The organism is Streptomyces sp. NPDC001787, assembly GCF_040297465.1.
Taxonomy (GTDB): domain Bacteria; phylum Actinomycetota; class Actinomycetes; order Streptomycetales; family Streptomycetaceae; genus Streptomyces.
The window spans coordinates 1-230,686 of the sequence record NZ_JBEOZE010000001.1 but is presented as its reverse complement, the minus strand read 5'-3'; the positions used below and the strand labels follow the sequence as shown (position 1 = coordinate 230,686).

Here is a 230,686-nt window from a genome sequence, read left to right as displayed (position 1 = left end):
AACTCGATCTCGCCCGTAATCCGGTTGATGGCAACGGTGAGTTCTTCGTAGACGTCCTTGCGGTGGCGGACGGCAACGACCAGCCACTGCTGGACGCCATCGGCACCGACCCCGGCCCGGGCCAGCAACGCCCGGTACGAACGGTCGATCTTGGCGCGGAAGATCCGGCCGTCGCCCCTAAGAGGCTTGAGGTCGAGGCTTGGGTGATCGGGGTCAAGACGGAACTGGTGGCAGAAGTCGTAGAACTTCGTCTTGACCGACGAGTCCATCTTGTAGAGCTCGTTCTCGGCCTTCTGGTAGAGGCTCAGGCGTGCGGTCATCGTGCGGCACTCTGTTCTTCGGAGTCGGGACGGACGGTGGCGTCGGGGAGCACGCCCAGCAGAGCATCGAGATCGGCGAGCCAGTCGTCGGCCGAGCGGATGGTGAACCCGGCGTCACGGTAGGCGCTCCAGGTCTTGTTGCTCTCCTCGTCCTCCTGGTCGTACGGCTCGGCCATGACGGCGATCCGCGGAGTGTCGTGGTCCCAGACGAAATCGGCGAGCCAACCGCGTTCGCCGAGCTCGTAGCCGTAAGCGGGGGCCTTCTTGCCGCCGTCGGCCAAGACGTGGGCGAGGCGGGTGAGGGGGGAGTCAGGGTCGTCATCGTCGAGGTATTCGAGGACCTCCCGGTCCCATAGCAGATCCCGCACCGCTGCTTCGAGAGGAGTCTCGGCGGAGGCTTCCGCGGGTGCGGGCTGCGGTGCGGGTGTGCCGGTGCCGTACCGCACGACGAGGGATTCGAGTTCACCGAGGCCGCCGAAGGCCTTGAGGACCGAGATGTCGAAGCTGGCTGCGGTGGCTGTGGTGAGTTGAATGCCGTCGCCGCCGTCGTGGGCAAGGAACTGCAGGATGTTGGACCACTGGAGCCAGGAGCGCCAGCGCGCCTTGTGTTCGGGCGTGCCGAGCTGGTCGTGTGCGGTGTCGTCGAGGCAGGCCAGGGCGGACCAGTGACCGGTGGCGCCGTCGACGAGGAAGGCAACGGGGAGACCGGACTGGTCGTAAGTCTGGAACAGGTTGAGCGTGCCCATGCCCTGGACAGGCGCCGGGTCGGTGCCGTCGGTAAGGCCCCAGGCCTCGAGGAGCCCGCTGAGCGTCTGACGCGTCTGGTCGGGCGTGCCGTTGCCGACGAGGATCTCCTGGCCGGTCCCCAGGAGCCCGCCGACCATGGCTGATGCCCGCCTGCCCCAAGCCGCGTCGTCCGAGCTGCGCAGGTAGGCGAGGAGCATGGTCATCGGGTCGGTGAAGGCGGTGGTCGCGAGGTCGTCGCCGCCACGGTCGGCGTAGAGCTGCTTGGCCAGGTCCTGGGCACTGCGTGGGTACGGCGGCCATACCGGCTCGGCCGCCTCGCGCCCCGCGCCGGACTCCGCCGTGTTCGTCTGCCGCTCGAAGGCGTCAAGGTCGTCCCAGGTGAGCTGGAAGACGATTCTCCCCTCGGCCCGGAGCCGGTTGCGTTTGTCGGCGTCGCCGGCGAGCCGGTTGTGTCGGCGGGAGGCGTGGAAGCGGTGTCCGTCGAGGTAGACGGTGATCTTCTGCTTGGGGCCGTCGACGCGTTCGAAGGTGAAGTCGGTACGAGTGTAACCCTCGTTGCGTTGCGCTGTCAGACGCCAGCCGTGCACGGTGCCGACCTCGTCCAGACGCAGATAGGCGCTGTTGTCGCCGCTCTCCTCCAGCACGGCGTCGCCGCGCTGTCCGGCCCACCCGCGGAGGGCCTTGAGGAAGCGTGCCTCCAGATCGGACTCGACCTGTCCGTCGAGACCGATCTGATCGGTGTTGCCAACCTTCTTGGTGTCCCAGGCGTCGGTGTCGGTGCCCAGGAGTTCGTCGAGGATCTCCAGGGCGGCCTGGCGGGAGACGCGCTCGATGTACTGCTCGTCGGCGTAGAGGTACAGACAGCGGTGACAGGCCGGCCCGCCCTCCTCGTTGCAGGGGCACTCCACGAGCAGCCGGCGCGCGCCCTCCAGCACCTGCCGGAAGGCGGCGGGGTCGGTAAGCCGGTCCAGGTAGCCGGTGCCGTGCGGGAGACGGTCGTACAGGACGAGGAAGTGCCGTTTCTCCGCGGTGTCACGGTCCGGCATGGTCGCGAGGGTGGTAGCGAGGTGCTGCGGGTCACCGCCGAAGGCGCCGTCCACGCCCAGGCGCAGGGCCGCCTGGAAGGAGTGGACCTTCTCCTCGACGAGGACGGTCGCGGCCGGCAGCAGGATGCGCAGCGCTTCGGTCTCCAGCTCGTGGGCGAGCAGGACCGGTTCCTGGGGTACGCCCTTCTTGCCGCGCCGCAGCGGGCACCAGGGAGTGTGGTGCTTGAGTTCGCGCTGGCGGTTGGCGGAGTTGTCGACGGCGTCCCGGTCGTCGTCGAAGACCGGCCGGCCGTCGGCGCTCGCGGCCCCGCAGGCGGTGCACACGTGGAAGGGGGCGATGCGCACCGGCTTCCCGGCGAGTTGATCGTTCTCCTGGGCGCCGATGCTGAGCGGTCCGGTGTTGATACGGCGGATGACGGCACGGCGGGTGTAGTCGACGCCGAAGATCTCTTTGGTGTGCCGCCAGGACTTGCCCTTGGCGAAGTGGTCGGGGTGGATGTCGACCATGTCGACGACGGTATAGAAGCGGCGGTCGCGGTCGTCGCTCTCGTCGCCGATCCTGGCGTCCTCCCGCTTGTCGCGGGCCGTCACGACGCTGGGCTGGACGATCTGCCACAGGCTGCCGGAGTCGGCGATGCCCGTCTCCCCGCAGCGCGGGCAGGGCGTGATGTCGTTCTCGGCGTTCTCGGTGCGGACGTAGCCGCACGAGGGGCAGAAGCGCCAGTGACGCCAGTCCTGGTCCCGGCCGGTGACGATGTCGATACCGGTGATCCGGTGCTTGTAGCCCTCGGCGTAGAAGGTGTTGCCAGGGGCGAGTTCGGACAGGGCGAAGCCGCGCGGTCGCCCGTAGGAGAACGACTTCGACTTGTAGCGGGGCCGGCCTTCCGGTGTGGTGCCTTCGGGCCAGAAGACGGTGGCGTCGAGGGTGGTCGTGGCGTCGATGAGGGCATAATTGGGCAGCAGGCCGAGGTCGCACAGCACGGTCTGGGCGGGCTGACGCTGGCGCGTGGCGCCCTGCTTGGAGATGGCTCCGAGTTCGGCCTCCAACTCCGCCTTTGTATCTGCCTGTTCGTCGTCGCCGTCCTTGAGCTCGTCGATCGCGGAACGGATCGTACGGATGCGGGTGCGCAGCTTCTGGTTCTCGCGCTCCCACTCCCGCTCGGCCTTCTCGATCGCGCTGCGGATGCCACGGACCGCGTACTTCTCCAGCTCCGCCTTGGCGGTGTCGCTCACGCCGGTCGGGAACAGGGCGAGGAAGTCGGCGACAAGTTCCTCGCCGTGGGCGAGGGCGGCGTCGGTGAAGTCGGCGAGGTAGCCGGAGGGGCCGAAGAGCTCGTCGACCCGGCGTGACAGCGCGGCCAGCGGCCTGCCGTCCTCGCGCAGCAGCCGGCCGCGCGCCGCGAGATCGAGGAGGTGGGCGGTGTACTGGCGGCGCAGGATCTCGATGGCCGACAGATACGAGCCGGGCGGCACGATCCGTCCGTCGATCATGTCCCGGGGCCGGTCGAGGAAGTACAGGTCGCGGCGCTTGCGGTCGGGAATGGTCAGTAGGAAGGCGTTGCCGGTACGGCGTCCGGCCCGACCCGCCTGCTGGGCATAGTTGGCCGGACGGCGCGGTAGGGCGCCCAGGACGACGGCGGACAGGTCGCCGATGTCGATGCCCATCTCCAGGGTGGGCGTGCAGGACAGCACGTTGGGGTCGTTGAATCCTTCGCCGTTGCGGAAGGCGTCCTCGACGCGTTCGCGCTTGCCGCGGGAAAGCAGACCGGTGTGCTCGGCGGTGATGACCTGGTAGGTACCCGCTCGCCGGTACAGGCTGCGGTAGTAGTCGTCGCGGTAGTCGCGGTCCCGGTCGTGCCGGTCCACGGTCTCCAGCCACCGATCCCCCGCGACCAGCCGCCCGGTCGTGCAGCGATACGCCTGACAGGGCTGCCCGTGGTACTGCGCCAGCAGCGAGGGGTGGACGGTCTGCTCCCAGAAGCACTTCGGGCAGCGCACATACGCCTCGTTGACCTGGGCGTCCGTCAGCAACTGCAGCCGGATGGCGCCCGGTTGAAGGCCGTACAGGCGGGCGGCCGTGTCGCTCGGGGTGCGCGCAGCGAGCAGCCCGGCGTCGGTGAGCCGGGGCAGAAGCCGCACCCAGAACTCGTCGGCCTGCTCGCGGGTCATGTCGAGGCAGCGCTGGGCCCAGGTCTGATACCAGGACAGACGTCCGGCGGCGAAGTCGAACTCGCTGCTCGGCTTGGGCCGCGCGAGCAGGAAGCTCGGTGCGGAGACCCCCTTGGGGAAGGCCTTCATGCCGCGCGGGCGCCCTCCCCAGATGAAGTAGCGGCTGGTGCCCGCCTCGTCGAGGAACTTCTCCAGCCACCGGTGCCCAACCGCCCCGCGCGTACGCAGCCGCTCCAACAGGCCGCGCAGGAAGGCCAGATAGCGGGCGTCGCCGTGTTCGGTGAGCGTCAACCCGCGGTGGGCGGCCTCCTCATGAGCGGCGCGTACGAGCGCCACGGCCGCCTGCTCGTCGGGGATGTCCACCCAGGCGGCTGAGGTTCGGGTCAGTTCGAGGGTACGGCCGTTGCGGGAGCGGTGGCCGAACTCCATGACGGCCTCGAACGCGAACCGTTCACCGATCAGGTCCCAGGTCTTCTTGTCCCCGCCTCGTCCTTGGCCGGACAGCAGGCGTGCTACGCCTATGTCGTCGTGGAGGTCCGGCGGGACGACGGCGGCGAGTGTCTCACGGTCAGTGGTGGCCGCGACGACGTCGGCGACGAGGTCGTGAAGGGCGCTGGGCTGCTGTTCGCTCAGGTGCTTGGTGAACAGGGCCCGCAAGGAGAAGGTGTACGAGCGGGAGGCGACGAAACCGGCCCGGTGCGCGGCGTCCTGCACCGAGTCGTTGAACATCAGCGTCTTCGTCTCACGCTGCTTCTTGTCCATCTCCCCGCCGGTGAACAGCTGGGTGACGGAGGCGGCGGCGAGCGCGGCGGCACCCGTACCGACGAAGCGGATCGCGTTGTGGGTGCCGCAGGCGGGGCACCAGTCGTCCTTGGCGGCGCGTTCCGCGGTGTCGCCGAGCTGGACCAGGACGAAAGCGGAGTCAGGACCGGCAGGAGCCGGGTTGCCCTCGTCGTCGTAGTCGTCCTGGGGGTCGGGCAGCCGCAGGCGCTGGGACAGGCCGTCGAGCACCATGAGCACGCCCGCGCCGCCGGTGGTCAACGACCGCTGCGCCGCCGGGTCCATGGCGGTACGGCCGTTGCCCTCACGGGCCTCGTTGTCGGTGGCCGCCACCAGGGTGCGCACCTTGGCCTTCTCGGCGGTGACGGTGGCCCGGCGGATCTTGTGGGCCTCGAAGTTCAGCTCCTCGAAGTCCGACTCGGGGGCGAGGACCGACCAGCCGGAACGCCCGCACTCGCGGCAGTACACCGCAGGTAGGAAGATCTTGGTGTCGCGGGAGGTGGTGGTGTCTGGCGTCGTACGCGACTGGCTCTGTGCCCCGGCCGTGTCCCACGCGAACTCGGCCTTCGGCCATGGCAGTACGCCCCGCAGCATGCGGGTGACGGACCGTGCCCACTGGTGCACCTCGACCTGGACAAAGGGGCGGCTGATCGCGGCCGGCGCGTCAGGGTCACGCGCCACGGACAGCAGCGCGACGAAGCGGGCGAGTGCCAGCGCGGCGATCTGGGGCCGTGTCGTGATCGCCTCGTCCCAGCTCTTCGCCCCACTGCGGCGCATCACGTCAAGCACCTCGTCGTAGGTGCGCACCGTACCGTCGAAGGCGTTCAGAACGGCGTACGTGAGCCGATTGCGCTTGAGCGCGGCACCGAGGGCGACCGGATCAGTGATCCGGCTTCCGGTGACGGCCTCGGCGAGGTCCGCGAGCTCTTCGGGGCCGGATGCCGGATCCGGCAGGGCGGTGAGTGTCTCAGGGGGCGTGGCCTGACCAGGGAGGAATCTCGCGTCCGGGATCGACTCGTCCCCACCCAGGATGAACTCGTCGACCGTCAGCCGGTCCTCGCCGACAATCGCGTCCTCGGTGAACTCCGTGCCGAAGACATTGGTGGCCACGGAGAGGAGTTGCTGTACCCCGTCCTCATCGGTACCGGAGGCCAGGGTCGCGGAGGTGGCGATGGGGGTGATCGAGCCCAGCGGCATGCCAGGCCGGTTGGCATCGACGGCGATGGCGAGACGGCGCAGCAGCATGGCGACGTCGGTGCCCTGCGCGCCGTCGTAGGTGTGGAACTCGTCGACGACGACGTAGCGGATGTCGCTGCCGTCCCACAGCGGGGCGTCGGCCGCGCGCTGCAGGAGCAGGTCGAGCATCTTGTAGTTGGTGATCAGGATGTCCGGCGGAGACAGCTGCATGTCCTGGCGACGGGTGTAGACCCGGTCGTAGTGCGTCGCCGCCTTCTCCCCGATGTACAGGCCGGCGCGGACACCGCTCAACTCGTCGTAATCGGTGAGCAGATCGTTGATACGGGCCGCCTGGTCCGTAGCCAGGGCGTTCATCGGGTACAGGAAGACCGCCTTGACCCCGTTGTTCCCAACCGCCCGCTCGCGGGCACAGTGATCGAGAACGGGGTACAGGAACGACTCGGTCTTGCCGGAACCTGTGCCTGTCGTGACGAGCGTGGGCTGAGGTGTGTGGCCGTCCTTGGAGGTGAGCCGGGCAAAGGCGCGGGCCTGGTGCGCGTACGGCGTCCAGTCGTCAGTACGGACCCAGTCCAGATGCTGCTGCCAGCCGTCGTCGGCCGGGGTGAAGGGGGTACGCAGGCGCAGGTACGGTCCGCGGAACATGCCCGTCGTCTCGTCCCCGAGGAAGGCGTTCAGCGCCTTACGGGCGCCCTCGTCCGCAAGACCGTACGTCGTGGACAGGTACTGGAGCAGGCTCTCCTTGAGTCCCTGTGCTTCGAGGGTCGGCCTCACGGGGTCGGGACCTCCATCTTCTCCGGGTCCCACAGACCCTTCACTACGGCTTCGTCGAGGCGCTGCTTGAAGTAGGCGTGGGCTTCACGCATTTCGCGCTCGCGGTTCGCCTTGTAGAAGGGGGCGGTGTAGCCGTCGGGGACGGGTACGTCAGTGCTCGGATCCTTGTCGTAGGCCTCGCGATACTCCTCGAACCGGGTCCAGTGTTCCTTGGTCTGGTCGAAGCCGTAGGTGTATCGGTCTCCGGCGATCTTTCGCTCCTCGGCGTCGAACCAGGTCACCCGGTCAAAGTCCTGCATGATCGGGAAGCGGGCCCGGTACATGGCGATAAGCGTCTTCGCGTCGATGCCGAGCCATACGGCGACGAGGGCATCGATTTCCACGAGGGCGGCTCGGCGGGCGTATTCGGTGCGGAGAGGGGTGTCGCGCCGCCAGGTGGGTGTGACGTTGTGCAGCTCGGTCTTGATGTTGGGCCAGCTGATCGCCCAGGGTTCGTAGCCGGGCCACTTGGGGTCGTAGAGCTCTGACCAGAGGTCGGCGTAGGCGCTGGTGAGGGCGTTTAGGCGGAGGGTGCGGAGGAGGAGGGCAGCCGCTAGAGGGTGCTCTTCCTGTGGTGCCGGCATCGTACGCGCGCCTGCTACCTGCAAGTCGGAGCGCCCGGAGGTGCGCAGCAGGTAGTCCAGTGGCAGGGAAGCCCAGAAGCCCGCGGTAAGTGCCGTAAGGCGCTCGCTCGTGACACGGGCGCTGTGGACCATGTGAATGTGCGAAGCCCCGCGGGGGATCAACGCTGCGTAGAGCGCGCGCTCAGTGTCCGGCGCGATCTGGCGCCGCCACGCCACGCGGTACTCCTCCGTGTATGGATAACTCGCCTTGGCAAGCAGGAACTTCTCGACCTGCTCGTCCTCGACCTCTTCCGGCTCCACCTCGCGCTTCTCCGCGATCCTGAGCCGAGCCTGTGCCCGCTCCTGCTGGGATGCGAGCAGCGCCTCGTACTGCTCCCAGTCAGGCCACCTGTCCTGCTCGCCCAGGAACACGTCGTGGGGAGCCACGCACCGGTACTCCGACTCCGGCACTGCGTCGTTCGCGAGCCCCTTCGGGTCAAGGCCACGTACCTCACCGCCGCCCTGGCTGGGCTGCTTGAACATCGGGTTGGCTACGCCGATCTGCGGTCCCTTGAGGATGACGTCGCTCCACGCCTTCGCGTGGTAGTCGTCCTGGCCGGCGATACCGGTGTTGTAGTCGATGAGTCGTTGATCCTTGTTCGGGCCGAACTTTGCCTTCTTCGCACCGCTCTCGTCGTACCCACGGGTGATATCCGGGGACAGCGCGCCGAGCCGCGAGGCATAGATCCCCAGTGCGTCGATCGCTGGGTCCTCCGCCGTGCTCACCGGCGTGACCAGACGCGTGTGCTCCAGGGGCCCCTCATCACCCGCCAGGCGACGCCACCGCTTGAGGGTCTCCGGGGTCACGCGAACGACACGCTTCGGGTGGGGGCGTTCGTCCCAGTCGCCGTCGTACTTGACGCCAGGATCGGCGCCCGTGTTCTCGGCGGAGGCGGACAGCCGAAGCGTGTCGACAGTGAAGAGCCACGACAACGAATCGAAGGAGATTTCTCCCTCGGTCCCGTAAATGTGCACACCGAAGTGACTCGACCGCCCCACCGGCGGCGGGAAGAACCGGTTGCCCGCGTTCACAAAGTCCCCGTGCACCCGCAGCCGCCGGTATGCCGCGGCCCGCAGCGCGGCCTCCTTGTCCCCCGCGAAATGAGTGTCTGGGTGCACCATCCCGGCGGCCCCGCCGCTCCCCGCGTGATCCCACACCTCGCACATGAACGCCCGATACAGATCCGGCTGGCTTCCCGAAATCAGCGGGTACACGGGCGCCGACGAGAGGTAGCTCGCCATGGTCACCGTGTTAGTCACCTCGCCGAGTAGGTACTCCTGCACCTCCTCGCGTGCGAGTTCGGCATCCCGCCGCCGGTTCTTGTCCTCCGCCTTCGGCTTCTCCGTGAGCATGAACCAAGGCTCGTACTCCGCTAGGACCGGATCCTCTTTCCACTCCGGCCGCACCCACGGCGGGTTACCCACCTGAATGTCAAAGCCTCCCGCCTCACCGGCGAAGACACCCGCGAAGTCCAACTCCCAGTGCAGAAAACCCTGTTGCTCAGCAATATCGCGAACGACCCGCATCCACGGGTACCGCGTCTCAACTGCCTTACGGGCATCATCCATGCCCATCTCGGCCTGGATCAGGCCTTCGAGCTTCTTCAGCTCCTCCAGGGAGTCGACCGTCGTGGCAAAGGTCTCCTCCGGCACCGATCCCGTGCCGAGCATGGACTCCAGGAAGGCGATCCAGTCGTCCATGTCCGCCAGCGGAATGACATCGCGGCGGCGTGCCGGTCCACTGGGCTTCTTGGCAGCGGAGGAGCCGCGCTTCTTCTTGGCCTCCTTCTTCTTCCCGGCCCCGTCGTCACTCTCAGCCTCGCCCAGGGAAATCTGGTCACCGTCCATGGTGAACAGCAGGCCCGGCTCTAGGAACTGAGGCACAGGCGTCGGCTCGGGCGCGCGCTCCTCGACCTGCACCGTCGGCCCGGCCACCGACGACAACAACGCGTCCAGGTCGGCCCCAGCCTCCGCCGTCACTACCGGAGCCGTCGCGTACTCCGCATCGGCCCCATCCAGCAGCCCCACCTTCTCCAGCGGCCAGAACCACAGCGCGCACCAGGCGTCCATGACCTGCTTGAGCCGCCAGTACGGGGAGCCCTCCGCCGCGAAGAGGTCTTTGAAGACCTGCTCCTTGGTCAGTGGCAGGCTCTGGTCCGGGTTCTGCTTGTCGCGGCGGAGGAAGGCGTACTCCTCCGCGTCCTCCTCGCGATCGGTCCCCCACACATCGATGGTGCGGGCGATCTCCTGCTCGCTCAGCTCCATGCGCTTGGCGACCAGCTTCCACAGGAACTCGACGCGAAGGGCCGCAGCCTGCAACCGGGTGAGCTGGCTGCCCCTGCCGCCCGTTGTCTTGGGCTTCGCCTTGATGCTGTTCTTCCACGCTTTAAGCTGCTCCAACTGCGGCCCGGCGAGCTGCTCCACCAACTTCTTCGCATCCCCGCTCGCCCCCGCGACCGCACCCCACCCAGGCGTCGGCAGAAGGAACTGATGCACAGCCCCATCCGGCAGCAACTGCTCCGAGCCATCCCCAGATGCCCGGAACGGCAGCTTGATCGGCGTGTGTGCACCGATCGTCCGCTCCTTCTTGATGCGCTCGGCCTCGTACACCCAACGCCGGGCTCCGATAAGCGAGTTGCCTCGCCGCAGATGCAGTCCGAACCAGGGGGCACGCATGCCGGGGTGCATGGTGTTGAGCCATAGCGACACCTCCGCCAGCTCCACACCCGTCGAGTTCAGGTCGATCCCGTACGCGTTGTGAAGGGCGATGTACGCCTTCACCTTCTGCTCGGCATCGAGCGTCTTCGACGTGTCCAGGCTGACACCCAGCTCATCCTGACGGCGCTTCAGGTATTCCTTGGCGACCTGGTTGATCGCCTCGTTGAGGAACGCGCCGGACCCCAGGGCCGGTTCGCAGATCGTGTAGCGCAGTAGCTCGCTCGCGCGGGTGTGGACCGTGTTGCCGTCGGCGTCCTTTTCCTGGTCGAGGCGGTGCTTGAGTGCCAGCTCGACGGTGACCTTCGTAAGAGACTCGGGGGTGTAGTACGAAGCGGACGTCTCGCGGTCGCGGCCGGCCAGTCGGTAGACGAAGGTGTCCTTGTCGTACTTCTTGGGGCCACGCAGACCGTACTGTTCGGCGTCCTGGGCGGAGTACACAACGTACGTGTTCTCCCTGTACTTGGTCAGCTGGTCGGCGGGAATGAGCCAGGACCCCTTTTCGGGATCGCCGTACTGCTTGTCGCCCTTCTTCGCGCCAGGCTTGGCGACCTCGGCCAGCTCGTCCTTGGCGATGATGCCGGTGTAGGACATCAGGCCCTCGTAGACGGCGCCCAGCTGGTTGATGCCGAGGTTGCGGTAGGAGATGAAGCCGCCCTGTCTGCCCCTCTGGCCAGCTTCCTTCATGGTCAGCAGGCGCAGCACCTGGTGCAACGCCGCGTTGCGCAGCCGCAGATCCAGCCATCGCGGCTGCTCGTCGCCATCCTCGTCCCAGTGGGGGTGGAGGATGCGGCGGCCGATGAGGGTGATCGCCTTAGGGTCGAACAGTTCGCTGCGGAGCGGCTCGAAGCGCAGGCCGCGTAGTTCGCTGCGTTCCTCGGCTGGCTTGTCGTCGTCAGTCTCGGTGCCGTGTGGGCGATGGCCGTAGTTGACCTTGTTGAAGAGGACATCGAGGGAGGCGTAGAGGTGGAAACCTCTGCGGCTGTCTTCCTCGACCAGCTTTCGCTCGCGCGCCACCAGTTCGCGCAGGCGGCCGATCGAGTACCCGGCCTGGTACGTCGAGTCATCGGCGGGCAGGATGCCCAGCTCGGGGCGGGCCTCCGCGTAGAGGAGGAAGAGGATGCGGTAGAGGTAACGCAGCGATTCGCGCGTGAGCTGCTTGGCGAACGGACCCTTCTTGAGGTCCTCGACCTCCCGGGGCTCGACCTCCGCCTCGCGCAGGCGGGCGAGTACCTCGTTCGCGATGATCTCGACCGAGTGCTGGAGTCCCTTGCGCAGCTCGGAGTTGACGCCGACGGCGTTGTCACGGGACGCCTTCAGCAGATCGTCGATGCGTCGACCCTTGCCGTCGAGGCGGGGCGCGAGCATGTCATGGGAGAAGAGGGCCGCGAGAAGGGCGAGTTCGCCCGCCTTCGCCGTGTCGTTGCGGGCAAGGGCCGCGTCCAGGTTGGCGGCGAGATAGCGGCCTTCGGCCCAAGAGTTGCGGTCGGCGAGGACTAGTACGCCACCGCAGAGCAGCAGGATGAAGCGGGGTCCATCGCCGCCGGGCTCGTGCAGTTCGCTCTGGAAGAGCCAGCCCGCCAGTTTCTCGCCGACTTCGAGGAGGCCGTCGGCGGTCTTGAGGGAGTGGAGGAGCTGCCCGGCCTTCTCGGCGTCGAGGGCGTCATCCAGTTTGGCGGTCCAGCCGCAGTCGATAGCGAGGATGCCGTCTCCGTGCCAAGCGACCTGGAGTTCGTACTCCTTGCCCGCGTTGTGCACGGTGATCGGCTCAGGCCGGTCAACGCCGTAACCGAGGGCCTTGAGGACGGCTGTGTGCCAGGCGGCGAGGCGTTCTGCCCACTCGCCCGTGGGGTCGTCGTAGGTGCTACCGAGTTCTTCCTGCTGGGCGCGGGAGGCCAGGAAGGGGCGCACGGTGGCCAGGTACTCACCGCGGAGCCGAGGAAGGAGTTCGCGCGGGGTGGGCTGCGGGTCGTGAGGGTCGGTCTCGCGACTGGTCCACAGGGTGAACAGGCCCTCGTCGCCCGCCTTGCTCTTCTTGAGAGTGTTCTCCAGCTCCTCGCTGAAGTAGTGAGCGGAGAAGTATTCGCCGCGGTTGGCGAAGGAGTCGTAGGTGTAGCTCATCGCGCTGACTCCTCGGCGTGTACGGCGGAGACGGTGGTGGGGTGGAGGGGTTCGAGGACGCCGAGGACCCGCAGCATTGGGTCGCCGTCGGTCCGCAGACGGCGTACGAGAGCGCGCCGGCGGGCTGCCGTGTCGGACACCTGCTTACGGCGACGCTCCTGGTTGCCGACGGCGATCAGGGCGCCCTGCTCCCAGACCTGCACCCGGTCCTCGTACGGGGCCAGGTAGGAGTCGACCTGCTTGTCGTAGTCGGCGCGGCGTTCACGCAAGTGCGTCTCGGCCGCATCGACGGCCGCGGGGACGAGTCCCTGAAGGAGGTCGGGGTCGACGGGCTGGGCGCGGCCGGGCATGTCGGGGCCTACGCCGCAGGCGGCGAGGAACGCCGAGTCCATGCGCCATACGCAAGGTCTGGACTCGGCGAGGCCGGTGACGGCCATCCACTCCACGACCGTCGGCTTGCCCGCCGCGTTGGAGTAGACGCCCTGGAGGAGGTAGACCGGGCCGGTGAGGGCCGTCGGCAGCGCCGCGTCGATCCGTTTGGCCTTGCCGACGTCCGGCTGGTAGGCGAGGACGAACGCCTCGTCGTACTTGAGCTTGGCGAGGACCTTGTCCGTCACCCAGTCGAGCACGGGGTGGATGTCGGAGACGTAGGACACATTGGGCCACTGGGACGTGGGCTCGTCGGTCTTGCCCTGCTTGGCATTGCGGGCAGCCTCCAGCCGGTCGGCGGCGTACTGCTTGTCGAAGGTGAGACGGAGCGTGCCGTCGTACTTGGGCGTGGTGAGGATCTTCTCCTGCTCCAGGTACGACTTCGGCAGCTCCCGGAAGCGGTACTGCAGGTCGTCGGGCGGAGTGAACTCGATGCGACCGCCCGCCGTCTCGGGCTTCCAGTCGAGTGCCTCACGCTCGGCCTGCGGGTAGATAAGGTCCACGGCAGTGTGGAAGTACGCCTTGGTATCGGCGAACACATGGGGTACGTCGGCCTCCGGCACCGCGGCCGTGCCGACGGTGGCCGGAGTGGCCGTCGGATCGGCGAGCCGAGCGTTGACACCGGCGAGGAGCCCCGCGAGGACTCCGCCGGACTCCTGCTGGGACTGCTTGATGGAGCGGTCGACGGTGCCGCCCTTGATGAGGTCGTAGGTGAGGCGGTCTTCTTCCTTCTTGTCGTTGTAGAGACCAGTGATGGCATCAGCGCTGCCCTCGCCGGTCTCGATCTCGTGCGCCTGGGCCTCGCGGCGCAGCAGCCGGGTGCCGACGAGCCGGTCGTCGAGCGTCAGCATCTCGCCCGTCTCCTCGTCACGCCGCCAGGGCACATCGGCGGTGAGGGTGAGCGCACGGAACTCGGGGCTGACCGCTTGCCCGTAGCGGTCGATGCGCCCGTTGCGCTGCTCGATGCGAATCAGGGACCAGGGCAGGTCGTAGTGGATGAGGTCGTGGCACTGGTGGTGGAGGTTGACGCCCTCGGAGGCGATGTCACCGGTGAACAGCAGCCGTACCGGCTCCTCGCGCCGGCCGAAGCGGTCGACGATCTCCCGCTGTTGCTGGTCGTTGGTGGTGTCGCCGTGCATGACCTCGACGACGCCGTCGTACGCCTTCCAAGGACGCGTCTTGTCGGGCTTGGCCAGGTTCTTCTTCTTGAAGCCGAGGCGGGCCGGGACCTGCTGGGCCAGCCAGTCCAGGGTGTGTACCCGCTCAGAGAAGATCACGACGCGGCGCTCGGAGTGCGGGCCGACGCCAAGGTCGTCCTTCAGTGTGCGGACGAGGGCGTCGAGCTTGGCGGAGTCCTGGTCGGTGAACTCCGCGACTAGCGCCTCCAGCTCCGCGAGGGCCTTGCTCTCGGCAGCAATAGCGGCGCGGCGCTCGGGAGTGTCCGGCGCGGTCTTTGTCTTGCCCTTCGCCGTACGACTCTTCGGATTGTCGAGGTAGGCACGGCGGTTGGCGAGGGATTTCCGCAGCGCAACGTGGGAGGAAAGGAACGCCTTCAGGAAGCCGTAGGCGATGATCGGCTCGGCGCAGACCGACGAACGGCTCGGATCCCCCGGGGTCCACTCCTTTTCGAGCTTCTCCAGGACGGCGACCTCCTTCGGCGTCGCCGGAGCCGACACCGGAAGGGAGGGACCTCGTTCGGCCCAGGGCTTGCCCTTGAGTCCGTCGCGCACCTCGCGGTCTGTCTTGGTACGCCGGATGTAGAGGTGGTCAAGGTCGGCGACCTTGTAATTCTTGGCATCGGCGATCGCCGCGGGATCGAGCATCTTAATCAGCTCGGCGAAGGATTCGGCATTGCCGTTGTGCGGGGTCGCGGAGGCCAGGATCAGCGCATCGGTCTGCTCGGCGAGACGGCGTGCGAGGCGGTTGTTGCGGGTGCCCTTGTTCACGAGGTTGTGCGACTCGTCGATGACCACCGCGTCCCAGGTGATGTTCTCCAGGTGGTGGGCGTACGTCGCCGACTTGAGGGTGTCGACGGACACGATGACACGCTTGAAGTGGGCGAACGGGTTCCGGCCCGCCGGGATCTCCTGCTGGATGCGCTGAATGCCGGTGGAGTCTAGGCGCACCAGCGGCAGGGCGAAGCGGGTCCACAGCTCACGCTGGAACTGCTCCAGCACATGGGCGGGCGTGACCACGAGGATGCGCTCGCCGCGCCCGCGCCGGATCAGCTCCGCGAGTGTGATGCCGATCTCCAGCGTCTTGCCCAGCCCGACCACGTCGGCGATGAGCAGCCGGGGCTGTGGGTTACGCATGGACAGCGCCAGCTCGGCGGGGCGCAGCTGGTGCTCCTGCCGGTCCATGAGGAAGGAGTCGGCGAGCGCGATGCCGTGCTCGGTCTGCGGCAGCGCGGTCTTGCGGATGACCGCCTCCAGGTACAGGCGGGCCTTGGCATGCCTGGAGGTGTCGTCGGGCACGAGCCGAGTCTTACGCGGATCGAGTACGTCGATCTGATCAAGGCCGGAGTAGAACACCGCATCCGTGCCCCGGACGAACGAGGACACCCCGCTGACCTCGACCATCATTCCGTCGCGGGACTCGTCGACGGACTTCACCAGCCACTGCTCGTGGCGGATGCGCACCTGGGCGCCAGGCGCGAAGGTCGGCTTCGCACCGGCCGGATACGCCGACGCCGCATCGGCGTCGCGCGCCTCAGGAACCTCGGGCTGCATCGCCGTGGTCACGTGGTGCTCCTCTGTGGACTGTGTACTCGTGATGTGCGGTGTGCTGCTGCCCACCCTTTGTATCGCCCCGAACCGGCCCCGTCGGCGAAAGGTAGGGAAGAGCGGTTCAGCGCTTCGACCAGGCGAGCGCCGGGCCCATCGCGTAGCGCTTCCGCAGCTCGTCGGCGACCCGCCGGGAAGCGGGGGGACGGCCCTTCTTCGGCGCGGGTTCGGCCGGGCGTCCGCTGGGGGATTCCTGCACGGACACGAGCGGGCTTTTGACGTCACTCTGGACATCGCCCTGGGCCGGAGTGTCCGGGCTGGTTTCACCTTCGGACGGCAAGGCGGGGACGTTATCCGCCGGGGCCGCCGACTCCTCGCGCAGCTGCCTCTCCAGCGAGTCGAGCCGGTCCAGCATGGGCGTATCAGGCTGAGGCAGCACCATCGTGGGATGGTCCCTCGGCGTCGTCTCCTGGATCAGAGCGCGCCGTGCCCGGGCCGGACTCGTGCCCAGCAGACGCATCAGATCGGCACACTGCCGGGTCACATCCTCCAGGGAGGGGCGGTCCTCCGCCTTGTGCGCCAGCATGGCCGACACGACGGGGGTCAGTTCGGCGGGCAGCCCGGACAGGTCGGGCCCGATCTCGGCGTTGACCACTTGCGCGGCCACCGCCTCCCACCGGGCGCCGTCGTACGGATAGTGCCCAGTCGCCGCGTACAGAAGCACCGTGCCCAGCCCGTACACATCAGCCGCCTGAGTCACCTCCAGCTCACCCAGAGCCTGCTCAGGCGGCATGCAACGCACGGTACCGATGACCACGCCGGCCTGCGTGAGCGACCCCTTGGACGCCCCGACGAAAGCGCCCAGCCCGAAGTCGATGATCACCGGACCGAAGTCACCGAGGACGACGTTCTGAGCCTTCAGGTCACGGTGCACCAGCCCCGCGGCATGCACAGCGGCAAGCCCCTCGGCCAACAGCGCGCCAAGACTCGCCACGAGTGGCGTGGACAGCAGGCCTTGATCCTTCACGACATCGGAGAGCGGGCGGCCGGGAACGTAGTCCATGGCCAGCCAGGGCTGCTCAGCGAACGGGTCTGCCTCAATGAAACGGGCCACACGACCCGTACCAGAGATCGTGCGCGCCATCGCCGCCTCGCGTTCGAATCGGGCGCGCGTATGCGGATCCGTGCGGTCGGGCCGGATCACCTTCACGGCGACCGGTTCACCCGCGACCGAGTAGGCGAGGTATACCTCCCCCATCCCGCCCGCGCCGAGCCGCCGCTCGACGAGGTACGGCCCGATACGCGACGGTATAGACGCGCCGCTCACCGCACACCCCCTGACTCCCGCAGCGAAAGCACACCCTCGCTCGGCGCATGCCCCCGCTCCGCCGTAGAAGAAGCGAAGCACGAGGGGCATGGACACCGATGAATCACCGCTACAGTCTACTGATCGGCATCCCGCAGGAGAAAGTGATCACATCGGACTGGGCCAGCCTCCAGACTCATGTCCGGAATTAGGCCGCTATAGATGTGGCTCATTCCGCAGCGGGGCCCACAGATGTACGCGTGGCTGTCCTGAAAGCAGGCCTGGCAGACGAAGCAGGCTCACAACCCGATCGGAATAGCCAGGGGCCCGGTTTCCATTGCTTCTCCCGTAGAGATCACGCAGAGGGAGACGCTGGTGACCGACCTGAAGCTGTTCCGGCTGGATACCGAGGGCCAGGACGTCGAGCTGCGCGGCTCCACGGTGACGCTGGAGGTGGAGCTGCAGCGGCGGGTCGAGACAGGCATGGAGGCCATGCTCGGCATCCGCTTCCTGGCGTCGGAGTACCCGACGGGGCCTTGGCACCGGGGCCGGATCACTCACTCGGCCTGGACGAGAACGGCACACCTGCGCTGATCGAGTACAAGAAAGGCGCCGACAGCGGTGTCCTATCTCAGGCTGTCTCCTATCTCTCGTGGTTGGACTCCGCGCGCCACGAGTTCGAGGCCCTGGTCAAGGAGAAGCTGGGCTCCGAGGCCGCCGAGTCGATCGACTGGCGGAACCCTCGGATGGTCTGCATCGCCGCTGGCTTCTCGCACCACGACCGAGTCGCAGTGCATCGTCTGCGCGAGCGGGTCGACCTGGTGCGCTACCGCGTCTTCGAGGGTGGGCTGCTGAGCTTGCTGCTGATCGAGTCCACTCCCGGATCCACGAGACAGGTCTCGGATCGTCGCCAGAGCCGCGAGCGGGAGGTCACGGCTGGTGCCGCTGGCGGAGGCGGAAAGACATCCGCTCAGGCGACTGCCGCCGCGGGTGCGGTCCCTGGCTGCCTGCAGGACCTGTACGCGGAACTGGACGAGGCGCTCACGGCATGGGGCGAGGTGGAGGTGGCGTCGCTGCGGCACTACATCGCCTACCGGCGGTTGGTGAACGTGGCGTCGGTGATCTTCCGTCCGAAGCACGAGGCGATCCTGGTGTACCTCAGACTCGACCCGGACTCGGTCGAGTTGGAGGAGGGCTTCACCCGGGACATGCGCGGTATCGGACACCTCGGGACCGGCGACCTGGAGGTCCGCGTCGTCTCGGCAGCCGACTTGGAGAAGGCGGCGCCGCTGATCCGGCGGGCGTTCGAGGCGGCCTGACGTAACAGGAGGGGCGGCTGGTGCATCGGTTAGTCGATGCTCCAGCCGCCCCTTTGGCGTCTGTGGGCCGCCGGCCCTGGCCTCTCTTCGCTCTCACGATCATGCCTCCGGTCCGGCCAGCTCGAAGTCGTCCTTCGTCAGTTCGGCCCGCAGCCGCTCCTCCTCGACGTCGGCGTAGTGCGCGGACAGCTCGACGCCCACGAAGCGGCGTCCCTCGCGCAGGGCCGCGACCCCGGTGGAGCCGCTGCCGGTGAACGGGTCGAGGACGGTGCCGCCCTCGGGGCAGACCTGGACGAGCTGCTGCATGACCTCGACCGGCTTCTGGGTGATGTGAACCCGGCCCTTGCGGGGCTGGGAGGCGATGTAGTGGCCGGGCAGGTAGAGGTCGCGGGTGTTGTCGAGGGAGCCCTTGACGCCCTAGACGATGAACTCCGAGTCCTGCTTCGGCCCGCCCTTGCGGGGCCGGCTGGACGGCTTGATCCACGGAATCGTGCCGCTCCAGGTCCATCCCGCCATCTGCAGGGCGTCGGAGGTGGTCGGCTCCTGGCGCCAGTCGGTGAAGACCATCGCGACCGCGTGCTCGGTCGAGGCCCGGTACGCCTCGGTGAGAAGTTCGGTGAGCCAGGAGCGGTAGGAGCGCTGGTCGCGGTTCTCGCCCGGGAAGTTGGCGAGGTCGTGCGCCGAGTTGCTCGTGACGTACTTGGCACGTGCGGTACGTCCGGTTCGGTCCGAGCTGGTGCGGCCCCCGGAGTTGTACGGCGGATCGGTGATCACCGCCTGGACGCTCTCGTCCGGGAGCGACTTCAGGACGGTCAGGGCGTCGCCTCGGTGCAGCGTGTAGCTCATGGCAAGGGCCTCTCTTCGGGCGCGGCGGAGTCTGGACCTGCTCCGGACAGCGCTCAACGGCGTGCATCCGGTGCGAGGTTGCAGCGGAGGTTAGCGGCGAAATCCGGCCGCGCCTAACGAGGTGGCTCCCTGCTTCGGGCCCCTGGATGGCAGTCGTTTGGCGCGGCCGGAATCCCGGTCTACTGTCTCGCCGTGCCACCGGGAAGGAGCGCTGCTCCACCCCCGTTGAGCTGTGCTTATCCGTGCTATCTCGTCCAATCGAGCTGCGTCGGAGGCATGTTGCCCATCTGCCCGCGAGCGCCGTGAGGAGGCCCCTGTGCACTGCCTGAGATTACGAGCGCGGCTGGCTGCCGCGCGTGACCTGAAACCGGCGTCCTGGAGCTACCAACTCCTCTGACCCGGGCCCGCCGAGAGGCGGATGCACATCGGCGCGGTGCCGACGGCTTTGCACGAGAAGTCGGCACCGCGTCTCCTTCGAACACCGAGGAGCCGCTGCGATGCAGCATGCCCTGACACACCCGCGCCCCGACCCACCTCCCTCGACCGGTCCGCACCGCCGTCGCGCTGAACGGCGGCGGCCGTGAAGAAGACGACGGGAGCCCTCGTCGGTCTGTGCGCCACCGGACCACTCCTGCTGGCACTGCCGATCCTTGGCATCGGGGCCGGGACCGCTTCGGCTTCGTGCTCGACCGACGGTGCACAGGGTGTGGACGCCTCCGCCGTCGCCAAGCAGGTGAAGGCCATCCTGGACGGCGGCGACAAGGGCTCGGTCTCCGTGCCGGGGCTGGACGCGCCTGCCGACCAAGTGCCCAACGCCAAGACGATCCAGGCCACGGGCGTCGCGATGAACATCCCCGCCCGAGGGCAGGTCGTCGCCCTGGCGACCGCGCTGCAGGAGAGCGGCCTGCGGAACCTGACCTACGGCGACCGCGATTCGCTGGGTCTCTTCCAGCAGCGGCCGTCGATGGGCTGGGGTACGGCCAGCCAGATCCTCGACCCGGTGCACGCCTCGACGAAGTTCTACGAGGGGCTCAAGAAGGTCTCCGGCTGGCAGTCCCTCTCTGTCACCCAGGCGGTACAGAAGTCGGGCTTCCCGGGGGCGTACGCCAAATGGGAGCCGCTGGCCACCGCCCTGCAGAAGGCCATCGAGCCCCTGCTGCAGAAGGCCGGCGGCGCATCGCCGAGCCCGTCGCCGTCCGGCTCTGCCGACACCAGCCCCTCTCCCGATTCTGCGGAGGGTTGTTCGGCGGACGGCGATGGGACGGACTTCGGCACCATCCCGGCGGGTGCACTGCCGAAGGAGTACAAGATTCCCGCCTCCGCGCCGCCGAAGGTACAGACGGCGATCCGGTGGGCGCTCGGCCAGCTCGGCACCCCGTATCAGTGGGGCGGCACGTGCACCGACTCCCACGGCAAAAACCCGATGGGCCGCTGCTCCGCAGTCGAGCGCCTCGGCGGTGAACTACCCGAGTCCGGTGTGGTCGTCCTGGGTGACCTGGCGTCCGCCCTGCTGCGCGGCGGCGACATAGATCGCGGGGCCTACGTAGCGCACCAGTTCGCCGCAGCGGCGGAGTCGAAGCCCAACACCATGGGCCGGCAGCGGGCTCAGGCCATCGCTGCCGGGCTCCCCGACACTGAGCATGACCTGGCCAGCCACCTGCTGACGTTCGCGACGCTGTGACGCGTCGAAGCGCACAGGCTCGGCGAGAGCAAGGCGCTGTAGTTCAGATCTCTACCCCGGGCGCGTCTCGTCGACGACCCAGGACAGGTACGCCTCCGACCCCCCGGTCACAGGCAGCGTGACCCACTGGGGGACGTCGTACGGGTGCCTCTCGTGCAGCCATGCCTCTAGCGCGGGGAGGCGATCCGACGACGTCATGTAGGAGATCCGCCACTCCTGAGCCGCCTCGACCTTCCCCTGCCACCAGTAGAAGGCGGTGATGGGCGCATCGATGTGGACGCCCGCCGCCAGTTTGCTCTCAACAGCGCCTCTGGCGAGGGTCTTCGCCTGCTCCTCGTCGTCACTCGTCGTCTGCGCGATCACGATCTCGGGGTCCATGCGGCTACCTCTCCAGCTCGGGTACCGCGACCCTATCCACTAGTCCGATGAAGGCGGGCGGGAGGTAGTTACCGGCAGGGCTTGGCGATTCGGTGCCCAGCAGACCGCTCGGACGATCAGTTGTTCAATGTGTCGGAATCAATCGCGTACGGGAACGCAAGCCAGTCATCCTTCATCAGCCCTCGTGCGAAACCAGCGAGCCGTAGGGAACCGGATCGCGCATCAGGCCCGGAGTAGCTGGAGTCGCCTGAAAAGGCGCCGAAGTACGAACGCAGGGATCAGGCGTCGGAGCCCGAAGCGGTAGCCAAGGGCACGCTCCATCGTGGTGACTATGTGCTGTTGGTTCCCCACCCCGAAGCCGCCCAGGTTCATCTCGGCGGCGGCGGTGACAGGTGTGGCGTTCCAGGCATCGCTACAGGCCTGCTTGAAGGCAGCGTCGAGGTTGGTGAGGCAGTTGTCGAATACCTCACTGAGTACCGTGCTCTCCGTCGCGATCCAGGCGCGGCTCTCTGCGAGGGTCTCCTGGAGGTCGTGTCCGGTGATTGCGAGCGTGCTCAGGACCTCGGGATCGTCGCTGGTGCGGCGGCGTATCCGGTAGGGGTACTCGATACGTGCGACCAGAACCTTCACCGCGGCGGCGTAGCGGTCTCGGCGGACGGTCGCTCCAGCGCGCAGGCCGGTGAGGACGTGTCCGAGGGCTCCCGCGACGACGGAGGAGCCTAGGACGAGCGCGAGGATCGTGATCACAGATGTGGATGCCGTTTCTGGTGCGGTGAAGGGTGCCGGGCCCATCGGCGAGCCTCCTGTTGTGTCTCGGCGGTATGCAGCGGGTGGGTGCCGTGGGCGGGTTGGCCATGTGGTGCGTCTTCGGCCGGCCAGGTGCCTGAGCGGCGCCAAGCCTCTTCGTAAAGCAGATGTCGGTGAACGAGAGTGATCAGCGCTTCCAGGCCGTCCTCGGGGATCCAGCGCAGGGCCGCGTCATCGCCGGGGTATTGCAGGCACAAGTCTCTTAGCGGCGGCGGGTTGCGGTGCTTGAAGGCACGGTCGGCAGAGTCGAGCGGGAAGGCGTGCACGGTGTAGTCGGGTCGGATGACGAGACGGACACGTTCGGTGGAGTAGTTCTCGCGTTCCAGGGCGGGCAGCGGGCGCAAGGTGAGTTCGAGGAGCGCGGCTCCGCCCGGACCGACGCGGCCAGCCGCCTGCTCCACGCCGTAGACGGTATCGGCGTGGAGCAGGTGGTCGGCGGCTGCGCCGGGGTCGGCGAGCACCGCCTTCAGCGGGTACGCCATGACCGGACCGGTCGCGCGGGCTGCTGCCCGCGCGGGGAGACGACGGCGCGTCCGGTGGAGGTGATGCTGCCGGCCGCCAGTGCGCGCAGCGCGTCGATAGCGTTCTGGGACTCGGACTGTGGGAACGGGTCTCCGATCAAGGTGTGCCAGATCTCGATGGCCGCAGCGTGCTGTCCGTCCTCTTCCAGACGTAGCGCCTCGGCCGCCCGTCGGGCGGTGGCGGCCAGCGTGGTGGCGTACGTATTGCGCTCGTCGATCGTCCACTCGGCGGTGAGGTCGTCAACACCGGTCGGGTCGAGCACCGGGTGGGTGACCGCCTGGGCGGCGTGAGCCAGGGTGGTGGCGAGGGCCTGGGAGGGCTCAAGCGGGCCGGTGACGGCCGCGTAGGCGAAGGCCTCCCACAGCAGCCCGCAGGTGTCGTCGAGGACAGGGTTGCCCTTCTTGAACGACTTCAGCATGCGGACCTGGTGGACGAACCGTCCGCCGGTGGCCTGGTTGCGGGTGCTGATGATCCGGTTGAGCGTCCGGGTGTTGGACCACTCCCAGGTGTCGTTCTCCCTGTCAGCGATGTAGACGATCTCGCTGTCTTCAACGTCGAGCGCGGGGACCAGGTCGAAGGTGAAGTCCAGCTCGGCGAAGGTGACCTGGAGGGCGTGGGCAGGGGCGTCATCCACGTCGAAGAGGGCGTCGGGGTACTTCTCGGCGATGACCCCGCGGATGAGGCTCATCGCCTGGGCGGGGCCGCCGGGCTGACGCAAGGTCTTCTCCAGGCGCGGATGCATCCGGATGACCATGTCGACGTCCTTGAGCGGCTTGAGCATCGTCTTGCGGGCAAAGCTGCCCTGCAGGAAGGTGGCGATGGCCAGGCCAGCGTTCACCAGATGTTCGGTGATCGCGTTGTGCCGCTTCTGGGCGCTTTTGCGCTCGCGGCCATCGAGGTTGAGTTCCTCGTCGAAGGCATCGAAGGCGTTCTTGGTGCTGTCGTTCATCGTGCTGTCGTGCTCGTTTCTGCCGGCCGGGTAGATCGTGGTGCCCGGTGCCGGCTCCGGGGTCCCGTACGTGGTGAGGCGCCCGGGGTGGGTGCCTTCACTGGGGACAGACGACGTAACTCGGCGGTAGCGCGACGGGTGTGACAAGAGTTCAGTCGCAGTCGCGGCAGCGGCTGCTGGCGCCGTCGAACATGGCCGCCGGATGGACGACGAAGCAGGCCGTGCACTGGCGCTCGAACACCTTGCGGTCGCAGCCGCAGCGGTCGCAGTCGGGGCACGGGGCAGACTCGCAGCGGGCGCAGGCGCGGGCGAAGGAGGTGAAGTCCTCCCCGCAGTGTGCGCAGGTATAGCTGGCGGCCTCGGGGCCGTTGTATCGAACGGAGGGCGCGAAGGTCCTCCAGGGCGCGAGGTCGGTGACGGCGACGGCGAGGACGTAGCCGTCCATGGCCGCGGTCTGCAAGTACAGCTCCTCACCGGCGACGGCGCCGTCACGGTAGGCAAGCCGGCCACGTCCCTCGACGTGTCCCTGGCCCGACAGGGCCGTGCGCAGGACCGGGACCTGGCTCTGGTCGCTGCCGCGCCGCAGTGGGGGCAGGCCGTGGGAGGCACCGAAGGCGAGGATGCCGTCGCGATCGAGGAGCAGGATGTGACCGGGAGCTGGGAGGCGTTCGCTGGCTTTCACGCACGCCGCCATACGGGAGGCTTTGCTCACCCGCCACAGTGCGACTGCGGCGTCCGCCGTGGGACCGGCGGCAGTGATATGGCGATCGGTGAGTGTGTCGGGCAGGAGGATGTCGGCGGCGAAGGCATCGCAGGCAGCATCCTCCAGGGCGGCGCCACCGTCGGGCTCGGCAAGCAGGACGTCCATCAGCTCCACCACGGTCTGCTGCAGGTGGTGGCCCAGCTCATGGAGACCGGTGAACTCGCGGCGGGCCAGGCTGGCAGAGGTGGCGACGGCGAGGACGGCGGGAGTACCGGCGAAATAGGCACCGGAGACACTGCAGCCGCCGCCAGAGCGATCGTCGGGTACGTCCCTGACCTGAAGGCCGGGCCACTGCCGCAGCTCGTCAAGGGCGCCGTCGCCCAGCCGCTGGGCAGCGCCGGGGTGGTCGCGCTGCAGGACGGTGAGTATGGCCTTGGCCTGGGCACGGGCCGCGGCGCGGCGCAGGTAGTCCATCACTCGCTCTCCGGGCCCAGGTGCACGTGGAAATAGCGGTCTACCCGAGCAGGCCAGTCCGCTTCCGCAGGGCGCTCCTGACGCGCTGCCAGTGTGAGCGTGGCAAAGAGTGCCTGTCGGCGGGCTTCCTGTTCAGCGGTTCCGGTGAGGTGGGCGAGCCGACGGATCTGTTGGCGGCGGGCGGGGCGACTCAGCTCGTGTACCAAACGGTCGGGCAACGGCGGATTGGCAGCCAGGATCGCGTCCGCAGACATGCCCAGGGTCGGTGCGAGGAGGTGAGCTTCGGGCGGGGTGAGAGGTGTCTGCGCGCGCAGCAGCGCGAGGGCGCGCGGTGGCCTGATGCTCAAGCGATGGATCAGTTCGGTGGGGCCCAGGCCGCACTGCTTCAGCAGGGCAGGCAGACCGCCGCTGCCCGAAGGCGCCCAGCGCGCCGTCGCCAGCACGTTCATGGTGTCGGCGAGGGCGGAGCGGAACTCGGCCGCCTGCGATGCGGGGCTGGGAAGGGGGCTGCCATAGCGGTACCCAGAGGCATCCGGGGCGGGTGAGCCGTCGGCTTCCAAAGGAACGGACAGCTCACTGACCTGCCGGTCCAGGACATACCACGGAAGACGCCTGCCCAGACCGCACCACAGGGCAAGCGGCTGCTCCAGGGTGGAAGCCTCGGCGGGCAGCAGCACCGTGTCGGGGTCGTTGAAGCGCGTCTCCAGGGAGACGGGCAAGGCATGCACCGTGGTGTCATCGACCGCCGCGATAGCCACAACCTCGACAACGCCTTCCCACACAGCGCGCCAGATCTGGCCCGGTCGGGGATCACCCGGCGCTGCCGCCGCCACGGTACGGACCGCATCGGGAACATGCAGCTGGGCGGCTGCAGCGCGAAGCCGCTCATATGCGCTGCTCGATGCCTGGATCATCGGGCGGCCCCCATTCCTCTCGGCGGTCTGTTCCCACTATGGACAAACGACGTCACTCGCCGAACGTCAGGGGGGTTCGCTGCTGCGGCGCAGCAACGATGCGGCTACCTCTCGGGGATCACTACCCGAAGCGGTCAGAGCCAGCATGAGCTTCTCACTCAGCGCATCCATGATCGCGGACGTCTGTCGGCGCCCGAGTCCAAGCAGGACGGAGACTTCCGCCGGATCGTCCTCCAGGAACGACAGCAGTTTCCGCTCCTGCGGGGACATGTCCGCCCAGATTTCCCCGGCTATGGTCTCGGCCTCCACGGGAACGGTCCCGTGTTCCTGATCGGTGGCAGAGCCGATGAGCGCGCCATCATCCGCGTACAGCGTCGTGTACTCGGCAGGAGCGAGCAGCTCGAAGCGGGCTTCAAGAACCTTGGCCAGTTCTTCCTCCCGGACCGCTCCACCTGCTGCCTCCAGCACTCCGGTGAGTACGGCCATCAGGGCGCGCACGGTTTCCCTGGGAGTCGGCCCGGAGTGGTTCCAGGCAGTGATCCATACTCCACGCACTTCCCAGGCGGCTTTGACCAGTTCATCAAGATCGCCTTGCCAGACGGCGCCGGGCGGATGAGAGGTCAGGGCCCACCGGGGCGAAGTACCAGCCAGGGCGCGAAACCGGCTGTCCGCGCCAAGGCGCGCGGCGAAACGCCGCCGCAGCTTCCCCCGCTCGGTACGTTTGGCTTCGTCGATCAGGAAATTCCTGATCGACGTGAAGAACATCTTCTCCAGGGAAGCGTCGTCGACCGTCTTCAGGAAGCAGGTCATGAGGAAGTTCTCGCCCTTCCTGCTGATCATCTCGAACAGGAGCTCGTCGACCGCCTCGTCCGTCCACGCGGCATGACCTTCGGGCGGTGGAAATCCCTGGGATCGTGCCACCTGACGCCCGACGCGTCGCAGCAACTCAAGACCCAGATCACCAAGCTGGCCGTACTGCGCCAGCTCCTCATGCGCCCCGCCCGCCATCGACCACACCGGCCTCCCCTGCGGACTGCGCCGTCCGCACTGGCCTCTTCCTATACACCTCCCGATGCGCGGACGGAGGTCCGCCACGCCGTTGGCTCAGCACGAGAATGCTCGCCCGGCTGCGAACGGCGATGCGTGGCAGATCCCCGCGGGGCTTCTTCCTGCCTCTCCATCCCAGGGACTTTTCAGGGACTTTCAACGCTGTCTGAGGGACTTTTCGCGACCTAACGCGGCAAGCCCCTGAAAGACCGGAAAGGGCCTCCGACGCAGGTCAGAGGCCCTTTCCAAGGCGAAGCCGCAGGTAGCGGCAGACGAGTCGGGCTGTACGCCGGGTTCTGTCTCCCGGTCGCCTCGCGGCGGCCGGGGAGACGGCCATCCATCTAGGACCGGCATTGCTGCCGGTCTCGTGCGGTCTACCCGCGAACTCGGGCGAGCAGCCCTCGGACGTTCGCGCAGAGCCGTCCTGCGACGGCCCCTCTTGACCTTGCTCCGGGTGGGGTTTACCTAGCCGCCTGAGTCACCTCAGGCGCTGGTGGTCTCTTACACCACCGTTTCACCCTTACCCGGGACCGAGGTCCCGGGCGGTCTGTTTTCTGTGGCACTGTCCCGCGGGTCACCCCGGGTGGCCGTTAGCCACCACCCTGCCCTGTGGAGCCCGGACGTTCCTCGGGGAGATCCGGGGATCCCCACGCGGCCGTCCGCCCGGCTCGTCTGCCGTGCCGACCATGCTACCGGGCCCGGCGGGCGGCGCGGACGGCGGTGCGGGAGCGCGCTGCTCAGGTGAAGGCCTCGGCGCCGGTGTCCCAGGCGGCCGTGAGGTCGGCCCCCGGCGGGAAGCGGCCGTTGAGTTCCAGGACGACCATTCCGTGCGCGAAGGCCCAGGCCGCGCGGGCCCGGTCTCCGTCACCGCCGACGACGCGCAGGATCGGGGCCGCCGCGGCGGCCTCCACCCCCGGGGTGAGGGCCGCGCGGTCCAGCGGGCGGCCGGTGGTGAGGAGGTAGAGGTGGGGGTGGGCCAGGGCGTAGGCGCGGTACGCGGTGGCCAGTGCCGGGAAGGAGCCGGGGGCGGCCCGTTCCGCGGCTTCCAGGGCTTCGGCGCTCTCCCGGAGCATCTCCTCGGCCAGCGCGGTCACCACACAGGACTTGTCGGGGAAGTGCTTGTACAGGGAGGGGGCCTTGATGCCCACCCGGTCGGCCAGCCGCCGCATGGTGAGGGCCTCGGGGCCCTCGTCCTCCAGAAGGGCACGGGCGGCGGCGATGATCTGCCGGGGCCGGCCGATCGCGGGGCCGGTGGCGGGGTCAGTCACGCTGGAAGCCTTCCTTGGTGCGGAGTCCGTAGCCGAAGGCGCGATCGTACGAGATGTGCGCGATCCAGCCGCACAGGGCCGCCATGACCGGCGCCCAGGTCAGGGGCAGGACCGCGTACGCCGCCAGCAGGACGAGCGGGATCACGGCCCGGTGGGCGGTGTTGTAGTACGGCACGGCGCGGGGCTGGAGCCGGCCCCGGGCGTTGCCGCGGGCCTCGCCGACGCCGACGAGCATCGTCAGATCGGGCGCGATGAAGAAGGCCAGTGCGAGGAGTCCTGCGGTCCAGCCGTGGTTGACGCCCTCCATGACGGCGAGGACGGACCAGAAGAGGGCACCCACCAGCCAGGCGGCACGGCGCGCGAGCACCGGGCGGCCGGCCCCGCGGGTGGCCTGGCCGGCCGCGGTGGCAGGGGCGGCAGCGGGGGCGGTTGCGGTGGCACTCATGACGGACCTCCAAGGCAGGCTAACGCTGTTAGCTCCACTATGGGCTAACAGCGTTAGCCACGTCAACCCTGATGCCTGATCCGCGGATCGCCCCGCCCGCTCGGGCCGAGGCGGTACGCCGGGTGACGCGTGCGCCGGCGGACAGGGCGGAGGGGCGGGCCCGGCGGGCGTGGCCCGGCGCGCGTGGCCCGGCGGAGCCGTTCACGCGGGGGCGAACAGCACCTTCGCCGTACCCGGGTCCGCCTGGGTGAGCCGGACGTTCAGCCGCTCCCCCAGCGGGAGCCGCGCGGTGCCGCCCTCGATCCGGGCGACGACCGCCGGGTCCGCGAGGTGGATGGTGCCGACGGCCGGTTCCCGGTCCTTCACATCGACGACGTACGCCTCGAAGACCTGGCCGATCCGGTCCTTGAGGAGCGCCGCCTCGACCAGGTCGACACAGCCGCGCTCGACCGTGTTGGCGCGGCGCGTTCCCTCCGCCATCTCCTTCGGCAGGGCGGCGAGGGCCTCCCGTACCCAGTCCGGCGGCTCGTTCCCCGCGACCGCCGCCAGGCAGAGCTCGGCCGCGTACCGGTCGACGAGACGGCGCAGCGGCGCGGTGCAGTGGGTGTAGAGCTCGGCGACGGCGGCGTGGACGGCGGGTGTGGGCAGTTCGCCGTGCTCGAAGACCGTGTACCCGGCGCCGCGCAGCAGCGTGGTGCACTCCTGGAGAAAGGCCGCGTGATGGCCCTTCCCCGGGTCGAGGGAGCGGACGACCTCGGCGTACGGGACATGGTGCGGCCAGTCGATGCGCAGAGCGCGGGCGGAGCGCCGCAGCCGGGCGACGGCGCCGTCCGGGGCGACCGGCAGCGTGCGGAGGATGCCGGTGCCCGCCTCGGTCATGAGGCGGGCGGCGGTCATGCCGGTGAGCAGGGAGATCTGGGCGTTCCAGCCGTCGGCGGGCAGCGGGACGCGGTATTCGAGGCCGTAGCCGCCGTCGTGTTCGACGACCTCCTGCTCGGGCACGTTGAGCGAGATGCCGCCGCGGGCGATCTCCTGCTCCTCGCGGAGCCGGCCGATCTCCTCGATCAGGGCGAGGGGTTCCTCGGCCGTGCCCCGGTCGATCTGCCGCTGGACGCCCGCGTAGTCGAGTTTGGCGCGGCTGCGTACGAGGGCCCGGCGCACGTCCGCCGTGACGGCGCGGCCCTCCGCGTCGAGGTCGATGCGCCAGAGCGCCGCGGGGCGGGTCTCCCCGGGGAGCAGGCTCGCGGCGCCCTCCGACAGCGGCTCGGGGTGGAGCGGGATCCTGCCGTCGGGGAAGTAGAGCGTGGTCACCCGGCGGTGGGCCTCGGCGTCGAGCGCGCCTCCCGGCCGGACGAAGGCGGCGACGTCCGCGATGGCGTAGTGCACCCGGTAGCCGCGGGGACGGCGTTCCAGATACATCGCCTGGTCGAGGTCGGTGGAGGTGGGCGGGTCGATGGTGACGAACGGCAGGTCCGTCGCGTCCTCGTGCGCCGAGAGATCCGGATTCTTCGCCGCCTCCCCCGCCTCGGCGAGCACATCGGCGGGGAAGCCCTCGGGGAGGCCGAGTTCGGTACGCAGGTCGCGCAGGGCGGCCCCCAGCGCGGTGTCTGCCGCTCCGGTCAGGTGGAGATGGCGGCGGGGCATGGAACCGAGCGTAGGGCCGGGTGCGGCAACCGGCATCCCGGGACGGGCAGGGCGGCGCGCTCCCGGGCGGCCCTGCGCGGGACCGTCGGCCGGCAGCCCGTGAGGGGCGCGCCCCTCGCCGCGCGCACCGGCGTTCCCAGGGGCGCCGCGCGCCCCCGTACCCTTGCCGAGGGCCCTGTGCGCAGGCCGGGTCCCCCTGCTTGCGTACGAAGGAGAACCGCCCGTGCTCGTGCTGTTGCCGCCCTCCGAAGGTAAGGCCGCCTCGGGGCGCGGAGCACCCCTGAAGCCGGAGTCCCTGTCCCTGTCCGGGCTGGCCGGGGCGCGGGCGGCGGTCCTCGACGCGCTGGTCGAACTGTGCCTGGGAGACGAGGACAAGGCCCGTGAGGTGCTCGGGCTGAGCGAGGGGCTGCGGGGCGAGATCGCGAAGAACGCGGAGCTGCGGACGGCCGGGACCCGTCCGGCCGGGCAGGTCTACACGGGCGTGCTGTACGACGCGCTGGATCTGGCCTCGCTGGACACGGCGGCCCGGCGGCGGGCCGGGAAGTCGCTGCTGGTGTTCTCCGGGTTGTGGGGCGCGGTGCGGGTGGGCGACCGCATCCCGTCGTACCGCTGCTCGATGGGGGTGAGCCTGCCGGGTCTCGGCGCCCTCGGGCCGTTCTGGCGGGCCCCGATGGACGCGGTGATGCCGGAGGTGGCCGGGGACGGGCTCGTCCTGGATCTGCGGTCGTCCGCGTACACGGCGGCGTGGAAGCCGAAGGGGGAGGTCGCGGCGCGCACGGCGAGCGTGCGGGTGCTCCACTCCCAGCTGGTCGACGGGGTCGAGAAGCGGTCCGTGGTGAGCCACTTCAACAAGGCGACCAAGGGCCGCATCGTCCGCGACCTGCTCGTGGCGGGCGCACGGCCGCGGAAGCCGGCCCAGTTGGTGGAGACGCTGCGGGATCTCGGGTACACCGTCGAGGCGGCGGCCCCCGCGCGGGCCGGTCAGGCCTGGGCGCTCGACGTGGTGGTGACGGAGATCCACTGACCGCCCCCCGGACGGTCGCGTTGCATCATGCGCAACGCTCGTTGCATGGAACGCTGGGTGCGCGGCAGGATGAGCCCATGACCTCCTCCGCGCCCTCCGCCGCGCCCGCCGCCCCGTCCGCCTCCGTGCTGGACCTCGCACCCGTCGTCCCCGTCGTCGTCCTCGATGACGCCGCCGACGCGGTGCCGCTGGCACGGGCCCTGGTCGCCGGTGGCCTCCCGGCCATCGAGGTGACGCTGCGGACGGCCGCCGCGCTCGACGCGATCGCGGCCATCGCCTCGGAGGTCCCGGACGCCGTCGTGGGCGCGGGCACGGTCATCTCCGCGCGGAATGTGACCGACACGGTCGCCGCCGGAGCGCGTTTCCTGGTCAGCCCCGGCTGGACGGACACGCTCCTGGACGCGATGAAGGCATCGGGCCTGCCCTTCCTGCCCGGTGTCTCCACCACCTCCGAGGTGGTGGCGCTGCTGGAGCACGGCGTCACGGAGATGAAGTTCTTCCCGGCAGAGGCGGCGGGCGGCACGGCCTATCTCAAGGCCCTGTCCGCACCGCTCCCCCAGGCCCGTTTCTGCCCGACCGGCGGCATCTCCCTCGCCTCCGCCCCCAGCTACCTGGCCCTGCCGAACGTCGGCTGTGTCGGCGGCAGCTGGATGGTTCCGGGGGACGCGGTGGCGGCGAAGGACTGGGCACGCGTCGAGCGGCTGGCCGCCGGGGCGGCGGCGCTGCGCGCCTGAGGCCGGAGCGGCCCCCGGCCTCAGCGCAGGTGCGAGGTGTCGTTGAGCACGCGCACGGACGCGTTGCCGTCCGCGTAGTACGCCACCGTCGAGATGGAGGCCGCCGAGAGCTCCATGCGGAACATGGACTGCGGCGGGGCCTCCAGGGCGAGCCTGACCAGGGTCTTGATCGGGGTGACATGGGTGACCAGGAGCACCGTGCGGCCCGCGTAGCGGGAGACCAGGCGGTCGCGGGCGGCCGAGACGCGCTCGGCGACCTCGGCGAAGCTCTCGCCGCCGCCGGTCGGGGCCGCGTCGGGGGAGGCCAGCCAGGTGGTCAGGTCCTCGCCGTGGCGCTCCCGTACCTCGGCGAAGGTCAGTCCCTCCCAGGCTCCGAAGTCCGTCTCGCGCAGGCCGTCCTCGACCGTGACGTCCAGGCCGAGGCGGGCGGCGACGGCCTCGGCGGTCTCACGGCAGCGGCGCAGGGGCGAGCTGACGATCGCCTGGACCGAGCCCCGCGCGGCGAAGTGCTCGGCGGCGCGGGCCGCCTGGTCGCGGCCCGTCGCCGAGAGTTGGGGGTCGGTGCCGCCACTGCCGGAGAACCGCTTCTCGGGGGTGAGGGCCGTCTCGCCGTGCCGGAGCAGGACGAACGTGGCGGGCGCGCCCAGATCCGGGGCGGCACCCCAGCCCACCTGCGGAGCGGGCGCGGATGCCGGGGCGGCCCGGGTGCCCGTGGGAGCGGCCGGGGCCTGCGTGTGTGCCGGGGCCTGCCCGGCCGTCGGGGCCTGCGTGTGTGCCGGGGCCGCGGCGCGGGCACCGGCCAGGGCCGCGCGGGCCTTCGCCGCGCCCGCCGCCGCGTCACCGGGTGGCCCCTGGACGGGGGGAAGCCCGCCGCGGGGCGTGTCGAGGTCCGCCGTCGAGGACGACGGCTCCCACTGCTCGCCCCGCCTGCCCGCGTCCATCGCCTCGTTGGCCAGCCGGTCCGCGTGCTTGTTCTGCGCCCGGGGGATCCACTCGTACGTGACGAGGGCGGGCGGGAGGACGGCCGCCGCCCGTGCCGCGAGCGGCTTCATGTCGGGGTGCTTGATCTTCCAGCGCCCCGACATCTGCTCGACCACCAGCTTGGAGTCCATCCGCACACGGACCTGGAAGGAGCCGTCCGACGCGTCCGGGAACAGCGCCTTCGCGGCCTCCAGACCGGCGATCAGGCCCCGGTACTCGGCGACGTTGTTCGTCGCGACACCGATGTACTCGGCGGCCTCGGCGAGCGTCTCGCCGGTGGCCGGGTCGATGACGACAGCACCGTATCCGGCGGGCCCCGGGTTGCCCCGGGAGCCGCCGTCGGCCTCGACGACAAGCCGGCGGACAGGGGGCATTACAGGCCCGACTCCGAGGTGCGCACCAGGATGCGGTGGCAGTTCTCGCAGCGCAGCACCGTGTCGGGCGAGGCGGCCTTCACATCGTTGACCTCGGTGATGTTCAGCTCCAGCCGGCAGCCCTCGCAGCGGCGCTGGTAGAGCCGGGCGGCGCCGACCCCGCCCTGCTGGGCGCGGAGCTTGTCGTAGAGCTTCAGCAGGTCCGCGGGGATGATCTCGGCGACGACCTCGCGGTCCTTGGCGATTCCGGCCGCCTCGTCGTCCAGCTCCTTCGTCGCGGTGTCCCGGCGGGCGGTCGCGTCGTCGACCTTGGCCTGGACGGCCGAGACCCGCTCGGTGAGCTCGGTGACCCGCTCCTGCGCGGACTCACGGCGCTCCATGATTTCGAGGACGACGTCCTCCAGGTCGCCCTGGCGCTTGGCCAGCGAGGTGATCTCCCGCTGGAGGCTCTCCAGGTCCTTGGGGGAGGACACCGCGCCGGAGTCCAGCCGCTGCTGATCGCGGACGGCGCGCTGGCGCACCTGGTCCACGTCCTGCTCGGCCTTGGTCTGCTCGCGGGTGGTGTCGCTCTCCTCGGTCTGGGAGGCGACCAGCAGGTCACGCAGCTGGGCGAGGTCGCTGCTGAGCGACTCGATCTCGGCGTGCTCGGGCAGCGACCGGCGCTTGTGGGCGAGCTGGGAGAGACGTACGTCGAGGGCCTGGACGTCGAGGAGTCGGATCTGGTCGGCGGGCGCGGCGTTCAGTTGGGGGCTCCAGAGGAATGGTGGGTGGTCCAGGGGTCGGTGACCTGCTTCGAGACATGGACCCGCAGGCCCCATCCGTGGCGGTCGGAAATCGCGTCGAGCTGCGCGGCTGCCTGCTCGCACCAGGGCCACTCGGTGGCCCAGTGCGCGGCGTCGACCAGACCGAGCGGCGAGTGCTGGACGGCCTCGGAGGCCGGGTGGTGGCGCAGGTCGGCGGTCAGGTAGGCATCGACGCCCGCGGCGCGGACCGCGTCGAAGAGGCTGTCGCCGGAGCCGCCGCTGACGGCGACGGTACGCACGAGCGCCTCCGGGTCGCCGGCCAGCCGGATGCCCTGCGCGGTGGCGGGCAGCCGGGCGGCGGCGCGGGCGGCGAAGGCGCCGAGGGTCTCGGGGTGGTCGAGTTCACAGATCCGGCCGAGACCGCGACGGCCCCGGGGATCGGCCGGGTCCGGTACGAGGGGGCCCGTGACGCGCAGGTCCAGGGCTCCGGCGAGCGCGTCGGAGACGCCCGGGTCCGCGGTGTCGGCGTTGGTGTGCGCGACGTGCAGCGCGACGCCGTGCCGGATGAGGGTGTGCACGACCCGGCCCTTGAAGGTGTCGGCGGCGACCGTCGTCGTACCCCGCAGATAGAGCGGGTGGTGGGTGACGATCAGCTGGGCGCCGAGGGCGATGGCCTCGTCGGCGATCTCCTGGACCGGGTCGACGGCGAACAGCACCCGGTCGACCTCCGCTCCGGGCTCGCCGCACACCGTGCCGACCGCGTCCCATCCCTCGGCCCGCCCGGGGGGCCAGAGGGCGTCGAGCTCGGCGATGACTTCAGACAGACGGGGCACGGGGGAAAGGCTACCTGTCCCCCGTGCCCCGGCGGCCATGGCCGCCGGACCTGTGCTCCAGGACCGGCGGCCGGACATGAATCGTTACGTCGCGGGCCCGGCCCGCTACTTCACGAGGTCGGCGCGCAGGTCGTCCAGGACCAGGTCCGCCGCGGTGACGCCGAGGCCGAGGTACCAGGTCTCGTCGGAGACGTCCTTGGCCTGTCCGGCCTTGACCGCCTTCAGGTTCTTCCAGAGCGGGTTGGCCTGGGCGGTGTCGCGCTTGGTGGCCTTCACGTCCCCGTACACACCGGTGAAGATCCAGTCGGCGTCCGCCTCGTCGATCTTCTCGGGGCTGATCTCCGCGGCGAGGTCGTCGATCTGCTGGTTCTCGGGCCGCGGCAGGCCGGCGTCCTCAAGAATCGTGCCGATGAACGACGCCCTGGCGTACAGGCGGATCTTGTCCGGCAGGTAGCGGACCATGGAGATCGTCGGCTTGTTCGGGCCGATGTCCGTGCCGAGCTTCTTGGCCTTCGCCTCGTACGCGGCCAGCTCGGTCTCCGCCTTGGCCGTCCGGTCCAGCGCCTCGGCGTTCAGCAGGTAGTTCTCCTTCCAGGTGAAGCCCGGACGGATGGAGAACACGGTCGGCGCGATCTTGGACAGCTCGTCGTACTTGTCGGCGGCGCGCAGCTGGCTGCCGAGGATCAGGTCCGGCTTGAGCCCCGCGATCGCCTCAAGGTTGAGGTTGTTGATGGTGCCGACGCTCTTCGGGCCGCCCGCGTCCTTCTCCAGGTACGAGGGGATGGCCGCGTCGCCCTCGGCGGGGGCGTAGCCGACCGGCTTCACACCCAGCGAGACCACGTTGTCGAACTCGCCGACGTCCAGGACTACGACGCGCTTGGGGGCGGCCTTCAGTTCGGTCTTGCCCATGGCGTGGGTGAGGGTACGGGGGAACTCGCCGGGCTTGGCGTCCGTGCCGTACGCCGCCGTCTTCTTCGCCGCGTCGCCGAAGTCCTTGCCGCCCGTGGCGACGGCCGCCTTCTTGTCGCCACCGGCGTCGGCCTTGGCCGCGTCATCGGTCTTCCCGCCGTCGCTTCCGCAGGACGAGAGGGTGAGGGCGGCGGCCACCGCCAGGCCGACTGCGGCGGTGCCGCGGCGTCGAAGGGACATCTCTTGCTCCAGTTGTGGGTCACGCAGGCATTGCTTAGGGCTGCCTAACCTTAGCCAGGGCCATCGTGGGGAGCACAGCCACCCCCTCCCTCTCAGGCGAATCGGGGCATCACCACCCGTATGTGTGAAGTGCAGGGTGTGGCGTCGTTCGGCAGGAAGTGCGAAAACTAGCTTCGGTTGCCGGAGGTGACGAGTCCATGACTGTCTGTGCCATCGAGGGCGGGACCACCAGGGCCGCCACGACGGCGGAACCCCTGCCCGAAGAGCCCGCCGAGCCGGAGGAACCCGGGTCGCCGGACGTACGCGGCGTTCCGGGGGCGCGCGACGCCCACGGGTCGGCCACCGCACCCGGTGGGAGCGGCGTGCTCGGGGGGACCTGTGCGCCCGGTGCGTACGGGACCTTCGCGCTCACCGCCGACGCCTCGTACGCGGCCCGGCTCACCCTCGCTCCCGGAAACCCCGGGGAGCGGGCCTGGTACCCGGAACGCTGGACCCTCGACGGGCCCGAGCCGTACGCGGTGCCCCTCCCCCTCGACCAGCCCGAGGAGCCGGACTCCCAGGTGGTGCCGCTCGCCGACGGCCGGGTGCTCATCCGGCGGCGGGTGGCGGACCACCACGCGTTCTCGCTGCTCTACCCCACCGGTCCGGCAACCGGCGAACTCCCGCTGGGCGCGGTCGAATGCGCGGAGCTGACGCTGCTGCCGCCCTCGCCGGACGGCCGGAGCGTGTACGCCCTGTCGGCCGGTGAAGGCTCCACCGCGCTCTGGCGGGTGGCGGGCGGGGCCTTCGGACCGGAGAAGGTCGTGGACGTACCGGGCCGCTGCTCCGGCGGAGCCTGGCTGGACCGGGCGGGCCGGATACTGGCCCTGGACCGGCGCACCACCGACGACGGCCCGGTGAAGGCGGTCGCCCTGGACCTGGGGCGGGGCGGTGAGCTGACGCCGCTGCTGGAGATCACGCCGGAGAGCAACGACCGGCTGCTGCTCGCCGACGCGGACAGCGGGCTGCTGCTGCTCCGGTCCGACGCGCCGGGCCACGACCGGCTCGGGTGGGGGGTGCTCGGCAGCTGTCTGCCGGTGCGCTTCCCGGAGTGCCTTCGTCCGGCGGATGTCGCGGTGACCCCGTTCGCCGTGCAGCCGGGACAGATGCTGATGCCGGAGAGCTGCGCCGTGGGGCTGCGGATCGACGGGGCGGCCGGCAGCTGGCTGGGGGTGTGGCGCCCGGCGGGCCGTCGGCTGCACCAGTTCGCCGCGCCGCGGGGCTGGCTGGCCGGGGCCGGATTCTGGAACCGGGACGGCGTGCTCCACCTCCCCTACGCGGAGCCGGGAACGCGCTGCGCCGTCGCACGGCTGGAGGCCCCGGTGGACGACGAGCACCCCGCGGGGACGGGACCGGCCGCCGGGGACGGAGCGGCGGGCGCCACCTGGGACGGGACCGGAACGCAACCGTCCGCGGCTGCCGCCGGTCCTGCTGTGTGCAAGCCCGTTCCTCTGGGGCAGGCGCCTCTCGGCGGTCGGACGGGGCAGCCCTTAAACTCGGGTGCCTGGGCTACGCGGCCGTACCGGGCGGGTGCCGACGGTGACCGCGTCGGTGACGGTGGCGGGGCTTGTGACAACAAGTAAGCGATCACAACGGGGTGACTTCCCACATGTCTGAAGCCCGAACAGACACGACCCAGACGCGTCCGCCGGGGGCGGACGCGGACCGGGCCGAGACCGGCGGTTCCGGAAAGCACCGAGGGGGTGCCTCGATGGAGAACACGGCCGCGCAGCCGCACGGCCGCCATCGCCGTCCCTCCGAAGGGGGCAGCAGAGCGGCCTGATCCCGCGCCGCGAGGCACAAGGAATCCGCGGAACACGAGAAACAAGGGGCCCGCCCCGGCCGTCCGGCCGGGGCGGGCCCCCTCGCGTCCGCTCCCCGGACGCGGCTACGCCCTTTTGAGGCCCAGGACTTCCGCCGCCGCGAACGTCTCGTTCGGGGGCCGGTCCTCGTAGTACGGGGTGATCAGCCCATCCAGCTCGTCGAAGGTGAACGTCTCCTTCGCCGCGTCGAACTTCGCCGCCACCTTGGGCCGTTCCACGATCGCGACCATCCCGCCGTGGACCACGAGCAGCTGCCCGTTGACCTTTCCGGCCGCCGGGGAGGCCAGATAGCCGACGAGCGGCGAGACATGCTCGGGGGCCAGGGCGTCGAGCGTGCCGTCGGCCGGTTCCTGGAAGCCCGCGAAGACGTCCTCGGTCATCCGCGTACGGGCGCGCGGGCAGATGACGTTGGCGGTGACGCCGTACTTGGCCAGGGCCAGGGCCGTCGAGGTGGTGAGGCCGACGATGCCGCCCTTGGCCGCCGCGTAGTTCGGCTGGCCGGCCGAACCCGCCAGGAACGCCTCCGACGAGGTGTTGACGATCCGCCCGTAGACGGGGCCGCCGGACTCCTTGGCACGGGTGCGCCAGTGGGCGGCGGCGAAGTGCGTGGTGTTGAAGTGGCCCTTGAGGTGGACCCGGACGACCGAGTCCCATTCGTCCTCGGTCATCGAGAAGATCATCCGGTCCCGCAGGATGCCCGCGTTGTTGACCAGGATGTCGAGCTTCCCGTACGTGGACACGGCCAGGTCCACCAGGGCGCGGGCCTGTCCGTGGTCGGATACGTCGCCGAGGTGGGCCACCGCCCGGCCGCCCGCCGCCCGGATCTCGGCGGCGACCTCCTCGGCGGGGGCCGCCGACGCCTCGCCGGAGCCGTCGCGGCCCGGCTGCCCGTAGTCGTTGATGACGACGGCCGCGCCGAGCCGGGCCAGTTCCAGTGCTTCGGCGCGCCCGAGGCCCCGGCCCGCGCCGGTGACGATCGCGGAGAGGCCGTCCAGGGGTAGTGACATCGCAGTCCTCAATGTCGGTGAATGACTCGGTCGGTGGGGTCGGGGTTCCGGCCCGTCGGGGGCGAGGGCCGGCCCGACGAGGGTCCGCCCGTCCCGGGGCGGGGTCAGAGTTCGACGCAGGTACGCAGCGACTCGCCGGTCCTCATCTGGTCCAGGGCGTCGTTGATGCCGTCCAGCCGCACCCGGTGGGTGATCATCGAGGCGAGGTCGATCCGGCCAGCCCGCCAGAGCGCGATGGCCCGTTCGTAGGAGCGCAGGACGTCCCCGCCGCCGTACATGGAGGGCAGGATCCGCTTCTCGTCGAAGAACAGCTCGAACATGTTGACCTGGAAGTTGTCGTCCATCGCCCCGGCGCCGACGATGCAGAGGGTGCCGCCGCGCCGGGTGTTCTCGTACGCCGAGCGGGCGGTGGCGGACTTGCCCACGACCTCGAAGACGTAGTCGAAACCCTCACCGCCGGTGATCCGCTGCTTGGCGTCGGCGAACTCGTCCGGGGACACCGCCTCGGTCGCACCGAAGTTCAGCGCGGCCTCGCGCCGGGAGGCGACCGGGTCGACGGCGACGATCTGGGCGGCGCCCTGGACCCGCGCACCCTGGATCGTGGAGATGCCGACCCCGCCGCAGCCGATCACGGCGACCGACGAACCGGCCTCCACCTGGGCGGTGTTGATGGCGGCGCCGAGTCCGGTGGTGACCCCGCAGCCGATCAGCGCGGCGATCTCGTAGGGCACGTCGTCGGGGATCGGGACGGCGCAGCCCGCGCCGACCACGACCTCCTCGGTGAAGGTGCCGGTGCCCGCGAACCCGAAGACATCGCCGCCGGGACGCTTGAAGTTGGGGGTGCCCGCGTTCATGAAACCGGCCAGACAGAGCTGTGTCTGACCGCGCCGGCACGAGGGGCAGGTGCCACAGGCGGGCAGCCAGCAGACCAGCACCCGGTCCCCCTGGCTGAGCCCGGTGACACCGTCGCCGATGTCGAGGACCTCGCCCGCGCCCTCGTGGCCGGGGATGAAGGGGGCGGGCTGCGGGAGCACGCCGCTCATCGCGGAGATGTCGGAGTGGCACAGTCCGGTGGCCCGGATGCGGAGCTTGACCTTGCCGGGGCCGAAGCCCACCGCCTCGACATCGTCGAGGACTTCCAGTTTGTCCTGGCCTATCTCGTGCAGTACGGCTGCGCGCATGGTGCGGCTCCCCTCGGATCGGCTCTTTCAGGAGTGTTCGACGAGCGTGTCCACCAGTACCGGCGCGTCGTCCCGCTCGACGGCGCTCACCGCGACCTGGACGCGGCCGTCCCCGGACCACATCCGGATCCGGAGGGTCTCGCCGGGGAAGACCACACCGGCGAAGCGGGTGCTGTAGGCGGTGACGCGGGTGGCGTCGCCGTCGAGCAGTGTGTCGGTGACGGCCTTCAGCGTCATGCCGTAGGTGCACAGCCCGTGCAGGATCGGCCGGTCGAAGCCGGCCAGCTTGGCGAACTCCGGGTCGGCGTGCAGCGGGTTCCAGTCCCCGGAGAGCCGGTAGAGCAGCGCCTGGTCCTCCCGGATCGCCCGCTCGGCCGTGTGGTCCGGGGCGCGCTCCGGCGGGACCGGGCGGGCGGAGGGGCCGCGTTCGCCGCCGAAGCCGCCCTCGCCGCGGACGAAGATCTGGGAGTCGTTGGTCCACAGCGGACCGTCGTCGTCGGATGCCTCGGTGCGCAGGACGAGGACGGCCGCCTTGCCCTTGTCGTAGACCGCGGCGACCTTCGACGTCTGTACGGCGCGGCCCCGTACCGGGATGGGCCGGTGCACCCGTACGGTCTGGCCGCCGTGCAGGACCGCGGCCAGGTCCACGTCGACACCGGGCGAGGAGAGGCCGCCCGCCATGCCGGTGCCCGCCCCCGCGACGGTGGCGAAGCTCGGCAGCACCTGGAGCCGGGACTCCAGGGTGTAGCGCAGCTCGTCGGGGTCGGTGGCGGGGCTGCCCGCGCCGAGGCCCAGGTGGTAGAGCTGGATGTCCTTGTGGTCCCAGCCGATCTCGGTTCGGCGGGGTTCGGCGGCGACCGCCGCTACGGCGTCAATGGGCATGGGGAAGCCGCTCCTTGATGGTGGGAAGACCTCGGCACGACCGTCCGCACCGTCGGCCGCACCGAGGTCGTGCGGGACCGGCCGGCACGCCCGTTCTAGAACGCGTTCTAGCCGATGGCCCATGTATAACGCAGCCCCCGGGAGTTGTGAAGACTGCTGACGACATGTCAGATGTGTTGCCGCGCAGGCCCGGACGCACCTTCCGGCCATGACATTTGTCATCGCGGAGTCCGTACAGGCGGCTCTGCCGCAGAGTCCGCGCACTGCGTAGCGTCATGGCCATGAGGAAGACAACGGGGACAGCGGCCACGACGGCGGCCGGGACAGCACCGGGAACAGCGCCGGGGTTGGTGGAAGGGACAGCGGCGGCGGGGCCCGCGGTGGTCTTCACCGGGACGGTCAAGACGTTCGGCAGGGCGGACCGGGCGGTACGGGCCGTCGACGGCATCGACCTGGAGATCGGGCGCGGTGAGACGGTGGCGCTGCTCGGCCGCAACGGGGCTGGCAAGTCGACCACCATCGGCCTGCTGCTCGGTCTGAACGACCCGGACTCCGGCACCGTACGGCTCCTGGGCCGCTCCCCCGACGAGGCGGTGCGCGCCGGTCTGGTGGGCGCGATGCTCCAGGACGGGCGGCCCATCCCCCGGGTGACGGTCCGCGAACTGGTCCGCTTCGTCGCCTCCACCTACCCGCGCCCGATGCCGGCCGAGGACGCGCTCGCTCTCGCGGGTGTCACCTCGTACGCGGACCGGCGCGTCGACAAGCTCTCCGGCGGCCAGATCCAGCGGGTCCGCTTCGCGGTCGCGCTGGCGGGCAATCCGGAACTCGTCGTGCTGGACGAGCCGACCGCCGCCCTGGACGTGGAGGCCCGGCGCGCGTTCTGGCAGTCGATGCGGGCCTTCGCCGGACGCGGCAACACCGTTCTGTTCTCCACGCACTATCTGGAGGAGGCCGACGAGAACGCCGACCGGATCGTCGTCATCGACCGGGGCCGGATCGTCGCCGACGGCAGCGGTGACCGGATCCGGCGCTCGGCCGGCGGGAACCTCGTCTCCTTCGACCTGGCGGGAACCCCGTTCGACCCGGCGGGAAACCCGGCGGACGGCCTGGAGCTGCTGCCGGGTGTGGTCGGTGCCGAGGTGCGCGGCCCGCGGGCGCACCTTCGGACGGACGACTCCGACGCGACCGTGGTGGAGCTGGCCAGGATCGGTGCCGTCCGTGGGCTGACCGTGTCCCGGGCGACGCTGGAGGACGCCTTCCTGGCCCTGACCGCGCCCGCCGGATCCCGCCTTCCCGTCGCTTCCCACCCCGCCGGCGCCTCCGAGGAGACCGTGTGATGCTGCCCTACATCGTGCTCGAAATCCGCCGGACCCTGCGCGACAGCGTCTTCCTGATCTTCGGAACGGGGATGCCCGTGATGATGTATCTGCTCTTCACCAACCTGGGGGACGGCGGGGAGTACGCCGACTGGAAGGCCTCGTCGATGGTCGGCATGGCGGCGTACGGAGCGCTCGGCTCCGCCATGGCCATCGGCACCGGGATCGCCTCCGACAAGTCCCTCGGCTGGCTCCAGCAACTGCGGATCACCCCGCTCGACCCGACCCGGGCCGTCGTGGGCCGGGCGGTCAGCGGTTCGGTGACCGTACTGCCGACCATCGTGGCGGTCCTGCTGGCCGGGGCCCTGGTCAACGGGGTGCGGCTGGCGGCCTGGCAGTGGATCGCACTGGTGCTGCTGCTGTGGATCGGAGCACTGCCGTTCACCCTGCTCGGCATCGGCAACGGCTACCGGCTCACTCCGCAGGGCACCGGAGTGGTCAATGTGGCGTGCCTGATGGGTTTCGCGGTCGTCGGCGGGCTGTGGTTCCCGCTCGGGGCGTTCCCCGCGTGGCTGCGTTCGGTCGGCGAGTACACCCCGGCCCACGGCTTCGCCGACCTCGGCTGGTCGGCCATCGCGGGGCACGCGCCGGGCGCCGGGTCCGTCGCCGTACTCGTCGGGTGGCTGCTGCTCTTCGGCGGATACGCGGTGGTCTCGTACCGCCGCTCCGCGAGAACGGTGTGACGGGCCCCGCACCGGCCCCGGCTCGCCCCGTCGGGGCCCGTACCGGCCGCTCCGCACCCCGTCAGGGCCTCGTGGGCCGGGCCAGGCGCCCCGGCAGCCACAGCAGCATCAGCACCACCCCGGCCAGCAGCACGGCGGCAGCCGTGCGGAAGGCCATCGCGTACCCGGCGGTGACCTCGGCCGCGACCGCGGAGCCTTCGGTGCGGGCGGCGGCGACCGTGGAGAGCACGGCGAGGCCGAGCGCGCCGCCCATGGTGCGGGAGGTGTTGACGAGTCCGGAGACGAGGCCCGCGTCTCCGGAGGCCGCGCCCGAGGTGGCGAGGGCCGCCAGCGGTGTGGAGGCGAGTCCCGATCCGCCCATCATCAGGATGCCGGGGAGGAGGATCCCGGTGACGTAGGGGCTGTCGACGGTCATGGCCGACTGCCAGCCGAAGCCCGCCGCGGTGACCAGGACACCGGTCACCGCCAGCCCCTTCGCCCCGATGCTCGCCATCAGACGCGGAGCGGCCTTCGAGCCGATGACGACGGCGACCGAGGTCGGCAGCAGCGCGACCCCGGCCAGCCAGGGCGTGTAGCCCAGCACGTTCTGCGCGTACACCGTCATGAAGTACCACATGGAGAAGGTGGCGGACCCGATCAGGAACATCGCAACGTTCGCCGATGACACCGCCCGGACACCGAGGACCCGCAGCGGGACCAGCGGGGCGGCCGTCAGGACCTCCACCAGGACGAAGGCGGCGAGCAGCAGCAGCCCGCCGAGCAGGGGGACGAGGGTGGCCGCGGCGGCCCATCCCTCGGCCTCGGTCTGCACGATCCCGTACGCGACGGAGGCGAGGCCCGCCGTGACGAGGACGGCGCCCAGCAGGTCGACGCGGCGCCGGTCGCCCGCCCGGCCCTCGGCCAGCCAGAGTGCGGCGCCGGCCAGCACGACGGCGCCGATGGGCACATTGACCAGCAGGACCCAGCGCCAGGAGAAGGCGTCGGTGAGCACCCCGCCGATCAGTCCCCCGGCCGCGCCGCCGCCCGCGCCGACCGCCATCCAGGTCCCGATCGCCCTGGTACGGGCGGGGCCCTCGGGGACGGCGGCGGTGAGGATGGTGAGGGTGGCGGGCGCGAGGACGGCCGCGCCGAGCCCCTGGGCGGCGCGGGCGGCGAGGAGTTGCCAGCCCTCCTGGGCCAGGCCGCCCGCGAGGGAGGCCGCGGTGAACACACCGAGCCCGATCAGGAACATCCTCTTGCGGCCGTAGATGTCCGCCGCCCGGCCGCCGAGCAGCATGAATCCGGCGAACGCGATCGAGTAGGCGTTGACGACCCACTGGAGTGCCGCGGCGCTCAGCCCCAGGTCGGTCCGCATCGAGGGCAGTGCCACGTTGACGACGGCCACGTCGAGGACGACGAGGAACTGACCGGTGCAGGCCGCGAGCACGACGGCCCAGGTGCGGGGTCGTATGCGGGTGGGGGTGCGGGCGGGTACGGGTGTGGAGACGTCTGGCATGAAGGTCATGGTCGCAGGCGCCCGGTGCTCCGTACACGGGAGTGTCAGCGGCGCAGCAGGGTCACCACCGCCGCCCCGCCGAGCCCGATGTTGTGCGCGAGGGCGGTGCGTGCGCCCGGGACCTGCCGGGCCCCCGCCTCGCCCCGCAACTGCCAGGTCAGCTCGGCGGCCTGGGCGAGCCCGGTGGCGCCCAGCGGGTGGCCCTTGGAGATCAGCCCGCCGGAGGGATTGACGACCCACCGGCCGCCGTAGGTGGTCGCCCCGGACTCCACGAGCTTTCCGGACTCGCCCTCGCCGCACAGGCCGAGGGCCTCGTAGGTGAGGAGTTCGTTGATGGAGAAGCAGTCGTGCAGCTCGATCACGTCGAGGTCCTCGGCGCCGAGGCCGGAGGCCTCGTACACCTGTCGCGCGGCGGCCCGTGACACCGGCGCCCCGACGGCGTCGACGCAGGTGCCGGAGGCGAAGGACTCCTCGGTGTCGGTCGCCATGGCCTGGGCGGCGATCTCCACGGCCCGCTCACCGAGCCCGTGCTGTTCGACGAAGCGTTCCGAGACGACGACGGCGGCGGCCGAGCCGTCGGAGGTGGGGGAGCACTGGAGCTTGGTCAGCGGCCGGTGGACGGTCCGGGCGGCGAGGATCTCCTCGACCGTGTACGGGTCCTGGAACTGGGCGTACGGGTTGTTCACCGAGTGCCGGTGGTTCTTGGCGCCGACCGCCGCGAGCTGTGCCGCCGTCGTCCCGTAGCGCTCCATGTGTTCGCGGGCCGCGTTGCCGAAGATCTGGGCGGTGGGCGGGGACATCTCGAAGCCGTGCGCGGCGGCCATGATCCCGTAGTGCCGGGCGACGGGCGAGGTCGCGAAGTCGGCCGCTCCGCCGTCCGCGCCACCGCCGCCGAGCGAGCCGCGCGCCATCTTCTCGAAGCCGAGGGCGAGCACGCAGTCGCTGATCCCGCCCGCGACGAACTGCCGGGCCATCATGAGCGCGGTCGAACCGGTGGCGCAGTTGTTGTTGACGTTGTAGACGGGGACGCCGGTCAGGCCGAGTTCGTAGACGGCCCGCTGTCCGGCCGTCGAGGGCTGGAAGCAGTAGCCCACGGGCACCTGCTCGACCTGGTCGTACCGGATTCCGGCGTCGTCGAGGGCCTTGGTGCCCGCCTCCTTCGCCATGTCCCAGTACTGCCAGTCGCGGGTCTCGGGCTTCTCGAACTTCGTCATCCCGACGCCGACGATGTACGCCTTCATCATGTGTGCCCTTCAGTCCTTGGGGAGGCCGAGGATGCGCTCGGCGACGACGTTGAGCTGGACCTGTGTGGTGCCGCCCGCGATGGTCAGGCAGCGCGACATGAGGAAGCCGTGCACGGCCCGTTCGGTGCCGTCCTCGGCGGTGGCGCCCGCCGGGCCGAGCAGTTCCAGGGTGAGTTCGGCGACCTTCTGCTGGTGGGTGGTCTGGATGAGCTTGCGGACGGAGGCTCCGGCGCCCGGCTCCCGTCCGGCGACCTGCTGGAGCGTGGTGCGCAGACCGATGCAGGCCAGGGCGTGGGCCTCGGCGGCGAGCGCGCCGATGCGCGCCCGGCCCGCCCCGTCGAGCTCGGCGGAGCGGGCGATCAGGGCTTCGAGCCCGGTGTCGAAGGTCATCTGGTCGGCCATGTGGACACGTTCGTTGCCCAGGGTGTTGCGGGCGACGCGCCAGCCGTCGCCGACCTCGCCGACGACCGCGTCGGCCGGCAGCAGGACATCGTCGAAGTACACCTCGTTGAAGAGGGCGTCCCCGGTGATCTCCTTCAGCGGGCGGATGTCGATGCCCCGGGCGTTCCTCATGTCCACCAGGAAGTAGGTGAGTCCCCGGTGCTTGGGGGCGTCCGGGTCGGTCCGGGCCAGCAGGATGCCGTGGTCGGCCTGCCGCGCGGCGCTCGTCCAGACCTTCTGTCCGGTGACGCGCCAGCCCTCGTCGGTCCGTACCGCCCTGGTGCGCAGCGAGGCGAGGTCGGATCCGGCGCCCGGCTCGGAGAAGAGCTGGCACCACAGGAGTTCGCCGCGCAGGGTGGCCGGGAGGTAGCGGTCCTGCTGCTCCTTCGTCCCGTACGCGATCAGCGAGGGCACCACCCAGGTGGCGATGCCGAGGTCGCTGACCTTGATGCCCTGGTCCTTCAACTCCTGCTGCACCGCGAGCTGTTGTACGGGGCCGGCGTCCAGGCCGTACGGGGCGGGCAGATGCGGGGCCACGTAGCCCGCCGGGGCGAGGGCGCGGCGGGCCTCCCTGGGGCCCAGGTCCCGGGCGGCCGCGAGGTGTTCGCGTGCCTCGGCGCGGTGACGGGCGGCCTCGGCGGGGAGTTCCAGGGCGAGTTCGCGCCGGGCGCCGCCTTCGGCGAGCCGGGCGGCCCGCAGCCGGTGGGCGTCCCCGGCGCCGAGCAGCTGGCGTGCGACCACGGCGCGGCGCAGCTGGAGGTGGGCGTCGTGCTCCCAGGTGAAGCCGATGCCGCCGAGGATCTGGATGCAGTCCTTGGCGCAGCTGTACGCGGCGTCGAGCGCGGTGGCCGCGGCGAGGGCGGCGGTCAGCCCTCGCGCCCCGGCGCTCCCGCCGGACGGGTCGGCGCCGCTCTCGTCCGCGGCGCGGGCGGCGTCCCAGGTCAGGGCGCGGGCCTGCTCGACGCGGACGAGCATGTCGGCGCAGAGGTGCTTGACGCCCTGGAACTGTCCGATGGGGCGGCCGAACTGTTCGCGGACCTTGGCGTGTTCGGCGGCCGTCGCCAGGGACCGGGCGGCGCTGCCGCAGGCGTCGGCGGCGAACAGGGTGGCGGCGAGGTCGCGGACGAGCGCGGAGTCGGCCGGTACGACGCGGTGCGCGGGGACGCGTACGCCGTCGGCCCGCACTCCGGCCGTGGTCCGGGTCGGGTCGACGCCGCGGTGCGGGCGTACGGTCAGTCCGTCAGCGGCGGCGTCGACGGCGAACCAGCGCGGCCCGTCCGCGGTGGCGGCGGGGAGCAGCAGCAGATCGGCCTCGGCCCCGGAGAGCACGGGCGGGGCCGTGCCGTCGAGGAGGTGGCCCTCCCCGTCCGCGACCGCGGTGAGGGTGCCGGGGGCCAGGGCGAGGGCGCCGATGCGGGCGCCGGTGGCAAGGGCGCGCACGAGTTCACCCCGCTCCGCGCCGGGCGCCGCCGCCCCGGCCGCCGCGCCCGGCCCGGCCAGCACCGCGGCGGTCAGCGCACTGGCCAGATACGGCCCCGGAAGCGAGGCGTGGGCGGCCTCTTCGAGGACCACGGCGAGGTCCAGGAGCCCGCCGCCCCCACCCCCGTACTCCTCGGGCAGATGGATGCCGGGCAGGCCCTGTTCGACCAGCCGTTCCCAGTGCGCGGGGCGTGCGCCGGGGACTGGAGGGGCCTGCGCGTCGAGGATCTTACGGATCTCCTCAGGTGGCACGGCACGGGCCAGGCATCCTCGTACGGCCTGCGCCACATCGCGGTGTTCTTCGGTGATTCCGATGCCCATTGCGGATCCTCGCCGGTCGCAGCCACTGGAACGGCGCAAGAGTAGAACACGTTTCAATATGACGGAAGGTCAGAACACCGGCCGGTTCGAGCCTTGTCCCGTTCGCGCCCCATTCATCGGAATATCGTGCGGGTAAGGAAGCGTTCAGGATGCACGCACCCTGGGGGGAGCCCCGGTGATCGACGCTGCCCGGAGGCCGCACGTATGCAACGGACGACGAACGAACGGCACGCCGGGGAACTCCCCGATCCGGGCAAGGACCGGGGCACGGGCGGCATCGTCCCCGTACTCGCCTTCGCGGGTATCACCGTCGCGGTGATGCAGACCCTGCTCGTCCCCGTCATCAAGCACCTGCCCGTCCTGCTGGACACCGATCCGTCCGACGCCACCTGGGTGATGACCTCGACGCTCCTCGCGGGAGCCGTGTCCACCCCGATCATGGGCCGACTGGGCGACCTCCACGGCAAGCGCCGGATGCTGCTGGCCAGCCTCGCCGTCATGGTGCTCGGCTCGCTCATCTGCGCCTCCACCGACGAGCTCGTCGTGATGATCGTCGGCCGCGCCCTCCAGGGCTTCGCGATGGGCGCCATCCCGCTCGGCATCGGCATCATGCGCGACGAACTGCCGCGCGAGCGGCTCGGTTCCGCGATGGCGCTGATGAGCTCCTCGGTCGGGGTGGGCGGCGGACTCGCGCTGCCCGGCTCCGCGCTCGTCGCCCAGCACGCCGACTGGCACGCCCTGTTCCTCGGCGCGGCCGGCCTCGGGGTGCTGGCCATGGCCCTCACCGCGCGTTTCGTTCCCGAGCCCCCGCTGCGCGCGCCCGGACGCTTCGACCACATCGGCGCGCTCGGGCTCTCGCTCGGACTCGTCTGTCTGCTGCTGCCCGTCACCAAGGGAAGCGACTGGGGCTGGACCTCCGGCACCACGCTCGGCCTGATCGCCGCGTCCCTGGTGATCCTCGTGCTGTGGGGCCTGTTCGAGCTGCGGAGCCCCGCGCCGCTGGTCGATCTGCGGACCTCCGCGCGGCGCGAGGTGCTGCTCACCAACCTCGCTTCCGTCATGGTCGGCGTCGCCTTCTACGCGATCTCGCTCGTCCTGCCCCAGCTGCTCCAGCTGCCCGCCTCGACCGGTTACGGGCTGGGGCGGTCGATGGTCGTCGCCGGGCTGTGCGTGGCACCGCTGGGCCTGACGATGATGTTCGTCGCCCCGCTGTACGCCCGGCTGTCCGCCCGGCGCGGCCCCAAGGTGTCCCTGATGCTCGGGATGCTGGTCATCGCGGTCGGCTACGGCGCCGGGCTGGGCCTGATGGACGCCACCTGGCAGACCGTGGTGATCTCGGTGGTGATCGGAGCCGGGATAGGGCTCGCGTACTCCTCGCTGCCCGCCCTGATCATCGGGGCCGTCGACCCGTCGGAGACGGGCGCGGCCAACGGACTCAACACCCTGATGCGGTCGATCGGCACCTCGGTGTCGAGCGCGGTGATCGGGATGGTGCTGGCGAACACCTCGGTACGGACGGGGTCGGTGGATGTGCCGTCCCTGGAGGGCTTCCGGATCTCGTTCCTGATCGCCACGGGGGCGGTGCTGATCGGCCTGGCGCTGGCCGCGTTCCTGCCCTCGCGCAATACGCCGACGCGTCCGGTGCTGCTGGCGAGCAGTGCGGGCGACGCGCAGGCCGCGCAGGCCCCGGGCTCCGGCCCGCACCACGCCCCGGCGCCGGACCCGGCGCCGTTGCCCGTCGCCGGTTCGGGCGGCTTCCACGGCCGGGTGCTGGACGCGGACGGGACGCCGGTGGCGCGCGCCAATGTGACGCTGATCGACACCCTGGGCCGGCAGGCGGGGCTCACCGTCGCGGACGACGAGGGCCGGTACGCGCTGTCGGCCGCGCCCGGCGGGCGCTATGTGCTGGCGGCCACGGCCGCCGGGTACACGCCGCGCGCCTGCCCGGCGGCGTCCCCGGCGACGGGCCGTCCCACACGGACCGATCTCGTCCTGACGGCGGTCAGCGCACCGGAGCGTCGAACCGCGGCACTGTCGTGAGCAGCCGGGACACGTCCGACCCCGCCGAAAGCTCCTGAGGCTCGGCCCCCCGGGTGAACAGCCGGGCGGGGCGGGCGCCCTGGACATGGGCCCGGCTCCCCTCGACGCGGAGCCAGGAGCCCTCGCGCAGCCCGAGCACGGGTACGTCGTTCTCCTCCAGGAACTCGGTGAGGCGCTCCTCGCGGGTCTCCCCCTTGTGGGTGCTTGCCGGGTCCGGGTCCAGGTAGTGCGGGTTGATCTGGAACGGGACCAGGCCCAGCGTCTCGAAGGACGGCGGCTGCACGATGGGCATGTCGTTGGACGTGCGCAGGGTCGGGGCGGCCATATTGGTGCCCGCGCTGGCTCCCATGTACGGCAGCCCGCCCCGTACCGCGTCCCGCACGGCCTCGCGCAGACCGGTGCGGCAGAGGGCGCTCAGCAGCCGGAAGGAGTTGCCGCCGCCGATGAACACGGCGTCGGCGGCGGCGAGTTCGGCCAGCGGGTCGGCGTTCTCGTGGACGCCGCGCACGGTGATGCCGGACGGCTCCAGGGCCTCGCGGACCCGGGTGGTGTACGCGGTGTGGTCGGCGAGCGCGTAGGGGACGAAGGCCAGACGCGCGTCACCGGGGAGGAACGCGGTGACGGTGTCCAGCGCGTGTTCCAGGTAACCGCAGCCGTACTGGGTGGAGTTGGAGAGCAGAAGCAGATTCACGGGGTTCCTCGGATACGTCGGTACGGTCAGGTGGTGCGGGGGCGCCGGGCGCGGGGCCTGGGCCGCTGCGGCGGGTGGGTGAGCCGCTGCTCCAGCAGCTGGGAAGCGTGCCGCAGGGCGTCGAGCCGGTCCTCGGGCGCCCCCCGGAACCGGTCCTCGCCGCCGCCGAGGCTGAGACTGCCGTACGGCTCGCGGCCCAGGAACACCGGTACGGCGACGGTGGCGATCCCGGTGTCGTACTCGCCGACCGTCCAGGCGTAACCCTGGGCCCGGACCTTCATGAACTCCTGCTCCAGCAGGTCGGGGTCGGTGACGGTCCGGTCCGTGAAGCGGGCCATGGGGCGGCCCCGGAAGAGCCGGTGGCGCTGCTCGTCGGGCAGATAGGCGTAGTACGACTTGCTGGTCGCCCCGGCGTGCGCCGGGTACAGCTCGCCGACGAGCGGGTAGTAGCGCAGCGGTCCGGTATCCCCCTCCTCGGCGGCCACGCAGCGCATGTGGAAGCTGTCCGGGAGGCAGAACAGGACCGTGTCGCCGGTGGTCCGGCGCAGCTCCTCCAGCACCGGTCCGGCCAGCAGCTCCAGCGAGCCGGAGCGCTCCCAGAGCCGGCCGAGCCGCAGCACGGCGGGGCCGATGCGGTAGCGGCGGGTGGCCGGGTCGGAGACCAGGAAGCCCCGGCCCGCGAGGGTGGCGAGCAGCCGCTGGGCGACCGAGGTGTCCCACCCGAACTCCTCGGCGACCTCGGTGACACCCCAGTCGGGTCTGGTGCGCTCGAAGGCGAGCAGCACCAGGAGCGCCCGGTCGACGGTTTGCAGGGCGCCGGCGGGGGTGCGCCGGTCCAGATCGAAGTCGGCCATCGTCATCTCACCATTCAGACCTGAATTGCAAATAACGGGAAACAGTTGCGTTCAACGCTATCCGATCCCGAATGTGTCCTCAGCACCCCGCCCCGCGCTCTCCCCCCGTAGAGCGCCGGGCGGGTGTCGGATCAGGAGAAAGGCCCCCCATGTTGAAGTACGTACTGGACATCGTCGAGCTTCTGGACGATCCCCAGGTGAATGGCAAGACGGTCGTCGAGTACCTCGACTCCGCGGCGGGGGCCGAGGGCTCGTCCGCGCAGGTCACCACCGTCGCCGGTGAGCAGGGCTCGACGGACTTCGTGCTCGTCCGCATCCCCGGCTCCCACGGCCGCATGTCGGGCGGCAGCGCCCGCACCCTCGGTGTGGTCGGCCGGCTCGGCGGGATCGGCGCGCGGCCCGAGGTGACCGGACTGGTCTCCGACGCCGACGGCGCGGCCAGCGCCATCGCGACGGCGGCGAAGCTCCTCGACATGCGCCGCCGCGGCGATGTCCTTCCCGGCGATGTGATCGTCGCCACCCACATCTGCCCGAACGCGCCGACCGAGCCGCACGACCCGGTGCCGTTCATGGGTTCCCCCGTGGACATCGCGACGATGAACCGGCACGAGGTGACCGAGGAGATGGAGGCCGTGCTCTCCATCGACACCACCAAGGGCAACCGGATCATCAACCACAAGGGCCTGGCCCTGTCCCCCACCGTCAAGGAGGGCTGGGTGCTCCGGGTCAGCGAGCAGCTCGGGGAGCTGCTGGCCGTGGTGACCGGTGAGCCGTTGGTCACATACCCGGTGACCACGCAGGACATCACGCCGTACGGTAACGGTGCACACCACATCAATTCGATCCTCCAGCCCGCCACCGCGACCGCCGCTCCGGTCGTCGGTCTCGCGGTCACCTCGGCCGCCGCGGTGCCGGGCTGCCAGACGGGCGCGAGTCACGAGAGCGACATCGCGTCCGCCGCCCGCTACGCCGTGGAGGTCGCCAAGGCCTTCGGCGCCGGGAATCTGGACTTCCACGACGCGGTGGAGTTCGACAACCTCGTCAACCGCTACGGGTCGCTGGCTCACCTGCAGACCCTCGGCCGCATACCCCAGGAGTCCTGATGGCATCCGCCCCCCAGGCCGGCGCCACGGCCCCCGAGGCCAAGAGCATCGGCAGCGACGACTACTCGCTCTCGCGGGTCCCGCGAGACAAGCGCTTCGGCTTCTGGTCCATGCTGCTCCAGTGGCTGGCCCAGTCCGGCTCGATCTCCCAGTTCACGCTGGGCGCCACCATCGGCGTCGGCATGACCTTCGGGGACGCCTTCCTCGCCTTCACGCTCGGCGCGGTGATCCTGGAGATCGTGATCTTCGCGATCGGCCTGGCCGGAATGCGCGAGGGTCTGGCGACCCCGATGCTCACCCGCTGGGCGGGCTTCGGCCGAAACGGTTCCGCACTGGTCAGCTTTGTCATCGCGGTCAGCCTCGTCGGCTGGTTCGGCGTCCAGAACACGATCTTCGGCAACAGCGTCTCGGCGCTGGTCGGCGGACCGTCCTGGATGTGGTGCGTGATCGCGGGCATCGCCATCACCGCCCTGGTGATCTTCGGCTTCAAGTACATGGCCCTCTTCGCCAAGATCGTCACCCCGCTGTTCTTCGGGATGGTCGCCTGGTCGATCATCACGACGCTCAACGACCACTCGCTCAGCGACCTGATCAACTCGCCGCCGCCCGGTGAGGCGATCCCGCTGGCCGTCGCCGCCACCGCCATCGCGGGCGGTTACATGACCGGTGCGATCGTCTCCCCGGAGATGACCCGCTACAACCGCAAGGGCTCGCACGTCTTCGTGCAGAGCGCCTCCTCGATGATCCTGTCCGAGTACATCGTCGGCATGGTCGGTGTGCTGCTCGGTCACCTGGTGAAGTCGAGCGATGTGTCCCACATCGTGCTCTCCACCTCGGGCGCCTTCGGCGTGATGGTGGTCCTGATGTCCACCGCGAAGATCAACGACTGGAACCTGTACGGCTCCTCGCTCGGCGTCGTCAACTTCTTCCAGGTCGTCTTCCGCAAGCGGCTGCACCGCGGCGTGGTCACCGTCGTCCTCGGCATCGCCGGCACGCTCCTGTCCGCGGTCGGCATCATGACCCACTTCACGGAGTTCCTCTCCCTGCTGGGCGTGATGATCCCGCCGATCGGCGGCATCATCGTCGCCGAGTACTGGGTCGTGAAGCGGATGCGCAAGCCGCTGGACGACACCCGTGAGGCGGAGACCCTTCCGCTGACCTCGCCCACCTGGGTGCCGATGTCCCTGGTCATCTGGGTCGTGGCGTTCTGTGTCGGCAAGTTCTACGACGGCGGCATCCCGGCCCTCAACTCGCTGGTCACCGCCTTCCTGCTGTACTGCGCGCTCGGCCTGCTGGGCTGGATCAAGCCGTACGGCACCTCCACCCTGGACGACGAGGAGCAGACCGCCTCCGCCCCCGCCGCCCGCGCGACCACTCCGGCAGGAGCAGCATGACCCTCACCCCCGCCTCCGATCAGGCCCAGAGCGAGGTCGTGGACCTCTGCGCCGAGCTGATCCGGTTCGACACCTCCAACCCGACCAGCGACGAGCGTGCCGCCGCCGACTGGGTGGTGGGCCGCCTCGCCGAGGTGGGCATCGCCTCCGAACTGGTCGAGTCCGCCCCGGGACGGGCCAGCGTCATCGCCCGGATCGCCGGCGCCGACCCCACCCGCGGCGCGCTGCTGGTCCACGGCCACCTGGACGTCGTCCCCGCGGACGCCTCCGAGTGGCAGGTACCGCCGTTCTCCGGCGAGATCCGCGACGGCTACCTCTGGGGCCGCGGCGCGATCGACATGAAGGACACGGTGGCGGTCATGCTCGCCACCGCCCGGCACTTCGCCCGCACCGGCACGAAGCCGTCCCGCGACGTGGTGCTCGCCTTCCTCGCCGACGAGGAGGCGGGCGGCAAGTTCGGCGCCCACTGGCTGGTCGAGCACCGGCCCGACCTCTTCTCCGGGGTCACCGAGGCGATCGGCGAGGGCGGCGGCTTCTCCTTCGCCATCGACGACACGCGCCGGCTGTACCCCATCGAGAACGCCCAGCGCGGCATGGCCTGGATGGAGCTCACCGCGAACGGCCGGGCCGGGCACGGCTCCTCGCCCAACGACGAGAACGCCGTCACCGACCTCGCCGAGTCCCTCACCCGGATCGGCCGCGAGACCTTCCCGATCCGTCTGATCGAGCCGGTCCGCGCCCTGCTGGAGGAGGCCGCACGCCTCTACGGTGTCGAGTTCGACGAGAACGACATCGAGGCCAGTCTGGCCAGGCTGGGCCCGGTCGCGGACTTCATGCAGGTGGTGCTCCGCAACTCGGCGAACCCCACCATGTTCAACGCCGGCTACCAGACCAACGTCATACCCGGGAAGGCCACCGCCCGCGTCGACGGCCGCTTCCTCCCCGGCCACGAGCAGGAACTGATCGACACGATCGACAAGCTCCTGCTCCCCTCCGTCAGCCGTGAGTGGGTCAACCACGACATCGCGATGGAGACGACGTTCGACGGCCCGCTGGTCGACGCGATGTGCGAGGCGGTGCGCGCCGAGGACCCGGACGGCCACCCCGTCCCGTACTGCAACCCGGGCGGCACCGACGCCAAGGCCTTCACGCACCTGGGCATCCGCTGCTTCGGCTTCAAGGGTCTGAAGCTGCCGCACGACCTGGACTACGGCCGCCTCTTCCACGGTGTGGACGAGCGCGTCCCGCTGGAGGGCCTGCGCTTCGGCGTCCGCGTCATGACCCGACTCTGGCAGAGCTGCTGACTGACGCCGCAGCTCTTCCAGGGGGCCCGCCCTGACCCGGGCTCACCCCACGTACGCCCCCGCCGGTGCCCTCGGCGGGGGCGTACGGCACGATGGGGCGCCGTCCCGCACAGCCCCCGGGGTCTCTCGCCCGACGAGAGGCCCCCACCCGCCCCACCAGGAGGAACCCGTGGCCGCCGAGTCCGCAGCCGGGCCCAAGCCGGAGATTCTCGCCGCGTTCGAGGCCGCCAAGGGCTTCATGCCGGTACATGAGGGGCTCGCCCTGTACGCCGCCGCCACCGGGGCCGCCGCGCTCGGGCTCCCGCTGCTGGAGGTCGGGACGTACTGCGGGCGCTCCACGATCCTGCTCGGCGACGCCGCCCGCACCGCCGGTGTCACGGCGCTCACCGTCGACCACCACCGCGGCAGCGAGGAGCAGCAGCCCGGCTGGGAGTACCACGATCCGTCCGTGGTGGACCCGGAGCTGGGGCTGATGGACACCCTGCCGACGTTCCGCCGCACCCTGCACCGAGCAGGTCTGGAGGAGCACGTGGTGGCGCTCGTGGGGCGGTCGCCGCAGGTCGCGGCCGTCTGGGCCGGGAGGCTGGGCCTCGTCTTCATCGACGGCGGTCACACCGACGAGCACGCGACCAACGACTACGAGGGCTGGGCCCCGCACGTCGCCGAGGGCGGGCTGCTCGTCATCCACGACGTGTTCCCCGATCCGGCGGACGGCGGCCGGGCCCCGTACCGGATCCATCAGCGGGCGCTGGCCTCCGGGGCGTTCACCGAGGTGTCCGCGACGGACTCGCTCCGCGTCCTGCGGCGTACCGGACCGGGTATCTGACCCGCCCCGATACCATCGCCCGCGTGCCGTACGACGACAGCGTTCCCCCCACCCGCCGCGCCCGGCCCCTGCTCACCGCCGCCGCGCTGGCCTCGCTCTGTCTGACCGTCGCCGGATGCGGAGGAGGTGGCGGCGACGACGGTGGCGCGCGGCCCCGGCCGGGCTCCGGCGCCGACGCGTCCCTACCGGCGTCACCGTCCGCCCCGGTGTCCGCCTCCCCCGGGAGCCCGCGTCCGGGTACGGAGCCGGCGAAGCCCTCGGCGTCCGCGGAGCCGAAGCCGCCGAAGGGGCCGCTCACCGGCCGGACCGTGGTGATCGACCCGGGCCACAATCCGCGCAACCGCGAGCACACCCGGGAGATCGGCCGCCAGGTGGACATCGGCACCGCGTCCAAGGAGTGCGACACCACCGGGACCTCCACCGACGGGGGTTACGCGGAGGCCCTGTTCACCCTCGACGTGTCGCACCGACTGCGCGATCTGCTCCGGGCGCGGGGGGCCGAGGTGACACTCACGTACGACAACGACCGCCCCTTCGGGCCGTGCGTCGACGAGAGGGCCAGGATCGGCAACGAGGCCGGCGCCGACGCGGTGCTCTCGGTCCACGCGGACGGGTCCGCCGTGGGAAACCGCGGCTTTCACGTGATCCTCCCCGCACGGGTCCGCTCGGGCGCCGCGGACACCTCGAAGATCGTCGAACAGTCGGCCGAACTCGGTGCCCGGATCGCGGGCAACTTCCTGCGGACCACCGGAACTGCGCCTTCCAATTACATCGGCGGCAAAACCGGACTGGACACCCGCGGAGATCTCGGCGGACTGAATTTGTCGACCGTGCCCAAAGTGTTCATCGAATGCGGCAATATGCGTGACCCGAAGGACGCCGCCCTGCTCACCAGCGGGAGTTGGCGCCAGAAGGCCGCCCAGGGCATGGCCGATGGCATCACCAGCTACCTGAAGGGGTAGTTCTGGGTTGAAATTGGGGGGATACCCGTTCAGGTTCCGGGCCGGGGCGCAACCCGGCCGGGCAGACGATAGATTCATCCGTACGATGGGGAGCCGCTCCCGAGCCTCATTGCCGTGCCCGCCGCAACGGCGGCAGCGACGACCGCCCCGACGAGACGACCGACTAAGGACCTTCACGTGAATATCCGCTCCCTCACTCGAGGCGACGGCGTGGTGATCGGAGCAGCGGTCGTGCTGTTCATCGCCTCTTTCCTCGACCTCTCCGGCTACGACTGCCCGCGGGGCGTCGACTGCTCCCAGTACAGCGCGAACGCCTGGGACTCGCTCTCGCTCCTGATGAGCATCTTCCTGGCCGGTGTCATCGGTGCGGCGCTGCTGATCGTCGGGCGCGCCAACCCGGGCCGCAAGGTCGTGGGGCTCGATCTCGCCCAGCTCGGCGCCGCGTTCACGGTCTTCGCACTGTGGACGGCCTTCTGGACGATCATCGACGCCAATGACGCGGGCGCGGGCATGATCCTCGGCCTGCTGGCGGCCATCGTGCTGGCGGCCGGCGCGGTCGCCGGTCCGCTCGTCCCCGCGCTGAAGGCCCCGCTCGCCGGTGCGCCGCGTCCGGCACAGGGCGTGCAGTCGCCGTACGGCGCCCAGCCGCAGCCCGGCCAGGGTTACGGCTACCCCGGCGGCCAGCAGTCCCCGTACGGTGCGCAGCCCGGCCAGTCCCAGCCGTACGGCGCGCAGCCCGGTCAGCCCGACCCGGCGCAGGCGGCCCAGGCGCAGCAGGGTGCCGCCGCTCCGGCCGGCGACTTCACCCCGTTCTGGTTCGCCGTTCCGGTGGCCCGTCCGCTGTACGGCGAGGACGGTTCGCCGAACCCGATCGCCGAACTGGCGCCGGGCACCTGGTACCTCGCGGTGGAGCAGCGCGGTCCGGGCCTCATCGCCCAGACGCAGGACGGCCGTCGTGGCGTCCTCCAGGACACCACGGGCATCCAGCGCGGCTGAGCCCGCGCACGGCCCCGCGGCCCCCCGCCCTTCCGGGCGGGGGGCCGTTGTCGTACAGTCCCGGAGCGCGGCATTGATCTGACGTAGCGTCACATACCGTTGGAGGGACCGGAATGCGGCTCGGACTCGCGCTCGGATACTGGGGCCGCGGCCCGAATCCCGGCCATCTCGCCCTGGCCCGGGAGGCCGAGGAACTCGGCTACGACTCGGTGTGGACGGCGGAGGCCTGGGGCTCGGACGCCTTCACCCCGCTGACCTGGATCGCCGCCCACACCTCACGCGTCCGGCTGGGCACGGCCATCGCGCAGATGGCGGCCCGTACGCCCACCGCGACCGCCATGCACGCGCTGACCCTGGACCATCTCTCGGGTGGCCGGATGATGCTCGGTCTCGGGCTCTCCGGTCCGCAGGTGGTGGAGGGGTGGTACGGCCGGCCCTTCCCGAAGAGCCCGCTGACGGCCACCCGCGAATATGTCGACGTCGTCCGCCAGGTCCTGGCGCGCGAGGGCCCCGTCGAACTGGCCGGCCGCTTCCACTCCCACCCGTACACCGGTGCGGACGGCACCGGGCTCGGCAGGCCGCTGAAGCCGATCACCCATCCGCTGCGGTCCTCCCTGCCCCTGCTGCTGGGCGCCGAGGGGCCGAAGAACATCGCGCAGACGACCCGGATCGCGGACGGCTGGCTGCCGCTGTACTGGTCACCGACGCGCACGGATGTGTACGAGGCCTCGCTGACCGGGCTCCGCGAGGGGTTCATGATCGCGCCGATGGCACGGGCGCAGCTCTGCGACGATGTCGCGGAGGGGCTGCTGCCCGTGAAGGCGATGCTCGGCTTCTACATCGGCGGGATGGGGCACGCGGCGCGCAACTTCCACGCGGACCTGATGGCCCGGATGGGATTCGAGGAGGAGGCCCGCCACATCCAGCGGCTGTTCCTCCAGGGACGCCGGCAGGAGGCCGTGCAGGCGGTTCCCGACGCGTTCGCCGATGAGATCTCCCTGGTCGGCCCGCGCCAACGCATCAAGGAGCGGCTGGAGTTGTGGCGCCGGGGCCCGGTCACCGATCTTCTGGTCACGGCACCGGACCCGGCCACCCTGCGCGTACTGGCGGAGCTCAACAGCTGAGCGGGCCCGTGCGGCCGGGGCCGTGCGCACCGGCCCGCGCCCGGCCCGTCAGAACGACGAGCGCTCCAGCCAGAAGTCCAGCAGCTCCGCGTCGCCGAGCACCTCGACCCGGTCACTGCCGGGGGCCAGCCTGCGGTTGAAGACAAGCATCAGATCGGTGAGCGGTCCCCGCAGGGCGACGGTGGCCCTCTCGTGCGCCCGCCGCCAGGTGAAGCCGTCCTCACCGAACTCGATCAGCCACTCGGCGTCCGGCACATCCGTGGCGTGCAGGTGCAACGAGCGTCCGCCGCCCCGCAGTTCGGCCGCCTCCGGGTCGCCGCCGGCCTGGGAGAAGGCGACGATGCGGAGCCATTCGTCGATGGTGTCGGCGGCGACCTCGGGCGCCACCTCGAACACCGTCCCGGCGGCCAGGGCCGCGTCGGCCCGGTGGACGACGGTCTCGTGCGTCATCCGCCGCGCCCAGAAGTCCGTCCGCAGCTCCCAGGCCCATGTCCAGACCTCCGCGCCGGATCCGGCCTCGCGCAGGGCCGCGACCGCCGTGTCCACGCCCTCGGCGAGCCAGGCGTCGAGCGCCGCCGGGCTCTCGCCGTCCGGTCCGGCGAACCCCGGAATCCGTTCCTCGGGGATGTCCTCGGTGGCCCGGGACCCAACGATCTCGCCCACCCAGCGGTGCGCGCCGCCCACGTGCGTGGCCAGTTCCCGCAGGCTCCAGTCGGGGCAGGTGGGGACCCGGGCCGCCAGGTCCGCGCCCTTGAGCAGCGCGCGCAGTTCGTCGGTCTGGGCCAGGATCTCGTCGCAGTAGCGGTCGTACGTGAGTGCGGTCATGCCCGCACCCTAGAACGCGGCACGGGACGCGTTCATGTGATTAAGCGCTCCTGGTCGGGCTCGTCCGCGCGGTGCCGGACAGGCACCCGTACCACCCCTCCGGGTCCCGCGCCGCCCCGGCGGGCTCCGCCGCTCCCGCCGTCGTACCGGTCAGCCGCAGCAGTCCGGCTCCAGGCCCATGGGCAGCCGTTCGCCGCTGAAGACCGCGGTGGTCGCCTCGTCGCCCCCGAGCGCGGCCACCGCGAGGAGCAGCGATCCGACGGTCCAGGTGGTGAGCTCCTCCGGCCAGAAGGCCCGGCTGCCCTCGAAGACGTACCCGGTCCAGTACATCCCGCCCTCGGCGCGCAGGTGCTGGATGGACTGGAGGATCTCCAGCGCCCGGTCGGACTCCCCCATGACCCAGAGCGCCAGGGCGAGTTCGCAGCTCTCGCCGCCCGTCACCCAGGGGTTGGGCAGCACACAGCGGACCCCGAGACCGGGGACGACGAAGCGGTCCCAGCCCTCCTGGATGCGGCGGGTGGCGGCGGCCCCGGTGAGCGCGCCGCCAAGGACCGGGTAGTACCAGTCCATCGAGTAGCGGCTCTTGTCCAGGAAGCGCTCGGGGTGGCTGCGTATCGCGTGCGCGAGCGCTCCGGTCGCCAGTTCCCAGTCGGGCTGGGCCTCTTCACGGCGTTCCGCGAGGGCCAGCGCGCAGCGCAGGGCCTGGTGGACGGAGGAGGAGCCGGTCAGCAGGGCGTCGGTGACCGCGGTGCCGTCCGCCTCGCGCTTCCAGCCGATCTGACCGCCCGGCTGCTGGAGCCCCAGCACGAACTCGATCGCGGCGTAGACGGTCGGCCACATCCGGTCGACGAACGCGTCGTCGCCCGTGGCGAGGTAGTGGTGCCAGACGCCGACGGCGACGTAGGCGCAGAAGTTGCTCTCGCGGCTCCGGTCGGTCGGCCGCCCCGGATCGCCGTCGTGGTAGGCGGCGTACCAGGAGCCGTCGGCGTTCTGGTTGCGGGCGAGCCAGTCGTAGGCGCGCTCCGCCGCCGCGTGCTCGCCCGACGCGTCCAGCGCCATGGCGGCCTCGGTGTGGTCCCACGGGTCGAGGTGATGGCCGCGGAACCAGGGCAGCGCCCCGTTCTCGCACTGCGCCGCCACCAGCGCGGCCACCGTCTCGGCGGCCTGCTCGGCGGTGAGGACCCCGGGCAGGACGAGGTGCTCGGTCTGCTCGGGAGTGCTCACGCCTCGGCCCTGGTGAGGTGCGGCTTGGTGGCGTACGCGACGAAGCTCTTGCCGACGACCGGGTTGAGCAGCTGCTCGGCGACCCGGGTGGCCATGGGCTTCTTCATGATGTCCCAGACCAGCAGCTTGTGGTACGCGCGCACCGGCAGCGCCTTCTCGTTGTCGACCCCGAACGCGCACTTCAGCCACCAGTAGGGGCTGTGCAGGGCGTGGGCGTGATGGGTGCCGTACGGCTTGAGTCCGGCCTCGCGGATCCTGCCGAGCAGTTCGTCGGCCTTGTAGATGCGAATGTGGCCGCCCTCGACCTCGTGGTACGCGTCGGACAGCGTCCAGCAGACCTTCTCGGGGCCGTAGCGCGGCACGGTGATCGCGATCCGGCCGCCGGGCCTGAGGACCCGGACCATCTCGGCGAGCACGCCCTTGTCGTCGGGGATGTGCTCCATGACCTCGGAGATGATCACGACGTCGAAGGAGTCGTCGGGGAAGGGCAGATTGAGGGCGTCGCCCTGCATCGCGGTGGCCGTGGCGCCCTGTGGCGCCTCCCCGGCCTCCTTCATCGCGGCGAACCACTTCGCGACCTCACGGATCTCCTCGCCGTTCTGGTCGAGGGCCACCACCTGGGCGCCGCGCCGGTAGCACTCGAAGGCGTGCCGGCCGGCACCGCAGCCCAGATCGAGCACTCGGTCGCCTGCGGCGAGCGGGAAGCGGGTGAAGTCGACGGTCAGCACGGGGCCTGCCTTCGAGGTCGGAGGTACGGGGTCCGGGGGGATCAGGGGGTGCGGGGCGCCGGGGCGGTCACCTGCGGGCTCCGCTGGCCGCGATCGCCTGACGGTACAGCTCGGCGGTGCCGACGGCCGCCCTGGCCCAGGTGAAGTTGGCCAGCACCCGGTCGCGGCCCGCGGCGCCGAGGCGGGCCCGCAGCTCCCCGTCGCCCAGCAGCCGGGCGAGGGCCGTGGCCAGCGCGTCGGAGTCGCCGGGCGGCACGGCGAGACAGGTCTCCCCGTCGCGGCCGGTGACTTCGGGGATGGCGCCGCCGGTGGTGGCCACCAGCGGGGTGCCGGTGGCCATGGCCTCGGCGGCGGGCAGCGAGAAGCCCTCGTACAGGGAGGGCACGCAGGAGATCTGGGCGCCGCGCACGAGGTCGACCAGTTCGGCGTCGCTGATGCCCTTGACGAAGTCGACGGCGTCGTGGAGGCCGTGGCGTGCGATGGCCTGCGCGACCGGTCCGTCCTCGGCCCTTTTGCCGACGACCACGAGGTGCGCGCGGGGGTTGCCGGTACGGAGCTTGGCGAGGGCCTCGACCAGGTGGACCAGACCCTTGAGCGGGACATCGGCGCTGGAGGTGGTGACGATCCGGCCGGGTACCTCGGCGACCGAGGGGTCGGGCGACCAGAGGTCGGTGTCGGCGCCGATGTGCACCACCCGGATGCGGTCCTCGCGTACGCCGAGGTGGTCGGTGATCTCCTGCTTCGAGGAGCCGGAGACGGTGAGGACGGAGGGCAGCCGGCGGGCCACGCGCTTCTGCATCCGGGTGAATCCGTACCAGCGGCGCACGGAGGCGCGGCGGCGGCGGTTCTCGGCGGCGTCCAGGTCGAGCTGCCGGTCGACGGTGATGGGGTGGTGGATCGTGGTCACCAGGGGGGCGCCGAGGTCGGCGAGCAGACCGTAGCCGAGGGTCTGGTTGTCATGGATGACGTCGAACTCGCCCCGGCGGGCGGCGAGATGGCGCCGGGCCCGCAGGCTGAAGGTGAGGGGTTCGGGGAAGCCGCCGGTCCACATGGTGGCGACCTCGGCGAGGTCGATCCAGTCGCGGTACTCGCCGCGGCCCGGGGTGCGGAACGGGTCCGGCTGCCGGTAGAGGTCCAGGCTCGGCAGTTCGGTGAGCGGGACGCCTTCGTCGAGCACCGGGTAGGGCTGGGCACCGATCACTTCGACGCTGTGGCCCAGCCGGGTCAGCTCGCGGGCGAGGTGGCGTACGTAGACGCCCTGGCCGCCGCAGAACGGGTTTCCCTTGTAGGTGAGGAGTGCGATGCGCAGCGGCCCGTCGCCGGTACGGCCGGACGTGCCGTCGCCCGTGCGGGGGCCCGTTTCTATGGCCTCAGCGGTCACACTCGGCCCCCTTCTCACTGCGTGTTCGCCGGAGCGTAACCGCTCGCGCTAATCTAGAACAAGTTTCAGACCGGCTCGTTCAACAGGGCTCGAATCTACCGGCAGGTAGCGTCGGCGTGACAGCCGGATCAGGTGATTCGCGCCACGGCGGGCACCCTGGCATGCTGTGCGCGCCCGGCAGCTCGCTCGACCGCTCCCGGATGCGGACGAAAGCCATGGATGGGGACTCATGACCGCGGAAGCCAGACCCGCAGCGCCTCCGCTGACCGAACGCCAGGAGGCCCGCCGCCGCCGCATCCTGCACGCCAGCGCCCAGCTCGCCGGCCGGGGCGGCTTCGAGGCGGTGCAGATGCGCGAGGTGGCCGAGGCCGCCGGGGTCGCCCTGGGCACCCTGTACCGCTACTTCCCCTCCAAGGTCCATCTGCTGGTGGCCACCATGCAGGACCAGCTCCAGCACATGCACTCCACGCTCCGCAAACGCCCGCCCGCCGGGGACGACGCCGCGCAGCGGGTCGCCGAGACCCTGATGCGGGCCTTCCGCGCCCTCCAGCGCGAACCTCATCTGGCTGACGCGATGGTACGCGCGCTGACGTTCGCGGACCGCAGTGTGAGCCCCGAGGTGGACACCGTCTCGCGGCTCACGACGGCGATCATCCTGGACGCGATGGGACTGGAGCACCCGACGCCGGAACAGCTCTCCGCGGTACGGGTCATCGAGCACACCTGGCACTCCGCGCTGATCACCTGGCTGTCGGGGCGGGCCTCGATCGCCCAGGTGAAGATAGACATCGAGACGGTGTGCCGGCTCATCGCCGTGACGGCGGAGCCCGGCCCCCGGTAGCGCGCGCCGCGGCCCCCGCGCGGCGGCCCTCCCGGGCACCCATGTACCGCGGCCACATGCGGCCCCCGTCAGGTGAGGTGCCCTGCACCATGTCGACGGCGCGACGCTCTTCATACGGTTCGGCGCACATCACCGAACCACGCCGAGGAGCCGGTCACCATGCGTCGCAGAGCCGTAGGCACCGTCCGTCCCAGATCGCTGACCCTCACGGCCCTGGCCACCGCCGGGCTCCTGCTGACCGGCTGCACCGCCGCCGGCCAGGCGGGGGGCTCCGGGGGCGGCTCGGCCGGGGAGAAGGACGGGACCGTCAGGGTGGGCCTGGTCTACTCCCGTACCGGGCTGCTCGCCGCGTACGGGAAGCAGTACCGCGACGGGTTCATGGCGGGCCTCGACCACGCCACCGGCGGCACCGGCAAGGTCGACGGCCACCGCATCGAGGTCACCGAGCAGGACGACGCGGGCGACCCGGGCAAGGCGGTCTCCGCCGCGAAGAACCTCATCGGCAAGGGCTACAAGGTGCTGGCCGGCACCACCGACTCCGGCGTCGCCCTCCAGATGGCCCCGCTCGCGGCCCAGAACAAGGTGCTGTACATCGACGGCCCGGCCGCCACCGACGCCGTGACCGGGGTCAACGAGTACACCTTCCGCTCCGGCCGGCAGTCCTACCAGGACATCCTCACGGCGGGCACGATGCTGGGCGAGGCCAGGGGCAAGAAGGTCACGGTGCTGGCCCAGGACTCCACCTTCGGCCAGGCCAACGTCGCCGCCGTCAAGGCCGTCCTCGGGGAGCGCGGCGCCGAGGTCGGGTCGGTGCTGGCGCCGCCCAGCGCGACGGACCTGACGCCGTTCGCCCGCCAGGTGAAGGCCGCCGGGCCCGATCTGGTCTTCGTGGCCTGGGCCGGTTCCACCGCCCCCGCGCTGTGGACCGCGCTGGACCAGCAGGGGGTGCTGGACGCGGGCAAGGTGGTGACCGGGCTGGCCGGTACGGCCTCCTACCCGGTGTTCGGAGCGGCCGGTTCCAAGGTCTCGTTCCTGGCGCACTACTTCCCCGGCGCGGGCGGCGGCAACGCCGTCGAGAAGGCGATGCTGGACGGGGTCGCCGAGGCGGGCGGCACGCCCGACCTGTTCACCCCGGACGGTTTCACCGCCGCGCAGATGGTGGTGCGGGCCGTCCGGGACGGCAGCGCCACGGACACCTCGGCGATGGTGAAGGCCCTGGAGGGCTGGACCTTCGACGGGGTGAAGGGCAAGCAGCGCATCCGTGCCGAGGACCACGCCCTGGTGCAGCCGATGTTCGTCGCCAGGCTCACGGGGAAGGGCGCCACCGCCGTACCGGAGCTGGTGTCCACCGCGCCGATGGACGAGGTGGCCCCGCCCGCGAAGCCCTCGGCGGGCTGAGCCGATGACCGCTCCCGACACCCTCACCGCTCCCGTGCTCCGGCTCACCGGGCTCGGCTGGACCATCGGCGGGGCCACCATCGTCGAGGACGTCTCGCTGAGCGTCCGGGAGGGCGAGTTCCTGGCCTTCATCGGCCCCAACGGGGCGGGCAAGACCTCGCTGTTCAACCTGATCAGCGGGATCACCGCCCCGACCGCGGGCACCCTCGCGCTGGACGGCACCGATCTGACGCGGCTGCCCGTGCACACCCGGGCCCGGCGCGGCATCGGACGCACCTTCCAGACGTCCAGCCTCTGGCCCGCGATGACGGTGGCGGAGCACGTCCGGCTGGCCGCGCAGGCCGCCGGGGGCGGCTCGTACCGGCTGTGGCGGCGCGCCGCCCCGTACGACGCCGAGGTGCGCGGCGTGCTGGAGCGCACCGGTCTCGGGCACCGGGCGTCGACGCCCGCCGCCGAACTGTCGCACGGCGAGAAGCGGAAGCTGGAGCTCGCCGTGCTGCTGGTGGGCGATCCGCGGCTGATGCTGCTCGACGAGCCGATGGCCGGGGTCAGCGCGGAGGAGGTCCCCGCGCTGACCGAGCTGATCCGCACCCTGCACCGCGAGGAGGGGCGCACCGTCCTGATGGTCGAGCACCACATGGACGTCCTGCTGGGTCTGGCCGACCGGCTCGCGGTGATGCACCACGGCAGTCTGCTGGCGCTGGGCACCCCGGAGGCCGTGACCGCCGACCCCGCCGTACAGCAGGCCTACCTCGGGGAGGGACTGTGACATCCCGCGGCACGGAACCCGGCGGCACGGAGACCCGCGGCGCGCGGCCCGGCGACGCCGCACCCGGGAGCGCGGCGCCCGGCCCCGATGTCCTGCTCGCCGTGCGGGACCTGCGGGTGCTCATCGGCGGCCGGCACATCCTGCACGGCGTCGACCTGGATGTGGCCCGGCACGGGGTGACCGCGCTGCTGGGCCGCAACGGCGCCGGGAAGACGACGACCGTACGCGGCATCCTCGGGCTCGTCCCGCGCGACGGGAGCGTACGGCTCGACGGCGAGGAGACCGTGACGCTGCCCACGCACACACTGGTGCGGCGCGGCATCGGCTACGCCCCGGAGGACCGCGGGATCTTCGCCTCGCTGACCGTCGCGGAGAACCTGCGGCTGGCCGAACGGGCCGGCGCGGACGGCCCCGACTATCCGCTCGTCCATGAGCTGTTCCCCGAACTCAAGCGCCGGGCAAGGCAGTTGGCGGGGACACTGTCCGGCGGCCAGCAGCAGATGGTGGCCATCGGCCGCACCCTGCTCAACGGCAACGCCCTGATCATCGCGGACGAACCGACCAAGGGGCTCGCGCCCAGGGTCGTCACCGAGGTCGCCCAGGTGCTGGAGCGGGCCGCCGAGGCGGTGCCCGTGCTGCTCGTGGAGCAGAACCTCGCCGTCGTCCGCAGGCTGGCCGGGCACTGTGTGGTGCTCGCGGACGGCCGCACGGCCCACCAGGGCCCGGCCGGCGGCCTGCTGGACGACGCGGAGGCGGCCCGCCGGCTGCTGGGGGTGGGCAGCCGCCACGCCCCCGGTGCCGGCGCCGCCACCGCGTCCCCCGCCCCTTCCCCGACCGCGGAGGCGGATTCCTGATGTCCACCATCGTTCTGCTCACCATGACCGGACTCGGTCTGGGAGCCCTCTACTTCCTCATCGCGTCGGGGCTCTCCCTGATCTTCGGCCTGATGGATGTGCTCAACTTCGCGCACGGGGCGCTGCTGTCCATCGGGGCGTACGGCACCTGGTGGGCCGCGTCCGGGAACCTGCCCGGCGCCGGGAGCGGTGGGGCGGGCTTCGTCCTCGCCGTGCTCTTCGGCACGGCGGTGGGCACCCTCGCCGCCATCGTGCTGGAACTCGCCGTCGTGCGCCCGCTCTACACCCGGCCGCGCGAACAGGTCCTCGCCACGGTCGGGGTGGGGCTCGCCGTTCCCGCGCTGCTGTCCGGCATCTGGGGCCCGGACGCGCTGACGTTCCCCGGGCCGCGGGCGCTGTCCGGCACCTTCGGGCTGCTGGGCGCGCAGGTCCCCGTCAACCGGCTGGTGCTGATCGCGGCGGCCGTCCTCGTCCTGCTGGCGCTGCGGCTCTTCCTCGGCCGGACCCGGCACGGTCTGGTCGTCCGGGCGGGCGTCGAGGACCGGGCCATGGTGACCGCGCTCGGCATCGACGTCCGCAGGGCCTTCACCCTCGTCTTCGCCATCGGGGGTGCCGCCGCCGCGCTCGGCGGGGCGCTCGGCGGGCTGTACTTCGGCTCCGTCGACCCCCGGCAGGGGACCTCGCTGCTGATCTTCGCCTTCGTGGTCGTGGTCACCGGCGGCATGGGATCGGTGACCGGCGCCGCCGTGGCGTCCGTCGTCATCGGCCTGGTCCAGCAGTTCGCCAACTACTACACCGCCGCGGGCCTCGGCGACCTGGCGGTCGTCGTCCTGCTCGCCGCGCTGCTGCTCGTCCGCCCGAGCGGACTGACCGGGAGGCTCGCGTGAGCACCGCCACCGAGACACAGGGACACACCGGCCCCGCCTCCGCGGCGGCCCCGTCCGGGGCGCCCGGAGCCGCGGCCCGGCTGCTGCGCTGGTGGCCCGCCGCCGCGCTGGCGCTCCTGATCGTCGCCCCGTACAGCGCACTGCCCCTGCCCGGCCTGCTGGACGGCCCGGTCGGCAGTCCCGGCAGTCTCCAACTCCTCGCCACCTGCCTGCTGTTCGGCGCGCTGGCCACGGGCTACGACCTGCTGCTGGGCCGGACCGGACTGCTCTCCTTCGGCCATGCGCTGTACTTCGCGGCGGGCAGCTACGCCACCAACATGTTCCTGCTGGAGGCCGGGCTGCCGTTCGCCCTGTCCGCCGTCCTCGGCCTCTGCTTCGGGATCGCGCTGGCCGTGGTGCTGGGATCGGTGAGCCTGCGGGTCACCGGAATCGGCTTCTCCATGGTGACGCTCGCCTTCGCCCAGGCCGGTTCGCTCCTGGTCGCCCGCGACCCGGGCGGCATCACCGGCGGCGAGGAGGGCCGGGCGGCCCCCGCCGACCTGCTGCCCTCCGCGCTGGTGGGCATCGAGCACACGGCGAACCTCTACTGGGTCTCGCTCGCCTACCTCGTCCTCACGCTCGGCGTCGTCCACTGGGCGGTCCGCTCCCCCACCGGGCGGGTCTGGGAAGGCATCAAGGAGAACGAACGCCGGGTGGAGGTCCTGGGCCTGAGACCGTACGGATTCAAGCTGACGGCCTTCGTCCTGGCCGGTGCGCTGGCCGCGCTCGGCGGGCTGGTCCATCTGCTGCTCACCGGCGGCTCCACCCCGCAGACCACCACGTCCGACTTCACGCTGTCCCTGCTGGTGATGGTCGTGCTCGGCGGATCGGGCACCCGCTGGGGGCCGATGGCCGGCGGCATCCTCTACACCTGGGCCGATCACCGCCTCGGCGACCTCGCGGGGTCGGGAGCGGTCGCCGACCTGCCCGCCGTGCTGCGCGTTCCGCTCTCCCAGCCGCTGTTCCTGCTCGGCGTGGTGTTCGTGGCCGTGGTACATCTGCTGCCCGGCGGCCTCGCCCGGCTGCCCTCGCGCCTGTCGTCCCGGCCGGCCCCGCCACGGGGAACCACGAAGGAGAACCGACGCCCATGACCACGTACACACCGCTGCACGAGGAGCTCCGGGTCCCGGTCGCCGGAGGCGACCTGGCCGTACTGCGCTGGCCCGCCCGCGACTCCGGCGCCCCGGTGGTGGTGGCCCTGCACGGGATCACCGCCAACGCGCTCTCCTGGGGCCCGGTGGCCCGGCGACTGGCGGGCCGGGTCACCCTGGTCGCCCCGGATCTGCGCGGCCGGGCGGAAAGCCGCGGGCTGCCGGAGCCGTACGGGATCGCGGCGCACGCCGACGACGCGGCGGCGGTCGCCGGCGCACTCGCTCCCGGGGGCGGCCGGGTGGCGCTGGCGGGGCACTCGATGGGCGCCTTCGTGGCGGCGCTGGCCGCGGTGCGCCATCCGGCGCTGTTCGGCCCGCCGGTCCTGGTGGACGGCGGGTTCGGCTTCCCCGCCCCCACGCATCTGTCGCCCGACGAACTCATGACGGCGGTGATCGGCCCGGCCATGGACCGGCTGTCGATGACGTTCCCCGACCGTGCCGCGTACCGGGCGTTCTGGCAGGCGCACCCCGCGTTCGCCGGGGCGTGGTCCGCCGACGTGGACGCGTACATCCAGCGCGACCTGACGGGCGAGGAGCCGGAACTGCGCTCCACGTGCCGGATCGAGGCGGTACGCGCGGACGGCATCGGCCTGTTCGACGACGAGGTCCTCGCGGCGGTCCACCGGCTGCCGGGCCCCGCGACCCTGCTGTGGGCGGCACGGGGACTGATGGACGAGGAGCAGGGCCTGTACGACGCCTCCCGGCTGGCGGCGGCGGGCCTTCAGGACACCCGCGTACGGGCGGTGGCGGTGGCGGACGTGAACCACTACACGCTGCTGACGGGGGACGCGGGGGCCGGGGAGGTGGCCCGGCACCTGCTGGCGGCGGCGGGCCCGGAGGGTTCCGGCGGCTGAGGGCGGGCGCGACGGGGGCGTGGGGGTGTACGGGTCGGGGGCGTGCGAAGGGGGCACGTGGCGGGGGGGCTGAGCGGGGGGGGCGGCCGAGCGCGAGGTGGGCGCCGCCCCCGCTGCCGTACGGTCGTCCCGCCAGCGGACCGCCCGTCCGTCGGTCAGCCGCCCGACAGCCCGTGCAGCCGCAGGGCGAGTTGCAGCTCCAGCGCCCGGTCCGGCTCGTTCCAGTCGCGCCCCAGCAGGATCTGGATCCGGTCGAGCCGCTGCACCACCGTGTTGACGTGCACGTGCAGTTCGTCCTTCGCCCGGATCAGGCTGCCGCCCGCACCGAAGTACGCGGCGAGCGTGCGCACCAGATGCGTGCCGCGCCGCTCGTCGTACCGCAGCAACGGCCCCAGCGTGGCGTCGACGAAACCGTCGACGTCCTGCGCGTCGCCCAGCACCACGCCGAGGAAGCCGAGTTCGTCGACGCACGCCCCCTGACCCGTACGTCCCAGCGCGCGCATGGCCCGCAGACAGCGCGTCGCCTCCCGGCAGGCGGCGGCCAGTTCGCGCGGGCCCCGGGCGGGGCCGGTGGCCGCGACGGTGACGGGGGCCTGGACCAGTTGGCCGAGCTGGGCCGCCGCGGCGCGGGCCGCCTCTCCGGCGCCGGGCCCGCCGTCGTCCCCGGGCTGCCCCTCCGCCGCCCCGTCTGCCCCGTACTCGATCAACAGGACGACCTTTCCGGCGTGTTCGGCACTCACCCCGTGGATGTCGCCGCCGAACAGGTACCGCATGGCGGCGGCGGCCAGCCTCTCGCGGGCACCGGCCTCCGCCACCAGCACCAGATGCGGCCGGTCCAGGTCGATGCCGAGACGGCGCCCGCGTTCGGCGAGTCCGGCCGGGTCGCGTTCCGCGCCGCTCAGCAGATCGCCGATCAGCTCGCCCCTGATCCGGTTCTCGGTCTCGGCCACCGTGCGTCTGATCAGCAGGAGCAGGCCGGTGACCACGGAGGCCCGTTCGAACAGGCGCCGGTCGGAGTCGTCGAGCGGTTCGCGCCGGTGCAGTACGAGACCGGCCAGCAGCTCCTGTCCGGCCAGCACCGCGCAGATCACGCGCCCGCCGCGGTGGACGGCACGCGCCCCGGCGCGGGACTCCTCGGCCGTCTCCGCCAGCCAGCCGGCGTCCATACTGTCGGCGGCGAACCCCGCTCCGTCGGGACGGACGGCGGCGAGCGGCCGGCCGCCCGGGTCATGGATGGTCAGCGGGCTGTTCAGCAGCCCGGCGACGGCGGCGGCGACATCCTTGACGTCCCGGCCGCGCAGCACCAGGTCCGTGAGCCGGTCGTGGGACTCCTCGGCGCGCCGCATGGCGGCCGAGTGTTCCCGTACGGCGGCGTTCGCCCCGGCCAGTTCCGCGTTGGCCCCGGCGAGTTCGTCGAGGGCGGCGCGGGTGTCGGCGAGCGCGCGGGCGGTGTCGATGGCGATCGCGGCATGCGCGGCCAGTGAGCACAGCAGGGCGACCTCGTCCGGGCCGAAGACCCGGGGGGCGCGGTCGGCGGCGAAGAGGACGCCGATGACCTTTCCCGTACCGCCCCGGCTGGAGCCGAGCAGCAGGGGCACGCCGAGGATGGCGACGAGCCCTTCCGCGAGCACTCCGGCGTTGATGTTGCGGGTGTGGCGGAAGCGTTCGTCGGTGCCGTAGTCGGGGGTCGCGTACGGGCTCGCCGTCTGGGCGACCAGGCCACCGAGCCCTTCGCCGAGTTCGAGGCGCAGCCCCTGGAAGACCGTGGACACGGACCCGTCGGTGACCCGCATATAGGTGTCCCCGGCCTCCTCGTCGGGGAGCGTGAGGTAGGCGGTGTCGGTGCCGAGCAGCATCCTCGCCCGGCGCACGATCGCGTTGAGCACCTCGTCCAGGTCGCGGGAGGCGGCCAGGTCCCCGGCGGTGTCGAAGAGGGCCGTGAGCTGGAGTTCCCGGCGCCGGTGCTGACGCAGGGCGCCCCTGATCCGCAGGGCGGTGGCGACCGCCTTCTCCACCTCGGCCAGTTCGTCCGCCCGCACCCCGGCCGCCCTCGCCTCCGAGGAGACGGCGCCCAGCGCCTCGGCGGGCGCGTCGTCGGCCAGCAGGTCCAGCAGACGGCGCAGGAAGGGCGCGGCGGGGACGGCGGGAGCGGCGGGGGAAGGGGACGGTCCGGACATGGGCGCCAGCGTTCTCGGGAGGGCGGGACGGGAGGGACGGAGGGCTCGGGAGGGACGGAGGGCTCGGGAGGGGGACGAGGAGGGGGCGGGACTTGCCGCCGGTACTCGCGGGCTGCCGACGGCCGCCGGCGGCCCGGCCGGGGTCAGTTGGCCGTCCAGCCGCCGTCCATGGAGAGCGAGGTGCCGGTGATGTGCCCCGTACGCGGCCCGCACAGCCACAGGACGGCCTCGGCGACATCGGCCGGTTCGATCAGGCGCTTGATCGCGCTGCGCTCCAGCATCACCCGGCCCACCACTTCCTCCTCGGAGATGCCGTGGGTGCGGGCCTGCGCGGCGATCTGGTTCTCCACCAGGGGCGTGCGTACGTAGCCGGGGCTGACGCAGTTGCTCGTCACCCCGTGCTCCGCCGCTTCGAGCGCGACCACCTTGCTGAGTCCTTCCAGTGCGTGCTTGGCCGACACATAGGCCGACTTGTAGGGGCTGGCACGCAGTCCGTGGACGGAGGAGATGTTCACGACGCGTCCCCAGCCGCGTTCGTACATGCCGGGCAGCGTGCGGCGCAAGACGCGGAACGGCGCTTCCACCATCACCCGGTGGATCAGCGCGAAGCGGTCCGGCGGGAACTCGTGCACCGGGGCCACATGCTGGAGCCCCGCATTGTTGACCACGATGTCCGCGTCGGCGGGCAGGGTCTCCACCGTCGCGGGCACTGCGAGGTCGATCACCCAGGCCGTCCCGCCGATCCGTTCCGCCAGATCCTTCGCGGGCGCGGCGGCCTTGTCCACGACATGGACATGGGCGCCCGCGGCGGCCAGGGCCTCGGCACAGGCCCGTCCGATGCCGCTCGCCGCTCCGGTCACCAGGGCGGCCCGTCCGGCCAGGAACCGGTCGGCCGCGGGGAGGGGTGCGTTGGCCCGGTCGGGGCGCGGGGAAGTCTGCATGGCCGTCACGGTAGGGAGGGCGCGGCCCTCATCACACGGCGCCGGTGCACACACCCTCGTACGAGGACATGGTGGCGGCGTACATGGTGCGGGGCGGGCCGGGAAAGCGACGGCGCGGCGCACCGGGAGCCCCGCGGGGGACGCGCCGGTCGTCACACGGGCGCGGCGGCACACACCCCGCGCGCCGGATCGCCGACGCGGGCAGCGAGCCGTCCCGACCCGGTCACCGGGTCACCGGGTCACCGGGTCACCGGGTCACCGGGTCAGAGGGTGTCCTGGAAGTCGCCCTTGATCTCCTCGGGCAGCTCGCAGCCGTCCTTCACCGCCGTGAGCGACACGGGCTGTTCGGCGCCGAAGCCGTCCATCGCGTAGTGGCGGGCGTACACCTTCCAGCCCCGCTTGGTGAGGGTCCGGAAGGTGACGTCCTGTTCGGCGCGGCTCGTGGTGAGCTTCCAGCCCTGCTTCCGCAAGGTCTTGACGGTCGCCGCGAAGGCGTCGGCCGCGTCCGCCTCGGGGGCGTCGGCCATCCAGGGCGCCACGCAGGACTGCCACTCCCCCTCGGGCATTCCGGCGGTGGAGTCGTCGCCCGGCGGCAGCCCCGAGGCGTCGGCCGCCGCGCCGACCTCGTTGGCCACCGCCTCCTTGGTGAACGGCGTGGTGGGCGTCGGAGGCGGTTTCGGCGCGCTCCGGGTGTCCTGGTCCACCAGGCCGCAGCCCGCAGTGCCGATCAGTGTCGCGCTCACCACGGCGGCCAGCGCCACCGCTCTTGTCGTACGCACAGGTGCTTCCCCGCCCGGTCGTTCGCCTCCGGGCGGGCGCCCGTGCGATCTTTTCCGGAGTTTCGCACGGCTCTGACCTGGCGGGAAGCCCCTACCGGCCGGGCATCGCGGACCCGGCCCGCGGAACGGCCCTCAGTCCTCCGGCGGGAACACCACCTCGCCCGAGCCGAGCAGCGTCAGGGTGATGGCCTCGACGGGGCAGCCCTCCGCCGCCGCCAGGATCCTCTCGTTGGCGTCGCTCGACGGGTCGGCGGGGTGGGACTGGCGGGCGGAGTCCAGCCGGAAACCGTCCGGGGCGTGGTTGACGCACATGCCGGAGCCGATGCAGACGCTCCGGTCGACCTCCACGTGCCAGCGGTCTCCCATCACGCCCCCTGGTATCCGGCCGGCAGGTGGATCATCTTGTGCTCGAAGTACTCGCCGTACCCCTCGGGTCCGAACTCCCGTCCCATGCCGGAGTTCTTGTAACCGCCGAACGGGCCGAGCATGTCGAGGCTGAAGGTGTTCACGCTGTACGTACCCGTCCTGACCCGGCGGGCGATGTCGATGCCGCGTTCGGTGTCGGCGGTCCAGACGCTGCCGCTGAGCCCGTACTCGGAGTCGTCGGCGATCCGTACCGCCTCGTCCTCGTCCCCGTACGGGAGCAGGCAGATGACCGGTCCGAAGATCTCCTCGCGGGCGATGCGCATGGAGTTGTCGACGTCGCCGAACAGGGTCGGTTCGACGTACCAGCCGCGTTCCTGGGAGGCCGGGCGGCTGCCGCCGGTCAGGATCTTGGCGCCCTCCTCCTGGCCGACGCGGATGTAGTCGAGCGAACGCTGCTGCTGGCGCCGCGCGACCAGCGGGCCGAGTTCGGTCGCCGGGTCGAGCGGGTCGCCGATCCTGAGCGCTCCGGCGGCGGCGGCGAACGCCTCGGCGATCTCCTCGTACCGGGAGCGCGGGGCGAGGATACGGGTCTGGGCCACGCACGCCTGGCCGTTGATCATCCAGGCGAAGGGGACGATGCCCGCGACGGCGGCGTCCAGATCCGCGTCCGGGAGGATCACGGCGGCGGACTTGCCGCCCAGTTCCAGGGTGACGCGGGTCAGATTGCGGGAGGCGACCTCCATGACGCGGCGTCCGGCGGCGACCGACCCGGTGAAGGAGACCTTGTCGATGCCCGGGTGTCCGACCAGGTACTCGCTGACCTCGCGGTCCGCGGGCAGGATCGACAGGACGCCCTCCGGCAGCCCGGCCTCGGCGGCGATCTCGGCCAGCAGATAGGCGTCCAGCGGGGTTTCGGGCGAGACCTTGAGCACGGCGGAGCAGCCCGCGAGCAGGGCGGGGGCGAGTTTGGCGGCAGCGGTGAACTGCGGGACGTTCCACGGCACGACCGCCGCGACGACGCCGACCGGTTCCCGGCGGACGAGCAGCGGGCCGAGCACCCCGTCGCGCCGTTCCTCGTACGGGAAGGAACGCGCGACCGTGATGGCCGAGTCCCAGACCATCATCGCGGCGAGCGCCTGGACCATGACACTGGAGCTGTACGGGGTGCCGTTCTGCGCGCTGATGAGGCGGGCGAACTCCTCGTGGCGCACGGCGAAGGCGTCCTTGATCCGGGTGATCACCTCGATCCGCTCGTCCACGGTCATCCGGGGCCAGGGTCCCTCGTCGAAGGCCCGGCGGGCGGCGCTGACGGCGCGGTCCACATCGGCCTCGCAGGCGTGCGGGACACGGCCGATGACCTGTTCGGTGTGCGGGGAGATCACCTCGATGACGCCGCTGCCGAGCGGTTCGGTCAACTCCCCGCCGATGAACAGTTTTCCGTGCTCCACGAACTCCGTCATGGCTGCTGCCTCCCGCGACCGGCACTACCCGACTGCGCACCCGGCGAATACATCCGGAACGCGCATCTGACTAGGTGTCAGAACTGATACCAGCTACCGTTCCAGGAGTCCACGGCTGGAACAAGTTCTCGTTACAGTGGGCCCGGCGCACGCCGGGGATCACGGAGCCGCAGGAGTCGTTTCCGGCGGACGACCGCTCGGCCCCGCTCGGATCCGCTTGAGTTCCGCTCGGATCCGCCCGAGTTCCGCTCAGGTCCGCCTGAGTTCAGCCCAGTTCCGCTCAGTTCCGCACAGAGATGGGGAGCCCATGACGCAGGTGACCGACCACGGCGGAGGCGTTCACAGCATCAAGGTCCCGATCCCGGACAATCCCCTGGGTCACACGCTCGTCCATCTCGTCGACACCGGCCGGGGGCCGGTCCTCGTCGACACCGGCTGGGACGACCCGGAGGCCTGGGACACCCTCGTCGCGGGGCTCGCCGCGCTCGGCGTCGCCGTCACCGACATCCACGGTGTCGTCATCACCCACCACCACCCGGACCACCACGGCCTGTCCGGTCAGGTCCGCGAGGCGTCCGGGGCCTGGATCGCGATGCACGCGGCGGACACCGCGATCGTGCGCCGCACCCGCGCCTCGGAACCGGGGACCTGGCTGGCGTACCTCACGGAGAAGCTCGCCGCGGTCGGCGCCCCCGAGGAGCACCTCGCCCCGTTGCGCGCCGCCCGCGCCCACGGCCGGACACGCGCCGTGCCCGGACTGCGCGCCGCCCTGCCGGACCGGGAGATCGTGCCGGGCGAGCTGCTGGACCTCGCGGGACGTCGGCTGCGGGCGATCTGGACCCCCGGGCACACCCCCGGCCATGTCTGCCTCCATCTGGAGGAGGACCACCCGGCGGGGCTGCCCGGCCGGGGGCGGCTGTTCTCCGGGGATCATCTGCTGCCCGGGATCAGCCCGCACATCGGGCTGTACGAGGACCCGGACGACACCACGGTCACCGACCCGCTCGGCGACTACCTCGACTCACTGGAACGGATCGGCCGGCTCGGGGTCGCCGAGGTGCTGCCCGCGCACCAGTACGCGTTCACGGACGCCGCGGGCCGTGTGAGGGAACTGCTGGACCACCACGAGGAGCGGCTGACGGGACTGCTGGCGCTGCTCGCCGTGCCCCTCACCCCGTGGCAGCTGGCCGAACGGATGGAGTGGAACCGGCCCTGGGCGCTGATCCCGCCCGCCTCCCGGTCCATCGCCGTCTCCGAGGCCGAGTCCCATCTGCGCCGCCTGGTGAAGCTGGGGCGCGCGGAGGCGGTGGCGGGCAGCGAGCCGGTGACGTACATCGCGGTCTGAGGCGCTTCGTGGTCCGAGGCGCTTCGCGGCGCGGGACGCCCCCGTGTGACGGAGCCCTCCGGCCGTGCCTGGGAGCGGGCCCCGCGCGCCCCGGTAGAGTGAGCAGGTCGTCATCATGCCCGTACAGGGGGAAGCCGGTGCGAATCCGGCGCTGACCGCGCAACCGTGAGCCGCTTCACCGGCGGTGAGCCGGACCACCCTGGCGGAGCGTGACCGGCTCGTGCCACCGGGACCCCGGTGGCCGGCACCGTCGAGGAATACGGGGCCGGAGCCCGGTGCCTCGGTGTGCCCGTGCCCGGCCCTCTCAGGAGAGGCCCAGCCAGCCATGAACGTACGACGCAGCGTCTGCGCGCTCGCGACCACCGCCGTACTCCTGGCAGCCGCCGCCCCCGCCGCGGTCGCCGCACCGAGCCCTTCACCGTCCGCGCGGGCCGAGCTGCCGCCGGGCCTGTACGGCACCGGGGACCCGACGTACGACGGGGTCTGGCGGCAGTCGCTGGCCCTGCTCGCCCAGAAGATCGAGTACGTCACGCCCGCCACGCAGTCGGTGGAGTGGCTGGTGGGCCAGCAGTGCGACAGCGGCGCCTTCCCCGCCTACCGGGACGCCGCCGAGCCGTGCGACGCGTCGACCGTGATGGACACCAACGCGACCGCCGCCGCCATGCAGGCGCTCGTCGAGCTGAACGTGCACCGCGAGGCCGTCGACAACGGGGCCAGCTGGCTGCGGTCGGTCCAGAACGAGGACGGCGGCTGGGGGTACAACGCGGGCAGCCCGAGCGACGCCAACTCCACCGCCATCGTGATCGGCGCCCTCTCCCGGGCGGGCACACCGCTGGCCGACGTCACCACGGCCGGGGGCCTCACCCCCTACACCGCGCTCCGGAGCTTCGCCATCCCGTGCGGCGGCAAGGACGGCGGCGCGTTCGCCTACCAGCCCGACAAGGACGGCCGACTCACCGCCAACGCGGACGCCACCGCCGCCGCGGTGCTCGGCGCGATGGGCAAGGGCATGGCGGCCGGGAACTCCAACGCGGTGAAGGACCCCGTCTGCCAGAAGGGCACCGACCTCACCCCCGAGCAGGCGGCGCAGAACGGCGCCCACTACCTCGCGGGCGTCCTCGCCGCGTCGCCCCATCTGGACCTGCCGCCGATGCCGGGCGCCGAGGACGCCTCCCCGCAGCCCGACTTCGGCAACACGGCGGACGCGGTCGTCGCGCTGGCCGCCTCCGGCCACAAGGACAAGGCGGCCGGGTCGGTGCGGTGGCTGGAGAAGAACGCGAAGGGCTGGGCGAAGCAGGGCGGGCCCGCCGCCACCGCCCAGCTGATCTTCGCCGCGCACGCGACCGGCACCGCCGCCCGTGACTTCGGCGGTGTCGACCTGGTCAAGCAGCTCAACGCGACCGGCCCGGCGCCCGCCGCCACCGCCGCCCCCTCGCCGACCGCGAGCGGTCAGCAGCCGAAGGGCAACACCAGCAGCGACGACGGCGCCCTCAGCGTCGGGTGGCTGATCGGCATCGGCCTCGTCTTCGGTGTGGGCATCGGTTTCCTGATCAGCATGCGCCGGAAGACCCCGAAGCTGTGAGGCCTACGGGAGGCCCGGCACCGCACCGGATACGGAGCACCGCGCTGAGTGTCGCGCTGCTGCTCGCGGTCGCCGCCGCCTCGACGCTGCTCGGTGCCGGGACCGCGCACGCGGCGGGCTACCGCTACTGGTCGTTCTGGGAGGGCAACGGCAAGAACTGGGAGTACGCCACCCAGGGGCCCTCGCTGGTCCGCCCGGACGACGGCACGGTGCAGGGCTTCCGGTTCGCCGTGAGCCAGGACTCCAAGGACGCGGCCCAGCCGCGCCGGGCCCCCGATTTCGGGGCGATCTGTGCGGGCACGCCCGCCGAGGACGGCCGCAAGCGGGTCGCGCTCGTGATCGACCCCGGTACGGCGGCGGACGCCCCGGGCGGCGAGACCCCGCCCGCCCTGCGCACCGCGTGTGCCCAGGTCGGACCGGACGCCTCCAGCGCGGAGGCGCTCGCCTCGGTGGCGAAGCCGCTGCGGTACAGCAGTGACGCGCTGCTCTGCGCGATCTCCGGCTACCCGGCGGCGGGCTGCGGGGACGAGGTGTCGGGCGACGGCGGCGAGAAGTCGCCCGCGGCCTCGTCGCCCGCCTCGTCCGACGCCGGGGAAGGGGACGGCGGGGACGGCGGCCCTTCGGCCGGTCTGCTCGTCGGCATCGGTGCCGTACTGCTGCTCGGGATCGCCGCCGTGTTCCGGGCCCGCCGCCGCCGATGACCCGCTCCACCGGCCTGGCCCGGCTCCACCGCTCCCTGCGTGCGCCCGAGGCCGACCGCGGCAACGCGCTGCCCGCCGGGGCGTGGTGGCTGTGGGCGCTGGGGCTGGCCACGGCGGCCTCGCGGACCACCAACCCGCTGCTGCTCGGGCTGCTCGTCGGCGTGGCGGGCTATGTGGTGGCGGCCCGCCGCACGGACGCGCCGTGGGCCCGTTCGTACGGGGCGTTCATCAAGATCGGGCTGTTCGTCGTCGGGGTGCGGCTGCTGTTCTCGGCGTTCCTCGGTTCGCCGGTCCCGGGCACGCACACCGTGTTCACGCTGCCCGAGGTGCCGTTGCCCGACTGGGCGCAGGGCGTCAGGATCGGCGGCCGGGTCACCGCCGAGCAGCTGGTCTTCGCGCTGTACGACGGGGCCAAACTGGCGACCCTGCTGATCTGTGTCGGCGCGGCGAACTCACTGGCCAACCCGGCCCGGCTGCTGAAGTCACTGCCGGGCGCGCTGTACGAGGCCGGGGTCGCCGTGGTCGTCGCGATGACCTTCGCGCCGAACATGGTGGCCGACGTGGTGCGGCTGCGCACCGCGCGACGGCTGCGGGGCCGCCCGACCGGGGGCATCAGGGCCGTCGCGCAGATCGGGCTGCCGGTGCTGGAGGGCGCGCTGGAGCGTTCGGTCGCGCTGGCCGCGTCGATGGACGCGCGCGGCTACGGGCGCAGCGCCCAGGTGCCGCCCGCCGTCCGGCACACCACGAATGTCCTCACCCTCGGCGGTCTGCTGGGGGTGTGCGCGGGCACATACGGGCTGCTGGCCTCGCAAGGGGCGGTGTACGGGATGCCGTTGCTGCTCATCGGGCTGGTCGCGGCGATGGCGGGGCTGCGGCTCGGCGGGCGCCGTTCGGTACGGACCCGCTACCGCCCGGACCGGTGGGGGGCGCGGGCCTGGCTGGTGGCGGGCTCGGGCGCGGCGGTCGCCGTCGCGATGATCCGGGCGAGCGGCGTCGACCCGGACGCGCTGCACCCCGGGGTCGTCCCCCTGGTCGCCCCGGTGCTGCCGCTGTGGCCCGCCGCCGCGGTGCTGATCGGGCTGCTGCCCGCGCTGGTCGCGCCGGTACCGCCGTCCCCCAACGGCTCCAAGGAGCAGGCGTGATCAGGTTCGAGCAGGTTTCCGTACGGTACGAGGGCGTGGGTTCACCCGTCCTGTCCGGGGTCGATCTCACCGTGCCCGAGGGCGAGTTGGTGCTGCTCGTCGGCCCGTCCGGGGTCGGCAAGTCGACCCTGCTGGGCACCGTGTCCGGGCTCGTGCCGCACTTCACCGGCGGGGTGCTCAGCGGCCGGGTCACGGTCGGCGGCCGGGACACCCGTACGCACAAGCCCCGTGAACTCGCCGATCTGGTCGGCACCGTGGGCCAGGACCCGTTGGCCCACTTCGTCACCGACACCGTCGAGGACGAGCTGGCGTACGGGATGGAGTCGCTGGGCCTGGCACCCGGGGTGATGCGGCGCCGGGTCGAGGAGACGCTCGACCTGCTGGGCCTGGCGGAGCTGCGCGACCGGCCGATCGCCACGCTGTCGGGCGGCCAGCAGCAGCGGGTCGCGATCGGCTCGGTGCTCACTCCGCACCCGAAGGTGCTGGTGCTGGACGAGCCGACGTCCGCGCTGGACCCGGCGGCGGCCGAGGAGGTGCTGGCCGTGCTCCAGCGGCTGGTGCACGACCTGGGTACGACGGTTCTGATGGCCGAGCACCGGCTGGAGCGGGTGGTGCAGTACGCGGACCAGGTCCTGCTGCTGCCGTCCCCGGGCGCCGCACCGGTGATGGGTGCGCCCGCCGACATCATGACGGTGTCGCCCGTCCGCCCGCCGGTGGCCGAACTGGGGCTGCTGGCCGGCTGGGACCCGCTGCCGCTGTCGGTGCGCGATGCCCGGCGACGGGCGGCGGGACTGCGGGACCGGCTGGCGTCGATGGAGCCGCCGGCGGGCGGGTGCGGTACGCAGGCCGCCCCGGCCGGTGGGGCGGACGCGGAGGCGCACGGCAGGGCCGATGGTGGGGCGCACGGCAGGGCCGATGCCGGTGCGGACGGACCCCCCGACCTGTCCCGCACGTCACCGAAGTCCCCCACTTCTCTCGCTGCGCCCACGTCCCCCACGCCGTCCGCGGCGCCACCGCTCCCCGGTCCCGTACGGCGCGGGCCCCTCGCCCGGCTGCTGGGCCGCAGGGGTCCCGCCGCCGCACAGGGCGCCGTCGCCGACCCGGTGAGCCGGGTCGAGGGCCTGGGGGTCCGGCGGGGCAGGGTCGAGGCGCTGCGCCGGGTGTCGCTCGCGCTGGCCCCCGGCGGGACGGTGGCGCTGATGGGCCGCAACGGCGCGGGGAAGTCCACCCTGCTCGCCACGCTCGTCGGCATGATCGAACCCACCTCGGGAACCGTCCTCGTCGGCGGCCTGGCACCGTCCCGTACGGATCCGCGCGAGATGGTGCGCCGGGTCGGGCTGGTCCCGCAGGAACCGCGCGACCTGCTGTACGCGGACACGGTGGCCGCCGAGTGCGCCGCCGCCGACGTCGACGCGGGCGCCCCGGCGGGCAGTTGCCGGTCCCTCGTCTCGGAGCTGCTGCCCGGTGTACCGGACGGCACCCATCCCCGTGACCTCTCCGAGGGCCAGCGGCTCGCGCTGGCCCTGGCGGTCGTCCTCACCGCGCGTCCCCCGCTCCTGCTCCTGGACGAGCCGACCCGCGGCCTGGACTACGCGGCCAAGGCACGGCTCGTCGGTGTGCTCCGCGGCCTGGCCGCCGGGGGACACGCCATCGTCCTGGCGACCCATGACGTGGAGCTGGCGGCGGAGCTGGCCGACCGGGTGGTGATCCTCGCGGACGGGGAGGTCGTAGCGGACGGCCCGACCGCGCAGGTGGTGGTCTCCTCGCCCGCGTTCGCCCCGCAGACCGCGAAGGTGCTGGCCCCGCAGGAGTGGCTGACCGTGACACAGGTACGCAGGGCGCTGGAGGGCACCGCATGACGGGCGCGACGAACGGATCCGCTCCGACCGGCCACCGGACACGGCCGGTGCGGCTCGGCCCCCGGGCGGTCGCCGCGCTCGTCCTGATCAGCGCGATCGGTGTGGGCGCCTTCGGCTGGCCGCTGCTCGCCGACGAGGAGTTCGGCGTCGCGCACTCGCAGGACGCGCCGTGGCTGTTCGGGGCGCTGCTTCCGCTGCTCGTCGGGGTGGTCGTGGCGATGATCGCCGACTCCGGCCTGGACGCCAAGGCGGTCGCGATGCTGGGGGTGCTGGCCGCGGTCGGTGCCGCGCTGCGGCCGCTGGGGGCGGGGACGGCGGGCCTGGAGCCGATGTTCTTCCTGATGGTGCTCAGCGGCCGGGTGCTGGGGCCGGGCTTCGGCTTCGTGCTCGGCGCGGTGACCATGTTCGCGTCCGCGCTGCTCACGGGCGGGGTGGGCCCGTGGATGCCGTTCCAGATGCTGTCGATGAGCTGGTTCACGATGGGCGCGGGGCTGCTGCCGGGCCCTGACCGGCTGCGCGGCCGGGCGGAGCTGCTGATGCTGTCGGCCTACGGGTGCGTGGCGGCGTTCGGGTACGGCACGGTGATGAACCTGTACGGCTGGACGATCGTGACGGGGCTGGGCTCGGGCATCTCGTTCGACGCGGGCGACCCGCTGTCCGAGAACCTGGTCCGCTTCCTCGCGTACTGCACGGCGACCTCGCTCGGCTGGGACCTGGGCCGGGCCGTGCTCACGGTGGCCCTGACGCTCGTGGTCGGGCCCACTCTGCTGAGGGCGCTGCGCCGGGCCACCCGCCGTGCCGCCTTCGAGGCCCAGGTCACATTCGAGGCCCCGAAGGGGTGAAGGACCCCACAGGACCTTGGTCCTCCACTACCGGGGGCAGTAGATCCTGAACGCCACCCTTCACCCGCATCGCACCCATCACACCGGTAACGACCTGGCCTGATGCGTTTCATGCCGATACGGGACCTTGGTCCCGTGCTGCGAGGCGAGGTCGTACCGGGGGCCGTTGCACCGGCCGGACGGCGCCGCTAACCATGGATCCCGTCGCCGAGCACCACAGGGTCCGCCCGCCGGACCGAGGTTCGCAGGGTGCGAAGCGCCGGTCATGGACTCCGGTCCACGGATTCCCGCCCCCGGACTCCGGCCCACGGATTCCGGCCCACGGCCGCCGTACGGTCGTCGGCCGCCATCCGGTCCCGGCCGGCCGCGACTCCCCCCGTCCCCGACGTTAGGTCTCCCGTGTCGTTCGCCCGCAACATCCTCAGCCAGCCCCGCACCGCCCGCCGCAAGGCCGCCGTCGGCGGTGCCGCCGTACTGCTGGGCGCCACCGGCCTGGCCCTGGGCGTCTCCCCGGCGATGGCCGCTCCGGCCGCCGCCCCGACGTCCGCCACGAGCGCGCAGGCCACGGCGAAGCAGATGATCGGCGACAACTCCCAGTACCAGTGCTTCCACAAGATCGTGGAGCACGAGAGCGGCTGGGACGTGAACGCCTCCAACGCCTCCTCCGGCGCCTACGGCCTGGTCCAGGCCCTCCCCGGCTCCAAGATGGCCTCGGCCGGCGCCGACTGGCAGACCAACCCCAAGACCCAGATCAAGTGGGGCGTGGACTACATGGAGGACCGTTACGGCAGCCCGTGCGGCGCCTGGAACTTCTGGCAGTCCAACGGCTGGTACTGAGCCGACTGCCGCACCCCCGCGTGACGCACGCGGCGGAACGACGCGTGAAGTCCCCGACCGGATTCCGGCCGGGGACTTCGGCGTTCCCGCCGGCATCCGCGAGCAGGGCCCCGCGCGAGGGACCCCCGCGCACAGGCGCCCCGCCCGGACGCGCCCCTCGGCCGGCGCCCCGCGTCTACAGCCGCTGGATGATCGTGCCCGTCGCCAGCGCGCCGCCCGCGCACATCGTGATCAGGGCGAACTCCTTGTCCCGGCGTTCCAGTTCGTGCAGGGCCGTGGTGATCAGCCGGGCCCCGGTGGCGCCGACCGGGTGGCCGAGGGCTATCGCTCCCCCGTTGACGTTGACCTTCTCCAGCCCGTCGAGGTCCCGGTCGAACTCCTGCGCCCAGCTCAGCACCACCGAGGCGAACGCCTCGTTGATCTCGACCAGGTCGATGTCCTTGAGCGACATCCCCGCCTTGCCCAGCACCGCGCGGGTCGCGTCGATGGGTCCGTCGAGATGGAAGTGCGGGTCGGAACCGACCAGCGCCTGTGCGACGATCCGGGCCCGCGGCTTGAGCTTGAGGGCCCGCGCCATCCGCTTGGAGGCCCACATGATGGCGCAGGCCCCGTCCGAGATCTGCGAGGAGTTGCCCGCCGTGTGGATGGCGGTCGGCATGACCGCCTTGAGCCCGCCGAGCCCCTCCAGCGTGGTGTCCCGCAGCCCTTCGTCACGGTCGACCAGCCGCCACATGCCCTGACCGGCCGCCTGCTCCTCCTCGGTGGTCGGCACCTGGACCGCGTACGTCTCGCGTTTGAAGCGCTCCTCGGCCCAGGCGGCTGCGGCCCGTTCCTGCGAGAGCAGCCCGAGCGCGTCGACCTTCTCCCGGGTCAGGCCGCGCTTGCGGGCGATGCGCTCGGCGGCCTCGAACTGGTTGGGCAGGTCGATGTTCCACTCGTCCGGCCACGGCTTTCCCGGGCCGTGCTTGGAGCCACTGCCCAGCGGTACGCGCGACATCGCCTCCACACCGCAGCTGATGCCGACATCGATCACTCCGGCCGCGACCATGTTCGCGACCATGTGGGAGGCCTGCTGCGAGGAACCGCACTGACAGTCCACCGTGGTGGCGGCGGTCTCGTACGGGAACCCCACGGCCAGCCAGGCGTTGCGGGCCGGATTCATGGACTGCTCACCGGCATGGGTGACCGTGCCGCCGACGATCTGTTCGACGCAGTCGGCCTGAATGCCGGTGCGGCCGAGGAGTTCTCGGTAGGTCTCGCCCAGCAGATAGGCGGGATGCAGATTGGCGAGCGCCCCCTGGCGCTTGCCGATGGGGGTGCGTACGGCTTCGACGATGACGGGTTCCGCGGCCATGAGCTCGTCCTCTCCTCGCACTTCCGCTGGGGCGTCCCGGCACCCACGGAAGGAACTAGTACGCGTTCTAGTTATGCAAGCAGTCTTATGACGCTTACCCCCGGTACGCAAGGGGCGCGCACGCACCTTTCGCGTACGCCGCACGCACCTCACGCACGCCCCGCTCGCCGCACAACCCCGTCACAACTCCTCCGCGCCCCCGGTCACGCCCCCGGCCGCACCCCTCCGGACCGTCGGAGGAAACAGATCCGGCCAAGCCCCTTGCCACTTGTAGAACTCGTTACTACCTTTCGGGCAACTTCTGATGGGTCGTCAGACAGTTCGCTGCCAGATCTGGAGTGGAGAGGTGCCCATGCGCTGCCCCCATCTGCCCGATGGTTTCGACTTCACCGATCCGGACCTGCTCCAGGCCCGGGTTCCCCACCCGGAGTTCGCCCGGATGCGGCAGACCGCGCCCGTCTGGTGGTGCACCCAGCCCGCCGGAATCTCCGGCTTCGACGACGAGGGCTACTGGGCCGTCACCCGCCACGCGGACGTCAAGTACGTCTCCACCCACCCGGAACTGTTCTCCTCCAGCACCAACACCGCGGTCATCCGCTTCAACGAGACGATCAGCCGTGACCAGATCGAGGTCCAGAAGCTGATCATGCTGAACATGGACCCGCCGGAGCACACCCGGGTCCGCCAGATCGTCCAGCGCGGCTTCACCCCCCGCGCCGTACGGTCCCTGGAGCAGGCGCTGCGCAGCCGGGCCCGCTCCATCGTCGAGACGGCCCTCGCCTCCGCGGACGACGACGGCTCCTTCGACTTCGTCACCAACATCGCCGTGGAACTCCCGCTCCAGGCCATCGCCGAACTCATCGGCGTGCCCCAGGAGGACCGGTCCAAGATCTTCGACTGGTCCAACAAGATGGCGGCGTACGACGATCCGGAGTACGCGATCACCGAAGAGGTCGGCACCGAGGCGGCCATGGAGATCGTCAGTTACGCGATGAACCTGGCGGCGGCCCGCAAGGAGTGTCCGGCCAAGGACATCGTCTCCCAGCTGGTCGCGGCGGAGGGCACGGGCAACCTCTCCTCCGACGAGTTCGGCTTCTTCGTGATCCTGCTCGCGGTGGCCGGCAACGAGACCACCCGCAACGCCATCAGCCACGGCATGCACGCCTTCCTGACCCACCCCGACCAGTGGGAGCTCTACAAGAACGAGCGCCCGGACACGACGGCCGAGGAGATCGTCCGCTGGGCCACCCCCGTGGTCTCCTTCCAGCGGACCGCCACCCAGGACCTGGAGCTGGGCGGGCAGCGGATCAAGAAGGGGGACCGGGTCGGGCTGTTCTACTCCTCCGCCAACAACGACCCGGAGGTCTTCGCGAACCCGGAGACGTTCGACATCACCCGCGACCCCAATCCGCACCTCGGCTTCGGCGGCGGCGGTCCGCACTTCTGCCTCGGCAAGTCCCTGGCCGTGATGGAGATCAACCTGATCTTCAACGCCATCGCGGACGTGCTGCCCGGCCTGCGGCTGCTGGAGGAACCGCGGCGGCTGCGTTCCGCCTGGCTCAACGGCATCAAGCAACTCCAGGTCAGCACCGTGTCCGCCGGCTGACGCCATCCGGCGAACGGCCGCAGTCCGCCGGTGGGCCGGGGCGCCGGTGGACCGGTATGCCGGGGTGCCGGAGGGCAGCCGCGCAGGTACGGGACGGAGCCCGGCCGGAACGGCAGGGGTGAGCGGGCCCTCGGGCCGCCGCGGGGAGCCGTTCGAGTGGCGGAGGGGCCGGTCGTGGCGGATGCTGGGGGCGCGGCGATCCACGCCGAAGGGGTGCCGGGACGGTCATTCGTCCTGGCACCCCTTCGGCCTGCGACGGTGGCGGCGGTCGCCGCCTGGGCCTACTGCTTGCCGCCCGCGCCGGCCTGCGAAACCGGTGGCACCGACTCGGGGGCCGGTGCGGCGGCCGATGCGGCGGCCGATGCGGGGGCCGATGCGGGGGCCGACTCGCTCTTCGCCTCCCCGGCCTCCGTAGCGACTGCCGCCGGGACCTTCGCCCCGTCCTCCGGCCGTGACTCCCCCGCCGTCCCCGACCGCAGCTTCCGCGGCCCCGACAGCAGGTACGTCAGCCCGAAGCCCAGCGAGACGACCAGCGCGCCGCCGGCCGCGTCCAGTACCCAGTGATTGCCGGTCGCCACGATCGCGGAGACCGTGAAGAGCGGGTGCAGCAGCCCGAGCGCCTTCATCCACATCTTCGGCGCCAGCATCACGATCACCACACCGCACCACAGCGACCAGCCGAAGTGCAGCGACGGCATCGCCGCGTACTGGTTGGTGACCGTCGTCAGCGTCCCGTAGTCCGGCTTCGCGAAGTCCTGCACCCCGTGGACCGTGTCGATGAACCCGAGGCCCGGCATGAGGCGCGGCGGGGCCAGCGGGTAGAGCCAGAAGCCGACCAGCGCGAGCAGCGTGGCGAACCCGATGGAGCTGCGGACCCAGCGGTAGTCCGCGGGCCGGCGCACGTACAGCACACCCAGGATGGTCAGCGGCACGATGAAGTGGAACGTCGAGTAGTAGTAGTCGAAGAACTCGCGCAGCCAGTTGATCTCCACGACCGCGTGGTTGACCCAGTGCTCGATGTCGATGTGCAGCCACTGTTCGATGGAGTGGATCTGCCGGCCGTGCTCCTCGGCGGTGGCCCGGCCGGCGGTCGCCGCCAGCCTGACCTGGGCGTACGCGGAGTAGACGACCCGGATCAGCAGGAGTTCCAGCAGCAGGTTGGGACGGCTGAAGACCCGGCGCCAGAAGGGCAGGAGCGGCACGCGGCTCCAGCGCGCCGCGACCGGCTTCGCGTACTCGGTGGGGATCGGCCGCTGCCAGTACGGCGAGGTGCGCGGCAGGAACGGCGCCGCACAGGCCGCCCCGAGCGCCGCCAGGAGCAGCACGTTGTCCCGTACGGGCAGGAGGGCCCCGATGTTCGGCAGCAGCATCTTCCCGGGCAGCGTGAGCACGAGCACCACGACGGCCGGCCAGACCAGCCGGTCGGCGGCCCGCTTCCCGACCCTGCCGACCACCGCGAGGAGCACCCACAGCAGCTGGTGCTGCCAGGCGGTCGGCGAGACGGCGACGACCACGCAGCCGGTCACGGCGACGGCGAGGAGAAGCTGGCCGTCCCGCGCGTACCGCACCGCGCGCCGCAGTCCGAGCACGACGACGACGGCTGCCAGGGCGAGGAAGAGGACGATCTCCAGGGGACCCGACAGGCCGAGCCGGAGCAGCGCACCGTGCAGCGACTGGTTGGCCAGGCTGTCCGGCCGCTCACCGAGTCCGGCTCCCGCGACATGGTGGACCCAGTAGGTCCAGGAGTCGTGCGGCATCGCCGCCCAGGCGACCGCGGTGCCCACGGCGAAGGCCGCACCGCCCGTCACGGCGGCCCGGCGCCGGCCGGTCAGCCAGAGCAGGGCCGCGAACAGCAGGACGGTCGGCTGGAGGGCGGCGGCGATGCCGATCAGGACGCCGGACGCCCGTTCGCCCCGGACCACGAAGCAGGCCAGCAGAACGAGGAGAACGGGAAGGATGCTGGTCTGGCCGAGATACAGCGCGTTGCGCACCGGCAGCGACAGCATGAGCAGGCTGATCGCCACGGGCGCGGCGAGCAGGGTCGTACGGCGGCCGACGGGCGCCGGCAGGGCGCGGGCCGCGACGATGCCGAGGGCGGCGACCAGCAGCAGGGAGCCGAAGGTCCACGCGACGCCGAGTGCCTGTTCGGCCGAGGCGGTGAGCGGTTTGAGGACCAGCCCGGCGAAGGGCGTCCCGGTGAACCGGTCGGAGTCGTACAGCGATCCCGGCACATGCAGGACCCCGTTCTCCCCGATCCATGTCTCCAGGTCCGTGAGGCGTTCGCCCGGGGGCTGCCGGAGCACCACCGTCATCTGCCGTACCGCCAGTACGGCCACGACCAGCCAGAGCACGGCCCGGGTCAGCCCGGTCCTCGACTCCGTGTCCGTGGCTGCGTTCCCGCGCACACTGTGATCCGCATTCGCCACGCTGCGCCGACCCTCCCACCGTTTCATGCACTGCCCCTTCGACTCGGGGACGTGCGGATGAAGCCTCGCATTGCCCTATGAGGTAGACACAATCAACCCCCTCTTCGCCTGACTGTCATCACGCATTTGTCCGAAAGAATGCGCGAATGACATGTTCCGTCGGCATGTCGCAACGCCACGCACGCAGGGGATTCGGCCCTCGCGCGGGGATCGGCCCTCACGCAGAAGGGGTTTCGGCCCTCGCGCGGGGCGTTTCGGCCCTCGCGCAAGGGATTCAAGCCCTCGCGCAGGCATCAGCCCTCGTGGACCGGTGTGTCCCCCTGCCAGGCGGCGAACAGCGGAGTCGCTCCGGCACCGTCCAGAACCACGACGCCGAACGGCCGGTCGAAGGCGATGTGCCGGACGCGGCGCGGGCGCGGCGCGGCTGCCCCGGCCCGCATGGCGACGACCGTCACGGCCGCCGCTTCCACCCCCTCCTCGGCGATCTTCAGCACGGCCTCCTGCACCACCTGCGAGATGGCGAGCGGCTCGGGCGAGAGCCCGGGGAATTCCGCGCCGTCGGAGGTCGCCCGGCGCACGCCGAGCGCGGGCAGCTGCTCGGAGGCCTGAACAGTCGTACGCAGGGTGAGGCGCGGGACCGCGATGGTCACGTCGTCGGCGTCCGGCGCGGTGCCCGATTCCCGGGGCGCCCAGCCCGCGGGCAGCACCTGTGCCGCGCCCGCGCCCGCTTCCCCCAGGACGAACCGCACCCGGGCCGGAGCCCCACCGCCCGAGGTCCCAGCGGCCGGGGTCCCACCGTCCGGGGTCCCGGCGCCCGCCTCCGTACGGCTGCGCAGTTCGCAGCGCAGTTCGACGACGTACGCGCCGCCCACCGTCCAGGCGTCCGACAGCGCCACCCCCTTGTGCATGGTCGGCACCGGACGGGTCACCCCCGCAGCGTCGGTGAACAGTGCGTCACGGGTGCGCCGCCCCTCGAACGGCACCTCCCAGCGGGCCTTCAGGGCCAGCGCGTTGACGAGGACGAGGAGTGTCTCGTCGGTGATCTCCAGCGGCAGCCTCTCGATCAGTCCGCCGGTCACCTCGCGCACCCAGGCATCGGCCTGGGCCGGATCCATCGCGCCGAACCGGATGTCCGGCAGCGATTCCCGGTACGCGCGGTACACCGGCACCCTGCTCCACACCCTGGTCGCCACACCCAGCGCCTCGGTACGGGCCAGTTCACGGGCGGCCTCCGTCACGGCCGGTCCGGCCTCCCGTTCGGCCACCCCGAGCAGCGCGCGCAGCTCGTCGGCGGTCTCGCCGCGCGCGCCGGCCGCCACGGCGGCCAGGGCCAGCCACAGACCGGCGGGCGAGCACACGAAGCTCTCGCCGACCGGACGGGCCGGACCCGCCAGCTCCCGCGTCCACAGCTCGGCCAGCCGCCGGACCGCCCCGGCCCGCTCCATCGAATCCGTCCCCTGTGCCACCGATTCCCCCTCCACGTAATCTCTTCGCCATCCGATTGTCCGGAAGTCAGAATGAACCACATGACGTGGAACGTGACGCCTGAACTCTTCGACTCCCCCGACGCGGCGGTGCTGCGCCGGGACTATTACGACGAGGTGGCCAGCCGCTACTGGCAGCGGCCCGCGACCTCCGAGGAGATCGACGAAGGGCTCACCGACGACGGCGCCGACCGGCTCGTACCGCCCACCGGACAGTTCGTCGTCGGCCGCTACGAGGGCAGGGCCGCGAGCTGTGCGGGGTTTCTCGTGACGGACGCGGACGCGGGCATCGCGGAGCTGACCCGGGTGTACGTACGTCCCGGTTTCCGCGGCACCGGGGGCGGCGGAGAGCTGCTGGCCGCCGTCGAGGACGCGGCACGGGCGTTCGGGATACGGCTGCTCCGGCTCGACACCCGCAACGACCTGGTCGAGGCGCGCGGACTGTACGCGAAGCACGGCTACCGGGAGGTGCCCGCGTTCCACCACCGCCAGTTCGCGGAGCACTGGTTCGCCAAGGAGCTGTGACGCGAGAGACGCAGGGCGACGAACGAGGGGCAGGGGGCGGGACGGGAGCCGAGGCGAGAGGCGGGACAAAGGCGAGGCGAGGGGCGGGGCCGGGAGCCGAGGCGGGGCGGGGCGGGGCGACGAACGAGGCGCGGGACCGGTGTTCAGGCCGCGTGGTCGCGGCGCGGTTCCGGCATGTGCGGTCGCTCCCTGCTCGAACCGCTCACCTCGGCGGTCAGCTCGACGACCAGCCTGACCAGATCGGTGGGCCGCTCCGGCCCCCACCAGTCGCCCAGCAGCTCGGAGAGCGAGTCCTCGCGGGCCTGGGCGAGCCGGACGACGACCTCCGAGCCCGGCTCGGTGAGGACCAGCTGCACCCCCTCGCGCCGGGCCAGCCCGCGCTCCTCCAACTGGCGCGCCGCCTCGCTGATCACCCTGAGGGGCACCGGCGCGATGTCGGCGAGCCGGGCGGGTTCGACGGTGCCGTGCCGCTTGATCCGCAGCAGCAGCCAGCTGGCCGCGGGCAGCAGGTCGTAGCCCGCCTTCTCGGTGATCTTCACGTAGATCTCGCGGCGCCCCTCCCTGGTGGCGAGCACGGAGAGGGCACGGGCGCATTCGTCGTACGAGGAGCGCTCCACGGGGTTCGACGCCAGGGTCTGACTGGTGTCGGGGGCGGTCACCGAGCCGCGCAGCTTGTCCTCCTTGAGGAACCAGGCGAGGGCGAAGGCGACCAGGACGACGGGAGCGGCGTACAGGAAGACATCGGTGATCGACGTCGAGTACGCGCTGAGGATCGAGGGGCGCAGATCGGCGGGCAGCTGACCGATGGCCCGGGGGTCGGCCGCCAGCCGGTCGGCATCGACACCCGGCGGCAGTGAGCGGCCTTCGAGGGCGCTGCTGAGTTTGCCGGTGAGCCGGTTGGTGAAGATGGTGCCGAAGATGGCCACCCCGAACGAGGCGCCGATGGAGCGGAAGAAGGTCGCGCCGGAGGTGGCGACACCCAGATCCTCGTACGTCACGGCGTTCTGCACGACCAGCACGAGGACCTGCATCACCAGACCGAGCCCGGCCCCGAAGACGAAGAAGTAGACGCTCATCTCCCAGGTGGAGCTGGTCTCGTCGAGGCGGTGGAGCAGCAGCAGGCCGATCGCGGTGAGGAAGGTGCCCGCGACGGGGAAGACCTTCCAGCGGCCGGTGCGGCTGACGAGCTGGCCGGAGCCGGTCGAGGTGATCAGCATGCCGAACACCATGGGCAGCATGTGCACACCCGACATCGTCGGGGTGATGCCGTGCACCACTTGGAGGAATGTCGGCAGATAGGTCATCGCGCCGAACATCGCGAAGCCGACGACGAAGCTGATGAGGGCGACGAGGCTGAAGGTCCTGATCCGGAAGAGCTTCAGCGGCAGTACGGGCTCCGCGGCGCGGCGCTCGACCGCGATGAAGGCGATGAGCAGCAGCACGGCCAGCACGGCGAGGGAGATGATCTGCGCCGATCCCCAGGCCCAGGTGGTGCCGCCGAGGGAGGCGACGAGGACCAGGCAGGTCGCGACGGAGGCGATGAGGAAGGTGCCGAGGTAGTCGATGGTGTGCTTGGACTGACGGACCGGGATGTGCAGGACGGCGGCGATGACGACGAGGGCGACGACGCCGATCGGCAGGTTGATGTAGAAGACCCAGCGCCAGCTGAGGTGTTCGGTGAAGAAACCGCCGAGGAGCGGCCCGAGCACGCTCGTCACACCGAAGACCGCACCGAACAGGCCCTGGTACTTGCCCCGTTCGCGCGGCGAGACGATGTCACCGACGATCGCCATCGACAGCACCATCAGCCCGCCGCCGCCGAGGCCCTGGAGGGCCCGGAAGCCGATCAGCTGAGGCATGTTCTGGGCGAGGCCGCAGAGTGCGGAGCCGATGAGGAAGATGACGATGGCGGTCTGGAACAGCTTCTTGCGCCCGTACTGGTCGCCGAGCTTGCCCCAGAGCGGGGTGGCCGCGGTCGCCGCCAGCATGTAGGCGGTGACGACCCAGGACAGATGGTCCATGCCGCCGAGGTCGCTGACGATCGTCGGCAGTGCCGTGGAGACGATGGTCTGATCGAGTGCGGCGAGCAGCATGCCGAGCAGCAGTGCGCCGATGGCCACCATGACGGTTCGCTTCGACCGTGCGTCGCCCGGCACGGGGGGCGGCGGGCTCAGCTGCTGGGCCATGAGCATCTCCTCGGATCCGATACACCCCCATCCTGGACGTTTTGCCCGGTTACGGCCTGCCGAGCGGCCGCGCGTCGTTGGGCTCCGCGGTGACGGCCTGCATAATCGCAGGCAGCTCAAGGGGAGGGGACCGACTATGACCGGACATATGTGCCCGGAGTGCGGCAGAAGACGCGTCGGACGAGAGCCGGTCGCAGGTCAGGCGCCGGACGCGCCGGCCGGCGGACCGGACGCGTGCGCGTGCGGGCCGGCCGCACCGCTCACCGGGGAGGAGCGGCGGGCGGCGCGGGCGGCGGAGACCGCCGCGGCCGAGGACTTCGATCCGCTGCGGATCAGGCCGTACGTGACCCTGTCCGGCGAAGGCACCACCGCCGACCACGAGCACATCGACACCGGCACGGGCGCCGGTACGGGCGCGGGAGCCGACGACGCCCATCGGTACGGTGCGCACCGCGACCCCGTCCACGGCCACATCGCCCCGGACCCCGCCGACACGACGATGCCGCTGTTCCTGGACGGAGCGGCAGGCACGGCGGCGTACGGAGGCGGCGCAACGTACGCAGACGGCGGCGCGGCGGCGTACGGAGCAGGGGGTGGGGCGTACGGAGACGGCGCGGCGCACCGAGCGGAGGGCGCGGCATACGGCGCGGGGCACGCGACGCCGTACGGACCCTTGGGCGCGGTCGCGGGTCCGCCGGCGGACACCGCGAAGGGCTTTCCGGACGAGGCCCACCGGCGCACACCCTCCACCGGCCTCGGCCCGGACCCTGACGCCGACCCCGTCCAGCCCCGTCGGCGGCGGCCGTTCGCGGCGCTCGCCGCCGGGGCGGCGGTGGTCGCGGTGGTCGGCGTCGCGGCCTTCGCCGGGGGGCTGTTCTCCGGGGACGACGGCCGGCAGGAGGCCCTGCCGGACATGTCCACGAGCGCCCCGGACGGCATGGGTGAGGGACCGGCCGATTCCGTGTCGGAGTCGGCCAGCGCGTCGCCCTCGACGTCCCGCTCGGCCCAGGCGTCGCCCTCCGCGTCGGCCTCCGGCTCCGCCTCACCGTCGAAGAGCGCGGAGCCGACCGGTTCCGCGTCCGCACCGGCCTCGCCGACCGCGCCCGGCCCGTCCCCCTCCGCCTCCGGCACGAAGCCCCCGGGCACCCCGTCCGCGGCGCCGCCCGTCCAACTGGCGGGCCCCACGCTGCGGCCCGGCGACCATGGCCCCGAGGTGGCCGAACTCCAGAACCGCCTGAAGGAGGTCTGGCTCTACCAGGGCCCCTCGGACGCCGATTACACGGGCCGGGTCGAGGACGCCGTACGCGTCTATCAGTCGTACAAGGCGATCCAGGGCGACCCCGCGGGCGTGTACGGGCCGAACACCCGGCGCGCGCTGGAGGCGGAGACGAGCGGGCGCGGCGGCCACTGACGTACGGGAGGCGGGGGACCGAGTCCGGGATGGTGCCGGATCCGGTACCGGAAGAAGGGGATTCGCATTCCGGCGCGCCTTTTTGTATCGTGATGGAACAAAGTGGCCTCCGCTCGCACTCCCTGACCGGCGGGCGGGGCCGCTCTTGTACGTCATCCGCGTCACCCACGCCACCCGCGCCACCTCGCGCCGAGGTGCACGCGACACCCCCCGCGCTCAGGAGCCAGCCGATGTCGGCCACCGTCCTCACCGCAAGCGCCCTCCTTCTGGACATGGACGGCACCCTCGTGAACTCCGATGCCGTAGTGGAACGCTGCTGGCATCGCTGGGCACTGAAGCAGGGGCTCGACCCGGTGGCCGTACTCAAGGTGGTCCACGGCCGGCAGGGGTACGCCACGATGGCCGTCCTGCTCCCGGACCGCCCCATGGAGCAGAACTACGCGGAGAACCAGGTCATGCTCGCCGAGGAGACCGCCGATATGGACGGCGTCGTCCCGGTCGGCGGCGCACCCGCCTTCATGGCCGCGATCTCCGCGCTCCCGCACGCGCTCGTGACCTCGGCGGACGCGGCACTGGCACAGGCCCGGATGACGGCGGCGGCCCTGCCGATGCCCGACGTCCGCGTCACCGCCGAACTGGTCGGCGCCAGCAAGCCGGACCCCGAGGGCTTCCTCAAGGGCGCCGCCGAGCTGGGCTTCGACGCGGCCGACTGCATCGTGTTCGAGGACTCGGAGGCGGGCATCGCGGCGGGCCGGGCGGCGGGCATGCGTGTGGTGGGGGTCGGCCCGCGAGCCGCCGCGCTGTCCCCGGACGCCCATGTCGAGGATCTGACACAGATCCGGGTGGAAGCGGCGGCGGACGGCACGATCCGTCTGCACATCAGCGACCGCTGAGCGCTGCTCGCCGCAGCCTGAAAACCCCGGCGGCCCGGAAAACCCCCGCAACCCCGGAAACCCCGCGGCCCCACGAACCCGCAGCCCAGAAGCCCCACCACCGCACAGCCGGGCACCTCCGGCACCTCCCGGCACCCTGGCACACCCGGCGGGCCCGCGGCCCGGACGCCCCCGGCCCCACGACCCCCGCCCCCGCCACCGCCCCGGCACCATCCCGCCCGAGCCGCCCGCCCCGGTCCCCGGTCCCTCGGACTCAGTCGCGGTGCAGCAGTCCGCGCGCCACCAGCTCCAGCACCAGCGCGACGGCCACCACCTGCACCGCCATCAGTGCCACGAGCACGAACAACTGCACGGCGCCGGCCTCCACGGGTGAGGCGCCGCCCAGCAGCATGCCCACGAACGCGCCTGGCAGGGTGACGAGCCCCACCGTCCGGGTCTGATCGAGCCCCGGCAGCAACGCGTCCGACGCCGCGGGCCTGGCGATCTCCAGCCGGGCGTCCCGGTCCTGCATCCCGAGCGCCATCCCCGCCTCCACCTCCCCGTGCCGGGTGCCGAGTTCGTCCAGCGCGCGCCGGCCACCGAGGACCGTAGCGGTGAGCGCGCCCCCGATCAGAATGCCCGTGACCGGGATGAGCGCGATGCCCCGGACCGGCACGAGACCGGTGAGCAGCAGCACGCCCACCACCGGCAGCACCCCGGCACCGATCGGCAGCGCCGCCCAGCGCCAGGTGCGGTTGCCGGTGATCCGGCGCCCCGCGGTCCACACCGCCACCACGAACATCAGCGCCACGAAGCCGAGCAGGGGCGCGAGCGAGTGGACCACCCAGCCGATGGCCAGGGAGACCGCGGCGAGTTGAGCCGCGGCCCGCAGCCCGGCGACGGCGATCTCGCGCGAACGGCCCAGTGAGGCCCACGCGGCGACGGCGGTCGCGAACGCCAGGAGTACGGCGAGGACGATCCCGAGCGTCATGGTGACCGGAAGCAGCACGCGGGCCACTCTAAGGCTGTCCCGTCATCCCGGCGGGCGCGCGGCGACGACCACCGGCACCTCGCGCCCCAGGTCCGGCGTACGGCACCGACCACCGGCACCCAGCGCCCGGCCACCGACCACCGGCCACCGGCACGGAGAGGGCCGCGAGGGGACGGCCGCCGCCCATCAACCCCCGCACAGACAAACGCCGTACGACAAACAGTACAAACTTCGGACTGAACGTCAGACCGATCCGCAAGACCCCTTGATGTGACGTGCGCATGTCGTCACCCTGTTACCTGATGACCTTCTCCCGGAAACCCGGCGCCGCCACGATGGCCGGGCTTCACCAGGTCGCCAGCCCAACATCCCCCCACATCAAGGGAGTTCGCATGTCTGGTGTCTACGCGCGTCGCCTCGGCGTCGTCGTCGCATCCGCCGCCCTCGCCGCCACCTCCGCACTGCTCACCGCCCCGACCGCACAGGCCGCCATGCCCACGCCGGTCAGCGCGTCCACCGCCCGCACCTACCTCGGCCAGCTCACGGTGGAGACCGAGGGCTCGTCCAGCGGCTACAGCCGGGACAAGTTCCCGCACTGGATCACCCAGTCGGGCGCCTGCAACACCCGCGAGGTCGTGCTGGAGCGCGACGGTACGAACGTCGAGCAGAACTCCAGCTGCGCGGCGGTCAGCGGCAGTTGGTACTCCGAGTACGACGGAGCGACCTGGACCGCCGCCTCCGACCTGGACATCGACCACATGGTCCCGCTCGCCGAGGCCTGGCGCTCCGGCGCGAGCAGCTGGACCACGGCCCAGCGCCAGTCCTTCGCCAACGACCTGACGCGCCCGCAGCTCATCGCGGTCACGGACAACGTCAACCAGTCCAAGAGCGACCAGGACCCGGGCGAGTGGCTCCCGTCGCGCAGCGCCTACCTGTGCACCTACGCCCGCGCCTGGGTGCACGTGAAGCACTACTACGACCTGAGCGTCGACTCGGCGGAGAAGAGCGCGCTCCAGTCCGTCCTGAACAACTGCTGACCCGCCAGGACAGCCGCTGACCTGGCGGCACAACCGCCGACCCGGCAGGACAACCGCCGACCGACCGGCGGAGCGACTGCCGACCCGGCCGGCGAGGCCGGCGGAACCGTTACGCCCTTCTCCGTCGTTCCGTACCGTACGGGCCGTCCACCACGGGGCCCACCCGTGGCCGGACCACCCGGCGCGGCGCGAGGAGGGCACCACATGGCCGGGCTGCGCCTGGGACCACTGCTGCGGTACGTCGACTGGGAGTCCGGTTCCCACGCGACCGTCTGGGTCGAGACCGACCGTCCGTGCACCGTCGAGGTGCGGTGCGCGGACGGGGCGTCCGGCTCGTCCCCGACGTTCGCGGTCGCGGGGCACCACTACGCCCTGGTGGTCGTCACGGGGCTGACGCCCGGCTCGACCACGGCGTACGAGGTGCTGCTCGGCACCCGGCGCGTGTGGCCGCCCGAGGAGTCCCGCTTCCCGGCGAGCACCATCACCACGCCCCCCACCGGCGCCGGGCGGCAGAGCGTGCGGGTCTCCTTCGGCTCCTGCCGCTGGGCTTCCGCACCCGCCGGTGAGCCGGACCCGGTGGGCCCGGACGCGCTCGACACCCTGGCGGCACACCTCGCCGCCGACCCCGGCGCCGTACGCCCCGACGTGCTGCTGCTCCTCGGCGACCAGGTGTACGCGGACGAGACATCACCGGCGACCCGACGCCGGATCGCGTCGCGCCGGGACCTGGCGGAGCCGCCGGGTGCCGAAGTGGCGGACTACGAGGAGTACACGCTCCTGTACGACGAGTCCTGGCGCGACCCCGAGGTGCGCTGGCTGCTGTCCACGGTCCCCAGTTGCATGATCTTCGACGACCATGACGTCGTAGACGATTGGAACACGAGTGCCGCCTGGCAGGCGGACATCCGGGCCACTCCCTGGTGGCACGAGCGCATCGTCAGCGGGCTGATGTCGTACTGGGTCTATCAGCACCTGGGCAACCTCTCCCCCGCCGAACTGGCCGAGGACCCGCTGTACGCGGCGGTCCGGGCCACCCCCGACGGCACCGGACCGCTGCGGCTCTTCGCCGCCGAGGCGGACGCCGACCCCACCCGTACGCGCTGGAGCTACCGGCGTGTTTTCGGCCGAGTACGGCTGCTCATGGTGGACACCCGGGCGGCCCGCGTTCTCGACGAACGAAGCCGGGCGATGCTCGACGCCGACGAGGCCCGCTGGATGCGCGAGGAGGCGCTCGCCGACCCCGGTTCGTACGACCATCTCCTGATCGGCAGCTCGCTGCCATGGCTGCTGCCACCGCTCATCCATGACGCGGAGAGCTGGAACGCCGCGATGTGCCGCGGCGGGCGCGGAGAGCGCTGGGCACGCCTCGGCGAGAAGCTGCGCCGGGCGTCCGACCTGGAACACTGGGCCGCTTTCCCGGAATCCTTCCGCCTGCTGACGGAGTTGCTGCGGGAGGCGGGAAACGGTCCGGACGCCCCGGCGACGGTATGTGTGCTATCGGGCGATGTGCACCATGCGTACATCACCGAGCCCGAGTGGCCCGCCTCCACCCCCGGCGGCCCTCCGGACTCCCGCATCCTGCAACTGACCTGCTCTCCCGTCCACAACTCGATCCCGGCGACGATCAGAGCGGGCTTCCGTTTCGGCTGGAGCCGGCCGGGGCGATGGCTCGGCCGGGCACTGGCGCGGCACGGTCGCACGGGGAGCCCGCCGATGCGCTGGAGGAAGTCGGGCGGGCCATGGTTCGGCAACCAGTTGATGACACTCACCCTGGATGGCCGGAAAGCTGCGCTGACATTGGTTCAGGCCAAGGGGAATGCCACAGGTGCGCAGCTGGAGACCGTTCTGGAGCGATCACTCACCAGCGGAGAGTAGTCAGTTTTCGGCCACTCAACCGAATGTTGAACTTGCAAGTAATGGTGAGGTCTCCCTAACCTGATGCGCTCAATCGGTTCACGTCCCCACCAGACCGAAGGAGCCATCCCCCCATGTTCGAACCCCTGAACCAGGCACGGCCCTACGCGATCAGCCTGTTCCGCTTCGTCGTCGGCTTCCTCCTCGCCTGCCACGGCGCCTCCTCCATCTTCGGAATCCTCGGCGGCCACATGGGCAGCGGCAGCGCCACCCCGGCCGGCACCTGGCCAACCTGGTACGCCGCCCTCATCCAGCTGATCTGCGGCACCCTGGTCGCACTCGGCCTCGGTACCCGCGCGGCCTCCTTCGTCGCCTCCGGCGCGATGGCGTACGCGTACTTCTCGGTGCACCAGTCGCAGTCGCTCCTCCCCCTCCAGAACGGCGGCGAGGCCGCGGCCTTCTTCAGCTGGGCGTTCCTGCTGCTGGTCTTCACGGGCCCCGGTGCCGTGGCCCTGGACCGGCTGTTCTCCGCACGGGCCGAGAGCGCCCGCCGGGAGGAGCACCCGCGCAACCACGCGGCCGTCACACTCTGACCGACCCCGACCGAGGTACGGCGCCCGGCTCCTCCGCGACGGCGGGGAGGAGCCGGGCGCCGCACCGCCCCCCATGCGCGGGGCCGACCGGCATCACCCCCGCCCGGACACCCCGAACGGCACCGAGAAGCACGCGGCCCGGGCACCCGCGCCACCCTGCGCATCGTGAATGATCACCGACCGCGCACCGCCCTCCCGGAACCCCCAGCCGTGCCGGGCGCGCGCCGAGCCGTTCCCGTACCGATCGGTCCGGAAGTCGAGCCAGACCTCATTGACCGGGTCCGCGGTCGCCGAGGCCCGGTGCTGATAGTGCGGCCCCGCGGCCTTCGGGTCGGCACCGCAGGGGGAGGTGTGCACATGCATCCCGTACGCACGGTCCGGTACGAGCCCACGCAGCCGGGCCGCGACCCGGGTGCCCGAACTGTCCGACCGCTGCTCGACCTCGATCCAGGCCCCCGCGGGGACCAGGTTCATGTCGTACGTGAGGGCACGGGACGGAAGGAACGCGCCGGGCGGGGCGAAACGGGCCGAGGTCCGCATGTCGTATCCGGTCCCGTCACCGCCCGCCGCACGACCACGACCGGCCCACGCCCCCTCCGCACCACTGCCCCCGTCCACGCGGCCCGCCCCGCCGACACCACTGACCCCGTCCACGCGGCCCGCCCCGCCGACACCACTGCCCCCGCCGGGACCACTGGCTCCATCCGCACTGTTCACCCCGCCCGCACTGTGGGCACCATCCGCACCGGTCGTCCCCTCCGCACCACTGACCCCGCCGGTCGCCAGTACCAGGGCCGTGGCCACCGCCAGCGCCGCTGTTCCCGCTCGCCCCACCCGTACCACCGCTGCTCGAATCGTCATCCGCTGCTCCTCATCCGCTGCTCCTCGTTCTCGCCGGGCCCTTCCCCCCGGCCCTAACGACAGCGACCTCCCGAGGTGTACGTGAGCTGCACAACATCACCCACTCCTGGCGATCTCCGGGTGAACAGCGGGCGTACGCTGTACAGCTGGCCCTGCCGCCCCTGCCGCTCCCCTGCGACGTCGCGGCGTTGACACGAATCGGGGAGTAGTAAGTGCTTGAGAGTGTGGGCGCGCTGACCAGCAGCCCATGGATCTACGCGGTGGTCGCACTCTCGGTGCTTCTGGACGTCTTCGTACCTCTCCTGCCCAGTGGCGTCCTGGTGATCACCGCCGCCACGGCGGCTGCCGCGGGCTCCACCACCGTCGGCGCCGGGGAAGCGGCCCATCAGGTGCCGTCGCTGCTCGTACTGACCCTGAGCGCGGCCACCGCCTCGGTGCTCGGCGACCTCGTCGCGTACCGCCTCGCCTGGCGCGGCGGCGAACGGCTGGACCGCGCCATAGCCCGCTCTCGACGCCTCACCACGGCGCAGGAACGCCTCGGCGCGGCGCTCAGCCGTGGCGGGGGCGCACTCGTCGTCGTCGCCCGGTTCGCCCCGGCGGGCCGCTCGGTGGTCTCCCTGGGCGCGGGCGCCGCCCACCGCACGGCGAAGGAATTCCTGCCGTGGTCGGCACTGGCCGGTGTGGCCTGGGCGGGCTACAGCGTGGGGCTCGGCTACTTCGGCGGTCAGTGGCTGGGCGCCACGTGGTTCGGCACGGCGGTCTCGGTGCTCGCACTGTTCGTGGCGGGCTCGCTGGCGGCACTCGTGGTGCGGCGCCCGGCCGCCGCGGCCGGCCCCGTGCAGACACCGGTACCGGCGGCGACCGCACCGTCATCTCCGGCTCCGGCCAACTCCTGACAGCCGCGTCACGCCCGTGCGGCGCCACGCACCTCCAGCCCGTCGAGCAGCTTCATCGTGGCGGCGGTGATCTCGTCGACGGCCCGGTCGAAGACCTCCTGATTGTGCGCGGCGGGCGCCCGGAACCCGGACACCTTGCGTACGTACTGAAGGGCGGCGGCGCGCATGTCCTCCTCGGTGGCCTCTTCGGGCATGGCCGGCGGACGTAGGGTCTTGATGCTTCGGCACATACCTCCAGTGTGTACCGCACCACTGACAACGGCTTCGCCGCTCCCCATCACCCCCGCACCGCCCGCGCCCGCGCGCTCACGGTGCGGTGACGGTGACGATGTGCCCCTGGGCGTCGACGGTGAGGGCCACGCGCTCGACGCGATTCGTCACGGCCACCCCCAGCCACACGACGCTCCACAGCATGCAGGAGAAGACCGTCAGAAGGGCGTGCAGCACGTGGTTCACCGGCTGTCCGCGCACGAGCACCACCTGCGCCCCGGACCGTGACTCCACCCGCCACCCGCTCGCGATCCGCTGATTGACCACCCAGTCGAGGATGAGGCCGCGCTGCGTGGCGTCGGGCGGCTCACCGTTCGCGGTGTAGTAGCCGGGGGGCGGTTCGATGGAAGCGCATCCCCGTGGCGCACGTCGGAGCTTCACGGGGATCACCTCCAGGTTTCGAGGTCGCCGCCTCGCCACTCGATCAGGTCCGGCTGATCCAGCTCCACGGCCTCATCCTCACCCGCGGCGAGTCCCGCCTCCCTGAGCAGCGCGGCGACATCGCCGCGCCCGTGCGCCAGTCCCACGATCTGACCGCGCACGGTCACTCGCCGCCCACCGGTAGGCGAAGGCGGATGAACGATCACGGGCGGATGTCCGGCCATGCCTCCACGGTGCCTTGAGCACAGCCGGACCGCATCCCGGCGGGGAGGGACCGCGCACCGGCCGGGACGGTGGCCGCTCCGTCCCGGTCACCCGTCGCGGAGCCGGGCAGCGGGTTCGTCGACCGGTGGTTCGCCGTGGAGATAGCGGCGCGGGGATGTGCCCACCGTCCGCCTGAACGCCGCGAGGAAGGCGCTCGGTGTCGCGTACCCCACGACGTGCGCGACCCGGGAGACGGGCAGGCCCTCGGCCAGGAGCGGAAGGGCCGCCCGCAGCCGTACATGGGTGCGCCAGCGGTCGAAACTCATTCCGGTGTCATGGACGAACAGCCGGGTCAGGGTGCGTCGGCTCACCCCGACGGCCCGTGCGTGCGCCTCAAGGCTCCGCAGGTCGGCAGGGTCGGCGAGCAGTGCTTCGGCCACCGCGCGAACCCGGTCGTCGTCGGGCTCCGGCACATCGATGGGGGTCGCCGGCAAGGGGCGCAGCAGGTCCAGCACCACCGCCTCGCCCCGCAGCCGCTCGGCGTCGGGAAGGTCGTTCCGGCCGAGGTAGTCGATCAGGTGGGCCAGCAGTCCGTCCACGCCGACCGGGGTGGGTTCCGACCAGTTCTGGGCGCACCGGTCCGGCTCGAAGTAGAGGCTGCACAGTGTCGCGTCCCGGGTCGCGCCGGTCCGGTGGACGACCCCCGCGGGCAGCCACAGCGCCCGTGTGCGGGGCAGGACCCAGTAGGCATCGCCGACGGAGACGCCGAGCACCCCGCGCCTCGCCCAGGCCAGCTGGTGCTGCGGGTGACTGTGCGAGACGAACCACTGCCCGGACACCAGCGGGAAGCTCCCGACAACGATCGCGCCCACCCCGGCGGGAACGGCCCCCATATCGCCCTCAGTCATGCGCTCCACCGTATGCCCTCGACATGTCCTCAACGCGATATGCCCTGGCCCTGTAGCGGATTGAGGCCTGCGCATGCCGTACGTAGCGTCGCCCTCATGCTGAAACCTCGCCCAACACCCTTTGTTCGCTTACGCAGTTCACACCGTCCGCCCGCCGGCACAGGGAACCCGGCATGACCTCGGCGCCGAGCGCGGCGGCCACCGCCACCGGCCGCCGCGGACCGGCTCTGGTCGTGCTCTGCTTCGTTCAGTTCATGCTCGTCCTGGACGACAACGTGGTGAGCGTCGCGCTCCCCAGCATCCGGGACGACCTGGGCTTCGGCACCGGCGGCCTCGCATGGGTCGTCAACGCCTATTTCCTCGCCTTCGGCGGGCTGTTGCTGCTGTTCGGCCGTATGGCGGACCTGCTGGGCCGCAGACGCGTCTTCCTGATGGGTGTGGCGCTGTTCGGTGGAGCGAGTCTCCTCTGCGGGTTCGCGCAGGAGCCCTGGCAGCTCGTGGCGGGCCGGTTCGTCCAGGGTGCGGGAGCCGCCATGGCGAGCCCGTCCTCGCTGGCGCTGATCGCGCTCCTGTTCCCCGGCGACCGGGAGCGCGCCAGGGCACTCGGTATCTGGGGCGGTATCGCGGCGCTGGGCGCCTCGCTGGGCCTGGTGATCTCCGGTGTCCTGACCGGGCTCACGTCCTGGCGCTGGATCTTCCTGATCAACCTGCCGGTGGCCGTCACCGCCCTGGCACTGCTCCCACGCCTGGTCCCGGAAAGCCGCGCCGGTCGCGCGGTACGCCTCGACGTACCCGGTGCGGTGCTGGGCACCGGAGCCGTACTGTCCCTGGTCTACGGTCTGCTCCGGGCCGGGGATTCGGGCTGGGGCCACCCGACCGCTGTCGTCCCCCTGGTTCTCGCCCTGGTACTGGCGGTCGCGTTCGCGGCGGTCGAGGCGCGCGCCGCCGAACCACTGGTGCCTCTGTCGTTCCTGTCCTTCCGCATCCGCGCGGTCGCCAACGGGGCGACCCTGTTGTTCTCCGCCGCCTTCTACGCGATGGCCTTCCTGCTGATGGTGCATCTCCAGACCACCATCGGCTACGACCCCCTCACGGCGGGACTCGCCTACCTGCCCTTCGGAGCCGGCATCCTCACCGGGATGTGGCTCTCCGCCCGCGCCGTGGACAGGCTCGGGACGCGCCCGGCTCTCGTCGTGTCGTTCCTGATCAGCGCGGTCGGACTGCTGTTGCTGTCCGGCATCACGCCGGAGGACGGTTACGTCTCGGGGGCACTGCCCGGCCTGCTCGTCACGAGCCTCGGCTGCGGCATGAGCCTGCCCGCTCTGACCGTTGCCGCCCTCACCGGCACCACCGAGGATGACGCCGGCCTCGGCTCGGCCGTCCTCAGCTCGGTCCAACAGGTCGGCGGTGCGGTCGGGTTGGCGGTACTGGTCGCCCTGTCCACACGCCGCAGCGACGCCCTGGCCACGGAGAACGGCCCCGTGCACGCCGCGACGGAGGGCTTCTCGTACGCACTCAGGATCGCTGCCGCGCTCCTCGTGGCCGGCGCCGTACTCATCACCATCGCGCTCAAGAAGGGCCGTTCCACGGCATCCGGGCGGCAATCGGACCCGTCTGCGTAGACCCCGGCCCGGTGTCGTCGGTACGTCGGTGACCTCGCGAATTCCGCGGACGAACCGCGCCACCCCGCAGCCCACGGACTGCGGGGTGCGGGGTGGTGACGCAGATGCGGGACAGCCCCTCGAACCGGGCGGCACGATGAACGCATGGCGATATCCACGGCGTTCACGAGGATGCTCGGTGTGCGGTATCCGATCGCGCTGGCTCCGATGGGCGGGACCGCCGGTGGAGCGCCGGCGGCGGCCGTCTCCCGGGCCGGCGGATTCGGGATACCGGGCGGCACGTACGGGGACCCGGAATGGCCGGCGCGTGAGGTACCGATCGCGGCGGGAGCCGAAGGGCCGTGGGGTGTCGGATTCCTGACCTGGGCGATCGATCTCACCGCGGTGGAGACGGCGTCGCGCTACGGCCCCGCGCGGTGACGCCGTCCTTCGGCGGTCCGAGCCCGTACGCGGAACGGATCGCCGGGCGGGGGCTCTGCGATCCATCAGGTCACCGATCCGGAGGAGGCCGCACAGGCCGTGGACCCGGGCGCCGATGTGATCGTGGCGCAGGGAACCGAGAGCGGCGGACACGGAGCGGTACGCGGCGGTCCACTCCGCCGTTCGTGCCCGCCGTGGTGGATCTCGCGGGTCCGGTACCGGTGCTGGCGGCGGGCGGGATCGCGGATGGGCGCGGCGTGGCGACGGCTCTCGTGCTGGGAGCCGCCGGAGCGCTCATCGGCACCCGTTTCCCGGCCACCACCGAATCCCTGGCCAGTCCTTCGATCACCGCGTCGATCATCGCGGGGCGGGGGCAGGACACCGAGCCCAGCACCGTCCTGCCCATCGCACGCGGCGCCTCATGGCCATCGAGGTACCCCGCCCGCACCCTCGGCCACCCCTGCCTCGACCGCCGGCGCGGCCGGGAGACCGAACTCGCCGCCGATCCCGGGGCCCGTCAGGCGTACGAGGACAGCGTGGCACGAGGCGCGGTGCCCCCACAGCCGGCCTGGGCGGGCGAGGCCGTCGACCTCATCACCGACCCGCCCTCGGCGGAGACCGTGGTCACCACCATGGCCACCCATGCCCAGGAGGCCCTCGCCCGAGCCGGGCGCGACTTGACCCACCCGGCCCGCCGGTGCCGGGTACGTGGCGCGTCACGGACACGGACAAGGGGACCAGAGGCCTCCGTGAGCGTGGCCCGGCGGGGCCTGCTGGCCCTGCGCGCCCGGCTGGGTACGGCCTCCGACCGCCGCCGGCACTGGATCCCAGCCACCGGTTGGACCATGACCCTGCGGTAGCGGCGGGTTCGCCGTTAGCATCCAGGTCGGTGAAGTGACCGATCCACGTGGCCGCCTCGCATGAAATCGCAGGTCAGAAAATGTGGTCCCCGTACGCGCGGGGTTGATCCGAGGTTGTTGGTGCCGTTGCCGATGCCCCTCGCGTGGTCCCCGCATGCGCGGGGTTGTTCCGGTCTCCTCGTCGGTGGCCTCCATGCCGACCACGCGGTCCCCGCATGCGCGGGGATGGCCCTCGGTACGCGTACCCGCGGATGGAGAGGCGTCCATGGTCCCCGCACCGCGGGGTTGCCCCCTTCTCCCCGGGCGGAGGGGGCTTCGTGCTGTCTGGGGTCGGGCGGCGTCGGCTGGGGGCTCGGAGGGGGTGGACCAGGCACTTCAGTCCAGCCTCGACCTTGTACCGGTCCTGTCCGATTGCCTGCGTGTGTGCGGTGATGGCCTGCCGCACGACTGCTGCGATGGCCACGGTGATTAGTTCGTCGGTGAGTTCGATATCTGCCACGAACCGGACCCTAAGGCGCAGCCCCGACCATGGACCCGACCGCGTCCAGCGCGGCGTGCCACGGGAAGGATCGAGGGTCTCCCTTCTTCGGCGGGTGCGACTCGTACCCGTCCGGGCCGTCGAGGAAGGCGACGCCCTGCGCTCGCAGGTCTGCGATGCTGCGGGCCACGGCCGGCTGAGCACCCTGTGCCCGGTTGAAGTACGGCATCGCAGCGACGGGTACGCCCATGTGCACGCCCTCCGAGGGCAGCCCCAACGCAAGCGTGTCGGAGACTCCGTTGCCCCACTTGTTGAGGCTGGTGCAGGACAGCGGGGCGATGAGCATGGCGGTTGCCTTCGGCAAGGCGTCCTTCTCGCTGGGCAGCTTGTACTGCGAACGGACTCGGTGCCCGGTCAGCTCCTCCAACTCTCCGATGCGCGGATCCCACCAGCGGGCGGCGGACGGGGTCAGGATGAGGCAGGTGTCCCAGCCGCAGGCCTGCGCCTGCCGCACCCCCTCGTCGATGTACTGGGTCGGGCCGGCCGCGCAGGCGATGAGGTAGAGAACTCGCTTCGTCATGCGGGGAGTCCACATTGCGCGGCCAGGCGGCGCAAATCCCCGCCTGGAGCCGGGGTCGCTCCGACCACGTCGGCGACGAGGTCGACAGTGGACTGCCGGCCGATGGCCTCCTCCGGGGCCAGCCGTGCTGCGGCAACCAGCGATTCAGCGGCGGCTTCCTTCCGCCGTGTCAAGAGCTGAGCGCGTGCCATCGTGATGAGGTGCTGCGCTTGCCGCTCCTTCGACAGCCCGTACAGCGCTTCACCCTCCAGGCCGTCCGCGGCCTCGATCGCCGACCACCCGTCCTCGAACCTGGTCAGCACATCCACCCGGTGGAGACTCACATTCGTCGGCCCGAACATCGTGTAGTCCTCGTCGAGGTCGGCACCCTGCTGATCAGCCACCTCGGCGGCCTGGTCGACGTGTTCACTGGCTTGCCGAACCGCGGCCGTCGACCGGCCCAGGGACGCGGCCGCGATCGCCGCGTTCAGATACAGCATGCCGAGCGTCGACAACCCCAGAGGGCCGCTCGCCTCCAAGCCCGTGGCCAGACGCCGAGCCGCACCTACGGCGAAGTCCACGGCTGCTCGGGGCTGCTGCTGGTAGGTGAGCGACTTCGCTACCCGCCTCGATGCCGCGCCGATTGCGACCGCGTCGCCGGAGCGTTCGGCCGCAGCCAAGGCTCGGTCGGCCACTACGGCAGCTTGAACTGCTGTTGCCGGACCGTACTTGTGAAGGAAGGAAGCGGTCAGCTGCAGCACCCGCGAGTACAGGGCGTGGGCCTCGCTGGCTTCGGTGCCGGCTTGCGCGGCGGATTGCCTGGCCTTGACGATCAGCGCGGGCAGATCCCGGCCGAGTGCCCCGTAGTGGCAGGCCTGGAATGCCTCGCAGCAATAGGTGAGCCGACGTCGCAGCTCCGTGAGCGGCGGCGGGGGATCCCCGTCGTCGTTGCGGTACAGGACATCAATGACGGCAAGCGCCTCGACAGGCGGCGTGGTCGCCGGGGGCGGCTCAGGAGGCCCGTCCATCAGTAGTTGCTCCAAGGGAATGCGCAGGACATCGGCTGCGCGCACCAGCACGGATAAGCGCGGGTCCTGCTGGCGTTGGCCGCCTTCGAGGTCTTGCACCCACCTGCGGGTCTGCCCCATGAGCCGTCCGAAGTCGGCTTGGGTGAAACCGCGCTGCTCACGCCAATAGGCGATGCGGCGGCCGATGCGTCCAGTGTCCACGGAGCGCCTCCGAACAGGGCACGCACTTTGCGTGCCCACCCCTCTTGTACCGCGCCCTACCGTGCAGGGACAGCAGATCGTCAACCGACGGGGACCGCGATGACCGTGAGGGAACTACCGCCAGTCAGCACACTGTCGGAGCAGCAGCAGTGCGGCACAGCATGTACGTGGTGCGCGGAGCCGCTCGGCACCGACTTGGGTGTCGACCTCGGTGAGCAGCGGGTCCGGCCGGCCGCAGGTGCCGCGTACTCGTGGTTTCCCCGTGAGTGCCTGGACGCGCTGGCGTGTGCGGGTCGGAGGGTGGCCCGGTGAAGACCGCCACCGTGCAGTTTCCCGGGTACCTGTCGCCGGAGTGCCGGGTCGCCACCGACAGGTCCTGGCCCGAAGAGCATCAGTGGTGCCCCGGCAATCGCGCGATCGTCGTGGGCGGGGCCGTCACGGAGCGCCTGCACTGCGCCTGCGTCTGCCACGGAGCGCAGAAGGGCACCCGGTGAACTGCCACCACCGCGACGGAGTTCACCCGTTCCCCGTCGAGACCGACACCATGGCCCGCTGCCCCGAGCACGGCGTCACGCTCCTGTGGCACGGAGACCCGATCACGAACACCGAACTCGCCCAGGCCGCGGCTGCGGAGTCCCGACTGGACGACCTGCTGGCCCACGCCGAGGAGCTACGCGGTGACACCCACAGCCCACCCTGCCGCGCGGCCCGACTACCCCATCTGACGGATGGTCACACCCACTGCCGACGGGCTGACTGCGCGTGCCCCTGCCACACCTGACCGACAACACGGCGCGCGGGGAGGCGTGCATGCCCCGGACTGCCCAGTGGCCTGTGCGCCATGGGCACGGCACCCGTCCATCGAACGAGCGGCTGGGGATGTCGGCCCCTGAGGGTGTGGATTCCGAGTGGACCCTGATCACGAGAAGGCCCCTCAGCCGATCACGACTGAGGGGCCAAAACAGGCTCTCACCTGCTATTTACCGCTGTGGGCGCGGACGGTTTCGAACCGCCGACATCTGCTTTGTAAGAGCAGCGCTCTACCCCTGAGCTACGCACCCGTGGATGAGGCAACAGCGTACATGGCTCGGGGCCCCTGCTCACAAACGGTTCTGCCCACCGGGCCCCAGAGGCGACGCCGTACCCGGGCGACGGGGGGATAGCCCCACCCCGGAGACGGTGGCCGTCCGGATTCTCGGCGGTGGTGGCGGTGCCTACGGTGGAGGCCGCACCGGCAGCAGCGCCGCTTCGGGCAGCAGCGCTCGGCGGCATCATCCTGGGGGAACGATCATCGTGGCATTCCGTACCGGTTCCGGCAGTGGCGGCAGGAGTGACAGGGGCGGCAGGGGCGCCCCCGGGGGCCGTGCGGGATCTCGGTCCCGTGGGGCTGTTCTGGGGCGGGTGTTCGTCGTGGCCGGTGGGGTCGTCCTGCTTGCCGCGGTGCTCAGCGCCTGCGGGAGTCCGGATCTCGACGAGGCCCCGGTCGAGCGGAAGTCGTTCGCGCTCAAGGGCAGGACGCTGACCATCACGGCCGAGAACTCCAGTGTCGAGCTCGTACCCGCCGATGTGCGGCGGGTGGAGGTGGAGCGGCAGGTCGACGGGTGGGTGATGCTGGGGAGCGGGCCAGATCCCGTCTGGAGGATGAAGGGCGACACCCTGACGCTCGGGGTGACCTGCGATGCCGTGAGCAGCGACTGTGTGTCCCGGCATCGGGTGAAGGTGCCTCGCGATGTGACCGTGAAGGTGGACGCGGACAACGGGCGGGTCAGCGCCTCCGGGTTCGCCACTCCGCTTGAACTCTCATCCGACAACGGCGGAGTCGTCGTCCGGGATGCCCGCGGGCCGCTGAAGCTCGGCAGCGACAACGGGTCCATCGTGGCGGAGAGGATCTCCGCCACGTCCGTGATCACCCGGTCGGACAGCGGATCGGTCCGGCTGGAGTTCAGCGGTGTGCCGGATCTGGTGGACTCCGTGAGCGACAACGGAGGCGTCACCATCGGCCTGCCTGCGGGAGACCGGGCCTACGCCGTGGACGCCACGACCGACAACGGCAGGGTCTCCGTGGACGTACCGCGCAGCGACACCAGCACCCATGTGGTGAAGGTCCGCACCGACAACGGACAAGTCACCGTGCGAAGCGCGAACTAACCGGCCCGTGTGTTCGTCCTTACCTGGTGGGAGAATGTACCGGGCAGGGCGAAACGGCACGGGAGAGGGATGTGACGGCGACACACGCGCGGCCGCAGGCGAGAGCGGGTGGGAGTTCCGCCGTCCAGGGATTCCGGGACGTACTGGCGCTGATGCTGCTGCCGGTGCCCCTCGTCGCCGCCGCGCTGCCCGCGTCGTTCGCCGGTGGCGGTACGCGCCGCTGGTTCGGCGGGCGCGGGGAGAATCAGCGCGCCGACGCCCAGGCGGCGAAGGACGCCGCCGCCGAGGCCTTCTACGAGCTGGACACCGCTCAGCGCGATCTCCAGATCTCCATCGAGACGATCACCGCCGTCGACAGTTCCTCGCGCGGGCGCAAGGCGGCGGAGGACTTCGCCGCCCTGGGACGTCGTATCGACGAGGTCAGCCACGCGTACATCACCGCCGTCGACGCGCACGACCTCGACCGGGACGATCTGGAGCCGTCCGTCGCCGCCCGTGCCCGCACCGAGCTGACCCGGGCCAAGGACGACCTCGTACGGGTCAAGGGCGAGCTGGACCGTTTCGCCCAGGGGCTGGGCACCCTGCTCGGCAGTGCGGAGACCCAGCTCGCCCGGCTCGCGCCCGCCGTGGAACGTGCCCGGCAGGCGCTGCTCGGTGCGAGCAACGCCCTGGACGCGGTACGCGCTTCGGGGTTGCGGGCGGACGACCTCGCGACCCGGCTGGCGGCCCTCGCCCCGGAGCTGACCAAGCTCAACCAGGGCGCCGGCCGGCACGGTGTGGCGGAGACGCTCCAGCGGGCCGACACGGTGCTGCGTGACGCGGAGGCGGTACGTGCCGAGGCCGAGCGGCTGCCGGAGCGGGCCGCCGAGATCGACCGGCGGCTGGTGTCGCTGCGCACCCGCGCCCAGGCCCTGACCACCCGCGCGGGGTCGGTCGAGCCGGTGCTCAGCGAGTTGCGCCGACGGTTCACGGCCGCCTGCTGGCAGGACCTCCAGCCCGTCCCCGAGCAGGCCTCGGTGAACGTCCGGCAGGCCGAGGAGAAGCTCGCGGAGGCCGCGAAGGCCCGCGAGGAGCAGCATTGGGCCGATGCCACCTCCCGGCTGAGCACGGTCCGGGCCCTGCTCAACGCGACCGATGAGGCGGTGTCCGCCGCCGGTGACCGGTTGCAGCGGCTGGACGCCGTGGCCAAGGACCCGCAGCAGGAGATCCAGCGGACCCGGTTCGCCGTCCGGGACGCCCAGCGGCTGGCCATGGCCGGGCGCAACACACCCGATCCGCGTCACGCCCGGCCGCTGGACGACGCCGTGGCACGCCTGGAGCGTGCGATCGGTGGCCTTGAGGGGCGTCACCCCGACTACTGGCACTTTCTGACCGAGACCGAAGCCGTGCGGCAGACGGCAGCCCGGGTCGTCTCCGAGATCCGCGAGGAGCGCGGCGCCGGCGGTTGAGCGGCTGAGCGGAGGCCGGTCTCGGCGGGCAGTGCGGTCGCATGCCGAGCGGGGTTGCGTGGTGGCCTAGCGGGGTTGCGTGGTGGCCTAGCGGGTTCCTTGGCCGAGTGGTTGCTTGGCCGAGCACGTTCCGTGGCCGGGCGGTTGCTTGGCCGAGCGGTTGCTTGGCCGAGCGGGTTGCGTGGTGGCCGAGCGCGTTCCGTGGCCGGGCGGTTGCTCGGCTGTGCAGCCCGCCCGCCTTGGCCCGCCGGGCCCATCCCCGGCCCGGCCCCGCCCGCCCTGGCCCGCCGGGCCCCGACCCGCCCCTCCCCCGGCCCCGGCCCCGGCCCAGCACCCGGTAGCCAGCACCTGACACCCGGCACCCGGTAGCCGATTTGTACCGTTTCCCTGCGTGGCCGATCCTGGAAGTACCCGGCTTCATGGAGGCCGAAGGAGCGCGACATGGCCATACACGCACCTCATCCGGGGCGGGCGCATTCCGTTCGGCGCCGCACCGGCACCCGGCTCGACGAGCATCTGCCGGTCGACCACCGGCTCAGCCAGGTCTACCGGATCGGCGCGGGGCTGACCGGGCTGGTGCTGCTCGCCTTCGGCATCCTCGGGCTGATCGACAAGGTCGGCTTCTTCGACACCGGCGGCGACACGGTCGCGGGCCTCAACACCAATGGCGCGCTCAGCGTGCTGTCCATCTGCGTCGGGCTGCTGCTCTTCGCCGGGATGGTCATCGGCGGCAACTTCGCCTCGACCCTCAACATGGTCCTGGGCATCGCCTTCATCCTCAGCGGGTTCGTGAACCTCGCGCTCCTGGACACCGGGCTGAACTTCCTCGCGTTCCGCATCCAGAACGTGCTGTTCAGCTTTGTGGTCGGCGTGATGCTGATGTTCTTCGGGATGTACGGGAGGGTCAGCGGCGGACTGCCGCACGACAACCCCTACTGGCGCGCCCGCCATCCGGAGCAGGCCGCCCACGAGGCACGCCTCAGGCGCCCGCCCCTGGTCATGCCCGAGGCCCGGAAGTAGGGGCGGTGCCCGGGGACGCGCCGTCCGGGCCGGTTCGGGCGTAGCCCCGTACCGGCGTTGGCTTTAGCCTGGGGCCATGCCTCGCTATGAATTCCGCTGCCGCACCTGCGGAGACACGTTCGAACTCAGCCGTCCGATGGCCGAGTCCTCCGACCCCGCCGCCTGCCCGGCCGGGCACGATGACACCGTGAAGCTGCTCTCCGCCGTAGCCGTGGGCGGTTCCGCCGCGCCTTCCGCGTCCGGTGGCGGAGGCGGTGGCGGCGGTGGCTGCTGCGGCGGCGGGTGCTGCGGCTGACCCCCGGACGCGTACGGCGGGACTACCCCGGCACGCCCTGAGCGCCGGGGTCCGCCGGCCGCGCCGCGCCCAGGAAGCGGCGCAGGATCTCCTCGCCCGCCGCGATGCCGCGCTCGTCGAGTACGTCCACGTGCGGGGCGCTCCAGCCGCTGTCGGCGAGTTCGCCGTGGCCGGGGCGCCAGGCGCGGTCGGCGGCCAGCAGCAGGTCGGCGTCCAGGAGTGAGTCGCCGGCGGCGAGGGTGAGCGTGGCGCCGCAGCGGCGGGCGACCTCCCGCATCGCGGCGCTCTTGGTGAGGGGCCCGGGGACAGCGTAGATCTTCCGGCCCTGGAGCGAGACGGTCCAGCCCCGGCTGTCCGCCCATCGGGCCAGTTCCTTCACCCAGCCCTCGGGCAGCAGCGCGCGTTCGACGACGAGGTAGGCGAAGAGGTCCTCGGCGACCCGCTCCTTCAGCAGCCACGCCGGGTCGGCCGCCGCGACGAGGTGGGCCCGGACCTCGGCGAGCGGGGCACACTCCTCGGCCAGCCGTCCGGCCACCTGTGCCTGCCAGTCCGGGTCGGAGACCCCGTCGACCAGCAGGTGTCCGCCGTTGGCGCAGATGGCGTAGCGCGGGGCCGGGCCGGGCAGCCGGACGCGGTGGTACTGCTCGCGGGTGCGGGTGGTGGTCGGTACGAAGACCGTCGAGCGGGCCACATCGTCGAGGAGCCCGGCCGCCGTCTCCGTCACGTACGACAGGGGCTTGTGGTCGTACACCTCCACGCAGAGCAGCCTGGGCGCCTCGGCGTCCGGCATCGTGAGGTGGAGGGCTCCGGCGGAGTAGATGAGGGTGCGGTCGAGGTCGCTGGCGACCAGCGTCGTGGGGGTGGTCACTTCTCCGTCACCGCCCGGCCGTCCGCGCCGGTCGCGCCCTTGGTGTACCGGGGGTGGATCAGGCCCACGCAGGTGTACGGGAGCTCGTCGACCTCCTCGACCGGGACGCCGCGCTGTTCGGCGAGCAGCCGGATGTGTTCGAGGTCGGCGCCCGCGCCGCGCCGGGCGAGGATCTTCCACGGGACCCGGCGCAGCAGTACGCGCGTGGTCTCGCCGACGCCCGGCTTGACCAGGTTGACGTCGTGGATGCCGTACTCCTCGCTGATGCGCTCGACGGCTTCCCAGCCCTCCCAGGTGGGTGCCCGGTCCGCCGCGAGGAGTTCCTTGACCTCTGCGTCGACCTCGTCCGCGACCTCGTCGAAGCGGGCGGCGACCGTGTCGAGGAAGTGGCCGGACACATCGGAGCCGGCCAGCTCCCGGTAGAACTTGGCGCCGTGGAAGTCGTGGGGGCCGACCAGGTCGGCGCGCAGCACCGTACGGGAGATCAGGCCGGAGACCGTGGAGTTGAGGCAGGCGGACGGGATGAGGAAGTCCTCGCGCGTGCCGTAGGTGCGCACACAGCCGCCCGGGTCGGCCAGGACCGCGATCTCGGGGTCGAAGCCCTCGAACCCGGCGAGCGCCGCGGCCAGTTCGCGGGTGATGGCGCCCTTTCCGGTCCAGCCGTCGACGAAAACGACGTCGGCCGGGTCGTGGTGGGCGGCCAGCCAACGCAGGGCGTTGGCGTCGATGCCCCGGCCGCGCACGATGGAGACGGCGTAGTGCGGCAGGTCGAGCCCGTGCCGGTGCTGGGCCCAGCGGCGCATCAGGACGCCGACCGGCGTACCGGCGCGGGCCAGGGAGACGAGCACCGGGCGTGGGCCGCGCTCGGCGAGGACCGTCTCGGTGACGGTGCCGACCGCTCGGGCGATGCGTGCGGCCGAGGTGTCCAGGGCCGCCTGGAACAGGGCCTGGTACTCGGGGCTGGGCTGGTACTCCACGGGCAGCGACTCGGCGTAGTGCGCGCCACCGCTCTGTATCGCCTCCTCGCGCTCCTCGGTGGGCGCCTCCAGCTCCGTGTCCGAGAGGTCCTGGAGCAGCCAGCCGACGTCGGCTGCCGCGTAGGAGGAGAAGTCGGGGCCACGCAGGGGCTCGGGCAGCATGGGGGGTTCCTGCCGGTCGGGGGCGTGCGCGGGGGCGCGTGAGGGGATGTACGAGGGAACGACCGCGAGCAGCACCCGGCCGGTGTGGGCCGCCAGCCGGGCGAGCAGACCGTCGGGGGCGTGCAGTTCGGGGGTGTCGGCGGTGGAGTCGACGACTGCCACGACGGCGTCGAAGCCGGCTCCCGCGACGTTGTACGCGTACCGGTCGCCGGGGCCATCCGCGGGGTTGTCGTGGGCCGGGAAGACCAGCCGGCTCCGTATCGCGTATCCGGGGTCGTCCACGGCCAGGACGGGTGAGCGGGTCGTGGTCGAGTAGCGCACCTCGGCGTCGGTGAGCGCCTCCAGCGCGGTGCCGAGGCGCAGCGGCGCGTACATCAGCTCCTCGAAGCCGAGGACCAGTACGCGTCGGGCGTCGCCCAGCGCGTCGGCGATCCCTGCCGCCATGCCGGGGAGGGCCGGTTCCAGGAGCGCCCGGTGAGCGGGGGTGAAGCCGTGCCGGCCGCCGTCCGGGACGCCGGTGGGCCAGTCCAGCGCTATCCGGGTGCAGGGTGCGGGCGCCGGGGCCACGGGGTCTGTCGCCGGGGCCGAAGCCGAAGCCGGAGCCGAACCCGAAGCCGCAGCCGCAGCCGCAGCTGACCCCGACGCCGGGGCCGGCGCCGCAGCCGAACCCGACGCCGAGGCGGCCTCCGCCTCCATCACCGTCCCGGCCGCCTCCGCCGCCTCCTGCTCCGCCACCAGCGCCTGCCCGCGTGCCAGGACTCCGTCAGGCAGGCCGACCGTCCCCGAGTTCCGCGCCACCAGGTCCACGCGGGCGCCGATCTCGGCGGCGAACGTGGTCAGCCGGTCGTGGTCCTCGGGCGAGCGCATGTCCACCAGGGCCACAACGACGTACCGCTCGCGGGGGTACAGCTCATGGAGCATGCGAATGGTGTTGAGCACGGTGTTGCCGGTCGAGAACTCGTCGTCGACCAGGACCAGCGGCGCGGGGGCGCCCCCGGCGCCGGGGGCCGCCAGCAGTGTCCCGTCCTCCGGCAGCAGCAGGTGCGACGTGGCGTGCGAGTGGGACTCCTCGAATCCGCCCGCCCTGGCCACTCCCGCCACCGGGCGCCGCGTCGAGTGCAGGTACGGGGCGGCCCCGAGGCCGTCCGCGACGGCGTGGCCGAGGCCGGTGGCCGTCTCCGCGTAGCCGAGGACGACCGCGCGGCCGGCCTCGGCGTCACCCAGGAGCGCACGTACCCGCTCGCCCAGCTCGACCCCGGCGCCGTACACCACCGAGGGCCGCTGCGGCACATGCTTGCCCAGCACGTTCGACACGAGCAGATGCGCCCGCTTGGGGTTGCGGCGCAGGGCGAGGCCCAGCATCTCCGGGAGCTCCCGGTCGCCGATCAGCTCGACTCCCAGTCGCTCGGCAACCCAACTGCCCGACCACACCACGTCCACGGTCTCTTCTCCCGTCGCGCGCTCGCTCATCGACGCACGCTCAGTTCGCCGGCCCGGCGGCCAGCAGTTCCACGAAACCGACGTCTTCCTTCGCCACACCGAAGACCTCGGCCCGCAGCAGTGTCCGCTCGGCCCAGGCCCGGTGCGGCTTCACTTCGTTCATCTTGTTCGTGTACGCGGAACGCAGTACGCCCCCGCCGCCGCTCTCCGGCCGCAGGATGTCCTCGGCGTCGCTGAACTCCTCGTGACTGACCACCGACAGCGCGTGCACGGGCGCCACGTGCGAGGGGTGGATGCAGGTCTTGCCGAGCAGCCCGTTGGCCCGGTCGAGCCCGATCTCGCGCAGCAGGCCGTCCAGGTCGTGCTCGATGAGTGCCGTACGCAGTTCCTCGGCGCGGCCCTCCAGGAAGGGGCTGCGGCGGAGCTGCGGTTTGAACATGCGCTCCTGGACGCGGAAGTACTCCCACACCGGTCCGGTGATCGTGAAGCCGGTGCCGTCCGCCCGGCCCAGGACATTGACGACATCGCCGATGACGGCGCTGACGATCTGGACGTCGTACGCCGTCATGTCGGGCGCCCGGCGCAGACCGTAGGCCGAGCAGAAGTCGGTGACGCCGAGCCGCAGGGCGAGGACCCGGTCGCGGTACTTGTCCACGGAACGGGCGATTCCGTGCAGGGTCTCGCTCCGGGTCTCCAGATGCAGCAGCTCGGGAGATTCGAGAACCGGCATCGCGAACAGCCGCTGCCCGCAGGCCGCCTCCGCGGCGGCGAGGGCTTCCAGGAAAAGCGCGCCGCGTTCCTCCGTGAACTTCGGAAGTACGAATCCGGACAACATGCGGACCGAGGCGCCGAGCCGATCGACCAGGTCGGTGATCTGCCCCGGTTCGCGGACCCGGATGAAGAGCAGCGGAAGCTGGTCGGCCGCCTCGGCGAGCACCGCGAACTGGGTGACGAGGTTCACCTCGGCATCGGCCACCTCGGCGTCGTTTATCGAATCCTCCAGGCAAAGCACCATGGAGACGACGCCGCGCCGGGCCTGTTTGATCACATCGTCGGCGAGCGCGGGCCGGGTGGCCGGAGAGTAGAGCGTGGCCCCCAGGGCGACCGAGAGCAGCCGGGCGGGCGAGTCCGCGCTGAATTCGCACGGCTCCCGGAGGAACAGGCCCTCTCGGACAGCGGGCGAGATATGCCCGAAATGACGCATTGGTTTCCCCCGAACTGCCTGACCGGCCGGACGAATGTATGGCCGGTAATAGTACGTATGGACGGGTGTCAACAGTTCCCCATGTGCATGAATTTCCGGTTACCCGCCCATTGCCCCCCTCCGCCGGCAGGTATCGTCACGCCTCTCCCGGGCTCCGCCGGGCCCATGGATTTGTGCCCCCCGCGTTGTCCGCACGGGCGCCCAGCAGGCAGGATGACGGGCATGACGCACGCGATGCTGAAGGGCTCGAACGTCCCCCTCGACGCCATGGCCGTACGGGCCGTGCTGCGCTGGACCCCGGGGGCCGGGGTTCCGGATGTGGATGCCTCCGCCCTGCTGCTGGGGGTATCCGGCCGTGTGCGCTCCGACGAGGACTTCGTCTTCTACAACCAGCCCCGGCATCCCTCCGGTCTGGTGCGGCGGCTGCCCAAGCGCAGCGTCGCCGATGGTCTGACCGACACGATCGAGGCGGATCTGAGCGCGCTCGATCCCTCGGTGGACCAGGTGGTCATCGCCGCCTCCTCCGACGGCGCGGCCTTCCAGCAGGTCCGGGATCTGCGGATTCTGCTGTTCGACGCAGCCCTCGCGGACGGTGAGCCGCTGGCCGTGTTCGATGTCAGGGCGGAGACCGGGGAGGAGACCGCCATCATCTGCGGCGAGCTCTACCGGCGCGGGGAGGGCTGGAAGTTCCGGGCGGTCGGGCAGGGGTATCCGACCGGTCTGATCGGGCTCGCCACCGCCTTCGGGATCTCGGTCGACGAGTCGGAGGCGCAGGCACAGGGCCGGGCCGACGCCGCGACACAAGCACAGGCGCAGGCTCAGCCCGAGGGGCAGGCGCAGACGGCCGCCCCCGGGGAGGCCGCACACGGGCCGCACACGGCCCACCCGCTCGGCCCCGACGCCCATGCCACGGTCCAGCACCACCAGCCCTCGTACGGCTACCCACAGCCCGTCTCGGCCCCGCCCGCGTACGGCTACCCGCAGCCCGGACCGGCTTCCGCCCCGCCCGCGTACGGCTACCCGCAGCCCGGACCGGCTTCCGCCCCGCCCGCGTACGGCTATCCGCAGCCCGAGCCCGCCACCGCGGCGCCCGGATACGGCTATCCGCAGCCCGAGCCCGCCACCGCGGCGCCCGGATACGGATACCCGCAGCCCGAACCCGCTGCCGCCCCCTCCGGATACGGCTATCCGCAGCCGGCGGCAGCCGCCGCGCACGCACCGGACCCGCACTTCACGCTGCCCCCGCAGGGCCCGCAGTTCATCCGTTCCTGAGCCGCCGGGCCGCTGCGCACCCGGACCGCGTATCCGGCCGCCGGTCGGCACCGGTGCTCAGGTCCGGGTTTTGTAGCCGCGCCCCCACTGCATCCCGAAGCCGTACATCCGGTCCAGCTCCGACTGGAACCCGTAGACGAACTTCACCTCGCGCCGCACGATGAGCTCGTCCTTGATGTTCTCCACCGTGAACACGGCGCAGGAGCGGGCCTGCGGGGCGCGCTCGTCCAGCTCGATCTCGATCCGCGGGCCGTTGCCCGGGTAGAGCGTCACCTTGGCGTGCGTACGGTCGAACGCGGGCGTCTGGTCGTAGATGTAGACGAAGAACAGCAGCCGCTTGATCTGGTCGCGCTGGTCGAGATTGACGTAGACCGTCTCCCCGGACGGCGCCCCGAAGCGGTCGTCGCCGCTGAGTCTGATGTACGGCGGGGCGTTCAGATCGCCTATCAGGTTGCCCAGGGGCTGCACGACGCCCTTGGTGCCGTCCGTGAGTTCGTACATGCACCCGAGGTCCAGGTCGACGTTGACCATGCCCTGGGTGTGCGCCTGGACCACATCGGGCTTGAAGAGCTTGAACGGGCGCAGCAGCGAGCCGCTCTCGCCCGACCTGCCGGAGAAGTCCGAGCTCCGCATCCGCCAGGACAGGTTCACCCGGAGGTTGCCGGAGAGCGCGCCCTGTTTGTTCAGCGAGACCGTGGCGTTCCGCTTGGAGAGCACGATGGAACTCGTCGCGGAATTGCCCGACTCGAACTGTGCTGCGCGCCCCGGCCACACGCCGTCGAAGAAGCCCATCCCAACCCCCAAGTGATTTGTGGCGCGGCCGGTGCCCGGCCCCGCCCCCCGCACGTACCCCTGCTGTGCCTGCTGCCCCTGCGGTCCCCCGCGGTCCCCACGCCACCGCGGGGCGCACGGCGGTCACCGGGGCACATGACCGCGGGGCGGCCACCGGGCCGGGTCCGGATTTCGCCGGAGAGCCGTCGCCGTGTGGGCCGCCCCGCAGAGAGCGTTCCTCAATACCTACCGGGTCACACCCCGGAGGAGACTTCCGCCTTGGAACCGGAGCTGTCGCCCCCGTCGCCGCCGGCCGCGGCGAGCGCCTTGTTGCGGCGGACCGAGGACCAGAAGGACCAGCCGATCAGTACGACGCCGACGGAGCCGGTGATGAACTCGTTGATCTCGTACTGGATGGTGACGAGCAGGATGGCGGCCAGCGCGCCGATGGCGTAGTGGGCGCCGTGCTCCAGGTAGACGTAGTCGTCCAGCGTGCCCTCGCGGACCAGGTACACGGTGAGCGAACGGACGTACATGGCGCCGATACCGAGGCCGAGGGCCATCAGCACGATCTCGTTGGTGATGGCGAAGGCGCCGATGACACCGTCGAAGGAGAAGGACGCGTCCAGGACCTCCAGGTAGAGGAACATGAAGAACGCGGCCTTGCCCGCGAGGCCGACCGCGGAGACGGACTTGCCCGCCTTCTTGGCCTCTTCCTCGGCCTCGTGCTCGCGCTCCTCCTCCTCTTCGAGCTTGTTCTCGAAGAAGCCGGAGAGACCGCCGACCACGAGGTAAGTGATCAGACCCGCGATACCGGAGAGCATGACGGTCGACGCCTTGTCGACGTGCCCGCCGCCGTGCTGGTGGGCATGGGTCGCGAACGTCAGCGCCGTGATCAGCAGCACGATCAGCGCGATGCAGACCGACAGCATGTCGACCTTGCCGAGCTTGGCGAGCGGGCGCTCGATCCAGCGCAGCCACTGGATGTCACGGTCCTCGAAAATGAAGTCGAGGAAGATCATGAGAAGGAACATGCCACCGAAGGCGGCGATCGACGGATGCGCGTCCGTGACCAGTTCCTTGTACCTGTCAGGGTCGTTGAAGGAAAGATCGATCGCCTCGATCGGACCGAGCTGCGCACTGACGGCCACGATCACGACGGGGAAGACCAGCCGCATACCGAAGACCGCGATGAGCACACCCACCGTGAGGAAGATCTTCTGCCAGAAGGCATTCATCTTCTTCAGGATTCCGGCGTTGATCACCGCGTTGTCGAAGGACAGCGAGATCTCCAGGACCGACAGGATCGCCACAATGCCGAATGCCTGCCACCCCCCGTAGAACGCCGCTGCGACCAGACCGATCGCGGTGACCGCGAACGACCAGCCGAAGGTTTTCAGAACCACTGGCTACCCCATCGTGTTATGTAAGGGTCTCCCCCGGTGTGTACGGGGCTCCCCCGCGCCGTGCGCGGTTTTACGAAACGTTGACCCCGAAGTCTAGAGCGATACCTCTCAGGCCCGACGCGTACCCCTGCCCCACTGCACGGAATTTCCACTCGCCGTTGTACCGGTAGAGCTCGCCGAAGATCATCGCGGTCTCCGTCGAGGCGTCCTCGCTCAGGTCGTAGCGCGCCAGTTCCTGGCCGTCCGCCTGATTCACCACGCGAATGAAGGCATTGCTGACCTGCCCGAAGGTCTGTCCGCGATTGTCCGCCTCATGGATCGAGACCGGGAAGATGATCTTGTCGCAGTGGGCGGGTACCTGGTCGAGGTGCACGATGACCGACTCGTCGTCGCCGTCGCCCTCACCCGTGAGGTTGTCACCGGTGTGCTCCACGGAGCCGTCCGGACTGGTGAGGTTGTTGTAGAAGACGAACCACTCGTCGCCGAGCACCCGTCCCGACTGGCACAGCAGCGCGCTGGCGTCGAGGTCGAAGTCGGCTCCGGTGGTGGACCGTGCGTCCCAGCCGAGCCCGATCAGCACCTGGGTGAGGTTGGGAGCGGCCTTGGAGAGGGAGACATTGCCTCCCTTGGCGAGCGTGACGCCCATGTGTGTCCTCCCCGAGTCGTTGGACGATGTCGCCGGACGCTCGGACGCCCGGCGAGGGCGCGTGCGCGCCCCGGTTCACGAGCGCGTGAGCGGCGCCCGTGCAGGAGCGGCGTGAGCGCCCGGAACGGGCACGCGTGCGCCCTGTTGAGCACGTCCGGCGCCGCACACATCGTGCGGCGCCGGACGGATGGTGCTGATGGCGGCTCAGCGCTGCGGCGGAGCTGTCACCGGGCGTCGGTCAGACGTTGACGCCGAAGTCCTGCGCGATGCCGCGCAGACCCGAGGCGTAGCCCTGGCCGATGGCGCGGAACTTCCACTCCGCCCCGTTGCGGTACAGCTCGCCGAAGACCATGGCGGTCTCGGTCGAGGCGTCCTCGCTCAGGTCGTAGCGCGCCAGCTCCGTGTTGTCGGCCTGGTTGACCACGCGGATGTACGCGTTGCGCACCTGTCCGAAGCTCTGCTGACGGCTCTCGGCCTCGTAGATCGAGACCGGGAAGACGATCTTGTCCACATCGGCCGGCACACCGGCCAGGTTCACCTTGACGACCTCGTCGTCACCCTCGCCCTCACCGGTGAGGTTGTCACCGGTGTGCTCGACGGAACCGTCGGGGCTCTTGAGGTTGTTGAAGAAAACGAAATTCCCGTCGTTTCCGACCTTGCCCTCGGCGTTCGTCAGCAGGGCGCTGGCGTCGAGGTCGAAGTCACCACCGGTGGTGGTACGGGCATCCCAGCCCAGACCGACGATGACCGCGGTCAGGTTGGGCGCGGCCTTGGTCAGCGAGACGTTGCCGCCCTTGCTGAGGCTGACTCCCACGAGTCCTCCCATAGGTTTTCAGGGGCCGGCAGACACCAGCGTCCCCGTCGTGCGTTGGTATCGGATCAACGATTGGATCCTAGTGACCGGTTCCCTGCCAAAACAGGCTTTTGGCCGGGCGTCGCGATTCCGGGACCGGAGCCTCACGATTCACGGGACCGGAGCCCCACCGTTCCGGGACCGGAGCCCCGGATCCGGGGCTCCGGTCGCCGCGGTTCCGGGATCAGATCGCCGCGAGCGCCGTGATGTAGTCCTTGAGGTCGCGTGCGTCGGGCAGACCGTTGACCACGGTCCAGCGGACGACGCCCTCCTTGTCGATGATGAAGGTGCCGCGCACCGCGCAGCCCTTCTCCTCGTCGAAGACGCCGTAGGCCCGCGAGGTCGCGCCGTGCGGCCAGAAGTCGGAGACCAGCGGGTACTCCAGGCCCTCCTGCTCGGCGAAGACCCGCAGGGTGTGGATGGAGTCGTTGGAGACGGCGAGGAGCTGGGTGTCGTCGTTCTCGAACTGCGGCAGCTCGTCGCGGAGCGCGCACAGCTCACCCGTGCAGACGCCGGTGAAGGCGAACGGGTAGAACAGCAGCACCACGTTCTTCTCGCCCCGGAAGTCCGAGAGCCTCACGGTCCGGCCGTGGTTGTCCTTCAGCTCGAAATCCGGGGCCTGGGTGCCGACCTCGATCGCCATGGAACGCGTCCCTTCGCTACGTCACCGCTTGACCGGACTGGGCCGTCCGGGTGGCACCCACCCTACGCATGGGCGGGGCGCCGGCACGTACGAAGGCCCCCGGGGGCGTGATCGCCGCCGGGGGCCCCGGGTGATGAGAGAGCGGGTCAGCGCTTGCCCTTGGCCCCCTTGGGGGTGACCAGACGGCTGCCCGTCCAGTCCTTGCCCGCACTGATGCTCTTGGTCTGAGCGAGGCCGGCTGTCTGGGCAGCCTCATTGATGTCGCTCGGTTCGACGTATCCGTCACGGCCGGTCTTCGGCGTCATCAGCCAGACCGTACCGCCGTCCTCGAGCAGACCAATGGCATCCACCAGCGCGTCCGTAAGGTCGCCGTCCTCGTCGCGGAACCAGAGCAGGACGACGTCTGCGACGTCGTCGTACTCCTCGTCGACGAGATCCTGGCCGGTAGTGGCCTCAATGCCCTCACGGAGCTCCAGCTCGACGTCGTCGTCGTAGCCGATCTCCTGGACCACTTGTCCGGGCTCGAACCCCAGGCGTGCAGCCGGGTTGGTCCGCTCCTCCGCGTGGTCCGCGGTCGCGCTCACGGGTTGCCTCCTGATCATGTTTCGGAAAATGCTTCAGCCACGCGCGTGCGCGGGGCGTTGGCCGTAGTCCACACGGGCTCGGCGAATCGCGCAAGTACCCAGCGTCCGAGACCGCCTAAACGGTGACGTTCCCTGCCACGTCGCCGCAACTCCGGGCGGTCTCCCGCGGGGCCTTCGATGTCGCCCAATCCGTATACGTCCTTCCTCAGCTTATGCCGTTTCGATCCGGCATTCGGAGCCGAACAGCCTTTGGGAACGCTTGGACGGCTTGGGCGTATGGTTGCGGTTTGGCCCGACCCATCCTTGTGCTGCCCATACTCGTGCCCCGGACGTGACCGTTCGGAACCTCACGGTTACCCCGCGGTAGAGATGACGTTTACGCCCTCGCGGTACACGATGGAGGCGGCGCACAGCAGATGTCCCGGGGGTACGTTCCCCGTAACCAGGCCCCGTAGAGCAGCACCGAACAGCGAAGGAACAGCGTGGCTTCCGGATCCGATCGCAACCCGATCATCATTGGCGGCCTTCCGAGCCAGGTCCCGGACTTCGATCCCGAAGAGACCCAGGAATGGCTCGACTCCCTCGACGCCGCCGTCGACGAGCGAGGCCGTGAGCGGGCCCGCTATCTGATGCTCCGGCTCATCGAGCGCGCGCGCGAGAAGCGCGTCGCCGTGCCGGAGATGCGCAGCACGGACTATGTGAACACGATCGCCACGAAGGACGAACCGTTCTTCCCGGGCGACGAGGAGATCGAACGCAAGGTCCTCAACGCGACCCGCTGGAACGCGGCCGTGATGGTCTCGCGCGCCCAGCGTCCCGGGATCGGGGTCGGCGGTCACATCGCCACCTTCGCCTCCTCCGCCTCGCTGTACGACGTGGGCTTCAACCACTTCTTCCGCGGCAAGGACCAGGGCGACGGCGGCGACCAGATCTTCTTCCAGGGGCACGCCTCCCCCGGTATCTACGCCCGCGCCTTCCTGCTCGACCGGCTGAACGAGGCGCAGCTCGACGCCTTCCGCCAGGAGAAGTCGAAGGCGCCGAACGGCCTGTCCAGCTACCCGCACCCGCGGCTGATGCCGGACTTCTGGGAGTTCCCGACCGTCTCGATGGGCCTCGGCCCGCTCGGCGCGATCTACCAGGCGCGGATGAACCGCTACATGGAGGCGCGCGGCATCGCCGATACCTCCAAGTCGCACGTGTGGGCCTATCTGGGCGACGGCGAGATGGACGAGCCCGAGTCGCTCGGACAGCTGTCCATCGCCGCCCGCGAGGGCCTGGACAACCTGACCTTCGTCGTCAACTGCAACCTCCAGCGCCTCGACGGGCCGGTACGCGGCAACGGCAAGATCATCCAGGAGCTGGAGTCGCAGTTCCGCGGGGCCGGCTGGAACGTCATCAAGCTGGTCTGGGACCGCACCTGGGACCCGCTGCTCGCGCAGGACCGCACGGGCATCCTGGTCAACAAGCTGAACACCACGCCGGACGGGCAGTTCCAGACGTACGCCACCGAGACGGGTGCGTACATCCGTGAGCACTTCTTCGGCGACGACCCCCGGTTGCGCGACATGGTCAAGGACATGTCGGACCACCAGATCCTGCACCTGGGGCGCGGCGGGCACGACCACCGCAAGGTCTACGCGGCGTACGCGGCGGCCAAGGCCCACAAGGGCCAGCCGACCGTGATCCTCGCGCAGACGGTCAAGGGCTGGACCCTCGGACCGAACTTCGAGGGCCGCAACGCGACCCACCAGATGAAGAAGCTCACGGTCGAGGACCTCAAGCGCTTCCGCGACCGGCTGCACATCCCGATCACGGACAAGCAGCTGGACGAGGGCTACCCGCCGTACTACCACCCGGGCCGCGACTCGGAAGAGATCCAGTACATGCACGACCGCCGCCAGGGTCTGGGCGGTTATGTCCCGACCCGTGTCGTGCGGTCGAAGCCGCTGGTCCTGCCCGAGGACAAGACGTACGCCACTGCGAAGAAGGGTTCGGGTCAGCAGTCGATCGCCACGACCATGGCGTTCGTCCGCATCCTGAAGGACCTCATGCGGGACAAGGAGATCGGCAAGCGTTTCGTGCTGATCGCACCCGATGAGTACCGCACCTTCGGCATGGACGCGTTCTTCCCGAGCGCGAAGATCTACAACCCCCTCGGCCAGCAGTACGAGGCGGTGGACCGCGATCTGCTGCTCGCGTACAAGGAGTCGCCGACCGGGCAGATGCTGCACGACGGCATCTCCGAGGCGGGCTGCACGGCCTCGCTGATCGCCGCCGGTTCGGCGTACGCCACGCACGGCGAGCCGCTGATCCCGGTGTACGTCTTCTACTCGATGTTCGGTTTCCAGCGCACCGGCGACCAGTTCTGGCAGATGGCCGACCAGCTGGCGCGCGGCTTCGTGCTGGGCGCCACCGCCGGCCGTACGACGCTGACCGGTGAGGGTCTCCAGCACGCCGACGGCCACTCGCAGCTGCTCGCCTCGACGAACCCGGGCTGTGTCGCGTACGACCCGGCCTTCGGGTACGAGATCGCGCACATCGTCAAGGACGGTCTGCGGCGGATGTACGGCGGGACGCCCGAGGAGAACGAGGACGTCTTCTACTACCTGACCGTCTACAACGAGCCGATCCAGCACCCGGCCGAGCCCGAGAACGTGGACGTCGAAGGCATCCTCAAGGGCGTGTACCGCTTCAGCAGCGGCGAGCGGGGCCAGATCCCGGCCCAGATCATGGCGTCCGGTGTGGCGGTCCCGTGGGCGGTGGAAGCACAGCGCATCCTCGCCGAGGAGTGGAACGTCAGGGCGGACGTCTGGTCGGCGACCTCCTGGAACGAGCTGCGCCGCGAGGCCGTGGACGTGGAGCGGTACAACCTGCTGCACCCCGAGGAAGAGCAGCGCGTCCCGTACGTCACGCGGAAGCTGTCCGGCTCCGAGGGCCCGTTCGTGGCGGTCTCGGACTGGATGCGTTCGGTGCCGGACCAGATCGCGCGCTGGGTGCCCGGCGCGTACCAGTCGCTGGGTGCGGACGGCTTCGGCTTCGCCGACACCCGCGGTGCCGCCCGCAGGTTCTTCCACATCGACGCGCAGTCGATCGTCCTCGCGGTGCTCACGGAGCTCGCGAAGGAGGGGAAGATCGACCGTTCGGCGCTGAAGACGGCGGTCGACCGCTACGACCTCCTGGATGTGGCCGCGGCCGATCCGGGCGCGGCGGGCGGCGACGCCTGAGCACACGCGGGCGCGCGTCGGTGCGTGCCCAGGCGTGCGTAGGCGCGTGTAGGCGCGTGTAGGCGCACCTGACACATGTGCCGAAGGGCGGCGGGGCCAGTGGCCCCGCCGCCCTTCGGCGTGCCGGGCCGCTGCCCGTTCCCGTCAGTTCTCCCAGATCTTGAAGGCCCTGACCTGGTACGGGGAGCGGGGCGTCCAGGTGCCGCCGCCGGGGTACGTCTCGAACTCGGCCGTCTCGGCGCACTCCGCCGACTGGTACGTCGTGACGGGCCGTCCGGTGCGGTTGGCGAGCGACTGGGCTTCGCCGCCGGCGGGCAGCGGGACACAGCTCTCGATGTCGACGGAGGACAGCTCATGGATCTGCCGGGCGCCGGTGAAGTCGGGCTTCCGCCAGAGGCAGAGCTGCCCCGCCCCACAGCTGCCGAGCGCGACTCCTGCGGACTTCGGCGCGGCAGCGGACTTCGGCACCCCTGCGGCCTTCGGCACCGCAGCGGACTTCGGCACCGCAGCGGACTTCGGCGCGGTCCCGGCCGGGACCATGGCCACGGCCGGCGGGACGAGCGCGGTGACGGCCAGCGCGGCCAGGGCCAGAACGGTCGTACGCATGGTGGATCAACCCCCGTTGTCGTGCGGATCTTCCGTCCGCACCCTGACCCGCCGGGCACGGCCCGGGGAAGGGGGCAGGGCCCGATCCACCCTGATAGGCGACAGCCCCGCCGGAGAGGTCCGGCGGGGCTGTCGTCGGCGCTGTGTTGACGAGTGCCGTGCGGCGCTTCCGCGCCATCGGGGAGGGTCAGATGTGGCCGACTCCGGCGCCCGCCTCGGCGTTGGCGCCGCGCTTGGTGAAGGTGGCGACCACGGCGGCGACCACGGCCACGACACCCGCGACGGTGAAGGCCAGGCCCATGCCGGACATGAACGTGTCGTGGATGACCCCGCCGATCCGGTCGATCACGTCGGGGGTCATACCGGGCGCCTTGGCCAGTTCCTCGGCGGGAACGATGCCGAACTCCGCCGCCTCTTCGAGCTTGGGGTCGACCGGGCCCGGCAGGCCCGCGTCCTTCCAGTTGCCCGCGAAGTCCGCGCTCACCTTGGCCGACATGACCGCGCCGAGCACGGCGGTGCCCAGGGCGCCGCCGACCTGCATGGCGGCCTGCTGGAGGCCTCCGGCCACACCCGAGAGCTCCATCGGCGCGTTGCCGACGATGACCTCGGTGGCGCCGACCATGACGGGGGCGAGCCCGCAGCCGAGCAGGGCGAACCAGAGCGACATGCCGAAGGTTCCGGTGCTCTCGCTCAGCGTCGTCATGCCGAACATCGCCACGGCGGTGCACACCATGCCGCCGACCAGCGGCACCCGCGGGCCGAACTTGGTGATCAGCATGCCCGCGACCGGGGAGGCGACGATCATCATCGCGGTGAGCGGCAGCAGGTGCAGACCGCTGTCGACCGGGCTCATCCCGTGGACGCCCTGGAGGAAGAACGTCACGAAGAACAGGCCGCCCATGAAGGCGAAGGCCATCAGCACCATCAGGACGGCGCCCGCGGTCAGCGGGACGGAGCGGAACATCCCCAGCGGGACGAGCGGCTCCTTGACCTTGGTCTCCCAGAAGCCGAAGACGAGGAAGAGGACGATCGCGAGTCCGAGGAAGCCGATGGTCCTGCCGTCGGTCCAGCCCCACGACTCACCGGCCTTGATGATCCCCCAGATGAGGGAGAACATCGCGCCCGAGAGCAGCAGGATTCCCAGGATGTCGAAGGAGCGCGGCGCGTTGGCGGCGCGGTGGTCCTTGAGGATCACCAGGCCGAAGACGAGCGCGATGACGCCGACCGGTACGTTGATGAAGAAGACGGACTGCCAGCTGACGTGCTCGACGAGCAGACCGCCGACGATGGGACCGCCCGCGGTGGACGCGCCGATGACCATGCCCCAGATACCGATGGCCATGTTCAGCTTCTCGGCGGGGAAGGTGGCCCGCAGCAGGCCCAGGGCGGCCGGCATGAGCAGCGCGCCGAACAGGCCCTGAAGGACCCGGAAGACGATGACGAACCCGATCTCGCTGGAGAGGCCGATGGCACCGGACGCCACGGCGAAACCGGCGATGCCTATCAGGAACGTCTGGCGGTGACCGAAGCGGTCGCCGAGCTTGCCCGCGGTGATGAGGGCGACGGCGAGTGCGAGCAGATATCCGTTGGTGATCCACTGGACGTCGGCGAGCGAGGCGCCGAGATCCTTCTTGATCTCGGGGTTGGCGATCGCGACGATAGTGCCGTCGAGCGCCACCATCATCACGCCGATGGCGACGGAGAACAGCGTCAGCCAGGGGTGGCCGCGAAGCCCCTTGACCGGTGCGGGTACGGCGCTGTCGTCCGGCTCCCGCGGTGCCTTCTCGACGGTGGTCTGACTAGTCATACGGGGAGACTAGTGACAGCCACTGACAGTTGACAAACCAATTCACAAGTCAGTAACTGTCACGTAACTCACAGGCCGGACCGGCCGACCGGTCTAAGCTGAACTGCACAAAAAGGCGAAAAGAGGACGGGTAAGTGACGGACGGGCAGCGCATCGAGCACCCGGCAGGGCTGCGCGAACGCAAGAAACAGCGCACCCGCGACGCCCTGGTGCATGCCGCCCTCGTTCTCTTCACCACCCAGGGGTACGACAGGACCACCGTCGACGAGATCGTCGACGCGGTCGAGGTCTCCCAGCGCACCTTCTTCCGCTACTTCGCGAGCAAGGAGGAGGTCGCCTTCGCCGCCCAGGAGATGGTGGAGTCCCATTTCCTGTCGGAGTTGCGTCAACGCCCTGCCGACGAGGCCCCTTTCGAGGCAATGCGCCGGGCCGTCCTGTGCTCCTGGAACAGTATCGGCGAGACCATCGAGGAGCTCGTCACGGTCGACCTCCATATGCGGACCTACCAGTTGATCGAGTCGAACCCGACCCTGCTCGCCGCGCATCTGCGGCGCTGCATCGATCTGGAGGACAGGATCGCCCGCCTGATCGCGGAACGGGAAGGGCTCGACGTGACGAGCGACCCCCGGCCGCGGGTGGCCGTCGCGGCGTTCTCCGGCGTGATGCGGGTGGCCGGACAGCTGTGGGGCCGGGGGCACGACCCGAGCGTCGAGTCCCTGCGCGACCTGACCGAGTCCTACCTGGACCAGCTCGCCCCCGCGCTCGCGGGCGACTGGCGCCGGGGCGCGCCCGCCCACGGTCCGTACTGTGCCGCACCTCTCGCCCCCGGCCATGACGGACCTCACACCCACACGTCCGCCGCCGCGCGAACCGGGCATCCTAAGCGGCGTTCGGGGTCCTGAGCGCGGCGGAGCGTACGGACCGCACCTACGGAACGTGAGGGGCGGCGGCGCCGATTCCTCGCAGCCGGGTGATGTGCGTCACCCTCGTAACGGCGGTCGTCGCACGTCTCCTAGGGTGTGGAGCAGTGACTTCCTTCGACTCCTCTCCCACGTTGACCGCATGGCGCGCGCTGCTCGCCGTCGCGGTCGTGTTCGTGATGCTGGCGACCACGGGCTGGACCGCCGTACGCCATCAACGCTCCGACGAGCCACGCGAGATCGCTCTCGCCTCGTGGGCCCGGGACCGGATAGCCGGTCACGCGCTGCCGGACGTCACCGCGCCGCCGTACCGGCTGGCCCACTTCTTCGCCACGCTGACCGCCGGACAGCAGGTCTCGCTGGCGGACAAGTACCCCCTGGTCGTGGGAAATCTGAACGGCGCCCCGGTCACCGTGCGCTACCACGCCAACCGGCTGGCCCTCAAACAGGCACAGGCCGTGGAACGGCTGCGCACCCACGACGTCACGCTCTCCCCGGACGGCCGCGGCGAGGCCGTGCGCCGGATGGAGCGCTTCCGGTCGATGCTCGCGAAGGACCGGCAGATCCTGTCCTTCGATCCGTCCGGAAAGGGCCGTGCCGCCGAGGTGTTCGGTGATCTCGACCGCGCCGAACGGGTCTCGGTCGTCGTGCCGGGTGTCGACACCAGTCTGCTGACGCTGGAGCGGACGGCGAAGCGCAGGTACGCGGCACCGGTCGGCATGGCGCAGTCGCTGTACGGGGCGGAGCGCGCCGCCCGCCCCGGAACCCGTACCGCCGTCATCGCCTGGGCCGACTACACGGCCCCCGCGGGCATCGGCATGGACGCGGCCCTCGGCCGGCTCGCGGCGGACGGGGCGGTCCGGCTCAACGCCATGGTGAGCGGGCTGCCGGGCACCTCGGCCGTCTCGCTCTTCTGCCACAGCTACGGCTCCGTGCTCTGCGGGGTCGCCGCCCACGAGGCGCCCTCCCGGGTGGCCGATATCGCGGTCGCCGGCAGCCCCGGCATGCGGGCCGACAGCGCCGAGCAGCTGGAGACCGGCGCCCGGGTGTGGGCGATGCGGGACCGGGACGACTGGATCCAGGACGTGCCGTACCTCGCGGTCGGCGGGATCGGGCACGGCGCCGACCCGGTGGATCCCGACTTCGGGGCCCGGATCGTGTCGGCGGGGGACGCGATCGGCCACAGCGGCTATTTCGAGCCGGGAACCGAGAGTCTCAGCAACTTCGCGGCGATCGGCGTCGGCGCGTACGGTTCGGTCAGCTGTGCGGACGCCGACACCGCGTGCCGCAGCGGTATTTCCGGTCGTCGGGAAACCTGACGCGCGTAGAGAGTGGTGACCTTCCGATTAATGACGACTTACGTCGAGGGGGGACGGGCGGGGCTGTGCCGCATACGATGAGGCACATGGGTGATGTGCTGGCCGGAATTCATGCCACCTGGGAGTTCGACACCGACTCCTTGCTCATCCGCTTCGAACGGGGTATCCGCACGCCGAAGCTCTTCCAGAGTCTGCGTGAACGCCGCATCCCGTATGCGGCGTTGTCGTCGGTGACGCTGACCCCCGGCAAGCGGGGCACGGTGGTTCTTCGCGCGGTGCCGAGACCGGGCGCCGATCCGCTCCTGGAGGCTGCGGCGGGACAGCTGAAGGACGGGTGCGACCCGTACCGCCTGGTGCTTCCGGCGGAACGGGAGGTGCTCGCCGAGTACTACGCGGACGCGCTGCGCGCGCTGCTCGGCCCCGATGACGGGCTGCCCGCCGACCGCTTCCTCGTCGCGGCCCCCGAGGCCCCGATGAACTTCAAGGCGTACGACGGCAGGGCCAGCTTCGACGGGGAGCGGATCTCGTTCCGGTGGTCGTGGACCGGAGCCTCCAGCGCCAAGTGGAAGGCCGGCGACCAGACGTTCCCGGTGGCCGAACTGTGCGGGGTCGAGTGGCGCTCGCCCGAGGCGCTCGACGGCTACCTCCGGCTCGTGCCCCGTACGGCGGTGGCGGTGGGCCACGGTGCGGCGAGCGGCCTGGGCGAGGCCTGTGGCCCGGCCGGACCCGTCGCCGCGGCGGGCGCCGCACCCGGGAGCGGCCGGGCGGTTTCCGGCCATTCGGCCCGTGCGGACCAGGACCCGGCCGCGGTGCTCTTCGGCCTCGGCTACGGCCCGGTCCACGAGTCACTGCCCTTCGCCGCCGCCGTACTGGAATCCGTCCGCCGATCGCAGACCTCACCGGCCGGGCCCGCCCCGGTCCTGGTCGGTGCCGGGCGGCGCGATCCCGCGGACATCGCCGAGCGGATACGGCACCTCGGGGAACTGCACCAGGCGGGTCTGGTCACGGACGACGAGTACAGCGCGAAGAAGGCGCAGCTGCTCGCGGAGCTGTAGCTCCGGCCGGGGCGCGGCGCCGCCTGCCCCGTACCCCGGGCTCCGCCTGATCCGTACCGAGGGCTCCGGCGGACCCCGTACCCCGGTATGAGCGGTCGGGCGGCGGTCCGGCACCCCGGTATGACGCCGGGGGCCGGATCGTCTGCCTACGCTGATCGGGCCATGTCCACTTCCCCCGCCGGGCCGCCGCCCGCCGATGGCCTGCTGAGCGCCGCCCGCCGCAATCTGCGCGAGCTCGCCCACGGGCTGTCCCACGTGTCCCATCCGCCCACACCGCTGCTGGCCGGTGCCCCGAGACGGTGGCAGCGGCTGCTTCCGTACGCGGTGGTGCTGGCGCTCGCCTCGACCTTCATCCCGGTCACCATCAACGTCCTGATCACGCAGTACGGCGTGGCGGGGGGCGTCGCCGGGGCGCTGGCCGTCGCCCAGGCCGCCCCGCTGCTGATGCTGGCGCACCGGCCGCTGCAGGCCTGGTGGATCATCTTCCCCGCCGACATCCTCGGCGCGGTCGTCCTGCTGGCGCAGCCGGTCGAGAAGTACGACATCTGGCCGTGGACCCCGCCGGTGATCGTCGGCTATCTGTTCGTGCTGCTGGCGATCGGTCTGCGCGAGCGTCGGCGCACCGTGGTCTGTGTCTGGCTGCTGACGGGCGTCGCGGGCCTGGTGCTGCATCTGATCGCGACCGATCGGAGCAACGGCAGCGCGCTGTTGCTGTTCATGCTCGGCGCGGTGGTGCTGGTGATCGGGGCCTCGGTACGGGAACGGGGCGAGGCACAGCGCAGGCTCGCCGAGCAGGAGACCATCAGCGAGGCCGAGCGGGCGCAGCGCACCCTGCTGGAGGAGCGGACCCGGATCGCGCGTGAGCTGCACGACGTGGTCGCGCACCACATGTCGGTGATCACGGTGCAGGCCGACTCCGCCCCGTACCGGATCGACGGGCTGCCGGCCGAGGCGCGCGAGGAGTTCACGGCCATCGCCGCCAGTGCGCGGGAGTCGCTGGGCGAGATGCGGCGGCTGCTGTCGGTGCTGCGCAGCGACGGCACGGAGGGCGAACGGGCTCCGCAGCCCGGCCTGGACCGGGTGCAGCAGCTGGTGGAGGCGACGGTACGGGCGGGGCTGCCGGCCGAACTGTCGCTGGCGGCGGACCTCGGCGAGGTGCCGTCGGCGGTGGACGTCTCGGCGTACCGCATCGTGCAGGAGGCGCTGGCGAATGTGATCCGGCACGCGCCGGGGGCGCGGACCCGGGTGTCCATCACGGCGGGCGCGGGTCATCTGACGGTGCTGGTCGTCAACAGCCCTGCGGAGCACGCCCGTTCGCCGCTGGAGACGACGGGGACCGGGCACGGGCTGGTCGGGATGCGTGAGCGCGTACGGTTGACCGGCGGAACCCTGGACACGGGCCCGCTGCCCGACGGCGGATTCCGGGTGGCCGCCCGGCTGCCGCTGCCCCCGGCCAAGGCCCCGTCCGCACAGCAGACTTCGGAGGAATCGTGACCATCCGCGTGATCATCGTCGACGACCAGGCCATGGTGCGCGCGGGGTTCGCGGCGCTGCTGTCGGCGCAGAGCGACATCGATGTGGTGGGCGAGGCGCCGGACGGGCGCCAGGGCATCGAGGTCAGCCGGAACCAGCATCCCGACGTGGTGCTGATGGATGTCCGGATGCCCGAGATGGACGGACTGGCGGCGGCCCGCGAGCTGTTGAACCCGCCGGTGGGCGTGGTGCACCGGCCCAAGGTGCTGATGCTGACCACCTTCGACGTGGACGACTATGTGTACGAGGCGCTGCGCGCCGGTGCGTCCGGCTTCCTGCTGAAGGACGCCCCGCCCGCCGACCTGATCTCGGCGGTACGGGTGGTGGCGGCGGGCGACGCGCTGCTGGCGCCCTCCGTGACACGGCGCCTGATCGCGGACTTCGCGGCCCAGCGGCCGTCCGGGGCGTCCCGCAGCGGGCCCGCGCTGCGGCTGAACGGGCTCACCCCGCGCGAGAGCGAGGTGCTGGAGCTGATCGCGCGGGGGCTGTCCAACCAGGAGATCGCCGCGCGGCTGGTGCTGGCCGAGCAGACGGTGAAGACGCACATCGGGCGGGTGCTGGCCAAGCTGGACCTGCGGGACCGGGCGCAGGCGGTGATCTTCGCGTACGAGTCGGGGCTGGTGGCCCCGGGGGACACGGGGGCGTAGGAGCCACCGGGGGACACGGGACGCGGGGGAAGGCCACCGGGGGGGCGTGGCCGGGCCCGCACCGCCGGCGCCGTACGGCCTCTCCGCGCGGAGGGGTCCCGGGTCCCGGGGGTGGGCGTGGCCGGGCCCCGCACCGCCGTACGGCCCGCCGCGCGGGCCGTTTCCGGAGCCCGCACGGACCGTCGTACGCCCCCGCCCCGCCCCGCCCTCGCCGTCCCCGGGCCCCATGTCGTACACCCCCTACCCAGGTATCACTTCGCACTTGGCTCCCCGGTGTGACGCGCCCTCACCCGTCGTCTTCCTACCTTCCTCTCCGTCGCGCCGATCGGCGTACGACAGCCGGAGAGGGAGGGCGAGATGCGTCGATACGCGAGGACCCTGGTCGCGGTCGCACTGGCGACCACCGTGGTGGCCGGGACGGCGGGGTGGGTGTCGGGAGACGCGCAGGCGGCCGTGACCGGGCCGCCGCCGGGCAGCGCGCCCTGGCGGGCGGACCACACGCGGGGGCGGGAACTGCCCGATCCGGGGCGGGCCACTCCGGGTGAGGTCGCCCGTTTCTTCCGGGGGTTGAGCGCGGCCGAGCGGGAGCGGCTGGTGGTGCGCCACCCGCTCGTCGTCGGCAATCTCGACGGTGTCCCGGTGGAGTTGCGCTACCGCGCCAACGCGCTGTCCCTGAAGGCCGCCGACGACCCGCGGTACCGGAGTCTCGCCGCCCCCGGGCGGCGGATCCTCGCGTTCGACCCGCGCGGCCGGGGCCAGGTCGCCGAGGTGTTCGGGGACCTGCGGTCGGCGCGCCGGGTGTCCGTCGTGGTGCCCGGTTCCGACATCGACGCCGGGACCTTCGACCGGACGAACGACGTGTACGGCACTCCGGCGGGCATGGCGAGATCCCTGTACGCGCAGAGCGGTGCGGGCACCGCGGTCGTCGCCTGGGCCGGGTACACCACCCCGGTGGGCGTCGGTCTCGATGCCGCGACCGGGGGCCTGGCCGAGGCCGGGGCGGAGCGGCTGACCCGGTTCACGGAGGGGCTGACGGCCGACGGGCTGCCCGAGCCCGCCGTCTTCTGCCACAGCTACGGCTCCGTGGTCTGCGGCCTCGCCGCGCCCCGGCTGCGCGCCACCGACCTGGTGGTCATCGCCTCCCCCGGGATGCGCGCCGACGACGTGGGCGATCTGCGCACCCGGGCCCGGGTCTGGGCGGCCAAGGACGCCACCGACTGGATCGACGACGTGCCGAACGTGGAGTTCGCCGGTCTGGGGCACGGCAGCGATCCTGCCGATCCGCGGTTCGGAGCGCGCCGGGTCCCCGCGGAGGACGCCGAGGGCCACACCGGCTACTTCGTGCCCGGGACGGATTCCCTGCGCGCCCTCGCCGCGATAGCGGACGGGGCGGAGCGAACGGCCGTCAAGGACGGGGCGGAACGAGCGGTGATCACGGACGGGGCGGAACCAACGGTGATCGCTGACGGAGCCGGACGAACCGCCGTCGCGGACGGAGCCGGACGATGAGCCTCAAGCAGCTCGCGGCGCGTGTCGACGCCCGCACCCCCGCCCACCGCGACCGGGCCGTCGACGGTCTGCGCGCGCTGGCCCTGCTCGCCGTACCGACCGGGCACTGGCTGCTCGGCGGTTTCACCCTCGACGGCGGCGGCGCCCTGCACAACGCGAGCCCGCTCTCCACGTTCGGGTTCTTCGCCCCGGTCAGCTGGGTGCTCCAGATGCTGGGGATCTTCTTCCTGGTCGGCGGGTACGCCTCGGTGATCTCCTACCGCCGCCGGAAGTCCACGACCGGCGCCTGGCTGCGCGGCCGGCTGGCCCGGCTGGGCAGGCCCGTACTGGGAGTGACCGCGGTCTGGGCGGCGCTGCTCCCGGTGCTGTACGCGCTCGGGGTACCCGGCGACACGCTGCGCACCGGGTCGACGCTGGTGATCCAGCCGCTCTGGTTCGTGGGGGTCTACACGGTGGTCACGGCCCTCACCCCGCTCTGCATCCGGGTCGCGAGGAGGATGGGCGGCTGGGCCGCCGTGCCGCTGCTGGCCTCGGTCGCCGTCGTGGACTTCCTGCGCTACGGGCCGCTCGCGGACTCCGTACCGTCCTGGCTGAGCCTGCTGAACATCCTGCCGGGCTGGCTCTTCGCGTATCAGCTCGGAGTGTCCTGGGGCGAGGGGCGCATCGGCAGGCGGGGCGCGAGGATCCTGCTCGTCGGCGGCGGGGTGCTGTTCGCGGCGCTGCTGCTCGCCTTCCACTACCCGGCGTCGATGGTCGGCGTACCGGGCGAGGCGCGCACCAACTCGCATCCGCCGTCGCTGCTGGTGCTGGCGCTGGCCGCCGCCCAGAGCGGTGCGGCGATCCTGCTGCGGGACCGCATCGGCCGGCTGCTGCGCCGCCCGCTGCTGTGGGCACCGGTCGTCGTCATCAATCTGTCGGCGATGACGATCCTGTGCTGGCACCAGACGGCGATGCTCGCGGCGGCCGTCCCGGCGTCGTTCGCCGGGGCCGTACCGGGGCTGACGACCGGTCCCGACACGATCGGCTGGGTCCTGGCCCGGCTGGCGTGGATGCCGCTGTTCGCCGGGCTGCTGGTGCTGATCGCCCGGTACGCGCGCCGCTTCGAGGAGCCCTGGCAGGCGGGCACCCGCGCCGCGAACGCCCGCCGCGCGGTGGCGGGGCTGCTGGCGGCCGGGTTCACGGCGTTCGCGCTGGGACTGGCGTGAGCGGGACGGGAGCCCCCCGCGACCGGGCGGCCCTCGCCCCGCCCTGGGGAGCGGCACGACCGGGCGGGGAAGCGGCACGCCCCCGCCCCCGGGGACACCCGGCGTGCGCGGGGCGGCGGTGGCGGGTACTACTCCCGCGCCGCCGAGGTGCTGCTCATGTCCGGGTAGCGGTCCCCCGCCACCTGCCCGGCGATCGGCTCCAGCTCGGCCAGCTCCCCGGCCGTCAGCGTGAGCCGGGTCGCCGCGACGTTCTCCAGCAGCCGGCTGCGCTTACGGGTCCCCGGGATCGGGACCACGCTCAGGCCGTGCGCCCCGGCGCGCTGCTGCACCCAGGCGAGGGCCACCTGCGCGGCCGTCGCCCCGTGCGCCGCCGCGATCCTGTGCACGGGCTCCAGCAGCGCGGCGTTCGTCCGGGCGTTCTCGCCGGTGAAGCGCGGCTGGGCCTGCCGGAAGTCGCCGTGGGTCAGTTCCTTGCCCGCGTCGGCGAACGCCCCGGTCAGAAAGCCGCGGCCGAGCGGCGAGTACGGCACGAAGGCCACGCCGAGTTCGGCCGCCGCCCCGACCGCGCTGGTCTCCACGTCCCGGCTGAAGAGCGACCACTCGGACTGGAGGGCGGCGATCGGGTGCACGGCGTGCGCCTCGCGCAGTTCCGCGCCGGTCACCTCACTCAGTCCGAGCTGTCTGACCTTGCCCTGCCGGACCAGTTCGGCCATCGCCCCGACCGATTCGGCCAGCGGTACGAGGGGGTCGCGGCGGTGCATGTAGTAGAGGTCGATGACCTCGGTGTTCAGCCTGCGCAGACTGGCCTCGACGGCCTGGCGGACATACGCGGGGTCATTGCGCACCCCTCGGTAGACCGGGTCGTCGGTCCGCTCGATGCCGAACTTGGTGGCCAGGGTGATCTCGTCGCGGTGCGCGCCGACGAACGGGGCGAGGAACTCCTCGTTGGCCCCGCGCCCGTACACATCGGCGGTGTCGAAGAGCGTGACGCCCGACTCCAGCGCCGCTTCGAGGGTGTCGCGGGCCGCGTTCTCGTCGGTGTCCCCGTAGAACTCGCTGATGCCCATGCAGCCGAGCCCCTGCACGCCGACCCGCGGGCCGCCGTCGCCGAGCTCCGTGGTCGCGATCCTGTCGTCAGTCATCAGGCACCGGTCCTCTCCGGCGCCCGACGGGCGCCCGCATAGAAGTCGATCTTGTGATCGAGGACGGCGAGGGTGTCCTGGAGCTCCGCGATCCGCGCTGTCACATCACGGCGGGTCGACTCCAGCAGCTCCTGCCGCTCCTCGAAGGTGTGCTCGCCCTCGCGCAGCAGCTCGGCGTACCGGACCATGTCGGCGACCGGCATCCCCGTCAGCCGCAGCTTGCCGACGAAGCTCAGCCAGTCCAGGTCACGGTTGCTGAACCGGCGCTGACCCGTGTGCGAGCGGTCGACGTGCGGCATCAGTCCGATCCGCTCGTACCAGCGCAGGGTGTGCGCCGTGAGCCCCGTGAAGGCGACGACCTCGCTGATGGTGTAGCGGTCCTGGCCCTCGGGGCGCGGATGCGCCTTCGGGGCAGCCGCGCAGGCGTCCGTCCGTACGGAAGTGCTCTCCATCACCGTCATGCCCCCCACGCTAAATCCTTGGAGTGCACTCCAAGCAAGCGCAAACCATGGGCCACGAAGATCCCGAAGGCCCGGGACCCCCGAGGCCCGGCCGCCGGATAGGCTCGGGGACATGGAGAGCCTGCGACTCATCGACACCTGGCCGGTCCCCACGGCGGCGGCGGCCGTCGTACGAGCGGACGGCACGGTCCTCGGCTCGCACGGCCCCACCGCGCACCGCTTCCCCCTCGCCTCGGTCACCAAGCCGCTGGCGGCCTACGCGGCGCTCGTGGCGTACGAGGAGGGGGCGGTCGAGCTGGACGAACCGGCGGGGCCCGAGGGCTCCACGGTGCGCCACCTCCTCGCGCACACCAGTGGCCTCGCCTTCGACGAGCACCGGGTGACGGCACCTCCCGGCAACCGGCGGCTGTACTCCAACGCGGGCTTCGAAGTGCTCGGCGACCACATCGCCAAGGCGTCCGGCATCCCGTTCCCGGAGTATCTGCGCCAGGCCGTACTGGAACCGCTCGGCATGACGTCGACGACCCTGGACGGCTCGCCCGCCCGCGACGGCGTCTCGACCGTCGACGACCTGGTCCGCTTCGCCGCCGAGGTCCAGGCCCCCCGCCTCCTGGACCCCCGTACGGTCCTCGAAGCCCAGACCGTCGTCCACCCGGGGCTCAAGGGCGTCCTGCCCGGCTACGGTCACCAGAACCCGAACGACTGGGGCCTCGGATTCGAGATCCGCGACTCCAAGTCCCCGCACTGGACGGGCACTTCCTCCTCCCCGGCCACCTTCGGCCACTTCGGCCAGTCCGGTACGTTCCTGTGGATCGACCCGGTCGCGGGCGCGGCCTGCGTCGCCCTGACCGACCGGGCCTTCGGCCCGTGGGCAGCGGAGGTGTGGACCCCGTTCACGGACGCGGTGCTGAGGGAGCTGTCGGCGTAACGGGGGCGGCGGAGCGGGCGGGGATTCGGTGGCGCTGATCACCCGCCCCGGCCGACCCGGTTGACCCGGCCGCCCCACGCCTACCGCCTACCGCCTACCGCCCCGAGGCGAGGCACACGGGCGCCGGGTCCTGGTCGCGGAGGTACTGCGCCTTCTCGGCCTTGGTGAAGTCGCGGTCGAGCTTGTCGCAGATGGACGCGGCGATCTTCGGCGCGTCGCGTACGGGGAGATCCCACAGGCGCGCGGTGCCGTCGCCGGCTCCTGTGGCGAGCCGGGTCCCATCGGGACTGAACGACACCGTATTCACCATGCCGGTGTGTCCGGTGAGGGTGATGCGGACCTTGCCCGTCGTCAGGTCCCACAGGCGCACGGCGCCGTCGACGCTCCCGTCCGCGAGCAAGGTGCCGTCCGGGCTCAGATCCACCGACCACATGGCGCCGTTGGACTGGATGGGGGCGGTACGCACCTTGCCCGTCCTCACATTCCACCGATACGTGGCACCGTCCCTGTTTCCGCCGAGCAGCGTGCCGGCGTCGGGACCGAACGACACGGAGTGCACCTCCTCCTCGCGGCTGACGAGCGTGACGCGGTCCTTGCCCGACTTCACGTCCCACAGCCGGGCACCCTTGTCGGTCCCGGCGGCGAGCATGGTCCCGTCCGGGCTGAACGCCACGGACCAGACGCCGCGGGCCTCCCTCGGCCCGGTGAGCGTGGCACGGACCGCTCCGGTCCTCGCGTCCCGCAGACGTACGGGTCCGTTCCGGGCTCCCGTGGCGACGGTGCTGCCGTCGGGGCTCAGGTCCACGGCCCAGATGTCGTCCTTCCCGACCGTGAACGCGGTGCGGACCGTCTCCGTTCTCACGTCCCACAGGCGTACGGTGCCTTCGTCGTCCTGGGTGGACCCGGTGACGACGGTGTCCCCGTCCGAGCTGAAGACCGCCGAGTGCACGATGCCGTCGTCGCTGCGGAGCATGCCGCGCGCCGCTCCGGTCCGCCCGTCCCACAGGCGTACGCCGTTCTCGCTTCCGGTGGCGAGCATGGAGCCGTCGCGGCTGAAGGCGGTCGACCAGACGGACAGGTCCTCGTCGGCGCCGGTCAGGGTGGCACGGGGCTTGCTGGACTTCACGTCCCACAGGCGCGCGGTGCCGTCACTGCCCGCGGTGGCCAGCGTGGAGCCGTCCGGGCTGAACACCACCGCGTACACGTCCGGGGTGGGGAAGAACGTGGCGCCGGGGTCGCCGGTCCGCGCGTTCCACAGGTGTACGGAACCGTCGAGGCTCCCCGTGGCGAGCACCGCTCCGTCGGGGCTGAACGCGACCGAGCTCGCGTTCACCGTGCCCGGGAGCGTGAGGTCCTTGCCCGTCCTCATGTCCCACAGACGCACGACCCGGTCTCCACTGGTGTCGGTCGTGATGGCGTCGGAGGCGGCCCCGCCGCTCGTGACGGCAAGGGTCGCGCTGTCGGGGCTGAACGCGACCGACTGGGCGATGCCGGTTCCCGCGAGTGTCCGGCGGTGTTCGCCCGTCCTCGCGTCCCAGACGTCCACGGCGTCCTTGCTGCCGGGCAGGGGCAGGGCCGCGCCACCGGTGGCGAGCATCGTGCCGTCCGGACTGAACACAGCCGTGGTCATCGTCACCGCCCCGCCCTTCATGACAGGAGGGCGGGCCCTGCCGGTAGTCGCGTCCCACAGGCGGGCGGTGCCGTCCAGACCCGCGGTGGCGAGCGTGCCGCCGTCGGGGCTGAACGCCACGGAGGACACGCCCTTGGAATGGGTGAGCGTGCGCAGGGCCTTGCCCGAACTCACGTCCCACAGAAGGGCTCTGCCGTCGTCGCTCCCCGTGGCGAGCGTGCCACCGTCCGGGCTGAACGCCACGGAGGACACGCCCTTGGTGTGGGCAGTGAGCTCGGCGCGGACCTTGCCGCTCCCCACGTCCCACAGGCGTACGGCACCGTCGCCGCTCCCCGTGGCGAGCGTGCCGCCGTCCGGACCGAAGGCCACCGCGCGCACTTCGCTTCCGGCGTCGAAGAGCTGGCGCAGGGGCACGGCGGGGGCGGCGTAGAGGGCTCCGGCGGCTTCATCGGTGCGGCTCGTCCGCCATGCCTTGACCGCCAGGAGTGACGACAGGTCGGGGTCGGTGGCCGTCAGACCGGCGGACAGTGCGGCGAGTTGGCGGGACTGTGCGGCGTGTTGGGCCGTGACGGCGGCGTCCTGCTGGTAGAAGGCGACGCCGGTGGCGACGAGGGCGAGTCCCAGCAGCCCGGCGAGGATCGTGTTGATCCGCTTCGTGCGGCGGACGGCCGCCTGCTGGTGCTGCCTGCCCGCCCGGATCAGTGCGGTGATCTCGGCCGGGAGCGGGCGCTGTTTCGCCCACTTCTCACCGTCTGCCAGGAGCGAGCCGTCCGGCAGGTCGCCGGGGAGGCCGCTGCGCGTGTGGTGGGCCTGCTGCTCGGCCGCGCGTTGCAGCCAGACCTGGAACTGGTGGTCCTGGGCGACCCAGTCACGCAGGTCGGCCCAGTCGCGGATGAGTGTGTCGTGGATGAGTTCGGCCGTGGGTTCACCGGGGGACGCGCCGGGGGGTGTCGTGGTGCCGGTGGTGATGACGCGGTGGCGGGACAGGGACGCCAGTACGACATCGAAGGCCGCGTCGGCCTCGGGGCGGGGCGTGTCCGGGTCGGCGGCCAGGGCGCGGAGGCGGGTGAGGGGGACGGGCCGGCGGGTGGCGGGGATGCTGTTGGCCTCGTCGGCGGGGCGCACCAGTGCGGTGAGCATCCGTCGCGCCGTGGGCCGTTGCTCTGCGGGCAGGTGGCCCAGGGCGCTGTTGCACCAGGTCGTCAGACTGCCGGTGACCTTGCCGATCCTCTCGTACCCGGCGTGGGTGAGGAGGCCGTCCTCGCGGCGGCGGCGCTCCCAGAGTCGGCGCAGGGCCAGTTCGAGGGGCGGGAGCAGGGTGACGGGAGCCTGCCGGGCGCCGGGCCCCGCGTCCAGGACATCGTTGACGATGCGGTCGGCCAGGCCGGTTTCGAGCGGGAGGCCCACGGCTTCGGCGGGCCCCGTGATGATCGCCTTCAGCTCCGACCGGCTCAGTGTCGCGGGCACGTTGCACAGGCCGGGCAGGGCGGCCTGCATCAGGTCGGGGGCGAAGGCGTCGAGCGGGACGTAGAAGTCGTTGCGCATGATCAGGAGCACGGTGACGGCGGCGTGCGACTCCGCCAGTTCGACGAGCTGCCCGGCGGCGCGCAGGCGTTCGTCCTCGGCCCGCAGGCGTTCGCCCTCGGCCCGCCGGTGCTCGTCGTCGGCCGGCCGTCGCGAGGCGGGATCGGGCTCCGGCCGGGTGAGGAGTTCCTCGAACTGGTCGATGATCAGCAGGAGATGGTCATGGTCGGGCTCTGCCGCGAGGCGGGCCCGTACCGCGCCCGGCAGGCCCTCGGTCGCGGCGCCGGGCAGCCCGGCGGCCTCCAGCTCGGCGAGCAGGTCATGGCCGGGGCGCGCGGTCAGGGTCAGCCAGCGGTCGCTGCCGGGGACCGCTCCCCCGGCCAGGGCGGGCAGCACACCCGCGTTGACCAGTGACGACTTGCCCGCACCCGAAGGCCCCAGCAGCATCAGCAGCCCCCGGTTGCCGTCCAGTGCCGCCAGCACCCGTTCCACGGCCGCGTCACGGCCGTGGAACCAGTCGCTGTGCCGGTCGGTGAACGGCTTCAGCCCCAGATACGGGCACGCCCGGTGCTCGGGCAACCGGGGCAGGACCTCGCGCAGCGCCTCGGCCGGTGTGGCGTAGGCGATGCCCAGCCCCTTCAGATGGGCATCGGGGGCGGTGATGGCGGTGACCATGCCGATCACCAGGCCGGTCTTCTCGTCGACCACCGGCCCGCCGCTGAACCCGGTGGTCAGATCGTTGGCCCTCGACAGCTGGAGCAGTTGCCCCGAGCCGTCGCCCGCAGGCAGCGGATCACCGGCTTCGGCGTAACCGAAATGGCCGCCGGACGGCGCCTGGGCGGGAAACCCGAACGAGTAGACCCGGTGCCCCCTGCATCCGGCCGCCACTCCCACGGCCATGCCCCGGGCCCCCGCCGGAACGGAGTCGAACTGGAGGAGCGCGATGTCCTCCGCCTCCGGAGCCCGCCACCCCTCCGCCACCACACCGGCCGAAACCCTCGGCGCACCGGGCAGGTTGGGGAAGGCCACCACCACCCGGCCGCCCGGGGAGACTCCGGCGGCGCGCACCACATGGGCGCAGCTGAACCCGGTGTCCGCGTCGGTCAGGAAACCCGATCCGGACACACCGCCGTCGCCGTCGAGGACCTGGAAGACCGATGCGTACGCCGACGGCTCACCGGCCGCGCCGGCCCCGTCCCCGTCATCCGGACCGTCCGGGATCCCCGCCGTCGCCCCACTGTCCGAACTCAACGCAGACCCGCCCCCACGGTTGTCCCGGTACGTTCGGCGCCCGTGCCGCCCGGTCCTCATTCAACCGGAGACCGGTGGCCGCGGCCCCGTGCCTGCCCGTGCCCGTACCGCGCCCGCATGGGACCGCCACATCCGGACCCGACAGCTCCGCCGACCGGCCCGATCAGGGGCCGTCCGACCGGGTCACCCGCCCGCTCTCAGTCCCCGAGCTCCCAGATCAGCAGCTCCGCCACCGTCTCCGCGACCGCTTCCAGGTCCTTCGATCCGGTGATCCGGGCCGCGTCGCCGGGGCCCAGCTCCTCGCCGCCCAGGGCGACCCGGCCCCGTACCACGTGCGCGTACAGACGTGCCGCGTCCGGCACCGCCGTCCGTTCGCCCTCACCGAGTCTGCGCACATGGAGCATCGCCCCCGCTGCCGGGAGCGCGTACGGGGTGGAGTCGGCGATGCCGGGGACGACCCCGTACGACGGTTCGCCGCCCGGCTCCAGGGGTGCCAGCCACATCTGGAGGAACGTCAGCGGGACGTCCCCGTCGTTGCGTTCGACGTGGCGCACCCCGGCGGCGGCGCTCAGATGCTGAAGGTCACCGGCGCGTACGACGGTGGCGTGACCGGCGGAGTCGCGGTGGGTCAGCTCGCCCTCGACGACCCAGGTGACGATCTCCGTGTGGCTGTGCGGATGCTCGTCGAAGCCCGCGCCGGGGGCCAGGCGCTCCTCGTTGCAGGCCAGGACCGCGCCGAAGCGGAGGTTGTCGGGGTCGTAGAAACGCCCGAACGAGAAGGCGTGCAGGGATGCGATGCCTGCCTCCGCGTCCCCGCCCTCGTAACGGCTCTCGGACCTGTGTACGGAAATCACAGGTGCCACGGTAGCCCGGCCCCCCGACCACCTGCCCCGATAAGGCAATCTTGTGTACGTGCCCCGACCCGATCCTGAGCAGCCCGCTGCGAACGACGCCCACCTGCACGCCGCGACCCTGAAACGGCTGGAGCAGTCCTCCGGCAGGCTCGCCGCGAACGCGATTGCCCGCATGGACGAATCGCTGCCGTGGTACCGGGCCATGCCCCCGGAGAACCGGTCCTGGATCGGTCTGGTCGCCCAGGCCGGTATCGCCGCGTTCACCGAGTGGTTCCGGCATCCGGAGACCCCGCAGGCCATCTCCACCGATGTCTTCGGCACGGCTCCGCGCGAGCTGACCCGGGCGATCACGCTGCGGCAGACCGTCGAGATGGTGCGGACGACCATCGAGGTCATGGAGGCCGCGATCGAGGAGGTCGCCGCGCCCGGGGACGAGTCGGTGCTGCGGGAGGCGCTGCTCGTCTACGCGCGGGAGATCGCCTTCGCGACCGCCCAGGTGTACGCCCAGGCCGCCGAGGCCCGGGGCGCCTGGGACGCCCGGCTGGAATCGCTCGTGGTGAACGCGGTGCTCTCCGGCGAGGCCGACGAGGGGGCCGTGTCCCGGGCCGCCGCGCTCGGCTGGAACTCCCCCGAACACGTCTGCGTCATCCTGGGCACCGCGCCCGACGGCGACAGCGAACTGACCGTGGAGGCGATCCGGCGGGCCGCGCGGCACGCCAAGCTCCAGGTCCTGACCGGTGTCCTGGGCAACCGGCTGGTCGTCATCGCGGGCGGCAGCGACAATCCGCTCCAGGTCGCCAAGGGTCTGATCGGCCCGTACGCGGCGGGCCCCGTGGTCGCCGGGCCCGTGGTGCCGGACCTGCTCGCCGCCACCCGGTCCGCGCAGGCCGCGGCGGCCGGGCTGAAGGCGTGCTCCGCCTGGCAGGACGCACCGCGCCCGGTACTGGCGGACGATCTCCTTCCGGAGCGCGCGATGGCGGGTGACCCCGCCGCGCGGGACCAGTTGGTGGAGGAGATCTACAGACCGCTGGAGGAAGCGGGCTCGGCGCTGCTGGAGACCCTGAGTGTCTATCTGGAACAGGCGAGCAGCCTCGAAGGCGCCGCCAGGATGCTCTTCGTTCACCCCAACACCGTGCGCTACCGGCTGCGACGTGTGACCGACGTCACCGGTTGGTCACCGTCCGATGTGCGCTCCGCGTTCACGCTGCGAATCGCCCTCATCCTGGGGCGCTTGGCGGCGGCGGATCCTCAGTCCTAGACTTTTGTTGGACTTCAACAATTCCCCCGACGGTTCTTCGTCCCTGTCCCCACGGGCGTACCGGGCCGTCCGCAAGAGAGAGTGTGAGGGTGCTCGTACTCGTCGCTCCCGGCCAAGGCGCTCAGACGCCCGGCTTCCTGACTCCCTGGCTCGACCTCCCCGGTGCCACCGACCGCATCGCGGCCTGGTCCGACGCCATCGGGCTCGACCTTGCCCACTACGGCACACAGGCCGACGCCGAAGAGATCCGCGACACGGCCGTGGCACAGCCGCTGCTCGTCGCGGCCGGTCTTCTCTCGGCCGCCGCCCTGGACGCCTCTCCCGGTGTCATCGCAGGTCACAGCGTCGGTGAGATCACCGCCGCCGCCCTCGCCGGTGTCATCGACGACGAGGCCGCGCTCCGTCTCGTACGCACCCGGGGGCTCGGCATGGCCGAGGCCGCCGCGGTCACCGAGACCGGCATGGCCGCGCTGCTCGGCGGCGACCCCGACGTATCGGTCGCCCACCTGGAGAAGCTGGGGCTGACCCCGGCCAACGTCAACGGTGGCGGCCAGATCGTCGCCGCGGGCACCGCCGCCCAGATCGCCGCGCTGGTCGCGGACATGCCCGAGGGCGTGCGCCGCGTGGTGCCGCTCAAGGTCGCCGGCGCGTTCCACACGCACCACATGGCTCCGGCCGTGGAGAAGCTGCGGACGGCCGCCGAGGACCTCAAGGTCTCGGACCCGACCGTGACGTACGTCTCCAACGCGGACGGCAGGACGGTCGCCACCGGCACCGAGATCATCTCCCGGCTCGTCGGCCAGGTCGCCAGTCCGGTCCGCTGGGACCTGTGCATGGAGACCTTCCAGGCGCTCGGGGTCACCGCGCTCATCGAGGTGTGCCCCGGCGGCACCCTCACCGGGCTCGCCAAGCGGGCGCTGCCCGGCGTGAAGACCCTCGCGCTCAAGACACCCGACGACCTCGACGCGGCACGCGCGCTCATCTCCGAGCACGCGGGCGCCTAAGGAGCCCGAGAGCATGTCGAAGATCAAGCCCAGCCAGGGCGCCCCGTACGCACGCGTCATGGGTGTGGGCGGCTACCGCCCCACCCGTGTCGTGCCGAACGAGGTGATCCTCGAAACGATCGACTCGTCCGACGAGTGGATCCGCTCGCGCTCCGGCATCGCCACCCGTCACTGGGCCTCCGACGAGGAGACCGTGGCCGCGATGTCCATCGAGGCCTCGGGCAAGGCGATCGCCGACGCGGGGATCACGCCCGAGCAGATCGGCGCGGTCATCGTCTCCACCGTCTCGCACTTCAAGCAGACGCCGGCCATCGCCACCGAGATCGCCCACAGGATCGGCGCGGGCAAGCCCGCCGCCTTCGACATCTCGGCCGGCTGCGCGGGCTTCGGCTACGGCCTGACGCTCGCCAAGGGCATGATCGTCGAAGGCTCGGCGGAGTACGTCCTGGTGATCGGCGTGGAGCGGCTCAGCGACCTCACCGACCTGGAGGACCGCGCGACGGCCTTCCTGTTCGGCGACGGCGCGGGTGCCGTGATCGTCGGCCCCTCCAAGGTGCCGGCCATCGGCCCCACGGTCTGGGGTTCCGAGGGCGACAAGTCCGAGACCATCAAGCAGACCGTGGCCTGGGACGAGTTCCACGCGACGCGTCCGGAGAAGTTCCCGGCCATCACGCAGGAGGGTCAGGCGGTCTTCCGCTGGGCCGTCTTCGAGATGGCGAAGGTGGCCCAGCAGGCGCTGGACGCGGCCGGGATCGCACCGGAAGACCTGGACGTCTTCATTCCGCACCAGGCCAACATGCGGATCATCGACTCGATGGTGAAGACCTTGAAGCTGCCGGAGCACGTCACGGTCGCCCGTGACGTGGAAACCACCGGCAACACGTCCGCCGCCTCGATTCCGCTCGCAATGGAGCGGCTCCTGGCGACCGGTCAGGCGAAGAGCGGCGACACCGCGCTCGTCATCGGCTTCGGGGCGGGTCTCGTCTACGCCGCGACGGTCGTTACCCTCCCCTAGGCACACCGGACCTTTTGGTCCGGACACCCGAACCCTGAAGAAAACCATCGAAGGAGCGCCAACATGGCCGCCACCCAGGAAGAGATCGTCACCGGTCTCGCCGACATCGTCAACGAGATCGCCGGTATCCCGGTCGAGGACGTCCAGCTGGACAAGTCCTTCACCGACGACCTGGACGTCGACTCGCTGTCCATGGTCGAGGTCGTCGTCGCCGCCGAAGAGCGCTTCGATGTCAAGATCCCCGACGAGGACGTCAAGAACCTCAAGACGGTCGGCGACGCTGCCGACTACATCCTGAAGCACCAGGGCTGATCCAGCCCCGGTTCGTGTGTCGCCACCCGGCGGTGGCGCCGCTGATTCACGACCCTCTACACGTGGAGAAGATTTTCCAGTGATCCCGACCAATCGCACCGTGGTCGTCACCGGTATCGGCGCAACCACTCCGCTGGGTGGCGACTCCGCATCGACCTGGGAAGGTCTGATGGCCGGCCGGTCCGGCGTCAAGCCCCTCGAAGGCGAGCGTTTCGCCGAACTGCCCGTCCGGATCGCCGCCCTCGCGGCCGTCGACCCGGGCGATGTTCTGCCCCGTCCGCTCGCCCGCAAACTGGACCGCTCGGCGCAGTTCGCGCTGATCGCGGCCCGCGAGGCGTGGACGGACGCCGGCTTCACCGGCAAGGCCGGTGAGGACGAGAAGGTCAGCCCCGAGCGTCTGGGCACGGTCATCGCCTCCGGCATCGGCGGCGTGATCACCCTGCTCGACCAGTACGACGTGCTGAAGGAGAAGGGCGTACGCCGCGTCTCCCCGCACACCGTTCCGATGCTCATGCCCAACGGCCCGGCCGCCAACGTCGGCCTGGAGGTCAACGCCCAGGCCGGTGTCCACACCCCGGTCTCCGCCTGTGCCTCGGGCGCCGAGGCCATCGGGTACGCCGTGGAGATGATCCGCACCGGTCGCGCCGACGTGGTCGTCGCCGGTGGCACGGAGGCGGCGATCCACCCGCTGCCGATCGCCGCGTTCGCCAACATGATGGCGATGTCCAAGAGCAACGACGAGCCCGAGAAGGCCTCGCGCCCGTACGACACGGCCCGCGACGGCTTCGTCCTCGGCGAGGGCGCCGGTGTCGTCGTCCTGGAGTCCGCGGAGCACGCCGCCGCACGAGGCGCCAGGGTCTACTGCGAGGTGCTGGGCCAGGGGCTGTCCGCGGACGCCCACCACATCGCGCAGCCCGAGCCCACCGGGCGCGGCATCGCCGCCGCGATGCAGAACCTGCTCGACTCGACGGACCTCAAGCCGTCCGAGGTCGTTCACCTCAACGCACACGCCACGTCGACCCCGCAGGGTGACATCGCCGAGATCAAGGCCCTGCGCAAGGTCCTGGGCGACGATCTCGACCATGTCGCGATCTCCGCGACCAAGTCGATGACCGGTCACCTGCTCGGCGGCGCGGGCGGCATCGAGACCGTCGCGACGGTCCTGGCGCTGTACAACCGGATGGCCCCGCCGACCATCAACGTCGAGCACCTCGACGACGCGGTGGAGGCGGACGTCGTCCGTGACAAGCCGCGCCCGCTGCCCGAGGGGCCGATCGCCGCGATCAACAACTCGTTCGGATTCGGCGGCCACAACGTGGTCCTGGCGTTCCGTTCGGTCTGACGCACCCGCGTAACGGCTGTGGCCCGCCTCCCCGGTCCGGGGAGGCGGGCCACAGCCGTGTGTGTACGGCTCTCACACCACCTGGTGCAGCCAGCGGACGGGCGCGCCCTCCCCGGCGTGCCGGAAGGACTCCAGCTCGTCGTCCCAGGGCTTGCCGAGGAGCTTGGCGATCTCCGCCTCCAGATCGCTCTCGCCGCGCACGGAGCGGGCCAGTGCGGCCCGCAGCCGGTCCTCCGGCACCAGGATGTCCCCGTGCATGCCGGTGACGGCGTGGAAGATGCCCAGCTCGGGGGTGGAGCTGTAGCGCTCGCCCTCGGCGGTGGGACACGGCTCGGCGGTCACCTCGAAGCGCAGCAGATCCCAGCCCCGGAGCGCCGAGGCGAGCTGGGAGGCGGTGCCGGGCCGGCCCTTCCAGGAGAATTCGGACCGCCAGGTGCCGGGGGCGGCCGGCTGTCTGATCCAGTCGAGCTGGACCCGCACACCGAGGACACCCGCTACCGCCCATTCGACATGTGGGCACAGCGCGCGCGGTGCGGAGTGAACGTACAGGACTCCACGTGTCGTCACCGGGACCTCCAGTGTGGGACGAGGTACGCCTTCCCCAGCGGCCTCATGCCCGTACCGTCTCTTTTCGGCCAGTTACCGAGGTTGTCATCAGTAAACAGCATCGGGAGTTAATCTCCTGAAAAGGGACAGTATGTGACGTGAGGTAATTGCCGGAGCCCCCCACGCGTACGCGGGTGGACTGGGCGTCACTGGTTCGACGGGGAAAAGCTACCGTGCGCCGGGGCCGGACGTGTGACGTACCGTCGGTCCGGGGCCCATGAATCACCAAGCTTTCACCCGGCAGGGCGCGCACGCCCGTGACCTGGGGCTGCGGGCTTTGCCGGGGGGCTTGACCAGAGGCATAAACCAATGGATGACCGGAGAGGACCAGGGATGCCGGAGCGTGCGATACGCCCTCGTTCGCGTACCTCGGCCGCCATGTTGACGGCCGTGTCGTTGCTCGGCGCCGTCGCACTGGCCGGCTGCACCAGTGGCCCGGATCAGACCGCGAAAAACACACCGGCCGCGTCACGCGCGGGCGCACCGTCCCCCTCCCCCACCCCTGACTGGAATCGCCGTCCGGCGTCCGTCGCGGCCGTGGGCGACTCCATCACACGGGGTTTCGACGCCTGTTCGGTGCTGGCGGACTGCCCCGAGGTGTCCTGGGCGACGGGCACGGACGACGGGGTGCGCAGTCTCGCGGTGCGGCTGCTCGGCGCGTCGAAGGCCGCCGCGAGCAGCTGGAACCACGCGGTGTCGGGGGCCCGGATCGCCCAGTTGCCCGAGCAGATGGCCCTGGCTGCGAAGGAGAAGCCCGAGCTGGTGACCGTGATGATCGGCGCCAACGACGCCTGCCGGGACTCGGTCGCGGTCATGACCCCGGTGGCGGACTTCCGGGCGTCGTTCGAGGCGTCGATGCGTCAACTGCGCGCCACGGCGCCGAAGGCACAGGTGTATGTGTCGAGCGTGCCGGATCTCAAGCGGCTGTGGTCCACCGGGCGGACCAACGAGCTGGGCAAACAGATCTGGAAGCTCGGGATCTGCAAGTCGATGCTGGGCGACGCGGACAGCATGGACGCGGCGGCGGTGGCCCGGCGGGACGCGGTGCAGGACCGGGTGGTCGCGTACAACGACGTGCTGCGCGACGTCTGCGCGAAGGACCGGCGCTGCCGGTACGACGGCGGGGCGGTCTTCGACTACCGGTTCACCGGTGAGCAGCTCAGCCAGTGGGACTGGTTCCACCCGGGACGGGACGGACAGGCCAGGCTGGCAGAAATCGCCTACCGCAACGTTACGGCCGGCGAGCCTCCGGCGTAGGGTCCGGGATCATGACGACGGGCAGGCCCACGGCCATACGGACGGAAGACTTCGGCGCGCTCGCGGACGGCACCGATGTCCGGCGCTGGACCCTGGAGCGGGACGGGACGCGGGTGCGCGTGCTGACCTACGGCGCGATCGTGCAGTCGGTCGAGGTGCCGGGCCGGGACGGCACCCGGACCGGGGTGGCGCTCGGGCTGCCGGACGTCGCCTCGTACGAGAAGTTCCCGGGGCCGTATCTCGGGGCGCTCGTCGGGCGGTACGCGAACCGGATCGCGGGCGCCGGGTTCGTCCTGGACGGCACGGCGCACCGGGTGACGCGCAACGAGGGCCGCAATCATGTGCACGGCGGCACGCGCGGCTTCGACAAGCGCGTGTGGCGGGCCCGGGAGGTCCCGGACGGGGTGGAGCTCTCCTTGGTCGCCGAGGACGGCGAGGAGGGCTTTCCCGGGCGGCTCGCGCTCTCGGTGACGTACGGCCTCGACGAGGGCGGGGCACTGCGGATCGGGTACCGGGCGAGCACAGACGCCCCGACGGTGCTGAACCTCACGAACCACACCTACTGGAATCTGGCGGGCGCCGACAGCGGCAGCGCGCTCGGACAGCAGCTGCGGATCGCGGCCGGGCGCATCACCCCGGTGGACGGCGAGGCGGTCCCGACGGGCGAGCTCGCGCCGGTGGCGGGGACCCGGTTCGACTTCCGCCGGACGCGGGTGGTGGGCGCGGGGTACGACCACAACTTCGTCCTGGACCGGGCCGCGGCGGAGACCCTCGCCGGGGATGCCCCCACGGGGGAGGCCTTCGCGGCGGAGCTGTACGACGCGTGGTCGGGTCGGGTGCTGACCGTCCGCACGACGGAGCCGGGGCTCCAGCTGTACACCGCCGACCACTTCGACGGTCAGCCCTTCGGGCCGTGCGCCGGGATCGCGCTGGAGACCCAGCACTTCCCGGACTCCCCGAACCGTCCGGAGTTCCCGAGCACGGTGCTCCGGCCGGGCGAGGAGTTCGTGTCGAGCACCGTCTACGGGTTCTCGGTGCGCTGACCCGTGCGCGGGGCGCCGGACCGTGCGCGGGGGCGTACGGGCACCGGTGCGCGGCGTCGTGCGCGCGGCACGCGTCCACGGGGTCCTGGTGAGACGCCCCCGGCATGCGCCTCGGCACATGGGTTGACCAGGGCTCATGCCATAGCAAGAAAGATCGACAAGGATCCCCTGCGGGTGATTTACCGCGGGTAGGGCGCGTTTTCGTGCGCGGGCGCAGTGCGGGGACGCCAGGGTGATCCGTATGCGTAACTCCTTTGCCGATTCCCCCACTTCCGGCTCCTCCTCCCCCAACTCCTCCCCGGAGAAGCCCTCTCGGCGCCGGGTGGTCGCCGGAGCCGCCGCCGGGGCCGCGGCCCTCGCCGCGACCGCCACGAGCGCCGTACCCGCCGCCGCGGCCCCGGCCGGGGCCACCGGGTCGGCCCCCGGGACCCCGGCCGCGCCGGCGGCGCCCCGCGCCGACTGGGCCGACTGTCTCACCGTGGCCCGCGCGATCCTGGTGCGGGACGAGAACGACAAGCCGCTGGTCCCCCGCTACCGCGACGTCCTGTTGGGCAAGGGCCTGCCCCGGTCCCGCAACGGCGCCAAGAAGGTGCTGATCATCGGCGCCGGACCGGCCGGGCTGACCGCGGCCCATCTGCTGCGCGAGGCCGGGCACACGGTCACCGTCATCGAGGCGAACGGCAACCGGGTCGGCGGCCGGATCAAGACCTTCCGCGCGGGCGGGCACGAGAACGCGAAGGCGCCCTTCGCCGACCCGAAGCAGTACGCCGAGGCCGGGGCGATGCGCATCCCGGACAGCCACCCGCTGGTCACCGGTCTGATCGACAGCTTCGACCTGAAGCGCCGCCGCTTCCACCTGGTCGACGTGGACGGCGACGGCCGGGCCGCCAACCGCACCTGGATCCACGTCAACGGCCTCCGGGTCCGCCGCGCCGACTACGCGAAGAAGCCGCAGGCGGTCAACCGCTCCTTCGGGGTCCCCGCGAAATTCGAGGACAGGACCGCCTCCCGGATCGTGCGGGAGGCCTTCGCGCCCGTCCGCGAGAAGATCGACGGCAAGGAGGGCGCGAACCTGGTCAAGGCCTGGGCGGAGGTGATCCACGAGTACGGGCACTGGTCGATGTTCCGCTTCCTGACCGAGGCGGCCAAGCTCGACGAGCGCACCATCGACCTCATCGGCACCGTCGAGAACATGACCTCGCGGCTCCATCTCGCCTTTGTGCACAGCTTCATCGGGGCCTCGCTGATCAGCCCGGACACGGCGTTCTTCGAACTGCCCGACGGCACGTCCAAGCTGGTCGACGCGATGTACGGGCGGGTGAAGGACCTGGTGCGGCTGGACCGCCGGGCCACCCGGATCAGCCACGGACCGGACGGGGTCAGCGTCGAGACGGTCTCCGAGGGGCGCGACGGGCCGGTGGTGCGGGAGACGTTCACCGGCGACCGGGCGATCATCACCGTGCCGTTCTCCGGCCTGCGCCACATCCCGGTGCGGCCGCTCATGTCGTACGGCAAGCGGCGGGCCGTCACCGAGATCCACTACGACGCGGCGACCAAGGTGCTGCTCGAATTCAGCATGCGCTGGTGGGAGTTCGAGGAGAAGGACTGGAAGAAGCAGCTGGAGCGGGTCCGCCCGGGACTGTACGACGCCTACCGGCTCGGCCGCGCGCCCGCCGACGGCTCGCTGCTCGGCGCCCACCCCGTCGTACCGCCCGGCCATGTCCCGGACGGCCAGCGCGTGCACTACGCCGCATGCCGGGCCACCGCCCGCAACCAGCCCGAGGCGGCCCATGTCATCGGCGGCGGCTCGGTGACCGACAACCCCAACCGCTTCATGTTCCAGCCCTCCTACCCCGTCGACCGCAGCCCCGGCGGCGTCGTCCTCGCCTCCTACAGCTGGGCCGACGACGCCCTGAAGTGGGACTCGCTGAATGACGACGAGCGCTACCCGCGCGCCCTGGCCGGGATGCAGGAGGTGTACGGGCAGCGCATCGAGGTCTTCTACACGGGCGTCGGCCGCACCCAGTCGTGGATGCGTGACCCGTACGCGTACGGCGAGGCGTCCGTACTCCTGCCCGGCCAGCACACCGAGCTGTTCCCCGATGTCCGCACGGCCGAGGGGCCGTTGCACTTCGCGGGCTGCCACACCTCGGTCAAGCCCGCCTGGATCGAGGGGGCGCTGGAGTCGGCCGTGCGCGCCGCGCTGGAGGTCAACAGCGCCTGACCGGTGCCCCGACCCTGGGAGGAGACCGCCGTCAGCGGGCGAGACCCAGGGTCACACCGAGCCCCACGAGCACCGTGCCGATGCCCCGGTTGAGCGCCTTCTGGCGGCGGAGCATCGCCGTACGCAGCTGCGAGTGGGAGAAGAACACCGCCACCAGGCCGAACCAGCCGAAGTGCGCGAGCGACATGAACAGCCCGTAGCCCGCCTGCTGCCAGTACGCCGTGCCGGGGCCGACCACCTGGGTGAAGGTCGACACGACGAACAGCGTCGTCTTGGGGTTCAGGGCGTTGGTGAGGAAGCCGGTGCGCAGCGCCCCGGAGCGGGACAGCTCCGGCTTCGACTCCAGGTCGACCTCCAGATCGCCCCGGGCGAGGAACGTGCGGACCCCGATGTAGACGAGATACGCCGCACCGGCCAGCTTGATCGCGGTGAACAGGGCCGTCGACGAGGCGATCAGCAGCCCGACGCCGAGCATCGTGTACGTGACGTGGACCAGGACGCCCGCGGCGACACCGGCCGCCGCGAACAGTCCGGTGGTGCGGCCGTACAGATAGCTGTTGCGGACCACCATCGCGAAATCCGCACCCGGACTGATGACGGCGAGAACGGTGATGACGGCGACGGCGAGCAGTTCGGTCATGGCCGCGGCCCCCGCTCAGCTGCCGTGGGCGGTGCGGGGGTGGGGGTGGGGCGCCGGAGGCGTCACCGTCGCCGGGGCGGCGTTCGTGCGGGCGGTGTCGTCCCCGTCCGTTCCCCCGGGCGCGACGAGGTCGCGGGCCATCAGGGTGGCTCCGGCGACGGCGCCCGGCATCAGGAACACGGCGACGAACGGGACCAGGAACGCGAGCGTGAGCGGGACGCCGAAGCCGAGCGCCATCATCCGGCGTCCGCGCAGCAGGACGAGCCGGTCCTTGAGGACCATGCCGCGGCGCTGGAGGGCCACGGCGGTGAGTTCCTCGGAGAGGAAGTATCCGGAGACACAGAAGCCGAGGGCGGGGACGACGGTCTGTCCGAGGACCGGGATGAAGCCGAGGGCGAAGAGGATGATTCCGTACAGGGCGACGCGCAGCAGGATGCGGAGGGAGTCGCGGGCGGAGATCCAGAGTTCGCGCCAGAGCGGCAGACCGGACTCGGGGACCTCGCCGCCCTCGCTGCGGTCGACCTCCTCGGAGAGCGACTCGTAGAAGGGCTGGCCCACCAGCAGTGTCACGGCGGTGAACGTGATGACCGCGAGGAACAGGCCGAAGACGAAGACCAGCACCACCAGGGTGTTGCGCAGCAGGCCCAGCCAGGGCGAGGACCAGTCGTCGGCGAACGGGGTGGCCCAGGCGACGAAGTCGTCGGCGCCGTAGCCGAGTCCGACCAGCGCGCCCGCGTAGATGACGAGGGTGACCAGTCCGGGCAGCAGCCCGAATCCGAACCATCGTCCGTGCCGGACAGCCCAGCGCTGCCCCTTCATCAAGTAGCCGAAACCCGCCCCGAGATCACTCATGGGCGTCAGGTTACTTGCGCACGGCAAGAACGAGGGCCGCACCCCCGTCGCGGGAGTGCGGCCCTCGGCCGGGCGTGCCGGTCAGGCGACCGACAGTTCGACCTTGATGTTGCCGCGGGTCGCGTTCGAGTACGGGCAGACCTGGTGGGCCTTCTCGACGAGCGACCGGGCTGTGGCCGTGTCGACGTTCGGGATGGAGGCGGTGATCGCGACCTCCAGGCCGAAGCCGCCGTCCTCGTTCTTGCCGATGCCGACCGAGGCGGTCACGGTCGAGCCGGAGATGTCGGCCTTCTCCTGGCGGGCGACGACGCCGAGGGCGCCCTGGAAGCAGGCGCTGTATCCGGCGGCGAAGAGCTGCTCCGGGTTGGTGCCGGCGCCGCTGCCGCCCATGGCCTTCGGCGGGTTGACGACGACATCGAGGTTACCGTCGTCGGAGAAGACGCGGCCGTCACGGCCGTTCTCCGCGGTGGCGACGGCGGTGTAGGCAACGGCTATGTGCTGAATGGTCATGCTGAGGATTCCTCCTGCTGATGCGCCGCGACTCGCGCCCACGATCGCGACGGCCTGGGGTGAGACTAACGGGTGTGCTCAAAAGGGGTCGCCGAACGGGCCGGGAACCGGTCGGCGAGCCGGGAGCCGGTCAGACGAGGGAAACGATCATCTTGCCGGTGTTCTCGCCGCGCAGCAGGCCGAGGAAGGCGTCGAAGCCCTTCTCGATGCCCTCGACGGCGGTCTCGTCGTACTTGAGCTCGCCCGAGGCCAGCCAGCCGGCGACCTCCTCGACGAACCGGGGCTGGAGCTCGGCGTGATCGCTGACGAGCATGCCCTGGAGCCGCAGCCGCTTGCCGATGATCAGCGCCATGTTGCGCGGGCCGGGGACCGGCTCGGTCTCGTTGTACTGGGCGATCATTCCGCAGATGGTGGCGCGGCCGTGCACGTTGAGCGTGGTGATCGCGGCCTCCAGGTGCTCGCCGCCGACGTTGTCGAAGTAGACGTCGATCCCGTCGGGGGCGGCGGCCCTGAGCTGGTCGAGGACCGGGCCGTTCTTGTAGTTGAACGCGGCGTCGAAGCCGTACTCCTCGACGAGGACCCGGACCTTCTCGTCGGAGCCCGCCGAACCGATGACGCGCGAGGCACCCTTGAGCCTGGCCATCTGGCCGACCTGGCTGCCCACCGCGCCCGCGGCGCCGGAGACGAAGACCGCGTCGCCCTCCTTGAAGGAGGCGACGTCGAGGAGACCCGCGTACGCGGTGAGGCCGGTCATGCCGAGCACACCGAGGTAGGCGGAGAGCGGGGCCAGCTCGGGGTCGACCTTCACGGCGTGCTTGGCGGGCACCTCGGCGTACTCGCGCCAGCCGAGACCGTGCAGGACGTGATCGCCGACGGCGAAGCCCTCGGCGTTCGAGGCGATGACCTCGCCGACCGCGCCGCCGTCCATGGGGTGGTCGAGCTTGAAGGGCGGGGTGTACGACTTCACGTCGTTCATCCGGCCCCGCATGTACGGGTCGACCGAGAAGTGCTTGTTGCGGACGAGGACGCGGCCCTCGGCCGGAGCGGTGACCGGGGCCTCACGCAGCGCGAAGTCCTCGGCCGCGGGCCAGCCGTGCGGGCGGGCGACAAGGTGCCATTCACGGCTGGACGTGGGAAGAGCTGCAGACATGGGCTCGGGGTCTCCTCGATGTCGTACGGAAATGCCTCACCGGCGGGAAGCCCCCGCCCGGAAAAAAGCTTCAGGACATGAAACAACCATGCTCCTGGATATTTCATGTTGTCAAGTAAATGGGTACCCTGGGTGCCATGGCCACCCGTACAGACCCCCTGACCCTTGAGGTCGTCGAGCTCATCGGCACCGTCGTGGCGCGCTACTACGAGGAGTACGACCGGGCCGCGGCCACGCACTCGCTCACCGGAGCGCAGGCGCGGGTGCTCGGGCTGCTCTCCCTGGAGCCGATGCCCATGCGGAAGATCGCCCAGAAGCTGAAGTGCGAGCCGTCGAACGTGACGGGCATCGTGGACCGGCTGGAGGCCCGGGAGCTGGTGGAGCGCCGGCCGGACCCCGCCGACCGGCGCGTGAAGCTGGCCGCCCCCACGGAGAAGGGGGCCCGCACGGCCCGCGAGCTGCGCGACGGGCTGCACTTCGCCCGGGAGCCGCTGGCCGGGCTCTCGGACGCGGAGCGCAGGGTGCTGCGGGATCTCCTGCGCCGGATGCTGGGCGAGGACGTGAGCGGGGCATGAGCGTGGCCGGGGCGGGAGCGGGAACGGGAACGGGATGAGCGTGGACGGGGACCTGTAGGGCCGTCCGGCCGGCCCGGCGCCCATCTGTCGCCCCGTCAGTCACGTTCCCTCTTACGGCCCATCCCAGCGCGCGTCTGACCCCTGGGGGCACCACGATGCGAAGAGAACCGGCTGCCGCCGGTGCCCCACATCAGCGCTCCCGGGAGAACCTGCCGTGACCGTCAGTCTTGACCAGTTGCGCCGTTGCCATGTCGCCGTCGATCTCGGGGCCGCCAGGACCCGTGTGTACGTCAAAGGGCTCGGGCTCGTCGTCGACGAGCCCAGTGTCGCCGCCGTGAACACCCGTACCGGATCGCTCATCGCCGTCGGCGCGCTCGCCGAGCAGATGACCGGCCGCACCCCCGGGTACATCCGGGTGGCCCGCCCCGTCTCCGGCGGCACCGTCGTCGACATCGAGATGGCCCAGCGCATGCTGCGCCATCTGCTCGGCGAGAAGCTCCGCCGCCAGCTGCGCCGCAAGCCCCGGCTGCGCGCCGCCGCCTGCACCCCGCACGACAGCGATCCGCTCGCCCAGCGCGCCGCGGTGGAGACCCTGGTCGGGCTCGGCGCCCGGCGGGTGGAGCTGGTCGACACCCTGATCGCGGCGGCCGTCGGCTGCGGACTGCCGGTCGAGCAGCCGACCGCCACCATGATCATGGTGTGCGGGGCCGCGACCACCCAGATCGCGGTCCTCTCGCTCGGCTCGATCGTGACCGCCGTCCGCATCCCGATCGGCGGCGACGCCATCGATCACGCGGTGATCCAGCATCTGCGCCAGCACCATGAGCTGATGCTGCCCAGCCAGTCCGTGCGCCCGCTGCAACTGGCCCTCAGCGGCAACGGCCTCACCCCCCACGGGCCCGCCGTGACCGAGATCCACGGCCGTGACGTGGCCACCGGTCTGGCCCGCTCCGTGCAGGTCGACACCGCGGCCGTCCGGCAGGCCATCCACACCCCGCTCACCGCGGTGCTCGACGGCCTCGGCAAGGTGCTCCGGGACTGCCCGCCGGACCTGGTGGCCGACCTCGCGGACCGGGGGATCATGATGGTGGGCGGCAGCGCGCTGCTGCCCGGACTGGACCAGATGCTGCGCGACGCGACCGGCATGCCGGTGCACATCGCCGAACGGCCGGACGTCTGCTCCGTGCTCGGCCTGGGCGCCATGCTGGACGGCAAGATCCGTCCGATGGTCCTCAACCCGCTGGCGGGCTGAGAACACTGCGGGGGCGAGGCGCATGAGCGAAGAACACGGAAGGACCCGAGCGGCTGGAGCGGCCGAGCCTTCCGGGGCCGCCGGACCTGGCGGGCCGGCCGGACCGGGCGCCGGGGGAACGGCGACGCGGCGCTCCGCGAAGCCCCGGCTGCCGATGCTGCTGGAGGCGGTCCTCAGCGTCGGCAGCGATCTCGAACTGCGGGCCACGCTCCAGCAGATCGTGGACACCGCCACCGTGCTGACCGAGGCGCGCTACGGCGCACTCGGCGTCCTGGACCCCGAAGAGGGCACGATCACCGAGCTGTTCACCTCCGGGATGACCGACGAGGAGCGGGGGCACATCGGCCGGTTCCCCGACGGCCGCACGGGCATCCTCGGCGTGCTCATCGAGGATCCGCAGCCGCTGCGCTCCGACGACCTGACCACCGACCCGCGGGCGGTGGGCATGCCGCCGGGACACCCCCCGATGCGCTCCTTCCTCGGTGCTCCGATCCGGGTGCACGCGGAGGTCTTCGGCAACCTCTATCTCGCCGAGAAGCGCTCCGGGCACTTCACCGACACGGACACGGCGCTGCTGCGGGTCCTCGCCTCCCAGGCCGGGATCGCGATCGGCAACGCCCGGCTCTACGAGACGGCGCGGCAGCGGGAGCGCTGGATCGAGGGGGCCGCGGCCGTCACCACGGCGTTGCTGACCGGAACGAACGCGGCCGACTCCCTGATGATCGTCGCCGAACGGGCCCGGGTGCTCGCCGGAGCGTCCGCCGGAGTGATCCTCCAGCCGACCGACGAGGGCGGGATGGAGATCGTGACCGCCTCCACGCTGGACGACCCGGCGGGCATCATCGGCACGACCATCGCCCCCGGCTCCCCCGTCCTGGTGCAGCTGCTGGGCGGCGAACCGGTCTTCATCAGCGACTCGGCGACGGACCCCCGGATGACCACCGACGTACGGTCCCGGTTCGGGCCCAGCATGATGCTGCCGCTGCAGAGCGGTGGCCGGCTGATCGGCACGCTGGCGCTGCCCCGGCGGCGCGGCGAGAGCCCGTACACGGCCGTGGACCGGCTGCTGGCCTCGCAGTTCGCCTCACAGGCGGCGCTGGCCCTGGTCATGGCGGACGCCCAGCACGACCGGGAGCAGCTCGCGGTGTACGAGGACCGCGACCGGATCGCCCGGGACCTGCACGATCTGGTCGTCCAGCGGCTCTTCGCGACCGAGATGATGCTGGAGTCGACCCGCCGCCGGGCCGCTTCGGAGGAGACCGGCGAGTTGCTGGGCCAGGCCGTCGACGAGCTGGACTCCACCATCCAGGAGGTCCGGACGGCCATCTTCGCCCTTCAGCAGCCGCCCGCCGAGGCCCCGGCGACCTTCCGGGGGCGGGTGCTGCGGGAGACCGGCGGCGCGGCGGCGGTGCTCGGCTTCCAGCCCTCGGTGCACTTCACCGGCCCGGTGGACGCGCTGGTCGGCGAGCCCGCCGACCGGGAGCTGCTGGCCGCCCTGCGGGGTGCGCTGGCCTCCGCGCACCGCCGGAGCGGGGTGTCGGCCATCGAGGTGGAGGTGGACGCGACGGCCAGGCTGCCCGACGGGCGCGGCGCGGTGCGGCTGGTGGTCGCCGACGACGGGCGCGGCGAGGACGGCGGCCGGTCGACGACGGTCACCTGGCAGGCGCCGCTCTGAGTGCGGTCGCCCGGCGTGCGCCGTCCGGGTCCGCTCACCCGGAGGGCGCCGACCTGAGCGCGATCCTGGTGTTGGAGTGGGCGACGCCGGCGTCCTTCTTGAGCCGCCGCAGCAGTGTGTCCAGGGCCCCGGGATCGGCGGCGGTCGCCCGTACCAGGTAGTCGTGCCCGCCCGTCACATGCACCACCTCGGTGATGCCGGGCAGCATCAGTACGGCGCGTTCGAACTCCTCGTTCGTCGTGTCGAGGCGCAGGCTCACGTCGATGAAGACGACCAGGCCCGAACGCGTGTCGGCGGCGGGGTCGACGATGACGGTGAAGCCGCGGATGACCCCGTCACGGCGCATGCGCCGCACCCGGTCGCCCGCGGCGTTGGCGCTGAGCCCGACGCGTACGCCCAGATCGCGGTACGAGATCCGCGCGTCCTCCTGGAGGATGCCGAGGATTTCCCTGTCCAGCCGGTCCATAGCGCGATTGTCGCAGTCGGCACCGGATCGCGGCGGGGCCCGCGGGGCGTACGGGGCTGTCGATGCCGGTGGGGGCGTTGGGGGGCACGGATCAGGAGCCCCCGCGGCCATGGGGCCATTGGGGTGCCCGGTGGGGCGCGTGCCCCGCATGGAGCACCCCAGCGGGCCCGGGGCGCCGTCCCGCCCTTGACTTGACCTGTGGATACCGCCGTCAAGCAGTCCCCCGAACCGGCCGCCCGGCAGTCCGCTGCCGCGTACCGCAACCTCGTCATGGCCACGATCGGGTTCGCGCTGACCTTCTGGGCGTGGAACCTGATCGCGCCCATGTCCGGCGACTACAAGGAACGGCTCGGGCTCAGCTCGTTCCAGCAGTCGTTCCTGGTCGCCGTGCCGGTGATCGTCGGTTCGCTCGGCCGTATCCCGGTGGGCGCGCTCACCGACAAGTACGGCGCCAAACTGATGTTCCCCGTCGTCTCGGCGCTCACGATCGTGCCCGTCGTGCTGCTGATCCCGGCGAAGGACTCCTACGGCGCGATGCTCGCGGTCGGCTTCCTGCTGGGACTGGGCGGCACCACGTTCGCGATCGGCATTCCACTGGTCAACTCGTGGTTCCCGCCGGCCGAACGGGGCCTCGCGCTGGGCATCTTCGGCATGGGCATGGGCGGGGTGGCACTGTCGGGCTACTTCACCCCGCGCATCGCCAAGCACGGCGACAACCTGCCGTTCCTCGTGGTCGCGGGGGCGCTGGTCGTGTACGCGATTCTCGCCGCGGTCCTCGTCAGCGACCGGCCCGACCGGCAGATCCCCGGCGACTCGCTGGTCCACCGCCTCGGTCAGGCCGGCCGGCTGCGGGTCACCTGGGAGCTGTCCGCGCTGTACGCGATCGGCTTCGGCGGAATCGTGGCCTTCGGGGTGTACCTGCCGACGTATCTGAAGACCTGGTACGACATGTCGCCGACCGAGGCGGGCACCAAGGCGGCCGGGTTCGCCCTCGTCACGGTCATCTTCCGGCCGATCGGCGGCTGGCTCTCGGACCGGATCCACCCGGCGCTGGTCACCTCGGTGGCATTGCTGGTCGCCGCCCTGATGGCGATCGTCCAGGCCTTCGACCCGGAGCTGAACCCGGTCGGCACGATCGCGCTGCTCGTCATGGCGGCCGGGCTCGGCACCGCGAGCGGCAGTATCTTCGCCCTGGTCTCGCAGGTGACACCGCAGCCGAAGGTGGGCAGCGTCACCGGCATCGTCGGCGCGATGGGCGGCCTCGGCGGCTTCGTTCCCCCGCTGGTGATGGGGGCGATCTACACCGCCAAGAATTCGTACTCGATCGGGTTCATGCTGCTGTCGGATCTGGCGCTGGCGGGCTGTGTGTACGCGTACGGCCGGATGCGGAACATCCAGCGCGAGGGCTGAGACCGCGCTCCGCGGGGCGTCGAGCGGCGGCGTCCCCCCACCGGGACGCCGCCGCTCCCCCACCGGACGGCCGGCGGACGGCGACCGGGGTCAGCGACCGGCGGACGGCGGGGCGGACGTCGGCGGGGTGGCGGGAGCCGGCGCCCGCCGCTGGGTGAACTGCTCCACCCAGTGGGCCGTCCGGTCGAGGTAGGCCGTCTCGGCGGCGGCTCCGGTCCTCCCGTACGCGCCGTCGTAGGTCTGATAGCCGTGTCCGGCGGGCGGAGTTCCCGATGCCGGTTCGATCGGGCTTCCCTCGTGCCACTCGTTGAAGGAGGTGACGGAGACCCAGTCGGGTGATCCGCCGATGGCCGGGTCGAGCGCGTTGCTCCACTCCAGGTCGTAGGAGGCGCCGTTCTCCCGGCCCAGGGTGGGCGTGGTGTTGCCGGGGACGGCCCGGTCGTCGATGTAGCCGGGGGCCACCGAGGGCGACCAGACCAGCCCGTTGGCCCTGGCGTAGTCCCCCGCCTGCTTCCAGCCGGGGGCGGTGGCCCCCGCGATGCCGTCGTAGGTGTAGAGCCCGCCGAAGTGGGCGACCTTGGTGGTGTCGGTGGTCTGGGCGAGGACGATGGCGCTGTCGCGGACGGTGTCCAGGGCCGACCAGTCCTGGATCCTCAGACTCTCGAAGACGTAGAACGCCGGGCGGTTCCCATGAGCGGCGTCCCGGTAGTGGGCGGGATGGTTCCCGTACTTCCCGTTCAGATGGGCGATGTCGTCGACGACGGAGGCCGCCGTCCTGCCGCTGTACGGCTCGATGTGCCAGGCGACCTCGATCCCGTGCCGGGCGGCGGCGTCCATGACCCGGCCGGCGAGCGAGTCCTCGTAACTCCCCTGTCCCCACCAGCTGTAGACGATGACGCCGGCGCCGGACCGCTCGATCCACCGCATGTGCTGTTCGACGGCTCCGGAGATGTCACCGGAGTCGTACGGACCGAGCTTCGGGTAGAGATCGGCGCCGATGGCGTCCGGCGGGGTGTTCCCGCCCTGCTGCCAGTGGCGCCAGCCGCCGGACGTGCCGGGGTTGCCGTACCAGGGGTAGTAGAAGAGGTGCACGTCGGAGGAGCTCGCCGCCTTCGGCGGGGTGCCGGGACCGCAGTCGGCCGCCACCGCCCCGGCCGCGTACTGGATCCCGCCGAGCAGGAGCCGGCGGAAGGAGGGGTCGCCGTACGACTCGGCGGTGTGGCCGAGGCCGGTGTAGAAGGACCTGCCCCGCTGCTGCGGGTGGCACCAGGTGATGGGGTGGTCGCCGCCCATCTCGCCCCCGGTGTAACTGCTTTCGTCGAGGCTCTGCAGCACCCGGACGTTCCGGCGCGGATTGGTGCGGTAGTCGTACCACTCGTCGGTCCGGGTCCAGTTGTCGTCGAGGTGCGAGGTCGCCGGGTGGGTGTGGTCCTCCGTGACGACCTTCGCCCGCTGGATCGCCGGGTGGCTCTTGAAGCGGGCGCCCACGAGGCCCTCGTACTCCGGCCAGTCGTACTCCGTGTCGGCGGCGGCGTGGACGCCGGCGAAGCCGCCGCCATTGCCGACGTAGGCCGACAGCGCGTCCTGCTGTGCGGTGTCCAGGACGTCACCGGTGGTGTTGAGGAAGACCACCGCCTCGTACCCGGCGAGGTTCTGCGGGGTGAAGGCTCCCGCGTCCTCGGTGGCCGTGACGGTGAAGCCGTTTCCGGCCCCGAGTTCCTGGATCGCGGTGATACCGGCCGGAATCGAGTCGTGCCGGAATCCGGCGGTCCTGGAGAAGACCAGTACGTCGTAGGGGTCGGCGGACGAGGTGACGGCACCCGCCGGGGCGGGGGCCAGAAGGGCGGCACCCAGGAGCAGTGCGGCGGCACGCGCGATGTGGCGGGTGTGCCGGGTCGGTCGGCTTCTCATCGGCCGGTCACCCTTTCGTCCCGAAGGTGAAGGCGTCGACGTCGAACAGGTTTCCCCGGCCGGTGACGCCCTTGAACACGAGAAAGAGTTCCGTCGGTCCGGCGGGCGCGTCGTGCACGTCCGCCGTGACGTCCGTGTACGTCTCCCAGCTGCCGGTGGGTGCGACGTCGAGGGTGGCCAGCAGGGTGCCGGTGGCCGAGCCCGCGCGCAGTTCGAGCGTGCCGCCGGGTCCCGCCGAGGCGACCCTGGCCGAGACGCGGCCCGCGTTGCCCAGGGCGTACGGCTCGAAGGAGACCCAGTCGCCGTTGTCGGTGAAGCCGACGGTGGCGCCGCCCTCGGCGGGTCCGTGACGGGCGACCTCGATGCCGGACCGGGCCGCGAAGTGCTCGGCCTGCCGGTGGCGGGGCTGGAGGACGCTGTCGCTGTGGGTGGTCAGTCCGCCCGCGTCGGTGTACTCGGCGTCGAAGACCCCGTAGATGTTGGCGGCGCTGTCGTGCTCACCGTCGACGGGCACATCGATGGTGCCGGAGCAGCCGTTCTTCGAGGTGATCTGGTGGCGGTGGCTGTCGTGGCCGAGCAGATAGGTGACCTCGACCTTCGTACAGTCGACGGTGCCGTCCTCCGGATCGGTGACGGTGACGGTGAAGGGCACGGAGTCGCCGAAGGAGAAGAGGGCGCCGTCCGCGGGGGTCTTCAGGGTGACGGTGGGGGCGGTGTTGCCCGCCGTCACGACGAGACTGGCCGTCGCGGTGAGCCCTTCCGGATCGGTGACGGTCAGGGTCGGGCGGTACGTTCCGGCGGTGGTGTACGTGTGGCGCGGGCCGGCCTCGGCCGAGGTGGCCCCGTCGCCGAAGTCCCAGGCGTAGCGCAGTGCTCCGCCCTCGGGATCCTCGCTCCCGGCCGACGAGAAGGCGACGGCGAGCGGGGTGGGTCCGGAGGTGCGGTCCGCGGCTGCCCTGGCGATCGGTGAGCGGTTGCTGCCGGCCAGGTACTCGACGCGGTACAGCGCCTGGTTGCCGGATCCGGTGCCGTAGTCCAGGACGTACAGCGCACCGTCCGGGCCGAAGACGGAGTCGATGACCTGGGTCCCGGTCCAGGGGAAGGTCTCGATCACTCCGGGTGAACCGTCGGGCCCGACCTCGATCGGCTTGATCCACTTACGGCCGTACTCGGCGGCGAAGAAGCGGCCGTCGAGCGACCGGGGGAATTTCACGGACGAGCCGAGGTCCGCGTCATAGCGGTAGACGGGACCCGCCATCGGCGATTCGGAGCCTCCGCCGAACTCCGGCGGGGAGCCCGCGTCACCCCCGTACCTGATCCAGGCGGGCTGCGCGGCGGGAAGCCTCGGCAGGCCGGTGTTGCGGAAGGAGTTGTTGGCCGGGCCGGCCGCGCAGTCGTACCTGGCGCCGGAGGGGCCGGCGGGGAAGGTGTACTCGGCGTACGTCTCCGAGGCGGTGTTGGTCCCCGTGCAGTAGGGCCAGCCGAAGTTGCCGGGGCCGGTGACGCGGTCGAACTCCACCTGGCCGCTGGGGCCCCGGGCGGCGTCGGTGGTGCCGGCGTCGGGTCCGTAGTCCCCGATGTACACGGTGCCCGTCGGCCTGTCGACGGACATCCGGAACGGGTTGCGGAATCCCATGGCGTAGATCTCCGGCCGGGTCCGCCCGGTGCCGGGGGCGAAGAGGTTGCCGGCCGGCACGGTGTAGCCGCCGTCGGCGGTGGGTTTGATCCGCAGGAGCTTCCCCCGCAGGTCGTTGGTGTTCCCGGAGGAGCGCTGGGCGTCGAACTGCGGGTTCCGGTCGGCGCGTTCGTCGATCGGGGCGTAGCCGGCGGACTCGAACGGGTTGGTGTCGTCGCCGGTGGTCAGATAGAGGTTCCCGGCCGCGTCGAAGTCGATGTCACCGCCGACGTGGCAGCACTGGCCGCGGTCGTTGGGGACTTCGAGGAGGACCTTCTCGCTCGCGGTGTCCAGCGTGCCGTCGGTCTTCAGCACGAACCGGGAGAGGTTGAGATGGCCCTTCCACGGTGCGAAGTCGGCGGCGGTCCCGGTGACGGGGGCGTCGCCGGCCGGTGTGCTGAGCTTGGGCGAGTAGTAGAGGTAGAGATAGCGGTTGGCCGCGAAGTCCGGGTCGGCCGCGACTCCTTGCAGCCCCTCCTCGTCGTGCGTGTAGACATCGAGCCGGCCCGCGGTCCTGGTGGCCCCGGCCGCGTCCGTCAGCCGGACCGTGCCGTCCCGGGCGGTGTGCACGACGGACCTGTCCGGGAGTACGGCCAGGGACATGGCCTCGCCCAGTTCGGCGGGCCCCAGGGCCAGTTGGACCTGCTGGTAGTCGGCGGCGGGAATGTCCGCCGGGGCATGGACGGCGGTGGGGGCGGCAGTGGGGGCGGCGGGTACGGCAGCCGCGGTGCCGGCGGCGAGGCCGGCGGTGGCCACGAGGGTGAGGGCGGTGACCGCTCTCACCCAGGGCCAGGGGGACAAGGACATGATCGCTTTCCTTCCTGACGGTACGTGGGGTTGTCAGGCAAGGCGCTGTCGCGCTTTGCGACGTGCGGGTGCGACCGGGCGACCGGGGGCGACGGCCAGGATTTTTCGTCCTGGCCGCAACAAGACGCTCGACCGGAGTGAACTTTTTGCATGCTGGCAACGCGTAATTAATATGTCAATGCTGTATCCAAATCTCCGCCGGATGCCCCGTGCAGCCATCTGCCCGGCGGTCCGCCCGGTGGGGGCCGCCCGGGGGCGCCCGGAGTCCCCCGGCGGTTCGCGAGTCTTTCGGGGACGGACCGAGGGCCGGAGGCCCTTCACCGGCTTAGGCTTCGCAGGGTGATCCCACTTCTGCCAGCGCTTCAGGACCCCACCGGCCCCGCGGCCTCCCGGGAAGCGGTCCGGTTCGGCGAACGCTCCCTGACCTACGCACAGTTGGCCGCCACCTCCCGCTCCCTGGCCACCCGGCTCGCGGGCGCGGGACGGGTCGCCGTCTGGGCCACACCGACGCCGGAGACGGTGGTCGCGGTGGTGGCCGCGCTCCTGGCCGGGGTACCGGCCGTACCGCTCAACCCGAAGACGGGCGAACGGGAACTGGCGCACATCGTCGCCGACAGCGCGCCCTCGGCGGTGCTGGCCGGTCCCGCGGAGGAACTGCCGCCCGCACTGGCGGATCAAGAGCGGCTGGACGTGGTCACGGACAGGGAAGCGGCCGGTCCCGCGCTCCCCGGGCCCGGGACCCCCGGGCCCGGACCCGCGCTCCCCGAGCCCGATCCCGAGTCCCCGGCGCTCATCGTCTACACCTCCGGCACCACCGGCCCGCCCAAGGGCGCGATCCTGCCCCGGCGGGCGATCGCCGCCTCGCTGGACGCGCTGGAGGACGCCTGGCGATGGACCGGCGACGACATCCTCGTACACGCCCTGCCGCTGTTCCATGTGCACGGCCTGATCCTGGGCGTCCTCGGCCCGCTGCGCCGGGGCGGTTCGGTGCGCCACCTGGGCCGGTTCTCCACCGAGGGTGTGGCCCGGGAACTGTCCGACGGGGGCACGATGCTGTTCGGCGTGCCGACGATGTACCACCGGCTGGCGGAAGCCCTCGACGACCGGCCCTCGTCCGACGGCCTCGCCGCGGCACTCGCCGGCGCCCGGCTGCTGGTCTCCGGCTCGGCAGCGCTGCCGGTCCACGACCACGAGCGGATCGCGGCCGCGACCGGCCGCCGGGTGATCGAGCGGTACGGCATGACGGAGACCCTGATGAACACGGGCGTCCGGGCGGACGGTGAACCGCGCCCCGGCACGGTCGGCCCGCCCCTGTCCGGCGTGGAACTCCGCCTGGTCGAGGAGGACGGCAGCGTGCTGGAGGACCCCGCGGCCATCGGCGAGATCCAGGTCCGCGGCCCGAACCTCTTCAGCGGCTACCTCAACCGCCCCGACGCCACGGCCGCCGCGCACACCCCGGACGGCTGGTTCCGTACGGGCGACGTGGCCACCCGGGACGCGGACGGCTATGTCCGGATCGTCGGCCGCATGGGCACCGACCTGATCAAGAGCGGCGGCTACAAGATCGGCGCGGGCGAGATCGAGAACGCCCTGCTGGAGCACCCGGGTGTCCGCGAGGCAGCCGTCACCGGCGAACCCGACCCGGACCTCGGTGAGCGGATCGTCGCCTGGGTGGTGCCGTCCGACCCCGGATCGCCCCCGGCGGAACGGGAGCTGGCGGACCATGTGGCCGCCCAGCTGGCCCCGCACAAGCGCCCGCGCACCGTGCGCTACCTGGACGCCCTGCCCCGCAACGACCTGGGAAAGATCATGAAGAGGTCCCTCCATGCCTAGGGACTCCCGTTCGGACCGGGCGAATGACCCCGGCCGCATGACCGCCCGCGGGGCGATCGCCGCCCTCACCGCCGACTTCGACGAGCACCGGCCCGCCGGACGCCCCGCCCCGGCCGACGGCCCGATCGGCTGGTCCGGGTACGGGCAGGCACGGGCCCGCGCCGCCGCACGGACCGGCGAGGCGGAGTCCGTCGTGTACGGCACCGGGTCGGTCGGCGCGACGCCCTGTGTGTTGATCTCCTTCGAGTTCGGCTTCCTGGGAGGTTCGCTGGGGCAGTCCACCGGCGACCGGCTGGAGGCCGCGTACGCGCTGGCGCTGGAGCGGCGCGTTCCGCTCGTCTCGCTCGTCGCCACGGGCGGCAGCCGGATGCAGGAGGGCATGATCGCGCTGACCCAGCTCCAGCGGGTGGCCCGCGCCTCGGCCCGGCTGCGTGCCGCCGGACTGGCGCAGATCGCGGTGCTGCGCGATCCGACGACCGGCGGCGGCTGGGCCACGGTGGGGGCGGGCGCCGATGTGGTGCTGGCCCTGCCGGGCGCGCAGGTCGGGTTCGCCGGGTCCCGGGTGCGGCCCGCCGACGCGGACCCGTACGCGTACAGCGCCGAGGGCCAGCTGGCGGCGGGTCAGATCGACGCGGTCGTCGCGCCGGGCGAACTGGCCGGGACCGTGGGGCGCTGGCTGCTCGCACTCGGCCGCCAGGAGGACCCGCCGGCCGCTCCGGTGCCGCGCGCCCTCTCGGCAACCGGCCTCCCGGAGACCGGACGGGCCGCGGTGGAACAGGCCCGCGCACCGGACCGGCCGCACGCCCAGGCGTATCTGGACGACTACTTCGACCAGTTGCTGCCGCTGAGCGGTGACCGGTGCGGCGGCACGGACGCGGGGCTGCTGTGCGGATTCGGCCTGCGCGAGGACGGGCCGGTGGCGTACGTCGCCCAGTGCGGCACCGCGACCCGTCCGGCCGGGTACCGCACGGCGGCCCGGGTGATCCGGCTCGCGGACCGGCTCGGCGTACCCGTACTCACCCTGATCGACACCCCTGGAGCCGCGAACGACGCGGAGGCGGAACGGGCGGGCGCGGGCGCGGCCATCGCCGACACCTTCGCGGCGATCGCGGCGGCCCGGGTACCGGTGACCACCCTGGTCATCGGCGAGGGCGGCTCGGGCGGCGCACTGGCCCTCGCGGCGCCGGACAACACCCATGTCACCGCGGACAGTTACTTCTCCGTCATCGCCCCGGAGTCGGCGGCGGCGATCCTGAAACGCCCGACGACCGAGACCGGCGCCACGGCGGACCAGCTGAGGCTGCGCCCCCAGGACCTGGTGGAACTGGGTATTGCCCGCTCGATCGTGGGGGTGGGGCGGACGTGAAGACGGAGTAGGGGGACCGGGGGGCGACGGGGTGGGTGGATCGGGGGCGACGACGGGGGAACCCACTTCTTCTCCCTAAGCTCCCTCCGCTCCCCCACTTCCCCACTCCTCCCCACTTCCCCCGCTCCCTCCGCTCCTCCCACTCCCCCAACTCCCCTCCGCTTCCCGCCCCCCTCCATCCGTTACGGCTGTGGGTCCCGTGCGTCGTAGCGGGCGAAGCCGCGCCAGCGCAGAGCCAGGAGGGAGACCGCGACCACGCAGGCGATGCCGCCGCCGGTGATGGCCACGGCCGGTGAGGTCAGATCGGCGACCGAACCGGCCAGGAAGTCCCCCAGCCGCGGCCCGCCGGCCACGACGACGATGAAGACGCCCTGGAGGCGCCCGCGCATCTCGTCCGGCACGGCGGCCTGGAGCATGGTGTTGCGGAAGACCATGGAGATGGTGTCGGCGCACCCGGCGAGCGCGAGGAAGATGAGCCCGAGCCAGAGCTGTCGGGTCAGCCCGAAGACGGCGATGGCCGAACCCCAGCAGGCGACGGCGACCATGACCGCGAGCCCGTGCTGCCGGATCCGCCCGAGCCAGCCGGAGAACACACCGCCCAGCAGCGCCCCGAGCGCCGGTGCGGCGACCAGCAGCCCGGTGGTCTTCGCGTCACCGCCGTACCAGACGACGGCGACGACCGGGAAAAGCGCCCGCGGATGGGCGAGCACCATGGCGCACAGGTCGGTGAAGAAGGTCATCCGCAGGTTCGGCCGGGTCCCGAGGAACCGCAGCCCGTCGAGCACGGAGGCCCGCTTCCGCACTCCGGCCCTGCTCTCGTCCTCGGCGCGCTCCGGGAGCATCGAGGGGAGCCGCCACATCGCGTAGAGGGAGGCGGTGAAGGTGACGGCGTCGACGGTGTACGCGGCCCGGTAGCCCCACCAGCCGACGATCAGCCCGCCCAGCATGGGCCCGACGAGCGCCCCGGTCGTGCTGGTCATGGAGTTGAGCGCGTTGGCCGCGGGCAACTGCTCCGCCGGGAGCAGCCGGGCGATCATCGAGCTGCGGGCCGGTGAGTTGAGCGCGAAGCAGACGGCCTGGAGCGCGACGACGGCGTACAGCAGCCCCACCTGCTCCACCCCGGCGACCGCCACGGCCACCAGCACCAGGGACAGCAGGAACGACCCGGTGGCGCTGAACAGACCGAGCTTGCGCCGGTCGACGGTGTCGGCCACGGCCCCGCCGTACAGCCCGAACACCACCAGCGGCACGAGCGAACAGAACCCGATGAGCCCCACGGAGAACGCGGACCCGGTGATGTCGTAGACCTGGAGCGACACGGCCAGCGCCGTCATGCCCTGCCCGACCCAGGACACGGTGTTCCCGAACCACAGCCGCCGGTAGTCGGGCGAGGTACGCAGCGGGGTCAGGTCGGCGAGTATGCGTGTGCGGGATACAGGTGGTTCGGTCGTTTCGTTCACAAAGGATGGTAGCGACCCCCGCCCCCGCCGACGAGGGGGAGACGCCGACAAGGCCACCGTAGGCCCGGTCCGCCTCGCCCCCGCAGGCGCGGGGTCGACGGCTACGCCTCGGCCGGCGGTTCGTGGGCGTGCGGACCATCCCCGCAGGCGCGGGGTCGACGGGCCCAGTCTCGACCTGGCGGACACCGGGCTCGAGTCGACGCTCCGCGTCCGAACCAACCGTAGCGAGACCGCGGACCATCCCCGCAGGCGCGGGGTCGACCGGTCCCGGGCGGCTTCCTTCCGCTCCGTCTTCGGACCATCCCCGCAGGCGCGGGGTCGACCCGGACGTATGTGCATAAGGGGTGCCCAGACTTGGACCATCCCCGCAGGCGCGGGGTCGACCGTTGTACCGGTCGCCGTGCCGTACGGGCCGGGGGACCATCCCCGCAGGCGCGGGGTCGACCCCGCATTGCCACGGAAACAGAAAAGGCGTCGCGGACCATCCCCGCAGGCGCGGGGTCGACCCACTACCGCCGCCTGCCGCCTTGCGGCCGTCCGGACCATCCCCGCAGGCGCGGGGTCGACTGGTCGGGGCGGATGGCCAGGGAGCCGCCCGCCGGACCATCCCCGCAGGCGCGGGGTCGACCCGGCGGTGAGGGTGCGCGCGGCGCGTTCGGCCGGACCATCCCCGCAGGCGCGGGGTCGACGCGCAGTACGAGCCGAAGACCTGCGCGTTCTGGGGACCATCCCCGCAGGCGCGGGGTCGACACGGGTCGGACCGCGGTAACGGTCCGGCCCGACGGACCATCCCCGCAGGCGCGGGGTCGACTAGGGCAGGCGGCGCATAGTGGTGGATCTCCCCGGACCATCCCCGCAGGCGCGGGGTCGACGCGGCAGCCTTCTCGGCCTCCGCCTGCTGCTGCGGACCATCCCCGCAGGCGCGGGGTCGACGACAACCAGGACAACCAAATCCGCCCACCCCCCGGACCATCCCCGCAGGCGCGGGGTCGACTGCTCGGTCCGGACGCGCCGCCGGCGGACGAACGGACCATCCCCGCAGGCGCGGGGTCGACGGGCCGGAGCCATATGGTTCCGGCCCACGGGCCGGACCATCCCCGCAGGCGCGGGGTCGACCTGGGACGTCGGGCCTCGCTCTCACCAACGGCAGGACCATCCCCGCAGGCGCGGGGTCGACGAGCAGGGCGGATACAAGGCCGGGGGCTGGCCCGGACCATCCCCGCAGGCGCGGGGTCGACTCCGTGCCCTCCACGGTCGCGGTGACCGTGCCCGGACCATCCCCGCAGGCGCGGGGTCGACGCCAACAGACCCATTCATACACTGAATTACCGCCGGACCATCCCCGCAGGCGCGGGGTCGACATGCAGTCGCGCCGGCCCTTGCGCTCGCCGTACGGACCATCCCCGCAGGCGCGGGGTCGACCGCTGGACGGCGTTGTACGCGTCGGCCCGGTGCGGACCATCCCCGCAGGCGCGGGGTCGACCCGAAGGGAGCCCGCGGCCGGGCATCCGCCACCGGACCATCCCCGCAGGCGCGGGGTCGACCGGGTCGCGTCGCTGAGTTCCTGGCCATCGCTCGGACCATCCCCGCAGGCGCGGGGTCGACCGGCCCCACACGCACCGAAGCGCCTCCATCGACGGACCATCCCCGCAGGCGCGGGGTCGACTGGTGTCCGGGGGTGGTCGGGGGTCACCGCGGCGGACCATCCCCGCAGGCGCGGGGTCGACGGTGGCGAGAACCACGGCATCACCGGCGGCACCGGACCATCCCCGCAGGCGCGGGGTCGACTCCGTGGGGGCGGCCTTTCCCAGCGCGTCGGCCGGACCATCCCCGCAGGCGCGGGGTCGACTGCACCGCCGGGCGGCCCGATCGCTCGCCGCCCGGACCATCCCCGCAGGCGCGGGGTCGACACTTGCTGAGCTGGGGCTTTACCGGGCAGAGGGGCTGTTTTCATTTAGTTGCTTCTTGGGGCGGGCCGAGAGGATCAAGCCGTCGAAGTCGACGGGCTGCCAGCGGTCGCGGCCTGCGGTGCGGGTGGCCCATCCTTGTTCGTTGGCGGCTGGTTCGATCAGGATTGCCTGGCCGTCGCCGATTCGAGTGGCCAGGAGTTCCCAGAGGCGGTCGCGGATTCGACGGTTGGGGTTGCCGACAAACACACCGGCGCTGGCCTCGACCATCCAGCGGGTGAGATGTCCGCGGAGACCTTCCGGAGCTGCGATGAGGATGATGACAGTCATGGTGTGGGCTCGGTGTCGTTGGTTTCGGGGCCGATGACCGCGATGTGGTTGTCGGTCATTCCGTGTGTCGAAAGGTCCGCCTGGCCGGCGTAGTTGGTGCCGCCCGGAACGGTGCCGAGGTGCTCGTCCCACAGGAGGTTGGCTTCGGGGTCGTCGAAGTCTGTTCCTTCGGGAGTCAGCAGGTTCTTGACGTCGGTCACCACGCGGCCGAGAAGTTTGTCGCGGGCGATCAGGTCACGGAGGCCGAGTCGTGCGTCGCGTTCTTCGGTGAGGCCTTGTGCGGCAAGGTCGAAGGCCAGCGGGATCGTGTATTCGGCCTTGTAGAGGTCGGCGATGTCCAGGACGAAGGAGGTGGCTTTGCCGGTGTGGACGAAACCGAGTCCTGGGCTGGCGCCGAGTCCGACGATGACTGCGTGGCAGATGCCGTACAGGGCGGCGTTGGCGGCGGACAGCAGGCGATTGAGGTCGTCGCCCGCTGCGAAGGCGTCGCCGGCCTTGTAGACGCGGCCGTTCCAGGTGACACCGGTGCGGTCTGCCTGCGCTCGGTAGAACTTGCGGATACGTGTGCCTTCGCGGCCTCGGAGCTGCTGCATGGTCAGGGCGGAGACGTCCTCGCCGGGGAAACGCATGCTGTACATGGCACGGGCGACGGCGAGGCGCTCTTTGGGACGTGTAACGAGCCAGGCCTGGCGGTGGAGAAGGCCGGCGCCACGGCTGGGGCCGAGCCCGGCTGCGTACATGCGGACGCCTTGTTCGCCGACCCAGCACACGGTGGTTCCGGAGTCTGCGAGCAGGCGGATGGCGCCGTGGGTGACACGGGTGCCGGGGCCGAGGAGCATGACGGCCACCATGGCTGCGGGAACCCGGACGGTCTGCTGCTTGTTGATGATGACGACAGCGTTCTCGTCGCGGTCCAGGTGGCTTCGCTCGACGTACACGCTGGAGACGCGGTCGACGAGGCGGTGCAGGTCCTGGGGGTCGGCCTTCCACCAGATATCAGACACGGGTGTTCAAACCCTCTCGGTGAGCGGAGCGAGCGTGAGCAGGCCACATCCGTAGGCCTTGGAGGGGCCGATGCCGGACAGGAGGCGTTCGGTGAGGAGGGCGGGGTCGGTGATGCGCAGGTGTCCTTCGAAGGTCACCGCGTTCATGACGACGTGGGCTTCCTTCGCGGTGATGGCTCCCTTGCCGAAGGAGCGGCGCAGGCGGGTGGTGATGCGGATTTCGCGGGGTGATTCTCCGTCCGCGCCGTGGGTTCCGTCCATGTTCGGGGCTGCGGGGATGTCGAAACCCCAGCGCCGGGTGCGGGTGAGGAACCAGTTGAGCTGGGCTGCGGCTGTGCGGTGTCCGACACGGAAGCTGCGCCGGACACCAGCGTCCATGCGTTCCTGTTGACGCTCGGTGGGCTTGTCGGGCCGGTTGGTGTTCTGGACCGGGTTGGCGGTGAGGCGGAAGGCGAAGCTGCGACCCGGTGCCAGTTGTTGCAGGAGCGGGGCATAGTCGCGTACGGCGTAGTGCTCGCCGTCGGCGCCGGGCCAACCTGCCTGTTCCACCAGATGAGTCCAGTCCGGTTTGTTGGTGGTCAGGACGAACAGCTGGGGGCGGTGAGGGTTGTCCGGGTCGAGCCGCCACAGGGTGCGTTCCTGCTCGGGCAGACCGGGAAGGCCTCCTTCTACCGCGGCGTGCATGGCGCGAGGGCTGGCGAGGAGTTTGCGACTTCCGGCGCGCAGCGGGTTGATGCGGATACGGGAGAGATAGGGCATAGGTATCACCAGCCCAGGAGGGCGAAGGGGTCGTGGCCGCGGGCGTTCCGGGGCCGTGCGGGGTCAGGTGTGAGGCCGGTGGGGGCCGCGAGATAGGTGTGCCGGGTACGGCGTGTGGTGAAAGCCCGGCCCGTGGGGGCGAAGGACAGTGGCACGTCGTCGCGGACTTCTTCTCCTGCCGGGTCTTCGAGGGTGGCGGGAAGGTCGATGTGGGCGGCATCGCCGTTCTCGCGCCCCCACTTCTTGCGCACTCCGGGGGCGGCGTGCCAGGGCTCCGCACGCAGCACGTCCTCAAGTGAGCCGGTGCGCCGGCCGAGGACCAGGGGTTGCGCAGGTACGCAGGATCGGCGGCCGAGGGCGAGCGGGAAAGCGGGGTGGCGTACCGCGTGTCCGAGGGTGGTGATGAGCTCCTGCGGGCCTTCCACAGCTGCGAGAAAAACTGCGTCCTGGAGGTAGAAGCGCTGGGTGATGTGTGTGCGCTTGGCGGGCGAGGTGGGCTTCTGCAGGCCCTTCGCGGTCACGGCGGCGGATGGAAGTGGACGGCCGCGGTAGTCGCTGACGGTGTGGTAGTCGCGCAGGATGCTTCCGGGCTGGTCGATACGGATGCCGAGCCCGAGGTCCGCGAGGTCGTCCAGGGCCGCGTAGCGGGAGCGGCCCGCGGCGGCGGCGAGGAGGCCGATGATTCCGGATTTCGTGGGTTCGGGCCGGGTTTCACGGCGGTTGAACGTGCTGCGGTCGCCCCACGACTGGAGCGGAGCGGCGAGCCGCAGCAGGAGGACGGCGGTGCGCTCGGAGGGTGTCACGCCTGCTCCTCCAGCGCGGTGGTGATCCGAGCACGCAGGGTGGTGCGCAGATCGGAGAAGGCCACGGGTTCACCGAATGCCTGCGTGAGCGTCTCGGCGGTGTCCTTGGCGCGGGGTTCGCCGGTGGTGAACGTGTGGCTGGCCGCTTCGTAGAGAGGGGTGTCACCCCATACCTCTGTGGCGGTGATGTGCTCCTCGGCGAGCCGACGGGCGGAGTTCGCCTGGATGCCTGCTTCCGCCACAACGGGCTCCTCGAAGGCGGAGACCAGGTTGACGGGCTGGTCGTTGCGCACGACGACAGCGACGAGGCTGGGCCTGGTTCGGTGGGCGAAGGAGTTCTGGTAACCGGTGGGGACCGACAGGGCGAAGCTGTCGACGAACCGGTCGAGGGCGTCGAGGGCGGCTTCGGTGTCACCGCCGAGGTTGTCGGCGAGCTGGGCGAACCCGACGGTGGCGTAGCGGTAGAGGGTGGCGGAGTTGAAGCCGATGGTGCCGATCATTCCGGCGCCCGTCTCATCCTGTTCGTTCTGGTCGTCTACGGCCGTGAAGTAGTCGAACTCGAGCTGCGTCTCATGGGTGGAGAGCGCGTGGGCCACCTGCACGGCGGCATCGACATTGAGCTTGGGGATGTCGGCGACCATACGGCCGAACAGCGCGACGCCCACCGGGTGTCCGGTCCTGAAGCTCTCGGCGACGGGCAGTTCCCTGACCGCTTCGGTGAGGGCCTTTTCGTCCAGGGCCGCGAGGTCGGCAGCGCGTTCCGATACGAGGGCGGCCACGGCGTCGAGCTGCGCGTTGCCGTAGAAGAGCAGGTACGCGGTGTCTCCGGCCTTCTTGCCCTGGCTCAGTCCCAGCTGAGCGAGCAGGGCAGCGGCGATCCGCCCGGCGTCCTCGCTCTCCAGGCCGGTGGTCAGCGAGATCCGGGTGGCGAGCTCATTGGTGATGCGCTTGGTACGGGTGGCGCGGTCGGACTCAGGGGCCTGAGCGTCGAAGTGCCGCCGGGACGCACGCTTCCATGCCTGGGAGGAAACGCGTGAACGGCGGACGCCGCCGTAGACGGCTTCCTTGGGGTTGCCCTGGTCGTCTCGGTTGAGGTTGGCGGGCGGGACGGTCTGGACGACGTGCACATCGATGTAGAGGCGCTGGGTCATCGGATTGCTCCAGGTCGTGTGGGTGAGCGGTGTTCAGCATCCGGCCGGTCATGGGCGGATACGCGTAAGCGGAAGGAGGACATCTGCCTGCGAGCGGACGCCGGGCTTGCTGCCGGTCAGGGGCTCGGCGGCGGAGATGTCGCGGGCCGACGACGGGGCCGCAGATATGTCCTGGGCCAGCGACGGGGCCACGCACATGTCGCGGGTCGGCGACGGGGCACGAAATGCCGTGTGTCAGCGGCTGGGCCGCGCAGATGCCGATCTCTGGGTCCAGCCGTAGTAGTCCAGTCCCCAGCGGCGGCGCACGCGGGAGCGGGACTCGGGTCGGTGCCAGTCGTGGACATCGGAGGCCAGGCGGTTGTAGTCGAGAGGCTGCTTGATGTCCTTGAGCTGGGTGACCAGGCCGCGCAGCCGGAGCTGGAGCGCCGATGTCGACGTCGCGGAGAACGCCTGTTGGAAGCGCGAGTCGACTGCCTCGTCACTGGTACGGTCGTGGCGCCGCAGCTCAAGCACGGCCCTGCCGAGGCCGACCCCGTCACGGTGCATCGGCCTGTCCTGGCTCTGCTGGTGCAGCCCGTAGAGGGCGAGCGCGATGTGCTCGGCCTCCTGCTGAGCCGACACCTCACCGAGACGGGCGGCGAAGTCGTCGACCGGACAGGTGTAGTACGGGAACATCTCCAGCACGGTTCCGGCGGGGCGCCCCAACCCGCGGCGCAGAACCGCAAGGTCCTCCCCGGGCGGGCGCTGCATGGCCGCGTTGCCGTTCTTGCTGCGCCAGGTGCCGTCCGCGGCGATGTAGCGGTGCCAGATTCTCTGCTTCGTAAAGTCTTCTTCGGTCATGCCCGTGTCCAGACGTGATGAGGGTTGCTGTGACGCACGAGGGCGTGCGTGGAAGCCCCGTAGGCATGGCCGGATCCCCGGCCGGGGCATGGCGCGTACGGCGCCTCGGAAGGCACCTTGTCGCCTACTCGTTGTCGTGGTTGCCGTTGTTTCGCCGCACGGCGGCGGCCCGGTGGAGGATCTCCGCTCGGCGCTTGAGGAAGGAGGCCTCGGCAAGCGGGACGCGATACGTACGCTCCGGTTTCCCCTCGCCCTGGGGAATGCTTCTCCCCACGAATGCTCCTACAGGTACCGCCTGCAGGAGACGGTCCGCGATCTCCCAGCTCCGGCGCCAGGCAAGCTCTTCCCAGGCGAGCTGACCGGCTTCGATGCGTTCCAGATCGTCCACCCCGCGCATTCCTGCCAACAACCGGCGTACCAAGGGGTCCAGGGCGTGCAGGACGAGTTCACCGGGGCGCTGCCCCTTGTCCCACGGGATCGGTTCGGTGCCCAGCGCCCGCCGTAGGTCTGCCGAGAGTTGGTTGACCGTCGTGGCCAACTGCTCTGCCTGCTCGGCTACTTCGATGAGCGCGGACCGGACGTCGCTGTCGACCTCAAGGGCGGCGAGCGGTAGGGGCAACGCATCGAACATGACGTCGTCGATGACGGCCGACTGGTTGCCGTACGCGACACCGGAGAGTTCCACACGCAGCGGATAGGCCTTGCCCAGTTCAGGCACCAGGCCGCCGGCCTGGTCCAGGAGCTTGCTCGTGGCGAATCCGCTCGTCTTCTCCCCGGCGTCCCGGGACTGTCGCTCGGGTGCCAGAAGCGCGTCGAGACCACGCCACGCGGCCTTCCCGGGTTGGAGGCGCAGCGGACGGCGCGGCAGCGTGGTGACACCCTTGCTTCCTCCCGGCTTCCGGCCACCGGTCGGCTCCACGCGCCACATGGTGTGCGGCTCGGTCTCGGGTGTATGAGGCATCCGGTCCCCCGCAGCGACCAGTACGCGGGTCACCCTCAGTCCTTCATCGGTCGCCTCCGGGAAAAGCCGGATCCGACGGGACTGCCATGTCCACAGGTCCAGGAGCCCCTCGGGTACCCGCACCTGCCACTGAGGGGTGGCTGCCGAACGTGGATCAGCGGGCTCGCGCCTCTTCCACTGCGGCAGGTCGATCGACGTCGGCGGAGCACCGGCCGGGAGGTTCAGCAGCAGTGTCTCGAACAGTGTTGTGCCGACCAGCAGCGTGACGCCCATCTGCCCGAGCGGGCCCGTCGGGTTGCCGGTGGTCTTGCCCGCCTTGGCTTTCGGGTCGCCCACGGCTCCCGTTTTGATCGCCGCAGTGTCCCAGCACTGCGTGTGCAGCAGCCAGTGCGCCGCCTGCGCCGGAGTCAGCGAGAAGGCATCTCCCTCCGTACGCGAAGCGAACAGCGGTACGTTGTTGCCAGTAGCGGCGGTCGCAACAATCAGTCCGGCGTTCTTCGTATCCCCCTTCGCAGTACACAGGCCGGCAACCTGGCCGAAGGGATGCGCCGGATCGAAGAGGTCGAACATCCCGCGGTGCGCGTCCAGATACGCCTCAAGCTTCAGACGCTGCTCCCGCGACCACTGCCCGGTGGAGAACCAACTCATCCACTCGCGCTCGTCGGCCGGGCGGCCCAGGGCGTCAAGGATGACGGGCAGCAGGACCTGCCGGAAGACGGCCGGTCTCTGCGTGGGAAGCTCCGCCACCAAGTCGCCGAACTCGTGCGCCTCCAGCAACGCCGTACGCACGGAGCGTTCCTGTGCGGGTCCCCCTGCGGCCGACGGTAAGAGCAGCCAGGGATCGTCCGTCAGGGAAAAGCCATGGGTCATCATTGCCCCTCAAGGGAATTATCTGTTTTGACGCTAACAGCGACTCTGACGCATACAAGCGCCATCTCCGCAACAAGGTGCAAAAAACCGGCCATTGACCTCGTATCCGGTGCGCGCGTCCCGGATACGGGAGATAATTCCCCTTCTCCTTCTGCATGACAGTTCGGGCATCACGCCGGCCCCGGGCCACCCGGGGTGCAGGGCAACGCGGGGTGCAGGGCAACGCGGGGTGCCGGGCCGCCGGGCGTGCCGGGCCGGGGTTCACCAGGCCTCGCGCCAATCCTGGGCTCCCCGGATCGTTGGGCCAACTGCCGCACCCAAAGGACCACATGCGCCTAGATCTGTCGCAGACCGAACTCGTCGTCGTACGACATGGTGAATTCGCCCAGGCGGGCCACGCGCGAAGCATCGAGCACCAGGGCACGACTCCGGCGCAGCCACGGATGCCCGTGCCAGCCGGGCAACGGCCCCAACTCCAAGGCCGATGGCGTGAACTTCGACGGTAGCCGCACCACCGATCCCAGCACCTCGTCCAGCACATCCGGTGCCACATCTCCGTTGACGCTCAAGGCGCGCCCCGCCAATGTCCGGAAGACCGCGTCCCGATCGTCCTGGACCACCAGGACGACCTCGACCGATTCGTCACCGTCGCGCACCGCCGCTTGCAGCGAATCCTCATCGCTGCCCGCGGTGGACCCGCCGTAGTGCAGACCCGCCAGTGTCCGGCGCTCGTGCTCACCGTGCGGAGTCAGCAGGAACTGCCGCGCGTGTGCAGCACGGGCACGGTCTCGGTCCTCCTGCTCCTGACACGCGACCGCGCCGGCCTCCCGCCATTCCTCGGGCAGCAGCGACTCATCCGCCCCGTACACCGTCTCCACCAAGCGTGGTACGTCTCCCGGAACCGACCACACCTCGCCCGTACCGGGCAGCACGGCAGCGGTCCGCAGCAGCAGATGACGTCCGTAGATCATCTCGCCGGCGTACGCGAACGTCGGCGCACGGCCCGTACGCGGCTCGAAACCGGTGATGAACACCTGTGGCACGCGTAGCGGGTCCGGGCGCCACGTGTTTTCATGCCGGTGCAGCCGTCCGACGCGTTGCAGCAGAAGATCGACAGGAGCCAGATCCGTGACCAGCATGTCGGCGTCGACGTCAAAGGACTGTTCGGCGAGCTGAGTTGCCACCAGGATCAGCCGTCCGCGCCGGGGCCGTGGCGTCTTCGGACCCAGCAGTCGCAGGCTCTCCTCCGTCAGGTCGGCGCGCCGGGCAACCGTGAAACGGGCGTGCAGCAGACGCACCTCATCATCGCCGAACCGTCCGCGTAGCTCGCCGTAGAGACTCTGCGCCCGCGCAACGGAGTTGCGGATGACGAGCGCGGTACCTCCGTCGACGAGTTCACTCGCCAGCAGATCGCCCACGCAGGCATCCGCCTCGGCCTGGAGCCGCTCCCGTTCCACACGCGTGGAGCGCGCCCCGGGCACCGTCTCCGGCAGCACTCGTACCGCCACGTCGAGGTCCTCGCGCCAACTGCCCGTCGCATCCACATGGAACTGCGCCTCCCCGGAGACCGACAACCATGCTGTCGTGACGCTGGGATACCCCTGCGGAACGGGAATGTCCGCCCGGAACTCCTCCCGTGACGCCGCACCGGCGAGATACGCCTCGAACAGCGCCTGCCGCTGAGCGGGGGCGAGCGTCGCCGAGAGTACGACCACAGGCACTCCCGCCTGACCCAGCCAACGCAGGGCCTCCGCGAGGAACTGGCTCATGTACACATCGCACGCGTGGACTTCGTCCAGCACCACGACCTTGCCCGCGAGCCCCGCCATCCGCAGCATCACATGGCGCGTGCGGGTGGCCGCGTACAAGAGCTGATCGACTGTACCGACGACGAACGGGGCCAGGAGCCCACGCTTCGGCCCGAGAAACCAGTCCGCAGGGGCCTTCCGCTCCTGCTCGCCGCACACTTCGGGCTCGACACCGTAAGGGTCGTCGTCCATCCCGAATTCGTCGACACCTTGGAACGCGTCGTCCACGGATGTCTCCGCGTTCCCCAGCAGAGCCTTCCACTCTCGATTGAAGGCCCTCTTACCGTGCAGTAGTACTACCCGGGAGGCCAGGTCTCCGTCGATGGCCTCCACCCACCGCCGGGTACGGGTGAACATGGGATCGCTGGTCGCCTGAGTGGGCATCCCCACGAAAACACCGTCCGCCCCGAACCTGGCCGCCAGAACCTCCGTCGCCGCTTGGGCGGCCTCCGTCTTGCCCTCCCCCATGGGCGCCTCGATCACCATCAGCCCCGGACCGCCCATCCTGCGAGCGGCTTCGACAACCATGGCCTGCGAAGGACGCGGGGTGTACCCGAACCGGTCGCGGAACGTTTCGGGCACCGGGGCGCGGAGGGCGCCCCAGCCCCGCTGTAGCCCCAATGCCTTCCACGCCGACGCCGCCCTCTCACGGGAGGCATCCAGGCTTACCTGCCGCAGGTCATCCATGCCCTTGAAGTAGCGCTCGTCACTCGCGATCCAGTCCGCCATGACGACCAGACCGCTGAGCTGCAACTGCAGCGCCCTGGACGGGACCACTGCGGGCTGTAGCTCGCGGAGTCCCCCGACCCCCAGCTCCCGGGTGAACACGTCCAAGACCGCCTGCTGAACCTGGCGCCATGCTCCCCTCCCCCGTAGCTGTCCCTTCGCCGGCCCGGGCTCCTGAACGTCCCGCAGCGTAGGAAACGCACCGTGGTGGCCCGCCACCAACGGCCACACCCAGTCCACCTGCTCCGGACCCCAGCCGGCCGAGGCCAGCAGCTCACGCGCCATCAGCCCTCCGGCCCAGTCATGACGCCAGCGCTTCTTGTTCTTCACCCCCGCCACAGCAGCCGACTCAACCCAGGTCAGCCCCGACCGGCGCACCACCTCCGCGCCCTCGGGCCACAGACGCTGATGCACCGGTGTTGCCTTCCCGCAGTCGTGGAGCCCGCACAACCAGACGAAAAGCCCCCGCCCCTGCCCCGACTCCGCCCCTGTTCCACCGGCGATCTCATCCAGCGCCGAACGTGTCGAACGCGCGAGAAAGCCGTCCCACAGCAGCTCCGCAACTGCGGCAGTGTCCAGGAGGTGCGCCATCAGAAGGTTCGTGGTGCCGCCTGCACGCTCCCGTGACTTTCCCCATAACTTCTCCAGCGCATGCACCACAGAAGGCTCATAACGCTCACTCAGCTGCTGTACATCCATCACGCCCCCATGCACTCGTTCCCGAGCACCAGAGCCTAGGGGTCACCACTGACAACAGGGCTTGACCTGCGGAAACCGATACCCCTCAACCGGAGACCCCGAGCCCGGAAGAGGCACACCAACACCGACGAACGGCAGCCCGCCTTCGGACCATCGGGTCGACACGCCCTGGTCGGCGAACAGGTCCAGAGCCAGGGGACCATCCCCGCAGGCGCGGGGTCGACTCGACGTCCCCCTCCGTCGTCCAGAGGGCGCGCGGACCATCCCCGCAGGCGCGGGGTCGACCGACGAAGCCCCGCCCGGGTGTCCGGGCGGGGCGGACCATCCCCGCAGGCGCGGGGTCGACGACCAGTGGGCGGATCTGTCGCACGAAGTAACCCGGACCATCCCCGCAGGCGCGGGGTCGACAGGGACACGCCGCCCATGCCCGTGGCGCCGAAAGGACCATCCCCGCAGGCGCGGGGTCGACCTCACGGACACCTGGGGGCTCGCCGTCTCCAGCGGACCATCCCCGCAGGCGCGGGGTCGACTTAAGCATCGTGGGGCGGGCCATGGTGCGACTCCGGACCATCCCCGCAGGCGCGGGGTCGACACTCCCAGCGCGACCGATGCGACGCACCAGCCCGGACCATCCCCGCAGGCGCGGGGTCGACAGAGCTTCCATCTCGGGTGTGACGCCCACTGTCGGACCATCCCCGCAGGCGCGGGGTCGACGGTTCCGGGACGGACTCCGGCCGCACTACCTGCGGACCATCCCCGCAGGCGCGGGGTCGACTCGACGTGCCCGCCGGGAAGCGCCCACTGGCCCGGACCATCCCCGCAGGCGCGGGGTCGACTCGCCTACCTGCTCTTCGTCGTGGCCAGCATCGGGACCATCCCCGCAGGCGCGGGGTCGACACTTCTTGACCTGCAGCGATGTTCGGGAGACGCACCATTTTCCTTTAGGTGATCCTCTTCGAACACCGCTGCCGTCGCTCCTCGCCGCGACCGGACGATCGCCGGAGTCACGCAGACGCCTGTGTGCCCAGCAACCCCTCGGTAGACCATCCATCCGTACGTGGACGCGATCACCACGCTCAACGACAGAAGAACCAATCACAGGCACATCATCGTGGTGTGCGAGCGGCAAGTCGACCATGCGATACGGCACTCCACCACCGGCGCACGCCCGTGTCGCGAGGCCCCATCCCGCCGTCCGGCCATTGCCGATCTTCATGGGACGGCCCACTCGGGGGCAGGCGGCTCGATCCCGGACGAGTCCCGTGCCACCCGTCCCTTCCACAGCTGCGCGTGCGCCGACCACACTGCGGGCACCACACACCCACCGGATCACAGTTCGAACACATCAACAGGGCCCCCACCTGAAGACCGGGGCAGCGCCACGTCAGCTGCTGAACTCATGGACCGAAGCCCAGGACGATGGGACGCGCCCCGACGCTCCTGCGGAAGACGCGTCACTCGCCACACATCCCAGGTCACAGCCGTTCAAGGCTCGGCCTCGACGCACGAAGACCCGCGTTCGCCTCGACCTCATGAGGCATCCGCCTGGCACGAAGTACCCCCGGAAACGAGTTTCCCCAGGTCAGAACGATTCTGCCTGGGGTTTCTCGGTGGGGCGGGTGGGACTCGAACCCACGGCCGACGGATTATGAGTCCGCTGCTCTAACCGGCTGAGCTACCGCCCCGTTTCGGCGTGGCGCGTACAAGTGTGCGCACCGTCTGCCGCAGCATAGCCGGTCATACGATCTCTCGCTTCGGATGGTCGACTTCGCCTGACCATGAGGACTTCGCTGCGTGCTGCCTGGTTCCGGGTGAGGCGAAGCAGACCCGAAAGTGTCACGGCCCGGCCGGCGAGGACCGGGTGCGGGCATACGAAAAAGGACCCCGCAGGGTCCTCTTCCGTTCCGCTCCCCCGACTGGACTCGAACCAGTAACCCTCCGGTTAACAGCCGAATGCTCTGCCAATTGAGCTACAGGGGATCGCGCTCCCCCGACTGGACTCGAACCAGTAACCTGCCGGTTAACAGCCGGCTGCTCTGCCAATTGAGCTACAGGGGATTGCTGCGTTGCCTCGAATCGTACCTACCTGGCGGCTGCCGGGCGGCGCGCGTTCGCTGCGACACATACATTAGCGCAAGCAGGGGGGTGCTCCGCCAATCGGTATCGCTCGGGGTGATCTCGGGTGCGTACGGGTAGGCGGCCTGCACACGTCGCACGGAGTGAAGGAAGGGTGGCAGCCATGCGGTACCGGCTCACGTTCATCGCCGGACTGGCCCTCGGTTACGTGCTCGGCACGCGAGCCGGGCGCGAGCGTTATGAGCAGTTGAAGAAGTCCGCACGTCAGTTCGCCGAGAACCCCGCCGTGCGCAACGCCGCCGAGTCCGCGGCGAGCAGCGGGCGGGACTTCGCGGGCAAGGCGTACCACTCGGTGAGCGAGAAGGTCGGGGACAGGGTGCCCGCTTCGGTGGCCGACCGGGTGCGGTCGTTGAGGGAGCGCAGCAGTCTGAACGGCGCGGAGGACGACTGGGGCACCACCAACACCTGAGGTCCCGGATGCCGGTACGGGTCGGTGCCGGTCGGGCCCCGCCGGTGCCGGTTGCGGGGACGGCACGGGGGTGCGGCAGAATCTGTGTATGGGCATAGTCGCCGGCTTGGACAGTTCTTCCGCCTTCACTCACATCGTCGTCTGCGACACGGACACGGGCGCCGTGCTGCGGCAGGGGTACGCCGCGCATCCGGTCGAGGCCAAGGCCTCCGAGGTCGACCCGCAGGCGTGGCTGCTCTCACTCGGTGAGGCGGCCTCCGCCGGGCTGCTCGAAGGTGTGCAGGCCATCGGTGTGTCCGCGCAGCAGCACGGGCTCGTCCCCCTGGACCACCAGGGCAATCTCGTACGTCCGGCGCTGCTCGGCAATGACCGGCGGGCGCAGGTCGCCGCGGCCGATCTGATCGACGGGCTCGGCGGGCGGCAGGCCTGGGCCGAGGCCGTCGGGGCCGTACCGCAGGCGGCGCAGCCGGTGGCGAAGCTGCGCTGGCTGGCGCGGACCGAGCCGGAGAACGCGCAGCGCGTCACGGCCGTCATGCAGCCGCACGACTGGCTGGTGTGGCAGCTGCTGGGACGGCCGGCCCGGCGGACCACCGACCGGGGAGCGGCCTCCGGTACCGGCTACTGGTCGGCGGGGACCGGCTCCTACCGGCCCGACCTGGTGGAGCTGGCGCTGGGACATCAGGCGGCGCTGCCCGAGGTGCTCGGTCCCGCCGACTGCGCCGGGACGACGCCGGAGGGGCTGCTGATCTCGGCGGGCACCGGCGAGACGATGGCGGCGGCGTTCGGGCTCGGGGTCGCGGTGGGCGATGCGGTGGTGTCGCTGGGGGCCTCCGGGTCCGTGATGGCGGTGCACCACGAGGCGCTGGCCGATCCGACCGGGATGATCACCTCGTTCGCCGATGCCACCGGGATGCACCTGCCGGTGGTGCACACCTCGAACGCGGTGCGCGCGCTGCGCGGGACCGCCGAGATGCTGGGTCTGGAGGGGCTGGAGGAGCTGTCCTCGCTCGCGTTGAAGTCGACGCCCGGGGCCTCGGGGCTGGTGCTGCTGCCGTATCTGGAGGGCGAGCGCACCCCCCAGCTGCCGCACACCGCGGGGACGCTCTGCGGGCTGCGGCGTGAGTCGATGAAGCCGGAGCATCTGGCACGGGCCGCCTTCGAGGGGATGCTGTGCTCGCTGGCCGACGCGCTCGACGTGCTGCGCGGACGCGGTGTGGAGGTGCGGCGGGTGTTCCTGCTGGGTGCCGCCGCCGAGCTGCCGGCCGTGCAGGCGCTGGCGCCCGCGGTGTTCGGTACGCAGGTCGTCGTACCGCAGCCCGCCGAGTACGCGGCCCTCGGTGCGGCGCGGCAGGCGGCGTGGGCGCTCGGGGTCTCGCAGGGGACGCTCGATCCGCGTACTCCCCCGGCCTGGCAGGGCGCCGCGGCGCAGGTGCTGGAGCCCGGCGAGGAACTGGCCGCGGGCCGGGCGGTGCGTCAGCAGTACGAGGCGACGCGCGATCAGATTCATCCCGGGGCGTTCGGAGCCGGGGGCTGAGGCGAGCGGCGGCGGCCCGCCAGGGGTGCCTCCGGGCGCTTCCCGGCGGCTCCTGGCACCGCGCCGCCTCCGGGAGCCCGGACACGGTGTGATCGGAGTGCGGTCGCGACTCGGTCGGAGTGCGGTCGCGACTCGGTCGAACTGTGGTCGCGGGGCGGTCGTAGTGCGGTCGCGGGGCGATCGGGTTTTGACCTGGGCTTGAGGAAAAGCGTTCGCGGTCTGCGTACGGCGTACCGGAAAATGGGGCGACCTCTGCCCTCCGCCGACCCGAGAGACACGCGTGCTCATAAAAATCCTGCGGACCTATCTCGGCCCGTACAGAAAACCCATCGCGCTACTGGTGTTCCTCCAGCTGCTGCAGACCTGTGCCAGCCTCTACCTGCCCAGCCTCAACGCCGACATCATCGACAACGGTGTCGTGAAGGGGGACACGGGCTACATCCTGGAGTTCGGCGGTCTCATGATCGCCGTCAGCGTCGTCCAGGTGGTCTGCAACGTCGGCGCCGTCTACTACGGCGCGCGCACCGCGTCCGCGCTCGGGCGTGATGTCCGGGCGTCGATCTTCGACCGGGTGCAGGCGTTCTCGGCGCGGGAGGTCGGGCGCTTCGGTGCGCCCTCGCTGATCACTCGTACGACCAATGACGTCCAGCAGGTACAGATGCTGGTGCTGATGGCGTTCACGCTGATGGTGTCGGCCCCGATCATGTGTATCGGCGGCATCATCATGGCGCTCGGCCAGGACGTTCCGCTGTCCGCGGTGCTGCTGGCCGTGGTGCCGGTGCTCGGCATCTCGGTGAGCCTCATCGTGAAGAAGATGCGGCCTCTGTTCCGCACGATGCAGGAGCGGCTGGACACGGTGAACCAGGTGCTGCGCGAGCAGATCACCGGCAACCGCGTGATCCGCGCCTTCGTCCGGGACGAGTACGAGGAGGAGCGCTTCCGGGGGGCGAACACCGAGCTGACCGATGTCTCGGTCTCGACCGGCCGGCTCATGGCGTTCATGTTCCCGACCGTGATGACGGTGGTGAACCTGTCGTCCATCGCCGTGGTCTGGTTCGGGGCGCACCGCATCGACAGCGGCGGGATGCAGATCGGCGCGCTGACCGCGTTCCTCGCCTATCTGATGCAGATCGTGATGTCCGTGATGATGGCCACCTTCATGTTCATGATGGTGCCGCGCGCCGAGGTCTGTGCCGAACGCATCCAGGAGGTCCTGGAGACCGATTCGAGCGTCGTGCCGCCGCTCGCCCCGGTCACGGAGCTGCGCAGGCACGGTCATCTGGAGGTGCGGGGCGCGGAGTTCCGCTACCCGGGTGCCGAGGAGCCGGTGCTGCGGGCCGTGGACCTGGTGGCGCGCCCCGGTGAGACGACCGCGATCATCGGGTCGACGGGCAGCGGGAAGTCGACGCTGCTCGGGCTCGTACCGCGGCTGTTCGACGTGACGGACGGCGAGGTGCTGGTCGACGGCGCGGACGTGCGGACGCTGGACCCGGTGCTGCTGGCGAAGACCGTGAGCCTGGTGCCGCAGAGGCCGTACCTGTTCTCGGGGACGGTCGCGACGAATCTGCGGTACGGGAATCCGGACGCGACCGACGAGGAGCTGTGGCACGCGCTGGAGGTGGCGCAGGCCAAGGAGTTCGTGGAGCGGCTGGAGCACGGGCTGAACGCGCCGATCGCGCAGGGCGGCACCAATGTCTCCGGTGGGCAGCGGCAGCGTCTGGCGATCGCCCGGACGCTTGTGCAGCAGCCGGAGATCTATCTCTTCGACGACTCGTTCTCGGCGCTGGACTACGCGACGGACGCGGCGCTGCGCGCGGCGCTGTCCCGGGAAACGGCCGAGGCGACGGTGGTGATCGTGGCGCAGCGGGTGGCCACGATCCGTGACGCCGACCGGATCCTGGTGCTCGACGAGGGCCGGGTCGTGGGGTCGGGCACTCACGGCGAACTGATGGACGGCAATGAAACGTACCGGGAGATCGTGCTCTCCCAGCTGACGGAAGCGGAGGCCGCGTAATGGCCGGGCCGGGCGGACGAATGATGGCCGGAGCGCCCACCGAGCGGTCCATGGACTTCAAGGGGTCCGGGAAGCGGCTGCTGAAGAGGTTCAGCCGGGAGAAGTCCTCGCTGTATCTGATGCTGGCCGCCGGGGTGCTGAGCGTGGCGCTCTCGGTGGTCGGTCCGAAGATCCTCGGTATGGCGACCGACCTGATCTTCGCGGGTGTGGTCGGCCGGGGGATGCCGGAGGGCACCACCAAGGAGCAGGCCATCGAGGGCCTGCGCGACAAGGGCAGCGGTGGGCTGGCCGACATGCTGTCCGGGGTGGACTTCACCCCGGGTCACGGCATCGACTTCGGCGCCGTGGGGAACGTCCTGCTGATCGCGCTGGTGATCTATGTCGGCGCCGGGCTGCTGATGTTGGTGTCCACCCGGATCTCGATCCGGGTGATCAACCGGATCGTGTTCCAGCTGCGCGAGGACCTCCAGACGAAGATGGCGCGGCTGCCGCTGTCGTACTTCGACCGCGCCAAGCGCGGCGAGGTGCTCAGCCGGGCGACGAACGACATCGACAACATCTCGCAGACGATGCAGCAGACGATGGGGCAGCTCATCAACTCCCTGCTGACCATCGTCGGCGTACTGATCATGATGTTCTGGATCTCGCCGCTGCTGGCGCTGGTCGCGCTGGCGACGATCCCGCTGTCGGTGTTCGTGGCCATGCGGGTGGGCAAGCGTTCGCAGCCGCAGTTCGTGGAGCAGTGGAAGGTGACGGGCAAGCTCAACGCCCACATCGAGGAGATGTACACCGGGCACACCCTGGTGAAGGTGTTCGGGCGGCAGGAGGAGTCCGCGAAGGACTTCGCCGAGCAGAACGAGGCGCTGTACGAGGCGGGCTTCAAGGCGCAGTTCAACAGCGGGATCATGCAGCCGCTGATGATGTTCGTGTCGAACCTGAACTATGTGCTCGTCGCCGTCGTCGGCGGACTGCGGGTCGCCTCCGGTGCGCTGTCGATCGGTGATGTGCAGGCGTTCATCCAGTACTCCCGGCAGTTCTCGATGCCGCTGACCCAGGTCGCCTCGATGGCGAACCTGGTCCAGTCGGGGGTCGCGTCGGCCGAGCGGATCTTCGAGCTGCTGGACGCGGAGGAGCAGGGGGCGGACCCGGAGAACGGTGAGCGCCCCGACGAGCTGCGCGGCAGCATCTCGCTGGAGAAGGTGTCCTTCCGCTACGACCCGGAGAAGCCCCTCATCGAGGATCTGTCGCTGAGCGTCGAACCGGGCCAGACCGTGGCGATCGTCGGGCCGACAGGCGCCGGCAAGACGACCCTGGTCAATCTGCTGATGCGGTTCTACGAGGTGACGGGCGGCCGGATCACCCTCGACGGGGTCGATGTGGCGAAGATGTCGCGCGCCGACCTGCGGTCCGGGATCGGCATGGTCCTCCAGGACACCTGGCTGTTCGGCGGCTCGATCGCGGACAACATCGCGTACGGCGCTTCGCGCGAGGTCGGCCGGGAGGAGATCGAGGCGGCGGCGAAGGCGGCGCACGCCGACCGCTTCATCCGTACCCTGCCGGACGGTTACGACACGGTGATCGACGACGAGGGCTCCGGGGTCAGCGCGGGCGAGAAGCAGCTGATCACCATCGCGCGGGCGTTCCTGTCCGACCCGGTGATCCTGGTGCTCGACGAGGCGACCAGCTCGGTCGACACCCGTACCGAGGTGCTGATCCAGAAGGCGATGGCGCGCCTCGCGCACGGCCGGACCAGCTTCGTCATCGCGCACCGGCTCTCCACGATCCGGGATGCCGACGTCATCCTGGTGATGGAGAACGGCTCGATCGTCGAACAGGGCTCGCACGACGAGCTGCTGGCGGCCAAGGGCGCCTATGCCCGGCTGTACGCGGCCCAGTTCGCGCAGGCGCTCGCCGAGGTGGACTGACCTCCCCTCCTGTCTCCTGCCCCGGCCCGCTCCGTACGGGTACGGGGCGGGGGCAGGGGGCGGTCGGCCCGGGGCTCGCGGTGCGCTCAGTCGAGGTAGCCGCGGAGCTGGTCGGCGAACGCGTGGTCCCGCAGTTTGCTGAGGGTCTTGGACTCGATCTGGCGGATGCGTTCACGGGTCACCCCGAAGATCCGGCCGATCTCCTCCAGGGTGCGGGGCCGCCCGTCGGCCAGCCCGTAGCGCAGCTGCACCACCTTGCGTTCCCGCTCGCCGAGGGTGGAGAGCACCGCCTCCAGATGTTCGCGCAGCAGCAGGAAGGCGGCGGACTCGACCGGGGAGGCCGCGTCGCCGTCCTCGATCAGATCGCCGAAGGAGACGTCGTCCTCCTCACCGACCGGCGCGTGCAGCGAGACGGGCTCCTGGGCCAGGCGCAGGACCTCGCTCACCCGTTCCGGGGTCAGATCGAGCTCGGCGGCCACCTCTTCGGCGGTCGGCTCACAGCCGCGTTCCTGGAGCATCCGGCGCTGGACCCGGACGACGCGGTTGATGAGCTCGACGACATGGACCGGGACGCGGATGGTGCGCGCCTGGTCGGCCAGCGCGCGGGACATGGCCTGGCGGATCCACCAGGTCGCGTACGTGGAGAACTTGTAGCCCCGGGCGTAGTCGAACTTCTCGACCGCCCTGATCAGCCCGAGGTTCCCCTCCTGCACGAGGTCGAGCATCGTCAGCCCGCGGCCCACGTACCTCTTGGCGACGGAGACGACGAGGCGCAGGTTCGCCTCGATGAGCCGGCGCTTGGCCATCCGGCCCATGACGACCAGCCGGTCCAGGTCGACGGCGAGCCGGGAGTCGGGGTCCGGGGTGCTCGCGAGCCGTTCCTCGGCGAAGAGCCCGGCTTCCACGCGGCGGGCGAGGTCCACCTCGTCGGCGGCGGTGAGCAGGGGGATCCGGCCGATCTCGCGCAGATACTGCCGGAAGAGATCGGAGGACGGGCCGCCCGTTTCCGGTCTGCTGTGCGGCTCCGGGGGCCCGGGAAACGTCGACTCCTCCATGACCGCTTCGGGCTCCGGCGGCGGGTCCACCGCGGTCTCCGGGTGGTGCACGGCCCGGTTCTGCGCGGGAATGGCCGGGACATGCTCGGTCGTCGTCACGGTCCGGGTCTGCACGGGGGCGACCTCCAGGTGATCGCTGCCGGATTGCGGGGATGGAGGTCCGCCCTCGGTGGACCGATCGCGCTCCGATGACTCAGGCACCGGCCCCCAGTGTGGGGCACGACACATCGCTCCCACGAGGGGCGTGCGGCGACTTTCTGAGTCCGGTGTGTGACCGGGCGATTACGGACCCGCCCGCCCGGCGGCGCTGCCCCGGTGGGGTACCTGGCCGGGCCTCCGCGGTCCCCGGTGGGGCGGTGGGCGTAGGTCAGAGGGCGTCCGCGCCGTTGGCGCGGAGGGACTGGGCGTACTGCTGGAGCACCCATACCTCGTTCTGCGCGGCCGCCAGGTCGTCCGGCGCCACATTGCTGCCGAGGCGGGCGAGGCTGCCCTGGACATCGTTGATCCGGCGGTCCACGGCGCGCAGCCGGACCTGGACGAGCTGCATGCCCGCGTACGTCTCGTCGATGGACTTGCCGTGGAAGACCTCGACGGCCAGCTCGGTGACGAGGTTGCGCACGGTGTCGTTGGGGGCGGCGTCCAGGACGGCGACCAGATACTCACGGGTCTCGGCCAGGCCCTGTTCGGCGCCGCCCGCCTCCGCGACGCACTGCCGTACGGCGGCGTACGGCGGGGCCGTGAACTCGTCGATCCCGTAGGCGTCGAAGGCCGGGGAGACCAGCGCGGGCTTCTGGAGGGCGAGCTTGAGCAGCTCGCGCTCGGTGCGGTGGGCGGGGCTGCGGAGGTTGAGCGCGGGGCCGGAGGGGGCGGTGGGGGCCTGGACGGTCTGCGGGGTGCCCTTCCGGGACGGTCCGCCGGGTCCGTTGCCACGCTCGCCCCGGTCACCACGGTCGTTGCGGGCCCAGCGGGCGAGCTGCGCGACCCGGTGCACGACGAATTCCTGGTCGAGGATGCCGACGAAACCGGCGAGCTGGACGGCGACCTCACGCTGCACACTGCTCGTCTTGATCTTCGCGACGACGGCCGCGGCCTCGTCGAGCGCCGCGGCGCGGCCCGCGGGCGTCTCCAGGTCGTAGCGCCGGACGATCTGGCGCAGCGCGAACTCGAAGAGCGGGGTGCGGGGCTCGACCAGGTCGCGGACCGCCTCGTCGCCCTTGGCCAGCCGCAGGTCGCAGGGGTCCATGCCGTCCGGGGCGATGGCGATGTACGTCTCCGCGGCGAACTTCTGGTCGTCCTCGAAGGCGCGCAGGGCCGCCTTCTGGCCCGCCGCGTCGCCGTCGAAGGTGAAGATCACCCGGGCGCTGCCGTTGTCCATCAGGAGACGGCGCAGGATCTTGATGTGGTCGTTGCCGAAGGCGGTGCCACAGGTGGCGATGGCCGTGGTGACTCCGGCCAGATGACAGGCCATGACGTCGGTGTAGCCCTCGACGACGACGGCCCGGCTGGCCTTGGCGATGTCCTTCTTGGCCAGGTCGATGCCGTACAGAACCTGGGACTTCTTGTAGATCGAGGTCTCGGGGGTGTTGAGGTACTTCGGGCCGTTGTCGTCGTCGCGCAGCTTGCGGGCGCCGAAGCCGACGATCTCACCGGAGGTGTCGCTGATCGGCCACATCAGCCGGCCGCGGAAGCGGTCGATGGGGCCGCGGCGGCCGTCCTGCGACAGACCGGAGGTGATCAGCTCCTTGTCGCTGAAGCCCTTGCCGCGCAGATAGCGGGTGAGGTGGTCCCAGCCCGCGGGGCTGTAGCCGACGCCGAAATGGGCGGCTGCGGCCTGGTCGAAGCCGCGGCCGGCCAGGAACTTGCGGCCGATCTCTGCCTCGGGGCTGTCCAGCTGCTCCACATAGAACTGGGCGGCGGCCTTGTGCGCCTCGATCAGCCTGATGCGTTCGCCGCGCTGGTGGGAGGGGTTGTAGCCGCCCTCCTCGTACCGCAGGGTGATGCCCGCCTTGGCGGCGAGGCGCTCGACCGTCTCGGAGAAGGTGAGGTGGTCGATCTTCATCACGAAGGCAAGGGTGTCGCCGCCCTCCTGACAGCCGAAGCAGTGGAAGAGCCCCTTGCTGGGACTGACCTGGAAGGAGGGGGACTTCTCGTCGTGGAAGGGGCAGAGTCCCTTGAGGTTTCCGCCGCCCGCGTTACGGAGCTGAAGGTATTCGGACACGACGGAGTCGATCGGGACCGCGTCCCGTACCGCCTTCACGTCGTCGTCATTGATCCTGCCTGCCACGAGTGAAGTCTACGGGTGGGCTCGGACAACCGGTCGCGCAAGCAGTGGCGCAAGCGGTCGCGCAAGCGGTCGCCCCGCAGCGACGGGCGGGGCGACCGGGGGCTACGATTCGCGCCCGTACGGTCCTTCGGACCTGGGGAACATGGGGTGGACATGCGGAACGGACGGCGCACGACGGTGCTGGTGGCGGCCGGTGCGCTGGTCGCGGGCGGGGTGCTGGCCGGAGGCGCCGCGCTGTGGTCGGCGTACGGCGGTACGGACTTCCCGGAGGTCGATCCCGGGATCGCCGCCTCGGTGGTGAAGGCCGACGCACGGCGGCTCCACTCGCTGGCCGCGCCCGGCACGGACACGGGCGGGATCACGCTCGGTTCGGACCACTGCTTCCCCGACGGGGGGACCGTGATGAAGCTCGACGAGCCCGTGGCCGGGGCGTACCGCGCGAATGCCCGGTGGCGTGTGGACGGCGTGGAGGAGTCCGACGCCATGGGCGCCGCCGACGCCGCGCGGGCCGGGCTGACGGAGGCCGGCTGGCGGATCACCCGGGACGACGACGGCGGGGAGGTCCGGCTGGAGGCCGAGCGGACCGCGACGGCGGGCGAGGGCGTGGCGGGCCGGCACACGGTGGGACTGCGGTGGACCCGCGCCTCCGGGCGGCTCGTCGGCACCGCCCTCGTCGAGTGCGCGCAGGCACCCGGGGCGCAGGACGACACCGCCTGGGAGCCGTACGGATAGTGCCCACCGGCCGCCTCGGCGTTTCGCCGGGAGTCGGTCTTCGTACGGCTTCCCAGGTGGCCCCGGGCGTTCCCGGGCGGCTCACGGATCTGCCGGCCCGGCCCCGGGCGGCTCCCGGATACGCCGGCGGCGGCCCCGGAGTGCCCGCGGCCCGGTGTCAGAGCAGGGATTCCAGTGGGACCGACGGGTCTCCCAGCGCCTCCGGGTCGAGCTGCTGTCCCGCCCGGATCAGCTCCTGGACGGTTTCGGTGACGTCCCACACATTGACGTTCATCCCGGCCAGCACCCGGCGTTCCTTCAGCCAGAAGGCGATGAACTCCCGCTTGCCCGCGTCGCCCCGGATGACCACCTGGTCGTAACTGCCGGGCGGGGCCCAGCCCGAGTATTCGAGGCCGAGGTCGTACTGGTCGGAGAAGAAGTACGGCACCCGGTCGTAGCTGACCTCCTGGCCGAGCATGGCCCGCGCCGCGGCCGGACCGCTGTTCAGCGCGTTGGCCCAGTGCTCGACCCGGAGCCGGGTGCCGAGCAGCGGGTGGTCCACGGCGGCGATGTCCCCGGCCGCGTAGATGTGCGGGTCGGAGGTGCGCAGGGAGGCGTCGACGGCGATCCCGCCGCCGTGCGCCCGCCCGGCCAGTTCGAGTCCGGCGGCCCCGGCGAGCCCGGTGCGCGGCGCGGCGCCGATCGCGGCGAGCACGTCGTGCGCGGGGTGCTCCTCCCCGTCGTCGGTGCGGGCGGCGAGGACCAGGCCGTCCTGGCCGATGATCTCGGTGAGGCGGGCGCCGAAGTGGAAGCGGACGCCGTGCGCGCTGTGCAGCTCGGTGAAGATCTGGCCCAGTTCGGGGCCGATCACCTGGTACAGCGGGGTCGATTCCGGTTCGACGACGGTGACCTCGGCGCCGTAGCCCCGGGCCGCCGCGGCGACCTCCAGGCCGATCCAGCCGGCTCCGGCGATCACCAGGTGGCCGTTGTCGCGGCCGAGCGCGGACAGGACGTTGCGCAGCCGGTCGGCGTGGGCGAGGCGGCGCAGGTGGTGGACGCCGGTCAGGTCCGTACCCGGGATGTCGAGCCGGCGCGGTTCGGCCCCGGTGGCGAGCAGCAGCTTGTCGTAGTGGATGACCGTGTTGTCGCCGAGCTGTACGGAGCGGGCGTAGCGGTCGATGGCCGTGACGGGCTGGCCGAGGTGCAGCTCGATGTCGGCGCCCGCGTACCACGACGTCTCATGGACGAAGACGCTGTCGCGCTCGTCGTTGCCGGTCAGGTACCCCTTGGACAGGGGCGGCCGTTCGTACGGATGGTCGCGCTCGTCGCCGATCAGGATCACCCGGCCGCTGAAACCCTCCGATCGGAGTGTTTCGGCTGCCTTCGCCCCCGCGAGTCCTCCGCCGATGATGACGAACGTCCGGTGTGCGTCGACCACTTGATGCCTCCTCAGTGCAGTGCTGTGCGGCGCCGCCACCTGCGAGCGTCCCGCACGCAGCGTGATGGCGAAAGAGGGTGTGCCCCGTTCAGGTCACACCCAGTGGTCATGGGTCCAGTCTGCCCACCCGGACCGGCACCGCATGGAGCAGGGTCCTCCGGTTGCGTACGGAGCCGGAATTCCCCGCGCGGCGCGGTACGGCTCCCAGCACACCACCTGCCCCGTTGCCGACGGCCGTCGGCGCGCCCCAGTGCCGCGGGACACTCCCGGACGGGGAGCAGGTGACGGTGGAGCGGGAGGCGGGGGCACGACGGGGCGGACGGCGGGAAGGGACGGTGACCGGCTCAGCGGTGACGGGCCGTGAGGGCGGCGTGCAGGGAGCGGGCGGAGGCGTCGGTGAGTGCGGCGATCTGGTCGACCAGGACCCGCTTGCGGGCGCGGTCGTCGGGCGCGGCGTCGTGCAGGGCCCGGAACTGCGGCTCCAGGCCTTCCGGGGCGCGGGCGGTGAGAGCGGCGGCCAGCTCCGCGATGACGATCCGCTGGTCGGCGCGGATGGCCTCCTGCTCGGCGCGCTGCATCACATAGCGGTCGGCGACGGCCTTGAGCACCGCGCACTCGTTGCGGACCTCGCGCGGGAGCACCAGCTCCGCGCCGTACCGGCCGAGCCGCCCGGGGCCGTACACCTCGCGCGTCGCCGTCTCGGCCGCCTGGCAGAAGCGGCCGATGAGCTGGCTGGTGGCGTCCTTCAGCCGGGCCTGGGCCACGGCCGAGCCGTCGTAGCCGTGCGGCCACCAGTCCTGGTCCAGCAGCCGGTCCAGGGCGTCGGCGAGCTCCTGCGGTTCGGTGTCCGCCGGTACGTAGCGCCCGATGGCGACGGCCCAGATCTCGCGCCGCTCGGGCTCGGCGTACAGGCAGTTGGGGTCGATGTGCCCGGCGTGCAGCCCGTCCTCGACGTCGTGCACCGAATACGCGACGTCGTCGGACCAGTCCATGACCTGGGCCTCGAAGCATGTGCGGTCCCGCGGGGCGCCCTCGCGGGCCCACTCGAAGACCGGCAGGTCGTCCTCGTAGACCCCGAACTTCGGGGAGCGGGCGTCGGTGGGGTGGGCGCCGCGCGGCCAGGGGTACTTGGTGGCGGCGTCCAGCGCGGCCCGGGTCAGATTGAGCCCGACGCTGACCAGTTCCCCGGTCCGGGTGTCGCGGACGAAGCGCTTGGGTTCGAGGCGGGTCAGCAGGCGCAGCGACTGGGCGTTGCCCTCGAAGCCGCCGCAGTCCGAAGCGAAGTCGTTGAGCGCCTGTTCGCCGTTGTGCCCGAACGGGGGGTGGCCCATGTCATGGGCGAGGCAGGCCGTCTCGACGAGATCGGGATCGCAGCCGAGCGCGGCACCGAGCTCACGGCCGACCTGGGCGCACTCCAGGGAGTGGGTGAGCCGGGTCCGGGGACTGGCGTCCCAGGCGCTGGAGCGGGTGCCGGGCGTCACCACCTGCGTCTTCCCGGCCAGTCTGCGCAGCGCAGCGGAGTGCAGCACCCTGGCCCGGTCGCGCTGGAAGGCGGTGCGGCCGGGCCGCTTGTCCGGCTCGGTGTCCCAGCGCTCGGTGTCGGCCTGCCCGTACGGGCCCGTTCCGACATCCTGTGCGGCTTGTGTGCCGTGTGCCCGTTGCGCCCCGCGTGCGCCCTGTGTCCCGTCCATGCTCCCGACAGTAGCGACCGGGACCGACAACGGGTCACGCGCGGGCCGGTGAGACACGCGGGCCCGGGAGGCCGGTGTGTGCCGTCAGGCGGAGGCCCGCGTCCGTTCGTCCGCAGGGGCGCCGTGGGCCACCGCCCGGTCGTACCGGTGCAGCAGCAGCCGGACCATCGCCGGATGCGCGCCGAGCGGGGCGGCGGCGATCCCCGGTGCGGCGTCCGCGGCGGCGGCGGCGAACCGGCCGGGCGCGGTGAAGTACGAGGCGACGGCGACCCGGTGACGGCCCCGGGCGGCCAGCGCGCGCAGGGCGACGGGCACGGTGGGCGTCGCGGCGGAGGCGTACGCGGGCACCACGGGCACCCCGCCCAGCCGTTCGCCGAGCATCCGGGCGGTGCGCCGGGTGTCGAGCACCGAGTCGGGGTCGCGGGACCCGGCGGCGGCGAGCACGACGGCTGCGCTGCGGCTGCCCGGGTCACCGGGCCGCCAGCCCGCCTCCACGAGCCGCCCGTACAGCGCCTCGACGAGCAGCGGGTGCGGCCCGAGCGGCGCGGCGATCCGGCTCCGCAGACCGGGCTCGGCGGCCGTGGCCCGGGGCAGGTCGTGCTTGACGTGGTGGCCCCGGCCGAGCAGCAGCGGTACGAGGACGGCCTCGCCGGTTCCGACCCGGGCCAGTGTGTCGGGCAGCAGGGGCTCGTTCAGCTCGATGTGCCCGAGCCGGACGTCGAGCCCGGGGCGTATGTCCCGTACCCGGTCCAGGAGGCCGAGGACCGTGCGCAGCGCCCGCGGGTCGCGGCTGCCGTGCGCGACGACGACCAGGGTGGGGGCGGGGCGGACGCCGGTGCCGCCGCGGGCGGGTCGGGCGGGTTGCCGGGTGCGGGGCATGGCCTGCGGGTTCCGTTCAGGGAGACGAGGCTGAGCTGGGTGCCGAGCTGTGCGGTGACGCGGGTGAGGAGTTGCGCCGTGCTGTCGAGAGGCACTGGCTCGCGAAGGTGTTCCGGTGCGGGCTCCGTCATGCGCCGATGGTGCCGGACGGAGGTTGCCGGGCCGTTGCGTGGCCGTGACGGGTGTTTTCCGCAGCCTCACGACCGGTCCGGAGGCGGTGTCAGCGCTCGGCGGCGGGCGGTGGTTTCCCACGTCGGCGAACCTTTTGGCCGTTTTGCTCGTCCGAGCAGGTGGGACCGCACAACAGATCGACAGGGGGGGTTCCCATGCGAGGCGAGCGAGGCGAGCGGCTGAAGTGGCCGGAACGGCTGAAGCGACGTAAGGAGCCGGAGGAGCCGGAGGAGCGGGAGGGGTTGGTGCGGTCGGAGGGGCCGGAGGAGAAGAGGCCGGAGGAGAAGCCGAATCGTGAGCCGGAGCCGGCCGGGCGGCTTCGCCGGCCGTTCCGGCTGTCGCTGCCACGGACACTCCCGTCGTCTCTGTCGCTTCCGCTGCCCCGTACCCGGCGTGCGCAGCGACGGGTGGCGCAGGGGCTGATGCTCGCCTGCGTGGTGGCGATCGCGCCCGCGACCTGGATGCACACCACCGCCGACGCCCGGGTGCGGACCACGGCCGACGCACCGGCCCGGGAGGTCGCCATGGTGTTCGGGGCCGGTCTGTGGAAGGGCCGACCGTCGCCGTACCTGGCGCACCGGCTGGACGCGGCGGCCGAGCTGTACCGGACCGGCAAGGTGAAGGTCGTGCTGGTCACCGGGGACAACAGCCGGGTGGAGTACGACGAGCCGGACGCGATGCGGACGTACCTCACGGAGCGCGGGGTGCCGGACGCGCGGATCGTCAGCGACTTCGCCGGCTTCGACACCTGGGACTCGTGCGTACGGGCCAAGAAGATCTTCGGCGTGGACCGGGCCGTACTGGTGAGCCAGGGCTTCCACATCCGCCGGGCCATCGCCCTGTGCCAGTCCGCGGGGATCGACGCGTACGGGGTCGGGGTCGACGCCAAGCGCGACGCGACCTGGTACTACGGCGGGGCACGGGAGATCCTCGCGGCGGGGAAGGCGGCCCTGGACGCCACGTTCAGGCCCGACCCGCACTTCCTGGGACCCGAGGAGACCGGGGTCGCGGAGGCACTGGCCGCCGGCCGGCGGTGAGCGCCCCGTCCCTGGCCGCCGGCCGGCGGTGAGCGCCCTGTCCGTCGTCGGACGCCCACCGAAGTCCCCGGCGAAGACCTCGTCGAAGTCCCCGGCGAAGACCTCGTCGAAGTCCCCGGCGGATGCCTCGTCGGTCGCCTCCGCCGGACGCCCCCTCCGGGCCGCGCCCGCCCGACCTCACCGGGCCTCCCGCGGCGGGCTGAGGTGTGCGTACCGGGAGCGTAACCGGAGGCCGTGGCACTCGTAATACCCGGCCCGCACGCTGGGCGCATGGTCAGCACCGAGACGCCCACCCACTGCCCGTACTGCGCGCTCCAGTGCGGGATGACGCTGCGCCCGGTCGCCGACGGCACGGTGGCCGAGGTCGTGGAGCGCACCGATTTCCCCGTGAACCGGGGCGCCCTGTGCGGCAAGGGCAGGACCGCGCCCGCCGTGCTCCGGGCGGGGGTGCGGCTGACGTCACCGCTCGTGCGCGACGAGGACAGCGGCGAGCTGGAGCCGGCCGGCTGGGACGAGGCGCTGGGCCGGATCGCCGACGGGCTGCGCGGGACACGGGCGGCGTACGGAGCGGACGCCGTGGGGGTGTTCGGCGGTGGCGGGCTCACCAATGAGAAGGCGTACGCGCTCGGGAAGTTCGCCCGTGTGGTGCTCGGCACCTCGCAGATCGACTACAACGGGCGCTTCTGCATGTCCTCGGCCGCCGCCGCGCACCAGCGGGCGTTCGGGCTCGACCGCGGGCTGCCGTTCCCGCTGGAGGACATTCCCCGCAGCGGGTGCGTGATCCTCGTCGGGTCGAATCTCGCCGAGACCATGCCGCCCGCGCTGCGCTACCTGACGGAGCTGAAGGAGAACGGCGGGCGGCTGATCGTCATCGACCCCCGCCGCACCCGGACCGCGGAGCACGCGGATCTGCATCTGGCGCCGCGTCCCGGGACCGATCTGGCGCTCGCGCTCGGGATGCTGCATCTGGTCGTGACGGAGGGGCGGGTGGACGAGGGCTTCGTCCGGGACCGCACGAACGGCTGGGACGCCGCCCGGCCCGCCGTCATGGCGCACTGGCCGGAGCTGGTGGAGCGGATCACCGGCGTGCCGGTGCCGGGGCTGCGCGCCGCCGTGGAGCTGTTCTGCGGGGCGGCGAGCGGGATGGTGCTGACCGCCCGGGGGCCCGAGCAGCAGGCCAAGGGCACGGACACGGTGGGCGCCTGGATCAACTTCTGCCTGGCCACCGGCAGGGCGGGCCGCCCGCTGTCCGGCTACGGGTGTCTGACCGGGCAGGGCAATGGGCAGGGCGGCCGTGAGCACGGCCAGAAGGCCGATCAGCTGCCCGGCTACCGCAAGCTCACCGACCCGGCGGCCCGTGCCCACGTCGCGGGTGTGTGGGGAGTCGACCCGGACTCGCTGCCGGGGCCGGGGCGCAGCGCCTACGAGCTGCTGGACGCGCTGGGGCGGGATGTGCGGGCGCTGCTGGTGATGGGCTCCAACCCGGTCGTCTCCGCGCCGCGCGCCGGGCATGTGGAGCAACGGCTGCGGTCGCTGGACTTCCTCGCGGTCGCCGATGTGGTGCTCTCCGAGACGGCGGCGCTGGCCGATGTCGTGCTGCCGGTGACGCAGTGGGCGGAGGAGAGCGGGACCACCACCAGCCTGGAGGGCCGGGTGCTGCTGCGGCGGCAGGCGGTCACCGCCCCGGACGGGGTGCGCAGCGACCTGGAGGTGCTGCGCGCTCTGGCGGCGCTGCTGGGGCACGGTAAGGGGTTCCCGGCCGCGCCCGAGGAGGTCTTCGACGAGCTGCGGCGCGCCTCGGCGGGCGGTCCGGCCGACTACGCGGGCATCAGTTACGAGCGGATCGCGGCCGAGGACGGGGTGTTCTGGCCCTGCCCGGACGCGTCGCACCCCGGTACGCCCCGGCTGTTCCTGGAGCGGTTCGCCACCGAGGACGGGCGGGCCTCCTTCGTACCGGTCACGCACCGTCCGGCCGCCGAGGAGACCGACGCGGAGTATCCGGTGGTGCTGACCACCGGGCGGGTCGTCTCCCAGTACCAGTCGGGGGCGCAGACCCGCCGGGTCGCCGAGCTGAACGCGGCTGCCCCGGGTCCGTTCGTCGAACTGCATCCACGGCTCGCGGACCGGATCGGGGTGGCCGAGGGCGACCCCGTGGAGGTCACCTCGCGGCGCGGGCGGGCTGTGGCGCCCGCCCGGATCACCCTCTCGATCCGGCCGGACACCGTCTTCATGCCGTTCCACTGGGCGGGTGAGGGCCGGGCCAACACTCTGACCAACCCGGCCCTCGACCCGGTGTCCCGGATGCCGGAGTTCAAGGTGTGCGCCGTCCGGGTGGCGGCGGTCGCCCGGTGATCCACCGCCCGTCGGGGATGAGGATGCCGCTGGTGCGCAGGGAGCGGGTGACGGCCGCCGCCGCCAGATAGACCCAGGCGCGCACCGGCCGCTCCCCGGCCACCGGGGCCTCGGCTCCCCCGGCCCCGGCTCCCGGGTCTCCGGCCACCGGGTCCCCGGCCACCGGGAACTCGACCGTCCGGATCACCCGCTCGTACAGGTTCCGCGGGTGGTCGGGCCCCAGGTACTCCTCCAGGTGGTCGAGCAGCCCCAGCAGTTCCCCGTACACCCCAGGCACCGCCGTGATCAGGGTGCCGTGGACCGCGCCGTGGCCCTCGACGGCGTACGGGTAGCCGGGCCCGTCGTAGAGCAGGGCGCCCGGCAGCACGGCAGGCCGCTCCCCGGTCGTCCGGCCCCGGAGGAAGAGGTCGTGGTTGGGTTCGCCGGGAAGCAGCGTGCCGTACACGAAGAACGGCAGCTCGGCGGCGGTCCCGGCACCGGCTTCGGTGAGGCTCACAGCGGCCGTCACAGGGCGGTTTCGGGCGCCGTCTCCGCCATCACCCAGCCGAGGTAGCGGGCGCTGCCGCGGACCACGGGGATCGCGATGATCTCCGGGACGTCGTAGTCGTGCGCCTCCTGGATGTGGTCCTCCAGCTCGTCGTAGCGCTCGGCCGTCGTCTTGAGGAACACCTGCCACTCCTCGTTGGTCTCGATGGCGTTCTGCCACCGGTAGACCGAGGCGACGGGCGCGGAGATCTGGGCGCAGGCGGCGAGTCGTGCCTCCACCGCGCCCCGGGCCAGGGCGTGGGCCTTTTCCTCGCTGTCCGTCGTGGTCAGCACGGTCAGCCATGCCGGCGCTGTCATCGTCGCTCTCCTCGGGTCACGGAGGGGCTCGCGCCCCCCTTGTCTCAGCCTCCCCCCGATTGTCGGTCCGGACCGGCTCAGGCGCCGTACGGACGCCGAGCCTTGGCCTCGCGCAGGGCCTGGCCCCACCACACCACCTGGTCGAGCAGCCCCTTCGCCGCCGCGTCGGCCTCCGCCGGGTCCTTGTGCCGTCCTTCGTCGTCGAAGAGCGCGCCCGCGTTGTGGAAGGAGACGGTGTCGCGCACGGTGACGGTGTGCAGTTCGGCGAAGACCTGACGGAGGTGTTCGACGGCCCGCAGTCCGCCGGAGACCCCGCCGTACGAGACGAAGGCGACGGGCTTGGCCTGCCATTCGAGGTGGTGCCAGTCCATGAGGTTCTTCAGCGAGGCGGGGTAGGAGTGGTTGTACTCGGGGGTGAGGACGACGAAGGCTTCGGCCGCCGCCAACCGGGGCGAGACCTGGGCGAGTTGGGCGGCTCCCGCAGGGCTCGGCTGGAAGGAGAGGGTGTACGGGAGGTCGAGTTCGGCAAGGTCGATCAGGTCGGTCTCGATCTCCGGACGATCTGCCGTGCGGGCGAGGAACCAGTTGGCGACAACCGGCCCGAAGCGCCCGTCGCGGGTGCTGGCGAGAATGACGGCCACCTTGAGCGGGGTGGTGGCCGTGTCGGTCGATACGTGGGTGTCGATGTCCATGCGGGAGAGACTCGTGCCTCAACCACGGTTGAGGTCAAGCCCGTCGCCCACGGATGTCCGGCATACGGTGGCGGTATGACAACTCCCGCACCGGCGCTGTACGTCGAGGTCGATGGACACCCGGCCACCGAGGCGGATCTGCGGATCCCGGCCTTCTTCGACTACGGCCACTTCACGGCCATGCAGATCAGGGACGGGAAGGTCCGCGGCCTCGCGCTCCACCTCGCCCGGCTGGACAGCGCGAGCCGGGAGCTGTTCGAGCTCGCACTGGACGGGGAGCACGTACGGGGGCTGATCCGGCACGCCCTGGACGGCGCCGGGGTACGGGACGCCTCCGTCCGGGTCCACGGCTTCCTGCCGCCGGGCCACACGGAGTCGACGCTGATGGTCACCGTGCGCCCGCCCGCCCGGATGAGCGCCGAGCCGAAGAGCCTGATGTCCGTGCCGTACGCGCGGGCGGTGCCGCACATCAAACGCCCCGGCGAGTTCGGGCAGACCTACTACGGCCGGCTGGCCGGGCGGTCGGGCTTCGACGAGGCGCTGCTGACCGCGCCCGGTGGCGTGGTGACCGAGGGCGCGATCACGAACATCGGCTTCTGGGACGGCACTTCGGTGGTCTGGCCGCAGGCACCCGCACTCATCGGCATCACGATGGCCCTGCTGGAGAGCGGACTCGCCGGGTCCGGGCGGCCCTCGGTGCGGCGCCCGGTGACACTGGACGGCCTCGGCCCGTACCGGGCGGCCTTCCTCACCAACTCGCAGGGGATCGCCCCGGTCCGGCGGATCGACGACACGGAGTTCGCGGTCGACGAGGAGCTGATGAGGCGGCTGGCCCAGGTGTACGAGGGCGCCGTCCGGGACACCGTCTGAGCACCGGGGAGCCCGCGGACCGCCCGGCGGCGTCGAGCCGACAGCCCGGAACCGGTGACGCTGAGCCGGCGGCCCGGACCGGCGGCCCGGCCGGTGGCGCTGAGCCGGCGGCGCCCGGCCGGTGCAGGAGCATGGGGGCATGCAGATCCACATCGAAGCCTCAGACCTCCCGGGCCGCACCTGCGGCCCCGACACCGACTTCTCCGGTTTCGACAACATCCATGTCGGCGTGCAGCGCAAGGACCGGCCCGGCGAGCTGCTGTGCCCGCACCCCGGTGACGCCCCGTCCGCCGCCTGGACGCTGGACTGCACGGCCACGCCCACGGAGGACGGCATCGAGATCACCGGGCCATACATCCAGAACAGGCTGGGCGGGCGCTTCGTCTATCTCTCGTGGGGGACGGTGGACGACGCGGGGGTGTTCACCATGTTCCGGCGCGCCAAGCTCCTGTTCGCCGACATCGATCCGGCCGTCCTCGAAGCCGCCGCCCGCACCGGGCACCTCACCGCACGGCTGCGGCTCACCGACGCCAAGGGGCAGCCGCTGTGCGCCCGGGTGCGCCCGCCGCACATCACCTGGAGCGCCACGGACGGCACATGACACCGCCCCCACCCGGGCCCAGGGGGGATGGGCCGGGTGAGGGCGGTTGCCATGGGGGCGGCGGTCGGTATCCGTCCCGTGGGGGGTGTCAGACGTGTTCCCGTCACCGTCACGGGCATTCCTGTGACCTGCGTCACACCCAAGGTGTGCGCCATATCGGCGCCGTACGTCTCACTCGATCGGCACCGCGCACCGGCGGCCCGACCGATCGGCCCAGCCGCACCGCCGCGACCTGCGCGGACGCCGTCCGGGCGAAGCGCCGCAGCGGGCCGTACGGGTGAAAGCTGAGCGGGCGTCAGAAGGCACGGGCGGCGGGCCACCCGTTATGTCGGAGGCAGGACACACCCGTTCGCGCCCGTCTGCCGGAGGAATCCCCATGCGCAGTCCTGCCCGCCTGGTGACAGGCACCGCCACTGCCGCGCTCACCGTCTTGGCGCTCGGCCTCACCCTCGCCGCCCCGTCCGCGTACGCGGGTGACCTCGGCCGGCTGGAGATCACCCCGGCGTCCGCCGCACCGGGAGCCACGGTCACCGTGAGCACCACCGCGTGCGGCCCCAAGGGGTCGGGCATCGGCGACGCGAACTCCCTGGAGGCCGGAGACTTCGAGCTGCGCCCCGGCACGCACAAGGAGTCCGCGGTGGGCCAGTTCACGGTTCCGCACGACACCGAGCCCGGCACGTACGACATCGCGGTCTCCTGCGACAACGGCAAGGAGGCCACCGGCGAGTTCGAGGTGATCGCGGGCGGGAAGCACACCACCCCGCCGGAGACCCGGCCGGAGACGCGGCCGGAGGCGAAGCCCGAGTACGAGCGGCCCTCCGGGCACGTCAGGACCGGCGTCGGCGGCAGTGTCGGGCCCGACACCACGCAGATCACGGCGGGCGTCGGCGTTCTCGCCGCGGCGGCCGTCGGCGGGGTGTGGCTGATGCGCCGCCGCCCCGACGGCGGCCAGGGCGGCTGAGACAGCGGCGGGACCCCGCGGCTGATACAGGGGCGGGGGCCCCGCCCCTGCGCGACGGCAAGCCACGACCAAGGACGACGACGTGTCCGAGAAGGCGCAGAAGGCCAAGGGCTGGCTGGTGGGCATCGCCGTACTGAGCGGCATCTGGCTCGTCCAGAACGGCTCCGGCACCCAGGTGGTGCCGCCCCAGCCGTCCACCGCCCAGGCCTTCGCCGCCGGGCCCCAGCTCCAGCCCGGCTCCCCCGTCGCCGCACCGCTGCGGCCCTCCGCGCCGGTCCGGATCCGCATCCCGGACATCGATGTGGACGCGCCGATGATGCGGCTGGGTCTGGGCGCCGACGGCAGCCTCGACGTACCGCCGGACGGCAACCGCAACATCGCCGGCTGGTACAAGGACGGTGTCCCGCCCGGCGCCAGGGGAACCTCCATCGTCGCCGGGCACGTGGACAACGCGCGGGGGCCCTCCGTCTTCTACGCGCTGGGGGCGCTGAAGAAGGGCACCGGGGTCGAGATCCTCCGCGAGGACGGACGCACGGCCGTCTTCTCGATCGACGCGATCGAGGTGTACGAGAGCGAGGACTTCCCGGACCAGCGGGTGTACGGCGACTCGCCGCACGCCTCACTGCGGCTGATCACCTGCGGCGGCGGCTTCTCGGAGGAGACCGGCTACCAGGGCAACGTGGTCGCGTACGCGCACCTCACCGAGGTGCGCTGACCACGAGCGGACCGGGGCGCGGGCGGGCACGGTCGCAGGCGCAGGCGCACGGGCAGGCAAGCAGGCGGGCGCGGGCGCACGGGGCCGGTGAGGGCGCACGGGGCAGGCAGGCAAGCAGGCGGGCGCGGGCGCGCCGAAGGGGCTCACGCCGTCCACTGGTCGAATCCCAGCTTCGCGACCAGCGAGAACACCACGACCAACAGCACCCCGCGGACGAAGTCGCTGCCCTTGCTCAAGGCCATGCGGGCCCCGATCATGCCGCCCGCCAGATTGAACACGGCCATCACGGCGGCCAGCTGCCACAGCACGGTGCCCTGGTAGGCGAACATCGCCAGCGCCCCGGCGTTGGTGCACACATTGACGATCTTGGCGGTGCCGGAGGCGGCCACCAGGTCAAGGTGGAGCACCGCGGTCAGCGCCAGCACCAGGAAGGTGCCCGTACCCGGCCCGAACAGCCCGTCGTAGAAGCCGATGCCGCCGCCGACCAGCACGATCGCGGTGACCGTACGGGCCCGGGTCACCCGCCTTCCCGTGCCGTCGCCCCCGGCCGCGGTACCGAACGACGGCCGCAGCATCACGAAGGCGGCGACCCCGAGCAGCACCACCATGATCACCGGCCGCAGCACCTCGCTGCTGATCCCGGCGGCGAAGAACGCCCCGGTCATCGATCCGGCGAGGGCCATCAGCCCGACCCGGAGGGCTGTCCCCACCGGGACCGGCGCCCTGCGCAGATAGGTCACGGCGGCGCCCGAGGTGCCGACGATCGCGACCGCCTTGTTGGTGCCGAGGACATGGGCGGCCGGGACGTGCGGCAGGCCCAGCAGGAGCGCGGGCAGGAGCAGCAGCCCGCCGCCGCCGACCACCGCGTCGATCCAGCCCGCCGCGGCGGCGGCGAGGCAGAGGAGTACCAGGGTGGTCAGTGTTATCTCGGGCATGTACCCGACACTAAGCGACGCCCTCCCGCCCCTCCCACACGCCCCGGCAGCCCCCTTCGTGCCACCCCGGCAGCCCCCTCGCACGCCCCGGCACCCCCCTCACACACCCCGTCCGCGCACGCTGAGCGCAAGGTTCCTCCCGGGAAACAGGGGGGATGCCGCCGGGTAACACCGGCCGCGCAGTCTCCTGGGCCATGAGGACACGGACGGAGCACACGGCGCGCGTGGTGGTGATCGGCGCCGGGATGGCGGGCGCACGGCTCGCCGCCCGGGTCCCCGGCGTCACCGTCATCGGCGAGGAGCGGCACGCCCCGTACAACCGGGTGCTGCTGGCCGAGGTGCTGGCCGGGCGGTACGGACCGGACGTGATCGCCCTGCCGCCCGCCGGGGTACGGCGCGGGGTACGGGCGGAGCGCATCGACCGCGGCGAGCGGCTGGTGCACTGCGACGACGGGAGCGTCCTGCGGTACGGACGGCTGGTGCTGGCCACCGGCTCGAACCCGGTGCTGCCGCCGCTGCGCGGGCTCGGCGACACGCTGCCGGAGGGCGTGCACCCGTTCCGTACCCTCGACGACTGTCTGGCGCTGCGCGCGGCGGCCGTCCCCGGAGTGCGCGCGGTCGTCATCGGCGGCGGGCTGCTCGGGGTGTCGGCGGCCCGTGCGCTGGCCGGGCGCGGCGCCCGCGTGGTGCTGGCCCAGCAGGGCGAGCACCTCATGGAGCGCCAGCTCGACCCGGAGGCGGCGGGGCTGCTGCGCCGCCATCTGGAGGCGCTCGGCGTCGAGGTGCACACCGAGTGCCGGGTACGCGGTCTGCGCACCGCCGGCGGTGCGGTCCGGGCCGTACGGCTCGCCGACGGCTACGAACTGGCGGCCGAGCTCACGGTGCTGGCCTGCGGGGTCCGCCCCCGGACCGGGCTGGCGCGGGCCGCCGGTCTCGATGTCGGCGCGGGTGTCCGCGTGGACGACGAACTGCGCACCTCCGACCCGTACATCCACGCGGTCGGCGACTGTGCCGAGCACCGCTCCACCGTGTACGGGCTGGCGGGTCCGGCCCTGGAGCAGGCGGACGTGCTCGCCGAGGTGCTGGCCGGGCGGTCCGCGCGCTACACCGGAACCCGGGCCCTGACCCGCCTGACCCTGCGCTCCCCCACGACGCCCCCCGCCGCGTCCCCCGCGGCCCCGGCCGCACCCCCGCCGGGCGGGCTCGACCTGGCCTCGTTCGGCGATGCGCGGCCGTCGCCGGGGGACGACGTGATCCGGCTCGCCGACGCCACCCGGGGCGCGTACCGCACGGTCGTCGTGCGGGGCGACCGGCTGGCCGGCGGGGTGCTCCTGGGCGATCTCGGTGCCGTCGGCACCCTCGCCCGTACCTGGCAGGACGACGAGCCGCTCCCCGCGGGCACGTCCCTGCTCCATCTGCTCACCGACCACGGAGGCTTCTGAGATGCCGGTGCCCACTCCCCCGACCGCCCCCGCCGCCGGCTCCGTACGCGCCGCCGTTCCCGCCCCCGCCTCCGTGCACGCCCCCGCCGTACCGGCCATCGTGGTCGTCGGGCACGGCATGGTCGGCCAGCGGTTCCTGGAAGCTCTCGCCGACCGCGGGCTGACCCCCGGCGCCGGCACCGCCCGGGTCGTGGTGCTCTGCGAGGAGCCCCGCCCCGCCTACGACCGGGTGCGGCTCACCTCGTACTTCGCCGGGAAGTCACCGGAGGAACTGTCGCTCGCCGAGCCGGACTTCATGACCCGGCACGGCATCGAGCTGTATCTGGGCGACCCGGCCGAGACGGTCGACCGCGCGGGCCGCACGGTCACCTCACGGTCCGGGCGGACCTTCGCGTACGACACGCTGGTGCTCGCGACCGGCTCGTACCCCTTCGTCCCGCCGGTGCCCGGCAGGGACGCCGAGGGCTGTTTCGTCTACCGCACCATCGAGGACCTGCTGGCGATCGAGGAGTACGCGAGGACGGCGCGGACCGGCGCGGTGGTGGGCGGCGGGCTGCTCGGGCTGGAGGCCGCCGGGGCGCTCAAGGGGCTCGGACTGGACACGCACGTCGTGGAGTTCGCCCCCCGGCTGATGCCGGTCCAGATCGACGACGGCGGAGGCGCGGCCCTGCTGCGCACCATCGAGAACATGGGGCTGAGTGTCCACACGGGCGTCGGCACCCAGGAGGTCACCGCGGGCCGGGACGGCGCGGTGACCGGAATGGCGCTGTCCGACGGCTCCACGCTCGCCACCGATCTGGTGGTCTTCTCGGCGGGGGTACGCCCCCGGGACCGGCTGGCCCGCGACTGCGGTCTCGCGGTCGGGGAACGCGGCGGGATCGTCGTCGACGAGGAGTGCCGTACGTCGGACGACGCGGTGTTCGCGATCGGCGAGTGCGCGCTGGCCTCGGACGGCCGGGTGTACGGCCTGGTGGCGCCCGGGTACGAGATGGCGCAGACGGCCGCCGAGGTGATCGCGGGCGGGCGGGCCGCGTTCACGGGCGCGGATCCGTCGACCAAGCTGAAGCTGCTCGGTGTGGACGTCGCCTCGTTCGGTGACGCGCACGGCGCCGCCGAGGGCGCGCTGGACGTGGTGTACGCGGACTCCCGCTCCGGGGTCTACAAGAAGCTGGTCATCGGGCGGGACGGCACCCTGCTGGGCGGGGTACTGGTCGGGGACGCCGGCCAGTACGGCACGCTGCGGCCGATGACGGGCACGGTCCTGCCGGTGGCCCCCGAGCAGTTGGTGCTGCCCGCCGGGGCCGGCGCCCCGGTCGCCCTCGGCCCGTCCGCGCTGCCGGACGACGCGGTGATCTGCTCCTGCCACAACGTCACCAAGGGCGCGATCCGCGCGCACACCACCCTGCCCGAGGTGAAGAAGTGCACCAGGGCCGGTACGGGCTGCGGCAGTTGCGTGAAGGTGATCGGTGAACTGCTGCCGCGGAGCGAGGACAAGGGGCTGTGCGGCTGCTTCGCGTACACCCGCGGCGAGCTGTACGGGATCGTCCGCACCCTCGGCATCACCTCGTACACGGCCCTGCTCGACTCGCACGGCCGGGAGGCGGCGCGCGGCGGGGACGGCTGCGAGATCTGCAAGCCGACGGTCGGCTCGGTCATCGCCTCGCTGGCCCCCGCGGTCGGCGCGAGCGGCTATGTGCTGGACGGCGAGCAGGCGGCACTCCAGGACACCAACGACCACTTCCTGGCCAACCTCCAGCGCAACGGCTCGTACTCGGTCGTGCCGCGCGTTCCGGGCGGGGAGATCACCCCGGAGAAACTGATCGTGATCGGTGAGGTGGCCCGGGACTTCGGCCTCTACACGAAGATCACCGGCGGTCAGCGGATCGATCTGTTCGGCGCCAGGGTGGACCAGCTGCCGCTGATCTGGACCCGGCTCGTGGACGCGGGCTTCGAGTCCGGCCACGCGTACGGAAAGTCGCTGCGCACGGTCAAGTCCTGTGTGGGGCAGACCTGGTGCCGCTACGGCGTGCAGGACTCCGTGCGGATGGCGATCGGCCTGGAACTGCGCTACCGGGGCCTGCGCGCACCGCACAAGCTGAAGTCCGCCGTGTCCGGCTGCGCCCGGGAGTGCGCCGAGGCGCGCGGCAAGGACTTCGGGATCATCGCCACGGCGGGCGGCTGGAATCTGTACGTGGGTGGCAACGGCGGCGCCGCTCCCCGGCACGCGGACCTGCTCGCCCAGGATCTTTCCGACGCCGGACTGGTGCGTCTCATCGACCGGTTCCTGATGTTCTACATCCGCACGGCGGACCGGCTGGAGCGCACCTCGGCCTGGCTGGAGCGGATCGACGGCGGCCTGGACCATGTGCGGGACGTCGTCGTCCATGACTCGCTGGGGCTCTGCGAGGAGCTGGAGCGGCTGATGGCCGGCCATGTCGCCGGCTACCGCGACGAGTGGGCCGAGACCCTCGGCGATCCGGAGCGGCTGCGCCGCTTCGTCACCTTCGTCAACGCCCCCGACGCCCCCGATCCCTCGGTGAGGTTCGTCCCGGAGCGCGATCAGATCAAGCCCGACCTGGACATCCTCGCCGGACCGGTGCTCGCCGTCCGCACGCTCGAAGGGACCGCCTCCTGATGACGGACCTGACCACGGGGACGGCGCGGGACACCCGCGTGATCCAGCTCGCGGACGGGGCCGGGTGGTTCACGGTCTGCGAGCGGGCGCTGCTGACACCGGGGCGGGGGGTCGCCGTCCTGCTCCCGGACGGCGGGCAGGCCGCCCTGTTCACGGACCGGGCGGGCCGCGCGTACGCGATCGGCAACCGGGACCCGTTCACCGGGGCGTACGTCCTCTCGCGCGGTCTGCTCGGCTCGGCCGGGGGGCGGCCGTTCGTCGCCTCTCCGCTGCTCAAGCAGCGCTTCGACCTGGCCACGGGCGCCTGTCTGGACGACGACGAGGCGCGTGTACCGGTGTTCGGGGTGCGTCTGGCGTCCGAACGGACCAACCTCATCCGCGAGCCGTTCACCGGTTGTTGACGCACCGTCAACGTGATCGCTCTACTGTCCTGACGCGCGACTCGCCGGGCCGACCGGACCGGCGGGCCCTCACGACATTCGTGGAGTGATCGTGGAACGTCGGACCTTCTTGCGCACAGCCGTGATCGGCACCTCGGCGGCGGCCTTCGGCGGCACCCTGTGGCGGGGCGCCGCCCTCGCCGACCCGGCCCAGCCGGGCACCGGCCCGTACGGCGCGCTGCAGGCGGCCAACGGCAACGGCATCCAGCTGCCGAGCGGCTTCAGCAGCCGGATCATCGCCCGCTCGGGCCAGACCGTGAGCGGCAGCTCGTACGCCTGGCACAGCGCGCCCGACGGCGGGGCGACGTACGCCGACGGCACCGGCTGGATCTATGTCTCCAACGCCGAGGTGTCCTCGGGCAGCGGCGGCGGGGCGAGCGCCGTGCGCTTCGACTCCTCGGGCAACGTCACCTCCGCGTACCGGATCCTGTCCGGCACCAACAACAACTGCGCGGGCGGGAAGACCCCGTGGAACACCTGGCTGTCCTGCGAGGAGGTGACCCGGGGATACGTCTACGAGACCGACCCCTGGGGCGTGGACGCGGCCGTGCGCCGGCCCGCGCTGGGCCGCTTCAAGCACGAGGCGGCGGCGTCCGACCCGGACCACGGTTACGTCTACCTCACCGAGGACGAGTCCGACGGACGCTTCTACCGCTTCCGCCCCACCACCTGGGGCGACCTCGCGAGCGGCACCCTTCAGGTGCTGGTGGCGGGCACCGGCACCTCGGGCCCGGTGACCTGGGAGACCGTCCCCGACCCGGACGGGTCCCCCACCCAGACCCGCTACCAGGTCTCCGGCGCCAAGGTCTTCAACGGCGGCGAGGGCTGTTTCTACGCGGCGGGCACCTGCTGGTTCACCACCAAGGGCGACAACCGGGTGTGGGCGTACGACGCCGACGCCTCGTCCCTCTCGCTCGCCTACGACGACTCCCTGGTGTCCGGCGGCGCCCCGCTGACCGGCGTCGACAACGTCACCCGGTCGTCCTCCGGCGACCTCTATGTGGCGGAGGACGGCGGCAACATGGAGATCTGCCTGATCACGCCGGACGACATCGTCGCCCCGTTCCTGCGGATCACCGGCCAGTCCGGCTCCGAGATCACCGGTCCCGCCTTCTCCCCGGACGGCACCCGGCTCTACTTCTCCTCGCAGCGCGGCACCAGCGGGAGTTCGTCCGGGGGCATCACGTACGAGGTGAAGGGCCCGTTCCGCGGCTGACGCGGCGGGCGGCGGGCCCCGTGCGCGATGCCGGGGCCTGCCGGGGCTGCCGGGGCTGCCGGGGCTGCCGGGTCAGGTCTGCCCGCCCTCGACGGCCTCCGGGTCCATCCACATGACCTCCCAGAGGTGGTGGTCCGGGTCCTCGAAGGAGCGGCTGTACATGAAGCCCTCGTCCATGGGGTCGTTGGCGGGGAATCCTCCGGAAGCGAGCGCGGCATCGGCCATCTCGTCGACCTTGGCGCGGCTGTCGGCGCTCAGGCAGAGGATGACTTCCGTGGTCTTCTCCGCATCGGCGATTTCCTTCTTGGTGAACTCCTTGAAGCGCGACTCGGTAATGAGCATGAAGAAGATCGTGTCGCTGATGATCAGGCAGGCCGTTGTTTCGTCGCTGAACTGCGGGTTGAAGCCGTAGCCGAGCTTCCCGAAGAAGTTCTTCGACGCCTCCAGGTCCTTCACCGGCAGGTTCACGAAGATCATCTGAGGCATGGCTGTCTCGCATTTCCTCTCGGTGGCGCCGTGCCGCCGCATCACCGTGGCACAATGCGCTCTTTGCGGTGCTTTGTCACGCCGTGACGTGCTCCACGTTACGTCCGCGCGGAAGTCGTCGCCCAGCGACGGGAAGACCCCCGCCCGGCTCAGGGAAGGGCGAGCGGAGCACCGCCCCTGAGCAGCGACCCGCCCAGCGGGGTGAGCGTGTGCATGACCGAGGTGCCGCGCCGCAGGGTGAGGACCAGGCCCGCCTCGCGCAGCACGGAGGCGTGCTGGCTCGCCGACGCGATGGACACCCCCGCCCTGCGGGCCAGTTCGCTCGTCGTGCAGCCGCTGCCGATGGCCTGGAGGACGGCGGAGCGGGTGTGCCCGACGAGCCGGCCGAGCCACGGGCCGGGTTCGGCGAAGACGGGGGCGCCGTGGTGGGTCACGGGGTAGACCAGCACGGGCGGGAGCCTGGGGTCGCGGTAGACGACCGGGGTACCCCGGCAGAAGAACGACGGCTGGAGGAGCAGCCCCCGTCCGTTCAGATGCAGCTCGCGGTCGACGGGATAGTCCGCCTCCAGCACCGGCGAGCGCCACCGGATCATGGGCGGCAGGGTGGCCAGCAGCCCGTCCGTGCCCCCGTCGAGCAGAGCCCGCCCGCGGACCGCCCTGTCGGCCTCGATGCTCGCCCGGATGTGCGGCCAGTACGGCTCGACGGCGGCGCGGTGGTAGCTGCGCAGGGCGCCTATGAGTCGGCCGAGCGGCTCCGTGCCCGCGGAGAGGGCCTCCAGCAGGGCGTCCGGTGAGCGCCCGGCCGTGGACAGGCCCCGCCCGCACGGCGGATGCCCGCCCCGCAGCCGCCCGGCCGTCAGCAGGCCCAGTTCATGGCGGAGCCGGTCGACAGGGGTGTCGCGCAGGGCTTCTATTCCGACATCGAGGCCGAATGGTTCCGCGCCTTCCCGGGAAGGCGTCAGGAAATCCGGGAAATAGCCACGCGGCGGAACTACCGCGGCCAGCATATGTACTTCACCATTCAACCGAGCCCGGGATTCCGTACGCCATTTACCGAACACCGTGGAAGCACGCCGGTCTCTCAATCGATGGAAACTGAGAATGGTTTCCCATAATGCGTCCGGCCTGGTGGCCATCCTGACCTTCGAAAGGTCCGCCCCGGACACATGGATGCGCAGCACCGTTCCCCACCCCTTGCAACCGCAATCGCCCCCACCAAAGGGTATGCGGGCAGTCACGCGAGGTCACCACGGGGTTTCGGCCACAGTTGAAACGCCTCGCCCCGCTCCGCTTCACCCGAAAGGCTGTACGTCGTCGGGTACGAATCCGGCGCCACCGGAAGAACGCGTGAAGGCCGTGGGGGGCTTTGTGTGTTCGGCGGCGGTCGGCGACGGTGCGGCTCCGTGCCCGGCGGGGGTAAGCCGGGTGCGGCCCATGGGTGGGGATCCATGGGCCGCACCCCGGTCCCCCGCCTCTCTTTTCTTTGCTTACCAAACGGAGCAATGGGATCGGGTGGGGGCGGATTGAGCGCCGTATCGCACATCACCACGCAACTCCCAACGGCACATCTCCACACGGCATGTGCCCGCGTGACATGCGTCCGTGCGACATGCGTCCGCGGGGCGCACACCCCGCATTTATGCACGCGATGCATAAATGCGAGCGGCGGCACCCCCGCACAGGGTGCCGCCGCTTCTGGGTGGTGGTCCTCGGTGATGGCCGTGGCGGCCGTCGGTGTCCGGGGATGCCCTCGGCGTACGAGGTGGCCCCGGTCCCGCCTCAGCGGCTGTCGCTGCCCTTCGACTGCGCGGCGGCCCGGCCCGCCTCCAGGCGTGCCACCGGGATACGGAACGGCGAGCAGGAGACGTAGTCCAGGCCCACCTCGTGGAAGAAGTGCACCGACTCCGGGTCGCCGCCGTGCTCGCCGCAGACGCCGAGCTTGAGGTCGGGGCGGGTCGCCCGGCCCGCCGCGACGGCGCTGCGCACCAGGGCGCCGACACCGTCCTTGTCGATCGTCTCGAACGGCGACACCCCGAAGATGCCCTTCTCCAGGTACGCGGTGAAGAACGAGGCCTCGACGTCGTCGCGGGAGAAGCCCCACACGGTCTGGGTCAGGTCGTTCGTCCCGAACGAGAAGAACTGGGCGGCCTCGGCGATCTGGCCCGCCGTCAGCGCGGCGCGCGGCAGCTCGATCATCGTGCCGATGGTCAGCTTCAGATTGGTCCCGGTGGCGGCCTGGACCTCCGCGATGACCCGGTCGGCCTCCTCGCGGACGATCTCCAGCTCCTGGACCGTACCGACGAGCGGGATCATGATCTCGGGGCGCGGGTCGCCCTTGGCGTTCTTGCGCTGGGCGGCAGCCTCGGCGATAGCGCGCACCTGCATCGCGAACAGCCCGGGGATGACCAGTCCCAGACGTACACCGCGCAGCCCCAGCATCGGGTTCTGCTCGTGCAGCTTGTGCACCGCCTGGAGCAGACGCAGATCGTTCTCGTTGGCGTCCTTGCGGGACTCGGCGAGCGCGACCCGTACCGACAGCTCGGTGATGTCGGGCAGGAACTCGTGCAGCGGCGGGTCGAGCAGCCGGACGGTGACGGGCAGCCCGTCCATCGACTCGAACAGCTCGATGAAGTCGGCCTTCTGCAACGGCAGCAGGGTGGCCAGCGCGGCCTCACGCTCGGCGTCGGTGTCCGCGAGGATCAGCTTCTCGACCATCTCGCGGCGCTCACCGAGGAACATGTGCTCGGTGCGGCACAGGCCGATGCCCTGGGCACCGAAGCGCCGGGCGCGCAGGGCGTCCTCGGCGTTGTCCGCGTTGGCCCGTACACGCAGCCGTCGCACCCGGTCCGCGTACGCCATGATCCGGTGCACGGCGGCGACCAGTTCGTCGGCGTCGTCGGCACCCGCGTGCATCCGGCCCTCGAAGTACTCGACGACCGGGGACGGTACGACGGGTACCTCACCGAGGTACACCTTGCCGGTGGAGCCGTCGATCGAGACGATGTCGCCCTCCTCGATCACCCGGCCGCCCACCGTCATCCGGCGCCGCTTGGTGTCGACCTCCAGGTCCTCGGCGCCGCAGACACAGGTCTTGCCCATGCCGCGGGCGACGACGGCCGCGTGCGAGGTCTTGCCGCCGCGCGAGGTCAGGATGCCCTCGGCGGCGATCATCCCGTCGAGGTCGTCCGGGTTGGTCTCACGGCGGATGAGGATGACCTTCTCGCCGGACCGGGACCACTTGACGGCGGTGTACGAGTCGAAGACCGCCTTGCCGACCGCTGCGCCCGGGGACGCCGCGATGCCGCGGCCGAGCAGCTCCGTGGCGGCCTCGTCGTCGAAGCGCGGGAACATCAGCTGGGCGAGCTGCGCCCCGTTGACCCGCTGGAGGGCCTCGGCCTCGTCGATCAGGCCCTGGTCGACGAGCTGGGTGGCGATCCGGAAGGCGGCACCGGCGGTGCGCTTGCCGACCCGGGTCTGGAGCATCCAGAGCTGGCCGCGCTCGATGGTGAACTCGATGTCGCAGAGATCCTTGTAGTGGGTCTCCAGCTTCTCCATGATCTGCATCAGCTGGTCGTACGACTTCTTGTCGATCGACTCCAGCTCGGCGAGCGGCACCGTGTTGCGGATGCCGGCGACGACGTCCTCGCCCTGCGCGTTCTGGAGGTAGTCGCCGTAGACGCCCTGGTGGCCGCTGGCCGGGTCGCGGGTGAAGGCGACGCCCGTACCGGAGTCGGGACCGAGGTTGCCGAAGACCATCGAGCAGACGTTGACAGCGGTTCCGAGGTCGCCGGGGATGCGCTCCTGGCGGCGGTAGAGCTTGGCGCGGTCGGTGTTCCACGAATCGAAGACCGCGTTTATGGCGAGGTCCATCTGCTCGCGCGGGTCCTGCGGGAAGTCGCGTCCCGCCTCCGCGCCGACGATCTTCTTGAACTTCGCGACCAGCTTCTTGAGATCGGCCGCGGCGAGGTCCGTGTCGACGCTGACCTTCTTGGCCGCCTTCGCCTGCTCCAGAGCCTCCTCGAAGAGGTCTCCGTCGACCCCGAGGACGGTCTTGCCGAACATCTGGATGAGGCGGCGGTAGGAGTCCCACGCGAAGCGCTCGTCGCCGGCCTGGGCGGCGAGACCGACGACGGAGGCGTCGGAGAGGCCGATGTTGAGGACCGTGTCCATCATGCCCGGCATCGAGAACTTGGCACCGGAACGGACGGACACCAGGAGCGGGTCGTCGGCCTGGCCGAGCCGCTTGCCCATCCGCGCTTCGAGCGCCGCCAGGTGCGCGCTCACCTCGTCGCGCAGCGCCGTGGGCGCCTCGCCGCTGTCGAGGTAGACCTTGCAGGCCTCGGTGGTGATCGTGAAGCCCGGAGGGACGGGCAGCCCGAGGTTGGTCATCTCGGCGAGGTTCGCACCCTTGCCGCCCAGAAGGTCTTTCAGATCCTTGTTGCCCTCGGTGAAGTCGTAGACGAACTTCTGGGGATCTTTGTTTTCCGACACGGGTCTCGACTCCTCGAGGACGCGGTGGCTGCCCTGACGGCGAGGAACATACCCAGATCGAAGGTGTCTGGGTACGTCCACTTGCGCGTCATGCGGCCTCAACCACCCGTCCGCCAGCAGATCGAAAGTGACGACGGTCTTCCGCCGATCCGGTGACTGTCTTCACTTCTTGAATGAACAGATACGGACAGCTCGCGTTTTCGCCCCACCCATCGACAGTGCGTAACGAAGGCGTCGATCGATCAAAACAAAGCCCCCTGGCACCCAGTGCCACCATTTGAGAAGTACACCCCCTCATCGGGCGCTCATCTGAGCCAACACCACCTCAGGAGTGGCGCGAATCACGCTACAGGCGATGCTCAGATGTCACCATCCGGACGCCCCAGGGACGCCAGTGGGTCACTCCCAAATCACCGAGAGCGATAAATACCCGGGGACCCCACCGTCAAGACGACCCATGAGGGCACGTCGTCGACGTTTTTCCGCCGAACCCTGTCGAACCTTGCCGAATTCGCCGCTCAAACGAGCGAGGGCAGGAGGCAGGCACCGGGTGCCTGCCTCCTGCCCTTCATGACTGCGGTCCGTGACGGCTCCGAAGCTCCACCGTGATGGCTCCGAAGCTCCGGTGGCGCGTGAGCGCCGAACCGGCCCGGGGCGGGCTCAGCCGCCCGAGGTGTCCAGCTCCGCGTCGGCGCTCACGCCCGCGCAGTCGTAGGGGTCCTTCAGCCAGCCGTCCGGCAGGACGACCCGGTTGTTGCCCGACGTACGCCCGCGCGGCCCGTCCGCGCCGTCCGGCCACGGCTGGTCCAGGTCCAGTTCGCCCAGCTGGCTGCCCAGCTCCTCCAGCGAGGAGGTGATCGCCAGCTTCTTGCGCATCTCGGAACCGACCGCGAATCCCTTGAGGTACCAGGCCACGTGCTTGCGGAAGTCGATCACGCCACGGGTCTCGTCACCGATCCACTCCCCCAGCAGCGTCGCGTGGCGCAGCATGACGTCCGCGACCTCGCGCAAGGCCGGCGCCTGCCTCGTCGTGGTGCCCTCGAAGGCGCTCACCAGGTCACCGAAGAGCCAGGGCCGCCCCAGGCAGCCGCGGCCGACGACGACGCCGTCGCAGCCCGTCTCGCGCATCATCCGGCGCGCGTCATCCGCGCACCAGATGTCGCCGTTGCCGAGGACCGGGATCTCCGGGACGTGTTCCTTGAGCCGGGCGATGGCGTCCCAGTCGGCGGTGCCGCCGTAGTGCTGGGCGGCGGTCCTGCCGTGCAGGGCGACGGCCGTGACGCCCTCCTCGACGGCGATGCGGCCCGCGTCGAGATAGGTGATGTGGTCGTCGTCGATGCCCTTGCGCATCTTGATGGTGACCGGCAGCTCACCCGCGTGGGAGACGGCCTGGTTCAGGATGGCCCGCAGCAGGGGCCGCTTGTACGGGAGCGCGGAGCCGCCGCCCTTGCGGGTGACCTTGGGAACGGGGCAGCCGAAGTTCAGGTCGATGTGGTCGGCGAGGTTCTCGTCGACGATCATCCGGACCGCCTTGCCGACGGTGACCGGGTCCACTCCGTACAGCTGGATGGAGCGCGGGGTCTCGCTCGCGTCGAAGTGGATCAGCTGCATGGTCTTCTCGTTGCGCTCGACCAGCGCCCGCGTCGTGATCATCTCGCTGACGAACAGCCCCTTGCCCCCGGAGAACTCCCGGCACAGGGTCCGGAACGGGGCATTGGTGATACCGGCCATGGGGGCGAGCACCACCGGCGGCTGCACGGTGTGCGGGCCGATACGGAGCTGCGGGAGCGAGGGGGCGAGCGTGGTCATTCCCCCATTGTCCCGTACCCCGGGAAACCGCTGTGCCGGGCGGTCGGCCGCGAGCGGGCCGGGCCCCGGCCCACGCCCCGAGCAGGCCCCCGGTCAGGCGCCGAGCGGGCGCCGTTCAGCCCCCGGTCGGGCGCCGAGCGGGGATCGCAGTGCCGGCCGCGCCCCTGCGGTCCGCGTCACACCACCGTGCGTGACCGGGCCCCTGCCCACGACTTCCGTGGACCGGGTCCGACGTGGCGGCTCGACGCGCTCGGCCGAGTCCGGGTCGGTCGCGGTGCCGACGGGATTCGAACCCGCGGACGGATCGGGGGCAGGCCCGCCCCGTCTCCATCAGTCGCCGTGGGGGGCCTCGCCCACGGCGATCGCGATGGGCCGCTCTGCCACGCCACCGCAACCCGCGGGAACGCGCGCAGCCCCGCTCGGACCAAGGGTAGGGAGATCGCCCTCCATTGACGAGGCTTTTCTCCCCGGGGAGGGGTGAGCCGGTCCGGAAGCCAGGTGGAGATCAACCCGCCTGGGCGGAGGAGGTGTTGAGCAGAGCGGTCCCGGCGGGGGTGAGGGTGTGGAAGACCGCGTTGCGGTGACGAGTGGTGGCCGTGAAACCGGTGGAACGCAGGATGGTGGCGTGCTCGCTGGCGCTGGCGGGGGAAACACCCGCGTGCCGGGCGAGCTGTGTGGTGGTGCAGCCGGGGTGATCGGCTATCGCGCACAGCACCGTGGCCCGGGTGCGTCCCAGGAGCGCGGACAGCACCCTGGGGACCGTCGCCAGTACGGCCGCGGTCTGTGCCTGCGGCGGAACGAGGACGCGCTCGTCGTGGCGGATCGGAAAGGTCATGAACGGCTGGGGCTCGGCTCCGTCGTCCAGGGCGGGAAACACCGCCCCGAACAGTGACGGCACCAGCAGCAGCCCACGGCCTTCGAGGTGAACGTCGCCGCTGCTTCCCGAGGCCATGGTCAGCTCCAGCACCGGAGGGTTCCACCGTACGCACCGCGGGTTCAGCCCGGCCAGCAGCGCCTGCACACCGCCCTCCGCCAGTTGCAGCATCCGCAGAGCCCGGTCCGCGTCGGCCAGCACGTCGATCCGGGGCTGGTACGGCGCGACCACCTGCGTATGGACGTGTTCCAGGGTGTCGGTGAGCTGCCGTAACACCGCGGGATCGTCGCCGAGCCGCTGAGTCCAGGCCGGCACCGTACGCCGGCGGCTCGCCCACCGCTCCATCTCCCCGCGGATCTGCCGACGGGGAGTGGCGCGCACCTTGTCCATTACCGCCTCGGGACTTCCGGCGTCCGCGGGAGTGAGGAACTCGACCGAGAACCCCGTCGGAGGGACCAGGTCGAAGAGCAGGCGGACCTGCGGCGACAGACGCTTGAACGACTCCCGCCGCCAGGCACCGAACCGTATGGGATACGTCCGCTCCTGAAGGATGCGCAACGCGATGTCCAGTTCCAGGAGCGGCCGGGGCGCCGGTGCCAGCCGCGTGCATGCGAGATCCGCAGCCGTGAAGTGAATCCGCAAGGTCATGCCGTCGATTTTCCCGATTCGCCGTCCTTCGGGCTACGTCGAATCACGTCGCGTGACCGCCGCCGACGGCGCAATCTGAGTAACGCCGCAGCCGGGCACGGGGGAGCCGGCAGATGGCCCGTGTGGCACGCGCCAGCAACGCCACCCGTACATCACCACATCGCCACATCAGCACTTCAGCACTTCAGCAGTGATCGCAAGAGCCGCCTTCGGCGGCGAGATTCCCATGGGCACCCCCGCGATCCCAGGGGTGTGTCCCGGTCGAGTGAGAAGAGGAACGAACATGGGCAAGTTGCGCACCACTCTGGCAGTCATCGGTCTCGGAGCCGCGATGTTCGGCACCCTGTCGGTGCCGGCCCAGGCCGCTCCCACCGGGACGGCCGCTGTCACCTGCGGCAACGTCCACTGGCCGCACACCAACAAGGACAGCGGGTCGGGCAACGTGGTCCCGTCGAGCGCGGCCGTACACACCGGCCCGTACGGGGCCTGCACCACGGTGGGGTACGTCGGCGGTGGTACCACGGTCCACTACGACTGCTACTCCGTGAACAGCTACGGCAACACCTGGACATGGATCCGGGACGACAACGGAAGCAGCCTGGGGTGGATCTACGACGCCTACCTGGATGACGGCGGCGCCACCGCACAGTGCTGACCGGCCGACGCGCATCGGGTCGTGATCCATCGGCGGGTCTCCCCACTGCGGGGTGACGTGTTCCGGTGGATCGTCCCCGGTGACGCGGATGCAACGGGCTGATGTCGAGGGGAAGTTCGTTCCGGGCCGTATCCGCCGATCGGCGGGTACGGCCCGTACCGCGAGGGACTGCGATGCCACCGGACGACGGATGTGCGGGACAGGCGCCGACAGGAGGGCGGGAGTCCCCGCCCGCCCCCCGACGGGCCCGGGGCGCTGCGCCGGACGACCACAAGGGCGTCCAAGGACTGTCATACCCGTGTCCTACTGTCGACCGCATGACCCACAACCCCGCGCCCGAACGCCTCTCCTTCCCGGAGGCCGACACTCGCCTCGTGTCGGCCCTCTCCGCCTCCTTCGAGGGCGACTACGGCAAAGTCCTGCTCTTCGAGGGCGATCTGGAGCTGGAGGGGGGCTTCCTCGACGCCGTCGCCAGGATCGGAAGTCTGGACGGCGTGGACCTGGTGGTGATCACCGGCGATCTGACGGTGTCCGGCCCGATCGCGCTCTACGGGTCTCTGCCGGGGCTCTACGTCGGCGGAACCACCCGGGCGGAGACCCTGGAGGGCGGCGACTGCGAGATCTACATCAAGGGCGGCTCCTTCACCCATCTCGTCTACGGCGACTACAACAGCGGCATCCTGGAGACCGGCACCGTGAAGACCCCATGGGTCATCAACTACGACCACGATCTCCGCGTCTCCGCCCCCGGCGCTCGCCTGGTGGACAACTACGGCAACGATGACGAAGCGGACTTCAACAGCGAGAACATCGTGGAGTCGTTCGTCGCCGAGGTCGTCGACCCGGAGGACGAGAGCATCGACGTGCCGGAGTTCCTGGAACGGCTGCGGGCCGGACTGCCGGTGCTGCGCCCGGAGGCAGGTGGCGCGCCCGCCGAGGCGTGAGGGGGGGTGGGCCCCGGCGATCAGGCACATCAGGGGCTCCCGCGCCGCTGTCCGGTCGGCACCGAACCCGGCGGCCACGGCAGTCAGCCGGCTCTGCGCCCTGTCAGCAGGAGGGGCGGCGGCCCTCGTCCTTCCCCGACCGCACCGGCGGCGCGGTACGCGCAAGGCGGCTTCGGAGTTCGCCCTCGGCCTCGGCGTACTCGGCAGGCAGTCCGGGCAGGAGGGCGAGGGCGGCGGTGACGAGCTCCGCCGTCGCCCGCGGGTCTTCCAGGACCGCCCGGAACAGCACGACGGCGTCCATCGGGACCAGCCGGTGGCGCCAGGCGGGATGGGCGTGCGTCACCGAGTAGTGGGCGGTCAGGACCTCGACGGGGGACAGCTCCGCTCCGCTCCGGCGCAAGAACACCGCCAGGCCGTACCGGTTGACGGTGTCGCAGATCTCCTCGGCCTGGGCCTGGTTGCGGTGGTGCGCGTCGTGGATCTCGTAGAGGACGGCGTACACGAGCGCGCGTTCCCGTTCCGTGCGCGGAGCCGGGGACGGTTCGTCCCTCAGCAGCGCCTCGATGTCGGCCGGACGCAGGAAGGGGCGGCGGTTCGCGTCGGTGGCGGGACAGAGCGTCAGGCGGACGACGCCGAGTGCGACCGCGTCCTCCGAGAGCGTCCGCGCGTACCGGACGCCCTCGCTCGCCGTCGGCTCGGCTTCGAGGCAGGCCGCCCGCACCTGTGCGACGGTCGGCCCGTCGGTCCACGCGAACGTCCAGGCGCGTGCGGATTCGGACCACTCGGCCTCGACGGTGCCGTGCCGGTGGGAGCCGAGGCCGAACCGGCCGGTGAGCGTACGGGCGAGTCCGCGAAGGCGCGTCGCGCGGTCGGAAGTCCCGGAAGTCTCGGAAGTCATCGGACGCCAGTATCCACCGGACCCCGCAGGACTCACACCGTGCGCTCCGCCGCAGCACCGAGCAGATCACCAGCGTCGTGAAGGCCGTACTCGCCTTGGGTAGTTCCACGGATCCCGCCGATCGCTGTCACCGGCCATAATCAGGCACCTGGCCAGAACTGTTGGGCCACGCCCACGTAGCCGTACGATCACCCCGACCAAGGACGGCGATGTCGATACACGAGAGCCTGGCAGTCCTTCGCCTCGCTTCCGAAGCCGGAACGGTCAGCATCACGGCGTCGGAGCCCGCCTCCGCCGAAGCCGTCCACGACCGTGAGACGGGACTGAAGCCCCATTTCGGAACCGTCGACTGGACGGCTCCGCCGAGCTACCGGGCTTTCCTCGCCGAGCACAACGCCTTTTCCTGTGCACGCGAGCACATCGAGTTCGTCGTCGTCGGTGACGATGCCATCGCCGAGCTGAACTCCGAACTTGTACATATGCCCGAACATGTGGGCCGCGGCGGCGAGGCCCCCTGGCTGTCCACCAACCACCTGGTCGGCTTCGCCCTGGCCGACGCAGCCGGCGAGGCGGTCTGGTGCTTCGATGTCACCCAGCCGGACGCGGGCGGCGAATACCCGGTCCACTACCACCACCAAGACGATCGGAACGGGCTCGCGCGCTACGTTGAGGGCGGGGACTGGGAGGACCTGACCAACTCCGCCCCGGACTTCCCCACGTTCGCCGACTGGCTGGACGCGATGGCCGACGCGTTCACCGCACCCGAGCCACCGGGCTGGTTCCAGGACCTGGGCGCTCCGGGCTTCTACCCGGGCCGGTAGCAGGTCGTGCGGTCACGTTCGGCGACTCTCGTCCGGCGCGAGCGCCGAGAGGGAATCGTGAGGGTGCCTCCTCGGCGAGCACGTGAAACTCGCTTCACCTTCACCACCACAGGAGCGATGATCTCCACGAGGGCTCGATGAAGGACAGGTGATCATGGACGGCCGACGATCGAGGCTGCTGCTGCTGTGCGGTCTTCCCGGCGCCGGAAAGACCACGGTGGCCAGGAAGTTGGAGCGAGAGCTGTCCGCTGTGCGCCTGTGTCCGGACGAATGGCTTACGGAGCTGGGCTTCGACCTCTTCGACGGTGAGGCCCGGGACCGTATCGAACGTCGCCTGTGGCAGCACGCCCAGGATCTGCTGGTTTCCGGAGCGGTTGTGATCTTGGAGAACGGGTTCTGGCAGCGTCCGGAACGCGACGAGAAGCGGCTCCGCGCTCGCGCGCTCGGGGCCGAGGTCGAACTGCGCTACCTCAAGGTGCCGATGGCGGAACTGAAGCGGCGCATCGCCCTCCGCAACCAGGAGCCGGGCTCGGTCGTACTGACGGCCGAGCTGCTCAGAGAGTGCCAGAGCCAGTTCGAGGCCCCGACGCCCGCCGAACTGGCCCTGTTCGATCCGCCCCTGTCATAGCCGACGCGCGGAGAGCGCCTTTCACAGCCACTTGCCGGGCCTCTCGGGTCGAGCCGTCTGGGTGGGCGCTTCGCGAACAGGGCCCGGCCGTGGAGGCGGTGGCGCCATTCGTCGGTGTCCGGAGCAGGCTCGGTCCCGAGGACCGGATTGCGGGCCGGTCCCGATGAGGCGGAGGAGCGTCCAGGCGCCCCCGTACCAGTCGTCAAGGGCCGAAGCGCGTGACGAGGCAGGCCGCCGTGACGAAGCCCCACCATGCGAACGCACGATGGGGCCTGTCCGGCTCGGCGAAGAATCGGGGCTTCAGACGGCGTCGAACTCTCCGGCCTTCACACCCGCCACGAACGACGCGAACGCGTCGGAGGGGAAAGCCAGGATGGGGCCGCGCGGGCGCTTGGAGTCGCGGACGGGAACCACGCCGGAAGCAGACGTGTTCGGCGGGGCCCATTCGACGCAGGTACCGCCGTTGCCGCTGTACGAGGACTTGGCCCAATGGAGCGGGGAAGACTGGGGATCGGTCGTCACGGGGTACCCCTTCGTGCCTGAGTGATCATGTCAACAGATGCTGCTTGGGAGAGCGCGTGTGCCTGCATCTGATGGTAGGCCCTCAGCAGGGGCACCACGGAAGTGATCTCGCGGTCCAGGTGTCCATGCGTCTGCGACTCGACATAGGAGACCACGGAGCGGTCGGACAGGGTCAGTAGATTGACCGCGCGATTGAACGGCCGTTCCTCGCCGATGGCGTAGGGCGCGAGTTGGAACACGGTGCTCGACTCCTCAGCGAACTTGACCAAGTGCGCCAACTGCCGATCCATGATCTTCTCTCCGCCGATCGGCCGACGGATACAGCTCTCATCCAGCACCACGAACAACAGAGGTGGCAGTAGTCGCACCAATGCGGCTTGGCGATCTATCAGGAACGTGACTCGTTCCTGCGCCTGTTCGGCTGTGATGGAGCCTCGCCTCACGTTGCTCGCCTCAAGGGCTGCCGCGTACTCCGGTGTCTGAAGCAAACCGGGGATCAGGCCCGACTCAAAGAGTCGGATCTCCACAGCCCGCGCCTCGTACCCGACGTACTCGGGGAACCCCTCCAACAAGCTGCCGTGCTGCATCTCGTGCCACTGGCGTTCAAACGTGACCGCTGCATCTGTCACGCCAAAGACCACATCAGCAGCTTTCGCGAAGCGTAAAGATGGCATCTTACGACCAGTTTCAACGCCCGAAATGTGACCGCTGGAAATGCCCATCCGGGTGGAGAGGTCGTCCTGCTTCCAGCCACGTGCCTCGCGTGAGCTGCGTAACCGTGCGCCGAACGCAGCCTGCGGACTGCTCTCCGGGTCCAGCTCTTTGAGGTTCACCCGCTACCCCCAACTTATCTAGCCGCTAGGCCATGTTGATCAGGTTCCGACTCTAGGTCACGCTGGGTCGCCTTGGTAGTGGAACAGCTACGGAGAGGCACGACCGTGTGTGCAGAAAACGGTTCCCCGAACGGGCATGCCCA

184 protein-coding genes, 4 tRNA genes, 1 other RNA gene, 3 pseudogenes, 2 CRISPR repeat arrays and 1 riboswitch (1 of these 195 cut by a window edge) are annotated in these 230,686 nt (G+C 71.3%); of the genes and pseudogenes, 89 read left to right on the top strand and 103 right to left on the bottom strand.

Annotated features, from left to right (window positions below):
• The 5 genes from ABT170_RS00960 to ABT170_RS00940 all read right to left on the bottom strand — a co-directional run.
• Positions 1–320, bottom strand: partial view of a UvrD-helicase domain-containing protein gene (locus ABT170_RS00960; protein ID WP_351863269.1) — the 5' portion only. The gene continues 1,993 nt to the left of window position 1, outside the view; the window shows 320 of its 2,313 coding nt (coding positions 1–320); it begins with the start codon at positions 318–320; the stop codon falls past the left edge of the window.
• The gene (locus tag ABT170_RS00955; RefSeq protein ID WP_351863267.1) at positions 317–7,030 is read right to left on the bottom strand and encodes a DEAD/DEAH box helicase family protein; all 6,714 of its coding nucleotides are present in this window, start codon (positions 7,028–7,030) and stop codon (positions 317–319) included. The genes ABT170_RS00960 and ABT170_RS00955 overlap by 4 nt, the downstream gene beginning before the upstream one ends.
• Positions 7,027–12,528, bottom strand: coding sequence for a hypothetical protein (locus tag ABT170_RS00950; protein ID WP_351863265.1), 5,502 nt, complete (start codon positions 12,526–12,528; stop codon positions 7,027–7,029). Before ABT170_RS00950 ends, ABT170_RS00955 begins: the two co-directional genes overlap by 4 nt.
• Positions 12,525–15,698, bottom strand: coding sequence for a DEAD/DEAH box helicase (locus ABT170_RS00945; RefSeq protein ID WP_351863263.1), 3,174 nt, complete (start codon positions 15,696–15,698; stop codon positions 12,525–12,527). The genes ABT170_RS00950 and ABT170_RS00945 overlap by 4 nt, the downstream gene beginning before the upstream one ends.
• Positions 15,699–15,804: 106 nt before the next feature.
• Positions 15,805–17,007, bottom strand: coding sequence for a serine/threonine-protein kinase (locus ABT170_RS00940; protein WP_351863584.1), 1,203 nt, complete (start codon positions 17,005–17,007; stop codon positions 15,805–15,807).
• Positions 17,008–17,361: 354 nt separating this feature from the next.
• On the opposite strand from ABT170_RS00940, the pseudogene ABT170_RS00935 reads away from it, so the two are divergent.
• A pseudogene (locus ABT170_RS00935) lies at positions 17,362–18,305 on the top strand (DUF5655 domain-containing protein).
• A 99-nt stretch (positions 18,306–18,404) separates the two neighbouring features.
• Here the strand turns inward: ABT170_RS00935 and ABT170_RS00930 are convergent.
• Positions 18,405–19,151: pseudogene (locus ABT170_RS00930) on the bottom strand (DNA-methyltransferase).
• 580 nt (positions 19,152–19,731) lie between these two features.
• Between ABT170_RS00930 and ABT170_RS00925 the strand changes: the two are divergent.
• On the top strand, positions 19,732–20,832 hold the full coding sequence (locus ABT170_RS00925; protein WP_351863261.1) for a hypothetical protein: 1,101 nt from the start codon (positions 19,732–19,734) through the stop codon (positions 20,830–20,832).
• Positions 20,833–20,883: 51 nt separating this feature from the next.
• On the opposite strand, the gene cutA (ABT170_RS00920) is transcribed toward ABT170_RS00925, so the two are convergent.
• The 11 genes from cutA (ABT170_RS00920) to ABT170_RS00870 all read right to left on the bottom strand — a co-directional run bounded on the left by cutA (ABT170_RS00920) (position 20,884) and on the right by ABT170_RS00870 (position 29,983).
• A complete protein-coding gene (gene cutA, locus ABT170_RS00920; RefSeq protein WP_004921029.1) occupies positions 20,884–21,210 on the bottom strand; it encodes a divalent-cation tolerance protein CutA in 327 nt (108 codons plus the stop codon).
• Positions 21,211–21,432: 222 nt separating this feature from the next.
• The gene (locus tag ABT170_RS00915) at positions 21,433–21,957 is read right to left on the bottom strand and encodes a hypothetical protein (RefSeq protein WP_351863259.1); all 525 of its coding nucleotides are present in this window, start codon (positions 21,955–21,957) and stop codon (positions 21,433–21,435) included.
• Entirely contained in the window at positions 21,954–22,499 is a 546-nt protein-coding gene (locus tag ABT170_RS00910; RefSeq protein ID WP_351863258.1) for a hypothetical protein, read from the bottom strand. Before ABT170_RS00910 ends, ABT170_RS00915 begins: the two co-directional genes overlap by 4 nt.
• Positions 22,484–23,488, bottom strand: coding sequence for an SMODS domain-containing nucleotidyltransferase (locus tag ABT170_RS00905; RefSeq protein ID WP_351863256.1), 1,005 nt, complete (start codon positions 23,486–23,488; stop codon positions 22,484–22,486). Before ABT170_RS00905 ends, ABT170_RS00910 begins: the two co-directional genes overlap by 16 nt.
• Before the next feature lie 151 nt (positions 23,489–23,639).
• Positions 23,640–24,665, bottom strand: coding sequence for an ImmA/IrrE family metallo-endopeptidase (locus ABT170_RS00900; protein WP_351863254.1), 1,026 nt, complete (start codon positions 24,663–24,665; stop codon positions 23,640–23,642).
• Positions 24,665–25,579, bottom strand: coding sequence for a hypothetical protein (locus ABT170_RS00895; protein WP_351863252.1), 915 nt, complete (start codon positions 25,577–25,579; stop codon positions 24,665–24,667). Before ABT170_RS00895 ends, ABT170_RS00900 begins: the two co-directional genes overlap by 1 nt.
• Positions 25,580–25,645: 66 nt before the next feature.
• A complete protein-coding gene (locus ABT170_RS00890) occupies positions 25,646–26,587 on the bottom strand; it encodes a hypothetical protein (RefSeq protein ID WP_351863582.1) in 942 nt (313 codons plus the stop codon).
• 308 nt (positions 26,588–26,895) lie between these two features.
• Positions 26,896–27,297, bottom strand: an RNA gene (rnpB, locus tag ABT170_RS00885) — RNase P RNA component class A.
• 66 nt (positions 27,298–27,363) lie between these two features.
• A complete protein-coding gene (locus ABT170_RS00880; protein ID WP_329943317.1) occupies positions 27,364–27,894 on the bottom strand; it encodes a TetR/AcrR family transcriptional regulator in 531 nt (176 codons plus the stop codon).
• Positions 27,887–28,339, bottom strand: coding sequence for a DUF4260 family protein (locus tag ABT170_RS00875; RefSeq protein WP_351863251.1), 453 nt, complete (start codon positions 28,337–28,339; stop codon positions 27,887–27,889). The genes ABT170_RS00880 and ABT170_RS00875 overlap by 8 nt, the downstream gene beginning before the upstream one ends.
• A 201-nt stretch (positions 28,340–28,540) precedes the next feature.
• On the bottom strand, positions 28,541–29,983 hold the full coding sequence (locus ABT170_RS00870; RefSeq protein WP_351863250.1) for an RNB domain-containing ribonuclease: 1,443 nt from the start codon (positions 29,981–29,983) through the stop codon (positions 28,541–28,543).
• A gap of 223 nt (positions 29,984–30,206) precedes the next feature.
• On the opposite strand from ABT170_RS00870, the gene yaaA reads away from it, so the two are divergent.
• Positions 30,207–31,007 carry a peroxide stress protein YaaA gene (gene yaaA / locus ABT170_RS00865; RefSeq protein ID WP_329943320.1) on the top strand — a complete coding sequence of 267 codons (801 nt, stop codon included), beginning with the start codon at positions 30,207–30,209 and terminating at the stop codon, positions 31,005–31,007.
• Between the two features lie 77 nt (positions 31,008–31,084).
• On the top strand, positions 31,085–31,741 hold the full coding sequence (gene eda, locus ABT170_RS00860) for a bifunctional 4-hydroxy-2-oxoglutarate aldolase/2-dehydro-3-deoxy-phosphogluconate aldolase (RefSeq protein WP_351863248.1): 657 nt from the start codon (positions 31,085–31,087) through the stop codon (positions 31,739–31,741).
• Positions 31,742–31,761: 20 nt separating this feature from the next.
• On the opposite strand, the gene ABT170_RS00855 is transcribed toward eda, so the two are convergent.
• The 4 genes from ABT170_RS00855 to ABT170_RS00840 all read right to left on the bottom strand — a co-directional run bounded on the left by ABT170_RS00855 (position 31,762) and on the right by ABT170_RS00840 (position 35,821).
• Positions 31,762–33,096, bottom strand: coding sequence for a bifunctional RNase H/acid phosphatase (locus ABT170_RS00855; protein ID WP_351863247.1), 1,335 nt, complete (start codon positions 33,094–33,096; stop codon positions 31,762–31,764).
• Positions 33,096–33,839, bottom strand: coding sequence for a zinc ribbon domain-containing protein (locus ABT170_RS00850; protein WP_329943468.1), 744 nt, complete (start codon positions 33,837–33,839; stop codon positions 33,096–33,098). The genes ABT170_RS00855 and ABT170_RS00850 overlap by 1 nt, the downstream gene beginning before the upstream one ends.
• Positions 33,836–34,672, bottom strand: coding sequence for a Nif3-like dinuclear metal center hexameric protein (locus ABT170_RS00845; RefSeq protein ID WP_329943323.1), 837 nt, complete (start codon positions 34,670–34,672; stop codon positions 33,836–33,838). The genes ABT170_RS00850 and ABT170_RS00845 overlap by 4 nt, the downstream gene beginning before the upstream one ends.
• Positions 34,673–34,777: 105 nt before the next feature.
• Positions 34,778–35,821 carry an ABC transporter substrate-binding protein gene (locus ABT170_RS00840; RefSeq protein WP_329943324.1) on the bottom strand — a complete coding sequence of 348 codons (1,044 nt, stop codon included), beginning with the start codon at positions 35,819–35,821 and terminating at the stop codon, positions 34,778–34,780.
• A gap of 197 nt (positions 35,822–36,018) precedes the next feature.
• Between ABT170_RS00840 and ABT170_RS00835 the strand changes: the two genes are divergently transcribed.
• Positions 36,019–37,443 carry a hypothetical protein gene (locus ABT170_RS00835; protein ID WP_351863244.1) on the top strand — a complete coding sequence of 475 codons (1,425 nt, stop codon included), beginning with the start codon at positions 36,019–36,021 and terminating at the stop codon, positions 37,441–37,443.
• 305 nt (positions 37,444–37,748) lie between these two features.
• Here the strand turns inward: ABT170_RS00835 and ABT170_RS00830 are convergent, their stop codons facing one another.
• From ABT170_RS00830 to chsH3, 3 genes are all read right to left on the bottom strand, one after another.
• Positions 37,749–38,690 (bottom strand): 3-oxoacyl-ACP reductase, encoded by a 942-nt coding sequence (locus tag ABT170_RS00830; RefSeq protein WP_329943326.1) that lies wholly within the window; start codon positions 38,688–38,690, stop codon positions 37,749–37,751.
• A 104-nt stretch (positions 38,691–38,794) separates the two neighbouring features.
• Entirely contained in the window at positions 38,795–39,871 is a 1,077-nt protein-coding gene (locus ABT170_RS00825; RefSeq protein ID WP_351863242.1) for a Zn-dependent alcohol dehydrogenase, read from the bottom strand.
• Positions 39,872–39,898: 27 nt separating this feature from the next.
• On the bottom strand, positions 39,899–40,753 hold the full coding sequence (gene chsH3 / locus ABT170_RS00820) for an enoyl-CoA hydratase ChsH3 (protein ID WP_351863240.1): 855 nt from the start codon (positions 40,751–40,753) through the stop codon (positions 39,899–39,901).
• A gap of 380 nt (positions 40,754–41,133) precedes the next feature.
• On the opposite strand from chsH3, the gene ABT170_RS00815 reads away from it, so the two are divergent.
• Both ABT170_RS00815 and ABT170_RS00810 read left to right on the top strand, forming a co-directional pair.
• On the top strand, positions 41,134–42,090 hold the full coding sequence (locus ABT170_RS00815; protein ID WP_351863579.1) for an ABC transporter ATP-binding protein: 957 nt from the start codon (positions 41,134–41,136) through the stop codon (positions 42,088–42,090).
• Entirely contained in the window at positions 42,090–42,812 is a 723-nt protein-coding gene (locus ABT170_RS00810; RefSeq protein ID WP_351863238.1) for an ABC transporter permease, read from the top strand. The genes ABT170_RS00815 and ABT170_RS00810 overlap by 1 nt, the downstream gene beginning before the upstream one ends.
• Before the next feature lie 61 nt (positions 42,813–42,873).
• On the opposite strand, the gene ABT170_RS00805 is transcribed toward ABT170_RS00810, so the two are convergent.
• Genes ABT170_RS00805 through ABT170_RS00795 form a run of 3 tightly spaced genes read right to left on the bottom strand, consistent with a single transcriptional unit; the run spans position 42,874 to position 47,792 of the window.
• The gene (locus tag ABT170_RS00805) at positions 42,874–44,316 is read right to left on the bottom strand and encodes an MFS transporter (RefSeq protein ID WP_502970453.1); all 1,443 of its coding nucleotides are present in this window, start codon (positions 44,314–44,316) and stop codon (positions 42,874–42,876) included.
• A gap of 35 nt (positions 44,317–44,351) precedes the next feature.
• Positions 44,352–45,548 carry a lipid-transfer protein gene (locus tag ABT170_RS00800; RefSeq protein ID WP_329943470.1) on the bottom strand — a complete coding sequence of 399 codons (1,197 nt, stop codon included), beginning with the start codon at positions 45,546–45,548 and terminating at the stop codon, positions 44,352–44,354.
• Positions 45,549–45,560: 12 nt separating this feature from the next.
• Positions 45,561–47,792: an acyl-CoA dehydrogenase family protein gene (locus ABT170_RS00795; RefSeq protein ID WP_329943331.1), complete on the bottom strand. Its 2,232-nt coding sequence runs from the start codon at positions 47,790–47,792 to the stop codon at positions 45,561–45,563.
• Positions 47,793–47,996: 204 nt separating this feature from the next.
• Between ABT170_RS00795 and ABT170_RS00790 the strand changes: the two genes are divergently transcribed.
• On the top strand, positions 47,997–49,832 hold the full coding sequence (locus tag ABT170_RS00790; RefSeq protein WP_351863234.1) for an MFS transporter: 1,836 nt from the start codon (positions 47,997–47,999) through the stop codon (positions 49,830–49,832).
• Here ABT170_RS00790 and pepE read toward each other — a convergent pair.
• Positions 49,795–50,523: a dipeptidase PepE gene (gene pepE / locus ABT170_RS00785; RefSeq protein WP_329943333.1), complete on the bottom strand. Its 729-nt coding sequence runs from the start codon at positions 50,521–50,523 to the stop codon at positions 49,795–49,797. The two genes, ABT170_RS00790 and pepE, sit on opposite strands and share 38 nt — an antisense overlap.
• Before the next feature lie 26 nt (positions 50,524–50,549).
• A complete protein-coding gene (locus ABT170_RS00780; RefSeq protein ID WP_329943334.1) occupies positions 50,550–51,377 on the bottom strand; it encodes an IclR family transcriptional regulator in 828 nt (275 codons plus the stop codon).
• Between the two features lie 149 nt (positions 51,378–51,526).
• Between ABT170_RS00780 and ABT170_RS00775 the strand changes: the two genes are divergently transcribed.
• From ABT170_RS00775 to ABT170_RS00745, 7 genes are all read left to right on the top strand, one after another.
• Positions 51,527–52,480: a DUF1177 domain-containing protein gene (locus tag ABT170_RS00775; RefSeq protein WP_266930245.1), complete on the top strand. Its 954-nt coding sequence runs from the start codon at positions 51,527–51,529 to the stop codon at positions 52,478–52,480.
• Entirely contained in the window at positions 52,480–53,874 is a 1,395-nt protein-coding gene (locus ABT170_RS00770) for a cytosine permease (protein WP_329943335.1), read from the top strand. Before ABT170_RS00775 ends, ABT170_RS00770 begins: the two co-directional genes overlap by 1 nt.
• Positions 53,871–55,178: a M20/M25/M40 family metallo-hydrolase gene (locus tag ABT170_RS00765; RefSeq protein WP_329943336.1), complete on the top strand. Its 1,308-nt coding sequence runs from the start codon at positions 53,871–53,873 to the stop codon at positions 55,176–55,178. The genes ABT170_RS00770 and ABT170_RS00765 overlap by 4 nt, the downstream gene beginning before the upstream one ends.
• Before the next feature lie 169 nt (positions 55,179–55,347).
• Positions 55,348–56,004, top strand: a complete 657-nt coding sequence (locus ABT170_RS00760; protein ID WP_351863230.1) for a class I SAM-dependent methyltransferase — start codon at positions 55,348–55,350, stop codon at positions 56,002–56,004.
• Positions 56,005–56,027: 23 nt separating this feature from the next.
• A complete protein-coding gene (locus tag ABT170_RS00755) occupies positions 56,028–56,966 on the top strand; it encodes an N-acetylmuramoyl-L-alanine amidase (protein WP_329943338.1) in 939 nt (312 codons plus the stop codon).
• A gap of 177 nt (positions 56,967–57,143) precedes the next feature.
• Positions 57,144–57,962 carry a DUF5336 domain-containing protein gene (locus ABT170_RS00750; RefSeq protein ID WP_329943339.1) on the top strand — a complete coding sequence of 273 codons (819 nt, stop codon included), beginning with the start codon at positions 57,144–57,146 and terminating at the stop codon, positions 57,960–57,962.
• Positions 57,963–58,075: 113 nt separating this feature from the next.
• Entirely contained in the window at positions 58,076–59,086 is a 1,011-nt protein-coding gene (locus tag ABT170_RS00745; protein ID WP_329943340.1) for an LLM class F420-dependent oxidoreductase, read from the top strand.
• A gap of 48 nt (positions 59,087–59,134) precedes the next feature.
• Here the strand turns inward: ABT170_RS00745 and ABT170_RS00740 are convergent, their stop codons facing one another.
• The 4 genes from ABT170_RS00740 to ABT170_RS00725 form a co-directional block, all read right to left on the bottom strand.
• Positions 59,135–59,911 carry a maleylpyruvate isomerase family mycothiol-dependent enzyme gene (locus ABT170_RS00740; protein WP_329943341.1) on the bottom strand — a complete coding sequence of 259 codons (777 nt, stop codon included), beginning with the start codon at positions 59,909–59,911 and terminating at the stop codon, positions 59,135–59,137.
• 150 nt (positions 59,912–60,061) lie between these two features.
• Complete coding sequence (locus ABT170_RS00735; protein ID WP_329943342.1) at positions 60,062–61,135, bottom strand: prenyltransferase; 1,074 nt, start codon at positions 61,133–61,135, stop codon at positions 60,062–60,064.
• On the bottom strand, positions 61,132–61,863 hold the full coding sequence (locus ABT170_RS00730) for a class I SAM-dependent methyltransferase (RefSeq protein WP_329943343.1): 732 nt from the start codon (positions 61,861–61,863) through the stop codon (positions 61,132–61,134). The genes ABT170_RS00735 and ABT170_RS00730 overlap by 4 nt, the downstream gene beginning before the upstream one ends.
• A gap of 67 nt (positions 61,864–61,930) precedes the next feature.
• A complete protein-coding gene (locus ABT170_RS00725) occupies positions 61,931–63,244 on the bottom strand; it encodes a glycosyltransferase family 4 protein (RefSeq protein WP_329943344.1) in 1,314 nt (437 codons plus the stop codon).
• A gap of 229 nt (positions 63,245–63,473) precedes the next feature.
• On the opposite strand from ABT170_RS00725, the gene ABT170_RS00720 reads away from it, so the two are divergent.
• From ABT170_RS00720 to ABT170_RS00690, 7 genes are all read left to right on the top strand, one after another.
• Complete coding sequence (locus ABT170_RS00720; RefSeq protein ID WP_266930265.1) at positions 63,474–64,085, top strand: TetR family transcriptional regulator; 612 nt, start codon at positions 63,474–63,476, stop codon at positions 64,083–64,085.
• Between the two features lie 159 nt (positions 64,086–64,244).
• On the top strand, positions 64,245–65,483 hold the full coding sequence (locus ABT170_RS00715; protein ID WP_329943345.1) for a substrate-binding domain-containing protein: 1,239 nt from the start codon (positions 64,245–64,247) through the stop codon (positions 65,481–65,483).
• Positions 65,484–65,487: 4 nt separating this feature from the next.
• Positions 65,488–66,252, top strand: a complete 765-nt coding sequence (locus ABT170_RS00710) for an ABC transporter ATP-binding protein (RefSeq protein ID WP_329943346.1) — start codon at positions 65,488–65,490, stop codon at positions 66,250–66,252.
• Between the two features lie 101 nt (positions 66,253–66,353).
• Positions 66,354–67,106, top strand: coding sequence for an ABC transporter ATP-binding protein (locus ABT170_RS00705; RefSeq protein ID WP_351863577.1), 753 nt, complete (start codon positions 66,354–66,356; stop codon positions 67,104–67,106).
• On the top strand, positions 67,106–67,993 hold the full coding sequence (locus tag ABT170_RS00700; RefSeq protein ID WP_329943347.1) for a branched-chain amino acid ABC transporter permease: 888 nt from the start codon (positions 67,106–67,108) through the stop codon (positions 67,991–67,993). The genes ABT170_RS00705 and ABT170_RS00700 overlap by 1 nt, the downstream gene beginning before the upstream one ends.
• Positions 67,990–69,123 (top strand): branched-chain amino acid ABC transporter permease, encoded by a 1,134-nt coding sequence (locus tag ABT170_RS00695; protein WP_502970452.1) that lies wholly within the window; start codon positions 67,990–67,992, stop codon positions 69,121–69,123. Before ABT170_RS00700 ends, ABT170_RS00695 begins: the two co-directional genes overlap by 4 nt.
• On the top strand, positions 69,120–70,037 hold the full coding sequence (locus tag ABT170_RS00690; protein ID WP_329943348.1) for an alpha/beta hydrolase: 918 nt from the start codon (positions 69,120–69,122) through the stop codon (positions 70,035–70,037). Before ABT170_RS00695 ends, ABT170_RS00690 begins: the two co-directional genes overlap by 4 nt.
• Before the next feature lie 155 nt (positions 70,038–70,192).
• Here the strand turns inward: ABT170_RS00690 and ABT170_RS00685 are convergent, their stop codons facing one another.
• The 5 genes from ABT170_RS00685 to ABT170_RS00665 all read right to left on the bottom strand — a co-directional run bounded on the left by ABT170_RS00685 (position 70,193) and on the right by ABT170_RS00665 (position 75,760).
• The gene (locus ABT170_RS00685) at positions 70,193–72,214 is read right to left on the bottom strand and encodes a helix-turn-helix domain-containing protein (protein ID WP_329943349.1); all 2,022 of its coding nucleotides are present in this window, start codon (positions 72,212–72,214) and stop codon (positions 70,193–70,195) included.
• 143 nt (positions 72,215–72,357) lie between these two features.
• Entirely contained in the window at positions 72,358–73,155 is a 798-nt protein-coding gene (locus ABT170_RS00680) for a 3-hydroxybutyrate dehydrogenase (RefSeq protein WP_329943350.1), read from the bottom strand.
• A gap of 263 nt (positions 73,156–73,418) precedes the next feature.
• Positions 73,419–73,934, bottom strand: a complete 516-nt coding sequence (locus ABT170_RS00675) for a hypothetical protein (protein ID WP_329943351.1) — start codon at positions 73,932–73,934, stop codon at positions 73,419–73,421.
• Positions 73,935–74,066: 132 nt separating this feature from the next.
• Positions 74,067–74,300, bottom strand: a complete 234-nt coding sequence (locus tag ABT170_RS00670) for a ferredoxin (RefSeq protein WP_329943352.1) — start codon at positions 74,298–74,300, stop codon at positions 74,067–74,069.
• Positions 74,300–75,760, bottom strand: coding sequence for an aldehyde dehydrogenase (locus tag ABT170_RS00665; RefSeq protein ID WP_329943353.1), 1,461 nt, complete (start codon positions 75,758–75,760; stop codon positions 74,300–74,302). The genes ABT170_RS00670 and ABT170_RS00665 overlap by 1 nt, the downstream gene beginning before the upstream one ends.
• 307 nt (positions 75,761–76,067) lie before the next feature.
• Here ABT170_RS00665 and ABT170_RS00660 point away from each other — a divergent pair, with 307 nt between their 5' ends.
• The 7 genes from ABT170_RS00660 to ABT170_RS00630 all read left to right on the top strand — a co-directional run bounded on the left by ABT170_RS00660 (position 76,068) and on the right by ABT170_RS00630 (position 84,068).
• Entirely contained in the window at positions 76,068–77,105 is a 1,038-nt protein-coding gene (locus ABT170_RS00660) for a Strvi_7410 family MBL fold metallo-hydrolase (RefSeq protein WP_329943354.1), read from the top strand.
• Positions 77,106–77,232: 127 nt separating this feature from the next.
• A riboswitch (cobalamin riboswitch) is annotated at positions 77,233–77,305 on the top strand.
• A gap of 125 nt (positions 77,306–77,430) precedes the next feature.
• Positions 77,431–78,687 (top strand): SCO2321 family membrane protein, encoded by a 1,257-nt coding sequence (locus tag ABT170_RS00655; RefSeq protein ID WP_329943355.1) that lies wholly within the window; start codon positions 77,431–77,433, stop codon positions 78,685–78,687.
• Positions 78,684–79,388 carry an SCO2322 family protein gene (locus ABT170_RS00650; protein ID WP_502970451.1) on the top strand — a complete coding sequence of 235 codons (705 nt, stop codon included), beginning with the start codon at positions 78,684–78,686 and terminating at the stop codon, positions 79,386–79,388. The genes ABT170_RS00655 and ABT170_RS00650 overlap by 4 nt, the downstream gene beginning before the upstream one ends.
• Positions 79,385–80,530, top strand: a complete 1,146-nt coding sequence (locus tag ABT170_RS00645; protein WP_351863221.1) for an energy-coupling factor transporter transmembrane component T — start codon at positions 79,385–79,387, stop codon at positions 80,528–80,530. Before ABT170_RS00650 ends, ABT170_RS00645 begins: the two co-directional genes overlap by 4 nt.
• On the top strand, positions 80,527–82,389 hold the full coding sequence (locus tag ABT170_RS00640) for an ABC transporter ATP-binding protein (protein WP_351863220.1): 1,863 nt from the start codon (positions 80,527–80,529) through the stop codon (positions 82,387–82,389). The genes ABT170_RS00645 and ABT170_RS00640 overlap by 4 nt, the downstream gene beginning before the upstream one ends.
• Positions 82,386–83,231: an ECF transporter S component gene (locus ABT170_RS00635; RefSeq protein ID WP_329943358.1), complete on the top strand. Its 846-nt coding sequence runs from the start codon at positions 82,386–82,388 to the stop codon at positions 83,229–83,231. The genes ABT170_RS00640 and ABT170_RS00635 overlap by 4 nt, the downstream gene beginning before the upstream one ends.
• Before the next feature lie 399 nt (positions 83,232–83,630).
• Positions 83,631–84,068: an aggregation-promoting factor C-terminal-like domain-containing protein gene (locus ABT170_RS00630; protein ID WP_329943359.1), complete on the top strand. Its 438-nt coding sequence runs from the start codon at positions 83,631–83,633 to the stop codon at positions 84,066–84,068.
• 175 nt (positions 84,069–84,243) lie between these two features.
• Here the strand turns inward: ABT170_RS00630 and ABT170_RS00625 are convergent, their stop codons facing one another.
• Positions 84,244–85,422 carry a steroid 3-ketoacyl-CoA thiolase gene (locus tag ABT170_RS00625; RefSeq protein WP_329943360.1) on the bottom strand — a complete coding sequence of 393 codons (1,179 nt, stop codon included), beginning with the start codon at positions 85,420–85,422 and terminating at the stop codon, positions 84,244–84,246.
• A gap of 352 nt (positions 85,423–85,774) precedes the next feature.
• Here ABT170_RS00625 and ABT170_RS00620 point away from each other — a divergent pair, with 352 nt between their 5' ends.
• A complete protein-coding gene (locus ABT170_RS00620; RefSeq protein WP_329943361.1) occupies positions 85,775–87,028 on the top strand; it encodes a cytochrome P450 in 1,254 nt (417 codons plus the stop codon).
• Between the two features lie 281 nt (positions 87,029–87,309).
• Here ABT170_RS00620 and ABT170_RS00615 read toward each other — a convergent pair whose 3' ends face one another.
• Positions 87,310–89,481, bottom strand: coding sequence for a bifunctional glycosyltransferase 87/phosphatase PAP2 family protein (locus ABT170_RS00615; protein WP_351863217.1), 2,172 nt, complete (start codon positions 89,479–89,481; stop codon positions 87,310–87,312).
• A 266-nt stretch (positions 89,482–89,747) separates the two neighbouring features.
• Positions 89,748–90,899 carry a serpin family protein gene (locus ABT170_RS00610; RefSeq protein WP_351863573.1) on the bottom strand — a complete coding sequence of 384 codons (1,152 nt, stop codon included), beginning with the start codon at positions 90,897–90,899 and terminating at the stop codon, positions 89,748–89,750.
• 81 nt (positions 90,900–90,980) lie between these two features.
• Here ABT170_RS00610 and ABT170_RS00605 point away from each other — a divergent pair, with 81 nt between their 5' ends.
• Entirely contained in the window at positions 90,981–91,463 is a 483-nt protein-coding gene (locus ABT170_RS00605) for a GNAT family N-acetyltransferase (RefSeq protein ID WP_329943363.1), read from the top strand.
• Between the two features lie 143 nt (positions 91,464–91,606).
• Here the strand turns inward: ABT170_RS00605 and ABT170_RS00600 are convergent, their stop codons facing one another.
• Positions 91,607–93,649 carry an MFS transporter gene (locus ABT170_RS00600; RefSeq protein ID WP_329943364.1) on the bottom strand — a complete coding sequence of 681 codons (2,043 nt, stop codon included), beginning with the start codon at positions 93,647–93,649 and terminating at the stop codon, positions 91,607–91,609.
• A gap of 136 nt (positions 93,650–93,785) precedes the next feature.
• Here ABT170_RS00600 and ABT170_RS00595 point away from each other — a divergent pair, with 136 nt between their 5' ends.
• Both ABT170_RS00595 and ABT170_RS00590 read left to right on the top strand, forming a co-directional pair.
• Positions 93,786–95,060, top strand: a complete 1,275-nt coding sequence (locus tag ABT170_RS00595) for a peptidoglycan-binding domain-containing protein (protein ID WP_351863215.1) — start codon at positions 93,786–93,788, stop codon at positions 95,058–95,060.
• A 230-nt stretch (positions 95,061–95,290) separates the two neighbouring features.
• Positions 95,291–95,953 carry an HAD-IA family hydrolase gene (locus ABT170_RS00590; protein WP_329943366.1) on the top strand — a complete coding sequence of 221 codons (663 nt, stop codon included), beginning with the start codon at positions 95,291–95,293 and terminating at the stop codon, positions 95,951–95,953.
• A 253-nt stretch (positions 95,954–96,206) separates the two neighbouring features.
• Here ABT170_RS00590 and ABT170_RS00585 read toward each other — a convergent pair whose 3' ends face one another.
• Positions 96,207–96,941, bottom strand: a complete 735-nt coding sequence (locus ABT170_RS00585; protein WP_329943367.1) for an ABC transporter permease — start codon at positions 96,939–96,941, stop codon at positions 96,207–96,209.
• A 374-nt stretch (positions 96,942–97,315) separates the two neighbouring features.
• Here ABT170_RS00585 and ABT170_RS00580 point away from each other — a divergent pair, with 374 nt between their 5' ends.
• The 3 genes from ABT170_RS00580 (at position 97,316) to ABT170_RS00570 (ending at position 100,407) form a co-directional block, all read left to right on the top strand.
• The gene (locus tag ABT170_RS00580) at positions 97,316–97,960 is read left to right on the top strand and encodes an HNH endonuclease family protein (protein ID WP_266930313.1); all 645 of its coding nucleotides are present in this window, start codon (positions 97,316–97,318) and stop codon (positions 97,958–97,960) included.
• Between the two features lie 204 nt (positions 97,961–98,164).
• Positions 98,165–99,835, top strand: coding sequence for an alkaline phosphatase D family protein (locus ABT170_RS00575; protein WP_351863212.1), 1,671 nt, complete (start codon positions 98,165–98,167; stop codon positions 99,833–99,835).
• Between the two features lie 113 nt (positions 99,836–99,948).
• Positions 99,949–100,407: a DoxX family protein gene (locus tag ABT170_RS00570; RefSeq protein ID WP_329943369.1), complete on the top strand. Its 459-nt coding sequence runs from the start codon at positions 99,949–99,951 to the stop codon at positions 100,405–100,407.
• A gap of 93 nt (positions 100,408–100,500) precedes the next feature.
• On the opposite strand, the gene ABT170_RS00565 is transcribed toward ABT170_RS00570, so the two are convergent.
• Positions 100,501–101,268, bottom strand: a complete 768-nt coding sequence (locus ABT170_RS00565; RefSeq protein ID WP_351863209.1) for a superoxide dismutase family protein — start codon at positions 101,266–101,268, stop codon at positions 100,501–100,503.
• A 212-nt stretch (positions 101,269–101,480) separates the two neighbouring features.
• Here ABT170_RS00565 and ABT170_RS00560 point away from each other — a divergent pair, with 212 nt between their 5' ends.
• A complete protein-coding gene (locus tag ABT170_RS00560) occupies positions 101,481–102,164 on the top strand; it encodes a DedA family protein (protein WP_351863207.1) in 684 nt (227 codons plus the stop codon).
• Positions 102,165–102,172: 8 nt separating this feature from the next.
• Here the strand turns inward: ABT170_RS00560 and ABT170_RS00555 are convergent, their stop codons facing one another.
• The 4 genes from ABT170_RS00555 to ABT170_RS00540 form a co-directional block, all read right to left on the bottom strand.
• Positions 102,173–102,394, bottom strand: coding sequence for a DUF2277 domain-containing protein (locus ABT170_RS00555; RefSeq protein ID WP_329943372.1), 222 nt, complete (start codon positions 102,392–102,394; stop codon positions 102,173–102,175).
• Positions 102,395–102,470: 76 nt separating this feature from the next.
• A complete protein-coding gene (locus tag ABT170_RS00550) occupies positions 102,471–102,815 on the bottom strand; it encodes a DUF8108 domain-containing protein (protein ID WP_329943373.1) in 345 nt (114 codons plus the stop codon).
• A 5-nt stretch (positions 102,816–102,820) separates the two neighbouring features.
• Positions 102,821–103,039, bottom strand: coding sequence for a hypothetical protein (locus tag ABT170_RS00545; RefSeq protein WP_329943374.1), 219 nt, complete (start codon positions 103,037–103,039; stop codon positions 102,821–102,823).
• An 87-nt stretch (positions 103,040–103,126) separates the two neighbouring features.
• Positions 103,127–103,927, bottom strand: a complete 801-nt coding sequence (locus ABT170_RS00540) for a helix-turn-helix domain-containing protein (RefSeq protein WP_329943375.1) — start codon at positions 103,925–103,927, stop codon at positions 103,127–103,129.
• Between the two features lie 173 nt (positions 103,928–104,100).
• Between ABT170_RS00540 and ABT170_RS00535 the strand changes: the two genes are divergently transcribed.
• The 3 genes from ABT170_RS00535 to ABT170_RS00525 all read left to right on the top strand — a co-directional run bounded on the left by ABT170_RS00535 (position 104,101) and on the right by ABT170_RS00525 (position 106,829).
• Complete coding sequence (locus ABT170_RS00535; RefSeq protein ID WP_329943376.1) at positions 104,101–105,549, top strand: MFS transporter; 1,449 nt, start codon at positions 104,101–104,103, stop codon at positions 105,547–105,549.
• A gap of 144 nt (positions 105,550–105,693) precedes the next feature.
• Positions 105,694–105,969, top strand: coding sequence for a beta/alpha barrel domain-containing protein (locus tag ABT170_RS00530; RefSeq protein ID WP_329943377.1), 276 nt, complete (start codon positions 105,694–105,696; stop codon positions 105,967–105,969).
• A 185-nt stretch (positions 105,970–106,154) separates the two neighbouring features.
• The gene (locus tag ABT170_RS00525; RefSeq protein WP_329943378.1) at positions 106,155–106,829 is read left to right on the top strand and encodes a nitronate monooxygenase; all 675 of its coding nucleotides are present in this window, start codon (positions 106,155–106,157) and stop codon (positions 106,827–106,829) included.
• Positions 106,830–107,338: 509 nt separating this feature from the next.
• Here ABT170_RS00525 and ABT170_RS00520 read toward each other — a convergent pair.
• Positions 107,339–107,887, bottom strand: coding sequence for a flavoprotein (locus ABT170_RS00520; RefSeq protein ID WP_329943379.1), 549 nt, complete (start codon positions 107,885–107,887; stop codon positions 107,339–107,341).
• Entirely contained in the window at positions 107,884–109,095 is a 1,212-nt protein-coding gene (locus ABT170_RS00515) for a helix-turn-helix domain-containing protein (protein ID WP_329943380.1), read from the bottom strand. The genes ABT170_RS00520 and ABT170_RS00515 overlap by 4 nt, the downstream gene beginning before the upstream one ends.
• A 308-nt stretch (positions 109,096–109,403) precedes the next feature.
• Here ABT170_RS00515 and ABT170_RS00510 point away from each other — a divergent pair, with 308 nt between their 5' ends.
• Together ABT170_RS00510 and ABT170_RS00505 are read left to right on the top strand one after the other, a co-directional pair.
• Positions 109,404–109,589, top strand: a complete 186-nt coding sequence (locus ABT170_RS00510; RefSeq protein ID WP_351863204.1) for a hypothetical protein — start codon at positions 109,404–109,406, stop codon at positions 109,587–109,589.
• Complete coding sequence (locus ABT170_RS00505; RefSeq protein ID WP_351863202.1) at positions 109,586–109,876, top strand: hypothetical protein; 291 nt, start codon at positions 109,586–109,588, stop codon at positions 109,874–109,876. Before ABT170_RS00510 ends, ABT170_RS00505 begins: the two co-directional genes overlap by 4 nt.
• 208 nt (positions 109,877–110,084) lie before the next feature.
• Here the strand turns inward: ABT170_RS00505 and ABT170_RS00500 are convergent.
• Positions 110,085–110,156 (bottom strand) — tRNA-Val (locus ABT170_RS00500).
• Positions 110,157–110,496: 340 nt separating this feature from the next.
• Between ABT170_RS00500 and ABT170_RS00495 the strand changes: the two genes are divergently transcribed.
• The 4 genes from ABT170_RS00495 (at position 110,497) to ABT170_RS00480 (ending at position 114,006) form a co-directional block, all read left to right on the top strand.
• On the top strand, positions 110,497–111,243 hold the full coding sequence (locus ABT170_RS00495; RefSeq protein ID WP_329943383.1) for a DUF4097 family beta strand repeat-containing protein: 747 nt from the start codon (positions 110,497–110,499) through the stop codon (positions 111,241–111,243).
• A gap of 71 nt (positions 111,244–111,314) precedes the next feature.
• Positions 111,315–112,691: a coiled-coil domain-containing protein gene (locus ABT170_RS00490; protein ID WP_266930351.1), complete on the top strand. Its 1,377-nt coding sequence runs from the start codon at positions 111,315–111,317 to the stop codon at positions 112,689–112,691.
• 441 nt (positions 112,692–113,132) lie between these two features.
• Positions 113,133–113,711: a DUF4383 domain-containing protein gene (locus tag ABT170_RS00485; RefSeq protein WP_329943384.1), complete on the top strand. Its 579-nt coding sequence runs from the start codon at positions 113,133–113,135 to the stop codon at positions 113,709–113,711.
• Between the two features lie 76 nt (positions 113,712–113,787).
• Positions 113,788–114,006, top strand: coding sequence for an FmdB family zinc ribbon protein (locus ABT170_RS00480; protein ID WP_351863199.1), 219 nt, complete (start codon positions 113,788–113,790; stop codon positions 114,004–114,006).
• A gap of 22 nt (positions 114,007–114,028) precedes the next feature.
• Here the strand turns inward: ABT170_RS00480 and ABT170_RS00475 are convergent, their stop codons facing one another.
• The 3 genes from ABT170_RS00475 to ABT170_RS00465 are packed head-to-tail and all read right to left on the bottom strand — an operon-like array spanning position 114,029 to position 118,657.
• Positions 114,029–114,874 carry an HAD family hydrolase gene (locus ABT170_RS00475; RefSeq protein ID WP_351863197.1) on the bottom strand — a complete coding sequence of 282 codons (846 nt, stop codon included), beginning with the start codon at positions 114,872–114,874 and terminating at the stop codon, positions 114,029–114,031.
• A complete protein-coding gene (locus ABT170_RS00470; protein WP_351863195.1) occupies positions 114,871–117,483 on the bottom strand; it encodes a phosphoribosyltransferase in 2,613 nt (870 codons plus the stop codon). The genes ABT170_RS00475 and ABT170_RS00470 overlap by 4 nt, the downstream gene beginning before the upstream one ends.
• Before the next feature lie 10 nt (positions 117,484–117,493).
• On the bottom strand, positions 117,494–118,657 hold the full coding sequence (locus ABT170_RS00465; RefSeq protein WP_329943388.1) for an HpcH/HpaI aldolase/citrate lyase family protein: 1,164 nt from the start codon (positions 118,655–118,657) through the stop codon (positions 117,494–117,496).
• Positions 118,658–118,879: 222 nt separating this feature from the next.
• On the opposite strand from ABT170_RS00465, the gene ABT170_RS00460 reads away from it, so the two are divergent.
• On the top strand, positions 118,880–119,929 hold the full coding sequence (locus ABT170_RS00460; protein ID WP_502970450.1) for a TerD family protein: 1,050 nt from the start codon (positions 118,880–118,882) through the stop codon (positions 119,927–119,929).
• A gap of 57 nt (positions 119,930–119,986) precedes the next feature.
• Here the strand turns inward: ABT170_RS00460 and ABT170_RS00455 are convergent, their stop codons facing one another.
• The 6 genes from ABT170_RS00455 to ABT170_RS00430 all read right to left on the bottom strand — a co-directional run bounded on the left by ABT170_RS00455 (position 119,987) and on the right by ABT170_RS00430 (position 124,832).
• On the bottom strand, positions 119,987–120,721 hold the full coding sequence (locus ABT170_RS00455; protein ID WP_329943390.1) for a TerD family protein: 735 nt from the start codon (positions 120,719–120,721) through the stop codon (positions 119,987–119,989).
• A gap of 233 nt (positions 120,722–120,954) precedes the next feature.
• Positions 120,955–122,106 (bottom strand): DUF475 domain-containing protein, encoded by a 1,152-nt coding sequence (locus ABT170_RS00450; protein ID WP_329943391.1) that lies wholly within the window; start codon positions 122,104–122,106, stop codon positions 120,955–120,957.
• A gap of 70 nt (positions 122,107–122,176) precedes the next feature.
• Positions 122,177–122,752 (bottom strand): TerD family protein, encoded by a 576-nt coding sequence (locus tag ABT170_RS00445; protein ID WP_329943392.1) that lies wholly within the window; start codon positions 122,750–122,752, stop codon positions 122,177–122,179.
• Positions 122,753–122,990: 238 nt separating this feature from the next.
• Entirely contained in the window at positions 122,991–123,566 is a 576-nt protein-coding gene (locus ABT170_RS00440; protein ID WP_266930369.1) for a TerD family protein, read from the bottom strand.
• Positions 123,567–123,789: 223 nt separating this feature from the next.
• Positions 123,790–124,248: a peroxiredoxin gene (locus ABT170_RS00435; protein WP_266930370.1), complete on the bottom strand. Its 459-nt coding sequence runs from the start codon at positions 124,246–124,248 to the stop codon at positions 123,790–123,792.
• 146 nt (positions 124,249–124,394) lie between these two features.
• On the bottom strand, positions 124,395–124,832 hold the full coding sequence (locus ABT170_RS00430) for a DUF3052 domain-containing protein (RefSeq protein ID WP_266930372.1): 438 nt from the start codon (positions 124,830–124,832) through the stop codon (positions 124,395–124,397).
• Between the two features lie 482 nt (positions 124,833–125,314).
• On the opposite strand from ABT170_RS00430, the gene aceE reads away from it, so the two are divergent.
• Positions 125,315–128,056 (top strand): pyruvate dehydrogenase (acetyl-transferring), homodimeric type, encoded by a 2,742-nt coding sequence (aceE, locus tag ABT170_RS00425; protein WP_329943393.1) that lies wholly within the window; start codon positions 125,315–125,317, stop codon positions 128,054–128,056.
• Positions 128,057–128,200: 144 nt separating this feature from the next.
• On the opposite strand, the gene ABT170_RS00420 is transcribed toward aceE, so the two are convergent.
• Both ABT170_RS00420 and ABT170_RS00415 read right to left on the bottom strand, forming a co-directional pair.
• A complete protein-coding gene (locus ABT170_RS00420; protein ID WP_351863189.1) occupies positions 128,201–128,662 on the bottom strand; it encodes a peptidase inhibitor family I36 protein in 462 nt (153 codons plus the stop codon).
• A gap of 187 nt (positions 128,663–128,849) precedes the next feature.
• Positions 128,850–130,346, bottom strand: coding sequence for an MFS transporter (locus ABT170_RS00415; protein WP_443034301.1), 1,497 nt, complete (start codon positions 130,344–130,346; stop codon positions 128,850–128,852).
• A gap of 257 nt (positions 130,347–130,603) precedes the next feature.
• Here ABT170_RS00415 and ABT170_RS00410 point away from each other — a divergent pair.
• From ABT170_RS00410 to ABT170_RS00380, 7 genes and pseudogenes are all read left to right on the top strand, one after another.
• A pseudogene (locus ABT170_RS00410) lies at positions 130,604–131,251 on the top strand (TetR family transcriptional regulator); the annotation flags it as partial.
• A 245-nt stretch (positions 131,252–131,496) separates the two neighbouring features.
• A complete protein-coding gene (locus ABT170_RS00405) occupies positions 131,497–132,708 on the top strand; it encodes an alpha/beta hydrolase (protein WP_329943396.1) in 1,212 nt (403 codons plus the stop codon).
• 86 nt (positions 132,709–132,794) lie between these two features.
• Positions 132,795–133,763 carry a DUF4429 domain-containing protein gene (locus tag ABT170_RS00400; RefSeq protein ID WP_351863186.1) on the top strand — a complete coding sequence of 323 codons (969 nt, stop codon included), beginning with the start codon at positions 132,795–132,797 and terminating at the stop codon, positions 133,761–133,763.
• A gap of 162 nt (positions 133,764–133,925) precedes the next feature.
• Positions 133,926–135,257, top strand: coding sequence for a sensor histidine kinase (locus ABT170_RS00395; RefSeq protein ID WP_351863184.1), 1,332 nt, complete (start codon positions 133,926–133,928; stop codon positions 135,255–135,257).
• Positions 135,254–135,943 carry a response regulator gene (locus ABT170_RS00390; protein ID WP_329943399.1) on the top strand — a complete coding sequence of 230 codons (690 nt, stop codon included), beginning with the start codon at positions 135,254–135,256 and terminating at the stop codon, positions 135,941–135,943. The genes ABT170_RS00395 and ABT170_RS00390 overlap by 4 nt, the downstream gene beginning before the upstream one ends.
• Positions 135,944–136,300: 357 nt before the next feature.
• Complete coding sequence (locus ABT170_RS00385; protein ID WP_351863181.1) at positions 136,301–137,452, top strand: alpha/beta hydrolase; 1,152 nt, start codon at positions 136,301–136,303, stop codon at positions 137,450–137,452.
• Positions 137,449–138,657: an acyltransferase family protein gene (locus ABT170_RS00380; RefSeq protein ID WP_329943401.1), complete on the top strand. Its 1,209-nt coding sequence runs from the start codon at positions 137,449–137,451 to the stop codon at positions 138,655–138,657. The genes ABT170_RS00385 and ABT170_RS00380 overlap by 4 nt, the downstream gene beginning before the upstream one ends.
• 128 nt (positions 138,658–138,785) lie before the next feature.
• Here the strand turns inward: ABT170_RS00380 and ABT170_RS00375 are convergent, their stop codons facing one another.
• Both ABT170_RS00375 and ABT170_RS00370 read right to left on the bottom strand, forming a co-directional pair.
• Positions 138,786–139,799, bottom strand: coding sequence for an aldo/keto reductase (locus ABT170_RS00375; protein WP_329943402.1), 1,014 nt, complete (start codon positions 139,797–139,799; stop codon positions 138,786–138,788).
• Positions 139,799–140,260, bottom strand: a complete 462-nt coding sequence (locus ABT170_RS00370; protein ID WP_329943403.1) for a MerR family transcriptional regulator — start codon at positions 140,258–140,260, stop codon at positions 139,799–139,801. The genes ABT170_RS00375 and ABT170_RS00370 overlap by 1 nt, the downstream gene beginning before the upstream one ends.
• A gap of 112 nt (positions 140,261–140,372) precedes the next feature.
• Between ABT170_RS00370 and ABT170_RS00365 the strand changes: the two genes are divergently transcribed.
• The gene (locus ABT170_RS00365) at positions 140,373–141,188 is read left to right on the top strand and encodes a serine hydrolase domain-containing protein (RefSeq protein ID WP_351863179.1); all 816 of its coding nucleotides are present in this window, start codon (positions 140,373–140,375) and stop codon (positions 141,186–141,188) included.
• A gap of 94 nt (positions 141,189–141,282) precedes the next feature.
• On the opposite strand, the gene ABT170_RS00360 is transcribed toward ABT170_RS00365, so the two are convergent.
• Both ABT170_RS00360 and ABT170_RS00355 read right to left on the bottom strand, forming a co-directional pair.
• Positions 141,283–145,593, bottom strand: a complete 4,311-nt coding sequence (locus ABT170_RS00360; RefSeq protein WP_351863177.1) for an nSTAND1 domain-containing NTPase — start codon at positions 145,591–145,593, stop codon at positions 141,283–141,285.
• A gap of 197 nt (positions 145,594–145,790) precedes the next feature.
• The gene (locus tag ABT170_RS00355; RefSeq protein WP_329943406.1) at positions 145,791–146,447 is read right to left on the bottom strand and encodes a pirin family protein; all 657 of its coding nucleotides are present in this window, start codon (positions 146,445–146,447) and stop codon (positions 145,791–145,793) included.
• Between the two features lie 58 nt (positions 146,448–146,505).
• Between ABT170_RS00355 and ABT170_RS00350 the strand changes: the two genes are divergently transcribed.
• The 5 genes from ABT170_RS00350 (at position 146,506) to fabF (ending at position 151,378) form a co-directional block, all read left to right on the top strand.
• On the top strand, positions 146,506–147,705 hold the full coding sequence (locus tag ABT170_RS00350; RefSeq protein WP_266930396.1) for a PucR family transcriptional regulator: 1,200 nt from the start codon (positions 146,506–146,508) through the stop codon (positions 147,703–147,705).
• Positions 147,706–147,794: 89 nt separating this feature from the next.
• Positions 147,795–148,709, top strand: coding sequence for an ACP S-malonyltransferase (locus ABT170_RS00345; protein ID WP_329943407.1), 915 nt, complete (start codon positions 147,795–147,797; stop codon positions 148,707–148,709).
• A gap of 13 nt (positions 148,710–148,722) precedes the next feature.
• On the top strand, positions 148,723–149,724 hold the full coding sequence (locus ABT170_RS00340; protein WP_329943408.1) for a ketoacyl-ACP synthase III: 1,002 nt from the start codon (positions 148,723–148,725) through the stop codon (positions 149,722–149,724).
• A 63-nt stretch (positions 149,725–149,787) separates the two neighbouring features.
• Positions 149,788–150,036 (top strand): acyl carrier protein, encoded by a 249-nt coding sequence (locus ABT170_RS00335; protein WP_032761948.1) that lies wholly within the window; start codon positions 149,788–149,790, stop codon positions 150,034–150,036.
• Positions 150,037–150,115: 79 nt separating this feature from the next.
• A complete protein-coding gene (gene fabF, locus ABT170_RS00330; RefSeq protein ID WP_329943409.1) occupies positions 150,116–151,378 on the top strand; it encodes a beta-ketoacyl-ACP synthase II in 1,263 nt (420 codons plus the stop codon).
• 72 nt (positions 151,379–151,450) lie between these two features.
• Here fabF and ABT170_RS00325 read toward each other — a convergent pair whose 3' ends face one another.
• The gene (locus ABT170_RS00325) at positions 151,451–151,945 is read right to left on the bottom strand and encodes a DUF3145 domain-containing protein (protein ID WP_329943410.1); all 495 of its coding nucleotides are present in this window, start codon (positions 151,943–151,945) and stop codon (positions 151,451–151,453) included.
• A gap of 372 nt (positions 151,946–152,317) precedes the next feature.
• Here ABT170_RS00325 and ABT170_RS00320 point away from each other — a divergent pair, with 372 nt between their 5' ends.
• The 3 genes from ABT170_RS00320 to lgoX all read left to right on the top strand — a co-directional run bounded on the left by ABT170_RS00320 (position 152,318) and on the right by lgoX (position 156,508).
• Positions 152,318–153,241: an SGNH/GDSL hydrolase family protein gene (locus ABT170_RS00320; protein ID WP_351863172.1), complete on the top strand. Its 924-nt coding sequence runs from the start codon at positions 152,318–152,320 to the stop codon at positions 153,239–153,241.
• Between the two features lie 11 nt (positions 153,242–153,252).
• Positions 153,253–154,284, top strand: coding sequence for an aldose epimerase family protein (locus ABT170_RS00315; RefSeq protein WP_329943412.1), 1,032 nt, complete (start codon positions 153,253–153,255; stop codon positions 154,282–154,284).
• Positions 154,285–154,525: 241 nt separating this feature from the next.
• Positions 154,526–156,508 (top strand): L-glutamate oxidase LgoX, encoded by a 1,983-nt coding sequence (gene lgoX, locus ABT170_RS00310; RefSeq protein ID WP_329943413.1) that lies wholly within the window; start codon positions 154,526–154,528, stop codon positions 156,506–156,508.
• 31 nt (positions 156,509–156,539) lie between these two features.
• On the opposite strand, the gene ABT170_RS00305 is transcribed toward lgoX, so the two are convergent.
• The 4 genes from ABT170_RS00305 to ABT170_RS00290 form a co-directional block, all read right to left on the bottom strand.
• Entirely contained in the window at positions 156,540–157,148 is a 609-nt protein-coding gene (locus ABT170_RS00305; protein ID WP_329943414.1) for a LysE family translocator, read from the bottom strand.
• A 15-nt stretch (positions 157,149–157,163) separates the two neighbouring features.
• Positions 157,164–158,000: an EI24 domain-containing protein gene (locus ABT170_RS00300; protein WP_351863169.1), complete on the bottom strand. Its 837-nt coding sequence runs from the start codon at positions 157,998–158,000 to the stop codon at positions 157,164–157,166.
• Positions 158,001–158,081: 81 nt separating this feature from the next.
• Positions 158,082–158,510 carry an organic hydroperoxide resistance protein gene (locus ABT170_RS00295; RefSeq protein ID WP_329943416.1) on the bottom strand — a complete coding sequence of 143 codons (429 nt, stop codon included), beginning with the start codon at positions 158,508–158,510 and terminating at the stop codon, positions 158,082–158,084.
• A 130-nt stretch (positions 158,511–158,640) separates the two neighbouring features.
• Positions 158,641–159,660 carry an NADP-dependent oxidoreductase gene (locus tag ABT170_RS00290; RefSeq protein ID WP_329943417.1) on the bottom strand — a complete coding sequence of 340 codons (1,020 nt, stop codon included), beginning with the start codon at positions 159,658–159,660 and terminating at the stop codon, positions 158,641–158,643.
• A gap of 137 nt (positions 159,661–159,797) precedes the next feature.
• Here ABT170_RS00290 and ABT170_RS00285 point away from each other — a divergent pair, with 137 nt between their 5' ends.
• The 3 genes from ABT170_RS00285 to ABT170_RS00275 all read left to right on the top strand — a co-directional run bounded on the left by ABT170_RS00285 (position 159,798) and on the right by ABT170_RS00275 (position 163,162).
• The gene (locus tag ABT170_RS00285) at positions 159,798–160,235 is read left to right on the top strand and encodes a MarR family winged helix-turn-helix transcriptional regulator (RefSeq protein ID WP_329943418.1); all 438 of its coding nucleotides are present in this window, start codon (positions 159,798–159,800) and stop codon (positions 160,233–160,235) included.
• Positions 160,236–160,449: 214 nt separating this feature from the next.
• Complete coding sequence (locus ABT170_RS00280) at positions 160,450–161,487, top strand: rod shape-determining protein (protein WP_329943419.1); 1,038 nt, start codon at positions 160,450–160,452, stop codon at positions 161,485–161,487.
• A gap of 22 nt (positions 161,488–161,509) precedes the next feature.
• Positions 161,510–163,162 (top strand): GAF domain-containing sensor histidine kinase, encoded by a 1,653-nt coding sequence (locus tag ABT170_RS00275; protein WP_502970447.1) that lies wholly within the window; start codon positions 161,510–161,512, stop codon positions 163,160–163,162.
• Positions 163,163–163,196: 34 nt separating this feature from the next.
• Here the strand turns inward: ABT170_RS00275 and ABT170_RS00270 are convergent, their stop codons facing one another.
• Positions 163,197–163,628 carry an Lrp/AsnC family transcriptional regulator gene (locus tag ABT170_RS00270; protein WP_329943420.1) on the bottom strand — a complete coding sequence of 144 codons (432 nt, stop codon included), beginning with the start codon at positions 163,626–163,628 and terminating at the stop codon, positions 163,197–163,199.
• A 198-nt stretch (positions 163,629–163,826) separates the two neighbouring features.
• Between ABT170_RS00270 and ABT170_RS00265 the strand changes: the two genes are divergently transcribed.
• The gene (locus ABT170_RS00265; protein WP_329943421.1) at positions 163,827–165,038 is read left to right on the top strand and encodes a nitrate/nitrite transporter; all 1,212 of its coding nucleotides are present in this window, start codon (positions 163,827–163,829) and stop codon (positions 165,036–165,038) included.
• A gap of 90 nt (positions 165,039–165,128) precedes the next feature.
• Here the strand turns inward: ABT170_RS00265 and ABT170_RS00260 are convergent, their stop codons facing one another.
• Both ABT170_RS00260 and ABT170_RS00255 read right to left on the bottom strand, forming a co-directional pair.
• On the bottom strand, positions 165,129–166,949 hold the full coding sequence (locus ABT170_RS00260) for a ThuA domain-containing protein (RefSeq protein ID WP_351863165.1): 1,821 nt from the start codon (positions 166,947–166,949) through the stop codon (positions 165,129–165,131).
• Positions 166,950–166,956: 7 nt separating this feature from the next.
• Positions 166,957–169,431, bottom strand: coding sequence for a carbohydrate-binding protein (locus ABT170_RS00255; RefSeq protein ID WP_351863163.1), 2,475 nt, complete (start codon positions 169,429–169,431; stop codon positions 166,957–166,959).
• 339 nt (positions 169,432–169,770) lie between these two features.
• Between ABT170_RS00255 and ABT170_RS00250 the strand changes: the two genes are divergently transcribed.
• Together ABT170_RS00250 and ABT170_RS00245 are read left to right on the top strand one after the other, a co-directional pair.
• Entirely contained in the window at positions 169,771–171,264 is a 1,494-nt protein-coding gene (locus tag ABT170_RS00250) for an acyl-CoA synthetase (protein WP_351863161.1), read from the top strand.
• A gap of 37 nt (positions 171,265–171,301) precedes the next feature.
• A complete protein-coding gene (locus ABT170_RS00245; protein WP_351863159.1) occupies positions 171,302–172,630 on the top strand; it encodes a carboxyl transferase domain-containing protein in 1,329 nt (442 codons plus the stop codon).
• Between the two features lie 182 nt (positions 172,631–172,812).
• Here the strand turns inward: ABT170_RS00245 and ABT170_RS00240 are convergent, their stop codons facing one another.
• From ABT170_RS00240 to ABT170_RS00185, 12 genes are all read right to left on the bottom strand, one after another.
• The gene (locus ABT170_RS00240) at positions 172,813–174,090 is read right to left on the bottom strand and encodes an MFS transporter (protein ID WP_351863157.1); all 1,278 of its coding nucleotides are present in this window, start codon (positions 174,088–174,090) and stop codon (positions 172,813–172,815) included.
• Between the two features lie 232 nt (positions 174,091–174,322).
• Positions 174,323–176,000: direct repeats of the CRISPR family, unit length 29 nt; unit sequence CGGACCATCCCCGCAGGCGCGGGGTCGAC.
• An 18-nt stretch (positions 176,001–176,018) separates the two neighbouring features.
• Positions 176,019–176,327, bottom strand: a complete 309-nt coding sequence (cas2e, locus tag ABT170_RS00235) for a type I-E CRISPR-associated endoribonuclease Cas2e (RefSeq protein WP_351863156.1) — start codon at positions 176,325–176,327, stop codon at positions 176,019–176,021.
• Positions 176,324–177,331: a type I-E CRISPR-associated endonuclease Cas1e gene (gene cas1e / locus ABT170_RS00230; RefSeq protein ID WP_351863154.1), complete on the bottom strand. Its 1,008-nt coding sequence runs from the start codon at positions 177,329–177,331 to the stop codon at positions 176,324–176,326. Before cas1e ends, cas2e begins: the two co-directional genes overlap by 4 nt.
• Before the next feature lie 6 nt (positions 177,332–177,337).
• Positions 177,338–178,090 carry a type I-E CRISPR-associated protein Cas6/Cse3/CasE gene (gene cas6e / locus ABT170_RS00225; protein ID WP_351863152.1) on the bottom strand — a complete coding sequence of 251 codons (753 nt, stop codon included), beginning with the start codon at positions 178,088–178,090 and terminating at the stop codon, positions 177,338–177,340.
• Positions 178,091–178,095: 5 nt separating this feature from the next.
• Positions 178,096–178,893, bottom strand: coding sequence for a type I-E CRISPR-associated protein Cas5/CasD (gene cas5e, locus ABT170_RS00220; protein ID WP_351863150.1), 798 nt, complete (start codon positions 178,891–178,893; stop codon positions 178,096–178,098).
• Positions 178,890–180,044: a type I-E CRISPR-associated protein Cas7/Cse4/CasC gene (gene cas7e / locus ABT170_RS00215; RefSeq protein WP_351863148.1), complete on the bottom strand. Its 1,155-nt coding sequence runs from the start codon at positions 180,042–180,044 to the stop codon at positions 178,890–178,892. The genes cas5e and cas7e overlap by 4 nt, the downstream gene beginning before the upstream one ends.
• A 234-nt stretch (positions 180,045–180,278) precedes the next feature.
• Complete coding sequence (casB, locus tag ABT170_RS00210; RefSeq protein ID WP_351863146.1) at positions 180,279–180,884, bottom strand: type I-E CRISPR-associated protein Cse2/CasB; 606 nt, start codon at positions 180,882–180,884, stop codon at positions 180,279–180,281.
• Between the two features lie 124 nt (positions 180,885–181,008).
• Positions 181,009–182,715 carry a type I-E CRISPR-associated protein Cse1/CasA gene (gene casA, locus ABT170_RS00205; RefSeq protein ID WP_351863144.1) on the bottom strand — a complete coding sequence of 569 codons (1,707 nt, stop codon included), beginning with the start codon at positions 182,713–182,715 and terminating at the stop codon, positions 181,009–181,011.
• Positions 182,716–183,050: 335 nt separating this feature from the next.
• Positions 183,051–185,948, bottom strand: coding sequence for a CRISPR-associated helicase Cas3' (gene cas3 / locus ABT170_RS00200; protein ID WP_351863142.1), 2,898 nt, complete (start codon positions 185,946–185,948; stop codon positions 183,051–183,053).
• Between the two features lie 195 nt (positions 185,949–186,143).
• A CRISPR array of direct repeats spans positions 186,144–186,845; the repeat unit is 29 nt; unit sequence CGGACCATCCCCGCAGGCGCGGGGTCGAC.
• A gap of 714 nt (positions 186,846–187,559) precedes the next feature.
• A tRNA-Ile gene (locus tag ABT170_RS00195) sits at positions 187,560–187,633 on the bottom strand.
• A 222-nt stretch (positions 187,634–187,855) separates the two neighbouring features.
• Positions 187,856–187,928 (bottom strand) — tRNA-Asn (locus ABT170_RS00190).
• Positions 187,929–187,933: 5 nt separating this feature from the next.
• Positions 187,934–188,006: transfer RNA gene (locus ABT170_RS00185), tRNA-Asn, on the bottom strand.
• A gap of 181 nt (positions 188,007–188,187) precedes the next feature.
• Here ABT170_RS00185 and ABT170_RS00180 point away from each other — a divergent pair.
• The 4 genes from ABT170_RS00180 (at position 188,188) to ABT170_RS00165 (ending at position 193,966) form a co-directional block, all read left to right on the top strand.
• Positions 188,188–188,493, top strand: coding sequence for a YtxH domain-containing protein (locus ABT170_RS00180; protein ID WP_329943427.1), 306 nt, complete (start codon positions 188,188–188,190; stop codon positions 188,491–188,493).
• An 88-nt stretch (positions 188,494–188,581) separates the two neighbouring features.
• Entirely contained in the window at positions 188,582–190,027 is a 1,446-nt protein-coding gene (locus ABT170_RS00175; protein WP_329943428.1) for an FGGY family carbohydrate kinase, read from the top strand.
• 280 nt (positions 190,028–190,307) lie between these two features.
• Positions 190,308–192,041: an ABC transporter ATP-binding protein gene (locus ABT170_RS00170; protein WP_351863139.1), complete on the top strand. Its 1,734-nt coding sequence runs from the start codon at positions 190,308–190,310 to the stop codon at positions 192,039–192,041.
• Entirely contained in the window at positions 192,041–193,966 is a 1,926-nt protein-coding gene (locus ABT170_RS00165) for an ABC transporter ATP-binding protein (protein ID WP_351863137.1), read from the top strand. The genes ABT170_RS00170 and ABT170_RS00165 overlap by 1 nt, the downstream gene beginning before the upstream one ends.
• A gap of 86 nt (positions 193,967–194,052) precedes the next feature.
• Here ABT170_RS00165 and ABT170_RS00160 read toward each other — a convergent pair whose 3' ends face one another.
• On the bottom strand, positions 194,053–195,135 hold the full coding sequence (locus ABT170_RS00160) for an RNA polymerase sigma factor (RefSeq protein WP_329943431.1): 1,083 nt from the start codon (positions 195,133–195,135) through the stop codon (positions 194,053–194,055).
• A 253-nt stretch (positions 195,136–195,388) separates the two neighbouring features.
• Positions 195,389–197,305 carry a DNA primase gene (gene dnaG, locus ABT170_RS00155; protein WP_351863134.1) on the bottom strand — a complete coding sequence of 639 codons (1,917 nt, stop codon included), beginning with the start codon at positions 197,303–197,305 and terminating at the stop codon, positions 195,389–195,391.
• A 153-nt stretch (positions 197,306–197,458) separates the two neighbouring features.
• Between dnaG and ABT170_RS00150 the strand changes: the two genes are divergently transcribed.
• The gene (locus ABT170_RS00150; RefSeq protein WP_351863133.1) at positions 197,459–198,037 is read left to right on the top strand and encodes a hypothetical protein; all 579 of its coding nucleotides are present in this window, start codon (positions 197,459–197,461) and stop codon (positions 198,035–198,037) included.
• Positions 198,038–198,194: 157 nt separating this feature from the next.
• Here the strand turns inward: ABT170_RS00150 and ABT170_RS00145 are convergent, their stop codons facing one another.
• The 3 genes from ABT170_RS00145 to ABT170_RS00135 all read right to left on the bottom strand — a co-directional run bounded on the left by ABT170_RS00145 (position 198,195) and on the right by ABT170_RS00135 (position 202,024).
• Complete coding sequence (locus tag ABT170_RS00145; protein WP_351863131.1) at positions 198,195–199,454, bottom strand: NAD(P)/FAD-dependent oxidoreductase; 1,260 nt, start codon at positions 199,452–199,454, stop codon at positions 198,195–198,197.
• 344 nt (positions 199,455–199,798) lie between these two features.
• On the bottom strand, positions 199,799–201,145 hold the full coding sequence (locus ABT170_RS00140) for a deoxyguanosinetriphosphate triphosphohydrolase (protein ID WP_351863129.1): 1,347 nt from the start codon (positions 201,143–201,145) through the stop codon (positions 199,799–199,801).
• Between the two features lie 84 nt (positions 201,146–201,229).
• A complete protein-coding gene (locus tag ABT170_RS00135) occupies positions 201,230–202,024 on the bottom strand; it encodes a sirohydrochlorin chelatase (protein WP_502970446.1) in 795 nt (264 codons plus the stop codon).
• Between the two features lie 326 nt (positions 202,025–202,350).
• On the opposite strand from ABT170_RS00135, the gene ABT170_RS00130 reads away from it, so the two are divergent.
• Positions 202,351–203,232, top strand: a complete 882-nt coding sequence (locus ABT170_RS00130) for a SanA/YdcF family protein (RefSeq protein WP_351863127.1) — start codon at positions 202,351–202,353, stop codon at positions 203,230–203,232.
• A gap of 270 nt (positions 203,233–203,502) precedes the next feature.
• Complete coding sequence (locus ABT170_RS00125) at positions 203,503–205,584, top strand: molybdopterin oxidoreductase family protein (RefSeq protein WP_351863125.1); 2,082 nt, start codon at positions 203,503–203,505, stop codon at positions 205,582–205,584.
• Here the strand turns inward: ABT170_RS00125 and ABT170_RS00120 are convergent.
• The 3 genes from ABT170_RS00120 to ABT170_RS00110 all read right to left on the bottom strand — a co-directional run bounded on the left by ABT170_RS00120 (position 205,544) and on the right by ABT170_RS00110 (position 207,119).
• Positions 205,544–206,092 (bottom strand): gamma-glutamylcyclotransferase family protein, encoded by a 549-nt coding sequence (locus ABT170_RS00120; RefSeq protein WP_502970445.1) that lies wholly within the window; start codon positions 206,090–206,092, stop codon positions 205,544–205,546. The genes ABT170_RS00125 and ABT170_RS00120 overlap by 41 nt on opposite strands.
• On the bottom strand, positions 206,089–206,427 hold the full coding sequence (gene cutA / locus ABT170_RS00115; protein WP_329943439.1) for a divalent-cation tolerance protein CutA: 339 nt from the start codon (positions 206,425–206,427) through the stop codon (positions 206,089–206,091). Before cutA (ABT170_RS00115) ends, ABT170_RS00120 begins: the two co-directional genes overlap by 4 nt.
• A 77-nt stretch (positions 206,428–206,504) precedes the next feature.
• On the bottom strand, positions 206,505–207,119 hold the full coding sequence (locus ABT170_RS00110; protein WP_329943440.1) for an NADPH-dependent FMN reductase: 615 nt from the start codon (positions 207,117–207,119) through the stop codon (positions 206,505–206,507).
• A 75-nt stretch (positions 207,120–207,194) separates the two neighbouring features.
• Between ABT170_RS00110 and ABT170_RS00105 the strand changes: the two genes are divergently transcribed.
• The 4 genes from ABT170_RS00105 to ABT170_RS00090 all read left to right on the top strand — a co-directional run bounded on the left by ABT170_RS00105 (position 207,195) and on the right by ABT170_RS00090 (position 210,266).
• Positions 207,195–207,989 (top strand): aminotransferase class IV family protein, encoded by a 795-nt coding sequence (locus ABT170_RS00105; RefSeq protein ID WP_351863121.1) that lies wholly within the window; start codon positions 207,195–207,197, stop codon positions 207,987–207,989.
• A gap of 139 nt (positions 207,990–208,128) precedes the next feature.
• Complete coding sequence (locus ABT170_RS00100) at positions 208,129–208,590, top strand: DUF5990 family protein (protein WP_329943442.1); 462 nt, start codon at positions 208,129–208,131, stop codon at positions 208,588–208,590.
• Positions 208,591–208,966: 376 nt separating this feature from the next.
• Positions 208,967–209,551 (top strand): GVDTG sorting domain-containing protein, encoded by a 585-nt coding sequence (locus ABT170_RS00095; protein WP_329943443.1) that lies wholly within the window; start codon positions 208,967–208,969, stop codon positions 209,549–209,551.
• Positions 209,552–209,633: 82 nt separating this feature from the next.
• Complete coding sequence (locus ABT170_RS00090) at positions 209,634–210,266, top strand: class F sortase (protein WP_329943444.1); 633 nt, start codon at positions 209,634–209,636, stop codon at positions 210,264–210,266.
• A gap of 143 nt (positions 210,267–210,409) precedes the next feature.
• Here the strand turns inward: ABT170_RS00090 and ABT170_RS00085 are convergent, their stop codons facing one another.
• Positions 210,410–211,201: a sulfite exporter TauE/SafE family protein gene (locus ABT170_RS00085; protein ID WP_351863118.1), complete on the bottom strand. Its 792-nt coding sequence runs from the start codon at positions 211,199–211,201 to the stop codon at positions 210,410–210,412.
• Positions 211,202–211,395: 194 nt separating this feature from the next.
• Here ABT170_RS00085 and ABT170_RS00080 point away from each other — a divergent pair, with 194 nt between their 5' ends.
• The 4 genes from ABT170_RS00080 to ABT170_RS00065 all read left to right on the top strand — a co-directional run bounded on the left by ABT170_RS00080 (position 211,396) and on the right by ABT170_RS00065 (position 216,934).
• Positions 211,396–212,643, top strand: a complete 1,248-nt coding sequence (locus ABT170_RS00080) for an NAD(P)/FAD-dependent oxidoreductase (RefSeq protein WP_329943446.1) — start codon at positions 211,396–211,398, stop codon at positions 212,641–212,643.
• A 1-nt stretch (position 212,644) separates the two neighbouring features.
• Positions 212,645–215,278 carry a nitrite reductase large subunit NirB gene (gene nirB, locus ABT170_RS00075; protein ID WP_351863116.1) on the top strand — a complete coding sequence of 878 codons (2,634 nt, stop codon included), beginning with the start codon at positions 212,645–212,647 and terminating at the stop codon, positions 215,276–215,278.
• The gene (gene nirD / locus ABT170_RS00070) at positions 215,278–215,679 is read left to right on the top strand and encodes a nitrite reductase small subunit NirD (protein WP_351863114.1); all 402 of its coding nucleotides are present in this window, start codon (positions 215,278–215,280) and stop codon (positions 215,677–215,679) included. Before nirB ends, nirD begins: the two co-directional genes overlap by 1 nt.
• 91 nt (positions 215,680–215,770) lie before the next feature.
• Positions 215,771–216,934 (top strand): alkaline phosphatase PhoX, encoded by a 1,164-nt coding sequence (locus tag ABT170_RS00065; RefSeq protein ID WP_329943449.1) that lies wholly within the window; start codon positions 215,771–215,773, stop codon positions 216,932–216,934.
• Positions 216,935–217,006: 72 nt separating this feature from the next.
• Here the strand turns inward: ABT170_RS00065 and ABT170_RS00060 are convergent, their stop codons facing one another.
• From ABT170_RS00060 to ABT170_RS00040, 5 genes are all read right to left on the bottom strand, one after another.
• A complete protein-coding gene (locus ABT170_RS00060) occupies positions 217,007–217,420 on the bottom strand; it encodes a VOC family protein (RefSeq protein ID WP_329943450.1) in 414 nt (137 codons plus the stop codon).
• A gap of 149 nt (positions 217,421–217,569) precedes the next feature.
• The gene (locus ABT170_RS00055) at positions 217,570–218,601 is read right to left on the bottom strand and encodes an ArsR/SmtB family transcription factor (protein ID WP_329943451.1); all 1,032 of its coding nucleotides are present in this window, start codon (positions 218,599–218,601) and stop codon (positions 217,570–217,572) included.
• A 598-nt stretch (positions 218,602–219,199) separates the two neighbouring features.
• Complete coding sequence (gene ppdK, locus ABT170_RS00050) at positions 219,200–221,911, bottom strand: pyruvate, phosphate dikinase (RefSeq protein WP_329943452.1); 2,712 nt, start codon at positions 221,909–221,911, stop codon at positions 219,200–219,202.
• Positions 221,912–222,571: 660 nt separating this feature from the next.
• A complete protein-coding gene (dusB, locus tag ABT170_RS00045; protein ID WP_329943453.1) occupies positions 222,572–223,720 on the bottom strand; it encodes a tRNA dihydrouridine synthase DusB in 1,149 nt (382 codons plus the stop codon).
• Positions 223,721–224,225: 505 nt separating this feature from the next.
• On the bottom strand, positions 224,226–225,242 hold the full coding sequence (locus ABT170_RS00040; RefSeq protein WP_329943454.1) for an ArsR/SmtB family transcription factor: 1,017 nt from the start codon (positions 225,240–225,242) through the stop codon (positions 224,226–224,228).
• Between the two features lie 283 nt (positions 225,243–225,525).
• On the opposite strand from ABT170_RS00040, the gene ABT170_RS00035 reads away from it, so the two are divergent.
• Both ABT170_RS00035 and ABT170_RS00030 read left to right on the top strand, forming a co-directional pair.
• Entirely contained in the window at positions 225,526–225,897 is a 372-nt protein-coding gene (locus tag ABT170_RS00035) for an SH3 domain-containing protein (RefSeq protein WP_351863112.1), read from the top strand.
• 317 nt (positions 225,898–226,214) lie between these two features.
• Entirely contained in the window at positions 226,215–226,841 is a 627-nt protein-coding gene (locus ABT170_RS00030) for a hypothetical protein (RefSeq protein ID WP_351863110.1), read from the top strand.
• A 103-nt stretch (positions 226,842–226,944) separates the two neighbouring features.
• Here the strand turns inward: ABT170_RS00030 and ABT170_RS00025 are convergent, their stop codons facing one another.
• Positions 226,945–227,739: a hypothetical protein gene (locus tag ABT170_RS00025; RefSeq protein WP_351863108.1), complete on the bottom strand. Its 795-nt coding sequence runs from the start codon at positions 227,737–227,739 to the stop codon at positions 226,945–226,947.
• Between the two features lie 209 nt (positions 227,740–227,948).
• On the opposite strand from ABT170_RS00025, the gene ABT170_RS00020 reads away from it, so the two are divergent.
• On the top strand, positions 227,949–228,560 hold the full coding sequence (locus tag ABT170_RS00020; protein WP_351863106.1) for an SMI1/KNR4 family protein: 612 nt from the start codon (positions 227,949–227,951) through the stop codon (positions 228,558–228,560).
• Between the two features lie 154 nt (positions 228,561–228,714).
• Entirely contained in the window at positions 228,715–229,188 is a 474-nt protein-coding gene (locus ABT170_RS00015; RefSeq protein ID WP_351863104.1) for a P-loop nucleotide/nucleoside kinase family protein, read from the top strand.
• A 300-nt stretch (positions 229,189–229,488) separates the two neighbouring features.
• On the opposite strand, the gene ABT170_RS00010 is transcribed toward ABT170_RS00015, so the two are convergent.
• Together ABT170_RS00010 and ABT170_RS00005 are read right to left on the bottom strand one after the other, a co-directional pair.
• Entirely contained in the window at positions 229,489–229,710 is a 222-nt protein-coding gene (locus ABT170_RS00010; RefSeq protein WP_351863102.1) for a DUF397 domain-containing protein, read from the bottom strand.
• Positions 229,707–230,543: a helix-turn-helix domain-containing protein gene (locus tag ABT170_RS00005; protein WP_329943461.1), complete on the bottom strand. Its 837-nt coding sequence runs from the start codon at positions 230,541–230,543 to the stop codon at positions 229,707–229,709. Before ABT170_RS00005 ends, ABT170_RS00010 begins: the two co-directional genes overlap by 4 nt.
• Positions 230,544–230,686: the final 143 nt, after the last annotated feature.

Excerpts from the sequence above, each read along its gene's own strand:
- cas3 (WP_351863142.1), bottom strand. The coding sequence starts at position 185,948 with ATGGATGTACAGCAGCTGAGTGAGCGTTATGAGCCTTCTGTGGTGCAT.
- ABT170_RS00295 (WP_329943416.1), bottom strand. The coding sequence starts at position 158,510 with ATGACCATTCAGCACATAGCCGTTGCCTACACCGCCGTCGCCACCGCG.
- ABT170_RS00080 (WP_329943446.1), top strand. The coding sequence starts at position 211,396 with ATGAGGACACGGACGGAGCACACGGCGCGCGTGGTGGTGATCGGCGCC.
- ABT170_RS00565 (WP_351863209.1), bottom strand. The coding sequence starts at position 101,268 with ATGACGATTCGAGCAGCGGTGGTACGGGTGGGGCGAGCGGGAACAGCG.
- ABT170_RS00365 (WP_351863179.1), top strand. The coding sequence starts at position 140,373 with ATGGAGAGCCTGCGACTCATCGACACCTGGCCGGTCCCCACGGCGGCG.
- ABT170_RS00395 (WP_351863184.1), top strand. The coding sequence starts at position 133,926 with ATGTCCACTTCCCCCGCCGGGCCGCCGCCCGCCGATGGCCTGCTGAGC.
- ABT170_RS00580 (WP_266930313.1), top strand. The coding sequence starts at position 97,316 with ATGTCTGGTGTCTACGCGCGTCGCCTCGGCGTCGTCGTCGCATCCGCC.
- ABT170_RS00655 (WP_329943355.1), top strand. The coding sequence starts at position 77,431 with ATGAACGTACGACGCAGCGTCTGCGCGCTCGCGACCACCGCCGTACTC.
- ABT170_RS00540 (WP_329943375.1), bottom strand. The coding sequence starts at position 103,927 with ATGACTGAGGGCGATATGGGGGCCGTTCCCGCCGGGGTGGGCGCGATC.
- cutA (WP_004921029.1), bottom strand. The coding sequence starts at position 21,210 with ATGGACCCCGAGATCGTGATCGCGCAGACGACGAGTGACGACGAGGAG.
- ABT170_RS00590 (WP_329943366.1), top strand. The coding sequence starts at position 95,291 with ATGTCGGCCACCGTCCTCACCGCAAGCGCCCTCCTTCTGGACATGGAC.
- chsH3 (WP_351863240.1), bottom strand. The coding sequence starts at position 40,753 with ATGCCCATTGACGCCGTAGCGGCGGTCGCCGCCGAACCCCGCCGAACC.
- ABT170_RS00600 (WP_329943364.1), bottom strand. The coding sequence starts at position 93,649 with ATGGCCCAGCAGCTGAGCCCGCCGCCCCCCGTGCCGGGCGACGCACGG.
- ABT170_RS00890 (WP_351863582.1), bottom strand. The coding sequence starts at position 26,587 with ATGGCGGGCGGGGCGCATGAGGAGCTGGCGCAGTACGGCCAGCTTGGT.
- nirD (WP_351863114.1), top strand. The coding sequence starts at position 215,278 with ATGACGGACCTGACCACGGGGACGGCGCGGGACACCCGCGTGATCCAG.
- cas2e (WP_351863156.1), bottom strand. The coding sequence starts at position 176,327 with ATGACTGTCATCATCCTCATCGCAGCTCCGGAAGGTCTCCGCGGACAT.
- ABT170_RS00870 (WP_351863250.1), bottom strand. The coding sequence starts at position 29,983 with ATGCCCCGCCGCCATCTCCACCTGACCGGAGCGGCAGACACCGCGCTG.
- ABT170_RS00895 (WP_351863252.1), bottom strand. The coding sequence starts at position 25,579 with ATGATCCAGGCATCGAGCAGCGCATATGAGCGGCTTCGCGCTGCAGCC.
- ABT170_RS00555 (WP_329943372.1), bottom strand. The coding sequence starts at position 102,394 with ATGTGCCGAAGCATCAAGACCCTACGTCCGCCGGCCATGCCCGAAGAG.
- ABT170_RS00340 (WP_329943408.1), top strand. The coding sequence starts at position 148,723 with ATGTCGAAGATCAAGCCCAGCCAGGGCGCCCCGTACGCACGCGTCATG.
- ABT170_RS00370 (WP_329943403.1), bottom strand. The coding sequence starts at position 140,260 with ATGACGGTGATGGAGAGCACTTCCGTACGGACGGACGCCTGCGCGGCT.
- ABT170_RS00085 (WP_351863118.1), bottom strand. The coding sequence starts at position 211,201 with ATGCCCGAGATAACACTGACCACCCTGGTACTCCTCTGCCTCGCCGCC.
- ABT170_RS00385 (WP_351863181.1), top strand. The coding sequence starts at position 136,301 with ATGCGTCGATACGCGAGGACCCTGGTCGCGGTCGCACTGGCGACCACC.
- ABT170_RS00455 (WP_329943390.1), bottom strand. The coding sequence starts at position 120,721 with ATGGGCTTCTTCGACGGCGTGTGGCCGGGGCGCGCAGCACAGTTCGAG.
- ABT170_RS00125 (WP_351863125.1), top strand. The coding sequence starts at position 203,503 with ATGGTCAGCACCGAGACGCCCACCCACTGCCCGTACTGCGCGCTCCAG.
- ABT170_RS00465 (WP_329943388.1), bottom strand. The coding sequence starts at position 118,657 with ATGCGTCATTTCGGGCATATCTCGCCCGCTGTCCGAGAGGGCCTGTTC.
- ABT170_RS00380 (WP_329943401.1), top strand. The coding sequence starts at position 137,449 with ATGAGCCTCAAGCAGCTCGCGGCGCGTGTCGACGCCCGCACCCCCGCC.
- ABT170_RS00030 (WP_351863110.1), top strand. The coding sequence starts at position 226,215 with ATGACCCACAACCCCGCGCCCGAACGCCTCTCCTTCCCGGAGGCCGAC.
- ABT170_RS00530 (WP_329943377.1), top strand. The coding sequence starts at position 105,694 with ATGGCGATATCCACGGCGTTCACGAGGATGCTCGGTGTGCGGTATCCG.
- ABT170_RS00110 (WP_329943440.1), bottom strand. The coding sequence starts at position 207,119 with ATGGACATCGACACCCACGTATCGACCGACACGGCCACCACCCCGCTC.
- ABT170_RS00315 (WP_329943412.1), top strand. The coding sequence starts at position 153,253 with ATGACGACGGGCAGGCCCACGGCCATACGGACGGAAGACTTCGGCGCG.
- ABT170_RS00275 (WP_502970447.1), top strand. The coding sequence starts at position 161,510 with ATGAGCGAAGAACACGGAAGGACCCGAGCGGCTGGAGCGGCCGAGCCT.
- ABT170_RS00685 (WP_329943349.1), bottom strand. The coding sequence starts at position 72,214 with ATGTCCGGACCGTCCCCTTCCCCCGCCGCTCCCGCCGTCCCCGCCGCG.
- ABT170_RS00775 (WP_266930245.1), top strand. The coding sequence starts at position 51,527 with ATGTTGAAGTACGTACTGGACATCGTCGAGCTTCTGGACGATCCCCAG.
- ABT170_RS00795 (WP_329943331.1), bottom strand. The coding sequence starts at position 47,792 with ATGGGCATCGGAATCACCGAAGAACACCGCGATGTGGCGCAGGCCGTA.
- ABT170_RS00095 (WP_329943443.1), top strand. The coding sequence starts at position 208,967 with ATGCGCAGTCCTGCCCGCCTGGTGACAGGCACCGCCACTGCCGCGCTC.
- ABT170_RS00595 (WP_351863215.1), top strand. The coding sequence starts at position 93,786 with ATGACCGGACATATGTGCCCGGAGTGCGGCAGAAGACGCGTCGGACGA.
- ABT170_RS00305 (WP_329943414.1), bottom strand. The coding sequence starts at position 157,148 with ATGACCGAACTGCTCGCCGTCGCCGTCATCACCGTTCTCGCCGTCATC.
- ABT170_RS00855 (WP_351863247.1), bottom strand. The coding sequence starts at position 33,096 with ATGCCCCCTGTCCGCCGGCTTGTCGTCGAGGCCGACGGCGGCTCCCGG.
- ABT170_RS00690 (WP_329943348.1), top strand. The coding sequence starts at position 69,120 with ATGACCACGTACACACCGCTGCACGAGGAGCTCCGGGTCCCGGTCGCC.
- ABT170_RS00485 (WP_329943384.1), top strand. The coding sequence starts at position 113,133 with ATGGCCATACACGCACCTCATCCGGGGCGGGCGCATTCCGTTCGGCGC.
- ABT170_RS00615 (WP_351863217.1), bottom strand. The coding sequence starts at position 89,481 with ATGAAACGGTGGGAGGGTCGGCGCAGCGTGGCGAATGCGGATCACAGT.
- ABT170_RS00520 (WP_329943379.1), bottom strand. The coding sequence starts at position 107,887 with ATGACGAAGCGAGTTCTCTACCTCATCGCCTGCGCGGCCGGCCCGACC.
- ABT170_RS00140 (WP_351863129.1), bottom strand. The coding sequence starts at position 201,145 with ATGGACGGGACACAGGGCGCACGCGGGGCGCAACGGGCACACGGCACA.
- ABT170_RS00535 (WP_329943376.1), top strand. The coding sequence starts at position 104,101 with ATGACCTCGGCGCCGAGCGCGGCGGCCACCGCCACCGGCCGCCGCGGA.
- ABT170_RS00680 (WP_329943350.1), bottom strand. The coding sequence starts at position 73,155 with ATGCAGACTTCCCCGCGCCCCGACCGGGCCAACGCACCCCTCCCCGCG.
- ABT170_RS00625 (WP_329943360.1), bottom strand. The coding sequence starts at position 85,422 with ATGGCCGCGGAACCCGTCATCGTCGAAGCCGTACGCACCCCCATCGGC.
- ABT170_RS00130 (WP_351863127.1), top strand. The coding sequence starts at position 202,351 with ATGCGAGGCGAGCGAGGCGAGCGGCTGAAGTGGCCGGAACGGCTGAAG.
- ABT170_RS00400 (WP_351863186.1), top strand. The coding sequence starts at position 132,795 with ATGGGTGATGTGCTGGCCGGAATTCATGCCACCTGGGAGTTCGACACC.
- ABT170_RS00415 (WP_443034301.1), bottom strand. The coding sequence starts at position 130,346 with ATGATGGTGGCGCTCGACGGCACTATCGTCGCGATCGCCAACCCCGAG.
- ABT170_RS00610 (WP_351863573.1), bottom strand. The coding sequence starts at position 90,899 with ATGGAGCGGGCCGGGGCGGTCCGGCGGCTGGCCGAGCTGTGGACGCGG.
- ABT170_RS00745 (WP_329943340.1), top strand. The coding sequence starts at position 58,076 with ATGCGGCTCGGACTCGCGCTCGGATACTGGGGCCGCGGCCCGAATCCC.
- ABT170_RS00840 (WP_329943324.1), bottom strand. The coding sequence starts at position 35,821 with ATGTCCCTTCGACGCCGCGGCACCGCCGCAGTCGGCCTGGCGGTGGCC.
- ABT170_RS00670 (WP_329943352.1), bottom strand. The coding sequence starts at position 74,300 with ATGGGAGACCGCTGGCACGTGGAGGTCGACCGGAGCGTCTGCATCGGC.
- ABT170_RS00910 (WP_351863258.1), bottom strand. The coding sequence starts at position 22,499 with ATGGCGTACCCGCTGAAGGCGGTGCTCGCCGACCCCGGCGCAGCCGCC.
- ABT170_RS00300 (WP_351863169.1), bottom strand. The coding sequence starts at position 158,000 with ATGAGTGATCTCGGGGCGGGTTTCGGCTACTTGATGAAGGGGCAGCGC.
- ABT170_RS00830 (WP_329943326.1), bottom strand. The coding sequence starts at position 38,690 with ATGTCACTACCCCTGGACGGCCTCTCCGCGATCGTCACCGGCGCGGGC.
- ABT170_RS00575 (WP_351863212.1), top strand. The coding sequence starts at position 98,165 with ATGGCCGGGCTGCGCCTGGGACCACTGCTGCGGTACGTCGACTGGGAG.
- ABT170_RS00900 (WP_351863254.1), bottom strand. The coding sequence starts at position 24,665 with ATGGACTACCTGCGCCGCGCCGCGGCCCGTGCCCAGGCCAAGGCCATA.
- ABT170_RS00015 (WP_351863104.1), top strand. The coding sequence starts at position 228,715 with ATGGACGGCCGACGATCGAGGCTGCTGCTGCTGTGCGGTCTTCCCGGC.
- ABT170_RS00040 (WP_329943454.1), bottom strand. The coding sequence starts at position 225,242 with ATGACCTTGCGGATTCACTTCACGGCTGCGGATCTCGCATGCACGCGG.
- ABT170_RS00950 (WP_351863265.1), bottom strand. The coding sequence starts at position 12,528 with ATGAGCTACACCTACGACTCCTTCGCCAACCGCGGCGAATACTTCTCC.
- cutA (WP_329943439.1), bottom strand. The coding sequence starts at position 206,427 with ATGACAGCGCCGGCATGGCTGACCGTGCTGACCACGACGGACAGCGAG.
- ABT170_RS00105 (WP_351863121.1), top strand. The coding sequence starts at position 207,195 with ATGACAACTCCCGCACCGGCGCTGTACGTCGAGGTCGATGGACACCCG.
- ABT170_RS00445 (WP_329943392.1), bottom strand. The coding sequence starts at position 122,752 with ATGGGCGTCACGCTCGCCAAGGGAGGCAATGTCTCCCTCTCCAAGGCC.
- ABT170_RS00570 (WP_329943369.1), top strand. The coding sequence starts at position 99,949 with ATGTTCGAACCCCTGAACCAGGCACGGCCCTACGCGATCAGCCTGTTC.
- ABT170_RS00765 (WP_329943336.1), top strand. The coding sequence starts at position 53,871 with ATGACCCTCACCCCCGCCTCCGATCAGGCCCAGAGCGAGGTCGTGGAC.
- ABT170_RS00805 (WP_502970453.1), bottom strand. The coding sequence starts at position 44,316 with ATGACCTTCATGCCAGACGTCTCCACACCCGTACCCGCCCGCACCCCC.
- ABT170_RS00620 (WP_329943361.1), top strand. The coding sequence starts at position 85,775 with ATGCGCTGCCCCCATCTGCCCGATGGTTTCGACTTCACCGATCCGGAC.
- ABT170_RS00810 (WP_351863238.1), top strand. The coding sequence starts at position 42,090 with ATGCTGCCCTACATCGTGCTCGAAATCCGCCGGACCCTGCGCGACAGC.
- casA (WP_351863144.1), bottom strand. The coding sequence starts at position 182,715 with ATGACCCATGGCTTTTCCCTGACGGACGATCCCTGGCTGCTCTTACCG.
- ABT170_RS00740 (WP_329943341.1), bottom strand. The coding sequence starts at position 59,911 with ATGACCGCACTCACGTACGACCGCTACTGCGACGAGATCCTGGCCCAG.
- ABT170_RS00025 (WP_351863108.1), bottom strand. The coding sequence starts at position 227,739 with ATGACTTCCGAGACTTCCGGGACTTCCGACCGCGCGACGCGCCTTCGC.
- casB (WP_351863146.1), bottom strand. The coding sequence starts at position 180,884 with ATGACCGAAGAAGACTTTACGAAGCAGAGAATCTGGCACCGCTACATC.
- ABT170_RS00020 (WP_351863106.1), top strand. The coding sequence starts at position 227,949 with ATGTCGATACACGAGAGCCTGGCAGTCCTTCGCCTCGCTTCCGAAGCC.
- ABT170_RS00825 (WP_351863242.1), bottom strand. The coding sequence starts at position 39,871 with ATGCGCGCAGCCGTACTGCACGAGATAGGCCAGGACAAACTGGAAGTC.
- nirB (WP_351863116.1), top strand. The coding sequence starts at position 212,645 with ATGCCGGTGCCCACTCCCCCGACCGCCCCCGCCGCCGGCTCCGTACGC.
- ABT170_RS00780 (WP_329943334.1), bottom strand. The coding sequence starts at position 51,377 with ATGGCCGACTTCGATCTGGACCGGCGCACCCCCGCCGGCGCCCTGCAA.
- ABT170_RS00285 (WP_329943418.1), top strand. The coding sequence starts at position 159,798 with ATGGCCACCCGTACAGACCCCCTGACCCTTGAGGTCGTCGAGCTCATC.
- ABT170_RS00470 (WP_351863195.1), bottom strand. The coding sequence starts at position 117,483 with ATGAGCGAGCGCGCGACGGGAGAAGAGACCGTGGACGTGGTGTGGTCG.
- ABT170_RS00790 (WP_351863234.1), top strand. The coding sequence starts at position 47,997 with ATGCAACGGACGACGAACGAACGGCACGCCGGGGAACTCCCCGATCCG.
- ABT170_RS00770 (WP_329943335.1), top strand. The coding sequence starts at position 52,480 with ATGGCATCCGCCCCCCAGGCCGGCGCCACGGCCCCCGAGGCCAAGAGC.
- ABT170_RS00710 (WP_329943346.1), top strand. The coding sequence starts at position 65,488 with ATGACCGCTCCCGACACCCTCACCGCTCCCGTGCTCCGGCTCACCGGG.
- ABT170_RS00720 (WP_266930265.1), top strand. The coding sequence starts at position 63,474 with ATGACCGCGGAAGCCAGACCCGCAGCGCCTCCGCTGACCGAACGCCAG.
- ABT170_RS00480 (WP_351863199.1), top strand. The coding sequence starts at position 113,788 with ATGCCTCGCTATGAATTCCGCTGCCGCACCTGCGGAGACACGTTCGAA.
- ABT170_RS00290 (WP_329943417.1), bottom strand. The coding sequence starts at position 159,660 with ATGTCTGCAGCTCTTCCCACGTCCAGCCGTGAATGGCACCTTGTCGCC.
- ABT170_RS00660 (WP_329943354.1), top strand. The coding sequence starts at position 76,068 with ATGACGCAGGTGACCGACCACGGCGGAGGCGTTCACAGCATCAAGGTC.
- eda (WP_351863248.1), top strand. The coding sequence starts at position 31,085 with ATGACCTCCTCCGCGCCCTCCGCCGCGCCCGCCGCCCCGTCCGCCTCC.
- ABT170_RS00700 (WP_329943347.1), top strand. The coding sequence starts at position 67,106 with ATGTCCACCATCGTTCTGCTCACCATGACCGGACTCGGTCTGGGAGCC.
- cas7e (WP_351863148.1), bottom strand. The coding sequence starts at position 180,044 with ATGACCCAGCGCCTCTACATCGATGTGCACGTCGTCCAGACCGTCCCG.
- ABT170_RS00800 (WP_329943470.1), bottom strand. The coding sequence starts at position 45,548 with ATGAAGGCGTACATCGTCGGCGTCGGGATGACGAAGTTCGAGAAGCCC.
- ABT170_RS00835 (WP_351863244.1), top strand. The coding sequence starts at position 36,019 with ATGACTGTCTGTGCCATCGAGGGCGGGACCACCAGGGCCGCCACGACG.
- ABT170_RS00335 (WP_032761948.1), top strand. The coding sequence starts at position 149,788 with ATGGCCGCCACCCAGGAAGAGATCGTCACCGGTCTCGCCGACATCGTC.
- ABT170_RS00100 (WP_329943442.1), top strand. The coding sequence starts at position 208,129 with ATGCAGATCCACATCGAAGCCTCAGACCTCCCGGGCCGCACCTGCGGC.
- ABT170_RS00460 (WP_502970450.1), top strand. The coding sequence starts at position 118,880 with ATGACGCACGCGATGCTGAAGGGCTCGAACGTCCCCCTCGACGCCATG.
- ABT170_RS00260 (WP_351863165.1), bottom strand. The coding sequence starts at position 166,949 with ATGAGAAGCCGACCGACCCGGCACACCCGCCACATCGCGCGTGCCGCC.
- lgoX (WP_329943413.1), top strand. The coding sequence starts at position 154,526 with ATGCGTAACTCCTTTGCCGATTCCCCCACTTCCGGCTCCTCCTCCCCC.
- ABT170_RS00375 (WP_329943402.1), bottom strand. The coding sequence starts at position 139,799 with ATGACTGACGACAGGATCGCGACCACGGAGCTCGGCGACGGCGGCCCG.
- ABT170_RS00605 (WP_329943363.1), top strand. The coding sequence starts at position 90,981 with ATGACGTGGAACGTGACGCCTGAACTCTTCGACTCCCCCGACGCGGCG.
- ABT170_RS00180 (WP_329943427.1), top strand. The coding sequence starts at position 188,188 with ATGCGGTACCGGCTCACGTTCATCGCCGGACTGGCCCTCGGTTACGTG.
- ABT170_RS00665 (WP_329943353.1), bottom strand. The coding sequence starts at position 75,760 with ATGACGGAGTTCGTGGAGCACGGAAAACTGTTCATCGGCGGGGAGTTG.
- ABT170_RS00035 (WP_351863112.1), top strand. The coding sequence starts at position 225,526 with ATGGGCAAGTTGCGCACCACTCTGGCAGTCATCGGTCTCGGAGCCGCG.
- ABT170_RS00875 (WP_351863251.1), bottom strand. The coding sequence starts at position 28,339 with ATGAGTGCCACCGCAACCGCCCCCGCTGCCGCCCCTGCCACCGCGGCC.
- ABT170_RS00905 (WP_351863256.1), bottom strand. The coding sequence starts at position 23,488 with ATGAACGACAGCACCAAGAACGCCTTCGATGCCTTCGACGAGGAACTC.
- ABT170_RS00645 (WP_351863221.1), top strand. The coding sequence starts at position 79,385 with ATGACCCGCTCCACCGGCCTGGCCCGGCTCCACCGCTCCCTGCGTGCG.
- ABT170_RS00165 (WP_351863137.1), top strand. The coding sequence starts at position 192,041 with ATGGCCGGGCCGGGCGGACGAATGATGGCCGGAGCGCCCACCGAGCGG.
- ABT170_RS00175 (WP_329943428.1), top strand. The coding sequence starts at position 188,582 with ATGGGCATAGTCGCCGGCTTGGACAGTTCTTCCGCCTTCACTCACATC.
- ABT170_RS00270 (WP_329943420.1), bottom strand. The coding sequence starts at position 163,628 with ATGGACCGGCTGGACAGGGAAATCCTCGGCATCCTCCAGGAGGACGCG.
- ABT170_RS00435 (WP_266930370.1), bottom strand. The coding sequence starts at position 124,248 with ATGGCGATCGAGGTCGGCACCCAGGCCCCGGATTTCGAGCTGAAGGAC.
- ABT170_RS00245 (WP_351863159.1), top strand. The coding sequence starts at position 171,302 with ATGACCGCCCGCGGGGCGATCGCCGCCCTCACCGCCGACTTCGACGAG.
- cas6e (WP_351863152.1), bottom strand. The coding sequence starts at position 178,090 with ATGCCCTATCTCTCCCGTATCCGCATCAACCCGCTGCGCGCCGGAAGT.
- ABT170_RS00135 (WP_502970446.1), bottom strand. The coding sequence starts at position 202,024 with ATGCCCCGCACCCGGCAACCCGCCCGACCCGCCCGCGGCGGCACCGGC.
- ABT170_RS00420 (WP_351863189.1), bottom strand. The coding sequence starts at position 128,662 with ATGCGTACGACCGTTCTGGCCCTGGCCGCGCTGGCCGTCACCGCGCTC.
- ABT170_RS00060 (WP_329943450.1), bottom strand. The coding sequence starts at position 217,420 with ATGCCTCAGATGATCTTCGTGAACCTGCCGGTGAAGGACCTGGAGGCG.
- ABT170_RS00255 (WP_351863163.1), bottom strand. The coding sequence starts at position 169,431 with ATGTCCTTGTCCCCCTGGCCCTGGGTGAGAGCGGTCACCGCCCTCACC.
- ABT170_RS00545 (WP_329943374.1), bottom strand. The coding sequence starts at position 103,039 with ATGGCCGGACATCCGCCCGTGATCGTTCATCCGCCTTCGCCTACCGGT.
- ABT170_RS00150 (WP_351863133.1), top strand. The coding sequence starts at position 197,459 with ATGCGGAACGGACGGCGCACGACGGTGCTGGTGGCGGCCGGTGCGCTG.
- ABT170_RS00320 (WP_351863172.1), top strand. The coding sequence starts at position 152,318 with ATGCCGGAGCGTGCGATACGCCCTCGTTCGCGTACCTCGGCCGCCATG.
- ABT170_RS00635 (WP_329943358.1), top strand. The coding sequence starts at position 82,386 with ATGACGGGCGCGACGAACGGATCCGCTCCGACCGGCCACCGGACACGG.
- dusB (WP_329943453.1), bottom strand. The coding sequence starts at position 223,720 with ATGACCACGCTCGCCCCCTCGCTCCCGCAGCTCCGTATCGGCCCGCAC.
- ABT170_RS00715 (WP_329943345.1), top strand. The coding sequence starts at position 64,245 with ATGCGTCGCAGAGCCGTAGGCACCGTCCGTCCCAGATCGCTGACCCTC.